Consider the following 230,686-nt stretch of genomic DNA (forward strand, 5'->3'; position numbering starts at 1 on the left):
TTATCCTTAGTTATTTCTGGCTTGCATTGCCGATCTGATCCGCCATCTCGCGGTAAGCTTCCGCCACCTTGGCGCTTCCGGAAACCTCAGGCACGCCGACGCGCCACCATGATTCATAGCCGGAAGTGTTCGTGCCCGGCAGTACTTTTATTTCAACCAGCGTTGTCACGGTTTCCTCCCGCGCCTGCAGCAGCGCTTCCCGGAGCTCCTCCTCCGTGCGGGCCGTGTAAGCCTTCGCGCCCAAGCTGCGTGCATGCATCGCAAAATCGATCGGCATATAACCGCCGTTGAGCCGGCCCGTCTCCTTGCTGCGATAGCGGAATTCATTGCCGAAGCCGTCGCTGCCATGCCCCCGCTGCAGGTTATGGATGCATTGGAAGCCATGGTTGTCAAATAACAAAATGGTCATTTTGACGCCTTCCTGCAGGCTTGTCACCAGCTCCGAGTGAAGCATCAAATAGCTGCCGTCGCCTACAAGCGCATAAACCTCGCGGCTTGGCTCGGCAAGCGCTGCGCCAAAGGCGCCGCTTACCTCGTAACCCATGCAAGAAAAACCGTATTCCATGTGGTAAGTTCGCGGTTCAGACGACCGCCACAGCCGGTGCAAATCGCCGGGCAGGCTGCCAGCGGCGCATACAATAACATCGGAGGGCTGAAGCGTCTCATTGATCATGCCAAGCGCCCTTGTCTGTGCCAAACCATCCTCTGCCTGGACAGCGTACAAACGGTCAACCTCACTGTCCCAATCGGCTTTTCGTTTCGCAAGCTCAGCATCATCATAGCCGCTTTGGTACTGGCAGCCGGCAAGCGCATTCTGCAAAGCTGCGAGCCCTTCCTTTGCATCGCATGTTAAAGACAGGGCGTTTAGCTTCACGGCATCATGGGCGTTGACATTCAAATTGACGAAGGCTGCATTTTCAAAATTAAAAGCCGATTTCGACGAGGTCGTAAAATCCGAATACCGCGTCCCGATGCCAATAATCAGATCCGCTTCCTTAGCGAGCAGATTAGCGGATAACGAGCCTGTGACTCCTATCGCGCCCATGTTAAGCGGATGGTCCCAAGGCAGCGCGCTTTTCCCTGCCTGTGTTTCTGCAACCGGTATGTTAAAAGCGGCTGCGAAGGCTGCAAGCTGCTGCGTCGCCTCGGCATAATGGACGCCGCCTCCGGCAATAATGATCGGCCTGCGCTTTTCTTTGATTAAATCCGCAGCTCTTCGGATAGCGTCGCTTGCCGGCGGTCTTCGATCGAGGATGTGGATTCGCTTTTGAAAAAAATCGTCAGGATAATCATACGCCTCCGCTTGAACATCCTGCGGCAATGCCAGGGTTACGGCCCCTGTTTCAGCGGGATCCGTCAATACGCGCATGGCCTGCAGCGCAGCGCTTATGAGCTGCTCGGGACGGACAATCCGGTCCCAATAACGGCTGACGGGCTTAAATGCATCAGCCGCTGAAACCGTATAATCCCCCGGCACCTCCAGCTGCTGCAGCACCGGATCGGGCTGGCGGCAGGCAAAGTTGTCTCCCGGCAGCAGCAGCACCGGTATTCGGTTTACCGTTGCCGTTGCAGCAGCCGTCACCATATTCAGCGCGCCGGGTCCGATGGAGGAGGTACAGGCGTAGATTTGCTTTCGCCCGCGCTGCTTGGCATATGCCGCGGCGGCATGGACCATGCCTTGCTCGCTTTTGCCTTGCGTATAGACCAGGCTTCCGGCATCCCGCTCCAGCGCTTCCCCGATTCCCGTCACGTTGCCATGACCGAAAATTCCCATGACTCCGGTTACGAATTTTGTTTCTTCCCCATCCACGGAAATATATTGGTTATCCAAAAACCGCAATAAAGCCTGCGACATCGTCAATCGAGTAGTTTTCATTTACATCCCCTTCCATGTCATTAGGGTTAAGCGCTTAACTTATCAAAAAAATTTTTTTGCCTCTATTTATATCTTTTCTGTTAGCTGCGCCGTTGCTTTCATGCGCTTTGCTGCTTTCAGACGCATGATCTCAACGCCTGCAAGCATCATTATTCCGATTCCATGGTTGTCATTTAACACCGTTCGTAAATCATACATGTAATAGTCGGGTGAGAAGGAATAACGCGAGCCGCTGCATACGCCGTGTACATTGCCCTGTTTGTCAATCGCTCCGCTAGTCAACCCTCGCCAAGCCCGCAGCGCAATTTCGGTATAAGCTTCCTGCTCCTTTAACCAGCCAAAACGAACGCCGCGCGCAATCGCATAAGCGAACATCGCCGTACAGGAGGCTTCCTCATAAGCGTCAGCTTGGTTGAGCACCTGCCGCCACATGCCTGAAGCGCCTTGCAGAGCAGCAACGCCCGCGCACATTTCCTCAAAAAACGCTTCCAGCGCTGACCGATCTCCATGGTCAAGAGGCAGCTTTTCCAGCAGCTCCGATAAGGAAAACAAGCACCACCCGTTTCCGCGTCCCCAAGGCACAAGCGTGGCTTTTCCGTATTTGAAATCGAACACATGCGACATCAGCCCTTCATCAGCCATAAATAAATAGCTTTTGAACAATAGAAACTGTTTCGCAGCTTCGTTAAGCGAATACGGCTCTCCGGTTACCAAAGCATATCGAATCAAAAACGGACCGCTCATGTATAAATCATCTGCCCACATCGTATCCGCCGAATATTCGCCGGGACACTGACGGTAAAAAGCCCCGTCCTCCTTTCGTTCCAGCTGCTCGAGCATAAATTCCGAAATTCGCTTTGCGATTCGTAAAAAGGTATGATCCTGTGCCGCTCCATATGCCTCCAACATAGCCGAGCCGAAAGATCCGCAGTTATCAAGCATTCGGATCAAAACAAGCTGATGGTTAATAGACGGAAAACCGTATTCCTCTTTGTCCCACATCGCATAGTCATACATGTCCGTGCAGCTCCGAATATGGCTCAATGTGTAATCGAGCAAATCCCCGCGTTCCAGCTCGCGCGCCGTCCTTAAGAGTCCATACATCGTTACGCCGAGCGGATAATCCCAGCGGCCGTAGTTCGTTGCGCTTCCGGTTGTCCATTTATTGCTCAGCATCGCATTCTCGTAATAGGGACGGACACGCGTCTGCGGAGCATCAACGGACCAATAGGTGTAACCGCAGGACTCTCCGCTTTTGTTTATGACCGGAAATAACGCTGAAGTCGAACAAACCGTCACAGGATCTACGGCATCATTGGAATCGAGCGGTCCTGCATACAACCACTCGCCGCTGTAACCGTGAATAGGCGCTGGCGCTTCCAATGCCAAACGTTTTCCTTCATGCCTGGCATTCAGCTCGAAGCCCCAGCCCGCCATACCGCTGACGGAACGTACAAGCAAATCGCTGTATCCGGCTGAAGCGTCCACTTCGACTCTGAATGGGCCTGCTTCCGTCAGAGCTGCAGCTAATTGTCCCTCCAGCCAAATACTTGTCGGGCCGTAAGCTGTCCCTTCCAGCACGATCACGGCATCGCAACCCTGCATATTCAGCTTAGTCCAGCCAAGTGCGGCTGCCGGTAAGGAAGGAATCCCAAATAAACGCTCGCCATTCGGCCGTATCGCTTCCTCGGCTGTCCACTCCGTTCGCGGCAGCCAGCGTAAACCGCTGGCTGCCTCAGAATCACCGAATGCAAAGGAAACGCTGGCTCCCAATAATCGGGAGTTGTCTGCTGGTTCTGAATAAACCCAGCCTGCGCTGCCTGCTCTTTCGGAAAAAGGAGCCAGTACCTGCAGAATACGTACCTTTGCTTCGTCCGCGCCGAAGCGGCAGCCAAAACCAGCGACGGTTTTGCGCGCTTCGATTAATACTTGATTCCACCCTTTACGGAACAAAAGAGGGATAACTGCCTGCGCATCCGGCTTCAGCTCATCGACAACGGAGGAACGATAGACCTGTTCCCCATTCACCATAAGCTTAATCGGGCTAAACGGCTCTATCACGCCGTCGATCGAGCGCTCGTCATCGCTCCAGACAAGCCCGTACAGATAGGCGTACTGCCCATGCTTTGCTTCCGGCAGCTTGGTCGAAAGGTTCATTTCATATAAACCGTTCCCGCTTTGCAAAATTCCCGATTTGGCAAAGGCGCGCAGCGCAAACGGTACGGGCGGATTCGCGCCGACATACCTCCCCGCCAGCACCTCCAATATACGTTTGTCATTGTCTCCATACCAATAACGGCTGCTATCCCGCGGTTCAATATATCCGCTCATTTCATCAGCTCCTCATGATCAGTCGAAGACTGCGGGTTCGCGGCCTCCGCATCGGCTTTAAGAGGCGAGAGCCTGATATCGAACGTTTTATGATAAGGTGTCATCAGATTAACAATAAGCGTTTGGCAGCCTGCCGGTATCGCAGTATTCCGCAGTGTTTTCACGAAATGCTCATGCGCACCGCCATCCACTTCTATCCAATCCTCACCTGCTGCATAACGAACGTTTCCGTGCTTCCAGAAATGAGCATCCTCCAGTGGAGTTAGTCCTTCGCCAGTTAACGATCCCTCGCCGCCAAATACGAAAACGATCTGCGTCATCATGCTGTCAGGCTCTGCGCAGCTCACCTGCAGCTGCCAGCCATGCCCGGTTTTCCTAAGCTCTGCCTCCACATGATGATATTGCAAATGCGTCGTCTCTCTCAGCTGATGGGGAAGCAAATACCATGGACTAATCGCCGATTTTGCCGATAGGGGCAAATTCTCCTTCGCCACAGGGCCGTAATAGCCCTTGCTCTGAACGGCCGTCAGCCTGTAGCTCTCCTCTTCTACCATTAAGTCATTCATTTTTACATAGCCGGGCTCAAAGGAGGAGCCGATCTGCACAGCCAGCAAGCGCGCATCGCCATGCCGAAGCGCAAACATCGAGCTCGTCTCGGCCATCACGGTCAAGCTCGTATTCCCGTCTCTTTCACGGGCAACCGGCGCGCCGAAATCCGGATGCATTCTGCTGTGATAAATTTTGCCGCCGTGACCGGCTGCAGCCATTTCGCTTAAATAACGCTCACGCGGAAAATTACGGTTCATCACGATCCGATATTTCGTTGGCAATTCGGCGGGCTGGATGGCAATCTCTCGCAGCTCAGGCCGCAATAAATAACCTAGCATAGCGTTGTTAGGCAGCCAGCCCGGATGCTCAAGCGCTTGGCCAGCAAGCTCGGCGATCGCCTCAAATGTAGGATCTTGATCCTTTTGTGCCATAAGCCTGCTGACTAGAAAGTAACTCTCCATCGTATAGCTGTGGCCAAAATCCTGCCTTCCCGAATAATCCGTGACAACCTCGCCGTTAGGGTGAATCATGTATGCCATCATCTTGAGATTGCGGCGAACCGGCTCAAGAAGCTCCGGCTTATCCAGAAGCTCAGCCGCATGGAACAGCATCACATCGCTGACCGCATTGTAAATGCCGTTGCTCCGCTCGGTCCACTCGCCATCCTCCGTGCAATCCAGGCCCTCAGCAAGCCACGCCTCCGCTCTCTCTTTAAGCTCCGCGCGGCCCGTCAGCTTGTGCAAATAACCAAGCGCGGCTGTCAGCACCCAGCGATGATTTGGCGTATGGCAGCCGCCGGTCAATAATGCGGGAACCGTCTGCTCTAGAAAGAGTTTTATGTTCGCTGTTGATTTCCGAAGCGGCTCCCATTCCTCCGCCTGCAGAAGCTCATATACCTGTGCCAGCCCAACGACGACAAAAGCGGTATCCGGCGGCGAATGCATATTGGTCCATCCGGGCGATATCGTGCCGTCGGCATGCTGGGAGCGCAGCATAAAATGCGTTCCAAGCTCCAGCCGGCCGGCCAGATCTTCGTCATGATAAAGCATCGAGTCCTTATTGATCAGGGCTGCGGCCCATAGCGCCATGACCATCGGCGAGCCGCCGTGGCTGGGCCATGCAATTCCGTTCTCCGCGTCGGCCACGCCCCCGTAATAGCGGCTTCCTTGATCCAGCACCTGCCGGCCGGCACCCTCTTTTGTCCAATAATCGTTTAACGCGACAAGCTTTTCGTACATGCTCCTCCGTCCTTTCCCACCTTCAAATCATAACGCTGCGCACCGCTATCCTTTCACTGCCCCAAGCATAACCCCGCTTACAAAGTAGCGCTGAAGCCAAGGGTAGACGATCAAAATCGGCACGGTTGCGAAAATAACGCTGGCTGCCTTCAAGCTTTCAGGCACGACCGTCGCCATTTGCCCGCCTTCCATTTGGATCAGTTCGCTGATCATATTGTTTTGAATAAGCTGATATAGCTTAAGCTGCAGAGGATACAGCTCCGGGCTGTTGATATACATAAGCGTGTCCGTAAATCCGTTCCAGCGGCCTACCGCATAGAACAAACTAAGCGTAGTAATTACCGGAAGCGACAACGGAAGCATAATGCTGAGCAGAGTCCGGAAATGGCTGCTGCCGTCAATCTCGGCCGATTCTTCCAGACTTTCGGGAATATTATTGAAAAACGAGATTAATATAATCAAATAAAAAGGATTGATCAGTCCGGGAAGCACCAGCGCCCATATCGAATCCATCATGTTCAAATTGCGAATTAAAATATACTCTGGGATAATGCCTCCGCTGAAGAACATGGTAATGACAACGATGAACATGAAGCCTTTGCGGCCCTTCAGTTTCTTTTTGGATAATGGATAGCCCATCGCAATCGTCATGACCATGCACATGACAGTGAAAATGCCAGTCAGCAGCACCGTGAAGCCCAGCGAGCGAATCATTGAAGGGTCAGAGAACACTTTAAAATAAGCCTCAAAATTAAGATCTACGGGAAACAGGCTCACCTGCCCTGAAATTATTGGCCTAACCGAGCTTAGTGATATAGCCAATATATGAAGAAATGGAGCCAGACAAATCAACGTGCAAACGGATAAAACAATAAGATTGATCGTATCAAATACACGGTTAGCGGTTTGTTCTCTCATCACGTCCGCTCCTTTCAAATAGTCGATAGCAAGAAAAGGAGATTCATTGTCACCGGTTTATAGGATGCTCTCATCTGTCAGCTTCTTGGAAATAAAATTTGCGCCTAGCACGAACACAAGGCCTACGACGGCTTGGAATAGCCCAATGACCGTTGCCAGCGTATATTGTCCGGACTGAATCCCGATGCGATAGACGAAGGTGCTTAGCACATCCGCATATTCGCGAACCGCTAAATTGCCAATGACATAAGGTCTTTCGAAGCCAATGGATATCATATGCCCAAGATTGATGATCAGAAGCACGATGATGGTAGGCTTTAAGCCTGGCAGCGTAATATGCCAAATTCTTTTTAGCCTTCCCGCGCCATCTATGCCTGCAGCTTCAAACAGCTCCTTGTTTATGCCGGTAAGCGCAGCCAAATAAATAATCGTACCCCAGCCTGCGCTTTGCCACACGCCAACCAGGAGATAAGTAATGAGCCAATCGTTTTTATCCGTCAAAAACGGAACCGCGTCAAATCCGATCGAAGTCAGCAAGTTATTGATCATGCCTGACTGCGTGCCAAATACCTGATAGACGATACCGCCAATAATAACCCATGAGATAAAATGCGGAATGTAAAGTATCGTTTGCGACAGCTTCTTAAACCAAGCCGTCTTCAATTCGTACAGCATAATTGCTAATATGAGCGGTGCCGGGAAGGAAACGAGCAGATCAAGAAAATTAAGCATCAGCGTATTGCGAAGCGTAGTATAGAAATCGCTCATGCCGAATACTTCCTTGAAGGCTTCAAATCCGATCCATTCGCTGCCGTTTATGCCTTGAAAAAAATTAAAATCCTTAAAAGCGATCTGTATGCCGTACATAGGACCGTATTTAAAAATGATGAAATACGTCAGCGGCAATACCAGCAGCGCATACATCTGCCAATATCTGCGGAAATATACGTTCATGCTCACAGCGGTTGCCTCCTCTAATGAAGTTGAAGTCTGCGAGGGAACAAGGCCAGGCCCCGCTCCCATCGCAATCCCCACTTGCATGCGCTTTATATGGATTTCATCTCTTTGTAAACTGCGATCCGTTCATCCAAGATGGCTTGACCGCCGCTAGCCATATAATCCTTCAGCATTGAATCATAAGTGCTTTCGAATTGCTCCGGCTTCGCCATGGTCGTTTTTACGATAATTTCGTTAAATTTGTCGAGCAGCGTTGTTGCATACTTGGTTTGTGCTTCAATCGGCCGATCCAACATCACGAGAGGAATCGTATCGGCATTGGCAATTTCTTGGGCAACCGCAACCTGCTCTTGGAACTGCTTAGGCATTGCCAGTGCTCTCGCCTTCAGATTTTTCTCCATGCTGCCAAGCTGCTTGCCGTTAGAAATAATGGCCATATCGCCAGAGTTATACATACGGTTTTTTGCTTCCTCAGTAGGATTTTCAACCGCAACCGGAATGCCGTCCACCAACGTATAGTTTTCGTCCACGACCCCATTTTGGAGATTGAACAAGTTATCGCCAGTCGCCATCCAATTCAAATATTTTACCGCTTCAACAGCGCGCTCGCTGGATTTAGGAATCATAATGTAAAGACCGTTTGGCGCATATTTAGGCTTAGCATGCTTGCCTTCTTCATTTGTGTAAACATCAACTGCTGCAATCTCGGCACCCTTCACGTTCTTTTGCAGCAGATCATACGATCCGTCTTGATAGTAAATGTTTACATCATCTTCACTGAAAAAGCCGATTTTACCTGTTGAGATATCCTCGCCCAATTTCTTCTTGTCTTTATCCAATCCAAAATCCTTATTGATAAGGCCTTCATTGTACAGCTTATTCATAAACTGAAGGCTTTCCTTAAAGCCCGGAAGCAATATCGGGTAATCATTAGATCCAAGTTGCTGTGTAAGCGTATATTGCTGTTCTTCTGTCATCGGCTTTATGAACGACCATATCAATGGCTCATATTGTGCCGACGCAATCGTCATACCGAGCGGAATCACTTGACCGCCCGTTTCCCCAGGATCTTTCTCCTTGAATGCCTTTAGCGTTTCATACAGCTCTTCTGTCGTTTTAGGAACTGGCATATTCAGCTTATTCAACCAATCCTGTCGAATAAAAGAGGCGTATTTTCCGGTATTGGATCGTTTGGCAGGAATGGCAAATTGCGTACCTTCGAACTTTCCATATTCTAGTACTTCATCGCCTAAAAATGTTTTCAATTCTTGTCCGTATTCATCAAGCAGCGGTCCAAGATCTGTTAGGCCGCCTTGTTTCGCATAACGGTTAAAAGTATTTGGATCATACGTGAATACGATATCCGGAACGTTGTTACCGCTTGCCATCAGTACATTCAGCTTCGCTACTTCCTCAGAGCGAGGAACAGGCACATATTCCACCTTTATATTATTAGAAGCTCCGAAATTTTCTTGAACAAACTTCGTTAAATAGTTGTCTGTAATCGTGGATCCCGCAGGAGAATTGCCTCGATCGAATACTTCAACCTTAAGCGTTACCTGCTTCGCTGGTGCATCACCGCCGTTTGTTCCTTCCGCAGCGTTCGGTGCAGATTTAGAGGAACACGCGCTGAATAACAAAGTGCTAACTACCATAAGCGCAACCATAGATGCTTTTGAAGCCATGAACCGTTTTTTCATTATGTTTCTAGTCATCGGTCAAACCCCTTCTTCCTGTCGAGTAGTATTCAAATCAGGCTGCATGACCCTGTATGGATAACGCTTACATTTCCGTTGGTGCAGCCCGTATCGGAATGACCACAGTATGGCATGGCAAACATGGAAGCCGCAATAAACTAGTTTCCGATCGATAAACCCGATCATTTTATCCTATATTTTGGATGAATCAACCGAACTCGCATGCTAAACTATTTTCAAAAAGTCCCGGTTTGATTGGCTTTTCCCGGTTTTAGCTTCAATCTTCGATAGTCGCCGGGCGTTACTCCGATCACCCGCTTGAATACCCTTCCGAACGTAATCGAGTTGGCATATCCAACCTGAAGCGCGATGCTTTGCACCGAATCCTCGGTTTCCGCAAGCAGCCCCTCGGCATGCTCCATGCGCAGCTGCACGATGAAGTCTACGAATTTCATATTGAACTCCTCTTTAAAGAGGTAGCTGGCATATTTGGCCGAGATATGAAAACGATCGCTCAAATGCTTCAACGACAGGTCCGGATTCGCGAAGTTCTCTTCGATATAAGCCTTCATTTCGGTTATCATCGCATGATGGTTTTTAGTCTCGCAGAAAGCAACGTAGTGATGGTACAACTCCGTTAAATACGCAAGGAACAGACTGCGCAGTTCCGTTAGCGACGTCGTATCGTCTACCGTTTGCTTCCACTGTCCAGCCTTTTCCCCTTTAAAATACTCTTGCAATTCTTCTGAAATGTTTCCAAGCTCGCTGCCCAGCATATCCATCATCGTTTGCAGCAGCATTTGAATATCCTCATCCTTTAAGCAATCGGCTTCCAAGGATTCGAATATTTGCTCCAAGTGCTCGCGCCATAATCCCGTGGAAAGCCGGAATTCCCTTACTAAATCAGCCGCCAGCTGAATATACTTATACGATTTTTTTCCCGCGTTCCCAGGCAGGTCATCGCTCATGATGACAGCTTCCTTGCTGAGCGACAGCTTATGAAGCATCGCATTTACCGCTGATTTATAGGAAATACCGATCTTGGCCCAGCCCTCCAGGACAGGTCCAATCCCGAACGATAAGGACATCCGGAGATTGGCGGATACCCACTCGCCGCCTTTTTCGGCAAATTGGCGGATACGGTCCTTTGCAGCCTTGCTGTCAGTCCCCATGCCGATTATGATCCCCATTCGGCTCTCGCCGATCCATTCTGCCCAAGCAAACATCCCTTCGTCCCGCGCCAGCTCTTGCAATACGTTAGACAAAGCAAATTTCAGCGTATGCTGATCCCTTGCCGAGAAGCCGCTGCGGAAATTGCCGTAATGTCCGATCTCCACCATGATAAAAGCAAACTGCTCCAGCTTCATTCCTGCAGGCAGTACTTTCAGCTTCAACAGCCGTTCCTCTACATTGGCAGACTCTTCGCCTTGGACAAGATCATAAAAAAGCTGCTTCCTGCCAGCCAGCAAATGATCATGCTGCTCTTTTTCGTAATCCTCTGTCTGTTGAATTAAATTTTCCAGCGTGCGGTCAATGAGTGTCAGCTCATCCATCTTCATCCCTAGGCCGCCATTACGAAGCTGAATCGATTCGATTCGATTCATCATTACCCGGATAGGCTTATAATTTTTCCGCGTTATATACAAGATATAAACGATTGCGAATAAGACCGTCAGCACGCCGATTACGACCCAGACGTAAGAAATGACCGACACCCATAAAAAGAGCTGCCCCGCCGCGATACCGCTTTCAAAAGTCCAGCCGAGCATATTCATTTCAACCTTGTTGAGAACCTTGCCGTCCACTTCATCCGAATTCATCGTTGAGAAAAGCAATTGGCCTTCCTTATCGCGAATATGTAGAAACGTTACGGAATCATTTTTCATCGATTGGATCATTCTTTCAACCGCATACATATTCACATTGATAACAACAAGACCTTCCGTTCCAAACGGGAGAGGCTCTCTCTTGTACATGGAAATGACTTTTTTGCCGCTTTCCATGCTTAACTCGTGGTAAGGGCGAATCGTCGACCATCCCTGGTAGGAGGCGTTGGCAAGCGCATGCTCCAGAAAATCCCGATCCGCAAAATCATTCCATGGCACAAGTCCGCTCAGCGTCAGCACCTGCTTGTCTTCGATCCGGTAAACATACATCGAGTCGATTAAACTATCATTCGCAATCAGGCCGCGCATGCTGTCTACCACTTCAAACATAACCTCATGATTTTCCGTTGTCCGATCCACATTCAAAAAATTGCGGTATTGTTCGTTTTTCTCCACTTCCTCAAGCACATCCGTCTCAATCCCTCTTAACGAACGCGATAACGTATCCATGATATAACCGGTTGAAATGCGATCCGCTTTCACCGTTTCATTATGGGAGATTTCATTGACCATGAGAAATGATAAAAAAGTCAGCATCGTTATCGTAAATAAAAAAATAGGAAAATATGAAAGCAGCATTCTGCGGTACCAGCTTTTTTTCATAACCTTCACTCCTCTTCTTGGCCACCCGTATTTCCAGCAAAGATTTTCATATGTTTGAAATGGTCCACCTATTCTATCAAAAGTAAGGTAAGCGCTTTCTCTCCTTATTCTAAAAGATTCATATAAGCAAAGCAATCCATTTGCAACTTTTAAACTCCAGCAAAAAAAGACCCGAATGAAGGACGTTTGTTGATCAGTCCTTCTTCCGGGTCTTTTATTAATTAATGGCGCATTACTGCTTATCGAACCAATTATAAAAATACTGGTTGATATATTGGCCGGCAAGCAGGAACGGGAGTGTATCCTCTTCCTGAAAGGATTCTTTGCCTTTAATATTGAAATACAACCAAAGCGCCAGCCCTTCCGCAAAAGCGCCGGAATGATAATCCGTTCCATTCAGCAGCTTGGATATCGTTGACATGCAATCTTCAAAAGCAGCTTCCCCAGCAGGGTGGAGCGCTTGGAGCTTTATTTTCAAATAGGAATAAATATAAGGAAACGCTTTGCTGCCTGATAATGCCGAGCTGAAAAGCGCTGTCGATACGGCCGCGGTCATAATACCCGACTTCCACCGCTCTGCATGTTCCTTCAAGGAAACATCCTCTCCAAACCGTTCAAGAAGATCATTGTAAAGCGTATCCCTTAAGGAATATATCTCCGCATATAAACGACGTGAGTTATGCTTCAGCGTAGTCTCCTCGTTCGCGTGCTCGATCATGTAATCCCCGCTTTCCTATGACTTAGGCAAGTAACCGCCTCTTCTAGTTTACTTCAAACAAATTCAAGAAAGCAAAAACAGATTTATGGAGGCAATAAAAAAGGCTTGCTGCGATTTCATGCAGCAAGCCTCTAAAGAAGTTAGGTTAGTTCACCGACACTACTTCCGTTCCTGCAATAAAATCATGTATGGCTCTCTTATCCTCGCGAAGCCCAACCATAAACGCGCTTATGATAACCGCAATCCCGAGCGTCAGAGAATACACAAGCCCGCCTACGACATTTCGAAGCAGCATCGTGCCGATTCCTGGACTTGAACCGTCAAGCTTCCGAATTTGAACGCCGCAAATCCTTTTGCCGATCGTAAAGCCGTTCCAAAAAACAGGTAACAGCAGCGTGTAGAGAAAGGAAATCACATCCGTAAAATACTCCCTTCCCTCAAGTCCGCCCGTGATCAGCAGCGAAATAATAAATAACGGAATACCGACAATCAAACCGTCCAACAAGGAAGCGCCTAACCGGATCCAGAAGCCAGCATTCATGCGTGCAAACCCCTCCTGTAACTAATCATATTGACGTTCACTGACGATTCATTCGCTCATCAATTAAGGTATATGTCAGTCTCATTCGAATGATTACCATGCAGACTTTTCTTATTCATTTGAAGCTCGTATTCGAGAACATAAACGGCATTTCCGATTTCCAGAATCGGTGCATCCTATCTGCCATAGCGACAAGTACGCAGCCATGTTTTAACGCAATTGTGGACCTACCTACTATTATTTTTGATAGTTTAGCAAAACAAATTCCAAACCGTAACGTTATTTTCCGCATAATATGGTAATCCTTTTACTAGACGCACCGAAGTAATGTTACTTTGCGTTAACTTCATTAAAGGAGGTTCATTTTGCGTGGATTCGACCAGGGACCTATTAATCAAAAAAGCTTACGCCAATCCAAGCTTGAGGCAAAATATCCTTAACAAAGGCATCATCTATCTCTACTGCGACTACTCTGGCTTCATTGCGCAAAATAATTATGCCGTAGCATGCTGCTTTGTCTACAATAAAACGATAAGCGTGACCGCCAAAAAACTGGGCATCGAAAATGATCGGGGCTCGAACTACGGTGAATTATTCGCTGTCCTTTACAGCCTTGAAACGCTGGAAAACGCGCTAAAAGAACATCAGCCAAAAAATGTTTTCATTTACACGGATTTTAGCCGGATCGAACAAATCATATCGGGTAAGTACTTTTCAAATCCGTATTACGAACAAATACGGGATGAAATTATTGCTTCTAGAAACCACTTACAGCGGATGTACCCCTTAATTGACGTGAAAATAAAATACATAGGAAGACATAAAAAAAATAATACGCTGCACCGGTTGGCTCATAATGCTTCAAGACTTGCTGCAATGAAGTAAGAAAATCTTGATGCTTATCGCATGATCAAGAAAGAGCCCTCGGAACAATCCGAAGGCTCTTTTGAGCAAAATAACATTATTTTTTATTGAAGAGGATTGTTTTGTAGAGACATGGCTGCGGCTTGAGCCTGCTGCAGCTTTTGCTGAGCCTTCTGAATGTCCTGATGTTCCTTTTTGACCTGTTGTTGCGCTTGCAATACTTGTTGCGTTTCCGCCTGCAGCAGTTGTTCCGCTTCTAATAATTCTTGGTTTTCTTCTTGCAGCTGCTCATGCGCGATTAGTACTTCTAGCTGCGCTTCTTGTAATTTTTGATTCTCCTGAAGATTGGTTGCGATCTGCTGTAGATTTCGATTTACCATTAAGTGAGCCTCCAATCATTAGTGTAATTGTCCTTTGTTGACCAATAATTATTGTGCGCTGCATCACATTTTTTATGCCTTCGCTTTCATTTCATGACATGTTTTGTTTAGGAAGCATCTAAGGCCGGAATAAAATAAATAACAGATCGAGATACTACATAAAATCAAAAAATGAAGGAGATTGTCATGAATAAACAACGAGCAATGGAAATTTCCGAATCACCGACTATGGAAAACGTGACTTATCAAGGAACTCCGGTCTATATTCAGCATGTTAATGAAAATGAGACCGCGAGGATCTATCCTCTTGGTAATCCAGATCAAGAAATAACGGTATCGTTAGAAAGTCTGGTTGAGAACTTCAGTTAAAGCAGCCTTAAACCAGTGAAACAAATGGAATGTAAAATAAAAACGCCCACTACGGAATTTGGTCAAGCCCCAATATTGTAGACTTGAAAAAAAACTATGAACTGAACTATTTAAATGACAAAGCGGCAGACCAGAAATCGGTCTGCCGCTTCAATGATTGAACTATCGTGTCCCGCTAGCGTAATCTACCAACTTATTGAAGTCTCGAACTATTCCTTTTGCCTGACCTATATTATCAAGTGCCCAGCGGGTTAAGATAGAAGCTTTGGACTTATTTCCGAGTTTGCTTGTTCATATCCTGCAATTTTATCATCCATCCGTCCCAGTACTTTCGTCATTTCTTCCATTTTAGTCATGAGATTCTTACGCTGCTCGATTAGGAGTTCTTTTCTCGCTTCTATGGTCTCTTCACCCTGTACATACAACCTAGCGTACTCCATCAATAATTCAACTGAAAAACCTATGCCTCGCATACATTTGACATGTTCAACCCATCTGCAGTCTTCCTCCGTATAATTCCTGATTCCACCTTTAGTACGGTTTACTCGCGGAATCAGTCCGATTCGTTCATAGTAGCGGAGCGTATCCGCTGACAGATTAATTTTTTTGCTTACTTCTGCGATTGTCATCATGGGGGCACCTCCTATTAACTTAGTGCAGTAATTCCTTTCTTAAAAGGGTACTTGGAGAAATAGCGGATCACCGTTTTCTTCGGTGGTCCAATTCGAATGCTCATTACTGATGACCAACGATACGGTGCGGTACATACGGTTCTTCCAACGCCGCAATTTCTTCTGGTGTTAACGTAATCGAAAGTGCATCTACCGCATCCTTAAGATGTGACATTTTAGTTGCACCGACAATGGGAGAGGTTATTGGTTCCTTCTGCAACAGCCATGCAAGTGCAATTTGAACGCGTGGTACTTCATATTTTTCTGCGATAGCCGCAACCTGATCGATGATCAATCGATCGGTATCTGCAGTAGCATCATATTTCTGTCTCACAATTTGATCGGTTTCTGAACGATACGTTTTTTCCTGCGAATCCTTAGTTAATCTTCCCCCTGCGAGCGGGCTATAGGGAATCACACCGATTTTTTCTGCCTTACAGAGTGGCAGCATCTCTCTCTCTTCTTCACGGTAGATGAGATTGTAATGATTTTGCATAGACACAAACCTGGTCCATCCGTTTTTCTCTGCTACATGTAGTGCCTTCAAAAATTGCCATGCGTACATGGCAGAAGCACCTATATACCTTGCCTTCCCTGCCTTCACCACATCATGCATGGCTTCCATTGTCTCTTCGATGGGTGTATTGTAATCCCAGCGGTGAATTTGGTACAGATCCACATAATCTGTTCCCAACCGCATCAGGCTTTTATCTATTTCACTCATGATTGCTTTTCGGGAAAGCCCGGCACCGTTTGGACCCTCATGCATACGGCCATTAACTTTTGTTGCGAGTACGATTTCATCCCGATTTGCAAATTCCTTTAAAGCTCTTCCAATAAACTCCTCACTTGTTCCGGCTGAATAGACATTCGCCGTATCAAAAAAATTGATACCAAGCTCCAAAGCTTGTTTAATAATTGGACGGCTGCCCGCTTCATCAAGTACCCATTGATGCCCCCCCTGTACGACTACACCAAAACCCATACAGCCAAGACAAATACGGGATACTTCCAAACCGGTATTTCCAAGTTTCACATAATCCATTTGATTGATTCCTCACTTTCCAATAGAGATATATTGTTTCATTCAAATACAGTTTACTCCTTAGAGTTAACTTCAAGTCAAGCTAACCTGCCCGTTAACTTAATGAAGTCCAGTTCTAACATTTGATTTTTGTCTAACACACTCATGCTGTAAATTGTAGTCGATACAATCGCCCTTGATCCGCTGCTTTATTCGCCATCAGGGTCAGCCTGCTTACGCTTAATATATCGATAGTATGAACTTCTCCATACATCAAGCAATTCACATAACAGAGTCACTGGAGTCTGCTTGTACGTCCATTTATCCTCCTCGTGTAAACGTACGGTTTCTTCCCTTACTTCATTTGAATACAATTTATTCCATTGCTCTCTTTTCCTCATAAAAATACACCCCTAAAGTATCATCGGTTTCCCATATGGGTTTTTCCAATGTCTACTATAAGGGGTGCACTTCAATTCCGATCGTGGGCGTTTTTATTGATTAGTTCAATTGAGCAATTCAAAGTATGTTTTGCTGCAGCCAAGGTAATTGCTTTTATACCATTTATCGATTTTAGCTACCTTTTAAGTTATTAACCTCTGTTTTATATGATCATATGCCTTTTCAATAAAAGGCTTGATTTGTTCAATATCTTTAACCCATCCCTAGCAATGAGTTCTTCTTTTGCAAAATATTGTTTGAATACCTTCTCATTCCCGTTTTCACTGACACTTACCAAAAGCAATTTCTCTTCGAAACCGCCACGTTGTTCTTTCTTTAATTGTCTTTTCTTTTCGAAATCCTCTAAGCTAATTCCTTCATTCTCCAAAAATCCATATATAACCTCCACCATATCAGCTAGTTCTGATATCTGTTCATCAACTGACTTAGCTTCCAGAAACTCATTCAATTCTTCCTTCATCTTTGTTTTAAGAGCATTTGCAAACTCATGTTCATCAAGAACTCTAACTACACATGTTTTTCCGCTAGATTCAATAATGTGCGGGATCTTATCTCTTACAAGCTTATTATATGTAATCATTTTTTTAGTCCTTCCTTAAATTAATCCTGATTTACGCAATCTTTTGTGATGAATCTTAAAACTGTATTTTCATGAAAATATAAGATAAAGTTCAATTTACCAATACTGCATTCTTTCCATAAAAAAACTCCCTCCCACACTTGTTTATTGCAAGTGTTGAGAGAGAGTTTTTTGCTTTACGTTCAGTATACTTATAAAGAATAAGTATTCAGAACCTTCGGCATTTGTAAAGCTTATGTACTTCGTGAAAACCATTGAAAGCTCAAGGTTTTCTAGGTATGCCGAGGACGGGAATCGAACCCGTACGGTGGTCACCCACCGCAGGATTTTAAGTCCTGTGCGTCTGCCAGTTCCGCCACCCCGGCATGTTGTGAAAGTTTTGCTTATGGTGGGCCCTGAGGGACTCGAACCCCCGACCAATCGGTTATGAGCCGACCGCTCTAACCAACTGAGCTAAGGGCCCTCGAAAAACGTATATTTCAACGTATTCATCGAAAGGTTGGTTGCGGGGGCAGGATTTGAACCTGCGGCCTTCGGGTTATGAGCCCGACGAGCTACCGGGCTGCTCCACCCCGCGACGTATATCCATTTGAGCAAAGCTTCTTGAAATGGCGACATAAAATAATATACTATATGAGCATCATTTAAGTCAAGCAAAATATTCTATTTTATTTTTGACTCTTTTTTAAGGGATAAATCTGACGCCAAATCGCCCCTTGCGCGACCGGAAAACCTCGACTTCACGAGGGCTTTCATAACCATGAATCCACCAGTCGTTTTCCATCCTTCTAACCAGGCACCCCGCTTGAAATTTCGTCTCGTATAGGCGAACCCAGTACACCCATCTCATGCGAATCCCTCCACTGTTTTATAGAATAAGCAGCATGCTGCCGCTTCAATAAAGGTTGTAGCCATTAGAATACCCCAAACGACAGATAATACAAGTAAACATAGTCTTTCTGATCGCATTTGACGAAATTCACGACTCCGCATGACCGAAAGTTAAAATTTTTCAACTTCTTAAAATTTATACAAATCGGGTATACTCAAATTAGGTCAATTTGAAGGAGCTGAAGTTCATGTTATATGGCATCGTCGTTTTTCCGGAAAAACATGTACAGGATTTCGCGAACAGCTGGCGAAGACGGCATGATCCGCATTACTCGGCCATCCCTGCCCATCTAACGGTAAGAGAAGCTGAAGAATGGTCGGATGACGGGCTGCAGGGAGCTGTGAATCATTTGGAGCAGATCACGACGGCGCTGCCCCCGTTCTCCATCCATTTGAACCGAGTCTCAACCTTCTATCCGGTCAATCATGTGCTTTACCTTGCGCTTCAAGACACCGTTTCTATGCAAAAGCTTCACGAGCTGGTTTGCAGCGGCCCATTGACGATCCCGGAGCCGCCTAAGTATGTTTTCACGCCGCATCTTACGATCGGGCAGGAGCTCCCGGCAGATGAGCTTCATGATTTGTACGGCAATCTCCGCATGCAAGCCATTGACCTATCTTCGAGAATAGATCGAGTACATCTGCTTTATCAAACCGATAACGGGTCCTGGACCGCGTATCAGTCGTTTATTTTAAGAGGATAGCCAGAAAGAAGCAACAAGCCCGTAAACGACACTAGGGTCGCTTACGGGCTTGTTGCTTTATTCATTATCTAGGCATGATGTCGATTGGTCCGCCTCCGCCTTCTACGCCTCCATTAGGATTCGTTTTCAAGCGTTCCAGCACCGCGTTACCACGGGTTTCCCACTCGGCAAGCGCTTCTTTTGCGGTTTTTGTTTTCTTAATAACCTCTTGGAACAGCTCGTATCCAGGTTGTTGAGCTTCCCAAATTCCTGGTTTTTCACGGAAAATTTTATCGGCGTCCGTGCTCGTTGGAGGAAGCGGCTTAAGTGAAGTAAAGGCGTCCATGTTATATTGCATGCCGCCGATTGGCGTCAAAAACTCTTTACGGGCAACCATTTCGTACAAGCTTCTCGACTTCAGCTTAGCCCATTCTTTGCTGTTCGAAAATTTGATAAATTCCCATGCGTCTTTATCATTTTGAGCTTTGCTGTTTATTCCCATCAATTGGCTTAGATAAATGCTGCCGCCTACATCCGGATCGTTCGGGTGCACCGGTACGGTAACCACATCCCAGTCTACTGGCTCGAAATCTTTGATTTTCGAGGCGTTGTCCGAAGCTTTCTTAAGCTCATTGATATAGCCGTATTCCCCGATTGTCATGGCTACCTTGCCTTTGATAAACAGATCGCCATAGAACGGATCATTTACATTGCCGCCGTCAGCAGCCAGCTTCTCATTCATTTTGTTAATGAATTCTTGGGTAGGAATAATTTCCTCTTGATAGAGAGTAGAAACCGTGTTCCATACATTTTCCCATTGCTCGCTGTTTACGAGCATTTTCTCGCCTTTGTCATCCCACATTTTCAATTGCAGAGCTTGGCTGTATACTTGAGTGTCGTTGAAGCCATCGGATGGCCATCGGTTAAACGCAAATCCGAATTTGCGTTCTTCACCCTCACCTTTTGCTACTTGGCGTGCAAGATTAAGCACATCCGCCCACTGCATTTTGTCTGTTGGAGGCGTTACGCCGGCATCGGCAAACAATTTTTTGTTGTAATACAGCGCAGAAGAGCTGAAAGTAGGTGTTAAAGCATACAGATTGCCGTCTCCCGCTGACTTAATTCCATCGATCACGGTCGGAACATAATCGCTGAGATCAAATTTATCCTGCTGCACTAAAGGATCAAGCGGTTGAAGCAGGTTATCCTGCGTCATACGGCGCAGCATATTGTAATCAAGGACTACAACATCCACCGGATTCGTCCCGTTCAGCATTTCTTTCATTTTCTCATACGGATCTGGCTGCGTTACCGGCTTTGCTGGATCTGTCTGTTCAAAGCGTTGTTCATCATAATTGATTGCGCCAACGATTTCAAATTCAATATTCGGGTGGGACATTTCATACATGTCGGTATATTGCTGGCGGAAATACGGCTCATTATCCGAACCACCATATAAAACGCCAACCCGCAATACCCGTTTTTCCGTAGAACTGTCTGAGCCGCTGCTGCATGCAGCGAGCAATCCAATAAGCAAAGCAAGCGTCAAGCTTACTAAAGTAAATTTGCGAATACGAATTCCTGAAGACCGTTTATTATTCATCCGATTTAACCCCCCAATGATTTAGGCGGAGTGATAATGATCCGCTCACCGTCAAACTCCATCGTTGCTTTATCCTTAATGTTTAATGCAGCTAAATACTCTTTCGGCACTTGTAAACGTCCAACTCGATCTACAACGACATAGGCTTCATGCACAGATTGCAGTCCGCTGGTGACAGCCGGAAGCCCTGCCTCACCTCCATCAGGATTAATATTCGGATTACGTTTTATAAATTCCGTGCTGGTTAAACCGTCACGGATTGCAACCACTCGGTCGACCTTGCCCGCAAGCGTCAAATCATGGGTAACAATGACAATCGTAATCCCGAGCTCGCGGTTAAGCCTGCGAAAAATCTCCATGATTAAGTCGGAGGTCGTTGTATCCACGGAGCCGGTCGGCTCATCCGCCAGCAGCAGCTTGGGGCGATTCGAAAGCGAAATCGCGATGGCAACCCTTTGCTGCTCTCCTCCTGATAATTGATGGAGCTTATTGTGCATCCGCTCTTTGAGGCCGACCCACTCCAGCAGCTGCTTGGCATAGGCGCGGTCAACCTTGCCGGACAACATCATCGGCATCTCGACGTTTTCAAGCGCGGAGAGGTAAGGCAGCAGGTTGCGGGCATTATTTTGCCAAATGAAGCCTACTGTCTCCCGCTTGTATTGAACGAGATCCTCTTCGGTAATTTTAAGCAAATCCCAAGGACCTACGCGCACCTGTCCGGCAGAGGGGCGGTCAAGGCCGCCCAGCGTATTCAGCAGCGTCGATTTCCCGCTCCCGCTGTTGCCAATGATAGCCATCAGCTCGCCTTCATTTACTTTCAGGTTAAGACCCTGCAGGGCTACGACTTCCAAATCGTCGGTTTTATAGATTTTGACCAAGCCTTCGCAATCGATCATCGCTGTTGTCATCGTTCCTCTCCCATCTTGACCGCTTGATGCACTCTCAGCCTGCGAATATGCAGGAAGAGCAGCATCGCGCCGATCAGCATCATGACTCCGACTACGACGAACAATTGATTCGTATCATTCGAATCGAATATCACGCGGAACGGCGGCACCGTCTCTGCTACATTTTCTGTTGTTTGAAGGAAAGGCAGGAAGAGCAAGCTGACTGCTTTCCCGATTAGCACGCCTAGACCGATCGCAAGACCTGCGGTGAACAGCTGCTCTAGCAGCAGCATGCCCGTAAGTTGTTTGCGCGATAGACCCATCGCTCGCAATACGCCGAACTGGACCACGCGTCCCGATAGATTAAAGAACCAAAACAGCACATAGCCAGCCAGCGTAATGATCACCGAAACGAGAAAACCTAAGCTCAAAATTCCGAATACGCCGCCTCGCGTAGGAAGCTTAGACTGTGAAATCAGTTCGCTTCTTACGTCTTTGACCGATGCAAGCTCAATGCCCGCCTTCTGCAGGTCCGTTACGATAGGAGCTACCTTCGCATCCGGCTTCATCTTGAGCCATACCTCGTACGGAATGAGCGGCAGCTGGTCATAAATATAGTCTAAATTCGTAATAATAAACGGCGATTTGTCCGGATATTGGCTAGGCCAATAAGGCAGGATGCCGACCACGACAAAATCAACTTTGCCTTCTGCGAAGCCGACAGACACCGGATCGCCCAGCTTCAACTGATATTTCTCTGCTACTTTAGAAGGAATGAGTGCAGCATGCTCATACAAGCCTAAATTATTTAAATAGTGATAAGGGTGGACGGGGTACAAATCGTTGCGGAACCAGCCGACTTTGGCAAAATCCACGTTATCGATCCCCATCACCGTACCTTGGCCAATCGATTTGCCAGAGATGACAACGCTGCCCTTCGCCTGAAGCACCCGGGCAGCCGCTTCTACGCCTTCTAGTGTGCGGAACAGCTCGAAAGGTGGTTCACTGTACAAAATCTTTGTGGGCACGCTTTGACCGCCGCCCCCGCCGGAACCGCCTCCCGCTCCGCCGCCAGACCCTCCTCCGGCCCCTCCGCCGCTGCCGGAACCGCCGCCGCTTCCTCCGGAGCCTCCGCTGCCTGGATTCGTTGTCACTTCGGCCGAGCCTTCCCATACCGTTTGGATGGTAACGTCAGCTCCGTATTTATACAGCGTTCGTTCCGTCGAGTTCAAATCGATGGTTCGGGCTGCTGATGCGTTGTAAACGCCGAGTCCAAGCGTCAGCACTAACAGAATCATTAGCGGATAATATCCTTTGGAAGAACGGGACAACTGCATCAGCGTCAAATATAGCGGTACAGGCAAAAATTTGCGTCCGAGCCATGTAAACAGCTTCAGCAGCCACGGAAACAGCCTTAAGAAAAACAACCCAAGCGCAAAAATCGATAGTGCCGGCACGAAAAACAGGAACGGCTGAACATTTAGTTGATCCGTTGTCATACCGGTTTTGAACGTCAGCATCTGGCGCTCATTGAACATATACCAGCCATAGCCAGCAGCGGCTATCAATAGGACATCCAGATACCAGCGCTGCCAGCCCGGCTTGCGGTCAGAGCGCGCCAGATCCTGCTTGTAGCTTACGATTGATGATCTTGCGTAAATGATTGCTGGAATAATCGTAGCCATCAGTGCGAGCAGTACGGCTGCGCCTCCTGCGATCATCGCTTCCGTCGAGAAACCTACCGGTATCGATTTCCGATTAACGAAAGAGAGGAAGCCGTTGGCCGATCCAATGCTCTTCGCCATAAACCAGCCGAGAAAGGGGCCGCTCGCTAGAGCAATGCCGCCAAGCAGGAGACCTTCCAGCAAATAAATCCAAATAATCTGCCGCGTGCCTGCTCCCCGGCTTCGCAGCACGGCAATGTCGCTTCGCTGTTTATCCAGCGACTGGCGGGCATTCATGGCAATGAAGAAAAACACCATAGCGAGCATTGGAGCCGCGAGCGTAAATAGCAGCGTCTGCAGCTGCAAGCTCTGCTTCTTGAATTCCGATAGGGTGGACGCAAAAGAAATTTCTACTCGGGTGTCCTTGAGACGCTGATACAACTCAATATTTAATCGTTCAAGCGTCTTCCCCAGCGGCGTTAATTGGCTCGTTTGAATTTCCGAAAGATTAAAAGCGTAATACCAGCTGGCATTATGCAGCGGAATGCCTTTTTTTGCAAGCAATACCTTTTCAAAAGCCGCTTCGCTAACCTGGAATGTGCCCAGCAAGCTCTCCATTCCTTGATACCAGTATGAACTCGTATCCGTTAGCGGTTTGACGGCTCCGACGATCTTCACCCGTAAAGTAAGATCAAGACCGCCGTATATCGGATATTCAAATACGTCGCCGATATGTATATCGTTACGGTACATCGCTTCCTCGAACATGACAGCTTCGAGCAGCTCACCGTCGCCTTCCGCGTTTACGAACCATCTTCCTTGGGTGAGCTCAGTGTTCGCTTCCAGCCCGGACATCGTCATAATCGTCAGCTGCCGGTTTCTTCCCGCATCGACCTTCGAGGGATCTTCAGGTACGACTTCCGAGCCCCGAATGGAGTAGCTGTTCACATACGTAGTGAAAGGAAAGCCGATCTCCTTCGGCACTCCATCAGAAATGTAACGCTCAAGCTCCGACAATGCTGATAGGTCCGTTTTACCGCCGGCAGGTGATTGATACCTCATCAACAGCGAGCCTGCCGGTAATCCGGCGCTCTTCTGCTGCAGGGATTCGGCTACGACTCTCTTGAGAGCGCCGTCTGCGTACATCGGAATACTCGTTGCAAACGCAACCGCCAATGTCAGTCCCGCGAGCGTGCTTAAGGTTAGCCAGCGCGTGTTCCACATTTTGCGGAACAAAAAACGAAACAGCGGAATTCCCATTGGCTATCGACCTACTACTTTCTGCCCCGGCTTCAAACCTTGCAGGATCTCTACCTGCGTCGAGGTTTGTTGACCAACCTCTACGTCGACTTCGCGCTTGCCGTCTGCATCAATAACCTGCACATAGGTGCGGGAGCCGATAGAACGAAGCGTGGAAGGAGGAATAACAATGGCGTTTTCTGTGCGCTTCGTAATAATGTTAATGGACAGCGGCGTACCGCGATTTAAGTTTTTCGGCAAACCCTTGAGATCTACGATGAGGAAATCCTCAGGTCTCTCTGGCTTCGTTTCTCCAGGCGTTCCGCCCGTACCTCCGCCGGTATTCTGATCCTCCGTTTTCACGGGAAGCAGCTTTACTTTCCCTTTAAAGGTTCCTACATTGCTAATATTGGCATCAACCTCTAGTCCAACGGCCACTTTTTCAAGTTCCGTTTTGGTCAGCTTCGCGGCAGCCGTTATTTTGCTCGTATCAGCGACTATGGCAATCGGTGCGTACGCCTTAATGAGGTCTCCCTTCTGCACGTTGAGCGTAACGATCGTTCCGCCAAATGGCGCCTTCAAGGTAGCTTTCGCGATTTCTTCTTCCATGTCCACAAGCTTTTGCTTACGCTCTTCGAATGCAATGGATTTTTCCTCAAATTCGATAGGATCCATTTCATCCCGTCCGCGCAGCGTTTCTTTCATTGCAATTTCTTCTTTCTTGAAAGCAAGCCTCTCCATGCGAAGGGTTTTGACCAAATCGTCAACATCCAGCTCGCCGATAACCTGCCCAGCCTTAACCGTTTCTCCTGCTTTCACGTAAAGCTCTTTCAAATGCTTGCCGTCCAACGTGAAAAACAACGTTTCCTCTTCTAAAGAAATCAGCTTGCCAATAACTTGTACCTTCGTTTCAAGCGTTGCGGTCGTCACTTCATATTCCGGTTTTTTGGATATTTGAGGCGGAGCAATCTCAGGCAGTACTTCTTCTTCGTCTTCCGCGGGAAGCAATGAACACCCGCTTGCAAATACTAGGGACACGCTCATAGCAACTATCATTGAACGTTTAAATAAATTTCCCGTCCACCATTTCATAGACATGGTCGGCAACCTCCAAAATCGTAGGATCATGTGTAGTCATGCAAATTGATACTTGTTCAGTGCGAATGATATTTTGGAAAACCGCCATAATTTGTGCGGACATGCCGGAATCCAGTTCTGCGGTCGGCTCATCGGCCAGCAGCAGCATCGGCTTATGGGCAATCGCCTTCGCAATGGCGACGCGCTGCTGCTCACCGCCGGAGAGCTCGAACGGCCGGTGATTCATCCGCCGCTCCAGTCCGACTAATTCTAGGCACTGGGTCACTCTGTCCTTCCATTCCGCGCGAGGCACGCCCGCCATGCGAAGGGAGAGTTCCACGTTTTCACGGGCGGACAAAAGCGGCATAAGAGCGAAGGCTTGGAAGATAAAGCCCATGTGCTTACGCCTGACTAATGTACGCCCATCATCGCTCATACTATGAAAAGGCAAGCCGTTAAACAAGATTTCGCCTTTACTCGGTGTATCGAGCCCTCCCAAGCAATTCAGCAGCGTCGTCTTGCCTGAGCCTGATCTGCCCCTTAGCATAATTAACTGGCGTTCCTTAAGCTCCATTCGAATGCCTTTTAATACATGCAGCGGAGAACCGCCAACTTGAAATGTACGCTCTACGTCTGTAACGGTAAGTAGATTACGCCTTTCTTCAGCGGGCTCAAGCTGCGCGTCAGTCTTCTGTTCTTCTTCCTGCGGAATGGCCATCAGCGCTTCCGATCCCTCCTTAAACAACTTTCATAATTCTAATCTTACATGATAGACGAAGGACATGTTCAAAAAGTTACGTCAAAATCAAACAACTTTTTAAAACATTTTTTTATAAAAAAAAAGCTGGCGGCAGCGATTCTTTCGGATCACGCTGCAGCAGCTTTTACTTCTTTTTTATCTCACCTTAAAGTGAGAAATAGCAAGATCCAGTTCACGTACAATCTCATCCAAATGAATAGCCGCGGTAGATATATTGTCTATCAAAGCAAGCTGCTCTTCCGTCGCGGCGGCTACGCTTTCCGTTTTTTCCAGGTTCGCGGCCGCGGTTGCGGCGGTTTGCTCCATCGAGGCGCTGACCTGCTCGGAACTGGCGGACATCTGCTGCGTAATCGCGGAATTTTCGTGAATTTGCTCGCTCATTTGCGTAATGGAAGCCACGATAGTATCAAGATTTTGACGGACTTCACGAACTCGCTCGCTGCCTCGCGCCATCTCGTCTATCGTTTGGGACATGTAAGCCGACGCTCCCGCGATCTCGCTTCGCGTTTCATCGACAAGCTGATGAATCCCGTCAGCAGATGCGAGCGAGCCTGCGGCAAGCTTGCGAATCTCTCCGGCAACAACAGCAAAGCCTTTGCCGTGTTCGCCCGCGCGTGCGGCTTCAATCGATGCGTTAAGCGATAAAATATTCGTCTGATTCGCAAAGCTTGTGATGTTCTCCGCAATGAAGCCGATTTCCTTCGAACGGTGCTCCAATGTACCTATCGTGCCTGAGAGCTTGTTAATAACCGCCGTAACTTCGTCCATTTGATCAATTAATCGCAGCAGCGATTCATGGCTGAGATCCGCTTGCTCTGAAGTGGCGGTCGATTTGTCGGCAATCGAAGACGTATTCTCTGCAATGCGCTGAATGCCGATCGTCATTTCCTCGATTGCCCGGGCTGTCTCCACGGCACCTCTTGCCTGTACCTCCGACCCGTTTGCCACTTCCGTAATGTTTCGCGCCACATGCTCCGCAGCGGCTGCCGATTCCTTTGATGTTATCGTCAGTTGAGCCGTCGATTTTGTTACATCTCCGGCATTTCCTGCGATTCCGCTGATAAGCTGACTCATCGTTTCGATCATATGGTCGACAGACCTTGAAATGCTGCCCAGCTCGTCTTTGCTGTATTTGCGGTCAGGAAGGACGGTTAAATCACCTTCTGCGACGCGCTGTGTTTTGAATACAACGCTTTTAATGGTCTTCATGATATGGCGTACCGTGAATATCACAGAAGCTCCCAAAACGATAGTGACTGCAATGATACCTACTAATAAGTTGAGCTGCGCTTTATCCAGTTCCGCGGTGATACCCGTAATTGTCGTATTAGCGTAAACACCAATGTTTTGACCAATTTCATCTATGCCTGACCGGCTGGTTTGAAAGTTATTATCGATTTCGGTGTTTTGAAACCTACTGGCACCGTCTCCAACTGCTTTCTCGGCTGCAGCTGTCCAGATTTCAAAATTCGTTCTAAATTCGACTAAAATCTGTTTCATGCTACGCTCAGAGTCGCCATATGCTAAGTCCAGCAGTTTTTTTTCGGATAAAATTATCTCTGCTTCGCTTACCCGCTCATCCACCTGCTTGATATTTGCTGCCAGCTCCTCACGGGCAGAATCGGTACTGATCTTATCCAAAGCGCCTGATTCTACCTTCAAATAAGCTTGATAAGCCTGGTACATATCCCGGTCGGCATTCAAGATTAACGTATCAACCTTATTCGTGGTTGCATAGATTTGTTCCGTCATATCCTCTAAAATGGTGCGCTGCTCTCCCAGCATATAAAGTCCGGTGAAAGCAAAAAACGCAAGCGGCACAATGGAGAGCATTGCCAATCGGAAACGCAAAGATAATTTCATAAATAATCTCGCCCCTTAATTCATATCGTCTACTTATATTTATCGGTGTTTCGTTAATATTAAGAAGAGCAATGATTAAAATTATTAAATTTTTAAAAATTTATTGTCGAATTCCGGACGAAAAAAAGGCGCGCTCTCCTGGATAAGAGAGCGCGCCTTTTTTTGTATGACTGGCCGGTTATTTACCGAAGGATTGAGGATCTTGTCTCCATGCCTGAAGTGTCGCCACATCATCGGAAGCAACCTTGCCCAGCTCAACAGCGGACTGAATCAATGCGCTGTAGTTGGACAACGTAGCAAGCGGTACTTGTTCGTTCTCAAATGCTTGTTTGGCGCTGTCGAACTCATAAGTGAAGATGGCAAGAACCGCCAAAACTTCTGCGCCCGCTTCTCTTACCGCCAGCGCTGCTTTGATGGAGCTTCCTCCTGTCGAGATCAAATCCTCAATGACAACGACTTTTTGGCCAGGCAGAACTTTTCCTTCGATCTGGTTTTGCTTGCCATGCCCTTTCGCTTTATCGCGAATATAAGCCATTGGCAGATTTAATTTCTGCGCAACCCAAGCCGCATGAGGAATGCCGGCCGTCGAGGTGCCTGCAATCACTTCTGCATCAGGATAGCGCTCACGGATGATTGTTGCAAAACCCTCAGCGATGAGATCGCGAATCTCAGGGTAAGTCATAGTAAGACGATTATCGCAATAAATCGGCGATTTAATGCCGGAAGTCCATGTGAAAGGATCGTTCGGTTGAAGCGCAACCGCTTCGATTTCCAGCAAGCTTTTGGCAATTTTATCAGGCAATTCGGTCAACGTTACTTTACTCATAGGAAGTCAGCTCCTCAATAATGGATTCTAGTGCCGATCTTGGGCTTGGCGCTGCTGTAATAGGACGGCCGATAACCATATAGTCAGTACCTTGACGCAATGCCTCGCTTGGCGTCATGATTCGCGATTGGTCATTGACCTCAGAGCCTGCTGGCCGAATACCCGGCGTTATCGTTTTGAAGGATGTTCCGCATGCCGCTTTTATCGCTTCTACCTCGGACGGAGATGCGACTACGCCGTCCAAACCAGCTTTTTTTGTCAGCTCCGCGTAGCGGATAACGGCTGCTTCAACAGTCCCGCTAATCCCAATCTGCTCATTTAACATGGATTGGCTCGTACTTGTCAAATGCGTAACCGCGATTACGGTAGGCTTACGAAGCCCGCTTCCGGTAAGCGCGATATCCACGCCTTCCAGCGCAGCCTCCAGCATCGCGCTTCCGCCCGCTGCGTGAACGTTGAACATATCCACGCCAAGCTTTGTCACGCTGCCGGCTCCGCCTTTTACCGTATTCGGAATATCATGCATTTTCACATCGAGAAAAACGTGGTAGCCCCGCTCTTTCAAGCTCTGCACAAAAGAAGGGCCAGCCGCGTAAAACAGCTGCATTCCAACCTTTATGTAACATGGAATACCCTGCAGTTCCGTAATCAGTCGTTCCGCTGCAGCAGCATCTGGATAATCCAGCGCGACCATAACCCGGCCAGCCGCTTGCTCCATTGTCAACTTCATCCGCGATCTCCCCATTTCTTTGTTCATTTGCATAATAAACGGCCATACGTTTGCTTCATGCTAGGCTCCTCAAGGATGTAATCCAGAGGAGCCTAGCGAAACAATTAACGCTGGCCGTACTTTTAAGCTGCGATGAGCTTATTTCTTTTGAAGCAGAACCGGCATCGAACGCGACGAGAAGTTCAACGTTTCAAGCATCACAAGCAATGCACGAACCGTATCAAGCGATGTCATACAAACAACGCCATTCTCAACCGCTTCACGACGAATCCGGAATCCGTCACGCTCAGGAGCTTTACCTTTTGTCAACGTGTTGACGACAAACTGTGCTTGCCCTTCGCGTACTAGATCTAGAATATTAGGCGAACCTTCGCTTAGCTTGTTCACAGTCGTAACGATCAAGCCGGCTTCTTCCAATACTTTCGCCGTTCCGCCTGTTGCAATGATTTTGTAGCCGAGGTTAAAGAAGCCGCGAAGCAATTCGGTTGCTTCCTCTTTATCCTTATCTGCTACGGTTGCAATGATGGCACCCGATGTCGGAATTTTCATTCCTGCGCCGATAAGGCCTTTATAAAGAGCTTTTGCATACTGCACGTCGCGTCCCATTACTTCACCCGTCGATTTCATTTCCGGAGTAAGCGTCGGATCTACGCGGCGCAGCTTCGCAAAGGAGAAGACCGGTACTTTTACTGATACGTATTCATCTTCCGGCCACAAACCTTCTACATAACCGAGGTCAGTAAGCTTAGTGCCAAGAATGGCTTTTGTCGCCAAGTTAGCCATCGGAATATTCGTAACCTTGCTCAAGAATGGAACCGTACGCGACGAACGCGGATTAACTTCGATGACATACACTTTATCTTGGTGAATGACGAACTGGATATTACAAAGCCCGATTACATTCAGTGCTTTCGTAATGCTGATCGTGATATCAACGATTTGCTGCTTAATTTCTTCCGAAAGCGATTGTGGAGGATATACCGCAATAGAGTCGCCGGAGTGAACCCCTGCGCGTTCAACATGCTCCATAATCCCTGGAATGATAACCGTTTCCCCATCGCAAATCGCGTCTACTTCTGCTTCTTTGCCAAGCATATAGCGGTCAATCAATACCGGATGCTCCGGGTTGATTTTAACGGCGACTTCCATGTAGTTCAGAAGCTCTTCATCGGAATAAACGATTTCCATTGCCCGCCCGCCTAGTACATATGAAGGACGAACAAGCACCGGGTAACCAAGACCTTGCGCAGTAACCACCGCTTCATCGACGGAGATGACCGTTTTACCTTCTGGCTGTGCAATATTCAGGCTGCGAAGCAGTGCTTCGAACTTTTTGCGGTCTTCCGCAGCGTCAATGCTCTCTAGGCTGGAACCAAGAATGCGTACGCCTGCTTTGGAAAGCGGAGCTGCCAGGTTAATCGCTGTCTGGCCGCCGAATTGCACGATAACGCCGATTGGATTTTCCTGTTCGATGACGTTCATGACATCTTCGAAAAACAGCGGTTCGAAATAAAGTCTATCCGATGTGCTGAAATCGGTGGATACCGTTTCCGGGTTGTTGTTAATAATTACGGCTTCATAGCCGGCATTTTGGATGGCCCATACAGCATGAACCGTTGAGTAATCGAACTCGATACCTTGGCCGATACGGATCGGACCAGAACCAAGCACGAGAACCTTTTGTTTGTCGGTAACCGTTACTTCATTTTCTACTTCATAAGTAGAGTAGTAGTAAGGCGTCGAAGCTTCAAATTCAGCCGCGCAAGTATCTACCATTTTGTAAACCGGCTTCAGGTTTAGTTTCACGCGCAGTGCGCGTACATCGTCTTCCGTCGTATGGCTGCCGCTTGGGAAGCCCTCTTTGCGAATCTCCGCAATCGAACGGTCAGAGAAGCCTTTGCGTTTTGCTTCATACAACGTTTGCTCAGTCAAAGTTGATTCGCTGCGCATACGATCCTCGAAAGCTACAATCTTCTCGATTTTGTCAAGGAACCACCAGTCGATATTCGTAATATCTTGAATCTCTTGAAGCTTATAACCGCGGCGGAACGCTTCCGCTACAAGGAACATGCGCTCATCATCCGGTTTCTCAAGGCGTGAACGAAGCACCGCGTCTTCTAAGGAAGATGCTTCCTTTAGGTGAATACGGTGAGCTCCGATTTCCAGCGAGCGAACCGCTTTATGGATCGATTCTTCGAATGTACGGCCGATTGCCATAACTTCTCCGGTTGCTTTCATTTGCGTACCCAGCTTACGGTTCGCGTTAACGAATTTATCAAAAGGCCAGCGCGGGATTTTCGATACGATGTAGTCGAGCGTAGGCTCGAAGCATGCATACGTTTGTCCCGTAACCGGATTTACAAGCTCATCGAGCGTATAGCCGATCGCGATTTTCGCTGCCATTTTTGCTATCGGGTAACCCGTCGCTTTTGAAGCAAGCGCTGAAGAACGGCTAACCCGCGGGTTTACTTCGATTACATAATATTGATAGCTTTGCGGATCAAGCGCGAACTGTACGTTACAGCCGCCTTCGATGTTTAGGGCACGAATGATTTTCAAGGACGCTGAACGGAGCATTTGATACTCGCGATCAGACAAGGTTTGGCTAGGCGCTACAACGATGCTATCGCCTGTGTGAACGCCAACCGGGTCAAAGTTTTCCATGTTGCAAACGACGATACAGTTGTCATTCGCATCGCGCATAACCTCGTACTCAACTTCTTTCATGCCTGCGATCGATTTCTCGATCAAGCATTGGCTGATCGGGCTGTAGCGGATTCCGGAAGCAACGGTTTCGCGGAGCTCTTCTTCATTCGCACAAATACCGCCGCCCGTGCCGCCGAGCGTGTAAGCTGGACGTACGATGATTGGGTATCCGATCGTGTTTGCAAAATTTACGGCATCCTCTACCGTTGTAACGATATCGCTGTCAGGCACAGGCTGTTCCAGCTCGCGCATCAGGTCGCGGAACAAATCGCGATCCTCTGCTTTTTCAATCGCTGTCAGCTGCGTGCCGAGCAGCTTCACGTTCTCGCGTTCAAGAACGCCGGCGCGCGCAAGCTCAACCGCCATGTTAAGACCGGTTTGGCCGCCTAGCGTTGGAAGCAAGCCATCGGGACGTTCTTGGCGGATAATTTGCGAGACGAAATCAAGTGTGATTGGTTCAATATACACTTTGTCAGCCATATTCGTATCCGTCATAATGGTAGCCGGATTACTGTTTATTAGAACAACCTCGTAGCCCTCTTCCTTGAGCGCTTGGCAAGCTTGAGTACCGGCATAGTCGAATTCCGCCGCTTGTCCGATGACAATTGGACCGGAACCGATCACGAGAATTTTTTTGAGTTCATTATTTTTGGGCATACTGAAGCTCTCCTTTCAACGTCTCCGATATCACAGCTTGACGAGGTTTTTGTGGGTTATTTTTCTTGTGCGTACGGATCATTTGCAGGAACTCATCAAACAGGTAGCTGGAATCGTATGGTCCAGGAGCTGCTTCCGGATGATATTGAACCGAGAAAGCAGGGAATGTATTATGTTTAAGTCCTTCGATCGTGCGGTCATTGTTATTAATATGCGTAACTGACAACGGCGTGTTGTTTACCGAATCCTCAAGAACCGTATAGCCGTGGTTTTGAGATGTAATGTAGCAGCGATTCGTCGCAAGCTCTTTAACCGGGTGGTTTCCGCCGCGGTGTCCGAATTTCAGCTTGGTTGTTTCAGCGCCGCATGCAAGAGCGAACAACTGGTGTCCTAAGCAAATGCCGAAGATCGGATATTCGCCGAGCAGCTCAGAAATCATTTTCACCGCGTAAGGTACATCCTTCGGATCCCCAGGGCCATTCGACAATTGAATGCCGTCAGGAGCTAGGCGGCGAATTTCGTCTGCCGTTGCATTGTGAGGTACGACAACAACATCGCAGCCGCGCTTTGTAAGCTCGCGCAGGATGCCGCTTTTTGCGCCGAAGTCAACGAGAACGATACGCTCGCCTTGGCCTGGGCTCGAGAATACGTTAGGCGTGGACGTGCGGGCTACTTGGTCTGTCATCAGCTTAGAAATGTTCAGGCGCTCAGCAAGCTCCTCGATGCGTTCATTTCCAGTAGTAATAAGGCCCTTCATCGTACCGTAGTTACGAAGCTTACGGGTAAGCATGCGAGTATCGATATCGCTGATGCCCGGAATGCCATATTCCTTAAGCAGTTGACCTAGCGAATATTGAGCGCGCCAGTTGCTTGGCACTTCTTCGTGACGGCGTACGACAAAGCCGTGTATAAACGGACGGATCGCTTCGAAATCGTCGCGTGTAATGCCGTAGTTGCCGATCAGCGGATAAGTCATCGTTACGATTTGCCCGCAGTAGGACGGATCGGATAGAACCTCTTGATATCCGGTAATTCCTGTATTAAAAACAACCTCGCCCATCATTTGCGCTTCTGCGCCGAACGAAAGGCCCGTAAACAAAGTACCGTCTTCCAACAATAATCTTGCTTGCATCCGTATCACTCCTCAGGTGTTGATTGTTCCCCATATATTAGCTTAAGTAAGTAGTTAAAATGGTTATTCCGACCAAACGACAGCGCCGTCAACGATAGTAGTTACTGGCCAGCCGCTGAGCTTCCAGCCGCCAAAAGGCGAATTGTTGCTTTTTGAAGCGAATGTGCTCGGATCTACCGAACGCTCGCTGTTCAAATCCACGATGGTCACGTCAGCAGGCGCCCCTTGCTCCAACCGTCCGGTTGGCAGGCGGAAAACCCGCGCAGGGTCTGCAGTCATACGCTGCAAGAGGAAGCCAAGCGTCCACTTGCCGGTTTGCACGAACTTGGTGTACAAGAGCGGGAATGCCGTTTCGAACCCAACGATGCCAAAAGGCGCAAGCTGTACGCCGCGAGCCTTCTCTTCCGCGCTATGCGGCGCATGGTCCGTAACGACCATATCGATCGTTCCGTCTTCTATCGCTTCAATGACCGCTTGAACATCGCGCGGCGTGCGAAGAGGAGGATTCATTTTCCAATTTGCATCATCAAGACCCGGGATATCTTCATCGGACAGCAGCAGGTGATGCGGGCAAACCTCTGCTGTTACTCTCACCCCGATTTGTTTTGCAAGCCGGATGAGGCGAACCGATTGCTCGGTGCTCACATGGCATACATGGTAATGGACGCCTGTTGCTTCCGCGAGCAAAACATCTCTTCCTACATGAATCGCTTCGGATTCATTTGGAATTCCCTTTAAGCCATGCTTACGAGAAAACTCGCCTTCCGAAGCCCATGCGCCTTCAACCAAGGTATCATCCTCGCAGTGCGCGATAATCGGCATATCCATTGATTTTGCAAGAGCCATGGCGTTTTTCATCATTTGGGCATTCTGGACGCCTACTCCGTCATCCGTAAAGCCAATGGCTCCCGCTTCCTTAAGGGAAGCAAAATCAGTCAGCTCGCGGCCCAGTTCGTTTTTGGTAATCGAAGCATATGGCAGAACCTTTACAATTCCAACCTGCTCCGCTTTGTTCGTAATGTATCGAACGGTTTCTGCCGTGTCCGTTACCGGACGGGTGTTCGGCATGCAAGCGATCGTTGTGAAGCCGCCTTTCGCAGCAGAACGTGTGCCTGTCGCGATATCTTCTTTATATTCAAAACCAGGATCGCGCAAGTGGACATGCATATCGATAAAGCCGGGTGATACTAGCTTGCCCTGCGCATCGATAACTTCTGCACTGCCCGTGTCTGGCGTTTGGGCACCGTCAATAACGGCTTCGATTTTCCCGTTTTCGATGCGGATATGCTTGCTTTCCAGGCTGCCGGAAGTTTCGTTCCATACGTTACCGTTAATAATCCATAATGACATGATTGTTTCACCCTCCGGATTCGTTCAGTCTATGTTGCCTTCGTTAGCTTAGCGCGCGTTCTACGACTGCCATGCGGATGGGTACCCCGTTTTCCATTTGCGGAAAAATGCGCGATTGCGGGTGCTCCACCAGTTCATCGTCAATTTCTACGTTACGGTTGATTGGTGCCGGGTGCATAATAATCGCATGATTTGCAAGTTTGCTTGCCCTTTCGACCGTCAAGCCGTAATGTTCGCGGTAGCTTTCGGCCGAGCTCAGCATGCCGCTTTCATGACGCTCAAGCTGTACGCGAAGCATCATGACTACATCTGATTTTAAAGCTTCATCTATAGAGACATAAGAAACATCCAGCTCGGAGGCTTGCATATTCGGCGGTGAGCAGAAGTTTACGTTCACTCCGAACTTTTGCAGCGCCCATAGGTTTGATCTTGCAACCCGGCTGTGCAGCACGTCGCCGACAATCGACACGGTCAAACCCTTAAGTTGTCCAAAATGCTTCCGCATCGTATACATATCAAGCAATGCCTGCGTTGGATGCTCATTATTGCCATCTCCGGCATTGATCAGCGGAACCTTGATTTTTGTAGCCAGCTCCGCAAGCACCCCTATCGGTTTCAAGCGGATAATGCCGACGTCGATTCCCATCGATTCGAGCGTGCGAACCGTATCGTAAATGGATTCACCCTTCTGGACGCTGGATACCGCCGCAGAGAAGTTCAGTACTTCCGTCCCAAGGCGCTTCTCGGCAACCTCGAAGGAAAAGCGGGTGCGCGTACTGTTTTCGAAAAACATGTTGGCTGCGAATTTGCCTTGCATCGTGTTGTGAACCTTGGTTGTTTGATTTTCCCAGTATGCAGCTCGATCAAGAATCGATTCAATTTCATCTTTGCTTAAATCTTTCAATCCGAGCAAACTCCGTTGTTTAAGCTGAGTCATCGTCATCCGGCTTGCCCCCTCTGGTTAATGATGGTCACCTGGTCAATTTGGTCGATTTCGGTCAATGCCACATCGATTTGCTCCTGCTTTGAGGTCGGCACGTTTTTGCCGACAAAATCAGGCCGGATGGGCAGCTCGCGGTGCCCTCTGTCTACCAGCACCGCCAATTGGATGCTTTGCGGTCGCCCGCAATCCATAAGCGCATCCATTGCCGCGCGAATCGTACGTCCGGTATACAGCACATCGTCGATCAAAATGATTCGTTTGTCTTGCACGGTGAAAGGCACGCCATCCGTATCGCCGATTGCGGCTGCTACCTCTACGTCTGCAGAGATGGCTGCTATTCGATCATCCCGGTATTGCGTAATATCCAGCTCGCTTACAAGCACCGGCCTGCCTTCAATTTCACCGATTCGCTCCGCGATCCGACGTGCAAGGTAGATACCCCGCGTTCGGATGCCTACGATTAAGCAATTGTCGATGCCTTTGTTCTTCTCTACGATTTCGTGAGCAATTCGCGTTAATGCGCGGCGAATCGCCGTTTCATCCATGATGACTAAATGCTCTTCTTCCGACATTTCCGCTGACTCCTTCCATTACCGCCCAAATGCCAGGTTGCGACAAAAAGCTCCTTGCAACAATCGCAAGGAGCTTGTGATAAGCCATAAAGAGACAGGGTACAGACCGTCGCTGCTCTCGTCACAGAGAGCAGCATCCTAGGCTGTCCTAATCTTCTCTTCTATAGGCTTGTTATTCACGCTACCTTGCCAGCCTCTCGGGACTGAGTTAAAGGTACTGCTGTATATCATAGAAATTATCCCACGTTCGACATTAGATGTCAAGTAAAAACGAATTTTTCCGCTTGTACGTAGTGTGGTCCAATCCCGATGAGCTATGCGAGGATAGCGTTGGTTATTAAAGGCTTAGTTTACGAATTCTTTCAACTGCTTTTTCCGTATTTTCACGGCTGCCGAATGCGGTAAGGCGGAAATAGCCTTGACCGCTTTGTCCGAAGCCTACGCCCGGCGTTCCAACGATGTTGGCTTCGGTTAGAAGCTTATCGAAGAATGACCAAGAGTCCATGCCGTTAGGCGTTTTCAGCCAAATGTAAGGAGCGTTGACGCCGCCGAACACTTCTAAGCCCAGGGAAGCCAATCCATCGCGGATAATCGCTGCATTGGTCATGTAGTAATCAACCAAAGATTTGATTTGCTCTTTGCCTTCCGCGGAATAAATAGCTGCAGCACCGCGCTGCGTAACGTAGGACACGCCGTTAAATTTCGTCGTGTGGCGGCGATTCCACAAATCGTTAATTAAAACTTCGTTTCCTGAAGCGTCCAGGCCTTTAAGCTCGCGAGGAACGACGGTGTATGCACAGCGTACGCCCGTGAAGCCCGCGGTTTTGGAGAAGCTACGGAATTCAATGGCTACTTCGCGAGCGCCTTCGATTTCGTAAATGCTGTGAGGCACATCCTCTTCTTGGATGAACGCCTCGTAAGCAGAATCATAAAGAATGATGCAGTTGTTAGCTTTCGCATAATCAACCCATACTTTAAGCTCTTCTTTCGTCAGGGTCATGCCCGTTGGGTTGTTCGGATAGCACAAGTAAATGATATCAACCTTACGGTCCGGCAGGCTTGGTTTGAAATCATTTTCGGCCGTGCACTCCAAGTAAGCGATGTTCTCGTAACGCTTCGTCTCTTGGTTGTACTTGCCAGAACGTCCAGCCATTACGTTTGTATCGACATATACAGGGTAAACAGGATCCTGTACTGCTACGATACTGTTTTCGCTGAAAATTTCTTGAATGTTGCCGACGTCGCATTTCGAACCGTCGCTTACGAACACTTCGTTCGAAGCAATGTCGATGCCGCGAGCTTTATAGTCATTTTCGATAATCGCATTGATTAGGAAATCATAACCTTGTTCGGGACCGTAACCGCGGAATGAACCCGGTACAGCCAGCTCGTCTACCGCGCTGTGCATGGCATTGAGAACCGCGTCCGGCAAGCCGCGCGTTACATCGCCGATTCCCAGGCTGATAATTTCGGCATTCGGATTTTCTTGAATAAATTTCGTACGGCGTTTTGCAATTTCAGAAAACAAGTAGCTGCCTTGCAGCTCCAAGTAATTTTGATTAATGGATGTCATTTCATGTCACCTATCCTTATTTTTCATTTACATCTGTTGATATTCCTTAGAATAACGCACTTCTCAGATCTAAATAATGAATAATGTCGCCAAAAGTTTGCACTTTTGCACGTTTGGCTTATCTGGACCGCAAATTGGTCAAAACATATTCGAAGTCTGCCGGCAACGGCAATTCGAATTCTAATCTTTCGCCGCTTCGCGGATGTGTGAAGCCTAATCGTGCTGCATGCAGAGCTTGTCCCTTCAAGGCTACCGTTTTATTCCGTCCATATACCGGGTCTCCGGCAAGGGGATGCCCGATGTATTTCATATGCACGCGGATTTGATGCGTACGGCCGGTTTCAAGCTGCAGCTCTACCAGCGTGTAATCGCCCAAGCGCTCCAGTACATGGAAATGGGTTACGGCATGCCTGCTGTTGCGTTCGGTTACCGTAAACAGCTTCCGGTCATTCAGATCGCGTCCGATCGGCGCATCGATCGTACCTTGATCATGAGGCAAATTACCATGAACAAGCGCGATATATTTGCGAGTAACGGAATGTTCCTTTAATTGCTCGGCAAGCGAAATATGCGCGAGATCATTTTTTGCCGCCATCAATAATCCGGTTGTATCCTTATCGATACGGTGCACAATGCCAGGTCGAATCATACCGTTGATGCCGGATAAATCTTTGCAATGGTGCATGAGAGCATTTACAAGCGTTCCCGAAGAATGTCCAGGCGCAGGATGTACGACCATGCCTCGTTTTTTGTTGATGACAATCAGATCCGAATCCTCGTATATAACCCCAAGCGGAATATTTTCAGGTACGATTGCCGCTTCCTCCGGTTCAGGGATTTGTAGAACGACATGATTGCCCTCGGCGATTTTCAGGTTTGCTTTTGCCACTTTTCCATCGACTAGAACGGCCCCAGCCTTAATCCACTCTTGTACCTGCGTCCGAGATACGGATTGCTCATCGATCATGTCCGTAACAAATTTATCTACGCGCTCGCCGGCTTGCTCCGCTTCTGCTGTCCATTCCAAAAAATCTTCATTATACAGGTTGCTGTTCATGATTGTTTTGATCCTTGTCCTCTCCATTTTGCGAACGTGCCTTGTCCTCTTTTGCCGATAACAAGGTGTCGATAAGAATTAAGGCAACACCACAGACGATTGCCGAATCTGCCACGTTAAAGATCGGGAACTCATAGCTGCCGAAATTAAATTGCAGGAAATCAACAACCTCGCCGAAACGGGCACGGTCCAGGAAATTCCCGATCGCCCCGCCAAGCACAAGTCCGAGACCAATTAACAGCCGCGGTTTTGCCGATTTACGCACCGCCTGTATGTACCAAATAATGCCTGCAACGATAAAAATAGTTATGATAATGAAAAAAACACGCTGCTCTTGCAAAATACCGAATGCCGCACCACGGTTCCGATGCGATGTAATGAGAAAAAAATTACCGATAACGCTAATTTGTTCCATGATTTCCATTTTCGATTCAATCAGTCTCTTTGTTACAAAATCAAGGATAAACACCAATACCGCTACCCAGTAATAATAAAAACGCATCGTATCACTCCTATTTTTTTGTGAAGCAACGTTTCACTGATCTAACGCTTCGCACCAGCTGATCTAATAACGCGATCTTTATGGATTGCCTGTCAATTGTAGCATACCGAGCCAAACGAGAGCCAGCATCCGGAAGCAGTTCTTCCATTGAAGCCCATACTGAAAATCCGGCTTTCGGCGAAAGCTAATACAGCAATTATGTTCCCTGCTAAGGAGGGTGCTCAAATGACAAGCCCAACAAACGCTCACTTTGATTTGCTGCGAAGCAGATTATTAGATGAACAAAAAGAAATCGAACACCGTTTAACAGAAAATGATCACTACGGGTTAGCCCATTCGCTTCGCGATGATACCGGTGAGCTTTCATCCATCGATAATCATCCCGGCGATATCGCCACTGAGTTATACGAACGAGAAAAGGATGTCGCCTTGCACGAACAGGAAGAGCTTCATCTTAATCGGATTGATGCTGCCCTGCAAGCCATGGATAACAGCACATACGGCATTTGCGCAACCTGCAATGAGCCCATCCCGTTAGAGCGGCTGGATGCCGTTCCAGATACGCTTCATTGCATTGAGCATGCGCCGAGACAGCATTTATCCCTGCGCAGGCCCGTCGAAGAATTAGTGCTCGATCCTCCATTTGGCCGGACAAGCATGGATGAACAGGATTCTTATAACGGCTTTGACGGCGAAGATGCTTGGCAAATCGTCGAGCAATGGGGCAATGCGGATTCCCCGGCCTTTTCCGAAAATCGGGATGTAGCCGACTACGACCATGTAGGAATTGATGCTTATGAAAATGACGGCTTCGTCGAACCGCTCGAAAGCTTTATCGCAACCGATATTACAGGCCGTCATGTCTCAGTCATCCGCAACCGTGAGTATATGCATTATTTGGATACGGGCGAAGGAGATCACGGCCTTGAATCGGAGAATCCGAACGAAAACGAGTAATCAATACGTCTTGCCTTCGAGCTGGATTTGTACGATTCGTACGATATCCGCAATGTAATCGCCGATGATTGGCAGGTTTAAGGCACCCAAAATCCGCAGGACATAAAGGATCGTCGCCGCAAAAAAGGTAAAGCCGATCGCGATTCCAACGCCTCTAGCCGTTCCTGCAAGCAAGTTTTTCCAGATTAACGTTCTTGGCCTGTTCAGCAAATGGACATATTCCGCAATTTGCGTATGCTCCAAATCCGCTGCAATCTTTTTCAGTCGCTTATCAAGCGAACTCAGCGAGTCTTGCAGGTCACTTGGGTTTTTCGACTCTTCCGGGTTATTCGTAATCATGAGAGGCATCCCCTTTGACAAACAATAAAACGAGGCCAGGCCTTCCAGCCATTGCAAGCTTCGCGACTTCGCGGTCGCTTGCTGCAGCAGCCGGTAGGCGACGGCCTCGTTTTTTTGCGTGTAATTATCCTCTATACTATATCCTTAACCGCGGATGAAAATCCCTATTACTTTATCGCCAAGCGTAACTCGTTCCATTTCCGGCATTGCTTCATAAGCAACGGTTTGAACGAGCACGTTATCTTGAAGCACTTGTTCGAAGGCATCAAGAGCGGCTCTCAGCTCGTTATCGACATCCAGCACAAGCTCAATTCTTTTTTCAATCGGCAGATCCAGCTTCTTGCGCGTATCCTGTACGGCGCGAATAACCTCGCGTACCCAGCCTTCTTGCTCGAGCTCAGCCGTGATATCGGTATTCAGCGCCACGGTCACGCCGTTTCCTGAAGCAGAAGCAAAACCTGATTTCGCCTGCTTCTCGACCAGCAGCTCCTCCACAGAAATCGATAGCTGTTCTCCGTCCGGACTCGTAAAGTCGAAGCTTCCGCCATTTACGATGCCGCGGGTTTGATCAGCGTTCAAGCCTTTAAGCTGCGCTTGGATCGGTCCAACGAACTTACCGTATTTTTTGCCGGCAACCTTCAGATTCAGCTTGAGCGTAAAATCAACGAAGCCGCTGTCTGAATTTTGTACCGTTATCGCTTTTACGTTAATTTCGTCCTTCACGATGTCCTCGAAATCCGTCACGTTAAAATCACGGTCAAGCGAAACGATCAGATCAGATAGAGGCTGACGCGTCTTAATTCCCGTCTCGTTCCGAACATTGCGGGCAAGCTCTACGATTTGCTTCGCGCTTTCCATATCGCGCTCGAGCGTCTCATCAACTGCGCCTTCATCCGCTTTCGGGTAATCTGCCAAATGCACGCTTCCCTCGCCGCCTAGATTGCCGTACACCTCTTCTGCCAGTAGTGGCGCATAAGGCGCAATCAAGCGGGATAAAGTCAGAAGCACGCTGCGAAGCGTTTGATAGGCAGCTAATTTATCGGCGGTCAGGCCGCTTCCCCAGAAACGGTCGCGCGAGCGGCGGATGTACCAGTTGCTCAGCTCATCGACGAAGATTTCGATCGATTTAGCAGGGTTAAGGAAATCATTCACCTCAAGCCCTTTGTTCACCGTGTTGATAAGGCTGTTCAAGCGTGAAATAATCCAGCGGTCCAGCTTGTTATCCGACTTCGTATCCTCATGCTGGGTATAATCAAAGCCATCGATCGATGCGTATAAAGCGAAAAATGCATGCGTATTTACGATCGTGTCAATCACCTTTGACTTGGCCTCGCCGACAATGCCGCGAGAGAAACGTTTGCTGTTCCACGGCGCGCTGTCAGCCAGCAAAGCCCAGCGGAATGCATCTGTGCCGTACTCGTTAATGATCTCCCATGGATCGATAACATTGCCTTTTGACTTCGACATCTTCTGGCCGTTTTCGTCCAAAATATGGCCTGTCGAGATGACCGCTTTATACGGGGCTTTACCGTTATAGAGCGTCGATACCGCCAGCAAGCTGTAGAACCAGCCGCGCGTTTGGTCAATGCCTTCGCAGATGATGTCTGCCGGGTACTGGTCAGCGAATTGCTGCTCATTCTCGAACGGATGATGCTGCTGAGCGAAAGGCATTGATCCGCTGTCGAACCATACATCGATTACTTCAGGCGTACGTGTCATTTCTGCGCCTTCGGCAAATGGCGATTTCAGCTTAATGTCGTCTACATATGGCTTATGAAGTTCGATATCTTCCGGCACATCCCCGATTGCCATCGCGCGCAAATCAGCGATACTGCTAGGCGAATATTCCTTGCCAGTCACATCGCAAACCCAAACATTCAGCGGCGTGCCCCAATAGCGGTTGCGGCTGATGTTCCAATCCACCAAATCCTCCAAAAACTTGCCGAAGCGGCCTTCGCGGATATGTCCCGGGTACCAATCTACGCTGTTGTTATTAGCGATCAGTTGATCTTTAACGGCAGTAGTTTTGATAAACCAGCTCTCCATCGCGTAGTAGATCAATGGCGTTTTGCAGCGCCAGCAGAACGGGTAGCTGTGCTCGTAACGTTCTTTCGAATAAAGAAGTCCGCGTTCGCTCAGGTTTTTGACGATATCGATATCAAGCTCGCTGTCTTTTACGAAACGTCCGGCAAAGTCCGTTACATCCGCAACGTAGCGGCCGGCCAAATCAACGACGCTGAGCATGCTGATGCCATTCTCGCGGGATACGCGGTAATCATCCTCACCGTGTGCCGGAGCGATGTGAACGATACCGGTTCCGCTCGTATCGCTGACGAAATCGCCGGCGATGACGATATGTCCCTTCTCGATTGCCACATAATTAAACGGCGGCTCGTAGCTTAGTCCGACAAGTTCGGCGCCTTTCACAACGGATAATACTTCATACCCGTCTTTTAATACGTTTTCGGCTAAATTCCGGGCTACGATATAGACTTCGCCGTTTTTGGAGGCGCGGATATAATCGAGCTCCGGATTGACGGCGAGCGCAACGTTAGCCGGAAGCGTCCATGGCGTCGTCGTCCAAGCCAGAATGAATTCACCGGATGAAGTGAGTTTAAACTTCGCGGTCGCGCTTAAATCCTTGACGTCTTCATAGCCTTGAGCCACCTCATGCGAGCTGAGCGTCGTTTGGCAATCCGGGCAATACGGACTTACGCGGTGGCCGCGGTACAGCAAACCCTTCCCGTGAATCGTCGATAAAATATGCCATACGCTCTCGATGTATTCATTTTTGAGCGTGATGTATGGATTGTCTAAATCAGTCCAATACGCAATGGCTTCCGTAAGCTCGCGCCACTGCTTCTCATATTCAAAAACACTGTCCTTGCATTTTTTCACGAACTTCTCTACGCCGTAATCCTCGATTTCTTGCTTACCCGATATACCGAGCTGCTTCTCTACGCCAAGCTCCACGGGAAGGCCATGCGTATCCCAGCCGGCTTTACGAATGACGCGGTACCCAGCCATTGTTTTGTAGCGGCAAATAAAATCCTTGATTACGCGGCCTAGCACATGACCGATATGCGGTGCACCATTCGCGGTTGGGGGACCTTCATAAAACACAAAATTCGGCTTGCCTTCCCGGTTCGAAATCGATTTTTTAAAAGTATCCTCTGTTTTCCATTGCTCCAGCACCCGCATTTCGCGGCTGCGCGCACGTTCTTTTACATCTACGCGTTGCATCGTTCCAGCCTCCTGTTTTAAACAAAAATAAAGCCTCATCCCTATGAGAAGGGACGAGGCTTAGTCGCGTTACCACCCTTGTTCCGCGCATGCTTCTATGATCTAGAAAGCTTGCAAAATGAAGACGACAGCTCTGCTGCGCTTCATGCGGCACCTTAGTCGCGAACAATGAGTTCGCGTTCCCTGTAACGGGGGACAGCCGTCAGCACTTACTGCTGCTCTCGCAGGTTCGGCGCCGCTTCTCAGAGAGGATATTCCGCAATAGCTCACACACCGGGCTTTCAGCTGCCGCCGGCTCTCTGAGGAGTGAACTTAGAACGTACTCGTTCTCTTCAACGAAGTTTAGATCATCAATTAATTACTATTAGTTATAGCGTATCGACAGGCTATATGTCAAATGTCGATTCGTCTAATTATTAAATTTCTAACCGCGTGTAAGCTCATGTTCCGATTGCCTCTCCGATTGCCTCGATTGCTGCGGCTCAAGCGTATCCCAGCCATCAACGGTAAGCAGCTCGAGCTGCGCTTCTACGAGTGTACGGAAACGAGCACGGTAGACAGAAGCTTGTTTTTTAAGCTCCTCGACCTCAAGCGATACCTTGCGGGATTTCGCCAACGAATCATTAATGATGCGATCGGCATTTTTCTCCGATTCCTTAATGATCAGCTGCGCTTCCTTCTTCGCGTTGCTTCTTACTTCGTCAGCCGCTTCCTGCGCCACAATAATCGTTTTGCTAAGCGTTTCTTCAATATTCGTAAAATGATTCAGTCTTTCTTGCAGGCCTAGCAGCTGATTTTGCAGTTCTTTATTTTCACGGATCAGCGATTCGTAGTCTTTAATGACTTGATCCAGAAATTCATTAACTTCATCCTCGTCATAGCCGCGTAATCTCCGGCCAAACTCTTTGTTATGTATGTCCAATGGCGATAACGGCATTGGCGCACCTCCTCATGATATTTATGACTCTTGCAACCGAATTACATGATTTAATGAGAACAAATTCGACAACTAAAGGGAGATTCCTGCAAGGATTAAATAAATTTGCCAATCCGGACTCGAATTCTGCCTTTTTTTGTCATGCCGTCCACTTCCAGTACCTTAAAGCGACCTAATCCTTTGAATGAAACGACATCCCCGGCACGAAGCTGTTCGGAAGGATCCTCCTCCGACTTCCAGTTCACACGGCATCTGCCAGCGCGAATCGGATCGACGATTTTGGAACGGCTTACGCGATAGACATCGCTCGCAATGCCATCGAGCCTCATGGAAGCGACGGATAAGCTCATTTCCTCCAGCTTCGGCACGACCGTTTTCAAATCAGACAATGGAATAATGTCGGTTAAGACGCTTATCCGGTGAACCTGTCTCAAATGGATATTCAAGTAATCCGCGATTTCATCCATGACAACGATGTGGCAAAAATGTTCATGCACATGGATATCGCCAATTCGATCGCGTTTAATGCCGAGTCCAAGTAAGGCACCCAAAAAATCGCCATGATCCAGCTCGAGCTGAGCTTGTCCCGGTCCATTTACGGCTAAAACGGATATACCTACCGCTTCATCGTCCAAATTTCGGTAATCTGGTCCGATAATCGCACGTTTCCGCTCTGCCTGCTCATACCCGCCATCCAAACGAATGTTAACATCTGTGTTACGATTTGCCAAAATCGTTAAAATTTGTGCTTGTCTGGGGTCTAAAAAATCGGTCCGCTTCAGCTCATGCTGCTGTGCGGACCGCTCTATCCATTCCTCTGCCCGATCGACAAATGGTTTCTCGTCGGGGTGGAAATGATCATATATGCCTTGTTTCACGCAAAATCATTCCTTTAAATAAAAAAATTGAATACCGCTATCAAGCCGTACGCTACAAATTGAAGCGCGAATACAGCTAGGATCGGAGAAAGGTCAAGCATACCTCCGATAGGCGGGATGAATTTTCTGAAAATACCTAAGTATGGTTCCACCAGCTTGCCCAAAAATACGCCGATAAAGCTCTCTCGAGCATTTGGCAGCCAAGAAAGCAGCACATAACCGATAATCATAAATGTGTAAATCTTTTGTAACAGCATGATAACGCTATAAACTTCATCCATTAACTCAAGGTCACCTCATTTTGTTGTAGTCGTTCTCCTCCGCCAGCATTTCCGTTATTGCACCTTGAATTTCCACGGAATCCGGCGTGCAAAGAAAAATGTTGGGGCCAAGCTTAGAGATGCTTCCGCTTAAAGCGTACACTGTGCCGCTTAGGAAATCAACAATCCGGACGGCTAGATCGCTGCGGACACGCTGCAAATTCACAATGACTGCGCGGCGCGAACGCAAATGATCGGCAATTTCCTGCGCTTCATCGTAAGAACGGGGCTCGCTAAGCACCACACGGACATTTTTCTGCGAGTGAATGCTGACGACATTATTGCTCTTTGTGTTTTTACGTGCTTCGAAAGGAGAAGTTTCAGCTTCTTGTTCTTCCTGCGGTACAACTCGTTCTCTCTCTACGACTTCTTCTTCATCCTGCAAGCCAAGAAAGCTCATAAAGCGGTTCATGACACTCATCTTCTATTCCTCCTCTTTCCCCACTAATATCGTTCCCAGACGAATCCATGTAGCCCCTTCTTCGATTGCTATATCAAAATCATTCGACATACCCATTGATAACTGGGTGATGGTGTTTCCGTATTCCGAATTCATCTGCATCTCATCGCGCAACACTCGCAATGCCTTGAATACCGGTCTCGTTTGCTCGGGTTCCGCTTCATAAGGAGCCATCGTCATTAAACCAATTGGAGTAATCGATTTGTAGCGCGATAGCTTCTCTACGAACGGTGCAAGCTCCTCTGGAGCAATGCCTTGCTTCGAATTCTCTCCAGAGACGTTGACTTGAATGAAGCATGGTACGGTAATGCCAAGCTGCAAAGCCCGTTTATCAATCGCCTCGGCAAGCGACAGCCTGTCCAACGAATGAATGTATGTAAATTTCCCAATGACGTCCTTTGCCTTGTTCGATTGAAGCGAACCAATAAAATGCCAGACCGGTTGTCTGTCAGCTGACGTATCAGACTCAGCACTAATCGCTTCCCATTTTTCCTGGGCATCCTGCCACCTGTTTTCGCCTAAGTCGCAAAAACCGTGCTCCAGGGCCGACTTTGTAGTGTCCAGTGACACATATTTAGTGACGGCAATAATATGCACTTCATCTCTGCTGCGTCCGGAACGCTCGCAAGCCTGCTTGATTCGATCTTCTACGATTTTTATTCTTTCCTCAAATGTAAATGGCATGCTTCACCTCTCCCGAATGCCGATCCAACTGGCCATTCGGCCCGTCAAGCCACCTTCTTTGCGATGGGAAAAAAATAAATCCCTTCTGCATCCGGTGCACCACTGTGTTAATTCGATACGTATCGGCAAAATTCCTGCTTTTATCATAATCTGTCGGTTTATTTCTTTCAAGTCCAAGTTCGCCTTGCCTTTATCCGCCTGTTTCAGCATCTTATCAGCAGCTTCACCCGCTATGCCAAGCTCCGACAAAAGCTGCTGTACTTGGTTAATGACAGGGCCATCCACCTCGTAGCAGCAACTGCCAATGGAAGGTCCTATCGCGGCCATCATCGCTTTGGGGTCAGATCCGTACGCGCTGGCCATCGCTTGTACCGTCTTTACGGCTATTTGCTGTACCGTTCCCTTCCAGCCGGCATGCGCGAGCGCTACGGCATTATGCTCCGGATCATAGAAATAAAGCGGAACACAGTCCGCATAAAAGGAAGCAAGCAGCACACCGGGCACGTCAGTCATAATCGCGTCGCAATCCTTCAGGACATCATCCAACGTTTCTTTGCCTCGGCCTCTATCCGCAGACTTAACCTGGCGCACGAGATTCCCATGAACCTGCTTGGCGCAGGTCCAGGCCTCAAAATCCCAGCCGATTGCGTCCGCTAAACGTCTCCGATTGTCTACTACGGCATCATCCAAATCACCGACATGCAGGCCCATATTCAATGATGCCCAAGGAGCGGCGCTGACTCCCCCATTACGTCCTGTAAAACCGGCAGTCAACCGTTCAGACCGGTTATTCCATTCCGACAATAAAAAAAGCGAAGGACCCTTCGCTGATCGTTTGTGTTCAAAAGCTTCCATTCCGCTCTCACCTCTATATAAAGGGTTACCCTGCAAACCCGCATCGTAAGCACTAGGTAAAGTTTGCATTGCAAACCAACTAGACACAGTTTAACGCGTTATGAACGAGCGTGCAAATCTTCTTCCTCGGGACGCAGCTGTTTCGTGTCATCCATGCGGACCAGCACAACATCCTCACCGATTTTCACGATATTGCGCCATGGAATCACAACCTCCGTACCGCCGCCGCCAAACATGCCCAAAAACTTGGTAAACTGCGGCACAACGATAGAATCGATGCGCCCTTGCCGCAAATCAAGCTCCAGATCGCTGATTTGTCCGAGCTTTTTGCCGTCGACGATATTAATAACGTCCTTTGTCTGAAAATCAGATATTTTCATTTCCGTTCACCGCTTTTCAAGTAGAGTGATCGTCCGTTTATCTCTCCTATAACTATATGAGTAATTTGCCTAAAATGTCCTTCTTATTTAAAAAAGCCGCTTCTAATTTAAGAAACCGAACTTTTTTGTACGATTGCGTACAATACTTCTCAACCTGCTTTGCTTATGTTATGATTTATGTACGGTATCGTACAATAACGTTGGTTTTTACAAGGAGGTCAAATGCCCAAAATCGTTGCCACGGAGCTCGATTGGATTAAACTCGGTCTTCAGAAATTTGCTGACGGCGGCATCGATGCTCTTGTTGTCGAGCAGCTTGCGAAGCTTCTTGGCAGCAGTAAAACCAGCTTTTACTGGTATTTTAAAAATCGAGCTGCATTTGTAAAACGGATCACTGCCTACTGGCAAGATATGGCTACAACGTCTATCATCGCCCACATCGAGCAGCATCAAGCCCTTGAACCCATGCAGAAAGTGCGACGTTTGCTGAGCGCCATGTTCAGCTCCGTTGAAGGGAAAGACTTTGTATTCCATTTGCGGAAGTTAGGAAACGCCGAGCCTGATTATGCTGAACTGTTACTGCAAATCGAGCGTCAGCGCATAGGCTATATGAGCAGCTTGCTTGCGGAATGCGGCTATACCGAAGAACAGTCCGTTAATACCGCCGAGCTATTGTACAGCTATTATTTAGGCTGGCATGAGCGTAACAAGCACCGTATTTTGTTAACGCAGGAAACAGAAAAGCAGATTAACCTGCTGATGCCCTGGATTGAAAAATCATTTTAATCCTAACGGAGGAATGCTGTATGCAATCGCTTTTGGCAAGTATCGTCGGCGCAGCGTTGTTTTTGATCGGATGTATCCATCTGTATTGGCTGTTTGGCGGACGCGGTGGTTTTTCCATAGCCGTACCGACAAAGAACCATTCAGAGTCTCCTCTCTTCATACCGGGACGTATCGAAACCGCGGCCGTTATGTTTATTTTCTGGGCGGCAGCCGCGTTGCTGCTTATGCAAGCTGAGATTGTACCTGCCGTAGGCCCGTCTTGGCTTCCAGCCTTCGCCGGCTGGACGCTTGCCGTTGTGTTTTTGCTTCGGGCAGTTGGTGAATTCAGAGCAATCGGTTTTTTCAAAAAGATTCGAAATACTCCTTTCGCACGCATGGACAGCTTATTTTACTCTCCGTTATGCTTGCTTCTCTCCTGCTTAACGACTTGGATGATGGTTATTACTTAGCCATGACAAGGGGGAGTACACACACAAAAAAAAACGGTGCCTCGCGGCACCGTTTTTTATGTTTTGACATGCTTTTGCATTTGTTGAATGGCTGATTTTTCGAGCCTGGATACCTGAGCCTGCGAGATGCCGATTTCGTCAGCTACCTCCATTTGTGTTTTACCCTCAAAGAAGCGCATGGACAAAATCATTTTTTCCCGGTCGTTGAGCTTATGCATCGCTTCTCGAAGCGCAATTTCCTCGATCCATGACACATCTTTATTGCGTTCATCGCTAATTTGATCCATCACATAAATCGGATCTCCGCCATCGTGGTAGATCGGCTCAAACAATGAAACCGGATCTTGAATGGCATCGAGCGCAAACACGACGTCTTCCTTCGGAACATTCAAAGCCTCCGAGATTTCAAATATGGTCGGTTCGCGTGAATTTCTGTTCGTTAAGCTATCCCTGACTTGAAGAGCCTTGTAGGCAATATCCCTCAAGCTCCGCGATACGCGGATTGGATTGTTGTCACGTAAGTAACGGCGTATTTCACCGATAATCATCGGTACGGCATAGGTGGAAAATTTGACATTTTGGCCAAGGTCGAAATTATCTATCGCCTTCATAAGTCCAATGCATCCGACCTGAAATAAGTCGTCTACAAATTCTCCCCTATTGTTAAACCGCTGTATAACGCTTAGTACAAGCCGTAGGTTGCCGTTTACTAATTTCTCTCTTGCTGCCCACTCATTGCGGGTTTGCAATGCCGTAAACAATTCTCTCATTTCGACATTATTTAAGACAGGCAGTTTCGCGGTATCCACTCCACAGATCTCGACTTTATTTCGGGTCAACGTGATTACCTCCCAAGGAGAAACATTACTGTACATTATCTCCCCAGAAGGCCTTTTTATTCCTAAAGCGACATCATTCGACAACCGTAAGCAGGGTACGGGCTTTAGACCATTTTATTAAATTCTTTGCGAAGTCTTTTTATAATCCGCTTCTCTAAGCGGGAAATGTACGATTGAGAAATGCCCAGAAGATCCGCAACGTCCTTCTGCGTTTTTTCTTCTCCATCCGCCAGGCCGAATCGAAGCTCCATAATAATCCGCTCACGCTCAGACAGCTTATCAAGCGCTTTATGAAGCAGCTTACGGTCAACCTGTTCTTCAATATTGCGGTAAATCGTATCGTTTTCCGTTCCCAGTACATCGGACAGAAGAAGCTCGTTGCCATCCCAATCGATGTTTAACGGCTCATCAAACGATACTTCCGTGCGAGTCTTGCTGTTGCGGCGCAGATACATCAATATTTCATTTTCAATACAGCGCGAGGCGTAAGTTGCCAGCTTAATCTTCTTTTCTGGATCAAACGTGTTAACCGCCTTGATTAAGCCTATCGCGCCAATTGATACGAGATCTTCGATATGGATACCCGTATTTTCAAACTTACGGGCAATGTAAACGACTAGTCTTAAGTTACGTTCGATGAGCATGGCTCGGATAGCTGTATCGCCTGTAGGGAGCTTTTCCAGCAAATATTCTTCCTCTTCGCGCGTAAGAGGCGGCGGCAGCGCTTCACTGCCTCCAATATAATAAATTTCTTCGCTTTTTAATCCGAATAAAAACATAATACGATAATAATATAACTGAAGGATCAATTTGTATTTGACGAGCATCTGGCCCATCCCTCCTCGTTTGTATGAGCATACGTTATTTATTGTTGTACCATAGACGGATGGATTATAGCTCGATATGCCCCATCAGACGTAAGCTTTCCGCCGTCCAGCCCGATAAGCACCTTCCGCGTTTCAAAAACTTGTCCTTCCCTAGTAATCTCGACCGCATCCGGTTTTATCGCTAGCATGAACTGTGATCCTCGGTTGACACCTCTGAATGGAACGAGACGAAGCCGGTCTTGCCATACAAAAGGCTGTTCATCCATTCCCGCTACAAGACGATCTACTTGTGCATCTCGTATGCTATTCAACCACGACTCGGGCAAATCATCTTGCCATAAGGATGCTTCCATCACCATAACCGGCGTCCGGGTTAACGGATCATACAGCTGATTGCCGGTATCAACCAGACCAACGCAGGTTTGAATCCGCTCTCCAATCGTAACCTTGACCTCTGCTAAATGAGTTTGCACCAGCTCCCGTTCTCTTTTTTGCGTCAATACGGTCCGGTAGATATACAAACCGATACATAACGCGGCAATTAAATAAAACAGTCCCATCTTGAGCTCCACGCGCATATTCCCGTTAACGAATGCAATCGTTTTCCACACTTTGCCGGACCCTTGCATAAACAAATAATAAAGCCCTAGCACTGCGCCGGCAGCGACAAAATTAACCGCATAGAATGCCGCAATATTCCTCATAAAGTGCTGGATAGACGCGAAACCAAAAGCAATCCATACAATCAAAAACGACATGGCCACTTTTACGGCAAACGTGAATAATAAAGTTAATTGCGGAAAAAACATCAAAACGACATAACAAGCTCCGACAGAAGATGCCACTAACACCCGCCAAGGCCTTGGTTTTAGATGTCGCGCCCATGCGGTAGTTGATAGAATAGCGCCGTCAACAAGCAGCTCTCGCAAAAACATAACATCCACATAAATAGCCACTTCGGTCACCTTCCTGCAACTGGCGGGTATCGGACCTGCAGCCGGCACCCGGGAGAACGATTGAGACTAGTATATTAAAATCCTATTTCAAAGTCTGTCTATTCATGACAGCATGACATATCTTTTTTTGTCGAGTAGGAGTATAAAAACCGCCATGCCTTCGGCTGCTATAAAACATATCCCATGAAATCAAACTGATTTTTTGCCGGTAAAGCCGTGCAGCATTTTGAAAATCAAAGCTTGTCCAGCGCTTAAATTTCGATTATGATTTTGTAGATAGGTAAAGCTGTGAAGAACACCGCTTACTCGGGAACAGAAATCTCCCGCAGTATGCGGTTTTTTGCGTTTATCCAGGGAGGCGGATAAGTTGACATTTCAAGCGCAATACGAAAATTGGCTGAACATGCATCTGTTGGAACGTCAGGGAGAGAACAAACGGAGACTAGAGCAAGGAATCGGACATGCGGAAAAGCTTTTTTTAGAAGCCGTTTGGTATCCTGCATTTCATGAAATGGACGGACTGTATCCTGAATATGAAATTGCCGATTTCCGAGACGGAGTGCGATTTTTAGATTTTGCATATTTAAAAGCCGGCCTGCGGCTTGCCATTGAAATTGACGGGTACCGTGCGCATTCGGCTGACCTTTCCCGCTGGCAGTTCTCTGATTCCTTGATGCGGCAAAATCATCTTATCCTTGATGGATGGAAGCTTTTACGTTTCTCCTACGACGACATTAAGGAAAAGCCTCGAATGTGCCAGCAGCTGCTTCAACAATTTATGGGCAAAAGTTTCATTGGCAGAAAAGAAGAAACGAGTGCGGAAATCTTCCTGCAGCAGGAAATATTAAAATATGCTTCTGAATCACGCGTACACGTTCGACCGTCCGACGTCATACAACTTCTAAAGATCAAAAAACGCGATGCCCAAAAGCTGCTGCACGGTATGGTGACGCGGCAACTGCTGCTTCCAGCGGGTAATGGTACAAAACGAATCCGTTGTTACAAAATAAACCCGGAACACATATCTGGCTTTTTTAATAAGTAAATACTTGACTACCCTTAAACCGTATTATCTGTTCTGTAATAACATTATTGTGCTTGCAGTATCAGTTTAAATGCTCTTATACGCCGTATTGGGCCTGTAAGCACGCATGAGTTCTTACATCGACTTAGAGCGGGTTATTTTTTCGCTGTAAGCACCAATATGCGCTTACAGCGTTCTTTCGAAAACTTTAATACGCCATCTTGGACCTGTAAGCACGCATACGTTCTTACAGAAACCTAAAGCGGGCCAATTCTTCGCTGTAAGCACCAATATGTGCTTACAGCACCCTTTCGAACACTTTAATACGCCATCTTGGACCTGTAAGCACGCATACGTTCTTACAGCAACCTAAATCGGTTCATTTCTTCGCTGTAAGCACCAATATGCGCTTACAGAGTTTCTTCGAACACTTTAATACGCCATCTTGGACCTGTAAGCACGCATACGTTCTTACAGCAACCTAAATCGGATCATTTCTTCGCTGTAAGCACCAATATGCGCTTACAGCGTTCTTTCGAACACTTTTATACGCCACTTGGACTTATAAGCATGCATACGTTCTTACAGCAACCTAAAGCGGGCCAATTCTTCGCTGTAAGCACCAATATGCGCTTACAGCGTTCATTTGAGTATTTCAGTACGCCGAATTGAACCTATAAGCACGTATGCGTTCTTACAGCAACCTAAATCGGTTCATGTCTTCGCTGCAAGCTCCAATATGCGCTTACAGCGTTCTTTCGAACACTTTAATACGCCATCTTGGACCTGTAAGCACGCATACGTTCTTACAGCAACCTAAAGCGGGCCACTTCTTCGCTGCAAGCACCAATATGCGCTTACAGCGTTCTTTCGAACACTTTAATACGCCATCTTGGACCTGTAAGCACGCATACGTTCTTACAGCAACCTAAAGCGGGCCACTTCTTCGCTGCAAGCACCAATATGCGCTTACAGCGTTCTTTCGAACACTTTAATACGCCATCTTGGACCTGTAAGCACGTATACGTTCTTACAGCAACCTAAAGCGGGTCACTTCTTCGCTGTAAGCATCAATATGCGCTTACAGTGTTCATTTGAGTACTCCAATACGCCGAATTGAACCTACTAGCACGTATGCGTTCTTACACTAACCTAAAGCGGGCCACTTCTTCGCTGTAAGCACCAATATGCGCTTACAGCGTTCAATCTAGTACTCCCATACCACGTATTCGCTTAATAAGCACGTATTAGCGCTTATTGATAACAAATCGGATTACTTTTATCTCTAAGCAACAATATTGCTTAGAGAGCACCTATTCAAGCACTTTAATACACCGTGTTGATCCTGTAAGCACGCATGTGTTCTTACAGCGACCATAAGCGGGTCACTAAATCGGTACGCATCAATACTTGTTTACAGTTTCCACTCGATTACTCACACACACCGCATTCGCTTTTTATGCACGTATATGCGCATACAGACAACAAACAAACCGGATTACATTATCGCTGTAATCACCCATATGCGCTTACAGCTTCCTTTCAGACATCCCTCACGTCGTAATTGCTAATTTAAACAAAAAAATCCGCCTCACCAAATGCTGGTGAGACGGACTAAGAAAAAGCTCTAGCGATCGCTGCGTGGGCGATTGCGAAGGAACGCCGGGATTTCAAGCTGATCGCTTGATGTATTGTTAGCACCGAAAGGCTTAACGGCATTCGTGCTTCCCGTTTGTCTTGTATCAACCGATTCCGGTTGTTGCTGCGGAATGCGACGAGCTGCTGCTGACTTATGTTCAAAGCCCGTTGCAATAACGGTAACTTTAATTTCGTCCTTCAGATCTTCATCGATAATCGCACCGAAAATCATGTTTACATCTGGATCAGAAGCCGAAATAACGATTTCAGCCGCTTCATTGACTTCGTACAATGAAAGGTTGCTGCCGCCAGTAATGTTCATAATGACGCCGCGAGCGCCATCAATCGAAGTTTCAAGCAGCGGGCTCATGATTGCTTTTCTTGCAGCTTCGGCAGCGCGGTTCTCGCCCGTAGCGATACCGATACCCATAAGCGCAGATCCGCGTTCAGTCATGATTGTTTTCACGTCTGCAAAGTCAAGGTTGATCAGACCGGGAACCGCAATAAGGTCTGATATGCCTTGTACCGCTTGGCGGAGCACATTATCCGCTTCACGGAATGCTTCCAGCATAGGAGTTTTCTTGTCAACGATTTCGAGCAAACGGTCATTAGGAATAACAATCAGCGTATCTACTTTTTCTTTAAGCGCTTCGATCCCAAGCTCAGCTTGTCCAGAGCGCTTACGTCCTTCAAAAGTAAAAGGTCTAGTGACAACGCCTACTGTCAATGCACCGCATTCACGTGCAATTTCAGCAATGACTGGTGCTGCTCCCGTACCTGTTCCGCCGCCCATGCCAGCCGTAACGAAAACCATGTCCGAACCTTTAAGCTGATTCATAATAATTTCACGGGATTCTTCGGCTGCCTTGCTGCCTACATCCGGATTAGCTCCTGCTCCAAGACCGCGGGTCAGCTTATCGCCGATTTGCAGTTTATGTTCGGATTTAGCCAGATGCAAAGCTTGCGCATCCGTGTTCACCGTAATGAACTCTACGCCTTTAACACCATTTTCTATCATACGGTTAACGGCATTGCTGCCGCCTCCGCCTACACCTATTACTTTTATTTGAGCAAGCTGCTCAAGCTCAAAGTCGAATTCCAACATCTTTCATTTTCCCCCAGTCAAGCGTAAACTGCTGATAGCATCCTACGATACGGTACAGCAACGTTTCGCGGTAAAATATAAGCATCGTATAGAGGTGAGACTTATATTATCTTATATTTTCAAATAAACTCATTAAACATGCTTTTGATCCGCTCGAACATACCGGGTTTAGTTGAAGGTGCTGGACTTGCTTTGCGGCTTGCCGTTTTCTTCACTGCTCCAGTTCCACGAGCTCCCATATATTTCGACACATATTGAATCATGCCAACACCGCTGCTGTATGCCGGGTCTCTTACTCCGATATAATCCGGGAGTGCGATTCTGACGGAAGACTCAAGCTCTGTCTGGGCCAAAGCAAGTGTTCCCGGCATCGATACGGTGCCTCCGGTCAAGACATAGCCGTTAACCTTATCCCCATAACCGAGTCTCCTCACTTCTTGGCGAATGAGGTGAAAGATTTCTTGCATGCGAGGTTCAATTATACTGGCTAGATCAACCTGTGAAAACTCTTTCTCCACATTGCTGCCCATCCGCACAACTTTAAACTTCACGTCTTCGGCTGCATCGAGCACATTCGCGCATCCGTATTTTAATTTAATTTTCTCCGCTTGTTCACTTTGCGTGCGCAAGCCGTAAGCAATGTCATTCGTTACGTATTCGCCGCCAATTGGAAGCGTAGATGTAGCCGCCAAACCGCCTTGGTCATATATGGCAATTGTGCAAGAGCCTGCTCCGATATCTGTAAGAACGGTACCAATAGATTTCTCATCCTTTGTCAACGAAACAACGCCAGAAGCTAATGATAACAAAATTACGCCTGAAATACGAAGTCCCGCTTTCTCTACACAACGCATAAGGTTATGTATCGCAGTCTTCGTTCCCGTTACGATTGTCGCTTCAACCTCTAGACGTACGCCAATCATACCGCGCGGATCTGAAATGCCTTCCAAACCGTCAACTAAATACTGCTTAGGCACCAAATTAATAATTTCACGCTCTGGTGGAAGCGCAACTACTTTTGCAGCTTGCAATACGCGTTCAATATCTTCTTCACCAATCTCACGATCCTCGTTGGATACTGCAACGACGCCACGATTGGTTTGCAGTGCAATATGATTGCCCTGAATACCAACATAAACGTCTGATATTTGAATGCCTACCATGCGCTCCGCATGCTCGATAGCATTACGAATGGATTGCACGGTCTGGTCAATATCTACTATTGCTCCTTTGCGAATACCCTCTGAGTCGGCTGATCCAACTCCAATAATATTAATGGCTCCATTATTTACTTCACCAATAATAGCACGAACTTTGGATGTACCGATGTCCAAACTGACGATGATGTCGTTACTGCTCATCCTGCGGCACCTCCGTTTCAAATAAATAATTATGAAAGACACGTTTAAGGTCTTTCTACATATTCAACGCCTTTAATATTTTCCCTCTTTTTTCAACAAATTTTTCATTGTTTTTCGCTTTGTGTCGAGTTTCGCCCCTTGCGTTACTCTATATATCCTAATGTTATCCAGCCTCATCGAGTATAAATGCGATAAATAAAATTCTACCATTCTTTCAAGCTATTGAGTAGTCTCTTTTTGCTCGGAGTCCATATTTTCTAGACTTTCGGTTTCAAAAGGAACATACGTATCAGCGAGCAGCATCGTAATCTTACCCGGCTCCTGCGTTTCAATCACGGCATTCAATGCTTCAATTTTTTCAGGCAAAACAGAGACGGCCGTGACCACTTCAAATTTGGTACGCGTATACATGACAACGCGGTCAGGATAAGCAGAAGAAGGATAAGGCAATATTTCGGACAGATCTGAAAGTTGTTTGGCCGATATTTTTCCCAACTGCTTCGTGAGCTCTGCTTTTATGGGATCCCCTTCGGTCCAGCCGGACAAAACCGGCTTGTCCACCAGCTGCATCTCATCATTATCCGCTTCCACGCTGGTTCCGTTTGACAGTAATGCCGTCAATTCCCCCTGCTTTGAAAGCTCGAATGCTACGACCGGGAACTCCTCGACCGAAATTTTCAATAGTCCAGGAAAAACCTTCGTAACCTTCGCTTGGCTAATTTGCGGCAGTGCAAGGATTCTTTCTTCTATTGTAGAGGATGAAGTGCGGAAGAATGCATCGCCAACTAATATAGCAGACGTCTTGCCGATATCCTCTGTCGATACAAATCTTGTACCTTCAATTTGTATTTCCGAAATTTTGCTAATAGAGGAATTAAAAAACAGCACCGCCAAAAGAGCCATAAATAATAAAATGAGAATGTAAAGCAGCTTTTTGCTGCTGCCCATTCGTTTTTTACTCGGTTCCTTCAGCACAGGCATCTGCGAGCTCATAACTTGTCCCTTCTTTCCCCAAAAAACATCCGGCTAACCTCTCTGCTTCACCTTCGATCAGCATCAAAAGGGTACCGGCTGTTTCTATCTTGCAGCTCATGCGCATAGTATTAATTATTAGGCACCGGCGCATAACGCGATATGCGCGCACCCAGCCTAGAGAGCATCGTTTCGATTTTCTCATAGCCTCGGTCGATATGGTGAATTTGTTCTACGACTGTCTTCCCTTGGGCCGCTAAACCGGCAATGACAAGGGCTGCGCCCGCCCGCAGGTCGGTTGCTTCTACCGTTGCGCCATATAGCCTTGGCACTCCGCGAATGAATGCGGCATTCATATCTACCCGAATGTCGGCACCCATGCGTGACAATTCATCCACATGCTTCAATCTGCCTTCAAAAATCGTTTCTTTCAATACGCTCACACCGTCTGCAAGCGTAAGCAGCACCATGACCTGAGACTGCAAATCGGTAGGAAAAGCCGGGTACGGAGAGGTTACGATTCTTTCAACCGCTCTGGGTCTGGTTGCACTGCCAACTTTAATTATATCACCGTCGACAACAATTTGAACACCTGCACGACGAAGAACATGAATCAAGGAGGATAAATGAGCGGGCTGCGTATTCTGGAGCGTTACCTGACCGCGTGTCGCTGCGGCAGCTACCATAATTGTTCCTGCAACAATACGGTCCGGAATAACCTTATAACGACATGGTGTTAGCGACTGTACCCCGTCTATCGTTATCGTGTCGGTTCCGGCACCCATGATTTTCGCGCCCATTGCATTCAGAAAACCTTGTAAATCTTGGATTTCCGGCTCTCTTGCGGCATTGCTGATCGTGGTTCGACCTTCCGCCAAAGCAGCCGCCATCATAATATTTTCCGTTGCCCCAACGCTTGGAAAACTTAAATGAATGTCAGCTCCCCGCAATTTATCAGCACGGCATATGATTCGATTGCCAATCTCTTCGATTTCTGCACCTAGTGCCTGCAGACCTTCTAAATGAAGATCGATTTTCCGCTCCCCAATTGCACATCCGCCAGGCTGATAAACCTGGGTTTCACCAAACCTAGCAAGCAAGGGTCCCATTAAAAAAATAGAAGAACGCATCTGTCTCATTAACGATTCCGGCACGTGGGATATATGTGCGGTTTCAGTATCCAGCACAACAGTTCCTCCCGTATGCTCGGCCCGGCATCCTAATTCGCGCAAAATGTTCAGCATGACGTCGATATCTAGCAGATCTGGCACATGATCTAATGTTGTTGTGCCATCGGCCAATAAACTGGCAGCCAGAATCGGCAAAGCGGCATTTTTCGCTCCTTGGATAACTATGGTTCCTGAGAGAGGTTTCCCGCCTTCAATCACCAATTTGTCCAATGTATCACCTCCGAATTACCGCTCACCCACCACCAATACTTCCGGCACCAGCAGGATGCCGTAGCGTTCCTGAACAGTGCTTTGGATATGAGTCATGAGGGCGAGAACGTCTTCAGCTGTTGCTTGCCCGGTGTTTACAATAAAATTGGCGTGCTGCTCCGATACTTGCGCTCCTCCGAGGCTTTCACCCTTCAACCCAGCCTCTTGAATAAGCCTAGCTGCAAAATCATTGGGCGGATTGCGAAACACGCTCCCAGCGCATGCAAGCTGCAGCGGCTGCGTTCTCAATCTTCTCTCTTTGTAAGAGGCCATCATAGCGAGAACTTCCTTCTTATCCCCCTCTTCCAGCTCGAAGGTTGCCTCAACGACGATGCCTTTTTGCTCATGAAGAATCGAATGTCGGTAAGAGAAGTTCATATTCTCGCGTTCGAAGCGAACCAATTCTCCTGTTTCCAGTACAATATCAGCTGATTTAAAAATACGTGACACATCCGAACCATGCGCGCCAGCATTCATATAAACGGCTCCGCCTACCGTGCCAGGAATTCCCCCTGCAAATTCAAGCCCGGTTAGCCCTTCCTTACCCGCCATGACTGATAGCTTAATTAATGAATATGAAGCACCTGCTATGACTAGCGATCCTTCAAAACGCACGTAATCTAACCCTCTGTGCGGTTTTATCACAACACCGCGAATCCCTTTATCGCTCACCAGCATGTTGGAGCCTCTGCCCAAATTAGTCCATGGCATTTGATGCTTGCGCACCAATTGCACCGCAGCGACTAATTCTTCTTTGCTACGAGGGAGGATTAATATATCGGCAGGGCCGCCGATTTTCCATGTTGTATAGTTCGAGAGCGGTTCATTATACAAAACATCGCCAAGATTGGCTTGTTCCAATTCCGCTTTAAATGCTTCCATTAGTTGAACCTCCTTAAGGTTTTGTGAAGCAAAACCTGCTTCGTAAGCATTCGCTTAGGTTTTGTGAAGCAAAACCCGCTTCGTAAGCTTTCGCTTTGGTTTTGTGAAGCAAAACCTGCTTCGTAAGCATTCGCATAGGTTTTGTGAAGCAAAACCTGCTTCGTAAGCATTCGCATAGGTTTTGTGAAGCAAAACCTGAACGTTAGCAGATGCTTAGCTGTAAAAAATGAGAATAAAACGATTCGAGTCTCCTGTCAACAAGCCAGAAGCGGCTGCCTTCAGGTCTTTATGCTGCAATAACCGCTCCATTAGGGCGACGGTCACGAATATAGTGTATCTTATGCCTTTATAGGCTCTTGTGTGACAAAGGCCTATACGGGGCCATTAAGCGCGTTCACCATGCTTCCAAATGCTACGGACTTAAAAAGCATAGACGGCTGCTGCGCGCCGACAGCACGGCTGCTGCCGTCCTAAGCAGCTCCGTCCATTTATCAAATCAGGCACCAATCGAATCGGCAATGCTTCTTCGGAATATGCCCGTTCTATTCATTATTAAGGTATGTAATATATTCCATCTCTCGTTCATTAAATCGACAATCTGAATGGAAAATTAATTTTTCTACATAATTGCTTATTTTTCGCCATCATGACAGCAGAATCCGGCTAGAACATCTGCACCTGCTTCATCGCAATGCAAATCTTTCGTAGCCGGACATTTGTGCCCAGATTCAAAATATCCCTATACCCTGCTTGATTACTAAAGCTTGCCACTATAAATATTGCTGCTTTGTAAGCCAGCCTCATTTTCATCCAATACAAATCGGTACCCATCCCTAGCGCATGAGAAACGGAAAGGCCGTCCTTGTCCTCCCCGTCGTTTAACGAAGCCGGCATGAAGCCTCACCTCGAATATCGTGATATGTTCAATAAGATACCCAGCGCGGTCAGGAGAAGCGTAAGGGACGAACCGCCGTAGCTGACGAGAGGCAGGGTAATCCCTGTTACCGGCATCATGCCGATGACGACGCCGATATTTATAAGAACCTGCACGCCGACGATACCCGTGATGCCGACTGCGAGCAAGCTTCCGAATGTATCCGGGGCAGCGATCGCGGCACGGATTCCGCGCCATACCACAATTAAAAATAATAGAATAAGCGTTACCCCGCCAATAAATCCGAGCTCCTCGGCTAAGATCGAGAAAATAAAATCCGTTTGCGGCTCTGGCAAATAACTGAACTTTTGGCGGCTCATGCCTAAGCCCAGTCCTACTAATCCGCCGGGTCCGATCGCATACAAGGATTGAATGATTTGATAGCCCCCGCCGAGCGGGTCTGCCCAAGGATCAAGGAAGTTCGTAATCCGTTTCAAACGATAGGGCGCGGCAATAATAAGTCCGACAAAGCCTGCCGCACCGATAAGCGCCAATCCGCCCAAATGGGCCATTCTGGCACCTGCCGTGAAGATAAGAATCAAAGATGCGCCTACCATAACCGCGCCTGTACCCAGATCCGGCTGCAGCATGATCAAGCCGAAGGCTAGTCCAACCAGCCCAAGCGGAGGCATTAGACCCTTCGAGAACTGCGTGATCGTTTGCTGCTTATCGGAAAGCCATTTTGACAAAAATAAAATCATGGCCAGTTTCATAAATTCAGACGGCTGAATGCCAAAGGAGCTGATGCCGAGCCAGCTGCGCGCACCGCCGCGTACGACGCCGATTCCAGGAACCAACACGAGCAGCAGCAGGCCAAAACAGACGATCAATGCCATCGGCGCCCACTTTTTCCACACGGTATAATGAGTGTTCATCGTAAATAGTAACGCACCGATGCCTAGTCCCGCAAATAATAACTGCCGCTTCACAAAATAGAAACGGTCGCCAAATTCATGAAAAGCAAGCACAGCGCTGGCGCTGTAAACCATAATCAAACCGATAGCGAGAATAAGCCCTATTGCGGACAGCATCCAAATATCCGGGGCAGATCGTGCTTTGGCCATAGCGAACACACCTCTTAGGTTGGGTAAGTAGGGACATGCCCCCTACTTACAAGGTATGCGCCGAATCTTTAAAAATGCGCCCTCTTTGCTCATACGATGCAAACATATCCCAGCTCGCGCATGCCGGTGACAATAACACGACGTCACCCGGCTCCGCGATAGCCGCAGCTTGCTTCACCGCTTGCTTTAGGACCGCTTCGGCGTCATCACTAGGTTCGACGATTTCTATCTTGGCTAAACCTGCCTGCTCCGCTACGCGGGACAGCTTCTCGCTTGTTTGGCCGAATGCGACAAGCGCCTTCAGCTTCTCTCGGAATAAAGGCTCGAGTTCCATGTAATCGGAGCCGCGGTCAAGACCGCCTGCGATTAGCACGATGGGATTGTCGAACGATTTTACCGCTATCGTCGTTGCTACGGCATTCGTCGCCTTTGAATCATTGTAATATTTAACCCCGTTCACTTCCCTGACGAACTCGAGGCGATGTTCTACGGCTTTAAACTCCCTGAGCGGCGCTATAAGCTGTTCCAGCGCTACTCCTGCGGCAATGCTCGCTGCTATGGCCGCAAGCGCATTAGCGGCGTTGTGGACGCCCGGTATGCCAAGCTCGGATACAGGCAAAATCATCGTCTCCACGCCGTCAGCCTGCCGGAAAACGATTTGCCTTACGATGGCTGAATCCTCTTCATCGCCGGCTTTAGGGCTGCCAGCGTCCCGCTCGAATGGAGGATCGATATATATCCCCGATTCCAGCTTTTCGTATAAGGAGAACGGAACGAGCTCCGCAACCAAAAACTCGGATAAAGCCCTGCATTCCGGGTCATCCCAATTGATGATGGCAATATCGTCCTCGGTTTGGTTATCAAACAGCTTGGCTTTTGAATTCACGTAATCATCCATATCGCCGTGATAATCCAGATGCGTCTCCGCAATGTTTAACAACAGCGCTATATGGGGACGGAATGCACTCGTTCCTTTTAGCTGGAAGCTGCTGAGCTCCGCTACAATCCACTGATCAGGCGTTGCTTCGAGCGCCGCTTCGCAAAGAGGTCGGCCGATATTGCCCGCCACGATCGGCTTTAAGCCCGCTGCGCTTAAAATTTCGCCAAGCCAAGTTGTCGTTGTCGTTTTGCCGTTGGAGCCCGTAATGCCTATGATGGGGGCCGGCGACAGCCAGTAAGCCGCTTCAACCTCCGTGATGACTTCCACGCCAAGCTCCTCTGCCCGTTGAACAGGCGAAGACGTATACGGTATTCCGGGGTTTTTAACGAGCAGCGCAGTATCTTCCGTAATCAGATCCTCGGGATGATACCCGCATAGCACAGAAATGCCCAAAGCAGTTAATTCATCCGCTTCGGGACATAAATCGCGACTCTTCATATCGTTAACGACGACTTCCGCGCCAAACTGATGAAATACCTTTGCGACGCTTACTCCGCTTCTAGCCAAGCCTAATACGACTACTCGGCGGCCTTCATACGATGCCGGATGATTCATTTCTGACAGTCCCTTCCATTGGATACATGAAGCGGCTCCAAATAAAATTGGAAGCCGCTTTCCGTTTCATTTTTATTTACTATATTACAAATAGTAACCCGATTGCTGCAAGTACTAAACCGACAAGCCAAAATACGGTAACAACCTTCCATTCCGACCAGCCGATCAGCTCGAAGTGGTGATGAATGGGACTCATTTTGAAAATACGCTTGCCCCGCAGCTTGAAGGAGCCTACCTGCAAAATAACAGATAGCATTTCAAGTACGAACACGCCGCCGATTATGATGAGCAGAAGCTCCGTTTTCGTCAAAATAGCAACTGCCGCGATCCCGCCCCCAATGCCGAGCGAGCCCATGTCACCCATGAACACTTTCGCCGGATGGGCGTTAAATACGAGGAAGCCTAGTACAGCGCCGACCATGGCAGCCGAGAAAACGGCCGATTCATGCGCCGATGTTTGCAAAGCAACAACCGTGAAAGCGCCGAACGCAATCGCGCTCGTCCCCGCTAACAGTCCGTCCAAGCCATCGGTGAAATTAACGGAGTTGCTCGCCGCGAACATAATGATCACGACAAGCGGATAATAGAACCAGCCAAGATCGACGCCCCAGCCTGTACCAGGTACCGTAATTTCGGTGCTGTGATTCATATTGTAGAGCATTGCGCACACGATGATGGAGAACAGAAGCTGACCGAACAGCTTTTGCCTTGCCGTCAGGCCAAGCGACCTTTTGAATACGATTTTAATGTAATCGTCGAGAAAACCAACGAGCCCAAAGCCAAGCGAGGCCGTCAGCAGCACCCAAAACTCGGGTGTTTTGTCTGAGAACTTCAAGAAAGCAATCATCAGCGCAAACATAATGATGATGCCGCCCATTGTCGGCGTTCCGCTTTTTTTCAAATGGCTCTGAGGGCCTTCCGTGCGGATCTGTTGACCAAACTTTAAGCGGCGAAGCAGCGGTATGAACAATGGTCCAAGCAAAACCGCTAGCAGGAATGAGGCGCCAATCGAAAATAAAATGACCATCATGTCCATATCCTCACCCCACTTCCAATGCTTGGACAATCTGTTCCATCCGCATGCCGCGAGAGCCTTTGATCAGGACGAGATCAGTTGGCTCCAGATGACTGCGCAGCCATCCGGCAAGCTCATCTTTGTCTCCGAAATGTTTTACGGCTTCGTTCGCGGCAGCAGACGGAAAGCGCGACCTTGCGCCTTCCGCAATGTGTACGGCAAGCGGCCCGAACGTTAGGACGATATCCGCCTTGCCCGGTGAAATATAGGCCCCTGTCTCAAAATGCAGTGCCTGCTCTTCCGGACCAAGCTCGAGCATATCGCCGAGAACAATCCATTTGCGGCTAAAACCGTCCAACTGCTCCACGAGGTCAATCGCTGCGCGAACGGCTGTTGGATTTGCGTTATAGGCGTCGTTCAGGATCATCGCGCCGTTGAACGCGCGCACCGGCTGAATACGCATGCCCGTAAGCTTCAAATGGCTTAGGCCTTCTGCAATCTTTGCGGCCGGAACGCCAAAGAATCGGCCAACCGCGATTGCGGCAAGCGCATTGCTGACGTTATGCTGCCCGGGAACCGGAATCCGAACGGTCCCAAGTCCGCTTGGCGTTCCATTGAAGAGCGCGGTAAAAGTGGCGGCTTCCGATTCAATTACGATGTCCGCGGCTGACCATTCATTCCGCTCGGATAATCCAAAGGTACGGCGCACGATGCCCGCAGGGAGTATAGCGCGCTGCAGCTCTGCATCCAGAAGCGGCTCATCGCCGTTGTAAAGCAGCAAGCCGTCCTCGCTTAGCCCGAGGGCGATTTCGAGTTTAGCTTTTGCAATGCCTGCTCTCGAACCGAGTTGAAGCAAGTGTGCGTCGCCGATATTCGTTATGATGGCGGCATCTGGCTGAGCAATCTTCGTGAGCAGCTCAATCTCGCCAAAACCGCTCATTCCCATCTCAAGCACCGCTACTTCGGTATCTTCTTCAAGCTGAAGCACTGTTAGCGGCAGCCCGATATGATTGTTAAGATTACCTTCTGTTTTGTGGACTTTATAGGTGGTTCCCAGTATGGAAGCCGTCATATCCTTGGTAGTCGTTTTCCCGTTGCTTCCCGTAATGCCGACCACGCGAACGACAAGCTCGCTGCGATAAGCCGTTGCTAATCGCTGAAGGGCAACGAGCGTATCCCCTACGATGAGAAGCGGCACGCCTTCAAGCGATGCCGGCACCTCGCGTCCCTTCTGCCAGAGCGCAGCAACCGCTCCGTTATGAATAGCCTGCTCAAGATAAGCATGCCCGTCGAACTGCTCGCCGACGAGCGGGATGAACAACTGGCCCGCGGCAGCCTGCCGCGAGTCAGTCGTTACGCCCGTTATCAAAAGCTCTGCATCGTTTCCATTCCATTTTGCGCCGCTCATTTCGGCAATTTGCTTGATCGTACGTTTAATCAATGTATGATTCCCCTTATCGCTTCTTTCGCTACTTTTCGATCATCGAACGGATGCTTGGTTCCGTTAATGTCTTGGTAGGTTTCATGGCCTTTCCCCGCAATCAATACTACATCGCCTGGGCTTGCCATTTCAACCGCTTTTTGAATTGCTGCTCTGCGATCTATAATAAATTCATATGACGAAGGATCCTTTTTGCTGTTTATAAGTCCAATTTCAATATCCTTTAAAATGAGTTCCGGCGGCTCCGTTCGAGGATTATCCGATGTGATGATGGCGTAATCAGCGTACTTCACTGCGATATTTCCCATTAACGGCCGTTTTGTCCGATCACGGTCTCCTCCGCACCCAAAAACGCAAATAATCCGTTTTTCGGCGAATTGCTCGATTGCCCGCAAAACATTCTCGAGGCCATCCGGCGTATGCGCATAATCGACTATGACGGCAAAATCTTGACCGGCATTCACGGCCTCTACTCGTCCAGGCACGCCAGGTATCGAGCTTAAGCTGGCCGTAATGGCAGAAAGCTCTACCCCTTCAATAAGTACGGCGCTTATTGCCGCAAGCGCATTGTATACATTAAACTTCCCTGCCATTTGCAAAACAACATCGATTTCGCCTCGAAACGTTTGGACATGAAAGGTTGTTCCCTTCGAGGTAATTTTGATGTTCGAGGCGCGGACATCCGCATCCTTGTCGATACCGTATGTCACGACCTCCGCCGCTGTTAACTCCGCGTACTCGGCTGCCAAAGGATCGTCGGCATTCAACACGGCATAGGTCCGTACGGATTCTTCCGCAGAGTAGACATTGCCAAGCCTGGAAAAAAACAATCCTTTTACAGCCGCGTATCGATTCATCGTTTCGTGATAATCCAGATGATCCTGCGAAAGGTTCGTAAAGACTGCCGTTCGAAAACGGCAGCCCTTCACCCTGCCCTGCTCCAAGGCATGGGAAGATACTTCAATGGCACAATACCGGGTGCCTGCATCGCGCATTTCGCCAAGGTAGCGCTGCAGTTGAAGCGTCTGCGGGGTCGTGCTCGTCATCGGATAGGAACGACCTGCAAAACGGCGCTCAATTGTTCCGATGACACCCGTTGGCAGCTTCTGATCGTTCAAAATTTGCTCGATTAAATAGGTCGTCGTTGTTTTGCCGTTCGTTCCTGTCACGCCAATCAGCCTTACCGCATCACTAGGGTAACTATAAAAATGATTAGCGACGACAGCCATGGCTAACCGGCAGTCCCTGACAATGATTTGGGGAACCGGCAGGTCAAGCTCGCGTTCCGCAATAAGCGCTGCAGCCCCGGCAGCCGCCGCTTGATGTGCGAATAAGTGGCCATCAACGGTATGCCCCCGCAAACAGATAAACAATTGGCCTTCGGTGATGAGCCGCGAATCGGTTTCGATTCCCGTCAGTTCCGTTTCCCCGTCTCCAATGAGCCGCGCGGTTATAAGCAGCTCCGCGACATCCTTCAAACGCATCTGCCCCACTCCTCCCTACAGCGCCGGCAGGAATCCATAAAGACGCCTGCGGCACCCTCGTTAAGTACCATTATAGTCAATGGGAGTGGGATATATTATCTTCTTCGCCCAAATAGATGCGAATCGTCGAACCGCGGTCTACGCGGGTGCCTGCCGCCGGAGCTTGGCGAATGACCGTTTTACCGGAACCGGCCGTGGTTAGCGTGAAATCCATCGTCATATCCTCATACAAGTCCGACACGGTCTTGCCAATCAAATTCGGAACGGTAACGATCGGTGTTTCCCCGTATTTATAGATCCGATCGATTTGTTTCTCGCGTGCAGGAATTTCCAAAATCGAAAGCGCATCCTCCATAATATTGCGAACGATCGGCGCGGCTACGACGCCGCCGAACTGAATGCCCTGCGGATTGTCCACGGCAACATAGATGACGATTTGCGGATCGTCCGCTGGAGCAAAACCGACAAAGGATACGATATGCTCGTTTGGCGAATAACGTCCGTTAATAACCTTCTGGGCCGTACCGGTTTTGCCGCCTACGCGATAACCGTCGATGAAGGCATTGCGCCCTGTCCCCTTCGCGACCACGCTCTCCAGCGCTTCACGGACCTGCTTTGAGGTATCTTCGGAAATGACCTTTCGTACGGTCTCTGATTCGACCGTTTGCACGGTCGCTCCGGTTTCTGGATTGATCCACGCTTTTGCGACATGCGGCTTATACAGCGTACCGCCGTTAATTGCCGCGGAGACGGCTGTGATTTGCTGAATCGGCGTAACGGAAACTCCTTGTCCGAAGGCGGTTGTTGCAAGTTCTACAGGCCCAACCTGACTGAGCTTAAACAGGATGCCGTTCTCTTCGCCGCCGATATCGATGCCCGTTTTCGTTCCGAAGCCAAAGTTTTTAATATAATCGAACAGCTTCTCTTTTCCCAGCCGCTGGCCGAGAGTTACAAAACCAGGGTTGCAAGAGTTCTCGACAACCTCCAAAAAGGTCTGGCTGCCATGACCGCCCTTTTTCCAGCAGCGGAGTCTCGCTCCTCCTACCTCGATCGCACCGGGATCAAAAAAACGCTCGTTCGTCAGATCGACCTTTTTCTCTTCCAAGGCGGCGGCAAGCGTAATGATTTTGAATGTCGAACCTGGCTCGTACGTCATCCATATCGGAAGATTCCGATTGTAAACCTCCGTGGGTACCTCGCGATATTTATCAGGTTCATAAGTAGGCCGGCTGGCCATGCCAAGTATTTCACCGTTATTCGGATCCATCGCAATGGCGATAATGCCGTCCGGCTGCAGCTTGGTCATCGCTTGGTCCAGTTCGCGTTCCATAACCGTCTGAATTTGCTTATCGATGGTGAGCTGCATCGTCAGCCCGTCCTTCGGCTCGACGTAAGTATCTGAGGAATTGGGCATTTGTCTGCCTGCCGCATCCGACAGGAAAGACACGCTGCCGCCGATCCCGCTCAGCTCGGTATTGTATTTGGCTTCAATGCCGGTCAAACCTTGATTGTCGATACCTGTAAATCCAAGAACATGAGCCGCCAAACTGCCATAAGGATAAAACCGTTTATTGTCTTCTGCGACAACAATCCCCTGAAGTGCAAGCTCGCGAATTTGATCTGCTTTGTCGATCGTAATTTTGCGCCCGCCGGGACCAAGCTTAACGATCATCTTTTTGGTTTTGATTTTTTCATAAAGCGATTCCTGCGACATATCCAGAAGCGGCGCAAGCGCTGCGGCCACCGCTTGTTTGTCTTTGATCTGAACCGGGATGGCGTATACGGTAGGCGAGCTGACGTTATATGCAAGCTGGATGCCGTTGCGGTCAACGATCTCGCCTCGTTTTGCCACGTACGGAATATCGCGGCGCCATGAATTCTCTGCCTTGTCGGCCAACTCCTCGCCTTGCCATAGCTGCACAAAGCTAAGTCTCAAACATAAGGCGAGGAATGAAACCCCAGCCAATATTAGCACGATAAATAAACGTCGCCTAACCGTTACATTGGATACCTTCACAACTTGTTCCCCCTCCGCTTGACGGTTTCGAAAGGAGCGCTCTTTGACGCTCATTCCCAGACTATTCGGGACAAGCGGAGGATAGAACAAGCTTATAGCTATAGCAGCTTACGCTGCCGGTTTATGTTTCTTCAGGCCTTACTCGGCAGCGGTATTATTCGGGCTGCTGCCGTTCGAATCGGAATCTGCTGCCTCATCTGTTCCGGCTGGCTGCCCCTCGTCTGATGATTCATTTCCAGCGGAAGCGGCTTTTTCTTCATTTTCTGCAGCATCCGTTTCCGCATCCTGAGTGCCGACTACCCCGTCAGCCCCAGTCGGAGGAGCGAGCACGACCTTTAATACTCTTACGTTGTTTAACGTCTCTTCCTTCTGGGATACGACAAAGCCTTGTCCTTCTGGAATGAGGCGTATCCCGATAAGCGATGTGATTTCGAGGGCATCCCGAAGCGACACGCCCTTCAAATCAGGAATAGCCAGTTTTTCCTTCTGCTCTGTAATCAAATAGATTCGCTGCGTGGGATGTACGGACGATCCGGCGGCCGGTATTTGCTGCAAGACCGTTTTGCCATTGCCTACAAGCTCAAAACTCACCGCTTTTGCTTTCAGCTCGGCTTTCGCCTGGTCTACCTTTAAATCCGTGACATCAGGAATCGTCATCGTGACTTCCTTTGCCGCATTTTCTGAATCGGCCGCGTAGTTTGGCGCTACTCCCATCTTGCGCAAGCTTTTCAGTACAATTTGCTTAAATGCCGGAGCCGCAACCGTACCTCCCCCTACTAGGGAGTCGTTCGGCTCATCGACTACGATATAAACGACGATTTTCGGATTGTCTACCGGCGCATAGCCGATAAAGGACACGACGAATTTTGTGTCGGAATAATTTATGCCGTCTACCTTTTGGGCCGTACCCGTTTTCCCGGCTACGCGGTAGCCTTCGATGTATGCGTTTTTGCCTGTGCCTTTTTCCTGATCCGATACAACCTGCTCCAAATATTCGCCAACCTTACGTGATGTTTCCTCCGAAATCACTTGACGAACGACCTTAGGCTCAATATTCGTTGTCGTCTTGGTGTTTGGGTCCGTAATGCTTTTTATGATTTGCGGCTGAAGCAGCTTTCCGCCGTTCGCAACCGCCGCAACTGCGGCGACCTGCTGGATCGGCGTTACGGAAACCCCTTGGCCAAACGTCGCATTCGCGATCTCGCTTGGGTATTGAAAGCGGATCGAACCCTTTAGCTCGCTTCCAAGCTGAATGCCTGTCTTCTGTCCAAAGCCAAAATCCGTATAATATTTTCTCAGCTTCTCTTCGCCGAGTCTTTCATAACCAAGCTTAACGAACGCGACGTTACTTGAATATTTAAGGCCTTCCAGGAATGTAATCGTCCCCCAGCCCTCGCGCTTGATATCCCGAATCGGATTAGGAATGCCTTTAATTTTTATTCTTCCTGATTTGTACGTCTCATCCGGATTAAATACACCTTCTTCGACTGCCGCGGCAAGCGTTGCGATTTTAAAGGTAGAACCTGGCTCGTACAAAGATTTAATCGCATGATTATAGGAGTTTGCATTGTTTTTCCAATATTCATTCGGATTATATTGAGGAATATTCGCCATCGCCAAAATTTCCATCGTATTCGGGTCGGCCGCAATCGCCGTTGCGCTTTTTGGCGCGTATTTCTTCTGAATCTCCTGCAGCGCTTCATCGACATAGTGCTGGATATCGCTGTCGATCGTTAATTTAATGTTTTGGCCGTCCATCGCAGGCTTATATTCAACTTCGCCTTCAGACAGCTGAACGCGTTTTCCGTCTTTTTCGTATTTGATAAGTCCGTTTTCTCCGCTTAGCTGTTCGTCAAAAGAAGCTTCAATACCAGTCATGGCTGTGCCTTCCTTATTCAAATAGCCGACAACCTGCGAAGCCAACGAGTTTCTCGGGTAGTATCGTTTCAAGCTTTCCGCCAAATCGATGCCTACGTCATAAACCTTTTTTTCCTTGGCCAACTCTTCGCGGAATTTTCTGATTTTATCGGCCAGCGCCTTGTCGATCTGCCAGCCTCCGTTGCGGATCTCGCGATTCACAACAAAGGTGCCGTCTTCCTTCTTGGCTGTCACGTTTTTACGAAGCTCTTCCTTGGAAATGCCAAGGATATCATGCAAGCCGTCAATGATTTCTTCCGTCAGTTCCTCTTCGTTGATTAACTGCGGATTAACGGAAACATTGTAGGCGATTGTATCCATAGCCAGCACATTGCCGTCACGATCCGCGATCGTGCCGCGTTTGGCCACCAGCTGTTCTTCGGTTGACCATCTCTTTTTCGCCAGTTCATACCATTTTGCGCCTTCTACTACCTGAACAACATAGATTCTGCTTATTAAAATGAGAAAAAGGAGGGTCATTACCCCTCCAAACAACAGTGTCCGTGCCCTAATTTTTTTTTTCATCATTGTTCACCCTATTCACTCATTGCCGATTTTATCTCGGTTTCGCCAGTGTTGACAGTTATCCCGCCCTCGATCGAGCTAACCATTCCTTGCTTCTCAGCCAGCTCGCGAATGCGTTCAGGATCACTAAGCATCTCTACCTGTTTCTTCAAATCTTGCATTTCGATGTTCATCGTCTGATAATTGTTATTCAGCTTCTTGATTTCCAAGTTCATGTCATAGATTTGCGCATACCGGAAAATAATGACACCAGCGACTACAACGCACATCAATACGGTGAACATATACAGCAGCTTCTCTTGCACGGGTATGGATTTGCGTGTCTTTACAAGTCGTTTCGTTTCCTTTATAGCGGGCTGCTGATCCTGCTTTCGCTTCGGTTGCATCGCTAGATTGCCATTCACGTACGCCAATTAAAATCCCCCTCTTACATTTTTTCTGCTATTCTTAGCTTTGCCGATCTTGCCCGCGGATTAAGCTCAAGCTCTCTCTCGGAGGGAACAATCGGCTTGCGGTTTACTAATTTCACCGATCCTTTGTTTCCGCAAACGCATAACGGAAAATCAGGCGGACATGTGCATTTTTCCACGAACTTAGCGAACATTTGCTTACAGATACGATCCTCTAACGAATGAAACGTGATAACGGATGCTCTGCCTCCCGGCTTCAAACATCGAATCGTCTGCTCCAATGCTTCTTCCTCTGCACCAAGCTCATCGTTGACTGCAATGCGAAGCGCTTGGAAGGAGCGTTTGGCCGGATGGCCTCCCGTGCGCCTGGTCGCGGCAGGGATGGACAGCTTGATTAATTCGGCAAGCTCGCCCGTTTTCTCGATGGGTGCCTTTTCGCGTGCCTTTACGATGTTTCTTGCGATTGAACGTGCGAACTTTTCTTCGCCGTACCGGTCCAAAATGCGGGAAATATCGCGTTCATCCCAGGTGTTGACGATTTCATGGGCGGTAATGTCTCCTTCCCGATCCATTCTCATATCGAGCGGAGCATCATGATTGTAGCTGAAGCCTCGCTCCGCTTCGTCAAGCTGCGGGCTTGACACCCCTAAATCAAACAGAATGCCGTCGACCTGCGGAATACCGTCAAGCATCGGAACGTCGCAGCCTCTTAGCTCTTGCTCCAAATCGCGGAAATTGCTTCTAACCAGCGTTACCTTATCCATATATGGAGCAAGCCTAACGCGAGCATTGTCCAGCGCCAAGTCATCCTGATCGAATGCGATTAACCGCCCTCCTTCGCCTAAACGGGACGCGATAAGCTCGCTATGGCCCGCCCCTCCAAGCGTACAATCGACGTAGATGCCGTCTGGCTTAATCGCCAAACCGTCAACCGCTTCTTCCAAAAGCACTGTAATATGCTGAAACACGCCTCAGCCCTCCCATTCTTGTTGTCCATTCTAGAAGTTAAAATCGAAATCGACGAGCTTCTCCGCGATTTCGTTAAAGGTTTGCTCCGATTGCTCGTAATAGCCGTCCCAAGTCTGTTTGCTCCAAATTTCTACGCGGCTCGAGACGCCGAGCACCATACAATCTTTGTCCAGCTTTGCATATTCGCGAAGATGTCCAGGTATATTTACCCTTCCCTGTTTATCAAGCTCACATTCGGTCGCTCCTGAAAAGAAAAACCGGGTAAACGCCCGTGCGTCTGATTTCATAAGCGGCAATGATTTTAGCTTTTGCTCCAATACGCTCCACTCACTCATGGGATATACGAATAAGCAATTGTCTAAACCGCGGGTAGCAATAAACGAGGTCCCAAGCGAATCGCGGAATTTGGAAGGTATGATGATGCGGCCTTTCTCATCAATGCTATGTTGATATTCACCCATAAACATGATTACGAACCACCCCTTCCCACATATCCACCACTTTGCCCCACTTTTCCCCACTAAGATACAATAGTTCGCCACCTAAAATAAAAATCCTGCTCCATGAGCAGGATTTTTCTGAAATATTTCATAGTATTAATGATTATTAATAATTAAACAATCGGCGCCTGGGGATCATCGTCTCCATCATCAGCTTTCGTCTTCTTTATCGATTTCTTTTTTCCTTTGCGGTAAAACCATAAAACAGGGATGCCGATTAATGCCAGCAGCACCAGCACGGGAACGGCTCCAGCCAATATAACCAGCAAGAGGTTAATTGCGTCCCACACGACCTTCGTGCTGTTTGCCAAGGCATCAGACATCCTGCCGCCTAATTTCGGGACCTCCGTGCTCTTATTATTCAGCGTTTGATTCGTTTGGTACATACGCAGCTCCACAGTCGAGAAGGCTACGTTATTATCCAAATAGCGGATTCGGCCTTTTATGCGTTCGATTTCCTCCTGCACCTCAGAGAGCTGCTGTGAAAATTTCAGCAAATCATCAGCCTTTACCGCTTTATCCATCATGGATAAAAGCCTTGTCTCTACGAGCTGTCTTGCTTTCAATCGGGATTCGAGGTCGACATATTCTTCCGATACGTCTTTCCCGCCGATATTTCGTTCAAAATCATTATGTTTAATCTTCTCGATCCGATCAATAAAAGACATGAATCCGGAAGCCGGCACTTTTATCGTGTAGCTCGCGCCTATTTCCCCTTCATGCTTCGTATCTTGAAACTGCAGGATATAGGCTCCGCTTTGATGAATCGCATTGCGCAGCGAGGTCCCGGCAGCTTCGAGATCATCAACCTGCATGCTGAGATTAGCCGTGTAAATAATTTTTTGATTTAAACCATTTCCATCCGCTGCCAAAGCAGTCTCGGAGTCAAACCCTCCGCCAGCCGTCGGAACCGATTCGTTATTTTCAGCTGTAGCGGCAGTACTGGCAGCTTCAGATTCAATTCCCGCCATGCCGGCATTTTCATTGCCTGCCGACAATGAATCGGATTTGGAATCCGTTCCTCCACCTCCGTTTGAAGACGCCTTATTTTCGTTAGCGAATGAGCAGCCAGCAATCGCCATGAAAGAAATCAAAAGCAGAAAAATGAACGCATTTTTAACCAACCCGTTTTTATATTTATGCATGGTGAAACCCCCTTCTATTTATTACCCTTCTGACGATGGATGGGAATAAAAGGTTACATGATTCTCCGTTCAAATAAAAAAAGAAGCCGCAATATCTCGCGGCTTCTCTCTTTTTGTTATTCTGTTTCTTTCCAGCTGTCCAAATACGACTTCTGCTCTTCTGTCAGCGTATCGATGCCAAAGCCAAGCGATTGCAGCTTCAGTCTCGCAACCTGCTCATCCAGCTCGTAAGGCACATTGACAACCTTGCTGCCGATGGATTTGTATTGTTCGTTTACGTATCTCAAGGCTACGGCTTGCAGCGCGAATGTCATATCCATAATTTCCGCCGGATGACCGTCGCCGGCAGCCAAGTTGACTAGACGGCCTTCAGCTAGCAGGTAAATGCTGCGTCCGTCCTGCAGCTTATACTCTTCGATATTGCGGCGAACGGTACGTACGCTTGACGACAATGCGGCAAGTTCTGGCTTGTTCGCTTCCACGTCAAAGTGCCCGGCGTTAGAAATGACGGCTCCATCCTTCATTACCTCATAGTGCTCGCCGCGAATGACATCGCGATTTCCCGTAACCGTAACGAAAAATTCGCCAACCTTTGCCGCTTCAATCATCGGCATGACGGCAAAACCATCCATATAAGCCTCAACTGCTTTGATGGCATCGATTTCCGTTACAACGACATTGGCGCCAAGCCCCTTCGCACGCATCGCTACGCCTTTTCCGCACCAGCCGTACCCGACAACGACAACCGTTTTCCCGGCTACCATCAGGTTTGTGGTGCGGTTGATACCGTCCCAAACCGATTGCCCCGTGCCGTAGCGGTTATCAAAAAGATGCTTACAATACGCGTCATTGACCGCTACCATCGGAAAACGCAGCGAACCATCCTTCTCCATCGCTTTCAGCCTGATGATCCCGGTTGTCGTTTCTTCCGCTCCTCCGCGCAGGTTCTCAGCGAATTCCGGATGCTCCGAATTTAAGATCGTCGCCAGGTCGCCGCCATCGTCAATGATCAGATCCGGCTTCCATTCAAGCGCTTTTACGTTAAGCGCCTTAAACTCCTCCGGACTTGGATTGTACTTCGCGTATACCGTAATGCCGTCTTCAACAAGCGCAGCGCACACATCATCCTGCGTTGACAGCGGATTGCTGCCCGTTATCGTAACATCAGCGCCGCCGGCTTTGACCACCTTTGCCAAATAAGCGGTTTTTGCTTCCAAATGAAGCGCGATCGTTACTTTAAGACCTTTAAACGGCTGCTCCTTCTCGAACTGCTCGCGGATCGTATTCAATACCGGCATATGCGCGGCTACCCAATCAATCTTCAAATGGCCTTCGGGTGCCAAAGACAAATCGGCAACAATGCTTTTATCAGCTGTACTCATATCTTTTTACCTCCTGTTATTCTATAAATATACGATTTCATGTCCGCCGGTCCGGTTATACGGCGCTTCAAGCAGCTTCTCCAACCAGCTCAAACTGTATCGATTCCAATAAGCCGTCATATTCATCACGCGCTCTTGCGGTTTTCCATTCGGTTTAACCGATTGATGGATCCGGTCAAGCTGGCGCGTGGATGCTTCAAATTGCTTGTTGAAGGCATCAACGGTCTTCGAAGACATATAGTTGATTTGCTCCACGATTTTTTGAAGATTCGTATCGCCCAGTTTAGCCAGCGAAGGCTGGACGGATGTCGCCAGTTCAAGCAGCGGTTTGTACATCTGTTCGAATGTCTGTCTCGCATCCTCGAATTGCTCTTCGATCGACAATCCGTCCTGCTCCTTCAGCCAATTCCCTTTGCGTTCCTCGAAACGGACCATTACGTCCTCGAATGAAAGCTCATATTTGCCCATATGCTTGGCTACCGTTCCCTCAATCAACGTATACGACATGCGAGGAACGATGATCGGCATCTCCATGCCTAACGTACGGAACGCTTCTCCGGTCAAAGCCCAATAAGCGATCTCGCCGGGACCCAGCACGGCAGCAAGCACCGGGAATAAATAATCCTGCATCAGCGGCCTGGTAAGGACATTATTGCTAAGCTGCCGAGGCTTTTCATCCGCGATAAACAACAGCTCGTCTAGAGTCAGGGACACCTGGCCTTTACGGTCTTGAAATAGGCCGTCCTTCTTGTGAAGCAGCGTTCTTTCCTCGCCGCTCGCTTCGTTGAAGAGGAACACGTTGACGCTGCCGGGCGTAACATCCGCTTGCAGCTCATAACCAAGCTCCTTGACCTGTGCGGCGGAAGCCGCATAAGCCTTCTCTAATTCATCGTTCCTTGCAATGATTTTTCTGAACATTGGAGCTTCCAGCCGGCGAATGCCCTCATAGTCAGCATCTAACAGCACCAAGCCCTGCGTTCCAAACAAATGGCTGATGATCATGGCAAAAAAATCAGATAACGACTTTGCCTTTGTGGACATTTGTTTTAATTCCTCAAGCAGAACAGGCTTAAACTCGGAAGGAGGCAGCGCTTGCTCCAATTCTTGAAGGAGCTGTTCCCACGTAGCCGCGTCAATGCCCGTACGGCTGACCGATGTTCGGCTGCCTTCCGGCCGCTGCGCGGACAGCTTGCGCAGCTCCTGCTCGGCTGTAAGCACGTAAGCATGGTTGGCTTCATCCCAATCATGATCCTCGCCGGCAATCCAAAAAACAGGCACTACCGTCCGACCCAGCTGCTCGCTTGCAGATTTCGCCGCGCCGATAATGGATACCGCCTTATGTATGACGAGCAGAGGCCCCGTCCATAATCCCGCTTGTTGACCCCCGACGACGACCGGGGCTCCTTCTGCAATCGCGGAAATGGACGCAAATACTTCCGGTGCAGCGGTAAACGCCTCGTTATACGCGCGCAGAGCATTTGCGATTTCAACAGCATCGACCCGCGTATCGCGGCTTTGCTCCAATCGCTTAAAGCGCCGTTCCCAATCCTCATCCGCTCCCGCATGATAGCCATACAAGGCATCGATGCGGTCATCTGTCCGATGTATATAAGCCTCTGTCAAAGGCTGAGCGCTTGGCAATGAATACGATTCTTTTCTCATAGCGCAGCCTGTAACCTCCCGCTTTATAGTCGTCTATGCGACTTTATATGAAAAAAACTTAACCATTTAATTGTACACAAAGGGGAAGCCGTCCGTCAAAACAAAAACGCCTCTATTTAAAAGAGGCGCATGATGCGAATTTATTCGCTTAGGCGGTGAACACTAATTTGCCAATCCCGATACACATGAAGACAAGATACAGCAAACTCATCGTAAAAAAGCTGAGCCGCCAAATCGTCCGGAAAATCTTTTTGCCGTCAATCTTGCCCCGCTTGCGAAATTGGGCGTTACCCAGCAAGCCGCCGCCTAGCAGCATAAACAACAAAATTCCGTATAGGCCGAATTGGCTGTTGAACAGCTTGTCGAATAAAACGGCTACGCAGCCGATAAGCAATCCGGTAGTAACGTCCATGGCCATCCGGAACGCTTTTTTTCGGTCTTGGATATACGCCCCGTAACCAAATAATACGATCGCAAAAGGTATGATTGGAATAACGGCCAAATACGCATATACATGCTTGATGCTCTCCCATATCCATTCCATCGTGCTTCATTCCCCCATACTCGGCTTCGGATGCAGCGTTTTTACGAATTCTACTATAGCTTGATTAAGCGGAGCCTGCTGCCCGGATTTCTTGGCAAGCATGACGATACCGCCATTGATTGCATCTATTTCTGTCGCTCTTCCTGCTCGAATATCGCTTAGCATAGAGGAAATGTTACGGCGGGTGTTCTTGCATACGTCTAAAATCAGCTGCCAGCCGTCCTCCGGCATGGCCATCCCCGCTTTTACCAAAATAAGCTCGGATTCCTCAAATAACGCCCGCATCAGCCGCTCGCGGGAAGGATGGAGCGGAAGATCCCCGTTCTCCACATCGAATATAGCTGTCAACGGGTTTATAACCGCATTAATTAGCAGTTTATTGTAAATCCGATTCTCCAAATCATTCGACAGGAATGAGGCAAATCCTGCCGAATGCAGCATGGAAATCAACTTTTTCAACGGAATATCTTCTGCATTGTCCGGTTTCCGCCCGTTTCCTGTCCATTCTCCAAGCCAAAGCTCTCCTATGCCCGTATGCTCAACCGAACGAGCGTCGAGCCTCTTCGCGCCTTCTGTCGTGACTGCGGCAATCAATCGGTTGTTAGGAAGGGCGGACTTAATGCGTTCCAAATGTCCGATACCGTTTTGTAAACAGACGATCGGCGTCCGCGAACCGTCTGAGCCATCAGTAAGGCGATCAAGCAATTCTAACAGCCGCTCGTTCACATCCGTTTGTTTAACGGCGAGCACAAGCCAGTGTAATCCAGCTCCATTCTCGGTTCTTATTCCGGCGCGGTCAGCATGTCGGGCCCATTCGCCCTGTACTCGGATTACTCGCTCGGATGTCCCGCCGAGCCCGCGCACCAATGCTCCCTGATCGGTTAACGAAGCCGCTTGCTCCTTGCTGCGCGTCCAAATCGTCACTTCAGCGCCTGCCTCTGCCAGCTTGGCCCCATAGAGCAGTCCAAGCGAGCCTCCCCCCACTACATCAATTCGCACTCCTGGTACTCCCTCCGAACAACCCTGTTTAGCCATTATCGTATCAAACTTGTGGAAAATATTGCAACTCATTTTAGCCATCACGTAAAAAAGCGAGACCGGCCTAAAGTTGGCCAGTCTCGCTTATTTTCATTTTATAACTTATTCAATGCGTTCCAAGTTGCCGTTGGCATCCATCTTAAATCTAGGCTTTGCTTCATCCTCGTTCGTCAATACGGTAAGCCTTCTCGCGCGATCCATAATTTGAATCAGTGTTTTGTAGTCATCATTCACGGCGCGGTAATCGGTTTGAACGTTATTAACTTCTTTGGACAATCTCTCATTCTGGTCTCGCAACCGAAACAGCTCATCCTCTTTTTCTTTCAGTTCCTTCTCATACCATTTAATTTGACGCGTTAAATCCTGATAGGTCGTCTTCCATCCACGGAGAAAACGAATAACTGCATCAACCGACAGACCTTCTTCAATGGTTCCGTTCTCTTGCTTGAAACCACGTTCATCCGTCTCGAATACGGCAATCGATGAAACATGAGGCGTTGCGACAATCGTTTGTTTTTTCAAATAATTTCGCTTCTGGCGCTGCTGCTTAGCGATTTGAATGGCATCCTCATACTTTTTGCGAACGCAGCTGTTCCAACGGAATCCGCAGGCTGCGGATGTACGTCCGATTCGTTCGCCGACTTCCTCAAAAGCTGCAAGCTGGGTACTTCCTTCGCGAATATGGCGTAGCGTAACCTCGGCGAGAATTAAATCATCGTCCGGACTCCACGCATCTTGTCTAACTGCTGTCATGCAACGAAAACCTCCTAACGTAAAGGCGCTTACTTTATCTCTATGCCCTTGGTAGAGTTCATAGAATCTATTGGATACTAATTTGTATAACCATTTTTTCTCCCGCTCATACATGTTAGCTCTTATATTTGAGCAAACTATATCGTAGTATGCAGGCATTAACCGTATGCAAACAAAAAGTTTGCGATTTCGTCACTGATTTTGGTTTACACTTATTTCGCCAAACGTTATAATGATCATTAGAAAATCGGGTCGCAGCGAGAGGGGGATATTATCATGGCACGCATGTATCGGGTACTTGGCTTTTGGACCCTGGTAATCGGACTAATGGCTTTCGCAGGCCATATGACGGAATTTGCGCTTCTGTTTTTCGCGCAGGCCGTTGCTTTCGTATTTCTAGGTTACTTGAATTTCTCCGAAAGAACTTACATCGTTATGTTCTGGGGATATATGATCATTTCATTCGTGGGTTTCACGTATTGGTCTGTCTTCAAGATGGACTTGCCGTTCTAACAAAGGCAACCGCGTTTTCGCGGGGCAAGCCCTTCCAAAGAGCTTATGAGGTACGGAGTATAAGTAACGTATCAGCATCAGCTGTACATACTTGTATTACATGAAAAAAAGGTGCTCATCCTATAGGATGGCACCTTTTTTTCTATGTACGAGCTATATTTTGTCCAACACCATGACCTTAAATGCTTCGCTCATCTGATCGCTGAGAAGCAGCTGCCTAATCGCACGGTTTTGTCGCATTTCTTGGCTGAAGGGATCCGTTCGGTCATGGTTTTGCAGCAGCTCCAGAACCCCGTTTTCAATCAGAAACTGCTTTTGGGTCATAAAGCCGGTTACTTTCCATCCGCATGCCAGCGCTTCATTCCGGACGAAAGTAAACGGAACATGCGAAGTCATATCCTGTTGGCCGATCCGGATGTACGGGCTGTCGCTGGCCATATGCCGCCAATAACACATTAACGTACCCCGCATCCGATGCTCCGCCGCGTATTCATCAGCCTCATGGCCGTAATCGATGAGAATCAGCCTCCCCTTCGACATCGCGGTTCCAAGCTTCTTCAAAAACCCGGCTGCGCCGGAATGAACCTCCGTACGCTGTCCTTCCCTAAGCTGTATGCCATCCCTCGCTAACCACCCCCTTATCCTGGAATCCGATAACGGCATATATACCTCATAAAAGCCTTGCGCTTCATTGCCGGCAACGCCAATCTCCACAAGCTGTCCATTCTTACAAGTCACAACATGTACCGGAAACGCATCCAATAGCTCGTTTGCAATGACCAGAGCCGGCTCTCTCAGCCAGCTTGCTTCCCAAGCGTCAGCCGATGCAACAAGAATCGGCTCCTGATCCGCCTCGTCCGGACTGTTCATCCCGTCAAAGGTTTGCTTCGCCGCTTCAATATGCAGGGGATGATCCTCGATCAGGATCGACTGAAAATCCGATTTCCAGTCAGGGCTTCGCTTTCTTCCGGCTGCGGCAATTTGTGCAGACAATCTGCCCGTTCCCGCCCCCCATTCGATAAGCTTTAACGGTTCATTTAACGTTCTGCTAAAAGATAGGGCATAACCCGCAAGCACCTCACCAAGCACCTGGCCAATGCCAGAGCTTGTATAAAAGTCCCCTTCCTTCCCCACGCGGACAGGTCCCGACCGGTAATAGCCATTTTTCTCATCGTATAAGCATGCAGCCATGTAGCTTGAAAAAGGGATACAAGGCACGCTGCGGTCATTGCCGCATGAATCGGCATGCCAACCCAATAAAGATGATGCCGCAATGTCGGCACCGATGGCGGCAGCGAGCTCTTTTTCGTTCATGTTAAGGTTCATCCTTTTCGAATTGTAAGATATAATAGAATGGATTGCCGCATAAAATGATTGCTGAGGAGGGACGATGCCGTTGACTTTGCCAGCCAAGCGTAATCGTATTTCCGTAGCAGCCACGGCGATGCTCGTAATCGCATTGCTGTTTTTTCGGACCCCAGCGTGGGCTGAGCCTCTTACTGACGATGAGGCGGATATGCATTCCTTGCTTGAAAAAAGCTTATCCGTCGTAGAAATCGACAAAGAGATCGCACGCATCGGGGAAAAGAAAGAGCAGCTTACGCTGACCATGACGGATACGGAGAAGCAGCTCCTGCTGCAAGAGCAGCAAATATCGGACAAACAAGATGAAGCAGGCAGTGTCCTGCGCGCTTATTATATGGGAGAAAGAGATTTTTTGCTCAGCGCTCTTCTATCGTTCGATTCTTTGTCGGAACTGTTTCAAATGCTGGATTATGCCGAAATTATACTCACCCAAGACAAGCATACCTTGAATACATACGTGGAGCAATATCGGAAGGTCAAGGAGGGCTACACCCAGCTTGAAACGAGGAAGGACGAGCTGATTGCCATCGAGGAGCAGCTTAGAACGCAGAGAGAGCGTGTGCTGGCGCTCGAGCAGCAGCTTGATCAGGAGCTTTCAGGCCGATCCGATGCCGATCGTATCCGAATCTTAATGAAAGAGCTCACCTCTTACTGGGAAACTGCCGGCATCGATGAGGTGAAGCAATATTTCCGCGCGTTGTCGAAAGCGATGGGGAAACTGCCTAGCTGGGTGCAGGATCATAAGGAACTGCTTGAAATTAAAGGATTCCAATACACCATTCGCGTGCCCGAAGACGATTTAAATTCTTTTTTACGTGAGCAAAACGAAATTTTCAACAACTTCGCATTCGATTTCGTAGACAGAAAAGTCATCGCGCAAGGCAAACGGGATAATATGGAGATTAAAATAATCGGCCATTATACCATTGAGAACGATCCTAAGAATGCAATCCTATTCCATGTCGACGAGCTTTTATTTAACGGCTTTGCCCTGCCCGACACGACAAGAAGCGCATTGGAGAAAGAGTTCGATCTAGGTTTCTATCCTGATTTGATTGTCTCCTTCCTAAATGCGAATTCCGTTGAGATGAAGGACGGCGAGCTGACGATTAAGCTAAGCCTTAAGTTTTAGCGATTCATCCTCACTAAAATTTCGACAAAAATGAGCCTGCCTCCAGGTTGACGAGGCAGGCTCATTTTCATTTTCCCAACGCTTCTAACGCTTCAAGATAAGCAGCTATTTCGAAGCGGTTCACGGAAAATGTTTTCCACAAATGCTCTCGCTGCCTCCATTTTTCCGGCCATAACGGATCCGGGTTTGCTAGCTGCGCATCCGTTTTTTTCGTATCCAGCACCTTCTTCCACCATGCAGGCGGAATATGGGTTTGTTTGCTTTGAAGCGAGCCGTTAAACGCATATAGGGATGCCCTTGCAGGGAGCTGTCCCGTACGGTCATAGCTGATCTGCTGGTTGTTTATATCGGTCATCTCCTGTATCCATATCATCGCTTCTTCTTCGCTTTCGCTACTGGATGAGATCACGTAGCTGCGCCCGTTGAGCCAAGGGTAGATGATTTGATCCCGATCAACGATCAGTTTATTGCGTGTAGCCTCTTTAAGCTCCTCGTATTCGTTCCATGGAATAATAGCTGCAAGCAACTGGTTTTTTTGAAATGCCTCGTCTAACCGTTCTCTTTCATCCCCATTTATCCGGCTAATCTTTGACTCCAGCTCTTGAAACCATGCGAGTTGAAGCGCTTGCGCGGCGTTTACCGGCAAAACATTCAGCATGCGGCTTGGCTCGGATTGAAAGGCTGCCAGCCATACGATCTGCTGCTGCAAATCACCCACGCTCCAATTCACGATGCTGGCCTGCGGATGAAGCTCGATGATTTTAAAAGCGGCCGCCTGATACGCATTCCAATCCGCTGGGGGTTCTTTTAAGCCGGCCTCCGCAAGAAGCGGACTGCTCCACACGATCGTATAAGGATTCAAATCTTTTGGGATGCCCCATAGGTATCCGTTCCACTTGAGCGGGTCAAGCAGTCCCGTCAGCTGGTCGGAAAGCGAATCTCCCGTCATGACGCTGTCTGCAGGCTTTAGAAACCCGCGCACGGCGAAGGGCCGCACCCATCCATTATCAAGCAGGATGATATCTGCGGCTTCACCTTGCTGGCTTTGAAGCGACCACAAGTCATATGCGCCGTCTTTGGACGGCTCATTCGTTATCTTAGCTTGGATATGTGGATATTTCATCATAAAATTCCGATTAAGTTCCTGCAGCTCCTTGAACTGCGAATCCGGCAAGGAAACGTTTACATGAATATTGGCAAGCTGGTCGATGACAAGCTCTCCCGGCACAGGCTGGACATTTGATTTCCCATCCGGCTTCCTTACGCTTGTCGGATTCGTATCTCTTGAGAAGGGGATAAGCAACAATGCGGCTAACAGTAAAGTGCCCAATAAAAACGGCACATATTTTCTGGGAGTCACAGCTTTCTTCCTTTCATCCTTAAATCTACTAAAAATAGGATAACAATAAATGGCGGCTTTGTCCAAATGAACGTGGCTTGACGATAAAAAAAAGACCCCCTCGGCGATGAGGGGGCCGCTGCTTACAATAAATCAGCCGCGAGCTGTGCCAGCTTGGAACGTTCGCCTTTCTCCAGCGTCATATGGCCGCTTGTTCCTTCTCCTTTAAAACGTTCCACGATATGGGTTAGACCGTTGCTTATGGAATCGAGGTAAGGATGATCGATTTGCTCCGGGTCGCCCATCAGTACGATTTTGCTTCCTTCGCCTACCCGTGACACAATCGTTTTCACTTCATGCTTCGTTAAGTTTTGCGCTTCGTCTATGATGATGAATTGGCCTGGAATCGATCGGCCCCGGATATAAGTCAGCGCTTCGACTTGAATGCTTCCCATGCCCATCAGTATTTTATCAATGTCGCCCGACTTCTTCGTGTCAAACAAATACTCTAAATTATCATAGATCGGCTGCATCCACGGACGCAGCTTCTCTTCCTTCTCGCCGGGCAGATATCCGATGTCCTTGCCCATCGGTACCACCGGACGCGCGATAAGCAGCTTTTTGTATTTATGCTCATCCTCCGTCTTCAGAAGCCCTGCCGCAAGCGCGAGCAGCGTCTTACCTGTCCCTGCTTTGCCTGAGAGCGTTACGAGCGGGATATCATCATTCAGAAGCAGCTCCAGCGCCATGCGCTGCTGCGCGTTGCGCGCCGTTATGCCCCAGACGGGATCATTGCTTAAAAATAACGGCTCCAGCCTGGCCCCATCTAGGCTGACTTTCAGCAGGGCAGATTTAGAGGTACCCATCTCATCTCTTAGGATAACAAACTCATTTGGGTTCAGCCGGATGTTCAAATGCATATTGTTCACCGTTAGGAAACGATAGGTGTAAAACTCATCGATAACAGCGGGATGTACGTATAACGTCATATAACCCGCATAAAAATCCGACGAGACAACCACTCGATCCGATAAATAATCCTGAGCCTGCAAGCCGAGGACATCGGCTTTAATCCGTACGAGCACATCCTTGCTCACCAACACGATGCTTTGTTTCTCTGGTTCGTTCTCCTGCTCTATATGGTAATTCAGCGCAACCGCCAAAATCCGATTATCGTTTGTCATTTCTCCGAACATCTCTTGCACGCGCATAAAGCTGCGGTGATTCAATTCCACCTTCAGCAAGCCGCCGCTTGGAAGCTCGATCCCCTCGTGCAAATGCCCTTTTTCTCTCATCTTGTCAAGCAGACGCGAGATTTGGCGCGCATTTCTTCCTAATTCATCAGCCAACCTCTTCTTAGAATCAATTTCCTCCAACACGACCGCGGGAATTATGACTTCATTATCATCGAAAGCAAAAATTGCTTGCGGATCATGAAGCAGCACATTTGTATCGAGCACGAATATTTTTTTCATGAGAACCCTCCCGGCGTTGGATATTCATTAGAGGCCATACATAGCAATACGCTTCTGCGGGTAAACTATGGCGGATTGGTGACTTCTAGTTTTGTGAATGAGAAAATAAAAGAGGTGGCAAACATGTTCAAATGGCTTACTTCAGCGATCATTGTTGCGATTGTAGCGACAGGCTGCAGCACCGTCGCACGTAATGAGACATCACCCTCTCCACGAAATAATGGCCAAGTCCAAGCTCAGCAAACCGAACCAAGGAAAAAGGAAATCAAGAATTCGGCGCAGGTTGCGGCACATCTGGAGCAGTTGGCCAAAGGAATTGAAGGAGTAACGAACGCGCATTGTGTCGTGTTCGGAAATACAGCGATTGTCGGCATCGACGTAGATGCCAAGATGGAGCGCTCAAGAGTCGGGACGATTAAATACTCTGTCGCGGAAGCCTTTCGCAAGGACCCCTACGGCATAGATGCTCTCGTAACGGCGGATATGGATCTCTCGCAGCGAATTAACGAAATTGGTGCCGATATCAATCGCGGCAGGCCAATTGCCGGATTTGCCGAAGAGATGGCAGATATCATGGGAAGATTAATTCCGCAGCTGCCTCGTGACATCATTCCTGAAGAGCCCGAGAAGCAAGAAGCACCAAAAATGAATAAGAAATTGTAAAGATGCCCTGAAGACACAAAAAGCCTAGTGAGCTACCACTAGGCTTTCTTCAATGCAGCGGAAACTTGTACATCCAAGCTGTCTGCTGCAAGTCTCTTATTCGGTTTGTCGCACGCAAGAACAGCGGACAAGCACGCGGCGTTATGCAACGCGTCCCCGCCATCGGAAATGCTCGAGGTCAAATCATCAGAAGCCGCATCAATGTTATGCATTAGAACGAATGCTTGTTTTGGCAAAACTTCGATCGTTAGCTTGGATACTTCGGATACGGTATTGGTCATTCGCATGACCTCCTTCTGAACAGATTCAAAAATGGCCTCTGTAGATGTATTATAACTAACATATTAGCTACAGTCTACGGTTATTCAGCCAATTTTCCCTGCAGCGCAGCCCGTGCTTCATCAAGCTTTGCTTCGTCCAGATAAACATAAGGACTTCTCCAAGTTCCCTCTAGCGGGATAAAGGTAATGTCCTCGCGGCTCATGCCCAAGTAAGTCGACATCATATTTTTAATTTCTTTCGAAGGCATATCCATTGTCAAATTATTTCCAACGGCCTCAATCACGGAGCCGATTTTTGTCACGCCGTCAAACGACTTCATTTTGTCCGTAAGCGCTCCAATGACTTGGCTCTGGCGCGCGTTCCGTTCAAAGTCACTCGACATGTTTTTGCCATTGTTCGATTTCCGGTAACGGACAAAATCAAGCGCCTTATCACCACTTAATACTTGGACGCCTTCTTCAAGGTCAATGTTCGTGCCGTCCGCGGAATCTGTGTATTTCATGCGCATGTCGACATCCACTTCGACGCCGCCTAAAGCATCTACAACATCCGCAAAACCTTGGAAATTAATAACCGCGGAATATTTAATGTCAATCCCAAACAGCTTGCTCATCACATTGCGCACTTCCTGCTTGGCATCCGCATAAGCTGCTTCTTTTTCCAGGTTCTTCTCATTGAGGGCGTTCATATAAAAATCAGCATAAAAGCTGTTTGCTTTGCGTGTCCGGTAACCGTCCACGTCAATGCTCGAATCCCGAGGAATGGTCACGATCGTCGCCGATTTCGAATTCGGGTTAAATACCGCCACCATCATCACGTCCGTATTCAAGCCCCCGCCGTGGGATCGCGAATCAAGACCCATCAAAAGCATAGCGACCGCTTTCTCTTTTACGGACTCTCCAGCCGGAATAACGACTTCCGCCTCCGTAGGCACGGAGATTTGGTCAACTGCTTTATCTGCTTTAAAAACGATATAGGCAAGACCCGCAGCCACGATGAGGAGTAACGCAAACAACAGCCCAAAAAACGTTTTAAGCACCGAGCGCTTCTTGCGCGGCTTTTGTTTTTTTGGCTTGACTGGTTGGCGAGAGCTCGTTCTTGGAGGTAACGCCGTTGATCCTTTACTCATATGCTCCACCTTCGAGTTCAGTTATATTTGGGATTAGATTCGATGTCCGTAAGCAGCTGTTCTCCCCGTTCGCGAGGGTACAGCTGGAGTTTAACGCGTCCATCCTTTTCATATTTCAGATGAATCATCGTATCGTCGATCTTCGTTATGGCAAAGTCCGTCAATCCATGATCCTCAGTTAAGATTTGCTCAAAAAAAGCTAATGTATCCCATGCTGCTTGATCGTCTTGCCGGGCAGTCGCAACCAGCTTAATCTGCAGCCAGTTAAATAGCGCATCCTCCAGCTTCATTTGCCGGATTCCGCATTCCGAGGCGCATTATCTCCGGATTTGCTGCCTTTCCATTTGTCATAAAGCTGACGGCCCCTGAGCATTAACATCATAAGGACTGCCACGCCCATGCATTGAATGATAGGAAGCTTATCTACCTGTAAAATCATAAGAACGAACGATCCGAACGCAATCAACGCGTAGACAAGGATTTCTTTCAATAACGGCAGTTTTTGCTGGGCACGAAACACTTTATTGAATATGTATATCGTAAAACCCAATATGATCAGATAAGAAATTAGCTTATGGTCGCTTAACCATGCCTGCATGCCTTAAACCCCCTTCAGAGATTGTAAACGGCTTTCGCCGCGAATTAGTTGCAACGCATCATGCTGAAATATAAGTGGGATTATAAGTTTCATCACTTATAATCCCACTTATTTTCAAAGAAAACGTAAGGCTCTGCATGCGCAAAACCTTACGTTTGTTTAAAGTTTAGCTCTTAAACGCTTGCTTGAGCATTTTTACGGTTTTTGTCTGCACGCTCGCGCTCGCTCTTATTCAAGATCTTCTTGCGAAGACGGATCGATTTTGGCGTGATTTCACAATATTCGTCATCATTCAAGTACTCAAGCGCTTGCTCAAGCGAGAATAGACGCGGGCTCTTAAGCGTTACCGTATCGTCTTTACCGGCAGAACGAATGTTGTTCAGCTGTTTAACTTTACAGATGTTAACGATGATGTCATTCTCACGGGTATGCTCACCCACGATCATGCCTTCATAAATTTCAGTACCCGGCTCCAAGAACTGGATACCGCGGTCCTCAACGCCCATCATACCGTAGAAAGTGGAAGTTCCGTTCTCGCTCGCTACAAGAACGCCTTGGTGACGTCCGCCTACGCCTGATCCAGCAAGTGGACCATAGCTGTCGAACGCGTTGTTCATGATTCCGTAGCCGCGTGTCAAAGTCAAGAATTGCGTACGGTAACCAATCAAGCCGCGTGCAGGAATTCTGAATTCCAAACGAACTTGGCCGTTTCCGTGATTGATCATGTTAAGCATTTCTGCTTTGCGCGTTCCTAGACTTTCCATAACAGCGCCCATGCTTTCCTCAGGCGTATCAATTAGTAAACGCTCGTAAGGCTCTTTCTTCGAACCGTCAATCTCCTTGATAATAACTTCGGGTTTCGAAACTTGAAGCTCGAAACCTTCACGGCGCATGTTCTCGATTAGGATCCCTAGGTGAAGCTCGCCGCGTCCGGAAACGATAAAGGCATCCGGGCTGTCTGTTTCATCTACGCGAAGCGCTACGTCAGTCTCAAGCTCTTTGTAGAGGCGCTCACGAAGCTTACGGGAAGTAACCCATTTGCCTTCACGTCCTGCAAAAGGACTGTTGTTAACAAGGAATGTCATTTGAAGCGTAGGCTCGTCGATTTTGAGAACCGGCAAAGCTTCCGGCTTCTGCGGATCAGCAATCGTTTCACCGATATTGATTTCGCGAATACCTGCGATTGCGATGATATCGCCCGCTCCGGCTTCCTCAATTTCCACGCGCTTAAGTCCTACGAAACCGAACAGTTTCTCGATACGCGCTTGTTTGTTGCCGCCCTCGCGTGTCATTACCGCAACGGTTTGACCTTGCTTAATAATTCCGCGGTTGACGCGGCCTACGGCAATACGGCCAAGGTACTCATTGTAATCAAGAAGCGTAACAAGGAATTGCAACGGCTGCGTTACATCCTCGGTAGGGGATGGAATGTTGCTTACGATTGTTTCGTAAAGAGCTTCCATATTCTCGTCTTGCTTCTCAGGATCAAGGCTTGATGTACCCATGAGCGCTGAAGCATAAACTACAGGGAACTCAAGCTGCTCATCGTTTGCGCCAAGCTCGATGAAGAGGTCAAGCACCTCATCTACAACTTCTTGCGGCCTTGCGTTCGGACGGTCAATCTTATTTACGACAACGATCGGTGTTTGGTTCGATTCAAGCGCTTTGCGCAATACGAATTTCGTTTGCGGCATGCAGCCCTCGAAAGCATCGACAACCAAAAGTACGCCGTCAACCATTTTCATGATACGCTCAACCTCGCCGCCAAAGTCAGCATGTCCAGGCGTATCCACGATGTTGATCAAATAATCTTTGTAATTGATTGCCGTGTTTTTTGCCAAAATCGTAATACCGCGTTCACGCTCAAGATCGTTTGAATCCATTGCGCGTTCCTGTACTGCTTCATGATCGCGAAACGTACCTGATTGTTGTAGCAGTTTGTCGACCAATGTTGTTTTACCATGGTCAACGTGGGCAATAATGGCGATATTCCGTAAATTCTCTCTTGCTTGCATAACTAGTAATCCACTCCAATTGTTTTTTATTTAATTCCTTACCAACGTCTGCGTTTGCTTAGCATCATCCAAACACCTGCCGCAATTAACGCAACAGCAATCGCATAAATCCCCCAGCTCCACAAAAGCACAAGAACGACAAACACAGCCGATGCGGCAGCAAGCGCAATCGATGCCGTGAGTACAACACGCGGTCTGGATGAACCGAACAAATAATATTCGTAAAGGCCGGCTGCCACTCCAAAAATAAACAGCGGCCACAAATATTTCAAGCTATCCCATCCAAAAAGGTTGCAAACGACAAACAGCAGGGCATATACAACGAGCATTCCGCCTGGGACTAGCACGACCGCCGGAACTAATCTGCCGAAGTACAGCACATGCAGAAGGACTCCGGGAATCAAGACGAGCAGCGGCCAGAATATTGCGCCCAAAAAGCTGAATACACCTAACTTGCCCAACAAAATAACGACCCCGGCTAACAGCAAAATAATTCCAGCGGAATATTTGTTATTAGGCATTCGCGTTCCGCTCCTTACAACGCCAATCGCATATGTTGACGAAAGACGACAGTTTTTATCTATATTAGTTTATAGGAACTGAGGCAAAAATACCAGTACGTTACGGGGGTCTGAGCAAAAAAAAACCGTTCCGCATTATTTTGCGTGAACGGAGCAGGTCATAATCAGGTTGAAATTGGTTTCTTTTTGACAACGGCAAGCGCGATAACAAGCGGAACGCAGAGCAGCGGTATCGCTTCGGAAAGCGTCTTGGAACCATGGAAAAGCAGGCGGTTAAGCCCTGGATCATGCATAAGCATCTCTCCGGCCGCATAAGCAAGCAGCGCTGCTCCAATGTAGGAAAGTGCAGGAAATCTTTGCAGCAGCGTCCCCAGCATTTGGCTTCCCCAAATGATCATAGGAATGCTTAGGGCTATACCGAGCAGGATCAGAATCGGATCTCCTTCGGCAACGGCGGCAATGGCCAGAACATTATCTAAGCTCATGACAAAATCGGCAACTACGATTGTCCAGATTGCCGCCCCGATCGTTTTCGCTTTCTTGACGTTATGGTTATCATGTTGGCCTCCTGCTTCCGCAAGCAGCTTTACTGCAATATAAAACAGCAGCAGCGCTCCTATGGCCTGTAAGAAAGGCACCTGAAGCAGCTTGATGGCGACGAGGGTCAGCAAACATCTTAAGCCTACCGCGGCTGCCGCCCCCCACCACACGGCCCGTTTACGCTGCTCTGGCGGCAGCTGCCCGCTCGCCATGGCAATGACTATGGCATTATCTCCGCTAAGCAATACATTAATAAGTACAATTTCGATAAATATAATAAGGCTGTCCACGTTCATCCCCCCTCTAATCAGAGGTATGAACAAGCCGTAAGGAATATGTCCAAAAAAAATGAATCCATCCGCGCGGCCGCCCGTATTTAATGTAGGTTTCAAGATGTGTTTGTTAACGGAAGGAGAGTATTTGCTTATGGAACTATTCTCTGTCGAATTTTTCTCCGCCCTGTTGACCATCGTGTTCATCGACCTGATTTTGGCCGGGGACAACGCCATTGTTATAGGGCTTGCAGCACGGAATTTGCCAAAGGACCAACAAAAGAAGGCGGTCATTTGGGGAACTGCCGGAGCGGTCGGAATACGGGTCATTGCTACCCTGCTCGTCGTCCAGCTTCTAAATGTTCCATGGCTTAATCTTGTAGGCGGCCTGCTCTTGGTATGGATCGCTTATAAGCTGCTCGTACAAGAAGAACCGCATGACGGCATTAAATCCGGCAATACGCTGTGGCAATCGATTCGGACGATTATTATCGCCGACGCGGCAATGGGCATCGATAACGTGATCGCGGTAGCCGGTGCGGCGCATGGGGATACGCTGCTCGTGGTTCTTGGCCTAATTATCAGCGTACCCGTTGTCGTATGGGGCAGCACAATCTTTATCAAGTTAATCAACCGCTTCGAATGGATCGTATATGTCGGCTCGGCGGTTCTCGCTTACACAGCTGCGAAGATGATAACGCATGAAAAATCATTCAAGGTTTTTTTCGAAAATCAGCTGTACTTCTGGTCTTTCGTCGTTCTAGTGGTCATTGTTACCCTCGCAGCCGGTTTATGGACCAACTCGCGAAGGAAGAAAAGCATGCAAGAAAAAAGCAGCGAATCCCATTAAGGGATTCCTGCTTTTTTTATCTTATTTTACGCGATATCAAGATATCATTAAAACCAGCTGTCCTCGCCAGCGGTTTGCACAGCCGTTTGAAGCTGCGGAGTAAGCAGAAGCTCCTCTGTTCCTTCGACGGCTGCAGCCAGCAGCTGTTTGTAATTCGGAATGAGCGACTCGATCTTCTCGGCGATTCTGAGATTCGGGTTCGTGCTGGGCGATTTCGGCAAAAATAGCGTACAACAATCCTCGTAAGGCAAAATCGAGGTTTCAAACGTGCCTATTCTCTCCGCTAAACGAATGATTTCATGCTTGTCCATCATGATCAAAGGCTTAAGCTGCGGCAGGTCCGTTGCCCGTCCGATTACATTCATGCTCGAGAGCGTTTGGCTTGCTACCTGCCCCAAGCTTTCCCCTGTAACGATGCCGCTTGCTCCATTGCGCTCGGCGAGCTGCTCCGTTATGCGCAGCATCGCTCTTCTCATCAGCGTTATGATGAGATTATCGCTTTTCGCCTGTACCAAGGTCGTTTGAATTTCGGTAAAAGGCACCAGATGGAGCTTGATAGGCTCGCCGCTAAAATAAGAAAGCCGTTTAGCCAGCTCGATAACCTTATCCTTGGCTTGCTCGCTTGTGAACGGGTAGCTGTGAAAATGCACGGCCTCCACTTCGAGCCCTTTGCGCAGAGCCAACCAGCCCGCAACAGGACTGTCGATCCCGCCGGAAAGCAGCAGCAAGGCTTTGCCGTTGGAGGCGAATGGAAAGCCGCCAGCGCCTTCTATCACTTCGTAGAATATATAGGCCGCTTCCTCCTGGATATCCACGCGCAGCTCGATATCCGGATTTTTCACGTTCACTTTGAGATCCGGCATCGCACGAAGCACATGGCCTCCGACAAGATGGTTCATCTCTTGCGAATTATGAGGATATTTTTTCCAAGCACGCTTCGCGCTTACTTTAAAAGTATTAGGCTTTACAGGCAATGAAAGCATTAAGCCAAGCGCCGCTGCCCTTATTTTCTCAAGATCCTGCTCCGTGCTGACAACCGGACTTAACGAAACGATGCCGAACAGATCTTTTAAGCGATCGGCAATCGGCTCGTAAGGGTGGCCGTTCAGCTTAACGAACAAGCGTCCGAACGATTTGAAATAACTAATATTCTCATAAGGAAGCAACGCTTGCTTTACCTGCTCAAGCATTTTCTTTTCAAATTTGTTGCGGTTTCTACCTTTTACCATTAAATCTCCGTAGCGGAGAACGATTTGATCGTAAAGCAAAATTAAGTCAATCTCCTCTCAAGCGGCTTCAACTGCCCGACAACCTGACGCAAGCTTGCTGCCAACGCGGTTATATCCCGCTCCTCATGTTCATCTCCAAGACTAATTCGAACGCCGCCGGCTGCCTGCTCATGGCTTGCACCTATGGCCAGCAGCACACGGCTCGGCTTATCATCCTTTGAGGAGCAAGCCGATCTGGTCGATGCCATTATACCATGCTGCTCCAGCATATGAATGATAACCTCGGGCTTCATCCCCGGATACGAGAAATGGATAATATGCGAAGCGGCAGGCTCTGCCCCATTCAGCTTCAGCTCCGGAATCTCTCCAATAAGCCCGATAAGCATCTGCTTCAGCTGCTTCATTCGGCTCTCGCGCCGCTCCATCGTCTCTATCGACATTCGCAGCGCCTTGGCAGAAGCGACAATGGCAGGCACGTTCTGCGTTCCCGGCCGGAATCCGCTCTCTTGCGATCCGCCAGTAAACATAGGATACAGCGATATACCCTCGCGGACAAACAAAAAACCGACGCCTTTAGGGCCCCTTAGCTTATGCGCGGACCCGCTGAGCAAATCGATGCCCCACTCTTTAATCGGAATGGGCAGCTTGCTTAAGCTTTGAACCGCATCAACATGAAACATCACCTTTGGAAAGCGTTTCAGCAGTCTGCCGATTTCTCCCAGCGGTTGAATGGTTCCGATTTCGTTGTTGACATGCATGATGCTTACCAATATCGTTTCATCCGTCAAAGCCTCTTCCAATTGCCCGATCCGGACATGCCCTGACTTGCTTACAGGCAGATACGTTACCTTAAACCCCTCTTGCTCGAGCTGCGCAAACGATTCATAAACCGACGCATGCTCAATTTGGGTCGTTATCAAATGCTTTCCCCGGCCGGCATACTGGCGTGCAATCCCTTTTATCGCCAGATTATTGGACTCCGTGCCGCCTGATGTAAATAACCATTGGCCATGCGATGCTTGCAGCCGATCCGTAAGCAAGGAACGCGAGCGCTCGATTAATTTATCAGCGTCGGCGCCGGCACGGTGCAGGGAAGATGGATTCGCATATTCGGACTTCATCACTTCCATCATCGTTTGCACGACCTCATCGTATGGCGGGGTTGAGGCGCAGTGGTCAAAATATAGCATAACTAGACTCCCTCCTATGCAAAAAGAAAAAGATCATCGATTGCTCCGCCGTTTGAGGCAGTGAGCTGAATCGTGATCTTATGGCTGCCGTTTCACTTCGCTTGCAACACTTTAGCGACATAGCGCTGGGTTTCTTCCGGCAGCAATTCGAGGTTTTCGATCAGCTGCTCGTTCGTTCTGATGCCCGTACGGTCAACTCTTCCAGGACCGGCATTGTAAGCCGCCAATGCAACCTGTTCGTTCCCGTTGTATTTCTTTAGGAGCATGGACAAATATTTCGTACCGCCCTCAATATTTTGCGCGGGATCAAACGAGTCGGTGACGCCTAGTCCTCTGGCCGTTCCGTCCATAAGCTGCATCAGCCCTTTGGCTCCTGAGCCAGACTGCGCATCCGCTCTAAAACCGGATTCGGTCTTGATCACAGCCTGAATCAATGAAGGGTCTACTCCGTATTTCGCTGATGCCTGTCGGATAAGATCGTCATAGGCGGAAGGTGAACGGTTAGACTCGTCTTCATTTCCGTAGGTAATATTCGTTAGGCTGTGCAAAGAATGAAGCTGGGCAAGCGCATCCGCAGGCAGAACAGGAGCCGCGGAGCCTTCCTCTGAAGCGCTGTCCGACATATATTGTGATAGAAGAGTATCGAATAAGGAAGCAGAGCCATCCCCTGATGCAGCTTGCAGCGGATTCGATGCTGCCTTTACATCCAAGCTCGGCGCGAGCTGAAGCTGCAATAATGTCTTGATAATGCGAGGGTCAATACTCATGATAACCTCCTAGCTGTCTGTTTATGTGTTTGTTCGTCGTATCCGTCAATAAGTATATCGGTTTTTATTGTACATGTTTTTAGGGCAAACAGCCAGTATCCCTTTTTTGGATCAGATGTATGAGGGTCATAATCTCGTTGATCGATCGACATTCCTTATATTTCACGTCACTGTCCTCCGCGCGCGGCAGCTGTTTTCTGCCGTTTAACCAAACGGGATTCCAGCCTGCCTGATATGACGGCACAATATCGTTATGCCAAGCGTCACCGACATAAACCAGCTCCTCCGGAGCAAAGCAGGATCGTAAACGGACATGTTGAAAAACCTCCGGATCAGGCTTTGCGATGCCGATTCCGTCCGAGATATATACCGCCTGCAAGTCTATCCAATTCAACAGTCCCAGCGCCCTGATTTTGATCATTTGATGCTCAACCGGGCCATTCGTAATCAAGCCCATGCGAATGCCGAACGCTTCCAGCTGTCCAAATAACGTTTCTGCTCCGTCTCTCAGCTTGATACGCTTTTGCTCCCGTTCATAGTTTTCCTGAAGCTGTACGGCTGTCTGTTCCGCTAGGTTTATTCCGATATCCAAAAAGGCTGCGGTAGTCCGTTCGATGCGGAGCTCCTCCAGCGACATCAACCCGCTGACATGCTTCTCCCATAAACGGTCGCTATGTTTTCTTAATCGTTTGAATAAATCCTCCGCTTGCAATCTATCCCTAAAAAGCCCGCTGATTCCGGCAGTCCGTACTGCCGTCAGAAAAGGCTGAAGCTGATCATACAGCGTATCGTCCAAGTCAAAAAAAACTGCTTTTACCAATTAACTCCACCCCTTGCCTGCCTTGACCGTTTCAAGTTAAAAAATCATACCCATTATAATGCCTCCCTGAAGGCTTGAACAGTAGATGTATATCTCTATCCTTCTTGCATATTTAAATAAGACCGTTCCCGAAAATTAAGGAACGGTCTTTATAATGAAATCAGGCATTAAAATAAGCTTACTTAAATACCTTTACGCGCTCTTCGATCGGTTGGAACGTTTTCTCGCCCGGCGCGGCTGTCGGTTTGCCGAACGGCATTTGCGCAATCAACTGCCATGAATCAGGCAATGACCATGTTTTCTTTACTTCTTCGTCGATCAACGGGTTATAGTGCTGGAGGGTAGCGCCGAAGCCTTCTTTTTCTAGCGCTGTCCATACTACCAATTGATGCATGCCTGAAGAATGCTGCGACCAAATCGGGAAGTTTTGCGCGTAAGACGGAAAGCTTTCCATTAAACCGTCTACGACATTCTTATCCTCGAAAAACAGCACTGTGCCGTAGCCGCTTTTGAATGAACCCATTTTTTGCTCCGTGGATTCGAATTGGTCTGCCGGAACGATTGCCCGCAGTGTGTTTGTCGCGATATCCCACAGCTTGTCATGGTTTTCGCCAAGCAGAACGACGACCCGCGCGCTCTGGGAATTAAATGAGGATGGTGTATGCAATACCGCCTCATGTACGATTTCTACGATTTTTTCATCGGAAATGACGGACTCTTTGCTGATCCCGTAAATCGAACGTCTTGATTTTACTGCTTCCAAAAATGCTTGCGATGTCATTATTTTTCCTGCCTCCCAAGTGGTCTTCTGAGCGTGGATATCTCTTCCAATTCCACCTCAATCAATTACTTTACGTAAGTAACTTTATAATATTCATACCACAAAGTCAAGACGAACAAATACATTATCCCCATCTCATTCAGAATTATGATTCATGGGCAGCATCCTCCGTTAAACTCAGAGGTTCACCGTCACGCATGCGCCATTTCCCGTTAATCCATGTCACAAAAAACGAAATGGCTCCAAGCGTCAGCAGCACTCCTACTTTATAAAGCGCCTCTTGTCCGTTCAAATCCATAAAGATGGCTTTGATTGCGACAATCAGCAGGACAGCGGAACCGAACCATTTGAACAAAACGCAGTCATGACGAATAACACGCCCAGCAGCGATGTCCAATGCTTATTCAGTATTTCCTTCATTTCTGTTCCTCCGTTTTTTCAAATGTGTTTTCCCGTCAAGTCTGCTGCGCCAATAATCCATTCCTTTCACTGCTGCATACAGGAGGACGAAGCATGCGAAAGAAATCGCTTCAAGCTGCAGCAGATACCAAGGCCAAGGTGCTAATAGATCGAGCAAAGAGGCGGTGCTTGGCTTACGCGCCAGAAACATAAAATTAGTCGTGCCGGTAATGCTGTTCGTAATGGCAGCCGGAATGGCGAGGACATGCAGCCAGAGCATAGCCCTCAGCACGGACCGGAAGGTTGGCCGGTACCGTTCAACAGCCAAGATGAACAAGGAGGAACCGATAATTCCGATATGGGCAAGAAAAAAGTGGAAATACCGGAAATGCGGAAAAGCCTCATCCAGATTCGGCGTTAACAAGGCTTGCAGCGCGCCCATGCTTCCCAGAAAAAAAAGCGCATCATAAAAACGTTCTCTCTTCGCTATCAGCACTAACGCGCTTACGAGCAGCATTAGGCTGCACAGCTGGAACGGCAGGGAGCCAATCCCCCAGCGATGTTCCAAGACATAAGAAAGCTGAAGCGAGATCTCGCAGCATAGGAGCAGGATGGCTAGCCCAAATCGCATGGCTTGATTCAGCTTCGGCTTGCGCATTTGCTTTCTGAACATGACGATAAAAACACATGCTGCAATAAGTACAGCCAATGCCGCATAATGTGCAGCCGAAAACATCTCAAAGGCCATGATAAAGCACTCCCTTTCCGCTTTTATGTACCAGCTTCTTAGCTTCATTTTGTAAAAAATGGCATAAAAAAAATAGTACCAACTTTATATGGTACTATCCTCGTCATTCTTCTTATGAAATAAGCCCATTTCCTTGGCTTTATTTGCTGCTTCGCGCGAACCGCTCAGATTCAGCTTTTTTAGTATATGATTGACATGATTTTTGACTGTGCGTATGGATACGACCAGCTTGTCGGCAATTTGCGGCTGCGTATAGCCTTGATCGATTAAATCCAGCAGCTGCAGCTCAGACGGAGTAATAAGATCCCCAAGCTTCTTGATTTCGAACTCGCGTTCAAGCTGCTTCAGCCTGCGAAACTCTTCCCGCATGCGTTCCGCTACGGCCGCGTTAATGGGCGATTGGCTTCGATAGGCCGATCTTATCGCATCCGGCAAGCTTTCAAAATCCGATTTAATCTGATAATCAATGGCTCCCGCTTGAAAGGAACGGAAGATGAGCTCCTTTTCCTCCATCGAGGTCAGCATAATGACCTTGGCACCAGTTGATACCGAGGCCTCCTCGGCGAGCAGAACGCCCTCTGGGCGGCCATCCAGCATAATATCCATCAACACCACATCCGCCGGCGACGATTGCTGTATTCCCTCATGCAGCGCCTGCCTTGCATCCTCGGCTTTGCTGGCCGTCCAAACGACCTCCATGTCCGGCTCTTTGTTGATATAAGCCACAAGGCCGCGAAGCCAATCATGGTCATCTTCCACGATCCATACCCTTATGCTATCCACTCGCTTCCCTCCCTTTTTCATGATGTATGACTGATTTGCCCGCTTGAACCGCCCGTTTCGGGAAGGTTAAATAAACAGAGGTGCCGGCCCCCGGCTTGCTTCTTAGATTAAGTAATCCTTTATGTTTTCGCATGACATGATAAGCATAGGGCAGCCCCAGGCCAAAATTCGTGTCGCTGCCGTTTTTGGTCGTATAGAAGGGCTCGAGAACCTTGGCCATCTCGCTTTTGCTCATCCCCGGGCCTGAATCTTTTATTTCAATGATAAGCTCCCGTTTCGTTTCGCTCAAAAGAATGGACAACTCACCTTTGCCCTTCATTGCTTCGAGGGCGTTGGCGACGATATTGCCTAAAGCTTCGCTCACCTGCGCGGGATCAATGCGGCAGTTCCAACCTGGGCTCAAAGAGGTAAACAGTTTAATTTGGCCGAGCACAGGCTCGTAGCCCTTTATTGTCTGCCCGATCAGCGCTGCCAAATCCGTGGGCTCGACACGCAGGACCAAATCCTCCGTCCTCCGATGCACGCGCTGCAGCATTTCCTGCATATGGCGCGAGGCATTTAGCACGGTTTCAATGTCGGCAAGCAGCTCCTGTTGATCCGTAGCAAGCGCATATGCCTTCATCTTCTCCGAAAACAGCCGCATTTTCCCCGCGTCATTCTTGATTGCGTGATTGAGAATAGCCGTTCCTGACGTGACGACCCTTAAAGTGGAATCGTATCTCCGACGGTCGATGTTGACGCGCACGCCCATGAATCCGTATGTAAACAAAGCGATGACAAATACCGTAACCCCTAGCCCGACGATCCAGGTATTATAAACCCACATGCGCAGCATCCCGAAGCTTGGCAGCACGTAATTCATAACCATGCAAAACATGACTGGCGGAAGAACCGCGGAGCAGATGATCCAGTGCGTTCGGGAAAACGAGGCGTGAAGCTGGCGCTTTAACAGAACCTGAACTGCCCCGTACATAATATACGGCACCGCCCACCAAACGACGATTTTGAATGAGATGGGATATACGGCGGTATAAAAAGGGGTAAATACGATACATAAAACAATCGGAATAAGCAGCAGGAAAGGCAAAAGCGACTGAAACCGCTTAGACAATCGAACAGGCCGATATGCAATCGCGAATAAAATGAAGGAATACGGCAGGCCATAATAGGAAATGAGCGAGGAGACCGCCTGCAAGCGGTATAGCAGCTGCCTCGCAACCTCATTCATCCCGGCATCCGCCGCTGCTGGCAGCCATTGCAGATCAAGAACGGCCGCAAGCGCACCTGCTCCGCCGCTGAATGCCACGGCGCCTAGCCAATGATTAACGGGCGCTCTCCGATCGGAGAGCCATATAATGGCTGCAATAGCCCACAATGCAATAAGAACGAATAGCATAACGCAGCTCCTTCACTACCGATACTATGTTATATCAATCGATACGGGAGACCATTCGCCAATGAACGTTTGCCCGTGCACCGATAGGCTGCCCCCGATGGCACAGCCCAATCTGTTGTCGATCGTTCAATTGAACCATTTTCAATCGCCATGCGTCAACAAACGGCTCAAAAGCGGCTCAGCTTCTCGACTTGCTTCAGCTTCTGGGCAAGCAGCTCCGAACAATAATTGTTTTGATTCCGTTGATCAAAAGCAAGGGCAAGCTCCTCGGCTTCCAGCTTAAGCCGCTCATAGGAAAGCTCGCTGCCGATTTTAAGTTTGCGGCGCCGCTTCTGCTGCAGCCATACTAGCAGAAAGGCCTGGGCTGAGCTCAGGTATAAAAAACGGTCCCAACCGACCTTGGTTTCCATTGCAAAGCCGATGGTGTTCTCGAACCACTTTGCCGCCTTGTTAATATCCGTTACGGTGTAGTAAGCGAGGAAGCTGCCGTACTCGGTCAAATAACCGGGACCGCTTAACAGGCGCGCTCCTTTCTTCGCCATTTTCACGGCCTCCTCAGCTTGATCGATCTCAAGGAGCGGGAGCAGCAAATGGCTGTACGTATTTTGGGGGATGGTTTTACAGGTCAACCGGCCATCCATGATCGGCTTCATCGTTTGCAGGCCGCGCCGGTATCTACCCGCTGTAAAATGATAATAGCCAAAGCTGTTTTGTTCGCATGCCCTGCAATCCGACATGCCGTCCCGCGCTGTTTTACGCCAGAGCTCGTAATAGGTCTGCGCTGCTTCCAAATCGCCTCTCGAAAGCGAGTAGCGATGATGACACTGATAATAAGGGCGCAGGCTGTGACCGTATTGTAAGCATTTTGCCTTGAAATCATCAAGGATTGACGAGATTTGGGCTGCGCCAAATTGCGGAAACCGCCAAATTTGATTGATGAACCATTTATAGTGCCAAATGATCGAGAAGCTCGAATAAGCGGCAGGTTCTTTTTCGAACTGCGTCAAGCACCATGTAAAGGAGACAAGGAACCTTTCTTGATAACCGGAATCAAGCGCCGCCTCGGAATAAGTCATTCGCGCGAAGTAGGCATCCTCCTTCGTCATATATTGGTCGGCGATTCGAATCGCTTCTTCCAATACCGCCAGCTTTTGTTTGCCCTGCGGCAAGCTCCAGGCCTCGCTCCTTAACTGATTGTACCGCTGCTTCATAATTAACGCTCACCCGCCTGACCGAGTCCGATATCCAACACCTGCATAAACGATTGATTCAACAGCTTCAGTTCCTCTGGACCGAGCGGATAATTGCCGAGCAGCAGGGCTTGCGTATAAACGGTTTCGATGCAAAGCTTCTGCATAGACGCATCGTTACAGGCGATGGCCTTCCGTATCAGCGGATTGTTGAAATTGAAGCAAAGCCTTGCCAAAGGCAGCTCATAAAGCTCATGGATGACAATATCTACGATTTCAGCAAATACATCATTCGCCTCTTCCTTCGTTTGCTCCGCCATCCGAAGAAAGTTCACCTCGTCATTCGTGTTATAAAGCGCCGCTAAATCAGCAGGCTCAAATTGTTTTAGCACACTCCTGCACTGAAATGGAGCAAGCAGACGGTCTGAAAGCTCCAAAAACGCTTCCGCGTTTAACAGCTCTACTGGATTGATTGCTTCAAAGAAATTAGAAAAGTTAATCGGATCCAGCACTAATGCTTCAATATTCTCATCCAGCTCAGGCAGCTTGCGCACCAGCTCAAAGTCATGTACGTAACCGCCGTTAATAACCATGACATCCTGCGCTTTTGCCACTCGCGCCACTTGGCGAAATTCATCAAGCGTAGAGGACACAACGATCTGCCGGCTCTTCTCCAAAATCTCCCCCATCCTCATCTCGCCGAATGACGTTTCGAAGGTAAGGAACCGAATAAACAAACGATAAAGCTCATCATCCTGGGATGCCATTGCTTTAATGGATGAATAATGAATTCGAATTATTTTCTCCAGCAAGTCCGGGTCTGTTTCCGCTAGCATGATCATATGCCTCTTTATGCATTCGCCCAGTTCATCCTTAACGCTGTAAAACAGTTCGTTTTCCATTAACGATTCGCGGGATGCCGTCGGCTTCAGGCCATTGGCGTTCATGACGCAGGTCACGAAAAACGCCCAGTCCGGCAGCATATTTTGAATTTGATCTGACAGCAGCATCCGCTTGACGTAAACCTTATGCTTCTTCTCTGCTTGCAAGCTGACTGCGTAGGGCAAAATATACGCTACGCCCTCCAGCTCGCCCATACCAGACTTAAGAGGAATGGCGTCCAGGAAGTTCTGATACATATGATACTCACCGTAAACCAGCGCTTCTTTCATGCTCATAGCCCACGGCGGCGTTTCTTCATTGACGGTGATTTCGTTTTTCCCTTCGGATAAACGGATGGGAACGGGAAGGAACTGGCCGTAATGCGTCATTAAATCCGACATGCTGTCCCATTCATAGTAATCCTCATAACCGTCCTTGCAGGTTAAAAATACGGTCGTCCCGATCGGTGCGTCTTTTTCGAGCTTGCGTATTTTGTAGGTCCCGTCCGAGCGTCCCCTCCATTCAAGGGTATCGCCCTCCAAAGCAGACCGCGTTATAACTACGATTTCGCCGCTAACCACGAAGCATGACAGCAGTCCGACACCGAATTGGCCAATGAAATCATCAGCCGAGTCGAGCTCCTCGCGTTTCGAGGTGCTGCCGATTTGGGCCAGAAAACGGTGGATTTCCTGCTCCGATAAACCGATTCCGTTATCATGGACGGCGATCGTCCGCGATCCGTAAAGTTCTACGGTCACACCGGCATCAAAACGATGGCCGAGGCGTTTGCGCGCCGTAATCGCGTCCACGCCATTTTGGAGAAGTTCCCTTACGAATACGCCGGGATTTGCATATAAATGCTTCGATAGAAGCTCAATCATTCCTTGTAAGTTAACCTGAAAATTCAATTCGCTCATATTTTCTCCTATGTTCGTTATGTCATTAATATACATATCGGTATTACCCTCCGTTTTATTTCGTCATATTGCAGCCTTATCCTTTTTTTAGGCGAATAATGACAACAAAGGACGACCAGCTCCCGGCTAATCGTCCTTTTTCGGTTTATTTTGTTTATAGCTTAAACACGGAGGCCTTCTCTTTCAAATCCTGCGAAGAGCCTGTCAGCTTCTCTGCCAGCGTGCGCAGCTCATCAGAAATATCATTTTGCTTAACGGACAGCTCGCTCATATGCTCCATTTTGCCATTAACATCGGTTGACGTGTTAAGAAGCTTATCCACTGCTAAAACAATGTGGGTCATACCGCTCGTAATTTCGCTGATGGCCGTGGAAATTTCACTCATTTGATCGGAAAGCACGCTGCTCTGCGACTCCAATGCCCGGAAAGTGCCGCTCGCCGTCTCCGATGCTTGACGGGTCGAGTGAATGACATTCGCGAAGCTTCCGATCGTGCGGCTGCTGGCAGCTACATCATTTTGGATCAAAGACAATTCCTTCGTGATCTGCTTGGAGATGGAATCCGTTTGACTGGACAGCTTCCTGATTTCCTCCGCCACGACCGCAAAGCCGCGTCCATGCTCCCCTGCCCTTGCCGATTCAATGGAGGCGTTCAGTGACAACAGGTTCGTCTGCGTGTTTAAGTCCTGAATGCCATTCAAAAATTTCGATACGTTGTTATAACGGTCATTCATCGTTTCGAAAGCTTCCGACAGCTTCGCAAACTGCTCTACGGTTTCGTTTACCATCGTAACAACGCCGGCCATTTGCTGCAACCCGCTTTGCGAGGATTGCTTCATCTGGCGCATATCATTGTTTATGTATTCGCTTGAAGCGGCAATTTCCTGAGAGCTTGCAGATATTTGCTCGGTTACCGCCGAAATGGATGACGCATCGTCATATTGGGAGAGCAATGCCTCTCTGCCCAGATCCACTTGGCCCTTCACGTCTTCGGAGGCTTTACGGTTGCTGCCGATCATCATATCCATATTCCGCGAAACATCCAGCACCGACTCGCTTACTTGGAGCGTTGCTCTAATCGTATCGCGTAAATTATCGCCCATATCGGCTAAGGCTTGATCGATTTCTCCGAATTCATCGGCGCGCACGAGCTTCTCTTGACTTGTAAAATCATTGCTGCCGTATGCCCGGATACGGCGAGTAATGCCCGCAAGACCCGTTTTAATCGATTGCGTAACGCCAAAAATCATGATCGCTGGCAGCACGGCGAGCAATATCACATTGATGAGGACAATGATGTTTGCGCGGGATACATCATCATTTAAATGGTTTGAAGTAATGTCCGCATCATGGGTTAAGCGCTCATGCATGGTGTCGTTCGAGTAGTTTAGAATAACTGTATATACGCTGATTAAACTACTGATACGCAGCGATTTTTCCTCAGCCGTTAATCCGGTGGTATCGGTATTCGTATCCTTTAAATTGTCAAGGGCCAGACGGAGTACGCCGACTTGATTGGCATATAGGGGACCGTCTTCAACAGCCGGAGGGTATTGCTTATCCATCTCGATAAGTTGTTTTTCCAGTTCGTTCATATGGGCGGGCAGATCTTCCAAATCCTTCATGATCGCCGTCGCGTCGCTTTTGCCGTTCTCGATTGCATCAACCATCAGAAGCATGACCTTCAGCAATTTATTAGAGATGCCTTGATAACTGCGTTCCGCGCGGGATAATTCCTCTGAATCTTCAATTGAATTGGCGACCGAAACATTTTGCACATAAATAAATATGCCGGAACCTACATTAAAGAGAGTAATGATTGCCGTAATAAACAATAACCTGGCCGTTATTTTTCTCATGCTCAATTTCTTTGACAGCTTGCCCAGCCTGCCCGCTCTCTCCAACCATACCTTTAAATCCATCCAGCTTTCTCTCTCCTCGGTCTCTCTAAAAAAGCAAAAAAGCTACCCAGCCACAGGAGGCGGATAGCTTACTTAGCTCTATATCCTTCCGGCGGTCTGGCAGCCGTAGCGCTTGCACCTTAGGCCCATAACTTTGCGTCCTTGCCTTTCGGCAAGTTTGCCATTTTCAGATTGTCTATGTTTGTATTTACAACATAAACCAGTATAGGACATACCAGACAATCTGTACATCCCTTTAGAACTATTTTATTCAGGACTTAGAAACAAAGTCGCATTGCAATAACGTCTTGACAGCGAATGAAAATAGGACGTTTGTATCGAAATGACCGAAATAAGCAAAATGTTGCGCACGGCCTCCCATTGATTCTCCGTGAGATTCGGCAGCCTGCTCGCAAACTGGTTCGCGGATAAACGAATGGCCTGCTCAGTCAATAAATCCTGATGCGGGTTCTCCTTCAAATGGCCGGATATATCGAGAAGCTGATCGTTATTCGCATCAAGCTCTTCAAACATACTGGTATAGGAGGCATATAATTCTATAGGTCCGACCAAATCATCCGTTTCGTCTTCCGGCTTCTTGAATACGATCTCGAATAGCTTGCGGATTGATTCAAAATCAAGATTAGACTTTAAATCATCAATAATGAACAATAACGCCGCTTGATTCAGAGAATATTTTTTTCCGGCCTTCGGACAATCGAAGTAGGGTTTAAAATCTCGCTTTACCCAGTTTTGCATGGATGTAATCGACAGATTGGAATATTCGATCAGTTGGCCGAGCGCAGCAATCTCATGAAGCGAGAAGCCTCTCAGCTCATTGCCTTTTATAAGCTTTTCGATAATCGGAGGCAGCAGCGTAGACAGAAATGCAGGCAATCCCGCGCCCTTCTCCAAATCGTATTGATGCGTTTTGGTCCATGCGGCTTGCAGCACCTGCAGCGGCTTCTGATTATGCTTTCCATCCAAGGAGAGCAGCAAGCAGGCCATCTCTTTTCGAGTAAGCGTAAAGGACTCCATTTCCCTTCCTCCTCGCGCTTTCGGCATACAATATTTTATTACAAGTTCATATGAACTCATCATATGCCGGAGAATGACACTTGTAAAGGCTCGAAAATCAATGAGAATAAGCTTTTCCATCTCGTAAAATCGCTCTAAAAGCGCATAAAAGGCTGTTACCGTTAGATACGGCGTTTGTCATTAGCTGTAATCATTCGTTATAGTAGATCATAAGAATACAAAAATATAAATATAAAAGGGTAGTGAGAAACGAAAATGGGTATAGGATTCAATTTATTCATGATTGCTCTTCTTATTTTATTAACTGCTTTTTTCGTCGCAACGGAGTTCGCCATCATTAGACTTCGCTCCAGTCGGATCGATCAGTTAGTGCTTGAGGGCCGGAAGAACGCGCTTGCCGTTCAACGGGTTACGAGTAATCTGGATGCCTACTTGTCAGCCTGCCAATTAGGTATTACCATTACAGCACTAGGGCTTGGCTGGCTGGGAGAACCGACAGTTGAAAAAATGCTTTTACCCTTATTTGAGCGTTTGGCAATAAATGATGACATCAGTCATATTCTATCCTTTTTCATCGCATTTATTTCGGTTACATTCCTGCACGTCGTTGTCGGAGAGCTCGCGCCAAAAACTTGGGCAATCCAAAAAGCGGAGTTTATCAGCTTCTTAACCGCAAAACCGATCATTTTGTTCCACAAAATTTTATACCCTTTCATTTGGCTGCTTAACGGCTCGGCTAACGCACTGGTTCGCCTGTTCGGTTTAAAGCCTGCCACGGAGCATGAAGAAGCGCATTCGGAGGAAGAAATTCAAATTATTCTTAACGAAAGCTACCAAAGCGGAAAGATTAACAATACAGAGTATGGCTACGTGAGCCGCATATTCGCATTCGATGAATTGTTAGCGAAAGAAATTATGGTGCCCCGCACCGATATGATCTGTTTATTCACAAACAAATCGTTAGCCGAAAACATGGAAATCATACGGAAAGAACAATATACGCGTTTCCCGGTTGCTCTTGAAAGCAAAGATAACATCGTAGGCATGATCAATACGAAACAGCTTTTTTTGGAATATGAAACGGACCGTGATTTAGATTTCAAAAAGCTTGTACATCCCGTACTTAGCGTGTCCGAGGTTACGCCGGTCAAAATGCTGCTTAAACGCATGCAGCTCGAACGCGTCCATATCGCGATTCTCGTTGATGAATACGGCGGCACTTCCGGCCTGATTACGATTGAAGACATATTGGAAGAAATCGTCGGTGAGATTCGAGATGAATTCGACGCTGACGAACGCAAGGAAATTGAACAGCTGGCAGACAACTGCTACCTGCTCGACGGCAAGGTATCCCTTAGCGAGCTGAGCGACCTTACCGGCATGAACTTCGAGGAAGAAGACGTCGATACGGTTGGCGGCTGGTTGTACAGTCAAGTCCCTGATCCTAAACCAGGCAAAGAGCACTTTTACGAGAATTATAAGTTCATTATCCGTGAAACAAGCAAAAACCGGATTCGCAAGGTCGAAATGCTCATTCAGCAGCTTGAACAGAGCATGGAAGGCGAAACCGCTTAAATTTAAGCACAAAAAGAAGCAGCGCCGCGATGCCGGAGCTGCTTCTTTTTTTCGACCATAACCTCCCATGACAAACCCTATAGAAGGCTAAAAATATTTGAAATGCGTTCCTCCATCCATTCTTCAGCGTGACTCATTGCATCTTCTACCGTGCAGGGACCCGGCACGATCGGGAAACAAGCCCGCAGCCCAAGCCTCGCGGCGGCAGCACGGTCAGCCCCAATCGACCCGCAAACGGCTATAACCGGAATGCCCTGCTCAGCAGCTGAGGCACACACCGCTTCGATTACTTTTCCTGAGCCGGTTTGTCCGTCGAGCCTGCCTTCTCCCGTCACGATCCAATCCGCATCCTGAATGATCTCATCAAATCGAATCTGATCCATGACCAATCGGGCGCCCGACTCCATTACGGCGTCAAAAAATGCGAAAAGCGCTGCCCCGGTTCCTCCTGCGGCACCGCTGCCAGCCAGATTAACAACCTCCAAACCTGTATGACCTTCAATAACATCCGCAAATTGTTTTAAGGCCCCATCCAGCTGCCGGACTGACTCCGGACTTGCACCCTTCTGCGGTCCATAGATTGCGGAAGCGCCCTGCGCGCCGCATAACGGATTGCGTACATCGCAGGCTATGGCAAATTGGCTGGCTTGGACCCTCTCATCAAAATCCGCTGCATCGATAGAATGCAGCTTCGACAAATGGATTCCGCCTCGCAGGAGCTCTGCTCCGCTTATATCAAGCAGTTTCATTCCAAGCGCCTGAAGGATGCCGGCTCCGCCGTCATTGGTTGCGCTGCCGCCAAGGCACACGATAAATTTACGGTACCCTGTTTGCAGCGCATGTAGAATCATTTCCCCCGTTCCGAATGTAGAGGTGTATAACGGGTTTCTCTCATCCCCTCGCAGCAGGGAAAGGCCAGACACCTCTGCCAGCTCAATAACAGCTGTAATGCCGTCGCCCATTACTCCGTATCTTGCTTCAATCATTCGATTTAGCGGATCATGGGCTGCTATGGCGACAAAGAAACCTCCGCTTGCGCGAACTAGGATTTCCATGGTCCCTTCACCGCCGTCGGCCATTGGAAGCAGAACCGTTTCGGCATTCGGATGAACCGAATGTATGCCTTTCTCCATGGCCTCAGCCATTTGAAATGCGTTACCTGAGCCCTTGAAGGAATCAGGCGCTAAGATGATTTTCATCCCATTCACCCTTTTTTATTTTTTTCAAAAAAACACTTGCATTTATATCAAGTTCTATGCAATAATACATCTTGTGTTTAACGAATCACACGTGCCGTTGTAGCTCAACTGGTAGAGCAACTGACTTGTAATCAGTAGGTTGGGGGTTCAAGTCCTCTCGACGGCACCACTTTTTTTACGGGACGTAGCTCAGCTTGGTAGAGCACCTGGTTTGGGACCAGGGGGTCGCATGTTCAAATCGTGTCGTCCCGACCATCCTAATAAATGAACTCATTTGCATACATAGAAGAAAGAAGCTTGAATACTCAAGCTTCTTTTTTTCATATCTGGTCCCCGACTTCTTCAAGCATCGCCGCAAGCTCTTCGAAACCATACTCGTAAGCATAGTCCGCTGCGGTATATCCCGTATCATCCGATTTCAACGGATCGGCCCCTGCTTGAAGCAGCAGCTTTACACCTTCCTCATCGCCTTTTGTTGCGGCCGTCATGAGCGGTGTCCAGCCCGTACTGTCCTGCAGATCCGGGTTCGCTCCTTCCTCCAGCAGCAAATTGACCATTTCTATGCTTCCGTTATACAACGCAATCGTTAATGCCGTTTCTTCATAGCTTTGCTCCGTTAAATCAAGGCTGGCTCCTGCTTTTATTAACGAGGTACCCATGGCAGCGTCATTCAGCTGAGCCGCCCACATCAAAGCCGTCCATCCTTCTTCGTCCATGGCGTTCGGATTAATCCCGGAGCTCAACAGCGATTCTACGCGCTCCAGATCAGCCTCCGAAGCTGCCGCAAGAAGTTCTTCTTCAGACGGTGTCTCTGCTAGCGAACTCATAAAGCTATCGATCGATTTAGAGAAAATAACGCCGATTGAAATCGAGCCGGCCAAAATGATTACCGCTGCCAGGACGATGATAATCCCGATCCGCGAGGAATGAAAAACAATGCCGGAAGTTTGGCCGGCAAAGGTCTGAAGCGCATGAATGCGCCTCGGCAAAGGCGGATGCGTCGATAGCTTTTCGGCTAACCAAACGAACAATCCTTTCTCATAGCTGCTTTGCAATAAATACTCTTCGCGATCGACCCGCTTGTACAGCGTTTTTCCTATGGCTAAAATCGTAAGTCCGTTCATCGCGGCTTCCGCGTCCTGGGTAAAATACGCCGCCATGCGGTCGCATGTGTATTCGCATGCTCTGGAATAGGCCTCCCCGAGAAAAGGCAGCCACATGGCCGGGATAATAAACAGCTGCTTCGTCAAATGATTGCGTTTGATATGCGCGAGCTCATGCGATATTACGAAAGCAATCTCTTTCTCGCCGCCCGATTGGATCAGCTCAAACAAGTCAGAGTACAGCACGACCATATTCCGGCCAAAAAAACGTGATGCGAAGGCATTCAATATCCCGCTTGATTCCATCACGTATAGATCAGGAACAACCGGAAAGCCCATCTTGGCACATTGCTCTTGCGCGATTGCGAACACTTCCGGAAATTGACGCGGCGTGATTCGCACGCCGTTGATTCGAATGTTTGCCATCATGATCGCCTGGGCAAACAGCGGCAATAAAATAAGTACGGGAATAAGGAACATAAAAATAATCGAAAAGAACAATCCCAAATAAACAATGATGCTGAAAATAAGCGACAGCGTGTAATAGCGGCCTTCTTTCTTATGTACGAGCGAGGATCCATAATCATTTTCGTTCAACAATAGGCATCTCCTTCAAAAATAATACCCACATTATACACGAATTTCCATTCTAATTGTACGGAGAGATAGATGAAATACAAAAAACTTTTCAACCATACGGCCAAAAAGTTTTAGGTCTTATTGCTATATTTGAGTTCTCGATCATCCGGCATTTATTGATCCGATTCATCCCACTTTTTGGAATAAGCCTTTTTCGTAATCCACAACGTCAGCCATGTGAGCAATACAACGATAATACCTGAAAATATCCAAACGCCAACAGGAACATTCATTTTTATGTACCCCCTTATCTTCTCCTTTTAGTTTACACGATCCGATTCGATGATTTTCACAGAAACCGTTAACAAAATCGTAACTTTTTATTTTACTGCTGCACCAAGACAACTCATTAAAAAAGAGACAGCTTAACGCAGCTGTCTCTTTCTCTCTCTAGGATAACGTATCCTTACCCTTTGCAATGAACGATGATATCGATCGGGTAACGGCCCGCATTTCGTCCATAAAGCGCCAAGCCGCCATGCTCGGCAGCAAGTTGAAGCTTGAAGCTTCGGCTTGCGTTCAGCTTCGACGTCAGCGTGCTTGGCAGTAGAACCTTGCAAAGGTAGCCGTAGGAGCCCGCTTCCTCCAGCTTGTTGCTTACCGCTTGATAATGCCATGACAACACGCCTCGGCTATCGGCAGGATTGTCGCTGAGAATGATCGTCTCAACCGGCTCACCGTCTATGAGAACATTCAATTTTCCTTCATGGCGCTTTGAATCCGTCATATAGTAGGTATTCAAGTTATACTCCGGTTCATCCAATGCGCCATGCATAAAGGAAATATCCGGTTTTTTCTGAATGCCGCCCTCCAAATTACGCTTCAGCAGACGTTTAGAGCTGGCTTCAAAGATAAGCTCGATGTCATAGATTGCTGCTTGCTCAGCGGCAGTCGGGAGCTGGACATCATAGGTGAAATGACCCGTCTCTCCGCCATTCGCTTTTTGCTCCTGCAGCGCATTCCAGCTGTATGCCCATTCGCTTTCAGAGAAGCTTGCAACCGGTACGCTAACGATCTGGCCGTCAGCTTCATATTTGCCGCCAGTTTGACCGCTGCGCACGTCAAACGTGATGAAGTTTCGAGTGAGCGTAACGCCTTGAGGCGTCAAAAGGCGCACCGCAAGCACCGCTACTGCATCCTGGTTAGGCATCTTCAAGTGAAGTGTCGATAAGGTATCTACGCCAAAGCCGTTCCATTCGACGGTTTGATTAGCGGAATCGGTTACAACCCGCGTGCCGATTTGATCATACCAAAGCTCCCATGCAAGCTGAAGTGATTGACCGTGGTAACGATCATCAAAGCTTGAACGAAGAAGATCAATCGTCACATTAGCGCCCGCATTCAGCGTCTGGCACGGTGGAGCGTCTATAACGATAAAATCAGGCGAATGTAAATCTGCCACTGTCATGCCGGGTACAAACCATTCATAGCCAAAATGCTTATCCGTGCCGTCCAGACGGTAATATCCGTTATATTCGTTCACGACATCGCGGAATTCGGTAAATACGAAACCGCACATTTTATCATGACGGCGGAATTCGTTCATCATATAGCGGTAATGCCACGCCAAGTCGCTTTCCCCTGCCCCGCCTTCAATCCCCCATACGTTGCCGCATTCGCTGTTCATTAACGGTGCATCCGATTGCTCGTTGCCGCCGATATAGTTGAAGGTTGAGCCGGGATGCGTCTTTTCCACTACTTCGGTTACATGGCTGCGGAGCTCATTATAGCCGTTGATGTAGAAATGCCAGGTGTTGAGATCGGATTCAACATGATCATAATTGCAAGGCGAATTATCTTCCACTATGCGTGTCGGGTCAACCTCTTTTGCCCAATGATACATGGAACGAACCCATTCCTGCGTCTGCGGCAAGTAATTATTGGGATACGTAACGTCAGTCGTGAGCGAAGACGCCGCGCTTTCCGTCTTGAGGCCCCAGGTCTCATTGAACATGACCCACGAGAAAATCGACGGGTGATTATAATCCCGGTCAATAACTTCCCGCGCTTCGTTTTCATAGAATTGTCTTGCTTGTTCATCCGGATCTCCCCAGAAACAAGGCATGTCTTCCATAACCAAAATACCCAGCTTATCGGCCCAGTAAAGCTTGCGGGGCTCTTCTGGCTTAATGTGGATGCGCACAAAGTTCAAGCCGAGGCGCTTCATCAGGAAAATTTCATCCTGCATCTCTTGATCGGACGGATAGGTGAAAAATCCGGTCGGGTGGAAGGATTGGTCAAGCGTTCCGTTCAAGTAAACAGGTTTGCCATTCAGTGTAATCCAGCGGTAGCTGCGATCACCAACGACAGCAGTCGAAATCTCGCGGACGCCAAAATAAGTACGTATCGAATCATGCTGCCCATTGCTGGATAAAAGAACTTCGCCTTCATACAAATACGGTGATTCCGGACTCCAAAGCTTAGGCTCGGCAATAACGAAAGCGGCTTGAATGACATTGCTTCCTTCTGTCAGCTCCGCTTCCGCTTTATGCGTAACGGCTCCTTCTGCGAAAATAAAGGAAAGCTCTGCCTTTCCTGCTTTCTGCGCGATAACCGTCGTTGTGACCTGGATCACGCCGTCGATGCTTGTGGTGAACTTCGAATCGCGCACATAGTTTTGCGGACGGGCTTCCAGCCACACAGGCTGCCAAATCCCGCGGATTTCCCCATAACCCTGCTTTCCGCGGGCTTGATAATTATGGTCAAAATCTTCAACTCGTACCGTAATCGAATTTCTGCCGGCCAACGACCAGACATCGGTTACATCAAATTCAAAAGTACCGTAACCACCCGAATGATTGCCAATGGACACGCCATTCACCCAAATGTCTGATTTGTAGTCAACCGCGCCGAAACGAAGAAATACTCTGGAATCCGAAGTGCCAGGCGTCCATTCCACCTCTTTGTTGTACCAGGCAATCCCTTTGTCATTGCTGCCAATCCCGGACAACGGGCTTGACCATGAGAAAGGAACCGTAATCTCGGATGTAAGCGGCTGTCCTTTGGAGGTATGCCAATCGGCAGCCAGCCCTTGATCTTCATGATCAAACGCAAAGGACCAAGCTCCGTTTAAATTCAACCAATCCGCGCGCTGCCAATCGGGGCGTGGATATTCGGAACGGGGAATGCTAGCTTGTGAAGCCTGTACTGTATTGGTAACCATTTTCATCACGCAACCTCTCATTGTCGTTTCGTGTTTCACTTTTTTAAATTAATTTAAAAGTTAATAATAAACTATAAAAACAACTATTTCGTAACAAGAATACGCCTCCATTAACTATTTTGTCAACCTTTTCTTCAAAAATTAATGTTTTACCGTATATCAGATTAACTAGAAAGTTAATCTGAAGATTACTTCCAAAGTATTCTATCGAAACAATATAAAGAAGGCTTTATTTCTGCAATGGCTGAATTTTGGATTGTATTCGGGTTCTTGTATAATAATCCAATAGAACTGATTGAAATAAAGGAGCTGTATCATGTCCCACCGGAAATGGAATATCGCCATCGCGATCCTTTTTCTTATTTTTGCAGGTTTGCTTGGCAGCTTTTACCTCTCCACGTTGCGCATCAGGCAGCTCATTGAACCCATCCTCTCCGATGATTCCGCCCGAGCGGCTCAACGTCATGTCGTATTAATATCGCAGGAGCTGGATAATCCTTACTGGCGTTCGATTGAGCAAGGCGCCACAGAAGCATCCGCTAAGTATGGCATGCAGCTTGAATATGAGGGGCCGATTCGCATCGATCCAAAAGAGCAATTAAAGCTGCTCGAAAAAGCGATCTCTGCCAAAGCGGACGCGGTATTGGTACAAGGAATGAATGATCCGCAATCTGTGGCTGTCATAGATCAAGCGGTAAGCCAAGGGATTCCCGTCATCACTGTCGATACGGATGAGCCGACTAGCAGGCGATTGGCTTACGTCGGCACGAATAATTTGGATGCAGGAAAAATTATGGGCGGGCTGGTGGCCAAGGCGGCTGGTAACCGGGGAAGCGTTGCTGTTATGATCGGAAACGAGCTGGCGCCGAATCAACTGCTTCGACTGGAAGGCTTCCGTTCGGTGATCGGCCGGTTTCCCGGGCTTTCGCTTGTTGACGTCCGTTCATCCGATATCTCCCGCCTTCAGGCTACGGGCGAAACAGAGAAGCTGCTGATTCGATATCCGAATTTGGATTTTGTGGTGGGTCTTAGCGCATTGGATGGCATCGGCATTGCGGATGCCGTCGAGCGGATGCGGCCAAATGGCCCTCAGATCTTTGCATTTGACGCGCTGCAAGAAACGCTTTTGCAAATCGAGAGCGGTAGAATTCATTCGACCATCGTCCAGCAGCCCTATGATATGGGCTATGATGCCATCACGCAGCTGAATGCGTTTTTCCAAGGGAAGGAGCTTCCCGAACAGCATTTTACGGAGATCAAGGTGCTGGATCAGCCTGCTTTAACAAATAAGACGGGAGAAACGAGCTCATGACCATTCGCACCAAACTGCTCTTATTTATCCCTTTACTCGTTCTGCTGGTCAATTCCGTTACCTTCTTTCTATTTCAAAGCGGAAGACTGGTTCAGCAGAGCTATAATCAAATGATGGACCGTTTGCTCTTGTACAATCAATCAATCCAAACGGTAGAGCGTAATCTAGGGGCGCTTCACACCTATTTGCTAAACCCGGACGAGAGCAATCACGAGCTGCTTGTCGGCAGCATGAACAAGCTGAAGGAGCTCCGCATTAAGCTGCAAGCTCATTCCGACGCCTCCCTCCACTCAGCCAAATTAACGAGCTATAACCATATGATGGATACGTTTATTGAACAGGAGAAAGCTGCTTTTGAGGCCGTATCCGCCGAGACCTTGTTAACGTCATTATCCTATTATGAAAAAGCAGAGAAAACAGCCGGCTTTATTCGAGAGGATGAGCAGCAGCTTGTCGATCAGGAATTGAGTATATATCAACCGGTTTACAAACAAATTCTAGCAGAAAATAAGACCATGTATCTGCTGGGTGCCGCTGTGTTCATCATTAATACCGTCATGAGCATTCTGCTTGCCGTCTGGATTTCAAGGAGCATCACGGTTCCGGTCAGCAGGCTTGTCTCGCGCGTAAAACAAATATCCAAAGGCGAATTGCAGCACAATACGCTTACCTATCCCGCTAAGGATGAGCTTGGACTCCTGGCCGGCGCCTTCGAACAAATGTCCGGCGACCTGCTCGTGATGATGGAGAAGGATAAACAAAGCCTGGAGAAAGACCGTCTCGTCAAAGCTTTGGAGCTTCAAGCGCTGCAAAGCCAGATTAATCCTCACTTCCTCTTCAATACACTGAATGTATTGTCCAAGCTGTCGCTCCTTGAAGGCGCCGAGAAAACAAGCGACCTGATTATTTCGATGTCCAACCTGCTGCGGTACAATTTGCGCAATCTCGATCATCCGGTCACATTGGAGGACGAAGTTAGGCATGTCAAGGAATACTTCATTATTCAGCAAGCGCGTTTTCGCGACAGGATTACACTTGAAATGGACATCGATCCAACGTCATTGAAGCAGCCGATTCCTGCGTTAACGCTGCAGCCTCTAGTAGAAAATGCTTTTTTGCACGGTATTGAACGCATGGAGAAGGATGCGGTTATTCGGCTTGAAATAAAGAATGACGCCGAAGGGATATTCATCTCGGTTTCAGACAACGGCCATGGCATGAGCGATGAGGTTCGCCAAGCCTTGCTGCGACTCGAGGCCGGATCCGAAAACAAACAATCTGCCGGACTTGGCACAAAAAACGTATTTAGGCGTCTCCAATTATTTTATGGCGTGAGCGGGCTCGTGAATATAGAAAGCAAGCTTGGCGAAGGAACGAAGGTAATCATTCGGATTCCTCCGGGAAAGGAAGTTGAGGATCATCATGTACCGACTGTTAATCGCGGATGACGAAGCGCTTGAACGCGAAGGGTTAGAATGGATTATTGCACGGATGCTGCCAAATACGTTTCAAATCATCCATGCCGAAAACGGGCGAACCGCAATTGAACGGGCTGAAGAGCATCGCCCCCATATTGTCTTGATGGACGTAAACATGCCGGGAATTCAAGGCTTAGACGCTATACGGGAAATAAAATCAAACTTGCCGGAAACCAAATTCGTCCTCGTTACCGCCTATGATTATTTTGCTTATGCCAAAGAGGCCCTTTCACTCGGCGTTAAAGAGTATCTTGTCAAACCGGCCAAGCGAGAGCAAATCGTCCTTACGCTTCAACAGCTTATTCAGGAGCTGGAGCAAGAAAAACGGAAACGGTCAGATGAACTGGAGCTCCGGCATAAGCTGTCACAGTTGATGCCTTTGGCCGAGAACGAGCTCGCGATGATGTTTATGGTCGATACGGTTACTTATACCGATATCATGCAATTATCAGAATGGTTGAGCTTTTCTCTCGAGCAAGGCTGTGCCATCGTCATTGCCTTCCCCGAGCAGGTGCAAACAGAAAATAAGCAAAAAACCTATGATACGATACGAAGTTTTGTCAAAACCCGCGTTGCGAACAGCATCGTCAGCTCGTTGATCGATCGCCATATGGCTATCTTCTTAAACAAAGCGTCCTTCCGCACCGATGAGGATTGGAAAGAAGCCGTCAATGCGCTGGGGGAAGAGCTGTGTGCGTTAGCTGCGCGTCAGCTCGAAGTTGATCTCTTAATCGGAATCGGCCAGACGCGTTCAAATGCGGATGGACTTCGCAAATCCTATTTCGAAGCGGTGTTTGCATCCAATTATTACAATGAATATGGAAACGTATGCCATTTCGACGAACTAAGGCAAGGAACCGGCCATTCGGTTAGCAGCGGGGAAATGAAGCTTACGCAAGCGGAAACCGTTCCCGAAGCCTATGTGCTCTCGGCGATGCAGCGCATCCGGGAGCAGCGGGAGCAGCAAACCCAGACGGTTCTTGACCGGGCCAAAATCTACATTCAAGAGCGATTCACGGAAGATCTGTCGCTTGAAGAGGTGGCTGACTCTGTTCATCTGAATCCCCACTACTTCAGTAAGATTTTTAAACAACAGGTTGGGACAACCTTTATTGATTTCGTGACGGCGCTTCGTATCGATAAGGCGAAGTCGTTAATGGCAACGGGTTTGCTAAGTCTTAAAGAAGTTTGCTTCGAGGTTGGCTACAATGATCCTAACTACTTTAGTCGCGTTTTCAAGAAAGTGACTGGCGTCACCCCCTCCGACTACCGCGGTCAGACGAAATAAACAAGATTTGTAAAGTCCATGTCGCTCTGACATGGATTTTTTTGTGTTCATGTGAACAACATAATGCTAGTCCGCCCAAAATGTAACGGCAAGCGCCGATCGTCCAAAATAAATGCGGGAACATCACTGAATAATGAAGATGTTTGCCCACTGGCCCGTTCGTTTTGCGTGATATAATGAAATTCGTTTTACAGCATGTTGGGATTGTCAGAGAGGAGAAAATGAAGGTGCGAACAGAAATATCCAAAACAAACGAACAAGTCAGCATGAAATTCGTGACGCTTGTTTCCATGGTATCCGCGCTTGGCGGATTATTATTCGGTTTCGATACGGCAGTCGTATCGGGCGCTATCGGTTTTATGGAGGAGCATTTCGACCTCACGAAACTGCAGGTTGGATGGGCCGTTTCAAGCTTAATTATCGGTTGCATTGTCGGTGCAGCCATGTCAGGTATTTTAGGTGATCGCTTTGGTCGGAAAAGAGTACTTATTGCAGCTGCAATTTTGTTTATTATCAGCTCAATCGGCTCAGCCATCCCGGAAAGCTTTTCTGGATTTATTATCGCAAGGATCATCGGCGGAATCGGGATCGGCATTACCTCTACCTTATGCCCGCTCTACAATGCCGAGATCGCTCCCGCGAAATTCCGCGGCAGGCTCGTTGCTCTTAATCAGCTCGCTATCGTGACCGGGATCTTCCTTACTTATTTCGTGAATTTGTGGATTTCGAACTCCGGCGATGCCGCTTGGAGCGTAACCTCTGCTTGGCGCTGGATGTTTGGAGTGGGCGCTGTTCCTGGATTATTATTTTTAGTTTTACTGTTCTTCGTGCCGGAAAGTCCAAGATGGTTAATCAAGCAAGGACGAGCAGCTGCCGCATTGCCCATCCTATTGCGTATCCACGGGGAAGAACTGGCTAAGAAAGAAGTCCTCGATATCAAACAATCCTTCGAGCAGGAAAGTGGATCAATCAAGCAGCTTTTCAGCCCAGGGCTCCGAATTGCTTTGATTGTTGGCGTAGGGTTGGCTTTTCTTCAACAGGTGACCGGCATTAACGCGGTTATGTACTATGCTCCCGAGATATTCAAAGCTACGGGGGCGGGCACGAACGCTTCGCTGGTTCAAACGATTTTGGTTGGTTTCATTAACTTCTTGTTCACGATTGTCGCTCTTTGGCTCATTGATAAAGTCGGACGGAAAGCGCTTCTGCTAGTCGGCTCGGCTTCAATGGCAATTTGCCTGTTAGTCATTGGTATTGCTTTTCAAACGGGACATACAACCGGCCCTCTCGTGCTTGTTTTTATATTGCTGTACGTGGCTTCGTTTGCGATATCATTGGGTCCGGTCGTATGGGTAATCATGTCTGAAATATTTCCGAACCGCATCCGCGGAAAAGCGACTGCGATTGCCGCAATGGTGCTTTGGGCGGCGGATTATCTTGTTTCACAAACGTTTCCGCCTTTGCTTGGCTCCGCAGGTCCTGCAGCCACGTTCTGGATTTACGGCGCCATGGCGCTGATCGCATTCTTGTTCACATGGCGCATCGTGCCGGAAACGAAAGGAAAATCGCTCGAGGAAATTGAATCTTTGTGGGCGAAGTAATATCTCTGTATAATAGATGTATCACTTTAATCTATTCCTAGGAGATATTCAAATGGACTTCCGATTAGATCTTATCGAAAACAAAATCGAATTTTTCGAGGCATATGATTTGAAAACCTTGGAACTGAAAATCGACCAGCAAATAGAAAATAACAAAGGATTGCTGTTAGAGGTGTTCCATGTCAGCCATCATGCCGTGTTTAATCCCAAAATCGAAAAAATGCTTTATAGCGCGGTCGTCCACTTTAAAGCAAAAAAATAATACGCATCGCGCAAGAAAACCTCCCGGCTGGCAGCAGTCGGGAGGTTTTTTTTGCTTGAGTCCATCGCGGCAAAAACGGCGATTAAATAAAGCTCTTTAAAGAAGGCGGCCGCCGCACCAGACTTGCTTGCTCATAGGAATAAGCGAGCTTGATAAGCATCGGCTCCTCATAAGCTCTGGCAGCGAATGTAACGCCAAACGGCACTCCCTGTGCCGTATAGCCAGCCGGAACTACAATGGAAGGATAGCCTGCGCGCGAAGTAATCCTAGCGCCAAAATCCGCCGGAAACAATAACGCATCCAATTGATACTCCTTCATGGTCGCATCGAGCCCCTCTTCCTTGCAGAACCTCAAATCCGCAGCGCGGTCTCGAAGGTAAGGAACCTCGGTCTGAGTTCCCGAGGTCGTTGTTTCGGCCCGCAGCAGCGTTAATTGACCGTATTTCAATGTCTCGACCGGATGTTCATTATTAAAGGCAATGATATCTTTGAGCGTCCGTATTTTGAAGCCGGACGGCAGCTTGGACAAATACGCGTTTAAAGAAGATTTAAACTCATTCAAAACAACGGAAGAATACACGATTTGACGCGCGGTTCTCACATCTGCCGGGTCTACGATAATAGCGCCCTGCTTCCTCATCCGCTCTACCGCGCCGTTAAAAATACCGAGCTGCTCTTCCGTTAATTCCTCAAAGAAATAATCTCTAGGAATGCCGATACGCGCGCCTTCCAGCCCTTTCGGATCCAGAAACACGCTGTAATTCTTCTGCTTGCGCCAATAACCTGCTCCCATCGCCGCGTCGTCTTCATCATGGGCGGTGATCGCATTCAGAACATGCACGGCATCCGTTACCGTTCTGGCCATTGGTCCAGCCGTATCCTGCGTATTCGAAAGCGGCAAAATGCCCGAGCGGCTTACGAGTCCTACCGTCGGCTTTATGCCAACCGTAGAGCTCAGATTCCCGGGGTTGAGAATCGAGCCCGATGTTTCCGTACCGATGGAAGCCATACAGAAATTACAGGCCACCGCTACGCCCGAGCCAGCGCTTGATCCGCCTGTCGGCGTCGATATGTTGTAAGGGTTAAGAACTTGTCCTCCGCGGGAACTATAACCGGAAGGCATGCCTTCCGTCATAAAATTAGCAAACTCCGTCATATTCGCTTTTCCCAAAATGACAGCGCCCGCTTCCCGAAGCCTCTTCACGATAAAAGCATCTTCCCCCGCGTAGGAACCAGCAAGCGCCAGGGATCCCGCACTCGTATGCATATTATCGCCCGTATTTATATTATCCTTCAGCAAAATCGGAATACCGTGCAGCGGGCCTCTCGGTCCTTTCGCAGCGCGTTCACTGTCCAGCGCAGAGGCAATAAACAAAGCATCGGGATTAAGCTCAAGCACCGAATTGATCGTTAGTCCTTCTTTGTCATGTGATGCGATCCGGTCAAAATAACGCAGTACCAGTTCGCGAGACGTAATCTCGCCTGATGCCATTGCTGCTTGAATGGACGAAATGGTTGCCTCTACGATTTCCATGTCCCGATTGCCCCTTATATAATCCGAATGAATGCTGCATGAGCCTAGTATATACTATTTTTTGGCATATCACATCTTCGCTTCTTCCCCCCGGTTAGATACTGCTGGGCAGATCGGAGATGGCACCATTGATGAGCAGCAAGCAGGCGACCACCGGGAGCCTGCACAGGTGAAGGGATTAAACCATGTCATCGCAATCGCAAGCGGAGGCTCTTATCACGTCGCCCTCACCAAAGATCGCACGGCTTGGCTATGGGGAAGCTCTTGTATTGCTTCCATGACACGCTCGGATTTTCTCTTCAACGAAAATTACTGCAACCCATATTACAAGCTTCCCGAAGAAACGAATGCCTATTTGCCGGGAGAGATTAAACGATCGGATATCGTTGCTATCGCAGCATCTCCGAATCATATTTCGGTTGTCAAAGACGACGGTACCGTGAACCGCTGGGGCTATTGGGACAATGCGCATATGGGAGAAGATATGCTGCCATATGCGACTAAGGACGTAATCGCCGTCTCGGAATTTTATGATGAGTATACAGGCGGCTTGCTTACACTCCGAACAGGAGGCTTCGTTGGACACAACAACCAGCCTGCATCCAAGCAAATGCACGGATTCATTAAAGTATCGGCAGCTCCCTTAACATTTAATTATGACTTGGCTTTGCAGCAGGACGGGTCAGTTTGGATCGATGATACGAAAGGAGTCTTCATAGCGCTGAAGGGCTTAAATAGTATTGTCGATCTCGAAGCTAGAGCCATAAATGCCGGTTTAGCGCTCGACGACAAAGGAACGGTTTGGACATGGGGAACAGCTAAGTATTGGTATAACTATCAGGGAGAAGCGAGTCCGGAGCCAACGGGCATAATCAAACCGGCCGCTGTCGCCAAAAGCTTTTTCGTCCAGTTGAATGATGCCTATGTTCCTTTAAACTCTGAGCCGGTTATCATCAATGGAACAACGTTTGTCCCACTCCGAGACGTATTCGAAGCAGTAGGAGCAAAGGTCACCTATGCCTCGGGAAAAATCACGATTCTTAAAGGCGGCACAAAACTTGAATTAGAGGTCTATAGGCATCGTGCACGCATTAACGGTACGGATAAACAAATGCCTGCAGCTCCGCGTTACTACCAGAACAAGGCAGTTGTGCCGCTGCGCTTCGCAACAGAAGCCTTAGGCGCAAACGTGAGCTGGAATTCCGCAAAGGATACGATTGTTATCCGAATGGAATCAAACGTAAACGGCTGACACCGTACTTGGCTGCAAAAGCTTGGTTCACTTTGAAATATAAGCAGCGTATACGATAATATTCAATATTTCTTTATTTTTATAAAAAAAAGAGAGAAGGCTTCAAGCAGCCTTCTCCTCTATTCCCCTTCAGTTATGCTGCCATCCCCTCTTCACCTGCCAGCCTTAGCTGCTTGCGGTAAACCATTTTGGAAATGGAGATACTGATTTCATAAAGTAAAAACAGCGGGACGATAACGATGATGTCTGACAAAATATCAGGCGGAGTAATCGTGATGGCAACAATCGTCAGAATGAAATAAGCAAGCTTGCGCGCTTTGGCCAGCTTATTCGGATTAAGAATGCCAAGCTTGGTTAGAAACATAACGATCGCCGGCATCTCGAACAGAAGGCCAAAGGGCACAGTCATATGAATCATGAACGTAAAATATTTCTGGGCCGTATACATCATCACGAACTCGTTTGCCGCCATCTCATTCATGAAATGGAGCACCATCGGAAATAAAATGAAATAACCGAAGCAAATGCCGACGATAAACAATACGCTGATGCTTGGTATGAACACAAGAGCGGAGCGCTGCGCTTCCTTCGGCACCGCAGGCGTGACGAACTTCCAGATTTGATAGGCGGCTATGGGCAGCGTAATCGCAATGGCGACGACTCCGGCAATCATCATATATACCCATATGACATCGGATGGCCCTAGCAGCACCAGCTTCTGATCCATATTTCTTACCAGCCACTGGTAAATGTCCTTCACATAGATGAAGGCCGCCGCCATCGCCACTATGAACGCGGCAAGCGTTCGAATCAAGCGTGAGCGCATTTCCTCCAAATGTCCGATTAAGCTTTGATCATTCGGATTGCTCATCTTATTTCGCAGTCGACGCTGCTGCCTCCGGCGTCTCCTCGGACTTGCGCTTCTCGTCGTCATCTCCGTTCACAAGACCGCGGGTTGCCCCTTTAAATTCGCTTAACGTTCTGCCAAAAGCGCGTCCGAGTTCCGGCAGCTTCGAAGGCCCGAAAATAATAAGCGCGATAATAAGGATCAATACTAATCCTCCGATTCCAATATTGCCAAATGGCATATCCTCAGCCCCTTCTAAGTTAAATGGCAGCCGCAGACAACTGGTCTGCGACTATTCGTTAATCACCTTCATCAATTACCAAGCTTAAATCCGCTGATCGCAACAACCGCGCATCTTGCCTTTTTATCGCCTGCACGATGCGGCCATAGGCTTGTAGGCTGGCTTAGATCCGCCGTATTCTCGCCTGGATGCTGGACCGATAGGAACAAGGTTTGCTCATCCGGCGTAAAAAACGGACCCGTAAGCTCGCTCTCGACTGGCGCAGAAGCAAACTGGAGCGCGGCTGCCTTATCAGGCCCGCTCGTCGGAATGACGAATAACCCGTTATTCATGAATGACTTATGCACGCCTTTATTTTGGCTGCTGCTCGAAATATCCGTCACAACCCAGAGATGGCCATTGGAATCGAAAGCCAGATTATCAGGCGAGCTGAATCCGGATTGGCGGCCTCCCGCTGCGAAAATCTCAAAGTCGAATTCCAACGCGGCCAAATCATTGTTCGCTTCGAATATCCGAGTAATATGACCGTGAATATTTCCGTGATTATCATTGTTCGTATGGCAAATGAAGATCGTATTGTCAAACGGTGAAATTTCGATATCCTCCGGACGATCCGTTGGCGTGCCTCCCACAAGCAGGGCTGCCTCCTGACAGAAAGTAACGACATCACCTTGCGTCTTGAATTTTTTCAACGCCTCAGGCTTGTCCTTGGCTGCTTTCGTAACCTCTGCCAAAGTGACCGGCATCCACTTTCCGCTCTTTAGATTGGCAACATAGAGCGTGCCGTCCTCCAGCAACGCGGAATTTGCACGGCCTTTAAGCTTATCAAACTTCCCTTTGCTTACGAATTTGTAGACGCATGCGTCTTTTTTGTCATCGCCCATGTACACCACGACACGCCCGTCAGGCGCAAGCCCCATTGCCGTGTTCTCATGATTGAATCGGCCAAGCGCGGTATGTTTCTTTAGGTACGACTTATCAAAAGGATCGACTTCGATGACCCAGCCGTAATGCGTTTCCGGAAGCTTAGACGCCGATGCGGTTTCCGCAAAATTTTCTTCGCAGGAAAGCACGGTATTCCAGAGAGTGACCCCGCCTGAGCAGTTCGCGAACGTGCCGACTGCTGAGGTAGCGCCGCCAACGGCAGTACTGCCTTTGGCAGGACCCGTAAGCTCAAACTTCGTGTAGCCATTGATTCGGCGGGCATGAGTCGAGGTTTTATCCATCTTCCATGTCCCTTTCTCATCGCGGTACACCTCGATGACGGACATGCCTTGGTAATAAAGATTTTTATGCAATTGATCCGCCGTCATCTTGCCGTCCTTCACGGGGCCAATCGAGAAAATCGTGCTGTATTCATGGTTGTTAACAAGCAACCCTCTTACATTCGATCCCTTTATAGGAAAAAACGCGTTATAGTCGCAGCCTGAGCCGAATTTTTCGCCCGCTTCATTAATCACGTCATCAAAGGCTGCCACCACATCATATTTAAAGTTTTTTGGCAAAAGGAGCTGATCTTCCTTAGAAGGAGCAATCGGCTCAAAATAGCCGCTAACCCGGTTCGTGTTAAATCCAAACAAATGATCAGCTGTTGCCGACATGGCAGATGCTTTGCCGTTTAAAACTCCCAGACCAGCTGATGCTGTTGCAAGTGCTGCTGCACCCGTACCCAAATACGAAAGAAAGGTTTTGCGATCCATCGATTTGTTCAACTTTTCCACTCCTCATTATGTGATCCACTCACAGACAAGCATAATCAGGAACTGTTAAGCGATTGTCACCTTAACCTGTAATTTTTGTAAACAACGGAATGATTATCATTCCACCTTCTGCGCCATTCGGCACTCAAGCAGCTGGAGAGCAATAAACCGCCGATGCTCTTTTTTGCATGGCATTTCCCTGCATAAGCCATACTGGAAACATAAAAGTCAAAGCGGAGCAGGAGGATTCATGTGATTCATCAAAAATGGCTGATTCCCGCAACGAAAGGTTTAAGCTTCCGAATGGAAAAAGGACAGGTCATGCGGGTGACCGACAGCGAGGGTGAGCAGGTCGCTGATCTGGTCGCTTACCTTGCCGGTGATTTCGGCGAAAGGTTCGATCCCGGCATAACGATGGATGCTTTAAGCTCGATGAAAATAAAGCCCGGGGACAAGCTATACTCCAATAAATACAGACCGATTCTGACGGTTCTATCGGATACCGTTGGCCAGCATGATTTTATTAATCCCGCCTGCAGATCCGAAATGTACGAGCTGCTTTACGGCAAAAAGGGGCATGCAAGCTGCTACCAAAATCTCAATCATGCGCTCGAAGCTTACGGCATCCCCTCTCCTGACCAGTATTACTCATTAAACCTATTCATGAATACGGTCATAAAACCTTCTGGACAAATTAGCGTAGAACGACCGAAATCTAAGCCTGGAGATTATATAGAGCTCCGTGCGGAAATGGATATCATCGTCGCCGTTTCTGCTTGCCCTTGTGCGGAGAGTGCATGTAACGGTTACCATTGCACTGCGATTGAGGTGGAAATTCTATAAAGCTTTAGCTGCGCCCATCCGACTTATCATTACCTCTGCCGGCGAGTTCTCTCTGATCGGATTCGGACTCTGCTTCGGCTATCAAGCTCTTTGAGCGTATACCGGACATTCACCCATAAAACCTTCTTCGCATAGTATGCTTCGTCGTACTTTCTGAAGGAGGTTTTAATCAATTATGGCTGAATTAACAAGCAAAGCATGGATTGATGAGCATCTCACCCATCTATCGGAATGGCAGCAGGATGCCTTTCGCCAGTTTGCAAGTATGATTGCGGATCCTGCCGGCAGCTATCCCTGCATACCCGGCCGTCATGGCTTTCTCACGAACAATTTACGCTTTGGCTTCGCTTCTGATCCACGGGACGAGCAAGCCATTACCGAGGTTTCGCAGCTGCTGCGCCAGTATGGCGAAAGCGCCCGGGAAACAGGCAAATACGCTTCGCTCGTCATTTTTTTCAAGATGCCTGAAGAGCTGCTTCGCAGCTATGACATAGAAGATTACGAGGATCTGTTTTGGTCGGTTTTAAGCCGAGTCAGCGCAAAGGACGATACGCCATGGCCGGAGGGCATATCGACAGATCCTTCCCATCATTCCTGGGAGTTTTGTTATAACGGCCAGCCTTATTTCGCCTTTTGCGGCACCCCTGCCCATACCATTCGAAAAAGCCGGTTCTCGCCTTATTTTCTTATCGCCTTTCAGCCCCGCTTCGTTTTTGAGGATATCAACGATACCACGCCTTTTGGACGGAACATAAAAAAACTTATCCGTCAAAAGCTCGCGGAATACGACGGCGTGCCCGCGCATCCCTCTCTCAAATGGTACGGCCAAGCGGATAATCAGGAGTGGAAGCAATATTTTTTGCGGGATGATGAGAGCGCTCCTTCCAAATGTCCATATACTTTTATGAAAAATAAATTTAAAGACTTAAGCCTGCGCTTTCATAAATAATGTTCGCTTGCTAGGATGCCGCTAAGCTTTAAGCAGATTACCATCACATAAACTGCCCCGCTGTATTGAAGCCCAGCGCATATAGCGGGAGTACTTTGTATACGTGTAAACGATCTAGATACATAACCGGCCTGCTGCTTCGATATGATTAATCAAATCGAAACATTGCAATAGGAGGCTGAGGCTATGGGACCATTTTCCCCTGAGCTGTTGAAAGGAAAGGTTATTCTCATAACAGGCGGCGCAACCGGACTTGGCCGTGCCATGGGCGAGAAATTCATCGCGCTTGGCGCGCAGCTGGCAATTGCAAGCCGGCGCGAAGAAGTGCTGAAGCAAGCTGCTGATGCGATGAGTACGGGGCCAAGCCGCGTTTTTCACAAATGCTGCGATGTCCGTGATCCCGTTCAAGTAAATGAGATGATTGATGCAGTGGAAAACCATTTTGGCCATATCGATATCCTTATCAATAATGCGGCCGGCAATTTTATAAGCCCAACGGAAAGGCTCTCGCCAAAGGCCGTCGACACGGTTTTAAATATCGTATTGCATGGTACCTTCTATACGACGCTTGAGGTTGGTAAAAGATGGATTGCACAGCGCAGAAGCGGCACGATGCTGAATATCGTAACGACCTATGCATCAACCGGATCAGGCTATGTGGTGCCTTCCGCTGCCGCGAAAGCAGGCGTTCTAGCGCTTACCCGCTCCCTTGCCGTCGAATGGGCGGATCACGGCATACGTCAGGTTGCCATTGCGCCTGGACCTTTTCCGACGGAGGGTGCTTGGTCCCGCCTCTCTCCCACCCCAGAGCTGGAAGAAAAAATGATTGGCCGCATTCCGCTAAAGCGGGTGGGCGACAAGGAAGAGCTGGCGAATCTAGCTGCCTACCTCATATCCGACTATGCGGCATATATGAATGGAGAAGTCGTAACGATTGACGGCGGAGAATGGCTGCAAGGGGCTGGCCAATTCAACGGCTTGTCTGAAGTGACCGACGAGCAGTGGGATGCTTTGGCTGAGCTGACGCGCAAGGGTAAATGAGCTGCTCAACGAAAAAAACAGCTCATTCCTCGTCCTCAGAGTAATGAGCTGTTTTAATTACAGCACAGGCCTTCCTTATTCCTTTTCGCCTTGCGTTTCGCGAACCGGACGAGCATGCGGCCCTTTTCCGCCAGATGCGTTGCCTCCGGAACGGCCTCCTGCTTCACGTTTGCCGCCAGATGCGTTGCCTCCGGAACGGCCTCCTGCTTCACGTTTGCCTCCAGATGCGTTGCCGCCGGAACGGCCTCCTACTTCACGTTTGCCTCCAGATGCGTTGCCTCCAGGACGGCCTCCTGCTTCACGTTTGCCTCCAGATGCATTGCCTCCGGAACGGCCTCCTGCTTCACGTTTGCCTCCAGATGCGTTGCCTCCAGGACGGCCTCCTGCTTCACGTTTACCTCCGGATGCATTGCCTCCGGAACGGCCTCCTGCTTCACGTTTACCTCCAGATGCATTGCCGCCGGAACGGCCTCCTGCTTTACGTTTACCTCCAGATGCGTTGTCGCCAGAACGGCCTCCTGCTTTACGTTTACCTCCAGATGCATTGCCGCCGAAACGGCCTCCTTCTTTACGTTTGTCACCAGATGCGCTGCCGCCAGAGCTGTTTTTTTCTTTTTTCTTATCTTTTGCCATATGTGCAATACCTCCCATTAGAAGCTACTTACAACATATGACGCAAATCTAGCTTTCGTAACTAGTCATCTGCTTGTTTTATAGAATTATAGATTTAGCCGCTCAAATTCGAAATCGAATGGATAAGAAGAATAAACACTAAATTGAGATAAACTAATCACTTAACAAAATAAATCCTAATTCGATCATATAGTTTCAATATAGCAAGATCACTAGTATTTTTAAAGCAATAACCGCATTATTTTAGTTCGGGAACAAGAAAAAGACAATAAATAAGGCTGATCCACTCAAATAGTTGGAAAATCAGCATAATCGACACTAAGTTTATGCTAAATAACTAAACTTTTATGACAATAACAAATATTTTAACTAAACTTTAAATAAACTCATTGACCGCTTCAAAAATAAGTGATAAATTTAGTCGAAAGCAGCACTTGATTTGAATATCATCTAATATGTTTTTATTAATCGTTTAGTAATCCTATCATTTGTTAAGTTTAGTTGAGAAAAAATTAAAGGAGTGCACAAACAGAATGAAAAAACTTAAATTGGGATACGCGCCCACCAGAAGGTTCACGTTCAGTGCGGAGGATGCATTTAAGTACAAGGTGTTGATTAAAGAGAAAATCTCCAGCTTCGGCCTTGATCTGGATCTTGTCGATCTTGAAGGAATTAACCAAGAAGGTCTGCTATACGACGATAATATTAACGCAGATCTTATCATCGAGCGCTTTAAGCAGGAAAATGTTGACGCTGTATTTTTCCCTCATTGCAATTTCGGTACGGAGGATACGGTTGCAAGAGTGGGTAAAGCGCTTGGCAAGCCCGTGCTTCTGTGGGGACCAAGGGACGAAGCGCCGCTTGAGGATGGCATGAGGCTGCGCGACACGCAGTGCGGCTTGTTCGCGACAGGAAAGGTACTGCGCCGCTTTAACGTGCCTTTCACTTACATCACCAACAGCCGAGTGGATGATCCGGTGTTTGAACGAGGCTTCACGAATTTCGCAGCGGCAGCCAATGTCGTAAAGCAATTCCGCAGCCTGCGGATTTTGCAAATCGGGCCTCGCCCCTCCTCGTTTTGGACGATGATGTGCAATGAAGGCGAGCTGCTCGAGCGGTTCGGAATCGAAATCCACCCGATTACATTGGTCGACATCCAAAGAGAAACGAAACGGATCGAGAATGGGAACAGCTCGGAGCTTGCTGCCGCCATTGACTATATTAAAGAAAAGCTGGACTGGTCCGAAGTCACGGAAGCTGACGTAAAGCGAATCGCCGCGCTTAAAGTAGCAATGAAATCGTATGCGGTGAAAACAGGCAGCTCCGCCATCGCGATCCAGTGCTGGTCATCCCTTCAGGACGCTATGGGCATCATGCCGTGCCTGGCGAATGCAATCCTAACAGACGAGCAAATTCCGGTGACCTGCGAAACGGATATCCACGGTGCCATCACTTCCGTTATGGTGCAGGCCGCAACGTTGAATCAACACCCGACTTTCTTTGCGGATTTGACCATTCGGCATCCGGAAAATGCAAATGGCGAGCTGCTTTTCCATTGCGGAAATTTCCCGGTTTCGTTGTCGGTTGAGAACAAACCCAAGCTTCGCAAGCATTTCCTGTTTGACGATCACGCTCCCGGCACGCATGAGGGTGAAATCAAAGGCGGCGATATGACACTTGCCCGGTTCGACGGCGATCATGGCGACTATCAGCTTTTCCTTGGCAAAGCCCGGGGCATTCAAGGCCCGTATACGCGCGGCTCCTATGTTTGGGTCGAGGTAAACGATTGGCCGCTGTGGGAAGAAAAACTCGTAAAAGGCCCTTATGTACATCATTCCGTAGGCATTCATGCAAATGCCATCCCGGCTTTATATGAAGCTTGCAGCTATATTCCAGGACTCACGCCTGATCCGGTCGATCCTACTGAACAGCAAATTCAAGCTTGGCTTCGCGGAAGCGGGCTATAAACGAGGAGGAATATTGGCATGGAGACAATCGCATTAAAAGCAAAAGCGGCAAACATCCGGATGGACCTGCTTCGAATGATTCATCACGCCAAAACCGGACATACCGGCGGTTCTTTAAGCAACACCGATATTTTGACAGCCCTATATTATCGGATTATGAAGCTTGATCCTCAAAATCCGAAATGGGATAAGCGAGACCGTTTCATCGCCAGCAAGGGGCATTCCGTGGAATCGTTATGGTGCATCCTGGCTGATCTTGGATTTTTTCCAAAGGAGGAGCTGCAGACCTTCAGCCAGTTTGGGTCTCGGCTAATCGGCCATCCGAATAACAAGGTGAACGGCATAGAGATGAATACGGGTGCGCTGGGCCACGGTCTTGCGATATCCGTGGGCATGGCACTTGCATCCAAACGCGATAACAGCGGCTACCGCGTTTTCTGCCTGATGGGCGACGGCGAACAAGCAGAGGGCTCCGTATGGGAAGCCGCCATGGCGGGCGCACATTTTAAGCTCGATAATTTGGTTGGTATTATCGATAGGAACCGCCTGCAAATCAGCGGACCTACCGAGGAAGTCATGGGACTCGATCCGCTTGAAGACAAATGGGAAGCTTTCGGCTGGCATGTTGTTTCGATCAACGGCAATGACATGGATGAGATTGTGCAAGCGCTTGAAGCAGCGCCGGCGGCTAAGAACAAACCTACTCTTATTATGGCGAATACCGTGAAAGGCAAAGGCGTCTCCTTCGCGGAAAATTCGGCTAAATGGCATCATCATGTCCCTAGCGACGAGCAGCTGGAGCTTGCGATTAACGAGCTGACGGCTTTACTTCAAACCTATCAGCTGGAAGGGAAGGTTTAAACAACATGGCAAATAAAATTCCGAACCGGCAAGTCATTTGCGATACGCTTCTAAGATTGGCGGAGAACGACCCTGATATTATGGTGCTAGCGAGCGATTCCCGGGGCTCGGCGGCAATGGGGCCGTTCGCGGATACGTTTCCGGAGCAATTCGTCGAGGTTGGCATCGCGGAACAAAATATCGTTGGTATCGCGGCAGGACTCGCGCACAGCGGCAAAAAACCTTATGTTACATCCCCTGCTTGCTTCCTAAGCATGCGGAGCATCGAACAAATCAAAGTCGATGTCGCTTACTCCGCCACGAACGTTAAGCTGGTCGGCATTAGCGGCGGAGTCAGCTACGGCGCGCTCGGCATGTCCCATCATTCCGTGCAGGATCTTGCTGTAATGAGGGCAATTCCGGGACTTGCTATCGTTCTGCCCGCGGACCGGCATGAAACGAAAAAAATGACGGAAGCGCTTGTTTCCTATGAAGGCGGCGCTTATATGCGAATTGGCCGCAATCCGGTCGAGGATGTATATGAATCTGATGATTATGAATTCGTTATCGGTCAAGCAAGCAAGATGCGCGAGGGCACGGACATTACGATTATTGCTGCTGGGGAGACGGTAAGGGTTGCGTTGGATGCTTATGCCGAGCTGCTGGAAGCAGGCGTTTCCGCGAGAATCCTTAACATGCATACGATCAAGCCGCTTGACGAAGCTGCGATTATCAGCGCCGCGCGCGAAACGGGACGTATCATCACGGTTGAAGAGCATAGCATTCACGGGGGGCTTGGCGCGGCAGTGGCTGAGGTCGTCGTACAGCATCATCCCGTTCCCGTTCGTATTCTTGGCATTCCGGATGAGCCGGCCATCGCCGGAAAAACAGCCGAAGTGTTCAACCATTATGGAATCAACGCCAGCAATATCAAGCAGATCGCTTTGGAACTATTGGGCAGATAAGGATGGCAGCCATGGGAAAATATATAGTAGCCATTGATCAAAGCACCTCAGGTACGAAAGCACTGCTTGTGAACAGCGACGGAGCTGTTCTTGGCAGAAGCTCGGCTGAGCATAAACAATATTATCCGGAGCCGGGCTGGGTCGAGCATGACCCGATCGCCATCTATGAAAACGTGAAGGAATGCGTGCTCGGGGTGCTCGAACAAACAGGTACGGCCGCTAACGAGATTGCGGTGCTTACTTTAACCAATCAACGGGAAACGGCTGTTATTTGGGACCGAATTACCGGTCTGCCCGTGTATAATGCCATTGTCTGGCAATGCCAGCGGACAGCAGGAGCATGCGACAACCTCCGATCCGATGGGCATGAGCCTGCCGTGCGGGACAAAACGGGGCTCTTGCTTGATCCTTATTTCTCCGCTTCCAAATGGAAATGGATATTGGATCACTCGGAAGGCGTAAGTGAAAAGCTTGCCGAAGGAAGGCTGCTGGCCGGCAATATGGACAGCTGGTTGATCTGGAAGCTGACGGAAGGCAAGGCTCATGTAACGGATTATACAAATGCCAGCCGGACCTCGCTGTTTAATATTCATACGCTGGCATGGGACGAGGAACTGTGCCGGATTTTCGGGGTTCCCTCCTTCCTGCTGCCGGTAGTGAAATATTCGGACGAGAAATTCGGTTACACGGAGAAAGACGGCTGGCTCGGGGCAACCATCCCAATCTCTGGTGTAATCGGCGATTCCCAGGCAGCTTTGTTCGGTAATTTATGTTTAGAAGAAGGCATGGCGAAGGCCACCTACGGTACGGGAACTTCCGTTCTGATGAATATTGGCGCGCAGCCGGCAGCATTGGGGAGCGGTCTAGTTCAGACCATTGCTTGGGGCAGGGAGCAAAGCGTGACCTATGCGCTCGAAGCGGTCATACGCACGTCTGGCGACAGCTTGAAATGGTTACGGGAGAACTTGGAATTATTTGATACTTTTGAGGAAATGGATCAACTGCTGACGCAAGTGCCGAGCAACCAAGGCGTTTATCTCGTTCCCGCCTTTGTCGGACTCGGAGCGCCTTATTGGCAGCCTAATGCAAGGGCGTCCATATCCGGCATGAACCGGGGAACAGGAAAAGCGCATATCATTCGTGCTGCTCTAGAGAGCATTGCCTATCAGGTTTACGACGCGGTTGAACTGCTGCAAACGGCTTCGGGAATTACGCTCGAGGAGCTTCGCGCCGACGGAGGCGCAGCGGAAAATACTTTACTGATGCAATTTCAAGCGGATATCTTGAGGAAAAAAGTCGTTCGGACCGGAGTTGCCGAGCTTTCCGCAATGGGTTCTGTATTCTTGGGCGGGTTGGCCGTCGGGATATGGAGCTCTGCGGAGGATCTTAAAAAAAGTGTTCAAAGCTCACGTACCTATGCCCCTCTAATGAACGATTCCGAAAGGAGCGCGTGTCTCGAAGGATGGCGGAAAGCTTTATCTGCCCTCCTCTTTCAGGATGAAGGTTTAACGCGATCAAAAGAATAAGGCAGTGTAATGGCACTTCGCCAGCCGGGGATATCAGACGATGGAGAATTTAGTAAAAACAGGACAGCCGAAGATATCGGCTGTCCTGTTTTTATAGATTTGCAAGATTAATTATAGGCCAGTTCTTTTTCTTTTAGTCCAAGCGTCTCGGCTGTTGAAGCATGAATTTCTTGCAGAAGCTCTGGATTTTTCATTAGCGACATGCCATATGAAGGAATCATTTCTTTAATTTTCGGTTCCCACTCTTCCATATGCTGCGGGAAGCATTTTTTAAATACTTCCAACATAACGTGAACAGCAGTAGAAGCACCCGGAGAAGCTCCTAGCAGCGCTGCAATCGAGCCGTCTGCGGCACTAATAACTTCCGTGCCAAATTGAAGCGTACCTTTGCCTGCTTCAGTATCTTTGATTACTTGCACACGTTGCCCAGCGACTACTAATTCCCAATCCTCGATTTTGGCGGTCGGGATAAACTCTCGCAGTTCTTCCATGCGTTTTTCTTTCGATAACATAACTTGCTCGATCAGGTATTTTGTCAATGACATGTTTTTTGCGCCAGCCGACAACATCGTTACGAGATTATCCGGTTTTACGGAAGTTACCAAATCAAACATTGAACCGGTTTTTAAGAACTTTGGCGAGAAGCCGGCAAACGGTCCAAATAGCAACGATTTTTTATTGTCGATAAATCTTGTGTCAAGATGCGGAACTGACATCGGAGGAGCGCCAACCTTAGCTTTCCCGTATACCTTTGCATGATGCTGCGCTACAACTTCCGGGTTATTACACACCATAAATATCCCGCTTACCGGGAATCCTCCAATATGTTTCCCTTCAGGAATACCGGATTTTTGCAGTAAATGCAGGCTGCCTCCGCCGCCTCCGATAAAGACGAATTTGGCTGTATGGCGTTCGATGTTGCCGCTGCCGTTGCGCACTTTCAATTCCCACGAGCCATCGCTGGTACGTTTCATATTATCAACGCTATGTTTATATTTGATATCGACGTTTTTACTTTTTAAGTGGTCAAACAAAATGCGCGTTAAAGCACCAAAGTTGACATCAGTGCCTGAGTCGATTTTTGTTGCCGCAATAGGATCATTCGATGGACGGTCTTGTATAATAAGCGGAATCCATTCCATCAGTTTTTTAGGGTCATCGGAAAATTCCATCCCTTGAAACAAAGGATTGTTTATCATCGCTTCAAAACGTTTCTTTAAAAACGTTATATTTTGTTCCCCTTGTACCATACTCATATGAGGCAACCGCTTGATAAAATCCTCCGGATTACGTATCAGCTTGCTGTTGACAAGATAGGACCAGAACTGCATGGATAGCTGAAATTGTTCATTAATATTGATCGCTTTGCTAATATCTATGGATCCGTCTGGTTTCTCGACAGTGTAATTAAGCTCGCACAGTGCCGCATGCCCTGTTCCTGCATTATTCCATTCGTTAGAGCTTTCTTCTCCAGCACTTTCAAGCTTCTCAAACACTGTAATTTCCCATTCCGGTCTTAGTTCTTTCAGAAGTGTTCCTAAAGTCGCACTCATGATGCCGGCACCAATCAAAATGACGTCTGTTTTGGTTTCACTGTTACTCATTTTTCCCATCCTTATACCCTAAAATTTGCAGAAAGGATGTATGCGCTCATGCTTATGCGTCACACCAAGCCAAGGCGCAACCGTGTCACATACCTTTTCTGTTTATACTATAACTATATCATAGTCTATTACAATTTTTTATAGATTAAAATATCTACTATTATCTTATAATTATAGACTATTTAAAAGCCAGTATAAAGTGAGAAGTCCATCCATCCAAATTTATTTTCTAATAACCTGACTAATTTTTAATCCTAATAAATCTTATTCTTTGGCCTTTATTGTTGTTCCATTGCTGTATAACTCCCTCAAAAAAAAAAGACAGGCATCTGATTAGATGCCTGTTGTGTTGAACTCTTTTTCTTTATTATCCAATTATAATTATTATGGCTTTCATTCAAATCAATTCGACTGGATTAAGCCAATTCACTTTACAACCTTTGAAAGTGACAACCATAGCTACACTCAACTTGGACCATTACTTCTGGTCTCTTTTAATTGTGAACGGTTGCTGCTGTGATCCCAAATCGATTCTCCCTTTGTTTCACTCATTAGTATCTCCTTCTGTATGCCTCGCCAAGAACCCATCCAAGATCTCTGCCATGGATGCGTTTTCCAACGGTCCTTTCAGCTCGTTCCTAACCAGCAGCAAAGCAGCTGCAGGAGGCATATGGATCGTCCGCAGCGCTTCGATCAGAGTATCCTCTTCGTCACTTAGCCGTTTTATGTATTGCAACTCTATCGGTTCAGGTGTTATCACCAAATTCACTCTCTTTCAGGGGTGGTTTTGTCCCTCCAAGCAAACGGGACATCAAATCCTAAATTACCCCGTTTGTACCTTCTTCACGTCACTCGTCCTGGCAAATGGAGAGGAAGTGCTGTCACACTTCCTCTTTATCTAATAGAAGGCAGCCGGAATATTCAGTATTGGCAAATTTGATCGTTATTAACCATGGCGGACGTTGAAGAATTGTTTGTATAGTAAAAGGCTGATGATGTGCGCCCGCAAATTACGGAAACAGACCCTCAGCCTTCTATAATATGTTCAGCATCTGCATGCGTTACAGCAGACCGCTACCAGCTATTCCTTTACCGAACCCAACGTAATCCCATGAATGAAAAACCGCTGCAGAAACGGATACACAACTAGAACTGGAAGCATGGCGATAAATATTTTCGCGGCATCCAATGTCCGGTTAGACAGTTCAGACATTCGTTTATATTGATCCTCTGTCATTGTAGACGGATCGACGGAAACGACAAGCTGCTGGATATACGTTTGCAGCGGATAATATTCTTCCCGTGTCATGAAGATCAGTCCGTACAAAAATTCATTCCAGTGATAAACAATGCTAAACAAGGTTACGGTTGCTAGCACCGGCACAGCGAGCGGAATGTAAATTTTAATTAGCGCATCCCACGGCCCTGCTCCGTCCACGAGCGCCGCTTCATCCATTTCTTTTGGGAGATTCCGATAAAAATTAACGGTCAGAATGACATTAAACACGATGGTATGCGCACCGCCGACAAGCACCATCGACCATATGCTGTTAAGCATGCCCAGCTCTTTGATCGTTAAGTATAGCGGAATGAGACCGCCATTGAACAGCATAGTGAATATAAGCGTCCACATGAGCACATTACGCGCTTTGAATTGCTGTACGCTTCTGGAGAGCGGATATGCCATCATGGCTACCACAATCAGATTCAGGCCAGCCCCAAGAAAAACGCGTTTCGCCGAAATCCAGAAGGAGTTAAAAAATTGACTGTCTTGTAAAATTTGCTGATACGCATTGAAGTTAAAATCTATCGGCCACAGCCAAACTCTGCCTGCCGCAGCTGCCGAATTTGAGCTTAGTGATAGCGCAAGCGTATACCACAACGGCAAAATGCAGGTGAGAGTAATGAGAACCAAGACGATAATCAATAGAATATCGAAAGCTTTTGAACGGATTGTTGTATCGCGAACCATCCCGTCACCTCCTGTGCTCGTTAGAATATGCGGTAGTTGATGAACTTGTAAGCCAAGTAGTAGGACACGGAAATTAAGATGAAGCCGACCAAAGATTTTAGTAATCCGACAGCTGTTGCCAGCTCATATTGCAAATTAAGCAAGCCTGTCCGGTACACCCAGGTATCAATGATATCCCCCGTTGAGTACACTAGCGGGTTATATAAGTTGAATATTTGATCAAAGCCGGCATTCAGCACATTTCCTAAGCTAAGAACGGTCAGCAGCACTGCGGTTGTCCGAATGCCTGGGAGCGTAATATGCCATAAACTGCGAAACCGCGAGGCGCCGTCTATGCCCGCCGCTTCATAAAGTGCAGGACTGATGCCAGTCAGCGCAGCCAGATAAATAATGGTATTGAAGCCAAATTCCTTCCATACATCGCTGCCTACCACCAGATAGGGAAACAAGCTCGCATTGGCAAAAAAGATGATCGGCTCCATGCCAAACAGTCCAGCCAGCTGATTGATAGGCCCTTTATAGGAGAATAGATCAAGAACAATCCCGCCGAGAATAACCCATGACAAAAAATGAGGCAAATATACGATCGTTTGAACCCATCGTTTCATAATCAATAGACGCAGCTCGTTGAGCATCAGCGCAAACATAAGCGGCACGATGAGATTCGCAATGATTTTCATAACGGCAATGTACAGCGTATTAACAAACACATCCCGTGTATCATTAAGCGCAAACATATATCTAAAGTGCTCAAGGCCAATAATTTCTGATCCAAATATCCCCTTCCCGGGGTTGAACTGCTGGAATGCAATGATGATGCCAAACATGGGAATGATGCTGAAAATCAGTAGCCAAAGATAGCCTGGCAACAGCATGAGGTAATAATGCTTGGCGAACCCTTTCGTTTTCATGCTATCTCTCCCTTCGATGATTTCAAGCGGCAAGGCACCGACGTTACATCGGCGCCGCCATTTTTCAAACTACGGGTTAACGATATCTGTTACTTCCTGTGTAATTTGGTCTCCGCCTTGCTTCTTCCAATCAGCCACGAAGGTATCAAAGGTATCTACTGAAGCCGCGCCCATCACGATCTTCAAGAACATTTCATCTTCCATCTTCTTCAGGTTGACCCATCGGCTCTCCATCAATGGCGTTTGCTCGTAAATCAAACTCGGTACATCCTCCATGCTCGTATCGACAAGCGGAGTCCCGCCTACCATTATCGAGTAAGCCCGCGTCCAAATGCCCATATCGGCGCTTGGATTCCATGTTTCAATGCCCATTTGATCGTAAGGCTCGTTCTTTACTTTCTTAATATCTCTCAGATCGGATGCAAGCAGCTTATAGCTAACGTCTGCTGCGTAATCCTCAGGTTTCTTCGTGCCAGCCAACACCTCGCGTATCGCTTTAACCGTATATTCCGTTTCGTCGGAAGGCGCATATACCAGGCGGAGCGGATAAAAGCCAGGTCCGCCTTTGCTTGGATCAAAGGTCGCTTCCGCTTCATTTTTAAACAAATTGTTCAGCATTTTCATCGGCGCTTCGGGATGCTCATAGCCCTTGCGGACGACAACAAACTCACTGGAAGGCGTACCGATATGCGGGCTGAATTTGCCATCCTTATTCAGCGGCAGCGCATAGGACTGCCAGTTTGCTTTCGGATCATTCTGGACGGCATCGGATACCGGTCCATAGCCCATCCACCATGGTGCGAAGAACATGCCTGACTTGCCGCTTACAACCGGCTCCTTCGAATCCTTACGCACAGCCATTTCCGGATCGATGAGACCGGCAGCGTACATTTCGCTCAGCTTAACAAGCGCTTCTTTTGTTTCAGGAAGGGTAGAGCCATACGCAGGCTTGCCGTCTGCTCCGTTAACCCAAAAGCCTGGGTACGCGCCGAAGGCAGAGAAGATAGCGTCAAAGCCATACAAATTATTTTTCGATTCCAGGAAGTTCGCATACATCTTGCCGTCGCCGCTCTGCGGACCGGAAATACCGATGGTATCCGCCTTGCCGTTACCATCCGGATCCTGCTCGACGAAGGCTTTTGCAACCTTCTCCAAATCCTCAATTGTTTTTGGAGCCTCAAGGCCCAGCTTATCCAGCCAATCTTGACGAATCCACATCGTATGAACACCGTCTGCTTTCAGCTGGACACCGGGGATGGCCATAATTTTCCCGTCAAATGTAACCGCTTTTAATGCAGCGCCGCCTGTGCCTTCGATAATTTCCTTAATCGTAGGGGACGCAAAGTTTTTGTATACGTCTGTCAAATCCGCCAATTGATCGGCCTCGACCATTTGCCGCAGTTCAATTGGTCCTACAACCATGGCATCCGGCAGATCATTACTGGCAATAGCCAAACTAATTTTTTGAGGCATGTTCGCACCCGATGCCGTAAAAGTGTGCTCCACCTCAATATTCAGGTTTTCCTTGATGTTGCGCGTATATTGATTGTCTAGAGGCGTATCTCCGGCAGGCAAACTCTTGTCAGTGGGATCAACTTCCATGCCAATACTGATTTTAATTGGCTCCGCGTATTTGCCAAACGGGTCCTGAGGAGCTTCCGAATTGCTCGGCGTATTTGCGCCCTCCGCATTTGTTCCTTTATTATTTGGGGAATTGTTTGCATTGCTGCAAGCGCTGATCACAAGCAGCATAATCAGAAACAGAAGCAGTTTGCTTTGGTTTTTTTTATTCATATTGCACCCCTTCTTTCGCGTTGATGTTTTTCTTACTCTTACAATAGCATAATGAGACCGTTCTCATGGTTAGAGTACGGTCTCATAATAAGGTGGGGAAATGCTCTAATTTTGTGGCCTCAATCGCGGATTTTAGAGCGATCGGACATTTGTCTCCCTAAGTTTTGGACGATTGTTCACCTTCGCGGCGAAGCTGCCGAAATTCGCTTGGAAGCAGCCCTGTATGCTTGCGGAAAATCCGGCTGAAATACTTCTCATCCGCGTAGCCCGTATGCTCGGCGATCCAAAAGATCGTCTTATTGGTCTTCGTCAAATACTCCTTCGCCTTGTCTACGCGAAGCTGCCTTACATAATCATTGAAGGTTGCGCCCATAATGTCCCGAAAACATTGGCTGAAATAGCTCCGGCTCATGTTTACCTGCTGGCAAATGCTTATCACATTCAGTCGTTCGGCAAGACCGGCATGTATGAGCTGCACGGCCTTTACGATACAATCCTGTACGTCTGACGAATAAAGAGATCTGCCTAATGCCACGAGCAGAAGCTGTCGGGTCCTCCCCAGCCAATCTTCAATGTGTACCCAAGCGTCCATCGAAGCCGGCGGTTCAAGGCTGCTTGAAGATGCCGGCTGATAAATCCGATTCCACTCCACGATCCACTGGTTTAATTCATTCACAAGCTGAGAAGAAGGCATTCGCAGCTCATACAATTGCTCGACAAGCTGCTCATATTGCGCTGGCTTGTGGACCCACTCCAATGACAAGCCTTTCTCCCGTACGGATAAAAGGGATGCTTTGTCCACCTCAGTCGGCTGTTCCTTTATATGAGAAACGGACAATGAATAAATCTTGATATCCTCTCGATAATCATAAAAGAAGCCGCTGGCTTTGTACGCAATGAGCAGTCGTTCTGCCTTTGAGATGGCCTGTCCCTCCAAGCCGCTTAGCTCCAGAAGGCATAGCTCCGGATGATCCGCTGCCGCCTCGGCTAATTGCTTTCCAATCTGGGTAGCAGCCTGTTCATCGGCCGGCAGCCACAATCTTAAATGAGGCATGATCTCGCGTTCTGTCGTTTGACCGGCCGGAATCGGTACGTTTGACCGCTCCAACTCCTTGTCCTCGGGCGCGACGGTGATCATCGCATACCCTGTATCCAAACGGAGCGCTTCATTGCCCCGCTCTTTCTCCTGCGCCTCCAGCTTCGCCTGCTCCTCGGCTATACGTCCGCAAATCCGCCCCAGTACCTCCTCGAAGTTCTCCTCCTCAAGCTGAACCTTGGCAATATAGTCAATCGCCCCAAGGCGCAGGGCCTCCTGTATATATTCAAAATCCTGATGCAGGGTTAGAACGACGATAAAGATATGCGGATACTGCTTGCGTACGACTCTCATCAATTCAAGCCCGGACATGATCGGCATCGCCAAATCGGTCAGCAGTAAATCGACCTCCGCAGCTGCCAGAAATTCAAGCGCCTTCTCGCCATTTTTAGCTTCTCCAATAACATGCATATCAAAATCATGCCAGGGCATCGCCGAAATCAGCCCTTTTCTTACCAGTTTATCGTCATCCACGACCAACACGTTCATCATCTTGGCTCACCTCCCTGAAAGGTAATGTAAGGCGTATGGTTGTGCCTTTGGAAATTTCGCTTACAATGTCCAGCTTCGCATGACCCTCATAATAGGACTCAAGCATCCGTTTGACATAGCTCATACCGATCCCCATGCCGACCTTCTCCTGCGGGTTTTTCGGCTCGTTCAGCAGCTCCTCAATTTTCTCTTGCGAAATCCCCGCCCCGTTATCTTGGATCGTAATCTCAATATGTTCTTTCTGCTTTACGTCTACCTGAATATAGCCATCGTCATCTAGACCGTGGTACAGTGAATTTTCCACAAGCGGCTGCAAAATAAAACGGGGTACCGCTGCATCCAGCACATCGTCCTCTACTTCAATCCGTACGTCGAAAGCAAAATCATAACGGATTTGCTGCAAAATGAGGTACTGCCTGAGCGAATCAATTTCTTCTCTTATGGTAGATTTCTGGCCTAGTTTGCCCAGATTATAGTGTAGCAGCTTATTTAAGGACAGCACCAAACGGTCAATTTCCTTCTGCCCGTTCATCACGGCCAGCCAATGGGCCGTATCCAGCGTATTCATAAGAAAATGCGGATTTATCTGGTAAAGCAGCTTCTCCACCTCAAGATCAGCTCTTCGTTTCTCCTTCTGCTCCACCTCCTGAAACAGGTTTGCGATTTGATTCTTCATATTATGGAACTGTTTTAGCAGATAATTGAATTCAGGGATAGTGGTGCGAACCACTGGAGACTGAATGCGTGTGCTGATCACGTTTTTCATCTCCATATTAAACTGGTTCAAGGGCTTATAAACCATCTTCCATAGCAGCCAAGCGAGAAGGAGACCAATACTCGTAAATAAAGCAAACAAATAGATCATCTTTATGATCCAGCGGTTTTTCTCCTCGTTATAATCCTCTTTCGGGATAAGCGACACTACGCTCCAGCCCTGGTTGCTTGTGCCCTTAAACCAATAATAGCCGTTCATTAGTCCGGAATCCCCGTCCACCGCATGATCGGACGGTTTGCCGTCCGGAGAAAAATAGCCGTTCTGGGGAAAGATGCTACCGGCCTCGCTGTAGGCGATTCGGCCATCGTTATCGAGAATGAGATGAAACGAGTTTTTGCCGATTCGATCGCTTTCGAGAATACTTTGCGTCAGTTTAAAGCCTGATTCTATATAGACGTAAATACCTTCACGGCCAGGAACATCCACCCGCCGCAGCGCGGAGAGCACGAACTCATTATTATACATGCTGTTGCTAATATGCGGACCGTAATAAGTGATCCCGTAATAGGAGGCAAGCATAGGCAGCTTACTTAACGAGAAATCATCTCTTATGGCATTGTTTTGAAACAAATAGCTATCTTCATTCTTAAAATAGTACATGACTAAGTTTGTAGACGGATTCGTGAACGTAATCAGATTCAGCTCCGTTTGAATATCTTCAATTAAGACGGCTTTCTGATACTGCTGGGTTGCGGATAAATACTGCTCCAGCATCATACCGACGCTGCCCGGATAAGCCAATTGCTGCGATACATGATTCAAATTGCTTATGGTCGTCTCCAATGATAATTGGACTTGATGCAAATTGCTTTGAACCCCGGAATTTAAGTTTTTGCTCAAAATTAAAGTAATCGCATGATTAGAGACCAGCGCGGTACAAAGGAACGGGATGATCGTGCTTGCAGCGAAAATTAGAATGATTCTCTTTTTTAAGGTTAAACTCTCAAACGATATAATTCCGAGCTTTGCTATAAAACGCTTCATCCGATCGACACCCTTGTCTTCGTTTTGAGGATAAATGTGTACATTCCACATTCTTAGGCCCTTTGCGATACTATTGTAAGCGATTCATTCTAGTTATACAATGTGAATCACTAGACACTAGAGTTAGATTATGCCATGCCATAAGCAGCAGCCGATACACCTGAGACATCCAAATAATTCAAGAAACTTATATAGTACATAAGCTTTCCGGTAAACTTGAGCAAGTAACGTATTGAATTATCGCCCATCCCGTTTCCCAAAAAAATTAATTAGGCCGCTAACATTAAATGTCAGCGGCCTTTACAGGCAGGGATCTTATTTATTTCTCTTAGAATTTTTTTTATTCTGAAATGGATGTTTAGTAATTCATCGAGATCCTGACTAATTTTTAATAAGTCTGAATATGGCAAAGAGAGTGATACTGCTATATTTCTAAACGGGTACGATACGAAGCCATTGCATTGCAGCAGGCTGTCCTTTAGCCTTCAAAACTAACCGATGCAGACCATCGTTGGCATAGAAATGTTCGTGCAGTTTAATTGTCTGCCAGGAATCTCCACACGTATCGGCTATACCGATAAGATCGTCATCCACAGTAACTTCAATTGCCCCAAACTCTTCCATTCGAAAGCATAATTCTAAAGTAAATTCAAACGTGGAACTGAAGGATGGAACAGTAAATTCATAGGCAAGCCAATCATTTGGGGCAAGTTGTACATATAAAAGCTCATCCGTCTGCCATTCTTCACCCTTCATATGTTGAAAATGAGGTTTATCTCTTTGTTCTTCAACAAATCGGATATCCGTTCCGTCATTTACTCTAAAACCAATCTTCTTATCACATGGTTTCCCAATGCCGAAACTTGTACCCTCACCTTTGTAACCATAAAAGATTGCAGGAATACGAACTGGAGGCCTCCGGAATAAAGCATGAACGACCTCTGATCGATACACGCAATGTTCAAACAACAAATTGTTTAGGTATTCCCACAGGATCCTCTCTGCGGTTTCCGCATCCGGTTTCTTTCCACCCTCCAGATAGTCAACGAGCAATTTCCAGCTAAATGGCATATTTACTGAACAAGGAGAATTGGTACAGTCCATCTTTTTCCATGTCCAGAAGTTCCAGGATATATCGTGATCTTCATACAGTCGAAATACGCCTGCAAACCAATCGCAGTTGTTTTCCCCGCCTTCGCCCATGAAAATCGGAACGTTCCACTCATTCTGTTTGTCCAAAAATGACTGTATGCTTTCCGTATCCGGGTTACTCCAATATTTATGGAATTGCAGCATGAGATTGTCGTCAATCTTCTCGTCGAAAATGGACCAATCGGTAGCCCAGTGCACACCTTCCAAAATAATCATATGCCGGTCATCCACTTCTCGGATGGCGTTCACGATCTCTTTATAAAGCGGCATGACTTGATCGTTATATTCCGAGAACCATTGCGGAAGCGGCTCATTCAGCAGGTCATATCCTGCGACGATCCATTCCTCTTTATAGCGTTCCGCGAGCAATTTCCATAATGCGACCGTTAATCGTTTATTCTTATCATCCATGAATAATTCCGGCTTATCATGTTCCGAGTCGTCGATATTCGTACCCGTTTGTCCACCGGGAGCACCATGTAAATCAAGGATGACATAAAGCGAGTGTTCACGGCACCAGTCAATAACTCTGTCAATGATCTCGATACGTCCATTGATAAGACGCAACGGTTCTCCATCCTCGATAAGGAATCTGACACTTATCGGTACACGAACGGAGTTGAATCCTTCGCTCGCGATTTTTTGTATATCTTTTTCCGAAATATAATTTTCGTAATAGATATCCCAAAACTGTGCGGATTTTTCTTCTCCGACTAGTTCTTTAATCATGCGTTCGATTCGGCGAGGACGGTCACCTTGATCGGGAAACCGCCACATATAGCCTTCAGGCAGCATCCAACTGCCGAAGCCGACGCCCCGAAACAGGATTTCTTGGCCGTTGCCGTTAATGATTTTTCTGCCAAAGGCTTTTACGAAACCTTGTACCTCTATGGATTTTTCCATCGTCTGCATCCTCTTCCTTTCCTATTAACCTTTAATTGCACCTTCTGCTATACCGCTTAAAATATATTTTTGCAGGAGCAGATACAAGACAATAATCGGCAGCATCGTCAGCACCAAAGAGGATAGAATGGCCGACCAGTCGTTGTTATACTCGCCAAATAGCATGTTCGTAGAAATCAAAAGTGTATAATATTTGGAATCTGTTAACATAAGCAGCGGCAAAAGAAAATCGTTCCACATCCACAAAGCATTTAAAATAGCTACTGTTGCCGTTATTGGCAGAAGCAATGGCAAGATAATAGAAAAGTAAAGCCGAAATTCACCGCATCCATCCATCAAGGCAGCTTCGTCCAGATCCCTGGGAATCGATTTTACGAATCCATGGTAAAGAAATATCGCGAGAGCTACCCCCAAACCAATATAAATCAATCCCAGTCCGTATGATGTTCCTTGCACTTTCAGTTCCTTAGCGATTTTGACCAACGAAATGATTATGGAATGAAACGGGATTAATGACGATAAGACAAATAATCCAAACAGAAAACTGCTTACCTTCCCAGGCGTCCTCGACATCTTATATCCGGCCATGGAAGCAAAAAGGATGATTCCTGCTACCCCGATAATCGTTACGACTATGGTATTCCCAAAACTGTTCAGATAATCGATTTTGTGGTATGCATCAACATAGTTTCCGAAATCCAATCGTGTGGGAAACGACAATACATTCGTCAGCATTTCCCCATCCGGTTTAAAAGAATTTAATAGCGCCATGTAAATGGGGAAAAGAGTAAAAATAGAAGCAATTATTAATACAAGAAAAATAAAAGCATTTCCGGCTCCGCGCCCGATTGGTCTATTGTTCGAATGCCTCTGTGCCATTATGCCTCTACCTCTCTTCTCTTCATAATCAACAATTGGATGAGTGTAATTAAGAGGACGATCAAGAATAGGATAATAGCTTTAGCGCTGGCATATCCGAACCGCTGGTTGAAACGAAAAGCTTCTTCCACAATGTTTATGGCGATTACCTGCGTTGACCTTCCCGGCCCTCCTCCGGTTAATGCAAATACGGCGTCAAACACTTTAAATGAAGTGCTAAGCGCTAGGAAAATACCGATTGTTAGCGCCGGATATATCATGGGGAACGTAACATGGCGAAAGATCTGAACTCCGCTGGCACCATCTATAGCTGCTGCTTCTTTCAACTGCACGGGTACACCTTGCAAAGCGGCGATATAGATGACCATTTGATACCCTACCCCGCCCCATAATGAAAGGATGATGATGGAATAGAAGGAATAGGCCGGATCACCGATCCAAGATTGATCTAGAAAGCGGATACCGGTAGACTCAACAAAAGATGGCAGTACTTTCGTAAAGATGAACACCCACATGAATCCGCCGATGATCAAGCTGAGCATGTTCGGCATAAAAAATATAGTTCGAAACCATACTTTGCTCTGCCGCCTGGATTCCACAAAGACTGCCAAGAGTAAAGCAATGACATTTTGCAGCACAACCATATAGATTACATATTTCAATGTAAACCATATTGATTTCATGAAATAAGCATCCTTCAGCGCCTCGGTATAATTGGAGAATCCCACCCAGTCATAGGTGGGATCCAATCCATTCCAGTTCGTCAAGCTGTACATCACGCCCCCGATTGTAGGGGCGATGGTAAATACAGCATAGAATAATAATGCCGGAAAGACGAAGGCGAGAAGGATGACCGTTTGCTTGTATTTTTTTGTTAATTTCATAATCCGTCACTCCCGGTCACCTGTTTGTCATTCTTATTGCGCTGCTTTAACTGCATTTGCCCATGCCTTATCCATCGTGCTGATGAATTGCTCTTTGGTAACCTCTTTAACGAAATAGCTTTGCAGCAATTTGGCTTGTTCGTCTGTAACGCCATTTGGCAGTTTGAGATCTTGGTATGCTTTACCTTGCGCCACATATTCGGAAGCTTCATTCACCCAAGGGAATACTTCGTATTGATGAACGCTCGACACTGGATTGAACTTCAGTTCTTGGAACAATGCAGACGAATCTTTCTCATCCAAGATATAGTTCACGAGATCAAGCGCCACTTCTTTATTCTCGCTGGTTTTCGATACGGCAAGCGTAGTGGAGGTCGACAAGTTGATCATCGTTCCAGCGGCATTGTTGCTAACCGGGAGTGGAGCTACGCCAAACTCAAAATCAGGATTTACTTTTAGAAGCGTTTCTGCATTCCATGGTCCTTGTATCCACATCGCAGCTTTTCCGTTCGCAAATTCAGTGGAGCCCGCTTCATTGCCTACTTCAAAAGGTTTATCTGTTCCGTTTGCATTAATGAGATCGATAATATTGAATATCCCTTGAACATCTGCATAAGATGCTTCGCCTTTGTTCATTTTTTCGATCCAGTCCGGATTCTCAGAGGAAATGATTCCACCAAGGGAAAGAGCTGTCATCAGCTGAGGCACCCATGACTCTTGGAAAGCAAGCAAGAATGGTTTTATTTTAGCCGCATTCAATTTATCTACGGCTGCTTTCATTTCATCAAGCGTTTGTGGAGGAGTGATTCCAACATCGCTAAAGATCTTTTTGTTGTACAAGTACCCCCATGCCAAGCTCTCAAGCGGAAGGGCTACAACTTTGCCGTCAAGCGTTACGGTATTCTTCACGCTATCATATAAGGTTGCAATTGCCGGTTGACTCGTAAGATCTTCCAAATATCCAGCTTTTTCATACGTTGATAGATCGTTGGCATGTACATCAAAGATGTCGGGTGCGTCATTGGAAGCCAGGCGCGCTTGAAGAACTTGTTTAGCCTGGTCTGGATTAGGCATTTCGAGATCGATCGTAACATTGATATTTTTCTCAGCTAATTCTTTGGCTTTAAACTGTTCAAAATACTTTTCAAATTGATCCTTGAAACGCGGTGATCCTATTTGCACTTTCAGTTCTACTTTCTGTGCCTCTTTTTTCGGTTCTTCCGTGTTTCCGCCAGAAGTTCCTTCATTGGTAGCCTGGGCCGCATTTCCACTGTTTTGAGTGTTGTTAGTGCCGCAAGCCGTAATTGACAACATCAACATAACGCTTACAAGTCCCAAATAAAACGTTTTCTTCATTGTCTTTTCCCCCTTAAGTGATTAGTACATCCTTAGTATAGGGTAAGTTTTTAGGAGGATCATTAGAGCCAATTAGCAACTATTGTTGCACAATATTGATAACGCTTACTTTTCGATTTCCAGTTCGAGATAACACTCAAACGAAACAAACAAAGCCCCTTTTCTAGGGCTTTGTTTGTTTTCATATTCATAAGATAATAAATCATACCATTACGGCTTGGTCAGCTCAAAGTTATCGAAGGTCGCCCAGTTGTTCGCATTACCGTCCGACCATATACCTACTTCGATTTGACCGTTTGTCACGGGAATGCTGTTGATCGCATACTGTGTCCAGTTGCCCACGGCTCCTGTTATCTGTGTGTTCAGTTCCGCACCGCCATACCCTTTAGCTACGAGCTTCAACACGTTAAAGCCTCCACCGGTGCGTACCCATACGCTGTACTTGTATGTTCCGTTTGGAACCGCTACAGTCTGGGTCGTCAGTTGCGTAAATGCGGATGAAGCAAAGTGCACCATCTTGTAGCTGCCATCAAACGGATTATCCTGTTCTACCAACTGTGAAGCCGGTCCTCCGTGCCAATCCGTCCATCCGGACGTGTTACCCCATTCTAGTCCCCCATTGCTCAAAAGATTCGCAGGAACCAGTTCAAAATCATCGAATACCGCCCAGTTGTTTGCGTTCGCATCCGCCCAAACTCCGACTTCGATTTGACCGTTTGTTATTTTGATATTGTCTATCGTATACTTCGTCCAACCGTCGCCGGCGTTGGATGAGATAATCGAGGCTAGCTCAGAAGCAGCACCTACCTGTTTAGCAAACAGATTAAGCTTCTTCTGGCCCCCGCTGCTGCGCGCCCACGCACTAAATTTGTAAGTTCCATTCGGAACGGTTAGCGTCTGCTTTGTCAATTGCTGATAGGCCGTTGCTGCCCAATGGACGAGTTTATAGCTACCGCTGCGCGGATTATCCGTATCCACGCTTTGAGCGTTTGTCCCACCATTCCATGAGGTCCAATTCGTTGTGCTGCCCGTTTCGAAACCTGCATTAGTCAGTAAATTTCCGCTCGGGATTGATGTTGTCGGGATCAACTCCAGCCAGTTCAAGTTCCATCCGCCGGAGGCAGCTTGCAGCCGTAGCGTCTGGACGCCAGCACTTAGCGTCACGTTCTGCGACAGCGTCGTCCATGTTTGCCAACCGCCGGTGTTCGGTACGGAATAGGTGGCGAGAAGCGATGTGCCGTTCTTCAATTGTACCGCGTTGGCGGGACCCGTTTGGCTCGCCATCCGGAGACGAACTTTGTACGTCCCTGAAGTCGGAACGTTAATTCTGTAATCCAGCCAGTCTCCCGTATCCATATAACCGACGCTTAATCCGCCATTCTCGTCGAGCGCGGCTTCCGTTTGAACACCGTATGAAGCATTATGGTTTTCGGCCTCGATTATTCCAGGAGATTTTTTTGTATTCATTGCCGAAGTGTTTAAACCGAATCCATATGGAAATAGGGGTGAATAATCAGTATCGTTCGAGTTATTCGGGATTTGCGACATGCTTCTAGGCCAGGTCAACGGTAATTTACCCGTGAAATCGTAGTCGCCGAATAAGACATCCGAAAGTCCATTACCCTCGGTTCCCGGCAGCCATGCGGCTACGAACCCTTTCCAATCCGGAAGCTGATTGGTCACGATCATAGGCCTGCCGGACAGCATGATAACCACCATCGGGACGCCGGAACTTTTCACGTTGTTCAACAGTGTTATATCATCCGCACTGAGCTCCAGATCTGGTCTCGGTTGCCCTGTACCAACATCGCCGACCATTTCGGCCGAAGGATATTCGCCAATGACAACAATGGCCACATCATTTCCGGCTGCACCGGTACCGGAAGTAGAAAACGTTACATTCGCTGAATTCGTAACGGCGCCTTGAATCCCTTGCAGGATTGTCGTTCCCGGTGTAATGCTGCCCGGAGAACCCTGCCAGGAGATCGTCCAGCCTCCGGACTGGTAACCGATATCGTTAGCTTTTGTGCCGGCTACGAATACTTTTGAAGCTTTGGACAACGGTAATATATGATCCTCGTTCTTGAGCAGCGTCGCCGATTTACGCACGGCTTCACGGGCAACCGCCCGGTGTTCCCCACCGCCGAAAGTGCCGCCGCTGATCAAGCTTCTATCCGCGTAAGGAGATTCGAATATCCCAGCCTCGAATTTAACACGCAGGATTCGGCTTACTGCATCGTTGATTCTGGCCTGAGAAACTTGGCCGGTATTGACTAGGTTTTTGAGCGTCGAAATAAAAGACTGCCAGTTGTCCGGCTCCATAAACATGTCGATGCCCGCATTGACGGTTGCTTTGAGCGCATCCGAATAATTCGAATAATAACCCTGGTTGACGAGTGCATAGGTGCCGTTCCAATCCGAAACGACCATGCCCGTAAATCCTAGATCCTGTTTCAGCAATTCCGTGATCATATGGTAATGGGTATGTGCCTTTATATTATTCCAAGTGGTCAGTGAAATCATGACTGTTCTCGCACCGGCAGCGACCGACTCACGATAGGGTTGGATGTAGGGATCCAGTTCCTGTTCGGTCAGGGTTACGTTGCCCTGGTCGTCACCATTCGTAGTTGTGCCGTCCCCTACCCAGTGTTTAATGCTGCCAACCACTTTAGTACCTTTCAGAAACCCGCTGTCCGTCGGAAGACCCTGCAGACCTTGCGTATAAGCGACGCCCATTTGGCCGACTAAAGAAACATTTTCCGAAAAGCCTTCGTACGTCCTTCCCCATCTAATATCCTGCGGAGCGCACAAGCATGGAGAGAAGTCCCACTGAATTCCCGTTGTCCGGACCTCTTTGGCGGTTACTGCGCCGATGCGCTTCACCAGATCTGCATCCCGAGTAGCGCCCAGACCAACATTGTGCGGGAAGATCGTGGCTCCGTAGACGTTATTATGTCCATGAACCGCGTCCACTCCATATATAATCGGAATTTGCAGGCGGGTTTGCATCGCGGCGGACTGGAACGCATCGACGGTATCCGCCCATGCGGTCGGAGTGTTCGGTGACGGATTTGATCCTCCTCCGCTCAAGATGGATCCGATGAAATTATCCTTCACCTGTGTTGTGGTAGCGGTTAATCGCTCCACTTGGAGCATCTGCCCTACTTTCTCGTCCAGCGTCATCCGCGACAAGAGATCCGCAACCCTTGTTTCAATCGAAAGAGCAGGATCCTGGTAAGGAAGGAGAGCTGCAGAAACGCTGGTCGGCAACACCGATGCCATTGATACCACTATGCAGCTAATGAGAGCGATGGAGATACATTTGCGATACATGTTTCGGATATTTACGGAATTCATAACAACCTCCTATATTGGAGAAGCCATCCCTAGAGACAGCAATATGCCTAAACGGGATGGCTTCTCAGAACTTGGTTTACTCTTAGCGGATCTTACTCATAAGCCCTGAACTCTGCAATTGACCACCAGCTCGTGGAGTTTTGCTTTAAAGTGATCTTGATGTAACGGCCTTCCGTTATCGGGAAGTTGGCCGCAACGACAGGCCCGGTACCTTCGCCGTTCGCAACCGTCTTCCAATTCGTATTATCGTAGGACATCTCCACGGTAAATTCTCTTGCATAGTCGTTAATATTGGAACCCGAATCCATGACGATATGATTAATCCATTGATTGGAGCCCATATCAACCGTGAACGATTGACCGCTTGCTTGGGCCGCACCGTTGCTCCAACGGTTAGCGGTGTTACTATCCAGTGCGCTCGCAGTTGAACCGCCCGATTCCGTCGAAGTTGCAGCGGCCGTCCATCCGGTCCGGCTCTTCTCAAGTTCACCGTATACGTTCAGTTCGGTAATCGTCCACCAGTTTGATGCTGTGCCTGTTTGGACTACCTTCAGATAACGCGCCGTCTGCGGTGCGAAATCTACAAGAATAGGAGCGCTGCTTCCGGAACCGCTTGCTATAGTTGACCAAGTTGTGCCGTTGGTTGAAACTTGAATCTGATAACCTCTCGGATAATCGGCCGTAAATGTACCTGCATCAATCAATACCCGATTGAATGTTTCATTACGTCCAAAGTCCACTTGATAATACTGCCCATTTGCCTGTGACGCTCCGTTAGCCCACCAAGTGGAATTGCTTCCGTCGATGGCTCTTGACGGAACATTTCCGGACGTATCGGACGATGATGCTGTTGCCGTCCAACCACTTTTGTTTAGCATCGGCTCCGAATACACGTGGAACTCGGCAATCGACCACCAGTCCGGTCCGGTCCCGGTTTGGACGACACGTACATATTGTGCATACTGAGGCGTGAAGGTCATGGCCTGCTTCCAACCGAAGCCCTGTCCACTCTTCACAGTCGTCCAGTTTGTCCCGTCATTCGAGACTTGGATCTGATATCCTCTTGGATAATCCCACTTGTCCGTGGTCTTTGTTTCGAAAGAGATCTGGTCGAACACCTTTTTCGAGCCCATGTTCACCTGGAACCATTGGCCGTTCGATTGCGCTGCGCCGCTGCTCCAACGAGTAGTCGTGCTCCAATCGAGCGCGTTCGAAGGCGAGCTGCCCGATTCGGTAGACGAAGCGGTTGCCGTCCAGCCTGTTTGGTCGAGCGGGACGGTCGCCATCCACGGATCGCCCTTCGCGAACTTTTTGACCGTGTTGATGAAGCTGGTATTCGGTTGGAAATTGCTCGTTCCAAATTGTTGAAGCTTGGTTGTAATCGTGGAAGCATTATCATTGTTGATTACCGGCACCGGAGCCGGATTGCTGTTGTACAAACCCCAGTAGCCGCCGACGCCTTCATTCATGTCACCCTTGACCTTATATGTCCAGTTGGTCCAGGAGGCATGGATCGCGTTCAACCCACCCATCCATTTCGACCAGACATCGTCATAATGATAGAGCGAATATTCGCCGAGAAGAACCGGAACATCCCAGTCGTTTTGCTTGGAAACCATCGACTGGATCTTGTCTTCAACCATGGTGTTTTGCGCATTCCAGTCTTTTCCGTTCGGCATATCGTAAGGATGCACTTCATATACGACATTCGTCCATCCTTTTACGCTTGGCGCTACGATATTGCCCCAGTCAAAGAATGCTGCAATATAAATCGTGTGGTCGGGGTCGATGGCGCGAACAGCGTCATACAACCGGTCATAGTAATCCGCCTTCTGGTTCACGTCATCCGTGTCCTCGCCATAGTCAATCAACGGCTCGTTCATCAGATCGTAGCCTGCTATCGCCGGGTTGTTCTTGTAGCGGGTCGCCATCTGCTGCCAAATGTCCACGGCCCAATTCTGGTATGTCGTATTCGTCCAGAATTCGTTCGGGTTCGGGCCAAAACGTCCGCAGCTGCCGAACGGGCAATCGCCGCCGGGCAGGGTATGCAGATCCAGCAGAACATAGAGGTTTCTGGAAGCCGCTTCGCTAACAAGCCAGTCGATTTTTGTCCAGGCATTGGATTTCCACGTACCGTCATCGTTCAGCAGCTCATTCCAGCCAATCGGCAAACGGATCATGTTCATACCCATGCTAGCGATATTGTCCAGGTCGCCGGATTGTATCCATGTATCCTGGTGCGTCGTGACCAGGCTTTCTGCCGTTGTGGCGCCGAAACGCTGTTTATAGGTTGAATTCATCGAGAAATCGTCGTTGTTGAGGTATACGTTCATTTCCCCGATCGTCCACCAGTTCGTGGAGCTGCCTGTTTGTGTGATTTTAAAGTAACGCGCGGTTACGGCAGGAAAATTGATCGGTGTGGCCTTCCGCTTTCCTTGGCCGCTTGCAATCGTTGTCCAGCTCGTGCCGTCCTTGGACACCTGAACGGTATAGCCGCGAGGGTAGTCCTGCTCTGACGACGTGTTCTTCTCGGTATCAAGAATAATCTGGTTGAATGGGATGTTCGCGCCCATATCGACCTGGAACCATTGTCCGTTAGTCTGAGCAGCGCCTGTTGTCCAGCGTGTGCTTGTATTGCCGTCTTTAACATTGCCAGATCCAGCACCTGTGCCGCTCGAAGATGCCGTTACAGCCCAGCCGGTCCGCTCCAACGCATTGCTGGAGAAGAGAGATACGTCAGCGATCGACCACCAGTTGGCACTACTGCCTGTCTGTACGATCCGGACATAGCGCATATAAGAAGACCACCAGAATTCCGCAACAATAGTGCGGGAGGATCCGTAAGCGCTTGCATATTTCGTCCAGTTTACACCGTCCGATGAGCCGAGCACCTCATAGCCGCGCGGATAGTCGCCGGATGACGAAGGTCCGGCATCAATAATGACCTTGGCAACATCCTGCCCCGATCCGAGATCGATTTGGAACCACTGGCCGTTGGTTTGTGCCGCTCCGCTCGTCCAGCGTGTATTCACATCACCGTCAAGTGCATTGGCGGCCGAAGTTCCCGAACCGGTAGATGAGGCAGTTGCCGTAAGTCCCGTGTTGTTCATAGTCGGGTCCGAGAAAACGTTGAACTCGGCAACCGACCACCATTCAGCAGCATTCGTTCCGGTTTGAACAACCCGAATATATTGCGCCACCTGTGGAACGAACCTGATAATCGTGTTCTGGGTGCTGCTTGAACCGCTGGCAACATCCTTCCACGCCACACCATCATTTGATACCAGCACTTGGTAGCTTACAGGATAATCTCCGTTAAACCCTGCTGCGTTAACATAGATTCTGTTGAAGTAACCGACATATCCCATATTCACCTGGAACCATTGCCCGCTCACTTGTCCGGTGCCGGTATCCCAGCGCGTCGTATTATCACCGTCGATTGCATTTCCGGCGCTGGCGCTCTTTACCGATGCAGATGCGCTCCAACCGGTCCGGTCAAAAGCAAATTCACCGGTAGGGGACATCCAATCCTCAAAACTTAGCCATCCACCCAGATTTGTGCCGCGAAGGTTTACAATATCCCCTGTTCCGGAATTCTTCTTGATGAATTTCCCGTCTGTTTTCAGGAAGTCGTTGGAAGTGAATGATGCATTGGCCGTAGGCGGCTTCGGTAGTGTAATCATAAGTTCCATCACGACAGCCAAGGATAGTACGAGTGACAGCAACCGTTTAATCTTCATCATTTCGTCTCCTTTTTTCATAATAAAATTAATTTATAAATTTAAATTTTTGAAAATTTATTCATTTTTAAGTAATTCATTCAAAAACATATATATGCTAGTTTGTTGCCCACCCCTTTTTCTAGCTATATTAAATACTCAAAATTAAAGCGTTTACATTTAATGAATAATTTACAATCCTCCTTTTTTTGGTATGCCTCAATTCTAACGAATAGCGAAGGATTAAATCTATTCAGAATATTAGCAATAATTTTTGTACTATATTGACATTCCTTGCTATTACCTGCGTTAAACCCTGCCTGTTCCATCAGAAGGAATGTCCTTAGATCACGTTAGCTAGATTAGAAACATCAGCGAAATATTATTCAGAAGTATAACAATTATAAACTTTACATTTTGGGAATGATTTTAATAAAAAGACTAAATAGGAGGGTTAAATTTGGATGTGTGGCATGTATGGGAATGCAATCAATGCGGTTCAACATTGACAATAAACTACGATGCAAACGATGATGATTATAACAGGATTAAGAATTGCGGGTGTAAGTTTGAGGGTGTATTAGAGTGGAAGCATAATTATGATGATGTGCATAGTAATTGATGTAAAAATTGCCTCGGACATAAGTCTGAGGCAATTTTACGTTTCCAAGTTTGTAAACAACGAGCAGTCAATTATTCCTCAACCTTAGCCCCTTCAATATCCCAAATTCGGAGCCACTCATTATCTACCTTAATGCGTTCTTTCAAAAGATCAATTTTATTCACTACTCCTATGACGTTACGCTTCTCTTTTGGGTGAAACAACTCCATATTAATTTCTACTCGATGTTGCATCGACCAGCTATTCTCGCCGGCCATTCACTTTCATACGGCCGTACTCGATCAACCGAAAATACTAGCGTTTCAAGACGATGAGTTAATCGGATCTGGGCGAATTGAAGAAGATTAACGCATCCCTATTTTTTTATTGAATGAATATTGAAACACATATTAGTCAGTGTTAATATGATAAAAAGAATCATATTAGAATATACTGATATGAGATGGAGGAATTAATCATGGGACAAAATATATTGGATGTAAAAGCAAAATTCATCCGTGGTTTTAGCGACAAGACGAGACTTCAAATATTGGAATGTATCCAAGACCAAGAAAAAACGGTTTCTCAAATTGTGGATCAAATCAGTGGGAATCAATCGAATATTTCGCAGCATTTGGCTTGTTTAAAAGGTTGTGGAATAATCGTTGGGCGCCAAGAAGGTAAATTCATTTATTACAGTTTGCGAAGCGAACAAATCAGGCAGCTGCTTTCGATGATGGATGATGTTTTCCATCAGGTTGAAGAAGATGTTGCTGCATGCGAGAGAAATGAACAACTGGAATGCTGTACAGGGAAAGCGGAGGTGCAGACCAAATGAGTGATGAAATTCATAGGCCTAAATTTAAAAAAACGCTAACTTTAATTCATTCTGTTCAAGACCAGGCTTGTCCTGATGACTGCTGTAATGAACCAAAACCGAATGCGTTAACTAGTTTGCCGACGATGAATGGGGTCTCTGCTCCTTCATGTGCAAATGGCTGCTACGAGTTTATGGTACACGGAATGGATTGCCCCGCCTGTGCCCTTACAATTGAAAAAAGCGTTAGCAAAATAAAAGACATTCAATCTGTCAGCGTGAATTACAGTACGGGTAAAATGCAGGTTACTTCAGACAATCCCTCTGCTTTCGAAACACTTAATGGTGATGTTAAAAAATTGGGTTATGCACTGGAACCTCTTGAGAAAAAAACAAACACTCGTACTTATAACATTGAGGGCATGGATTGTAGTTCTTGCGCTATGACCATTGAGAACCATTTGAAAATGGTTCCCTCCGTTAAAAGTGTAACTGTCAATTTTTCTTCGGGAAAGGCGAAAATTGAACACGAAAACAGTGCGGAAGAAATTATAAAAGAAGTTCAAAAGGCAGGTTATAAAGCAAGTTTGGTTTCAAAAAAAAAATCTAAAGTCGAGCAAAAACCTTCTAAATCAAGCACCAATCTTCTTGTACTCTCTGCTGTCTTAATAGTACTTGGTTATCTCGGTTCTTTAAGCGGTGTATCCTCGTTCATGATAAGCATGCTTTATGTGGCATCGATTATTATCGGCGGTTATAAACCCGCTAAAAGCGCATTTTATGCGATCAAAAGCCGTTCATTGGACATGAATGTGCTAATGACAGCCGCTGTCATCGGAGCAGCTGCTATTGGTCAATGGCTTGAGGGTGCTACGGTCGTTTGGTTATTTGCGCTAGGCAACGTTCTGCAAACAAGGTCCATCGAGAAAACACGAAATTCCATACGGAACTTAATCGATCTTGCTCCCCCAGATGCATGGGTCAAAGTCGGTACAAATATGATTAGAAAACCCGTAGAAGACATCTCTATCGGAGACATTATGATTGTAAAACCTGGAGACAAAATCCCACTTGATGGAGAAGTAATCATTGGGGAATCCAGTGTAAATCAGGCTCCCATCACTGGTGAATCAATTCCCGTTGATAAGATCGTTGGCGATCAAGTATTCGCAGGCACAATCAACGAACACGGATTGCTTGAAATAAGGGTTACCAAGCTAGTTGAAGATACAACAATTGCTAAAATCATTCACTTGGTTGAAGAAGCTCAAGAACAAAAAGCCCCCACACAGGCATTTGTCGATAAATTCGCCCGCGTGTATACGCCTATTGTGTTTGTGCTCGCTCTTGTGGTTATGATCCTCCCTCCACTTTTTAGTTTCGGGGATTGGGGAGAATGGTTTTACAAAGGGTTGGAACTCCTTGTAGTGGCATGCCCTTGCGCGCTCGTCATCTCTACGCCCGTTGCTATTGTTTCTGCTATCGGAAACGCGGCCAAAAACGGTGTTTTAATCAAAGGCGGTGCTTTTTTAGAGATCGCAGGTAAGATTTCAGCCGTGGCGTTTGATAAAACGGGCACCCTTACCGAAGGGAAACCTAAAGTAACGGAGGTTATATCTGTTGGAGATTTAGAGCATGACGTTTTATCTGTCGCGCGAACATTGGAAGAGTATTCTACTCATCCTATTGCGAAAGCCGTAGTCGACCATGCAAATGACAAAGGAGTACCGTCTTTAAAAGGCGAACAGTTCCGTAATATCGTTGGTAAAGGTATCCAAGCGGTTATTAGTGAAACCGAATATTTTGCTGGTAACCTACGACTGTTTCAAGAGCTGAAAACGCCTCTTGGTCAAACAGAGTCTCTCATAACCTCCTTGCAGCAAGAAGGAAATACGCTTGTCATTGTAGGAACTAAAGATAAGCTAATTGGAGTTATCGCGGTTGCAGATACGGTTCGTGAGAGCGCGGTAAATGCTTTGAAGAGCCTTAAGCAAGCAGGAATAAACCAAGTTATCATGCTTACGGGAGACAACGAAGGAACAGCCAAGAAAGTAGCTGCCCAAACGGGGGTAACCCGATATTTCGCGGAGCTGCTGCCAGAGGATAAGGTTAAAGCCATTCGAAAGCTTCAGAAAGAAGGAAACATCGTTGCGATGGTTGGCGATGGAATTAATGACGCGCCTGCACTGGCAACGGCTGATCTTGGCATTGCTATGGGCGGAGCAGGAACAGACACTGCCATGGAAACAGCAGATGTTGTTTTGATGGCCGACAACTTGGAGAAGCTGCCGCATACCGCAAAGTTAAGCCGCAAAGCACTGAAGATCATTAAACAGAACATTTGGTTTTCAATTGTTGTGAAACTTGCTGCTCTGATTCTTATCTTTCCTGATGTACTTACCTTGTGGATCGCCGTAATGAGTGACACAGGCGCAGCATTAATTGTTATTCTAAACAGCATGAGATTGCTAAAAATCAAAGGATAATCGAAGGACCCTTGTCCTTCGTTTCCATATTTATAAGCAGCGGTTACGTAACTTTTTCATTTTTCTTTTCTACAATACGTTTGTATTGAAACATTGATTATATAGAGTCTAGGTTATGCGGAGTTGATGAAGATGCGTCAAGTTGATGTTCTAATAATTGGAGCTAATCAAGCAGGACTAGCAATGGGTTACCAAATAAAAACGACAAACAAATCCTATGCCATTATCGGAAAAGAAAGCAGAATTGGTGACGTATGGAGAAACCGATACGATTCCTTGCTCCTATTTACGCCGCGATGGTTTAGTTCCTTGCCTGGGTTTGCTTTGGATGGTGACCAAAAAGGTTATGCGAACAAGGATGAAATTGCGGACTATCTAGAGAAATATGCTGCTCTTTTTGAGCTTCCTGTGCATCTTCAAACTGAGGTCCTCTCTTTAGAGAAGGTAAACAACTTATTTAAAGTTGTAACGAATAAAGATGAATATTGGGCCAAAAAAGTGATCGTTTCAACTGGTCCTTTTCAAAAGCCTGCCATTCCAAAAATATCTTCGGTTCTTTCCGACCATGTGTATTAAGTACATACTTCTCACTATCTCAATCCTTTGCAATTAAAACCCGGGTCTGTTCTTGTGGTCGGCGCGGGTAATTCGGGTGCGCAGATTGCAGTCGAATTGTCTAAGGATAGAGATGTTTACTTATCCATAGGCCATAAAATGAAGTTCTTTCCGCTCCAAGCTCTCGACAGAAGCATTTTTTGGTGGTTTGACATACTGGGAATTTTAAAATCTACTATTTCTTATGAAGCAGCGCGTATACGAAATGAAAAAGGCCGCGGTTTACGCGAAGCTAGTGCAGATGAATAAATAAGTGAAAAAATACAAAGTACCAAACACTTTGACGAGCTCATTCTGCTGTTTCGAGATTACTCCAGACATTTGATCCTCCTTGTTCCATTGTTCTTTATTGTCCGATTATAGTCCATATCTGTTTGTTAATTAAGAGGTAGTGAGAGGATTAGGCAAACATCTGAGAGGAAAGGGATAACATTTGCTTTGAGAATTTACATCCTGACCCTTAGCAGTAATTTAGTCGTTACTTGTCACAAAGATGTACGCGAATCACGATATCCTGATCATGATTGCCGAATCCGGAACCATATAGCGTTAATCCCCCTATGTTAACGGCATCTTCGTCAACCGTGAAACGAAGCGTCCAGAACGGTTCTCGTAGCTTGATCTCCGATACGGTCACGTCTGACATACGCTCTCCATCTATAAACGTTCCTGTGGCGTCAATACGGATCGTCTTTAAAAGTCCGTATTGGTTCACATTTCTATGCCACCACTCCGGCGTAAATCTTCCACGCGCAGCTCTTCCGAAGTCAGCCGGGCTTGTCCAGGTACCAAGGGAAATGCCGTTAAAATCGAACCGGATATCCGATGGCCAATGATCCCTCAAGCCTGGTGCTTCAGAAGCTATTTCCATTGAAATTTCGATAGCGTCAGCGGTTTGATCGAAAAGCAAATAGTTAGGTGTCTTGTACTCCACGTAGCCTTTCCCGAACCAAAGGATGGCGGCATGAACCCGCTCGGGATCGAGAAAGTAGCGCGGGTCGTCCCAAATTCCGATTTCTTTCTCACGCGTTCCAAGCCCGCAGGTAGGATGGATTTCAAAAGCGGTATAATGCCCCACCGATATCGTCTGCTCTCTGATCCTTGCGTTCCGGCTGGCGGTTGGCAACTCGATCTCGATGTTTTTTTCTTTGAGGAAACACAATTTATGCGTCCCTCCATTTAGGCGTATTCTACGGCTTCCGATCAATTCAGCTTGCTCGAGTTTTCGTATGTGCATGGTGACAATGGAGGGACTAAGTTCTAACGCAGCCGCAATGTCCTTGACATTCATTTCCCTGTCGGCAATTAAGTCCATAATTCTCCATCTGACCTCGCTTGCAAGCGCTTCGTATAAAGGCATGAATTGGAGTTCCCCGTTCGCTTTGATCATAATCACATTCTCCTAACCACAACTTTTAAAATCACATATCTATTAATTTAATGAATTTAACCTAATCATTCAACCCTAATCCATTGCAAGTTTTTGTACGATAGTGTTAAATTTCCTTATTAGCTCATCATATTGAATTCTTATATTTATGAATTTTAAAATTAGAGGTGGATCAATGAAATACAATAATCCGATCATCAAAGGATTCTATCCGGATCCAAGCATCTGCAAGGCGAATGGCACCTATTATTTGGTTTGCAGTTCCTTTCAGTATTTCCCGGGCGTCCCTATTTTTGAAAGCAAGGATTTAATTAATTGGACTCAAATCGGGCATTGCCTAACCCGTAAAAGCCAGATTCAGTTGGATAATGTAAATAGTTCCGGCGGCGTGTTCGCTCCTACTATTCGGTACTATAACAGGCGGTTCTATATGACCACGACCAACGACACCACTCGTCAGAATTTCTATTTATGGACCGACGATATATACGGGGAATGGTCCGATCCGATCTATGTAGACCAAGGGGGAATCGATCCGGATTTGTATTTTGAAGACGGGAAGACTTTCTTTATGAGCAACGGGACAGACGATAACGGTGTTGGCGGAATCGTACAGTGTGAAATTGACATAGAAACAGGTCGCAAACTGACTCCGAGCCGTTCGGTATGGCAAGGATCAGGCGGACGTTATTTGGAAAGCCCTCATTTGTATAAAATAAATGGACGTTATTACCTGTTGGCGGCTGAAGGCGGAACCGAATATGGCCATATGGTCACCTATGCGCGGGGCGGTTCCCCTTCTGGCCCGTTCGAAGCCTATCCGCAGAATCCCGTACTGACAAATCGAAATTTGGGCGGCTACGAGCTGCAGGGGGTTGGTCATGGCGACCTGATTCAGGATGACAAAGGAAATTGGTGGTTCTTTCATTTGGGATTCCGTCAAATTGGACAATGGCTTACCTACCATCACCTTGGCCGCGAAGTATTCCTTACGCCGGTTACCTTTGACGAGGAAGGTTGGTTTACGGCAGGACTTAATGGCACTACGCTAACGAGTTTCGAGACCGATCGCATCTCCGACATGGTGATTCAGCAGGAGAAGAAGATTTATACATTCGAGAACACGGATTGGAACTTGGACTGGTGTTATCTTCGTCATCCTGCTACGGATAATTATAGGTTGGAACAAAGCAAAGTAACGATGAAAGGAACCGAGGTGACGCTCGATGTTCCGGCGTCCCCAACCTTTATCGGCATACGCCAAATTGACTTTGGCGCAACGATCGTTTGCGATGTAAGCCTTACTAGCGGAGAGGCTGGCATCACGCTCTATATGGATGAACATCACCATTATGATTTGGCTATCCGCAAAGAGGAGAACGGGTATAAAGTTATCGAGCGCCTTGCTATTGGCGATATCCGATCTATCGAAAATATAGTGGATCTGGGAAGCGCTAACCATGCCACACTGGTTATCAGAGCTAACCATGAACGATACAGCTTCCATACTTATGTAGATGGCGAGAATATCTTCTTGGGCTCGGCACAAACGAAATACCTCTCTTCGGAAGTTGCCGGGGGCTTTACAGGCGTAATCATTGGTTTATATGCCTATGGTGATGATTCTTTGGCCGAGTTTTCTAATTTTAAGTGCGAGTATGTTTGAAAGCTAAACCTTTAGATTTCGTGAAATAAGTATTAGACTGAAAATCGAAAATGCAATATTCATAAAAGAGAATAATGTACAGATCGAATCCTGGTTATTCAGGCACATTTTGTTGAGTTATTAAAATTAGCACCAAGATTAGATTCTTGGTGCTAATTTATGATTTCAATATTTATCGGGGAAAATTCCGATTTATGCACTTAAGTGAACTTAGCCCAGTTGTTACTTGATTTTCTAGCATATTTTTTGCAGTAACAAAGACGCTATTGCAATCTTGTGGAGGCCGACATCACATCTATCGCCCTCTATTACGCTCAAAATTGCATCTAGCACTTACTGTATCCGCAGTTCGCGCATTGCTTGCAGCCCTCAATATTTATAAGCGAAGCTGAGCCGCAGGAAGGGCATAAATCCCTTGACGAGCCTTCGACTGCTTGGTAACTCTTGCTCTCTGCCTTCGCGAGAATGACATCCTCAGCAGCGGCAGATTGTTCCTCTCCGCTATCCATATGCAGCTCTAACGATTTGGCAACGGCATCGGCAATGGACTCTACCCGATTAGCTCCAAACCCGATCGCTCCCGAACCGCCGATTCCCTTCAAATGTTTAATCAGCAGCTTCACTTTATTGCCGTGATCGCCGTACCGCAGAAACAATGAACAGACGCGGCCCAATGCTTCAGCCATTGCAAATACGTCCGAGCCCGCTTTGCCCACGTTCAAAAATATTTCGCCCGGAGTTCCATTCAGGTCATTAATCGTGATATAGGCCATGCCAAATGGCGTGTTGACCTTATAGGTCGCACCTCGAAGCACCTGCGGTCTTCGCTTATATTGTTTATCGACCACCTGCTCCGACTGAATCGCCGGGACTGCCGCTTCTACCAAATCAGCGTCAAAATAATCTTGGCTTTCCACAGCCGGCGGCGACAAAGCTTCTGCTTGTCGTTCATCCGCCGTTTCCTCGGCTTTAACCTCCAGTCCCTCATTCTTCTTCGTTGAAAGCACCTGTACATCCCTGCTTCCATCACGGTAAATAGTTACCCCTTTACACCCCAGCTCAAATGCCAGCTCGTACAGCCGCCCTGTTTCTTCTATCGTAAAGTCCGCAGGGCAATTCGCCGTTTTGGAGATCGAGCTGTCTACCCAGCGCTGGATCGTTGCCTGCACCCGGATATGATCCTCGGCGGATAAGCTCATCGATGTTACGAAATAGTCGGGCAGCTCCTCGCCTGGATGCGATTCTTTCCATGCCGCCGCGATCGGAACATCCTGTTTGTCATACCCCAAACGGCTTTGACGATAATATTCAAATGCAAAATAAGGCTCAATGCCAGTCGAAGTTCCGACCATGGTCCCCGTGCTCCCGGTAGGCGCCTGCGTAATAACGGTCACATTGCGCATTCCCTTATCGGCAACAGCTTCTTCGATCTCCGGGAATTGTTCAATCATATGCTTCATAAAACCGCTTTTTACATATTTATCTGCATCAAATGCTTGGAAGGATCCTTTCTCAGCAGCAATTTCCGTCGATGCCAAATAGGATTCACGAGCCATAAACGCATACAGCTTATCCAAAAAAACCAAGGATTCCGCGCTTCCATAGCGAATGCCCAGCTTAATCATAAGCTCCGCCAGCCCCATCGTCCCGAGCCCAATGCGCCGCTCCAGCTTTTGATTGCGTTCATTTTCTTCAAAATGATAGGGGGTCTTGTCGATCACATTATCCAGAAACCGTACCGACCACCTCGTCACCTTGCCTAACTCCTCCCATGCGACGTCATTCTTCTCTTCATCGTAAAATTTAGATAAGTTCACTGCCGATAAGTTGCATACTCCCCAGCCCGGCAAGCCTTGTTCCCCGCATGGATTCGTGCTAATAATCGGATTAAAATACCAGCTGTTCGACATTTGGTTGTAATATTCCATGAAAACAACGCCAGGCTCGGCGGATTTCCAAGCGGATTCAATGATGGCTTGCCAGATCTCGCGGGCGCGTACTGTTTTGTAAGATATAATTTTTTTGCCGAGCCGTTTCCACTCTTCCAGGTCGCCATTCCAAAGCTCGTCATAGCCTGCTTCCTTCGTATCCGGGAAAACAAGCTCCCAATCCAGATCGTCTTTCACCGCCTGCATGAATGCGTTGCTTAAGCAAACCGACAAATTAGCATTCGTAACTTGGCCCATCGTTTGCTTGACGGTGATGAATTCCAATACATCCGGATGCCAATCATTCAGCATAAGCATTAGCGCACCTCTACGGCTGCCGCCCTGCTCGATTAACCCCGTCGTATAGCTAAACAAACCTCCCCAGGATACTGCGCCGCTAGAGGAACCGTTTACCCCGGCTACGATAGCTCGCCGCGGACGAAGTGACGATAGGTTCATCCCTACCCCGCCGCCGCGGGCCATGATTTCCGTCATTTCCGATAGTGTCGTCATAATCCCGCCGCGGCTGTCCTTCGGCGATGGGATGACGTAGCAATTAAAGAGAGTCAGCTCTTCGCTGGCTCCAGCCCCCGCTGCAATTCGTCCGCCAGGAACCAGCTTCCAATCATCCAAAATATATCTGAACTTCTCCTGCCATTCCTGCTGCTTCCCCGGCTCAACCTCAACCGAGGCCATCGCACCCGCCAGCCGATCCCACATTTCCTCAGGCGTCTTCTCAATCGTAAGCGTCAGCTTCTCGATGCTAGATTTTACTTGCTCCCCGCTTCTAAGCTTTATCGTTACCGCATCGCCTTCACGCGCGATGATTTCCCCAACTTCTTTTACCGGGAACTTTGGGTCATCCTTGGTCAGAACGAGTACGATATCCCCTACTTTCGTTTTGCTTGTGTCCGCATTTTTCCAAGCGTAGCGGTCCAAAAATATTTTCTCGCTTAACCCCTCAAGCTTCTTTCCATTAGACGTCTTCATCGTAGCCTCTTCCTCCTTCGAACTACCGCGCTGCAAGCATATGTATAGTTATGATATGCATATAGCACAATATATTGTGTGATAAAACGATTATACTATACCACATATTGATTTTCAGGCTTGTATATGGCTGAAAATAACAATCCCAGCCGCTTACATGCCTGTTTTCATACTTTTTCTTGTCCATCCTCTTTTTTAACCAGCATCTTATTAATATTGGATGAAAAGGCAATACTGATTACAACTTATCCCTTTTACCGCGGAAGGAGCTGCACCAGATGACATTCCAGACAACGCCGCAGGCTGCCTCAGCCGAAGCGGGAAACGCGATCGCAACGCGTAAGCTTCATCCACTTGTCGACCTGCAATGTGACCGTTCTTGGTTTGAAGAGCTGCAAAACCGCACAACGCGGGGGGGCCCATGGGATGATTGGACGTTATATCAGCTCACGATGGAGGCAGAACAGGCAAAACGAATCGAAAGCTTCGAGCAGCTTCTGTGTCTGCGCTCGCTGCCATCCTTCGAGCCGATGCCGCATCAAATCAGCACGGCGCGCAAGGTGGTTCACGAAATGGGCGGACGCGCGATTCTTGCCGATGAGGTTGGCCTTGGCAAAACGATAGAAGCCGGGCTCGTACTCAAAGAATATATTGTTCGCGGTTTAGCGAAACGAGTTTTAATTCTCGTTCCTGCCTCGCTTGTTTTGCAATGGGTGCGCGAGCTTAACCAAAAGTTCGGCATTTCCGCCGTGGCCCAGAAAAAAGAGCATACCTGGGGCTATGATGTGGTAGTAGCTTCAATCGACACCGCTAAGAGAGAGCCGCACCGCGAGCTTGTACTCGGTACCGACTACGACCTCATCATTATTGACGAGGCTCATAAACTGAAAAACAAGAAAACGACGAACTATCAGTTCGCCAATCTATTGCGCAAAAAATACTGCTTGCTGCTGACGGCTACGCCGATTCAAAACGATATGGATGAGCTGTTCAACCTAATCACGCTGCTAAAGCCCGGACAGCTTGGCGGCTTAAGCGACTTTGCAGCTAATTTCGTCGTTGATAAGCGCGTGCCGAAAAATGAAGATCAGCTTCAGGAGGCGCTTTCCGGCGTGATGATCCGCAATCGCCGCGGTGATGGAGGCATCCATTTTACGAAACGTTTTGTCAAAAATATCCCGCTCACCTTATCCGAAGAAGAGAAAGCGCTCTATGACGCGGTGACCGGCTTTGTGAAGGAACGATACGACGAAAGCGGCGGGGATTTAACCAGCATGCTCTCCCTCGTTACACTGCAGCGCGAAGTCTGCAGCAGCCGGGATGCCGTTTTTTTGACACTCGTCAATCTGTTCAAGAAAACTTCCGAGGACTCTCCTATGCGTCCGAAAATCTGGGAGCTTGTGGAGAAAATTCGCAATATCAAAGCAAATACGAAAGCAGAAAAAGCGATGGAGCTTGTCAAAGAAATGGATGACAAGGTCATCATCTTCACGGAGTACCGGGCTACCCAAGAGTATCTGCTCCAATTTTTCCGCGCGCAAAACATGATCGCAGTACCTTACCGGGGCGGCATGAACCGCGGCAAAAAGGACTGGATGATGGATTTATTCCGCGGCCGCGCACAAATCTTGATCGCTACGGAAGCAGGCGGCGAAGGCATTAATCTTCAATTTTGCCACCATATGATTAACTTCGACCTGCCCTGGAATCCTATGAGAGTAGAACAGCGCATAGGTCGCGTGCACCGACTTGGACAAAAGGAAGACGTGAAAATTTACAATCTATGCACCATCGGCACCATCGAAGAGCATATCGTAAATCTATTGCATGAAAAAATTAATCTGTTCGAGCTGGTCATTGGAGAGCTTGATCATATTTTGGAACGCTTCGAGAAAGGGGACGGCTCCTTGGAGCAGCGGCTGGCCAAAATGCTGCTTGAATCAGGCAATGAGACGGATTTGAAGCAGAAAATCAATCATTTGGGCTCCTCGCTCAGTCGGATCCGAGAAGAGGTAAAGATTGGCGAAAACCCCCTTCCCGCCAGCCCCGATCTGCTCATTAATTTAGATACGCTCGGACAATCCGTGGAGGTGCAGCCTTGAACGAGAAACAGGTGCACAAATTCGTCAATCGATATTTAGAGGCGACAGAATGTTCCATTTTAGAAAAATCACCCAGCCACTTTACGGTCAAGCTCTCTCCTCTCGCCGACCGCGAGCTGACGAACCGCCCGTATTACTGGAGCTTCGTAGACCGGGTTAACGCCGAACCGGAGACGATGACCTTCTTGTTCGTGACGGACAAAAACAAATATGACGCTGCCGAGGAAACCAAAAAAGCCGAAGCGGCAGCCGTCCAGCAGAATACCGCGGAAGACGCACAAAATGCGGCAGCGAATGCCGCTCTTGGACGCTCACTCGGCTTCGTGCACGGCAATCTCGCCGCTCCTGCCCGGGTACCCCGCGAGGACTTGTTTTTTGGCGCCCGTAAGCTCGACATGCTGTTCGACGCGGCGAAATCGAAAGGTAGCTTCGTTTATTTATTTCAAGAGCCCGACAAACGAAGCAGCAATCCCTTTTCGTCCACCCCGTATACCGCGTGGCTCGGCGTCAATATGCGGGTTGAATTCGCATGCGACCGCAAACGCGAAGAAATCCATTGCTTCGGCGTTTCGCTGGCGACAGGACAATGCGTTGAGCAGTTTTATGACCGTTTGCTCACCCATAAACTTTCACCAAGGCTGCCCGCTAATATTCATATTACCAAGAACGGCATCACCTTCAACAAAGCGCTCGGCATCGTGGAGCAAGCGCTCGAACGCAAGCTTCGTACCTATGACTACAGCTGGGCTGAGAGTGCTTCCGCAAGACTTAAAGAGGAGCTTGAGCGAATAAGCGGTTATTATGAACCGCTAATTCACAATGCCCTAGAAGACAATAAGCCGGCCATCGAGGAGCAATTCGAGCAGCGGAAATCAGAAATAAAATGGCAATACGAGCCTCGGGTGACTGCTTCCGCCATTAACTGCGGCATCTTTCATCTGGAAGGCATCGACTGACATGGATTAGACGATTTCCGCAGCAATACGTCAAAAAAAGGCGGTCGAAAGACCGCCATTACGTGACAGGTTATAACAGCCTTCTCAAAGCATGTCCGATACAATAGCAAAGAGGTGATAAATGATGCGAAAAAAATTCATTAAACTGACAGCGGCATGTGTATTAACCGCTATTGTCCTATATTCTGGCAGTTTGCAATCACAGTCTGCATCCGCGCTTACGAATCCGTCAGCCATCTATGAGCCAGTGCAACAACAAGCCGAGCAATGGGCAGCGGAACTGGCGTCCCAGCCTTCATTCCATGCTTGGAAGCAAGCTTCGCTTGTCGTTTCCCCGATCGGGCCAGGCACGCATAGCTGGTTAGTGCTGGTTAAGCAAAATAAACTTACGGTCGGCTACCTCATCATCAACGCCGTAGAGTCTGGCGGTTACCAGCTCGGTGAGTATGGGACAAGCAGCAGCCCCCCATTTGATGAAGGCACGCTTTCCAAATCCGTCCGGCAGCTCGAACTGCTTCATCCCGCATCCAGCATCGAAGCTCTATACGTGAATCCTCTGCTCGCAGCCTGGAAGGTGGCATCGGAGAAGGAAACCTATTATACCGATGCTGCCAGCGGCGAAAGCCTTCCTATTGGGGAAAACGATTGGTTGGCTGCCGAATCACAAAAACCGGTTAATCTAGAGCGTATGCAAATCGGAGCCAATGCAGCACTTCTAAAGCAAGTGTCTTTGCCCTCATTTAATGCCTATGACAAGCTTCCATGGTTAACGGATAGGCCGATATCATTAAACGCATCCTCTTATAATTCCCTATTTGCAAAAATAAACAACAAAGAACAGCTCCGATATACCGCTGAGCTGTTCGATGGCCAAATGCTGTATGTTTGGTCCGTAGTCGGATATAACAAATGGGACAGCGGCCAGCTCTATGTCGCTCTTGAAGCTGGCGAGGATGGTTTAGACCGGCGTTACATCCCGGTCTCGCTGCTTATCGAGCTTGGCCGTTTTTACCGTTGACGCTGCGCGCGTCCCCGCCACCAAAGCATAATGCTCATCGGCCCCCAACCGAACCACCGCGTCAGCCAAGGCTCTCTCCGCGCTTTGGCTGACGTTCTTGATTGTTTTCTCTCTTCCCTCGGTGTTTCCATATAAGTCACGAATTTCTCCGTCACGAACTTCACGTACTCATCGCCTTTTGCCATTTGAATGCTCCCCCTCAGCTCCGTATGAAATGATAAATTCAGTTTGCCCTGCAGCGATCGAATGTAAACATGCATGAGTTATCCATCAAAAAGACAATCTAACCGTATGTCAAAGTGATCTGGAGGAGTTACTTGCATGTTCCGTAAAATAATTATGAGCTTTCTCGCATTATGGCTCGCTGCGGTAAGCCAACCGATCAGCGCTTTTGCATGGCCTTTAATTCCTGCAGGCTCCAAGCAGGATTGGGCGCTGCCGACTACCGTCGTCATTATTGACGCCGGTCACGGTGGCATTGACGGAGGGGCTTCGGCAGCCGAAATTTTGGAGAAAGACATTAATTTAGCAGTAGCCCGGAAGCTGTATTTTATATTACGAAGCCAAAACATCCCCGCTGTGCTAAACCGCACGGGTGATTATGCTTTGAGCGATGATAACCGCTGGCATATTACACGCTCCAGGCATCGCAAGGATTTGTCGCAGCGGCGGCAGCTTACCCAGGAAATTGACAGTGAACTGCTCGTAAGCCTGCATGTGAATTGGTCGAAAAAAAGCTCGGAGAAAGGCCCACTCGTGCTGCATCAGAATAGCGGAGAAAGCTCCTTGCTTGCATTTTGCATTCAAGATGCGCTGAACCGACAGCAAAATACGTCCTTCCTCCCGAGAGAAGGAAAGCCGTTTTATTTGCTCAAACGCATTGAGGAGCCTGCCGTCATCGTCGAAATGGGTTTTATCAGCAGCGAACATGACCGTACGATGCTGACTGACTCCAAGCGCCAAATGGAGGTTGCCGAGGCGATTGCATCAGGAATTAGGCAGTATAAGTGGATCATTCACTAACCCGCCGCTAATTAAGTCGGTCAGCTTAACAAAGCGTACGTTTGGCTGCATGACGGGTATGGATTGCTGGAGGACCGATGCCGTGAACTTCCCTGGCGGTCCGACATGTCCGATCGTAATGCAGCTCTCGTGCGACTCAAGATGCTTGCGAAGAACGCTGATTTGCTTTGAGATATGCTGTACGGTATACACATCATCCAGGAACACATCGTTGGAAACAATCGGAACGCCGAGCTCCGCTGCGATTTTTGGCACTACCGTCTTATAGGTTGTTCGGCTATCGAGAAAAAAGAGTCCCCGTTCCTTGCATACGCCAAGCACGATGCGCATCATCCTCTCGTCGGCTGTCACCTTCGAGCCCATATGATTATTCATGCCGATGGCATGAGGCACATCATCTATGGCTGCCTCAACCCGTTTCCGCACCTCTTCATCGCTGAGATCTGTCGTTAAGGCGCCTGGACCCAGCCATCTCTTAAGCCCCTTTTTCGGCTCCATTGGCATATGAACAATGACATCATGCCCATGTTTATGCGCTTCCTCTGCGTCTTGCTTAGTCGTCGGCATAAACGGCATAATCGCTGCCGTAATTTTAATCGGAAGCTTCATCATTTCCGCTGTTCCGTTCATGCCATTTCCGAAATCATCAATAACCACAGCGACCGTTCGCCGTTCTTCGTTGACTCCCGCGGCAGGTACTCGGATTGCCGCATTTTCCGCAGAAACTGCATAAGTGCCCGGATCTCCAACCGCCATTATTATGCCAATAAATACAACAGCAGCCGTTCTCCTTAAGGGGAAGCATCTCTTATTATATATAGCCAATCTTGATCTTCCTTCTAATTCGTTACGCTGTCTGCTCATTGCCGCACACGCCTCTCATCTTTTAGGATTAGTGTTTGTGTACAAGCTGGAAAATATGCTGAAACTTACAGCGTATAAAAAAAGAAGCCTTTGCGGGGCCTCTAGGTCTAATCATTTTAATCCATTCGTCTTGCTTAGGACATCCTGTGTAATTTGCTCAAGCGTGATGCTCGCCAGCTGGTTTTCCATCGCCTTCTGCGCTTCATTAAAGGCGGTTTCAAGAGAAGATTGAATATGGCGGCCAACCGTACATGCCGGATTCGGTTTCTCATGAATGGCAAAAAGCTCATCTGACCCATTGTTGTGCACAGCATTATAGATATCAAAAAGCGTAATCTCGCCTGCCGGCCTTGTTATAACGGCACCCGCTATGCCTGCGCTTGTTGCTACAAGACCCGCTTTATTCAATGAACCTATAATTCTCCGAATGACGACAGGATTAGTATTCACGCTGCCAGCGATAATGTCTGATGTCAATCTTGCTGCCTTACTCGTCTCGAGTAACGTCATAATATGAACCGCTACCGCAAACCTATTGCTAGTCAACGCAATCACCGCCTGTCTTGATTTCCCTTTTCCGTTACGTCCATCATGTAAGCATTATAGTTACATGCTGTTGGAATTGTCAATCTCAGTTGCTGCTGTCTGCGCCGGACAAATCCGGGGAAAAAGTTACTTTTCCGCCTGTTAATGAGGCAACTCTTGCCAAAGAATGGACATCATACCCAAGCTCGATCAGCTTATTCCTTCCTGGCTGGAAAGCCTTCTCGATTACGATACCGATACCAGCGACGGAAGCACCCGCTTGCTCTGCAATACGAGCTAATCCTAACGCCGCATCGCCATTTGCGAGAAAGTCATCGATAATCAACACACGGTCCTTCGCTTCCAAAAACTTGCGCGACACCGTGACCTCACTCTCTTCCTGCTTCGTGAAGGAGTATATTTTTTCCGTGTACAAATCATCCTTAAGCGTTAAAGACTTACGCTTTCGCGCGAATAGGAGAGGCACATTCATTTCCAGCGCGGTCATGACTGCAGGCGCGATCCCCGACGATTCCAGCGTGATCACCTTCGTGATCCCTTTTCCTTCAAAGAACGCGGCAAAGGCTTGGCCCATGCTGTACATTAGCTGCGGATCAACTTGATGATTTAGAAAGGAATCTACCTTCAGGACCTGTTCATTTAATACAATGCCTTCCTCTAAAATCTTTTGTTCTAATTGCTTCACAGCAGCTTCCTCCATTTTTCTAAAATAATATTGACAATTCCATCTTCATTATGATAAGATGCTTTTTGTTGAAACAAGTTATGCGGTCGTGGCGGAATTGGCAGACGCGCTAGATTCAGGTTCTAGTGGTGTAACAGCCGTGGAGGTTCGAGTCCTCTCGACCGCATCTACACTCAAATTCAAAACCCTTGATAATCAAGGGTTTTTTCTTTTTTTAGTCACCAATTCAGCCAACTCTTTACTCCTATCGAACGTGTTTCGTGTGTATGGAAATATTATCTTATAAAGTTCTTCATGTAAAGATACTCTCCTTATTAACAAAACACTACTGCCTAACACTGTGGACGTTTAATACTTTATATTTAGGCATAGTTTATCCCCCTCCCTCATTCACCGATTCTTATTCGAGTAATTACATAAACAATCTTTCAATACTCCTCAACCATTTCGGCTGATAGCAGCTGCTTGTAGGACCGCCTTGATAACCTTCGTCATTAAAACCTTGTTTTTTAAAATGTTCGATTCTTTTTTTAGGCACATCCGTTTCAGATAATACAGAATCATTTATATAAAACAAATCACAGGTGACACATTTCAGATATTCGGTCGTGATCCCGCTCCCGAAGCTTGTTTCAAACCAATTTAATTCATTACGGCAATGAGGACAAAAAATGGCATACTTCCTTTGCAGCAATCGAATGAGGAATCTCATTTAAACATTTTAAATCTATTAAGATTGAAACTCAGGACTGCAAAATTCCCTAACATGAGTACACCATCCTTTTTCATACAGAATCGACGTTAGCTTCCATTCTCTTCAGCACCTTAATAGTACCCTATATTGAATATGTATCCTTTAGAATAGCGCAGCTAATCAAAAGAAAAAGCACCCCTTGGAGAGTGCTTTTACAGATCCTAATGCGAACCTGGCAAAATAGCATATACGGCTCGAACAGAAGCATTCACCGTTAACCCCCCCGGCTCGATCGGCGTAACCGCGCTGCCGGCGAATGCCGCTGCTTTAAACATCGGGACAGGCCCTCCTGGAAGCGGCAGCTGTTGAACTTCTAGCGGTACATTGGCTGCCATGACACCGAGCGTATTCGCAATCGTCAGCGCCCTTTGCGCAGCGTCACGCACAGCCAGCGATAAAGCTTGATGCTCGTAAATATCAGGTCTGGCAGTTGTCAGCCTGATGCTGGATACGTGGTTGGCGCCGCTGCCGACGGCCGTATCCACGACAGTCCCTGTCTGATCGACTTGATCAACCGTCACCTGAATCAGGTTGGTTACTTGATAGCCTCGGAATATTTGTTTTCCATCAACAAAATCATACATCGTGTCAATACGGTACTCCTGCGTCTGCAGCTTGTCGCGCGGGATGCCCAGCCTCAGCAACGATCCAATGACTGCTGTCATGATATTGGCATTTTCAGCTTGAATCGGACGCAAATCTGTTCCTTCCGTTACAGCTCCGAGCACAACGATTGCTTGATCGGCAGGCGCTGCTGCCGATCCTTCCCCGATTACCTCAATGGTTGAAGCTTTCCTTGGCGAATGACTATTGCCCCCGTGATTCATCATGTATTCGTTCATGGCACAACTCCTTATTAGTTTTATCAGCCTTAGGCTTATACCGCGCGCACCTGCCATCGGCTCGAATAAAGTATTACAGTCTTACAGAAAGAGGTGAAAGATGACTACGATTACGATTGGAGCAGTCGGAGATTTGCTCATGAAAAATCGGATTATCGACTCCGCTAGAATATCCAAAAAAAATCAATATTCGTTCGGTCCGATTTTTGCCGGAGTTGCACGCCAACTAAAAAATAACGATTTATTGATCGGCAATTTGGAGACGACCTTCTCCGGAACGCCTTGGTTCGGCAGCAATCCGAATCGACTCGGCCGATACGAACGGCGCAGCAAACGCACCGGCTATCCGATGTTCAACTGCCCCGATGAGCTTGCATCGACGCTCAAGCATACCGGCTTCGATGTCATGACGACAGCCAATAACCATTGCGCCGACGGAGGCGAATACGGCATCAAGCGCACGTTGAATGTCCTTGACCGTCACGGCCTTAAGCATACCGGCACCGCTCGCTCGTTAAACGAGGCTAAACGCTTATTGATTATGCGCGTCAAAGGCATCGATATCGGTATTCTATCCTATACGTACGGAACGAATAGAATGCCTGTTGCAAAATCCTATCAGGTTAACCGGCTTCATTCCAAAAAAATAGCAGCCGACATTAACCGTATCAAAAAGAAATGCGATTTTGTTATCGTCTGTCTCCATTTTGGCCGGGAGTTCCACCTCAAGCAGAACAAAGCGCAGAAGCGAGTCGTCGATCTTTGCTTCAGAAACGGCGCTAACGCTATTTTGGGCGCTCACCCACATGTCTTGCAGCCCGTCGTAACAAGAAAGGTGAAGGACAAATATGGTGTAACCAAAACGAGAGTTGCCGCTTATTCGTTAGGCAATTTCCTTTCACCGAAGCTTTTTAATAATATAGAGACCATTCGCGCGATGATCCTGAAGCTGACGATAACGAAAAACAGCAAAGGATCAACTGACATCAAGCGTGTTAGCCGCATCCGTACAGTGACCAAGTATTCAAAACCCGGCGGTAAACCAACCTATAGGCTCGTTCCCGTAACTCGCCGCCGCTAGCGGACAGCCGTTTGCCAAGCTGCGTTTGCTATCCTGCAAATAAACGATCCGACGGTCAGCATCATATCGAAACAAAGAGCCTTTGATCCCAACGGGACAAAGGCTCTTTGCTATTTGCTGCGATAAAAAATGATCATCCAGGCTCTATGTAGCATCCTCAAAAGGATTCGCGCGCTCCTCCGCTACCGGCTGGTAGCTGTGGGCGCGGCTGAGTTTTACGACGCGGCGGCTGGGACGCCGTATAACAACCGAGGTATCATCCCAAGCAACGACGATGCCGTGAACATCGTTAGCTTCCATTGCATCTCTTACTACTCTTATCGTTTCGCCGCTGACACGGAATTTGTCCAGCTGCTCTTCGCTTACCATGATTAATTCCTCCTGTTTCTGCGTTAAAGCTCCCATTGTATGGAAAAACCTCAATGGATGCTCGCGCATAACATTGAGGCTGTTTTGAATATATAAGTGATCGTTCGTTTGAAGTTTGAAACTATCTAACGTTCAGCTAACCTGCATGCTCTTTTGCATCATTGGTTTCATACCATTCATCCAAAACTCGCGATGACATCACGCGTTTGCCGATATATTCGCTCTGACGGTCAGTGAACTGATCCCGCCATTCAATAGACAATTCGTCGCACAGCTTTACAATCGTCAGCAGCTCTGACCATGCCACATAACGTTTGTACCAAAAAAACTGCGGATGCTCAATCATATAAGGATACAAATCATCAAATTCCGTATGTTTACAGTCTAGTGCACGCTCAAAATGGACCTTGGCGTCACTTAACTTCGTATACATAAACTCTGCAGACATTTCCCCCATAACTTGTGCCTCCCCTCGATCACTACTATATCATTATAAGCGATATTGCCGAATGGGAAAAGAGCATTTGTACTGGAACATTCTACTCAAATTTTATTTCACCGTTATCTAGAGATGAAATACGAACGAGCGGTTCCACACGAATCCCTTGCTCCCTCAATGTTCTGCCACCGGCTTGGAATGACTTCTCCACGACGACGCCAAGCCCGATTAAAGCTGCTCCCGAACGCTGTATAATCTTGATTAGTCCGCGTGCGGCATCGCCATTCGCAATAATGTCGTCAATAAAGAGTACCCTGTCTTCAGCCGTTAGAAACTGTTTGGACACCATAATATCGGTTACCATACCTTTTGTAAAAGAAGGCACGCGTTCGATATAGGCATCCGGATCAGCGATGAGCGTCTTCTTCCGACGTGCGAATACGAGCGGTACTCCCAGCGTATATGCTGTAGCGTATGCCGCCGGAATTCCGGAGGATTCCACCGTAATCACCTTTGTGATATGTTCCTCAGCGAAGCGTCTCGCGAATTCTTGTCCCATTTCCATTGTCAATTCAGGGTCGACCTGGTGGTTGATCAAAGCATCCATCCGCAGCACGTTGCTCGACAATACGGACGATTCTGCTAAAATGCGTTTTTTTAAGCTCTCCATCTTTCATTACCTCCACCAAAATCCTTTTTGATAACGTACCATAGGTCAGGCAAAAAGTGCAACCCTAGGGAAGCCTTCAAACCGAAACCTTAATATTACTTAGTATTTCAAAGGTAAAATTTCAAATCCTCGGAAAAAAAGAGCAACTTTTCCCAATTGCTAGCGTCTAATAGTTTAGTAACTTTTCATATCTAAAGCCTATGTCCAGTATGTGCATTTATAAATAAAAGCTCCATTACCGATTAATATTATATAAGAAAGGAGTCCAATTTATGAATACCTCTCGCAAAGATCCGACAAAAGCTGCTATGGTTGCGGCTGCTTCTGCGCTGGTCATTTTGCTCGCCGGCTGCCAAACCGCATCGCCGAAAGAACCTTCTAATACGGTAGTCGCTGCGTCTCCTCAACCCGATCGTGACGATACGCCCGACAGCCCTCAGAAAACGTATTCGGAGACGGCAGACAATGAGCTGCAGAAAATAGAACCGCATTTGAACCGGGCGGATACGTCAAGCGACACAAGCGCCGAAACCTCGACGTTACGTCAAGAGAATGATACGAAAGCACAAGTAAAAACGCAAAGCGAGGATGCCGAATGGGCCGCCGACAACCCTTCGCTCTATGGCATTGCCATCGGTGACCATGATTCCGAAGTTTCAAAGCTACATGGCAAGCCGTTAGACAGCTACAAGCTTGAGGAAGAAACCGAGCCGATTACCGTGCTTGAATACGACGGCTTCGCAGTTGGTATCAATGCCTACAAACACGTGCAGTATATTGAGGTCTACGGCAAAGAAATTTCAGCGGGATTAAGCGGTCTCCAAATCGGCGATAAAACCGAAGCAGCGCTGCTTGCGCTGGGAAAGCCAGAGAAACAAACAGCCTATATGCTCACTTTTAAAGCAAAAGACGCGCTGCTCAAGCTTGATTTGGATCCAACCCACAATCTGATCGTGTCCATTAAGCTTCTCGCGCTAAACTAATTAAGTTATGACCAATCCAGCAGCCACAAACCAAACAATGCAAGCAGCAAAATAGGAAAGGTTAGCAATAGGCCGTATTTCGTATATTCGCGCCAGCTGACCGTTATGCCTCCCTGCCGCACAAGCTGAATCCATAACAAAGTGGCTAGCGAACCGATCGGTGTCAGCTTTGCTCCTACGGAAGTCCCCAGCAAACTTGCATACGGCAAATAATCCGGCCCGTTAACCTGCTCGATTGCCAGTGAAGAAATAAGAACGGCCGGCAAATTGTTAATCGCGGCTGCAAGCAATGAAAACAATAATCCGGAACCAAAAATGCCGATGAGGTCATTTTTCTCCGCTGCCGGCGCTATGACCTCCGGAAACCACGCGGTTGCTCCCTGTACATGCAAGCTGTATACGATTAAATTCATTGATAAAGCAAATACGATAATGAGCCAAGGCGCTCGCAAAACCGTTTCTTTAAACGGCGCGCGGCCTGCCGCTGCTGAAGCCGCCCACTGAATCGCCGCGCAGCCAAGCGCAATAAACGCTAACGGAATGCCAACCCTCTCCGAGCCTAAATACCCGATCATCATCAATAAAATGATGAGCCACGATAAATAAAATAACCGTTTATCTGAAATAGCCGAAGCTGGTATCGGAAAGAGTTCCGGCGCCAGTGCTCTTTTCTCTTCCCGAACGATGGGCTGCCAGAAGAAAGCTACCGTTACGGTAAGCGTGGCGACAATGGCAATGATTCCGGGCAAGAGCATGCGCGAGGCGTATTCGCCAAATGAAATATCGAAGAAATCCGCCGTTAAAATATTGGTCAAATTACTCATCATTAACGGGGCGCTCGCGGTATCTGCCATAAAGCCTATTCCGAGCAAAAATAGCAATCTTCCGCTGCGTGAAAGCTTAAGCAATGCGGTTACTTCGAGAACAATGGGAACCATAATAAGAATGGTGCCGTCATTATTAAAAAAAACGGTAATAAGCGCTGCCATCAGCGACAAGCCTATGAAGAGCAGCAGCTGCCGATGATGGAACCGGTGAACGATATGCAGGGCAGCCCAGCGAAAAAAACCATTATAATCAAGCAATGAAGTAAATAACATGATACCGATAAGCGAAAACGTCGCGTTCCAGACAAAACCCCATATGTACGCCGCATCCTCCGGTTTTAAAAGCTGCGCAGTAAATAATATAAGCGCTCCTGCCAATGCGATAAAGGCTTCATTTATGCCCTTCGGCTTGATCAAAATGAAGGCTAACGCGGCAGCAAATACAATAATGGCAATGAACATCTCACGAATCGAACTCCTGACTTCAATACTCAAAAATCCTAAAATTTTGAAAAATGTCATGCCTGTCCCCGCTTGGACATACCTTCTTAATATAAGAGGTCATCGAACGGAGGACGGTAGACGATGTGGAAACGTACAGGAAAGGTGCTGCAAATTGCTTCGACCTACATGGGCACAATCGTAGGAGCAGGCTTTGCCACCGGTCAAGAAATATTACAGTTCTTTACCCGTTTCGGGTATTGGGGCACAATTACAATTGCATTGTCTACGGTTTTATTCATTTGGCTGGGCACAAAAATGATGCTTATTGCAAGCCAAATTAGGGCAAAATCGTATGAAGACTTAAATAAGGCGTTGTTTGGCGACAAATACGGACGACTTATCAGCCACTTTATGCTCGTCGTGCTCCTTGGCGTAACGGCCGTTATGCTCGCAGGCGCCGGCACGATTTTTTATGAGCATTGGAACATTTCGTATCAGTCGGGCCTGTTAATTACGATTGCCGCCTGTTACTTCTTACTGCGAAAAGGGATGAACGCGATCCTTACCGTTAATGCGATTGTCGTGCCCGTCATGCTTCTTTTCACGGTGCTCATCATGATCGATACTTTCCAAACGCCGGGCGCAGACAAATTCATTACCTTGGTCAGCGATCATTCCATATGGGCAGCATGGGCCTCTCCGTTCCTCTATACGGCCTTTAATCTCTCCATGTCCCAAGCCGTGCTTGTTCCGCTCGGAGCGGAAATTAACGACCGCAAAGTCATCATCGCCGGCTCGTGGGTCGGGGGCATCGGGATCGGCTTCATGCTGCTGGCCGGTCATATTGCATTATCGGTACATATGCCTGGAATCCAACAGTTTGCGATTCCGATGGGCGGCATTGCAAGGCAGCTGGGACCAAGCGTGCAGTTTATTTATATTTTCATTATTTTCGCGGAGATCTTCACGACGCTCATCGCGGATATATACGGGCTGACCCTTCAGCTTCATGAACGTTTGAAATGGGCGCGCAGCCTGATCGTCCTGCTTATTCTCGCCATCTGTTACGTAGCCAGCCAAATCGGCTTCGGCATGCTGCTCTCCACGCTGTATCCGTTGTTTGGCTTAATCAGCTTCGGCTGGCTCATTTTGATCATCCGCAAGCGTGTATCCGCTAATTAATGAGCGAAACATAATTAGCAGGATCAGATCTGCACCAGCAAAGCGCCTTCGCAATTTTCCAGCATCGCGTCCCGGACATGCTCATGACAGGTCATTACAATCATTTGCCGGTCACGGGACAGCTCGGCAAGCAAGCCCGTTACGGCTTCTAACCGTCCTCGGTCGAAATTGACGAATACGTCATCCAGCATCATGGGCAGCTTAGCACCTCTTGATGCTTCCTCGGCGAGCGCGAGCCGCATCGCCAGATAAACCTGCTCCGCCGTTCCCCTGCTCAACATACCGCTATCAACTAGGCGTCTCTCCGCGGATTCCAGCCTGATCCCCGGTTCGCCAGGCGTTGTCAGCACCCGAATGTATTTACCTTGCGTCAGCTTCGCGATAAAATGGGAAGCCTTGCGGAGAACGACCGGCTGGCGTTCCTCCTCGTAAATCCGTTTCGTCCGGCTGATCAGCGCCGCGCTGACCGAAAGCACCGCATAACGCTCCGCATCCTTTTCCAAGCCCGCAACCGTCATTTCTCTATCGGAGAGAAGTTTCTGGTGCTCGTCCTCTTTCCGAAGCAAATCCAGCGATTGCCGCAGCCTGCCCCTTTGCTCCAGAAGCTCCCGTTTCTTTTGCTCCAGTGCACTGATTTCCGTTTGCGTTTCGGACAGCTGCGATTGGAGCTCTTCTTCATTGAAAGTCCCGTACATCGTTTCAAGCGCGAAGACTCTCTCCGCAGACATGCCCGCAGTGAGCTCCAGCGTCAGCTTGGTCAGCTCAAGTTCAAGCTCCTGCAGGATACGGCGATGCTCGAGCGCTAGCTCATATTGCATTTCATTAACGAGTCCGGCTTCCTCAAGCTGCGATTCGATTTGCTTCGAGAGCTCCAGCAATTCCGACTCCGCCGCTTGTCTGGCTAAGAGCAGCTCATCGCGGCGCGCGAGAATTCCGCGCGCCTCCTGCTTTGCTGCTGCATGGCGCCGAATTTCGGCATGCAGCAGCCGCAAAGCGACAGCAGGGTCCGCTGCCAGCTGAACAGCCGCTTCCTCGAAATGCGAGCATAATGCGGCTGCTTGCTCTGCGAAAGCAGCCAACTGCTTCTCTGAGGCGGCCTGCCTCGCCGATAGGCGGTCATAGTGCTGCAGCCGCTGCAAGGCTTGCTCGGCAAGCTCGAACGCTTCAAGCGCAGCTGTCGGCGACATGCCCGCCGGCAGCGAGCGCGCAGCCAGCCAGCCGGCCCATTCCCGGGCGGCGGCTTGCCTTGTTTGCGCGGCAGCGGCGGCGGCCTCGCTGCGGCCCGCAGCATGCGCGCGCAGCCGCTCCAGGCGGCGGGCGAGCTCGCTGCTGCTTCCTTCGAGGCGCTCGCTGCTTTGCAGCGCCTCGAGCCGGGCTTCAACCGCGGCGCGCAGCTGCATGCGCGCCTGCTCGGCTGCCAGCAGATGCTCGGGCGAACTGTAATGCTTAGCGGCAAACAAGGCGGCGGCGGCCTCATGCGGTTTTTTCACCAGTGCCTCCAGCGATTGATGCACCTGCTTTTCCCGGCTATTTATGGCCAGCTGGCCTGCGTCGTTTGACGTCGGCGAGACTCCGTTTGCTCGTGCTCTCCCCCTGCCGCGCAGAGCTGCCCCCTTCGCCTTGGCAGCATGGCGTGCTGCGCCGCGGCTCCGAAGCATCGCCGCCGCGGCAAACACTAGCGCGGCGGCTGCAAGCGCCAGCGCAGCGATCCCCGCTTCGCCGGATGCACCGGCCAGCGCGGCAGCCCCAAGCGCCAGCGCGGCTCCGCCCGCTCCTGCCGCCGCAGCCCACAGCAGGCCGGCTCCGCCGAGGCCTGCTGCTGCCGAGCCGCTGCCATCCGCCCCGCTATCGCTCCCGTCTGCAGCAGCTCCGGCAGAGCGCACCCGCTCGAGCTCCCACTCGCGGAGTGCGCCGTCCAGGGCGTTCCACGCCCCCTTCAGCGCATCGCGCGCATGAGGCAGCACCTCGAACCCGGTGCCGGCTCCTTCCTGCTCGCGCCGCTGCGCGTCAAGCAGCGCGGCTGACCTCGCTTCCTCGTAAGCCATGGACGCTTCCTGCTCCTGCTGCTTCAGCGTCTCCAGTTCAGCTGCGAACCGCTCCTCTGTCCGCGTATAATCAAGCTCCAGCTGCTTTGCATTTCTTACGTAATCGCGGTCGGCTACCGTCACATGAAGCTCCCTGAGCTGCCGCTCCGTCCATTCGGGCGCTATGCTGCTGACGAGTCTCGCAATCATCTCGTCATGCTCGCGAAGCTCTGCCTCTAGCGTGAAGCTGTCCTGCTTCAGCAGGCGCATGCTCTCCGAAGCTTGAAGAAGAGCCTCGGTTTCCTCGCCCATGCGGATAAGCTGCTCGTCATAGCTGATCGACTCCAGCTGGAGCTCAAGCAGCATTGCCTTCTGCCTGAGCTTCTCGCATTCCTCGCGGCCTGCGGCTCTTCTCCGAAGCAGCTCCTCCCAGCTTTTCTCCGCATGGGCAGGGAGGGAAGCGGCATAGGCGAAGTTTTCCCGTTCAATGAGGAGCTGCTGCTTGCGAATCCACAGCGGCCTCGCCGAAACGGCTTTGTTCAGCAGCAAATGGCCTGCTTCTTTTGCCGGAAGCTCCAGCTCCAGAAGGCGCAGCGCCTCATCCACGCTAGTCGTTTGCTGCGTCAGCGCATTGTACGAGACGATCGCATCCTGCCGCTTTCGCAGCTCGGCATCCAGCTGCTCGAGCGTTTTGAGCTGCTGATTCATTTGTTGGTTCGCTCCGCGCGGCTTAAATAGCTGCTCCATTTCCTGCAGTATCCGCTTCTCCGCCGCTGCGATCGTTTTACCGTTATCCCAGCCAGCCTGGTACAAATAACGTCCCAGCTCATCGCCGGACAACGCGCCAACCTCCTGCAGCTCCGTAAGCGAAATGGCGAACAATTGCCGGTACAGCTTCTCGCTCACGCCTCCGAGAAAGGCGCGCTCCCATTCTGTCTGGGAGAGCACCGCGCCTTCCTGCAGCAGCCCTTCTGGGTTTGATGAGGCATCCAATCCGCGCAGCTTGACTTTCCCTGCGCCGTCAACGGCATATCGGTCAACGATGTAAGTCTCATCCGCCGCATTGCGGAAAACCAATCGGCCTCCGTGCTTGCCTCCGTTTATCGGCTCCTGCCGTTCCTGCGCCTGTCCGCGTTTGGCAAAGCCGAACAGCATTGAGCGTATAAACCCGAACATCGTGCTTTTGCCCGCTTCGTTCGGTCCGTACACGATAATGACCGATGCATCAAGCGGGACCTGCCTGCCGTAAAGCTGTCCGAATCCGTCAATTTCAGCCTTCAAAAGCTTCATGCTTCACGTCATCTCCTAAAGGTTTTCATAGAAACCGGCATTCCGGATCATTCGTCCCCGTCGCTGCTGTGGATCATGCCGAGCGTCAGCTCGCGCGCCTGCTCCAGCCAATGCTCCGGCAGCTCGTCCAAACGGCTTCGCAGGAGCCTTCCCAGCTTCGCATGGCCGGTAACCGGTCCGACCGCCGTTTTCGCGAAATCCCGCCACTGCTGCCGGTCTTGCGCCAGCTCTGAGCTGACGCGGTAAAGCTCCCCAGCAAAGCTGTCCTCCAACGCGAGCTCCTCCCAGTTCAGTTCAGCCCCGGTATTCGCTTCCATGCCGAACACATAGATCCATGCTTCGTCCTCGGTCATGCTTCTTGCCTCCTGCAGCTGTTCAAGCAGCGTCCGAACGACCCCCGGGTCCGAAAGCTTCTTATGCAGCGGCCCCCGGCCGTTCAAGATAAAGCGCAGCATAACCATCCGGCCTTCCGAATCCGCCAGAGCCCGCTCCAGCTCGGCATCGAGCAGCCGAAGCAGTTCCTGCTCGGAGCTGACGCCGGCGATCGGGAAGTTGCACTCAAACCATCGGACCTTATCCAGAGGCAAAAAAGTCATTTCAATCGCTTTGGCTGCCGTGACATCAACCAAATAACAGCCCTTTGCTCCCGTTTCGCGCGGATTTCTTCCCTGCGCGTTGCCGGCGTATACCACATGAGGATACTCATGCAGCACCCTGCGATGATGGATGTGGCCAAGCGCCCAATAATCAAAACCTTTGCCGCCGGTCAGCTCGTCCAGCGCGCAAGGCGCATATGGATCATGCGTACCGTCGCCGTCCACGTTGCCGTGCAGCATAGCGATATGGAACGGTGCTTCGGCTTGGATTTGATAAGCTGCAGCCATATTCTCGGACACGGCTCGCCTTCCGTAGGATCGTCCGTAAACAAAGGCAGCCAGCTCACCGCTTTTGCGGTAAGCCGGCCGGTATTCCATCTGTTCTGCGCCGAATATATAGACGTTAGGAGGCAGCGCTAATTTTGCCCGCGTACCGTTCAGAGGGTCGTGATTGCCATGAATGACATAAACCGCGATGCCGTTCTCCGCCAGCTTCTCCCATTCCCGAACGAGCATTAGCTGAGCTCTAAGCGAGCGATCGGCCTCATCGAACAAATCGCCGGCTAATACGATAAAATCGACCTCTTCGCTTATCGCGGCTTGCGTAAGCCTTCTAAGCGCGTCGAAGGTTGATTCTGTTAAAGCCTCCCGAACGGGCCCAGGCGCTTTGGCAAGCCCGCGAAAGGGGCTATCCAAATGTAAATCTGCTGCATGTATGAATCGAAACGGTACTGACATCCGCTAACCACCTATTCCGATAGAATGAGCCGCTATTCCGGCTTCATGCCGATATAAACTTTTTTCAGCTGAGCGATGACGCGTTGAAGGGAATATACCTTTTTCGCCTTTTCCGATCCGGCTCTTGCAAGATGGTAACGGTAGGAAGGATCGGTTACGACCTTCTCGAGCGCATCAGCCAGCGCTTCCGGATCCTCAGGAGGAACCAGCAAACCGTTCACCCCGTCCTCGATTTGCTCGGCTATCCCGCCGACATTGGTGCCCACCAGAGCAAGCCAGCAAAGAGCCGCTTCCGCAAACACCGAACCAAATGCCTCCGCTCGCGAAGGCAGGACGAACACGTCAAAAAACGGCATGAATTCTTCCGGGTGCAGCATGTAGCCGTAAAAGATAATGTCGTCATACAGATCGAGCTCCACCGCCAACGCTTCAAGCTCCTCGCGAATGGGTCCGTCCCCGATGATATGTAGAACAAACGGATGCCCTTTCTGCTTCAAAGCCGCGCATGCATGCAGCAGCACATCGAGCCCTTTGGCAGGAACGAGCCTGCACACCGTAATCAGCTGCGTTACCGCATTTTCATGGGAAATTGGCTTGAATCTTTTTTCGTCAAAGCCGTTTGGTATGACCTTAATCCGCTCGGGCTGCTTGATATGGGGAGCGATGTATGTACGAAACGATTCGGATACCGTAAGCAAATGATCCGCTTTCGCCTCCAATTCTCCGTAAAGGCTCATCAAAAATTGATGCTCCGGCCCGCCTTCCTTGATTTTCCCGTTCAAAATAAGCTCGCGCTCATAGCTGGAATGGATGGTTACGGCCAGCGGCGTGTCCGGAAACAGCTGCTTCATGACGAGCGCAGCGATCGGATGATGGGCATGTATGATATCGTACGGCTTTTTAATGCGCATTTTCGTCCACCATACGTAATCTTTATAGGTTTGTATATATTTATCAACCATTGCGTTCCCGCTGTAGACCGTATGATCGAAGGTCTGGAATTTGACCTCCTCTTGGCCTTTTCCTCTTACCCGCTTGGGAAGGGAAAACAACTCCATTTGCCAACCAAGCTTAATAAATCTATCTTGAATGTACGGGATCATGGAAGAAACTCCGCCCGGCTGCTCCGGTGGGAAAAATAAGGCTTGTAAAATATTCATGTGTCCCATCCTTTCGAGGTGTAACTTGTAACAGGCATCCCAACTATTCGTTCACCGTAAAACATGATATATTAGAACATATGTTTCTGTAAAGCTATTGCAATCAATCCTAGATAACGGTGGTTAACTCATGTCAATTACACAATGGCTTTCAGGCCCAAACGGACTGCTGCTCTCTTCGTCGGCTGTTATCGTCATCCTTGTTTTAATGCTATTCATGTCCGTAAGGCTTTCAAAAAGCTACCGCAATAAACGAATTTACAGTCTGCTTATTACAGCTATCCCTCTCATAATCGTCAAGCAATGCCTGCTTGCCGTGCTCGCTTATCCGGGCTGGTCTCTGCCGCCCTATCTTTATCTAAGCTTTTCGGTGCTGCAGATCATTTCTTTTATTATTATAAACTTTGTTTTCATGAAATTATATACTCACCGGACTGCCCAGCTTAAAGTCATACCCTTTATCATTATGAGTATGTTGGCGCTCGTTGTTGCAGGCATACAATTTGCGGTTACGCCTGCGCTCGGGACGGCTGTCCATTCGCAATCTCTTACCTTTCCCTCGCTCGACTTCTATGGGCTGATTGTCATCTTCATGATCATGCTCGACACGAGAAGCGCGGATATGAGCCCCAAATATTACGCCAGCTTAATTGTATTTTTTGCAAGCGAGCTAGCAAGGCTCGCGGATGCTTATGTATTTCACGGCTCTTTAACTTGGCTGGTATCGGCAAGCCAGCTGCTGCCGGTCGTATATTACTCTCTGTTGTTTATTCTGTTGTTTGAATGGGTGATCGAGCGCCTTATGTTTACCTATCAATCCTCGATTATGGACGGCTTGACCGGATTATATAACCGGCGCCATTTTTATTCTAAAGCGGAACAGCTGCTTCTAAGCAGCAAATCCATGGCGATTATTTTTTGCGATATCGATAATTTCAAGAAGCTAAACGATACGCATGGACATCTTAAGGCCGATGCCGTTCTGAAGCAGGTTGCGGAAATTATCAAGGAAGAATCAAGCGGGATTGGCTCTGCTGGACGTTATGGTGGAGAAGAGCTGCTCAGCTGCATCAGCTCCGAGCGGGTAAAGCCTGAGATCGTAGCCGAATCGATTCGGCGAAGGGTCGAACAGGAGACCATGGTTACCCTTAGCATCGGAATTAGCACATCCAAGGAAAGCAAAGCCGTGCAAGAAATGATTAAACAAGCTGACGAAGCCATGTACCGCTCGAAATCCACGGGCAAAAATAAAGTAACCCCGTTTAAATCCGCTGCCTCGCACAGAAAAACGCTTGCTTAACCCCTTACCTTCTGTCCATCACGCCATTATGTTTCACTCATGCGGATGGACAGAACCGTATTTCTTATTTCAATAGATAGAAGAAAGCAGCTTAGCCCATATGGCTTGGCATAATCTGTTTGAGGAAATTGTTCATTAGCAATGGGAGAGAAATCAAGATCGGGGGATCATCCGCGCGCGGCGAATGAAGGGTAACCTTCTGGTACGGGACAGGGAAATGCGGCGTAACGACGATAGGCTCCTTCGATCTCGTTCGCAGCGTCGCGTGCGGAAGCAGCATGTCTTTGGCACTCATGTTCCAAGAAATCGAGGTCGCCATCAAATAATAGGTGCCCGGCTTCACCCCTGTTAAACAAAACTCCCCTAACGACGACACAAGCGTTCCGTATCGAGGCAGCCCCTCGGGAATGGGTTTGCCAAATAAGCCGATAAGGACGAAACCGTCGAAATCCGCTTCGGCATGAATGCTCCCCGCTATCCGGTCATGCGGCTGATCCGGCAAATAAAGCGGCCGCCATCCGTCCAGCTTCTTTAATGCAAGCAGCTGTTGATCCGCCTGCAAAGCCGAATTTCGGAACTCTGCCGGCGTCACGCCGACTCTTTCCGTAAATCTGGAGGTGAACGTACCCAAGCTCTGTTGGCCGATCTCCAAGCCCACATCACGGATGCTTAGATTGGTTTGCAGCAATAAATCCTTAGCCTTCTGCAACCGATGGGAGGACGCGTAATATAGCGGCGATAAGCCGGTTCTTTCTTTAAAGATACGCGTAAAATGAAAGTTGCTGTAGCCAGCGTATCCCGCTAAGCGGGACAAAGGCAGCGGTTCATAAATATGTTCATGGATATAGGCGATAACTTCGTCAATTTCTGTATAGCGTTCGGTTACCATTGCTGCTTCCTCCCATCCTTGGACAAGCGACATCACGAATAATAGAACTAATGTTCGTATTCATATTAGCATGGTTCGAGTCATTTTGAAACAGCTTTTTTGTTAAATAATAGAAAAAAAGCAGCCCGATGATTCGCGGCTGCCGCGTTCTTAGTTGTTCAGGCAGCCCTAAGCTTCACCGCCTGGATATAAAGTAGAACTGTAAAGCCGTTTCGGTTGGGCCAGCTGCTTCCCGCTTGCCGCGTACGTTTTTATATCCATAAATGAACTGGAATAAATCGAGGCGGCAAAATCATCATATAGGATCACCTGCTCCGTTCCAGTTCCCAGCATGTCCGCATGCACGGCGTACCCGTTTGATGGGAATCGAACCGCTTCGTTCATGTGCCCGTCATATAAAGCCGGATATACGCCGCCTCCTCGGCGGTAGGCAAGAATATAATCCGGAGCCCCCGTCTCCCAGCCCCGCAAGGTTTCGATGATCGTAAGCCAGCCGTCCGTCTTGCGGTCTTCCTTCCAAAGCTCTATCCCCTCTGAATCGAGCAGGAACAAGGCGTCTTTGCCTTTCTTCCCCAGCCCGTCATCCTCGCGGACCAGACGGTCCAGCCCGGCGATTTGCATGCCCGGCAGCTCGGGACGGAAACGCCCTAACGCAATATGCTGGGATTCGATTGATCCGTCATGGCGCCATAGCTCCCGGCCCTCCCGGTCATACATGACCGTTACGCTTCCTCCGATCACAAGCTCGGGCACACCGTCGCCGTTTACGTCCCCAACCCAAATGCAATCGGCGTGGTCGTCCAGCTCCTTGCAGCTCCAGAGCAATCTTCCTTGGGCGTCAAGCAAATCATAACCCGCCATCACCTCATCTTTTCCGTCCCCGTTCACATCATATACCCACGGAAAATGGCCGGGATTTCCCTCATAAGTCCACAGCGGTTGGAAATATCGATCCATTGCCCAAAGCTTATGGTACCGATCCTTCAAAATGATGTCCGTCGCCCGGTCCCCGCCAGTCAAATTCGCAATGATAATGCAATCATGGGCATGGGGGTCCGGAAGAGGATGGCTTTCCTTCTTCTTTCCTGTGGAGCCATCCAAAATACAGAACCGGTCCTCCATGACGCAAAGTATTTCCAGCCTTCCATCGCCGTCAATATCATAGATTTGCGCGGGGTAGTCTGATCCTTGGCTGCCTGCTTCCGTACTCGGTTTCCCTGCTTGCCATAACAGCTGCCCATCAAGATCGTATGCGGTCAGACACTGCACCTGATGGGGAATGTACCGCACATCCTGCCGATTATCCGGCTGTACAAGCAGCAGCTCCATTCTCCCGTCCCCGTTTAAATCGCCAAGCAGCATCTTGCATCGCGGTCCCGCTGCGCGAATATCAATCACGCCGATCTTTACGGCATCTGCGGTTTCTCGTTTCATCATGTCTCCTCCAAATCGATGAAAGCTTATTATTCGGTTAAGCCGTACACCTTCAGGTTCGCGTACTCGGCGATAAACGGCGACATTTGCCGAAAGCCTATCTTTCCTGATCCGAGCGGTGGACCGTAAGCTCCATCATCCTCCCAAGCCAATACCGGCAGCCCGTTGACCGAAAAATCGATGCGCGAGCCGCGCTGCTGAAGACGCAGGCGGTAGAAGCCGCTGCAGTCCGCGACCGGGGGCAGCGGGTCTGCTCCCTGCGCGACGAGGTGAAAGCCGTAGCTTTTGCGCAAATTGCAGGTATGGAAAGCCCGCTCCTCCGGCCAGCGCCTGCGATAGTAGGAGAGATGATAGGCATCAAGCTCTCCATGATGGTACTGCTCGTATTCACCGGTTCGCGGCTTAAAAGAAGAGTCAAACAAATCAAGCCCGTTTGCTCCGCTAGCCGCGAAAAAAAGAATTGCCAGACCCGGCTCCCGAATCGGCCTAAACTCCCATTCTACTGCGATGTCGCTCGGAAAGTTTACCGGGCACCACAATACGAAGTTGGCTTGCTGGCCTTCTTCAGGCTCCAGCACGCTTTCCATACGAAGCTGTCCCTTCGGGAATGTCATGGCCGCCACGCCTTCCAGCCGGAAGCCCGACAGATCCTCCGGAGTCCTTAGCGGATTGCTGTAGAGCAGCTTCCAATCAGGTGCATCCATCATTTCACCTCTGCCACTGCGTTCATGTCAGTCTCTGCTGCTTCCAGCCGCTCGCCGATTAACTCCAGGCTGATGATTGTATTTAATGACCACTGTGCCGCTTCGTTCGTATTCATCCAATCTATTTCGTTCAATTCTCCGACATAAGTAACCGTTTCCGATGCCTGCTGAAGCTTGACCTGAGCGAACGGGTTCTCAAGCAATATGCCCCAAACTTGTTTGGCGGCTGCTGAATCCTGTTTATAAAAAGCGCCAAACGCTGCAATCGCGGCGCTGAGAACGGGATGTCCAAAGTTGTGGTGGCTGATCTCGCCGCCCGTTATCCGGTCCTTCTCTTCTTGCGGCAGGTTATAAAAAACGCCGAAATCCGCCAGCATCGCTTCCCACTCCGGATCCTTCAGCATGGCGGCCAGCTCGAACCAGACCTGGGGAGCACCCATGCATATCGCCAAATGCCGCCCCCAATTATCGTCGCCAAGCGATGACAATATACCGGTCTCGGGATCATAGCCATAGGTAGGACCGGATATAAGCCCGAATTTCGCTTGTTTGACGCATTCAATCCCTACTACAATTTTGTCGCGGTACGATTCATCCTCGAAGCGCTCCCACCTTGTCATCCAATTCGAGCTGAAGGCTGCCCAGTCCGGTCCGATCCGGATATGGGTCTTGTGCTCGTCCTTTGGAAAATAAGCACGCATCGGGTCCAGGCTTACGGTCGAGAAATCCGCATCCTTCACCTCGTCCATTAGATCTCCGATCCGGTCATCCGCGGTCAAATAATAATAGTAACGGTGCAATCCGGCCATCGCGATCCGGGCCTCCTTGCAGCCGCAGCCCCAATGAACGACGTTATGCCTCGACCCGAGCCCCGCATATTCGCCAAAATGATAGACATCCACCTCGCTCGTATGCCTGGTCATCGCTTCCGCAAGCCGGAAGATATCCTCCCTGCCCGAACGGAGAAACATGACCCACAGCCACATGTTCGGCGCCAGCTCGGTATTTTGCCAAGCGCAGCCGCCCAAATCGTAATTCCACACATGTCTAACCGGATCATAGCTGTGCATGAAATCACCGTAATCCCAAAAACCGTACCATTTTCTCTGCTCGACCTCGGCCTGGTAGAATGCGATGATACCGTCCAGTTGATCCTCCAAATGCGCTTTTGAAGGCGTGCTGCGGTCCGGCAGGCTCCACAAGCCGAACGCGCGAGTCTCATGCAGATAATCTGATTCACAGACGAGCATCGCTGGCGCGGCTGTCTGCTCCCGCATGGCTAGCAGCTGCTCCGGCTTAGGCGTTTCCGCGGTGCACCAGAGCATCAGCTCGCTCGTATTGGCAATTCCGTACGGCGTTGCTCTGAGCTCTTCCGCTCCTTCATAGGAAGACTCGACATGCGTTTCCGTGTCGTAATGACGAAGATCCATCGCATCCCCGTCCGGCGACCAGAACCAAACGGTCAGCTTAGCTTCTTGGCCTGCGGTGCTTCCAATCTCCAGACCGGATGGATGCTTCTCCCAAAAGCTCCGCAATCCGGCTGCCAAGCCGCCGCCCTCGCTGCCGACATAACCGAGGCCGCCCGCCCTTTTTCCTTCTGCCGCCTTGATCCAGCAGCACTCGGCCTTCGTTCGTTTCCATATCCCGTAATGGTCGGCGGAGCGCTGCACGAGTTTGAAGTCATCCCACACAGCCGAATCATCCAGCAATCCTAGAAAATACTGATCCTCCTCGGCATCAAAAGCTGCTTGCCCGCCTTTTGTTTGCTTCTCGAAAAGCTCCCTGTACTTTCCTTTCGTACGTCTGGTATGCAAGGTTTTCGGCGATTCGCTCAAAAAACCGCTGTCGCCGGCAAGCCTGACATGGCGGTTATACAAAGGTCCTCTCATTGGAACGGTGAACGCGATGCCTAATGCTTTTATATAATCCGTATGGGGATTGCCGTCATAGTGGAAGCTGTGAACGATCCGGATCGTTTCAAGCCCGCCATAGACGTAGATGCGAAGCGAAATCGGGAGCCACTGCCTCGTACCGGATTCCGAGCGATGCCTTCCTTCCAGTTTAACCACGGCTCTTACCGGCCCGCTTTGCTCGATGGTCGCTTTATGAAAGCTGCAAGTGAAGCTTTCCTCCCGGGTCGTCTTGACGCCGGAAACGGCGCTGCGGCTTTCTCTGATCGACACGAGCTTGCCGCCGCTGCATAACAAAACCCCGTTTCGGCGGATTCTGTCTACTACCTTATCGCCTTGCTTAGGCACGACAACCTCTATGACACCGGTATTCAGCACGATAGATTCATCGGTTTCCCGCACGGTAACGGAACAGCCCGGTTCCGTCTCGTTTCCTTTAACGACCTCTAGGCCGCCCAGGCCGGATGCCATGGAGACAGCGGCATGCGCAGACCATTTGACGCTGCCGTCTGGCCAATAGGCGGCAGGCCAGCTTTGCATCGCGACCTTTTCATTAGTCTCTTCCTGCCGAAGGACAAGCGTTTCCTCCCGTTTCAAATCCCCTTCCTTCCATGGAATGCCAAAGGTTACGCCTACCGGGGCCGGCACCTTATTTTTTAACCAATGCAGCTTAACAGATACGGGTAATGACATCGTAAAAAGCCTCCTTAGAATAGCTGGGTTCGCTTGAAGCGTACCACCTATCCTACTGAGGCTTTCGTTTGCTAACAATGAGACATTTTTGCTTGCCGCCGCATGCAGGCTTGCACATTTTTTATGTTTTTGCACTTTATTGCAGGCCTTTATTTCGCCTGGCTCAGCTCACGGTATCTCGAAGGAGTCATTCCCTCCAGCTTTTTGAATATCCGGTTAAAGTAGCTATGCTGATAGCCGACCTGCTCGGCGACGTCATTTATTTTGAGACCGGATTCGCGCAGCAGCTCCTTTGCCTTTTCCATGCGGAGGCCGGTTAAATAATCAATAAAGTTTTTCCCCGTCACCAGCTTAAACGATTTGCTTAAGAAAAACGGATTGGCGCCAATATGGTCCGCGCAATTGTCGAGGGAAATGTCCTTCATGAAATTTTGCTGCAAATAAATCATCGCATGCTCGATCAGCCTTTTCACTTGAGCGTCTGAGCGTCCTCCGAGCTCTTTCATAAACGGCGAGCACACCCGTTCTTGAAACCATGTCAAAATAAGCTGCGGCTCGCGTATTTGCGAAAGCTGCTCATACAGATTCACGCACTTGAACAGCCTTGTCGGCTGTATGCCGGATACCATGATGGCATGCTGAACGCTCCCAAGCAGGTGGAGCATGCCCTGCTGAACATCAACGGCCTTCGCCCCTTTGCAGGATAATGCTTCAAGAAAAGCGCGCAGCAGCTCGTCCGCTTCCGCTTCCTGTCCCGTTCTCAGCGCCTGAATGAATTCCCTCTCCAAGGTAAATGGATATTGCGGCTCATCGCTGCCAGCGCCTTCCGCGTGCAGCTTGCCGATATCGATCAGCTGATTCTCGTTTTCGACGTTTCGCTGGCTCGCCGCATGCTTCACCCCTTCGAAGGATAATGGGATGTCGGCGATGGCATCCGTCGGTTCGCTAACGGCAATCGTTAGGCGCATGTTCAAAATATGATTGACCGCATGCGTCAGCTCCGTGCCAAACGTCTGAAGCGACTCGGCATAGGAGCTTTCCTTCGGTACGATCAACAGCAATCCCGCGGCGAGATCATGGAAATTTATCGTTTTGCTTTGTTCGAAATGTTCCGAAGCGAACTCCTCGATCATATTAACTGCCGCGAACGTGACCAGACCCTCGTCGCCGTATTTAAACTTTCCTTCCAGGCTGGCCATCCCCGTTAACTGCATGTATACGACGATAAACCGGTGATGATCAACCTTCCATTTATAACGTTCCATCCTGCCGAGCAAATCCTCTTCCGAATAAGCGAACAAGTAACCCTGCAGCAGCTGATGCAGGAAGCTTTCCTTCACATAGGGAAGCTGCTCCGAAAGCTTCGAATGCAGCTCCGTGCTTTCCCTGCTGAGATGCTGCCATTGGCGCTCGATCAGCGAGAATTCATCACCCTGCTCCTGCGGAAGCGATTTCCCTGCGGTAAGCAAGGTCAACAGCCGGTTGACAGGGGAATATATCGTTCGCGAAGCAAACCAAGCGAGCAGCGCAGCCAGCAGCAAAGCGCTAAGGCTAACCGTAAATATGATTTTGGATATAAATACGACCGGCTCCGTGATGCTCGTAATCGGAGAAGCGGAGACGTAAGTCCAGCTGTCTGCGATTCTTGAAAATTTGCCATAGGTCACGGTGAAGGTTGCTCCCTCCCAGTCGAGGAAAAAGGAGCCGTCTGCTTGTCCCTTTGCAGCGATTTCAGCTTTTAGCGCAGTGACGAAGGACGAATCATGGTTACTGCTGCCCGTAGACGCAAACAGTGATCCGTTGTCCTGCAGGAAAAAGGTTTCGCCCCCGTCATACGGAGTCATCGTGCGAAGCATATCCGCAACCTTTTCCTTATCGAGACGGATAATTAACGCTCCGAACGGCTTTAAGCTTCCCCCGGGGATATAGTGAACCAGCGTAAGCTCCTTGTTCTCGGGACGCTGAGGTTCAAACGACATTTCGGTCCAGTACGTTACTTTTTCGGAATCCAGCAATCCCTCATAAAGCTCACGGTCCTGCTTATTCGTAAGAGGAGCGTATTCCGGCTCGAATAATACAGGCTCCTTGTCTCCGCCCAGATACAGCTGCACCGTCTTGTTTATCGAATTCGAGCCCTGCATGACAAGCAGCGTCTTCGAAATATCTCTCGCCTTCTCGAAGTCTTGGACGAAGTTGCGGCTTTCGAGACTGTAATCGAATTTCGAGTCAAAAGCCCAATGCGAAAGCGTCAGCTCCAAATTCGTCAACTGCGTATCTATGTTTCGGGCTCTCTGCTCGATTTGCTTATTGTGCATTTGCAGCAGCTCGCTCTCCAGCCGCCCGCCTGCGATTCCGTACACAAGCGCGCCGGTTATCAGTCCAGGAATGCTGGCTACAAGCAAAATCATGATTAAGCTTTTTCTGTAAAAGCGGCGCTTCGTGCCGTTTTTCGTTTTCTTGCCAGCTATGAGCTTTGATTTCAATTCCTTCAGCATATTCTCACCAACCGAATCTGAAATGTATTTCCCATCATGAGCCTAATAATGTAAACGCATTCAATTCCATTGTCCAAGAATATATCGCAATGAGGAAATGAACAAGACCTTATTTTCCTTGTTTCCTAGTTCTTTCGGATTATGCCAATAGACAGAGACCCGCTTATTTCAAAGCGGACTCTGTCTATTATACTGCGTTGTTTATTTGCTTGCCGCGTAAAGCTCATTCATTTCTTTGATCAAATCATCGCCGCCGTTTTTCTTCCAAAGCTCGATGGCTGCCGCAAAGCCCGCCTCGTCGAGCTGACCAACGATGAATTTAATGCGCGCGTCATTTAATATATTATCAAGCTGCGCGCCTTTTTCGGTGTAAACCTGGGAGATGAACGGTTCTGCCGGATTCGTGACGATATATTTCTCGTTCTCCTTTTGCAGCTCCGTTTGCTTCAGCCTCAATGGCGTTTGCTTCACCTTTTTCGAGCGGTCCTCCGGAATAAAGGTCAGCATTTGATTAAGTCCCTCTACTTCCGACTCCAGAAGCACGGTATCCTTGCTCATCACGACCGAATCCTCTTCGATGGTGTGATGCTTTCCTTCGAGGCCGTAACCAAGCATCGTTTGCAGCTCAGCGCGTTCAGCTGATCTATGAACGCCAGAACACGCTTCAGTTCCTCTTCCGTCTTCACCGACGATTTCGGCACCGCGAGCATGCCTGCGAAGCCTGAGGTCGGCAGCGTATGCAGCACGCCTTCCGCATCCTTCACGCCGCTGAATACATCCATGAAATGCTGATCCGGCTGATCCTTCCCTTCCGCCGCAAGGGCCGCATGGATCTTGTCATCGACGCGGGCAGCACCGTCAATGACGTCGATAATGACGCCAGCCTGATTATTGACGAGCGGATCGGTCCATTTTGCGGAATCCATAATCGCAAAATCTTGATTGATCAGCTTCTCGTCATACAGCTTTTTCATAAATTTCAAAGCCTCCAAATACTCCGGAGTCATATGCTCGGGCACAAGCTTGCCATCCATTTCACCCCATTTATTCGGTGCGCCGAACCATAATTTGATGTTATCGAAGCCGCTGGACCATTGGCCGGTCCATTTCACAAGCACAAGGCCGTAAGTGTCCGCCTGGCCGTTTTTGTCCGGGTCCTTCTCTTTAAACGCTTTCAACATATTATAAAAATCATCAATCGTCTCCGGGACGCTAAGCCCCACGTTATCCAGCCAGTCCTTCCTGTAATAAACGCCGTTTCGCCCGAGCGCGCGGCCGCGGTAAATGCCGTAATTTTTACCCTCGATGGTGGAATTGTTCAAGATAACGGGATTGGCTCCGCTCAGGTTGGGATAGTCCTTGAGATAGCCGCCCAGCTCCCAGAAGGCGCCCGATTTGGCCGCATTCACGAAGCTTGGCGATTTCACGTCCGGCACATACATAATCGTCGGGAGCTTGCCCGATGCCAGCGTGATATTGAATTTATCCACATAGGATGCATTCGGCACCCACTCAAAATGAATGTCCGTATTCGTGCTCTTCTCAAGCTCCGCCGCAACCGGACTGTCATCCTTCGGATAGTTCGTCTTGAAAATCGGAAGCATGATGTTGAGCTTCAGCGGAGCGGTTTCCCCGCTGCCTCCGTTAGTCGGCGCCGTATCCGGGGATGCCACAGGGGCCGCCCCGTTATCCGCTCCGTTATTTTGCTGCGAACAACCGATAAGCGTACCTGCGGCAAGCGTTCCGGCCAGCAGCAGCGAAGCCCATTTCTTCCCTTTGTTCCGAGTCCCTTTCATGCATATACCTCCCTTAGATATTTGTATTATATCGTAAAACCGGCTGCCTTCGGTCAATCCCCATCCGGCAGCCGGAGGTTACCGGGTTTAACCCTTGATTGATCCAATCAGCACGCCTTTGGCAAAATGCTTCTGGAGAAACGGGTAGACCATCAAAATAGGTACGGTACCAACGACGATGACGGCCATTTTGATCGATTGGTCCGGCGGCTTGACGAAATTCGGGTCCATGGAATTCAGGTCGCCCGCCGCTGCCTGCGACAGCAGCACGATTTGACGGAGAAGCACCTGCAGCGGCCATTTTTCAGGATTGTTGATATAGAGCAGCGCCGCAAAAAAATCATTCCAATGCCCTACTGCATAAAACAGCGTAAAGGTGGCGAGCACCGGCTTCGAAAGCGGGAGCACAATTCTCCAAAGCAAGCCAAGCTCCGTACAGCCGTCGATCTTTGCAGCCTCTTCCAGCCCCGGCGGGAGCTCCTGGAAAAAGTTTTTGACGATGATCAAATTAAACGCGCTGATCGCTCCCGGCAAAATAAGCGCCCAATACGAATCCAGCAGGGAGAGCTCGCGGATGACCAGGTAAGTCGGAATCATCCCGCCGCCGAACAGCATCGAGAAAACAACCAGGTTAAGGACCGCATTCCGTCCCATCAAGCTGCGTCGAGCGAGCGGATAAGCCATCGTAAAGGTGAAAAACAAATTGACCGCCGTTCCGATAATCGTAACGTACATCGATACCCCGATGCTTTTCAGAATCGTATTGGTTGAAAAGATAAACTCGTAGGCTGCTATAGAGAATGTTTCCGGTATGAGGAATACCGCGCGTTTCGTGAGCTCCGCATCCGTTGCAAAGGAGCCGGAAATGACATAAATAAACGGCAGAATCGCCGCAATGGCGAACAAGCCCAAAAAGAGATAGTTAACTACGTCAAAAATCGTACCCGAAACCGTTCGATAGGTTTTCGCCACAAGCCTTCCCCCTCTCTCCGGGCCCTTTAATAGAGTCCGGATTGTCCGAATTTTTTCGCCAAATAGTTGCTTCCAAGCACGAGAATGACGCCGATAATCGATTTGAACAAACCAACCGCCGTACTGTAGCTGAAAGCCCCCTGCGTAATCCCCATCATATAGACGTAAGTATCGAATACCTCGGCAACCTCGCGGTTGAGCGGGTTAAGCAGCAGATAAATCTGCTCAAAGCCGTTCTCAAGCACGTTACCCATCCGAAGGATGAGCAATATGATAATCGTGCTGCTGATTGACGGCAGCGTAATATGCCAGATTTGCTTCCAGCGGTTAGCCCCGTCCATGATCGCCGCTTCATATTGCTCGACATCGACGGCTGCGAGCGCTGCGAGGAATATAATCGTTCCCCAGCCGCATTCCTTCCATATCGTCTGCAAAATGATAATCGGACGGAACCAATCCGGACTCGCCAAAAATTCGATTTTTTGGCCCGTATACGCATAAATCAGTTCGTTGACCGGACCGCCAGCCGTGGTCAAAAATACATAAGTCATACTGGCTACGATAACCATGGAAATAAAATGCGGCACGTAAATCATCGTTTGAACCGAGCGTTTGAAGAAAGCGATCCTCACCTCATTCAGCAATATCGCTAAAATGATGGGCGCCGGGAAGAAAAACAATAAATTATAAAAGGATAGGAGCAGCGTATTGCGCAGCAGCATGAAGAACTCAGGGTTCGAGAAAAACAACCGGAAATGCTCCACGCCCACCCATTCGCTGTTCCAGAAGCCTGTATAAGGCTGATAGTTTTTGAAGGCGAGCAGCACGCCCCACATTGGAACATATTTGAATAGCAAAAAATACAGCAAGCCTGGCAGAAGCAGAAAATAAAGCCACTTGTCCTTTTGCAGCCTGCGCAGCACGTTCGGCCGATAGCCGGAAGATGGCTTGTTTACATTTGGGGCTGCAACCTGCTTCATAATCGTTCACCTCCGGATGTCGTTCATCGCCTCGTCGGCGGTGTACACCCATTATGCAAAGTTCGGTCGTTTTCCGGCAATCAGACATTTTGGCGCCCGGTTTATAAGGACTTTTGCGATGCAATGCAAGAAAGTGCAAAGCCGGCAAAACTATCTTAATGCCCATGTCAGGCAAGCCAATAAAGTCTGATTGCAGGTAATCCCCACGTTTCTTACAGTAGTAAAAATGAGAGGGAGAGGATGGTCGGCATGCGGAGTAAAAAACTTTATCACGGGGCTGCGTGGTACCCGGAGCTCTGGGAGCAGGATGTGCTGGAGCAGGATATGGACCAAATGCTTGCGGCAGGCATCAATGTCGTTCGGATCGGAGAATTTGCTTGGTCGACCCTGGAACCAACAGAAGGAAAGATAGACCTCAGCTTATTTGTCTCTACCATTCAGCGGCTTTACGAAAAAGGCATTGAAACCATCATGTGCACGCCAACAGCCACGCCGCCCATCTGGCTGTCGCATGGCCACCCGGAACGCATGTATGTAAATGAACGCGGGGAAACGATGGGACACGGCTCCAGGCAGCATGCCTGCACGAATAATGCTTATTTTCGCAAGAGAAGCTCTATCATCACGGAGCATATCGCGCGGGCGGTCGGTTCGCTGCCCGGGCTCATCGGCTGGCAGCTGGATAATGAATTCAAAGCGCATGTGTCCGAATGTATGTGCCTTAGCTGCCTTGGGCTGTGGCATCGCTGGCTGGAGAAACGGTATGGCGATATCGAGGATTTGAACGATGCTTGGGGAACGCAAATTTGGAGCGAGCGCTATACGGCGTTCGAGGAAATTCCGCAGCCCGGCCCTGTCCCTTTTCTGCATCATTCCTCGCTTAAGACGATGTATCAGCTCTTTTCGATGGAAGGGATTGCAGATTTCGCCAAGGAGCAGGCCGATATCATCAGGCAATATTCAAATGAGCCGATTACGCATAACAGCAGCATCGCCTTTCATGTGGATAATGAACAGCTGTTCCGTCATCTGGATTTTGCATCCTATGATACCTATGCATCGGCAGCCCATTTCCCCGCTTATCTGATCAACTGCGATTTGTGGAGAAACGTAAAGCACGGTAAGCCTTACTGGATCATGGAGACGAGCCCCTCTTTCAGCGGTTCCTTGGAGAGCTATGCCGTTCCGCATCCAAGCGGCTACGTCCGGGCAGAAGCCGTTGCAGCCTACGCGCTTGGCGCGGGCGGCTTTTGTTATTGGCTGTGGAGACAGCAGCGCGCGGGGTGCGAGCAATTGCACGGTTCCGTATTAAGCGCATGGGGCAAACCGGCCATCGGCTACCCGAACGTGCTGGAGGTGACCCAAGCCAAAAACGAGCTGGAGGCTATTTTGCTGGCGAGCGAGCCGATCCAGGCCGAGGTAGCGCTGGGGTTCTCCGACCGAGCGAAAGCCTATTTTAAGACAGAGCCTATGCGTAAACTGAATTACCGGGGATTAATGACCGAGTTTTACACGCGCTTGCTTCATATGGGCATTCATCGCGATTTGCTGACGGAAGGCAACGGCTTAGAGGGCTATCGCGTTCTGCTTACGCCCTTTATGCCGTATGTATCCGCCGATTATATGCAACGGGCTCTCGCTTTCGTCAGGGAAGGCGGAATCTGGATCGCAGGCCCGCTGACGGGAGGAAGAACGGAGCAGCATACGGTTCCAACGGATGCCGCGCTCGGAATGCTGGAGATGGAAGCGGGCGTCGAGACGGTCTACACCTATCCAATGGATGATACCGGGGCGATGGGTCAAGCCTTCGGCTGTACGGCCCCGCTTGGGATGTGGAGCGCTTTATTCGAACCGCGGGAATGGACTGCCAAAGCTGTGGGGTCGGTCGCAGACGGATTAACTCCGGGCGTTGCCTTTCTGACGGAACGGCAATACGGCCGCGGGAAGCTTGTCATGTTGGGCTCGATGCCGCAGGGCGAAAACGGGGATGCCATGCTGAAAAAGCTGATCGGCCGTTATTGCAAAGAAGCCGGGGTCACCCTGCGAACAGATGTGACACCCGGCACGGTCGTAGCACCTAGAAGAGGCGACGGCGTAACGTTCTGGATCGTTATTAATATGAACGGCGCAGGCGGCAGCGTTACGCTTCCGGTCGGAGGAACCGACGCGCTTACAAATACGCATTTGCCGCCTGGCCGGTTAGATATCGGCCGATACGAATACCGGGCCATCCAATTCGAAGGCAGCCTTTAGCAAGGGATCGTCAACGCTTCGTGACAATCGGCTTTTCCAGCGCGTAAAGCTCGTCCTCCAGTGTTTGCATGCGCTCGAGGACCGCTTTGCGCGCATCGTTAATCGCGTGATTGTACAGATGCGGCCCTATTTCTTGTATCATAAAATCAAGCAGCTGCTCCGCTGCGATCGAACCGATCGTCTCTGAACGCTCCAGCTCGAAATAGCGCTGAATGCTCGCGGCCAATTGCTCCTTCTGCTCCTTAGGCAGCTTCATCATTAGCATGCTCTCACTCCTCCAATTGTCCTTGAAGCACCGTCACGGCTTGTCCCGACAAATAAACGCGATCGCCCTCAGGCCTTACTTTTACGACACCGCCGCGCTCTGAGGCTTGGTAGCCGACCAGCTCTTGCTTCCGAAGGCGCTTCGCCCAGTAAGGCGCGAGCGCGCAATGGGCGGATCCCGTAACAGGGTCCTCATCGACTCCGGTGCCAGGATAAAATGCCCGCGATACAAAATCATAAGGCGAGCCTGATGATCGGCTCGTTACGATGACGCCGCGCGCATCCAGCCTTGCAAGCAGTCCAAAATCCGGACGTAAGGTTCGCAGCGTCTCTTCGCTGTCTACCTCAACGAAAAAATCCATCCGGTTTCTGCCAACATAACGCGGAATGAGTCCAAGGCCTTGAACGAGCTCCTCTGGCGCAACTGCGGCCTCCGGCGGCTCGGCAGGAAAATCCATCTCGATCCCATCACCGCCGAGTTTTGCCGTCAGAAGTCCGCTTTTCGTCATGAAACGTGCCGGCTCCCCGTGAGGCAATCTGCCAGATTCCCATAAAATATGCGCTGTCGCAAGTGTAGCATGACCGCATAAATCCACCTCTACGGTCGGCGTAAACCAGCGGAGGCCATAGCTCTCTTCACCTGAAACCACAAAAGCCGTTTCCGATAGATTCATTTCCGCAGCTACCTGCTGCATCCAGCTTTCTGACTGCGGCTGCTCCAAGAAACAGATTGCAGCCGGATTTCCTTTGAAGCGTTCCTTGGTAAAAGCATCTACGATATATAAGGGGAAGCCCATTCTTTATCCCATCCTTTCTTCATCCACAGGTATCCAAAACCGGCCAGTACTGCGCCATAAATAAGATGGCCTGTTATCCACCAAAGCAAAGCAGCAGTATCAGCCGAGGATGGCACTCGCTCCGAAAGCTGTGTCAAAGGTATCCAGGTACAGCAAGCAATGGCTAGGCTCATTCCCAATCCGAGTCCGAGCGGAGATTTCCAAATCCGCAGCAAAACCAAAAAAAGAATGCCCAGCGGCAGGGCAACCATCAAATGCAGGGAAAATTCCGCCAACTCGGTCATTGGATGCGGCAGCCATTGTATAAAATCTACATTCAAAAGTAGCACATAGACTGCCGTTCCAGATAGGTTGCCTAACAGCTTCATTGCAAGGCCAAGAGCCGTTCCGCTTATTAAGCCGGCTAACAGCCCAAATCGCAGCAACGGAATCCTAGGTCTTTTTTGCGTATGTATACCATCCTTACCCAACCATCCATTCACGGCGTCAACCTCTCGCTTCCTCAAACAAAAAATGCCTGCCTTCGCAAAATGAGGGGTATCGAATGTCAGCCATTCCATACGCCTTTCATTTGCGCGCAAGCACTTCATATAGGTTATCCTTTGAGCGGAATGAGCAGTTCGACCGGCTCTTCCTCCAAATGATGCTCGTCAATATAAAATATTTCCAGAGATACCGCATTTTCCTGCTTCTCTAGCTGCATCTCATTGATCCAAGCATGCAGCAGCTCATATCCTTCGCCTATTCTTTTGTTCGAGGAGGCGACCATCGCGTAACGATGCTCGGGGATGGTGAACTGAACCATGCCTGGCGGAACTTCCTCCAGATGCTGGACCTCGCAGCATGCCCAGTAGGTGGCAAACACTTCATTTCCGAAATACGGACTGTACAGCACCGTAGATTTGACTGAGTCGTTCAGCTCATGCTTGCGTGTCAAAAACTCGGTTTGCAGCCTGATCGCTTCATCCGGAAAGGTTGAATACGGACCGCAATAGCTAATTCCCGCCAAATGCAGCGCAGGCTTTGTTACGATTGAGCAGTTTTCCACGCGATTTCCTCCTTCGGTTGTATCAGGACTTGTGCGCTAGGATGAGCTTTCTCTGCTCATAGTGTATCATGTTTTGCAAGGATATGGATAGTTGTTTACATTTTAATCATCCTTTGTGCCAAAATTGGCTTCTTGCTAAATAGAGCTTATTCCACTTCCAACCGTTTCATGAATTCTTCTACGGCGCTGTAGCCCTGCTGCTTCAAGTACCAATTGTTCGCTGCCGCTTCGATCAAACCCGCAACGTCCCTTCCCGGCTGAAGCTGAATTTCGATATGCGGTATTTGCACGCCCATATATTCCGTGAACTTAGGCTCGAGCTCCAAATCATTGTTCAGCTCATTGTCCCGCCACTTGGTGAGCTCGATATCCAGCACGATTCTCGTCTCATCCTGGAAGGCTTGCCTGCCGTATAGTCTTACGACATTTATCAGCCCGATGCTGCGCAGGGCAAGAAACTCCTTCGTCGTCTCGTTATGCGTGCCCAGCAGCGTCCGCGAGCTTAGCTTCTTCAGCACGACGATATCATCCGCAACCAATCTGGAGCCCCGCCGAATCAAGGTATGCGCCGTTTCGCTCTTTCCGATGCCCGATTTGCCGCGGAGCAAAATACCGATGCCCGACACGTTCAAGCAGATGCCGTGAATGGAAATTTCCGGTGCCAGCGTCTTTAGGAGATACGCATCCAGCATGCCTAGAAACTGCGCCGTCACAACCTTTGTCCGCAGCAGCGGGATGCCTTCCTGATCGCAATATTTGGTCAAATACTTCAATCCTTCTTTGCCAGCGGTAACAACGAAACACGGCGGATGATATTTGACGATATTGCCTATATGATGATTTCGCTCAGCCTCGCTTAAGCTATGTAAATACGTAATTTCCTTCTTGCCCAAAATTTGAATATGCTCCTGCGGGAAAAAATCGAAATAACCGACAAACTCGAGACCTGGACGGTAGGCTCTTGCCTTAACAATCTGCCGATCCAGCTGGTCGACTCCCGCCAGTACCTCTAATGAAAATTGCGCCGCAAGCTCTCGGATCGCTATGGATTTCAAGGCGCAGCCCCCTTTGCTTTTATGATCTCCGTTCGTTATAGCTTACCACATTTGATAGCTTTTCCCTTCCGCTGTAACCAAATCGTCATCATCTAAGAACCCGTCGAGCGATAATGCCGAACCCCAAAACGCCATACTAACAGACAAGGGATGATGAAAAGGATGCCGGCAAGCGGTGCCAGCATATACGGCAGCGCATTCCCAGGCGCTTTGCCCAGCAGGTAAAGCAGCGGCAGGTAATTGACGCACCCGAACGGAATAATGAACGTAAAAAAACGTTTTACCCATTTTTGATAAATATTAAGCGGATACTGCGCCATTTCCCGGCCGCCGTCCGTGAATATATTGGCAATCTCCAGCCCTTGAACCGTCCAGAAGCACATTGCCGCAGCCAGCATAAAGATTCCCGTAAAAATAAATACGCCGCTCGCGACCATCAACAGGAGCGTGAGTATTTTGAACACCGTCCAATCGATAGAGAGCCTGCTGACTGCCCAGCTTAAAATCATTACGCTTTGCAGCAGCCTGCCAACGCGGGTGAATTCGAACTTCGAGCCGAGCACCTGAAGCACCGTGCCGCGCGGACGGACGAGCAAGCGGTCAAAATCGCCGTTGCCGACCAAGCTGGAAAACGAATCGAAGCCGCGGGCGAAGCATTCGCTAATGGCAAACGCCATATGAATCACCGAGAAGCAAAGAGCCACCTCGTGGAAGCTCCAGCCCTTGATCTGTCCGAAGCGTTCAAACATGAAATACAAGCCCGCAAATACCGTAAACGGCACAAGAAATTGCCCGAAGGCCAGCAGCCAAAAGGAGGTTCTGTATTGCATTTGCGATTTGAATAGGATACCGATATATTTTCCATACAAACTCATTTGGGCTACCCTCCTTGTACGACGACTTTGTTTAATGCTTTGGCCATCGCGAATCTGCCAAGGCTTAACAAAGCAACGAACCATACGAGCTGGATGCCGATACCGATCAGCGCTTCTTCCTTGGAGATATGACCGGAATAGACGCGGAAAGGAAAGTCTGCGGTCCAGCGGAACGGCAGCACGTAGACAATGTTTTGAAGCCAAGAAGGCATAAGCGGCACCGGGATGACCATGCCAGCCAGAAACTCCCCGATGACGCCGAACATGAGAAGCGAGCCGGCTGGACTCAGCGTCACGAATACGGAGATATACATCAGCATGGAAAGCGTAACGATCATGAGCAGCCCGAGCAGCAATGCAATGATAAATAAAACGAAAGCCGCGGGGTCTGATGGGAGCGGCATCCGGTAAGGCTGCGGCAAGAAGAAGGCAACCGCCAAAATGGGAAGGCTCCGCAAAAGCGCGCTCGCTAGCCGCTGCGCAAGAAGCTTGGCATACCACAAGCCGTAGATTCCATTCGGCCTGCAAAGCTCATAGGCAATGTTGCCCGTCGTTATCAGTTGGAACAGCTCGTTATCACGGAACCATAACATGACAAAGGCCAAAAAAGCCTGCTGCAGCCATACGTAGGTAATAAGCTGCGACAGTGAAATCGGAGTTTGGACGGCAGTGTTGCTGTAGAACGCTTCAAATACCATAATGATGACGAAGCCCCAGAAAAATTGCGTTGCGACCCCCGCAAGCGCGGCGGTTCGGTATTGCAATCCGTTCTTCAGCCGCAGCTTGAAAACCGAGACGTAGGCCCGCATTATATTTGATGCTCCTTATACAGCTCTACGATCATGTCTTCAATGGGCAGCGTGTCGATCGTGACGTCAAGCAGATCAACCTGCTCCGACAAATGGATCAATATCTCGCTTATGACGATCTCTGCCGTATCGACGCGCAGCACGGCCCGCTCGGGCGACCAGGACTCCACCACCGCTCCGTCCAACCGCAAGGGCTCCGGATGGTGATTGTACACGACCGTCATTGTTTTATGCGTGCCGAATTGATTGCGTATCGCACTTAGGCTGCCGTCATACAGCAGCTTTCCCTTGCCAATGAGAATGATTCGATTCGCCAGCGCTTCGATATCGTTCATGTCATGCGTCGTCAAAATAACGGTAACGCCTTTTTCTTCGTTTATTGTCCGGATGAAGCGGCGAACGGCTATCTTGGATACCGCGTCCAAACCGATGGTCGGCTCGTCCAGGAACAGCACGCTTGGACTATGCAGCAAGGAAGCCGCAATTTCGCAGCGCATCCGCTGTCCAAGACTTAGCTGCCTAACCGGCATTTGTATAATTTCCTGCAGCTCCAGCGTCTCCGTAAGCAAAGCCAGCGTGCTTCTATATTCCTGTTCGGGCACCTTATAAATATCCCTGAGCAGGTCGAACGAATCGATGACCGGAACATCCCACCACAGCTGGGAACGTTGGCCGAATACCACCCCGATATTTTTCACATAGGCAACCCGGTCCTTCCAAGGCGTATACCCCATAACCGTACAAGTGCCGCTGTCCGGAACGAGTATCCCGCTCATGACTTTAATCGTCGTGGATTTCCCCGCGCCGTTCGGACCGATATATCCGACGATCTCGCCCGGCTCAATCGTGAAGGAAATATCGTTAAGCGCTTCCACGATTTTGTATTCCCTTCTGAATAATGCTTTCACTGCTTGTTTAACGCCCGACGAGCGTTTTGCAACCTGGTAGACTTTGCTTAAACCATGGACTTTTATCACGCCTGTTACCTCCGCACAAGATTTGAGAGGGAAATATTAACATCAAACCTATGTTGTGTCAATCCTTTTTCCAACACATACTACCCGGAAAAGAAACTGGAAGGGAGTGATCATTTTGGATAACAAAAACGATAAAAATAACTATCAACCCGACATTACGAACTATGACTATGTTTGGGGAAGCGACCAGGATCAATACGTGAAAGAAAAGCAACCGGCTGAAGAGTCTGCCAAGCAAGCTGCCGACCAGGAGCAGGAATAAGCAGAACCCCCGCAGCTACAAGCTTTCTTGTAGACGCGGGGGTTCTTTTTTTAGAACGATAGGAGCGACGATTACGGGCAGCAGGTTAAGTCAGACGGGATGCAGCAAGCGAATAAAAAGACCGCCGACGACGGAGCGATTCTGAAAGTTCAGCTGCTCGCCCGTTAACGTATCATACCAATCGGTCATGGGGACACGGCTGGGCGATTCATTCAAGAAATGCAAAATCGGATGAATCATCTGTTCAAAATCCGCTTTGGACTTCGCCAAGGATGCGCACCACACGAGCCAATCCAGCTTTGTATACGTGTTTCTGCTATCGAGCGGGGTACCATACTTATTTTGATTGGCGATATAATGGCGAAGCTCTTCATCGATTATTTTCTCAGGAAACAGGTTAAGCCCAAGAAGGCGGTCCCAAACCAGATTATACTTTAGACTCCAGGTTTCAGGCGTACTGTCAAAGGTTAGCTTGTAATGACCGCCCGCGTTCGCCATGCTCGACCAATTAAGAGCCATTTCTTCAGCCGCTTCATAATAAACGTCCCCATCTTTCTCCCCTAGCATTTTGCATAAGAGGGAATAGGCGCCGATCCCGATGATCGCTTTCACGGAAAGGTTGGTATTATGCGCCAAATGGCCGGCAAAATCATCTGTGCACAATTGATTCTCCGGATCCATTCCGTTTTCTTTTAAATAACCGGCCCATTTTGTCAAAAGGCTCCAATGTTCTTTCGCAAAACCCGCGTCCTTCTCATACAAACAAACCGCAGCGGCCATAATGAGCATATTCCCGCATTCTTCGATCGGCATCTGGTTTTCCGGCTCATTCTCGCCGTATACTTGGCCGTTCGCTTTCGGGTAACAGCCCACGTCATGCGGCGCAAAATTAAACTTCCAAGCCTCGCTGTCCGCATATCTGAATATCGGTCTCATCATGCCTTTAACCAGTTCGGTATTATAGAGCAAAAATAACGGGATTGAAGGATAACTGACATCCACGGTTGCGATACAACCGTTGCTGAAGTTTTCTTTGGAGAAAAACAAAATATCTCCGTTCTCATCACTGACCAGCTTATGCGCCGCAATGGATTGCCGGTATGCAAGCGCCAGCAAATTCGTATAACTGTCGCCGCCCGCATCTCCGCTCTCAGCCGCCAGCTTCCGGTTAAATGTTTCGCATCTCGACTGGATCTCTTCGTATTGCTCTACGGCCAAGACCAACATTTCCTCGAACGTCATCCCTATCCTGCGCCAATAAGCATCCAATCTCTTGCCAAAATATTCGATCGACTGAAGGTCATCGTATGCAGCGATCACGTATTGCGAAGCTTGCCGTTCACTTACCTGGTTGAAATCCAATACGGCAGCCATAACAGGCGTATCTTCCGCTGCGGGACGCGGATGGGATTGCTCGTCTTGCTGCGGCAGGCGTCCGGTTTCCACAAACTGCTTTCTCACCTTGTAAGAATGAATCGCGGTTTCAAGACTGCCCGTTTGAGGCGCTGCCAAATATACGTAGCCCCAATCGATCCTCGTATCGTCTCCGGTACGCGCTAAAACCGGCTGTTCGAGGGTACCCATACGCATGGCAGCGATTTTTCCATTGATGGTTTGGCGCGACCAGATGACCGCTTGCTCCGTCGTATTCACGCATAATTCAGCGGATATATCGACATAGATTTGGACATCATGCGGCCTGCCGTCTATCGAACGAACACGGAACGTCATGTAGGAAACCGGTCTTGATAATACATCCAAATCATCAAGAAGCAGCGGGGTAACAAATACCGCCTCCAGCTCAATGCCGTCCGCTTCAAACGTGTACGTGCTGGTTAAAGCTTCAACCTTCAAGCTTGTTTGCTGCATTGCTGCCGGTTCATCATCATTAGTATCATCAGACAGCTCGAGCTTCCCCATAAAAATGCTTGGCTTGCCATCGATTCGGATGAATCCGGCCATGCTGTTGCGTTTGTTGGTCCAATGCTTCGTATGGTCATCGAAGAGCTGATCCGCCGCCGACCAGACGCTGAAGTAAGGATCTACCGTAATGAGCGGTACGGAGGGTGGCCTAAAAGGGTGGGACATTGTAAACATCTCCTCTGTCTGCATAATTAAAGGGAGAGCGGAACCGCTCCCCCAACAGCCCAAATCAGTTCGGCATCTGCATCAAAACGACTTCTTTGCCTTTCAGGCTGTCATTCGTAAACTTCATTGCCTCTTCGTATCCGGTTTTTCGCATTTGATCGCGAAGCTCATTCAAAATTTTCAGCGCCGCTTCATCCGATTTCGCGTACACCGCTTCTTTCCATGCATCGCCTGTTTTGTCCATCGAAGGCTTCAGCATCTCCCACTGCTCGGACTTGATGATAACATCTCCCGGATTATAGGCGGTAATCACCTTGATGCCGTCCGGACGCAAAATTTTACGGGCATTATCCATTGCGGCAATCCGTTCTTGATCCAGCCAGATATCGCCGCCTGCCACGGAATTAATGCGATCCATCCCCGACATGGAATTGAAACCGATATCGATTCCTTCATTTTTGCGCGCGAGCAGTTTACCCGAGGTATCAGCCGCAAATTTATCGAACCATTCCTTCTTCGCTGTCGGCTTGCCGTTCTCCATATCCCAGTGCACGCCTTGAACGCCGTAACGAACGAGCATGAAGCCCTCATCGGAAGCGAGATAATCCAGAAGACGCAGCGCGGCGTCCACGTCTTTGCACGCTTTCGTAATCGCCGTTACGTTATTGCCTTGAATTCCCAGATCGACCGGACGGTTAGGCTCCGCGCCTGCCCGCTCCAATGGACCTACAGGCACGTAGTCGCTGCCCGGATTCGCCTTGACGTATTCCTTGGTGGCATCAAGAATAGCGGGGTAATGAGCGGCAAGAACCGCGACGCGTCCCTGCAATATTTTCTCTTTCGCAATCGGATCCGTTTGGGTGAACGCTTCCGCATCCAACAGCCCTTCGGACAGCAGCTTGCGATAATACAACGTATACTCGTCATACCCTTTGGAGAAGAAGCTGTTCTCGAGTGTGCCGTCGCCTTTGTCGACATAGCCGGCGCCGCCATAAAACATCGTATTGGCGATGCCCACGGCCCAGCCGTTACTGAATCCCCCGAGCGGAATAACCGGCTGGCCGTTTGCCTGCAGGTTCGCATCTTGGATCTTCTTCAGAAATTGATAAAAGTCGTCTTTCGTTTTGACGGATTGCGGGTCGACGCCGATAGCCGCCGCGATATCCTTGCGCACGTAGAAACCGTACAGCCAATCCGTGCCGTCCTTATCCGTAGCAGGTTGGTTCTGAAGCAGCAAATATTTCTTGCCGTCATATGCATCGATACCTTTCTCGTACAATGCAGGCGGCACGTTCTCTTTGGCGATCGACTTCGCCAGGTTCGGATATTTGTCCAGCTTATCCGAAAGGTCGACCAGTTGATCTTCCTTAGCCGCTTTAATCATGCCGTCAAGCTCACCGCCCCATGCCGGACCCGTATAAATATCCGGCAGGTCCTGCGTAGCGAAGATCGCATTCACCTTCTCGGTTTCGCTGCCTGTCGTATATTCCCATTCCACGGTGACCCCGGTCTTCTCTTTGATGACTTTCTCCACAGGTGTCATGTCCACCTCCGCTCCCGAGGAACCGTTCCAGTTATGAAGGACTTTCAGCGTGACTTCCTTCGTTCCCGTAGTGCCCCCGTTAGCACCCTCGTTTTCGGATTCCTCCTTGTTCATGCAGCCTGCCAAAACGCCGGTAAATAGTGCCGCTGCCAGCAAAACCTTTGCCCCTTTGTACCAAATCTTCTTCATATTAACCCTCCATTTCGAGTTATGTTATATGATAAAGTCCTTGGAGCGGACCGTTATCCTTTAACCGAGCCGATCATGACACCCTTTACGAAATACCGCTGCAAGAACGGATAGATGCAAAGGATCGGGAAAACGGTAATAACGAGCAGTGCCATCCGCAGCGATTCCGGCGTGGATCCGGCAGCGCTGCCGCTGATGGTCTGGCCGCCCTGCTGCGCCGATCGCTGCATCGAAGAAGATAAAGCCTCTGCTTGCGTCAGCATCTCCTGCAGCAGCGTTTGTACGGGAATCAAATCTTTATCCGACACGTAGTAGGCGCCCGTAAACCAGTCGTTCCAGTGGGCGACGCCGATAAATAACGAGATCGTCGCCAGCACCGGACCCGAAAGCGGCAAAATGATTCGCATGAAAATCTGAAAATCACCGTACCCGTCAATCCGCGCCGACTCCTCCAGCTCCTCGGGTATTCCTTGCAAGAAGGTTCGAATGATGACAATGTGCATAAAGTTAAACAGCATTGGAATGACGTACACCCAGAAGGTGTTGATCAAATGAAGCTTTTGAAGGGTGATAAAAAACGGAATGAAACCCGCGCTGAAGATGGTCGGCAGGAAAATATAGAAAGCGAAAAACGATCTCCCCGGCAGCGACTTTTTGGACAAGGCGTACGCCATCAACGTACTTAGCCCCACATGCAGGAAAGTGCCTAGAAGCGTCCGCATCAACGTGATTTTGTATGCCTTCCAAATGCGGGCGTTGTCAAACACCTCCGCATAATTATCCAGCGTGAGTTTGCGCGGCAGGAAATATAAGGCGCCGAGCATCGAGTCTTTCCCGTCGTTCAACGAGTAAACGAGAATGTAAATGAACGGGTAAATCATCGAAAATCCGACCAAAGCCAGAAAAATATAGTTGCATAGCGTGAAAATGGACAAATGGCGTTTCATCTCGTCACTTCCTTTAGAAGAGGGATACGTCGCTGGCTTTGCGAGCGATACGGTTGACCGTCAGAATCAGAATCAAGCCAATGACGCTTTGGAACAGTCCCACCGCAGCCGCGTAGCTGAGCCTGCCCTCGCTTATCCCGGATTGAATGACATGCACGTCCAGGACGCTTCCGATACCGGCAGTAGCCGGTCCGCTGAGAAGGAGAAGCTGCTCGTATCCGGCGCTCATCAAGCTTCCGATCGATAGAATGAAAAGAATAATCGCGATATTGCGGACACCCGGCAGCGTCACATGCCAAATTTGCCTGAACCGGTTCGCTCCGTCAATCTTGGCTGCTTCATACAGCTGCTGATCGATGCCGGTAATCGCGGCCATATAAATGATGGAGTTCCAGCCAATGCTTTTCCAGATTTCCGAACCGACGATGACCTGATAAAACCATGAGGTGTTATATAGGAATTGGATAGGCTTCATGCCAAGAGCCATCAACACCTCATTTACTGGACCGCCATTCAACGTAAGAAGGCGCTGCATCAGAGTGACGACGACGATCCAGGAAACGAAATGCGGCAGGTAGGAAAGCGTTTGCACGGTTTTCTGGAATTTAAGGCTGCGAACCTCGTTTAATAGAATCGCCAGCACAATCGGCATCGGGAAACCGATCGCCAGCTTCAAGAAGCTGATGATTACCGTATTGCGAAGAATCTCTTCGAACTTGTAATAGTCGAAAAATTGCTGGAAATATTTCATCCCGGCCCATGGGCTTCCGGTGAAGCCTCCCGAGAAGGTATAATCCCGGAAAGCCACCTGAATACCGAATAGAGGGACATACGAAAAGATAAAAAACCAGACGAGGCCGGGCAGCAAAAACAAGTAAAACACTTTATGCTGCCAGACCTTCTTCCACAGCAGAGATGCTGTCATAAGCCGTACCTCCTTTACCTAAGAATCATAGCTTGATGCGTTAATCGCAGCGTTTTGATCTCAAACGGGGTGAAAGTAAGCTCTACTTTTCCGTCGTCTACCGGTATGGATTCGATTTTTTCCTCCATTAAATCAGCAAGCCACGCTTTCTCGACACGGAATCCGAAGTAAAGCGGCGTTTGCACATTCGTTCCGGCCGTTTCGTACATCCGGACGATGAGATCATCACCGTCCTCGGCCTTCTTCACGGCTTCCACCATGACGTTCGGGTGATCCAGACGCAGAAACGCCTGCGCTGCCGGAAGGCTTCCCGATACTCCGGATTGAGGAACATCGACTGCCCGAAGCGGGATATTCAGCTCGTAGCCCCGCTTGTAAACCTCAGCCTGTACATGGTCACCTTTATGCGGGTAGAGCGAATAGGTGAAGGTATGCTTCGCCCGGTCCGCTTCGGGGTCCGGGCTCGATGGGCTGCGCAATAGATTCAGGTCGAGCACATTTGCATCCGCGCGGTGCCCATACTTGCAATCGTTAAGCAGCGCTGCTCCGTAATCCGGTTCCGAAAGATCCACCCAATGATGGGCGCAAATTTCATCCTTAGCGTAATCCCACATGGTATTGCGGTGCGTCGGCCGCTTCAAGTAACCGAATTGGATCTCGCAGCTGACGTGATCTGCACGGACATTTACCGGGAACGATGTTCGCAGCATCTTTCCTGATTCCCGCCAATCGACGTCCGTTACGAAATCGATTCTTCTGCTGCCTTGGGTCAGCACGATTTTTTGCGTTACCGCGGACTCCCCGAATCGGTACCGTTGGATAAAGCCTGCCGTGGGACCGTCCGTGAAATCGGCTGTTTCGTCCGGCAGCAGTACCGCGCCGCCGGTCTGCCGGTAATCCTGGCGAAAATCCCATGCGTCGCCTGAATCATGATAGACGCGCAGCTCGTTGGCCCGCTGGTTCTGCTGTACAACTTCTCGCCGGTGCTCCTTATCATAAATCGAGGCAATGGAGCCGTCTGCCGCTAGGGTAATGGCTAAAAGATCGTTTTCCAAGAGGCGGGCTGAAGCTTGAGCCTGCGGCTCCGGAACCGAAGATACCGTTTTCACTTCCGCCGCGGCCGCTGACTCGGCTGATGCCTCTGAGGCAGCAATCGGTTCTGCGGTCGCGTATCCCATCGACGGCACACTTACGCGCATCCATTGCCCGTCTTTCTTCATCCATTCATTCCGTTCCCAAGACAAGGAGTTAAAGACGGCAAGCTGCTTGCCTCCCCCTTCCACTGGCAGCTGCCCGGCCAACATTCCGTAGGCCTCAGCAATCATGTTCTCGACGCGTTCCAGCAATGTCGCGTACCGCTCTAGCGATTCGTCATACACCCGTTTAATCGAGGAGCCCGGTAAAATATCGTGGAACTGGTACAGCAATACTTCCTTCCAAATCTCCTCCAGCTCCTCTGCCGGATACCGGTGCCCATTCGTTATTCCCGCTAGCACCGCGGAAAATTCGAGCTCCCGCAGCGCTTTCTCCAGCTTTCGGTTGTACCATTTGTTCCGTGCCTGGCTCGTCAGCGTACCTTGGTGCTTCTCCAGATACAACTCCCCGCGCCAAGTTTGATAGCGATCCTTTCCTTCATCCAGCTTCTCGAAAAAGACCGAAGACGGCTCTTGCTCTACCGGACTCAAGCCGAGCAAGTTTTTCTCGCGGGTCAGCCTTTCCAAATGCTCTTCCCCCGGGCCGCCGCCGCCATCGCCGATTCCGAATAACATGAGGCAGTGGTCCGACACGTTTTTATCCAAATATTCCGTTTCCGCCTTAACGATCGAGCGCGGCGCAGCCGGGCTGTTGTAGGTGTCTTCAGGCGGCATATGCATCAGCACCTGCGATCCGTCGATACCCTGCCAATGGAAGGTATGGTGGGGATGCTTGTTATACACGCTCCAAGACAGCTTCTGCGTCATCATGTAGTCGACGCCTGATTTTTTCAGCAGCTGCGGCAGGCTTGCGGTATATCCGAATACATCCGGCATCCATAGCGATTTCATCTCTTGACCGAATTCCTTCTGAAAATACCGCTTGCCGTACAAAATCTGCCGGACAAGCGACTCTCCGCCGGGCACATTCGTATCCGATTCAACCCACATCGCGCCTTGAAGTTCCCAGCGCCCTTCCCGCACGCGCTGCCCGATCTCCTCGTACAGCTTCGGATATTGTTTCTTCATCCAATCGTAGAGCTGGGGTTGGCTCGCCCCGAATATATAGTCAGGGTAACGTTCCATCATGCGCAGCGCCGTCGAGAACGTTCTCGCCCCCTTGCGGATGGTTTCCCTGATCGGCCAAAGCCAAGCAAGGTCAAGATGCGCATGGCCGACCGCGCTGATCTTCAGCACCGGGTCGCCGCCCCGCTTCGCAAGCTGATCGCCAAGTATTTGCCTTGCTTTGCCGACAAGGTCATCTGACAATTCGGTCAACAGCAGAGATACCTCATATAATGCCTGCAGTATCCGTTCTTTCCGTGCCGAGCCTGCGGGCAGCCGTTCCGCCGTTTCAAGCAGTACCTCAGCATCGTAATAGAGCTGACGGACTTCCTCGCGGCAAACGGCGATACTGGCTTCTTTCAGCGTCCCGCTGCGGAAACGCCCGAATAAATCATTGCAGCCCGCATCGCCCCACAGGTCGATCGTTTCCTCTCCTGTAGACGATTCACTCAAATGAACGACTCGTTTACCCGGCAAGCCCAGGGAATAATCGAATTCCGAGTTAATGTTCGTCAAGCCCTGTACGGGCGAGCCCTCGTCGTCAACAAGGCATAGCTCGCCGTTTATATCGATCAGCAATACGATCTTGGCGCTTTTGGCCGATTCAGGTATCTTGCCTGCAAAATGAAACCACGCGCAGTCCCACAAGTTTCCCCAACGGTCACCGGGCGAGAGCTCCGTCATCCTTCCAGACTTTCGCTCTTCAAAGGGTACAGGCTCCGGCGTCACCCATGCCGTAACGCGAAGCTCCTCCAGCGGTATATAAATTTGTTCCTTCCACTCGTTTATCATCGATTTCAGCTGCTCCGGCCTTACGATTTCATATGGCATATCCTGTCTCCTTTTTTCAGAAAATGATCAGCCCGTAAATTTCACTTTCACTGTGACGTCCGTATCGCTCAAATGGTAATAATGAAGCAAAACCGTTTCCGAAGCTGCGTCCCACTCGTACGGAATCAATTCCGTCTGGCCGCGGTATTCCAGCGCGGCAGATACTGGCTGACGCTGACAGTAGAACCTTGCCGCCGCCCGTATATTTTCAGGGCCTTTTACCTGGAATTCAAATCCCGTTTCGTTTAAGGCGAGCGCTTCGATCCTAGATGATGCCGCGATGCATTCGACGGTATCGTCAACAGGCCGGCCTATCTTCAAATCAAACAAAAATGCTTGTTCGCCCGTCCCGATTATTGCTTCATGCCGTACGGCGAGCGCCGGGTCAAACAAATCGACCACAGGGCCCGGTATCGTCAACGGCGTTTCCGCGATCGACTCATCAAGAACGGCGGCAATGATATATGGACCGCGCCGAAGCTGGAAATAATGCTTTGGCCGCAGTTGAAAATCCGGATCGCCGAGTGCTTCAATCGTCTCCAATACCATCCTGCGCAAGGCAGCGGCGCTTTCAACCGATTTCGCGCATTCATCGGGGGCGACGTCTAGGTAACCGACCGCGCCTTTGCCTGCCCGGAATACGCCGTTCCCTGCTCCTTGCAGGTCCAGCTGTTCAAATAGATGCTCACGCGGAGAATCATAGTTCGATCCGCTCTCATTCCACCAAGCGCGGATGCGGTGGTACGGGTCGGAGTCGTCACCGACATACACCAGCGCGCCTCCGTTTCTGACCCATCCGGCTAAAACGAAATGCAGGTCCGGATATTCCGGCTTCATAAATTCGTAGCTGAGCAGCAGCACGCGATAGCCGTTCAAATAATGAGGAAACCGCCGCACATTGTCCAGCTGAACCGGCCGAACCGGAATGCCGTGTTTGAGCAATGGCAGCGCAAGCCCATAGAAAGGAGAGAAATCGAGCAGCTCCGTATCCCCTTCCTGTCCGAAAGCTTCTGCGTTGGTACCGTCGTATTTGATCAGCTGCCCAGGCGCTTGCGCCTCCATCCTCATGCGCTGGAACATAGCCGAATCGGCAATTAAAATTCCGACTTGCTGCATTGTTTCATCTGTCTGCTCCAGCTCCTGATCCATGTTCCCAAGCGTATGCATCACATTCAACAGTGTCGTTGCATAGGCCGGCGGCATGCCTTCTTTCCCCGTTCCGTCCTCCGACGGATATTTCCCTTCAAAAACCCGTTTCGGCCAAGGGGACACCTCATAATGCGAAACGGCGGGATGCAGAAGCGATGCGGTAACGATCCGAAAATAGTTTTGTTTGTAATCCGCCCATGTATAGTTCGGATTGTCCTCAATCGGATCATGAAGAAACCACATCCGGCGCCCCGTACCTCTGACCAGCTCCTGCATGATGCCATATTCCAAATAAGCGGTTTCAAAGGTTCTTTCTTTCCTTATCCCGTGGTAGACATTGGGCGTCCGTGACGTACCGGTCCAAATCTGTGCGATGTAGCCGTCAATGGAAGGGAGATCGATCAATTGCGACTCCGGACTGACGATCCTCCACTGCGTATAGTTGATCAGGCTGTGCGTCGGGACGTAAAATCGTAAATCCCGGCCATGCGTTGTTAAGGCATATTCCTTTAATTCGGCGCACAAGCGGTCAAGGCTGCGCGTGTATAAGTACGCTTTTAACTTCGAAGCTCTGAACTGCGCATCCGGAGACGCGTGCGGAGCTGACCAAGGCTCCCTGTAATACAGCCTCCATTCCCGCTTAAACGCCTCGGAATAGCCGCCGTTTACCCAAAACTCGGGCTCCTCCAAATGAATCGCTTCAACGCCTGCATCAACCGCTAGACGAATAGGCCCTGCCAAAAAATTCGTATAAGAGAGGGTTGGAACCATATACGGAATATCCGGCGTATCGCCATGTATAATGCGATCCCCGCTTCTGTCCGTCTGTGCTTCATCCCAGTGGCTTCGCCCATCTATTTCGCCATTCAGATAGTTTTGGTATTTTCCCCATGCCACACCTGTCATCAAATGAACGATATAGCCCTTTTCCTTCCACTGGCGGATCCGTTCCGGCATCGTATCGTCGATCCCGTACACCATAATGAAATCAGTCTGCAAGTCATATGAAGCGCGATAAGGAGCAGATTCCTGAAAGCCGGTTCTTTCTTCCCTTCGATCTCTGGCCAAACGCAAGACCTCCTTGCCGGATTTTCATATTTTTCGGATATAGATAAGAATAAGGTTGGTTTTTTCTTCCTCAGTATAACGTTTAATATGTATATATTCAATATAATTTTATAAACATTTAAATATATCAGCCTTGCTGTGAATTTCTGAAATCTATACAAATAACGGGTAAAAAGCTGATCCCGAATCACTAAAAGGAGAAAAAAAGCATTCACCCTCTAACTTTCATCCTATTTCAATCAATTTCTGATAAGTTTTTTTGAAAAGTTTTGTCGAATAATGAATTATAATAGACTTAATATATTCAATATATATTAAAAATTATTAATCATGATATCTTTTCTCTCCATCGAAATTTGAATCCTTCGCTAAGTCGCGCTTCTATTCCCGAATGACCCGAGTTAAATGCAAAAAGGCTGTTCGGTTTGTCATGTTGAATGACAGACCGAACAGCCTTTTTTTTGCTTCATCTTCTTATTTGCATGCACTCGTCGTATGGCGGGTAATCAACTCCGGTTTTATTAATATTTTGCTGTATTTCCCCTTAGGCTCTCCCTCGGCGTTTATACGGTTAAGCAGCAGCTCTGCCGCCTGATAACCGATTTCATGCTCGAACTGCTTAATATGGGTGAAATTCGTGACCCCTTCCATAATCGCGGTCGAATCATCGAACGTTATGATCGATAAATCCCGAGGCACGTTAAGCCCTGCGAGCTCAGCCATTTGATGAATGTGTGCGCCAAGCTTGCCGTTTAACGTAATATAGGCGGTAGCCATCCGGTTTTTGACATATCGGAACAAAGGATGAGCTTGAACATCATCCGATGTCCTTAAACTGAATTCCGTAATGATATGCGCGGGATTAATTAGCGCGCCTTTGTTTTTTAGCGCGTTCATATATCCGTCTATCCGTTCCTGAACGGTAACCGTCTGAAGCGGCGAATCGGAGCATATAGCGATTTCCCGGTGTCCCAGCTCCCAGAGGTAATCTACCGCAAGCTGCGTGCCGATTCGTCCGTCAGACGCAATGTAATCCGTCTCCACTCCAGGCAAGAAACGGTCGATCAGGACAAACGGGAACCCGCTGAACTTCATGCTTAAAATTTCTTCGTTATACTGGCCTTCGTCAACCGGGAAAATGAGCAGACCTTCGACGCCAATATCCGCAAACAGCTTTATGGCCTCTTTTTCTTTCTCCAGCTGGCCCCCGGTCAATTGGATTACGGATCGGTAACCCTTTTCTAGCAAACCCTTTTGCATCCCGTCGATCAAGCGTATCGAAAAATAATCCTCAATGGTCGGCATCACGATTCCTATGATCTTTTCCCTTAATCCTTTTTCCCGCTGCTCAAGGAGATGGGCCGCAGGCCGTCCGGCATCGGGAGCCTCCGCCTTCGCATGATTCACGAAGCTCCCTCTTCCGGGAACGCGGGTAATCGAGCCTTCATTGGATAACCCCGCCAAAGCATTAACGACCGTAATTTTACTTACGTTAAAAAGCTCCATGAGCTCCTTTTCGGTCGGAATCCGGTCACCATGCTTTAGCCCGGAGGATTGAATGAGCTCTTTAATATAATCCTGTATTTGCTGATACAGTGGCATTCTCTCATTTTTCATGTTTTTCACCAAAAATTCTGTATATTTGTTATGTTATATATAATATATGTTTGCTGTCCTTTTTTCAAGTGAGCTTAATAACAAATTATGCCCGAAAACGTTTTTCCGGGCAGGAGCGATTAGATTTATTTCTTTGGCTTACGGCTTAAGAATCCTAGAACCCGATCGCCGCAGGAGCTTCATTTAAATAGAGAGAGGACGACCGATACAAGCGGTGTCCTCTCTATCATTACAGGTAACTATGTTATGGCTTAGCAGGCAGGCCGTTCGCGCTGCGAATCAACGAGAAATACTGGTCTGCGCGAACTGCTTCGTACTCCGGCCCAAGCGACGCTTGCAGCTGAGCGATATCCGACGGCGTCATGCTCCAAGCAAGCAAGCCCAAGGAGATGAACAACGGCGACTTCCCGTCCCATTTCGCTTTGGCATCGGCCAGAATCTTCTCGCCGTCCTTCACCGTGCTGATGCCTTGAATCGTCGAGACGGGAAGCTTTCCGCCGACGATCTCTACGCCATGGCGGTCTTCCCAGCTCAGGAACATCCCCGATGGCTTATATTCCTTGATATAAGCATCGGCATGCGCCTCGCTGAGCGGTATATTTTCGCTGTTGATGCGGTTCAATACGTAAGGAATCGTCATGCCGGTCTTCTCCATATACGAATTCGACTGCTTCAGGAAGTCAGCGAATGATTTTGCAGGCCATGCATTTGGATAGAAGTATCCCGCACCGGACGGTCCCGCGATAAGCAGGTCGTTATCCGTAGCGGTCTCCCTGTAATAGTTCAGCATCGCAGGCGCGCCATCGTAGAGCAGCGGACTGGAGGTCCAGTTCAGCGGTACCTTGCCTCTGCTCGGATCATCCCATAAAATACGCATTCTATGCTGGTTATACTGGAAGTTGTCGCCTTCGCTGAAGGTGTACGTAACATAAATCTTGTTCTCCAGCTCAGGCGCTTTTACCGTCTTCGCTTTCACGGCATTCGCTTTGGTACCGGAGAATACCGTCAAGTTGCTGAACCAATCGGCCGCGAGCACATAGACGCCATAATTAGAAGTAATCTCAACGCCGCTGAATTCTCCGTCGGTATCATTACTGAACCAACCTAGATAAGGTGTGCCCGGCTTCACGCCCGAGAGGATTTTCTGGAAAAGTTCTTTCTCTTTCGGCACGTTGGAATCGAGCCAGAACACCATCGCTTTGTTCGCAACCGCATAATCACGCAGGTAGCCGTAAGGCTCCTTCTGTTCAGAGGACACCGGTTGAACATTGCCTGCGGACACTTTGTATTGATTCCACATATCCACGGAAGCCGTTAGCTGCTTCGTACCGGCAGGCGGCGTGAATTTATAGATAAAGTAGCGGCCATTATCGGCGAACCGATGACCTCCGTTGCCCGTAGATAACTGCGAGCTCTGCCGATCATATAAGAAAGTCTCTTCCTCCGGCGTGCCCGGAATAAATTCCGCAACGGTCTTCCCGTCAGCTTTAACCGTAACCTGATGGACGGCAGATCCCCAGCCGTCCTGCGTAAACGCATCTTCAAAGCGAAGATAAACATCCGTTTTGCCAAGACTCGCGCTTAGGTCAAGATCATACACTTTTCTATTATTCCCATCTCGTTCCTGTGTCTTATCTTCGTCGATAACTTTGAACAAGTCTGATTGATTTTCCGGAAGTTTGATCGAGGTTTCCGGATTAAGTCCAACGAGCATCCGATGCGTCGTTTGGCTCCAGAGGTTCTCGTATTGCCAAGTATAAGCATCCAGCCTATCCTTGAATTTCCCTTGCAGATCATCCAATACTTTCAAGTCGTATGGCGCGGCCTGCAGTTTCTGCGCAATTTCCGGACTTGCGACTACGGCATTTTTCAAGCCGGCCAAAGTCGTTGCTACGTTGACGGAGTCTGGCACCTTCGGATCGTAAATGATGATTCCGCTGATTTCCTTCTTGTAAGTACGGACGATCTGCCAGTAATCATCCCTCACCTTGTAAGTAACATCCAGGTCATTCAGCCAAGTGAATGCCCCTTCTTCTTTGTTTTCAAGCAAATAAATGCGAGGCTCGGCACGGTTAACAATGCCTTGCAGCGTCGCCATCAATATTTTTATGTCTCCGGGCGCATCATAAATATCCGCCACTTCCAGCTGTTTTATTTTCGAAAAACTTGGAAGCGCTTGCTTTTCCGGCCAAACGATCGTGCTTGCTTGCGGCTTATCCTTGGAGTCGGCTGCTGCTGCACTCAAAGACAAGGACAACGTACAGACAACAGCGAGCCCGATAACGGTAAGTTTACGTAACATGGTTACACCTCGGTTGGATTGTTTTTTGGAGGTTCGCTTCTGGACGCACGCCTCATCCCTTTCCCTCCTTTGCCCGGCAGCGTCCTTTCAAGCCCTCGCTTATATATATTTATTATATTCATAATATTATTACAACCACTTCGACAAAAGCTCTTATGCTATGACATGAATATGATTCTCTTGTTGTAGGCCGTTTTAACTGCATTAGTTGTTTTTCCCTAATTCTTGGAAGGCATTTCCGAGATTCGGAAGACTTGGAACCATGGAGGCCAGTCTGTGACAACGCTCAAACAAAAGAACCCCCGCGTTATGCGGGGGTTCCTCAGTTATGGCTATAGGTGTATGGAATGAAGCTTAGGATTTATTAAAAGTTGAATACGAAATCATCATCATTCAACGGCTCAACGTGAATCGTACGGACATAACCGTTTCCTTTTTTGGAGAAGAAGTCATGCTGCTTCGTATGTGTGCTTATGCCGTTGAACACGATCGGATTTACCTGCTCCTCAGGGAAATGCGGCTCCATGCCAAGATTCATAAGCGCTTTATTCGCATTGTAACGCACGTAAACGTTAACCTCCTCAGCTAGGCCGAGGGGAGCATACAAATGCTCGGTGTAGATGATCTCGTTCTCGTACAGCTCATTTAACAGCGCATAAATCTCGGTTTGAAGAGCTGCTTGCTCCTCGGCGCTAAAGGTTTGGAAAAGCTCTTGCGCAAGAACGCCCACATACAAGCCGTGAATACTCTCGTCACGCAAAATCAAATCGATAATTTCGCCGCTGCTCGTCATTTTGCCTTGGCCAGCCAGATAAAGCGGATAGAAGAAGCCGCTGTAGAAAAGGTAGCTTTCCAAGAATACAGACGCAGCCATCGCTTTATAAAGCTCTCTCGGGCCCGTAATGTTCGAATACCAGGAAGAAATCAAATTCGCTTTCTTCTGCAGCTGTTCGTTTTTCTCCACCCATAGGAAGATCTCATCGATCTCTTCACCGGATGCCAGCGTCGTGAAAATACTGCTGTACGATTTGGCATGGATTTGCTCCATCATCGACATAAAGGACAACACAGCTTTACGCTGCAAGCCATCTACATGCTCCAAAATTTTCGGCATGCCGATACCGCCTTGAATCGTATCAAGCAGCGTAAGACCGCCGAGCACGTTTTTGTAAAGCGTGCGCTCAGCGTCTGTCATTTCCATCCAATCCATCTTATCGTCCGACAACGGAATCTCTTCATCCGTCCAAAATTGCATTACATTTTGCTGCCAGAATGTTAATGTGAAATCGTCATCCGGGCGGTTCCAGTTTACTGCTTTCATTTGATGAGCTCCTTCTTTGCTACGTAAGCATCAATTAAAATAAAACTTAAACGGCACAGCTCGTGCATTCCTCAACGGAAAGCCGCTTCGTTCTTGTGTAATAGAGCGATTTGAGCCCTTTTTGTGCAGCGTAAACATAGAAGCGCGCCAGCTCGCGAGTCGTCACATTACTATTTACATGCAGCACCGATGAAATCCCTTGGTCTACGTGCTGCCCAATTTCAGCAATGAGATCAATCAGCTTGAATTGATCGATATTGTAGGCTGATTTGTAGTAGAAATAGTTTTCCTGTGCCAAATACGGCATCGGATAATAGGTTGTTGAGTTCGCATACGTGCGTGTCTCGATGTGCTCGACAATCGGCATAACGCTCGATGTTGCGTTTTGGATATACGAAATACTTTGTGTCGGCGCAATAGCAAGGCGGTACGCATGGTATAAACCGTGCTCTTGTACTTTTGCTTTTAGAGCTGCCCAATCCTCAGGTGAAGGGATTTCCATACCCTCGAACAATTCCTTGACTCGATCCGTTTTTGGACGGTAATCGGTCTCTACGTAACGAGTGAAATAGGTTCCCTTCGCATACTCGGAACGTTCGAAATCTTTGAAGGTAATGCCACGTTCTTTGGCGATTTCCATACTTTGCTCAAGGGAGTAGTAGTTCATCATCATAAAGAAAACGCCGGCAAAATCCTTTGCTTCTTCGCTTTCGTAGGCGATTTTGTTTTTCGCCAGGTAGCCGTTCAGGTTCATCGCGCCAAGTCCTACGGAATGAAGCTCCTCGTTTGCTTTGCGAACGCCTGGGGCATTATCGATATTAGACAAATCGCTGACTGTCGTCAATGCTTCGATGCCCACATGTACGGACTCTTTTATCTTCTTATGCTCCATAACATTAACAATGTTAAGTGAAGCAAGGTTACAGCTGATATCGCGTTGAATAACATCATCAAAGCCATAATCTTTTATTTCTGAAGTCTCCTGCAGCTGGAAAATTTCCGTGCAAAGGTTGGACATTTTGATCGATCCGATATCTTTGAGCGCGTGAACGCTGTTAGCATTTGATTTGTTCATGATGTATGGGTAGCCTGATTCAAGCTGAATCGAAGCGATTTTTGTCAACATGTCGCGTGCGTTCATTACTTTTTTCTTTGTTACCAGTTCATTAGCGAGCAATTCTTCGTACATCTCGTCCATATCCATGTCATCGAGATGCTTGTTGTATGCTTTCTGAACGGAATGCGGACCAAATACGAATAGCGGTTTGTTTTGAGCTGCGAGCTCGTAAAATTTATTCGGAATAATGAGGCCGATAGACAACGTTTTAATACGCGCCTTCTCATCGGCGTTAATTTTTTTGCAATCTAGGAACTCGATGATATCCCAGCCGAAGATGTTGTAATAACCAGCTCCTGAGCCTTTGCGCTGACCCATTTGGTCTGCGTAAGAGAATGCATCCTCCATTAGCTTAAGTACCGGCATGATGCCTTTTGCAGCGCCTTCTACGCCTTTGATCGGCTCGCCGCGTCCGCGAAGCTTCGAGAGGTTGACGGCAACGCCGCCGCCGATTTTGGATAGCTGCATGCATGTTCCTAAAACGTAGTTGATGGAATTAAGCGAGTCGTCCATTTCAAGCAGGAAGCAGGAAACCATCTCACCGCGACGGCTCTTGCCCGCATTCAGGAAGGTGGGAGTAGCTGGCTGCAAGCGTTGATCAATCATCGCTTCAGCGATACGGAGTGCTCTTGCTGCGTCGCCTTCGCCTAGGTGCAAAGCAACGATCGCTACACGGTCGGAGTATTGCTCTAAGTATTGCGCTTTGTTGTTGGTCTTCATCGCATAGTCTTTATAGAACTTCGATGCTGCCATGTAGGACTGAAATTCAAAGCCGCTGTTCGCTGTTAACGTATATACAGCCTCAACCTGCTCATGTGTATATTTTTCATATACATTATCGTAATAATCGTTCTCGATTAAGTAATCTAGCTTGTGTTTGAGGGAATCGAACTTCACGCTCTTCTCTTCCACTTCTTCCATAAATGCAGCAACAGCCTCTTTATCTTTTTCCAGCTGGTAAAATCCGTCTGCACCGCGCTGCATCAATTCGTTATTCAGTTCAATATGCTTCAATGGTTCGCACCCTTTCGACAAAATGTTGCGTATCTTGATTAGTGCCTGACAATTCAAACTTCAAAATCACGGGGACATCATACTTTTGGGAGATCGTATCCGCGCTTTTCGCGAAGCCAGTTCCCCAGTTTCGGTTGCCGCTGGCAGAAACGCCGCGAAGCATGTCCGCATTGTTCTCCAGAAAAGAAGTGACCTTCTCTGGAACTTGGCCGAACCCTGTTGTATACGTGACCAGCACGAACGGCTCGTCCACTGCTGTCTTCTCATCGATTGGCACTGCCCGCATATTCAATTTTTTAATGAAACGCTTGACATTACCTGTTTTGGAATCATAGACAACTAGCATAGCACGTTCGCTCCCCTACTGAAATCAAGCAATCAAAAAGCGCTTCTGACTAGCAAATCCGTCAGCTGCGCCGGTTCAAGGTTTACCGATGGTAATCATTGAAAGCACCAATCCACATCAATATGTAGTTGATGTTTTTGATTCTACATCAATATATAGGAGTAGTCAATGAAAATTATGGAGAAAATATTAATCTGTTTTTTTGGCGCACTCGACTATTTTAACAGATGCGGATATGATGGGATAGTGACATTTTATTGCTATTACGGAGGGACCCATGAACATAAAAACAACGGCAGGTCAAATGCGTGAAACCGTAGAGAAACTGTTCAAAGACGCCGGATATACGGTGCCTGAGTTGCTTTCTTATATCGAAAAGCTCGAAAATGACCATGCTCAAATGGCCGGTCAATTGAAGAAAATGAAGCTCGATTCCGTGCGGAAAGCATCGGCTGCGGCCGGAATGAACAGTCGTTTGAAAGATGCACTTCGCGAGTAAACGGGTTAAGAGACACAATATCTAGCATTATACAAGCATGCGATTCGAAGATTCTGATAGCACTTCTCGTTCACCATGCTGCTCCTGATAAAATATTACAATCAGCAGCAGAAACCGACATTTTTTGCGAAATACTAGATATAGTTGCTTTCAAGGTTTCTTTAATCGTCAACCCTATTCTCCCTATCAGCCTGGAAGATGGTCGTCCATACCTCATCCTATCCCTTTAAGTACCGCAAAGCATTTGAACCGGACACGCAGGAGCATTCCAATGAATTTACGAAGCTCTACGGCCCTT

At 48.6% G+C, this 230,686-nt stretch carries 189 protein-coding genes, 6 tRNA genes, 2 pseudogenes, 1 riboswitch and 1 other annotated feature (1 of these 199 running past the window's edge); of the genes and pseudogenes, 44 read left to right on the top strand and 153 right to left on the bottom strand.

All coding sequences use genetic code 11. From position 1 onward, the window contains the following. Nucleotides 1-10 precede the first annotated feature (10 nt). The 9 genes from iolD to MRBLPE1_RS02350 form a co-directional block, all read right to left on the bottom strand. Nucleotides 11-1,876, bottom strand: coding sequence for a 3D-(3,5/4)-trihydroxycyclohexane-1,2-dione acylhydrolase (decyclizing) (gene iolD / locus MRBLPE1_RS02310; RefSeq protein WP_364141000.1), 1,866 nt, complete (start codon nt 1,874-1,876; stop codon nt 11-13). A gap of 66 nt (nt 1,877-1,942) precedes the next feature. After that, nucleotides 1,943-4,207, bottom strand: a complete 2,265-nt coding sequence (locus MRBLPE1_RS02315) for a glycoside hydrolase family 88/105 protein (protein WP_364141003.1) — start codon at nt 4,205-4,207, stop codon at nt 1,943-1,945. Then, nucleotides 4,204-5,994, bottom strand: coding sequence for a hypothetical protein (locus MRBLPE1_RS02320; RefSeq protein WP_364141006.1), 1,791 nt, complete (start codon nt 5,992-5,994; stop codon nt 4,204-4,206). The genes MRBLPE1_RS02315 and MRBLPE1_RS02320 overlap by 4 nt, the downstream gene beginning before the upstream one ends. Nucleotides 5,995-6,039: 45 nt before the next feature. Beyond that, a complete protein-coding gene (locus MRBLPE1_RS02325; protein WP_364141009.1) occupies nt 6,040-6,912 on the bottom strand; it encodes a carbohydrate ABC transporter permease in 873 nt (290 codons plus the stop codon). Nucleotides 6,913-6,969: 57 nt separating this feature from the next. Then, nucleotides 6,970-7,866 carry an ABC transporter permease gene (locus MRBLPE1_RS02330; protein ID WP_414698841.1) on the bottom strand — a complete coding sequence of 299 codons (897 nt, stop codon included), beginning with the start codon at nt 7,864-7,866 and terminating at the stop codon, nt 6,970-6,972. Between the two features lie 92 nt (nt 7,867-7,958). Next, nucleotides 7,959-9,584 carry an extracellular solute-binding protein gene (locus MRBLPE1_RS02335; protein ID WP_364141015.1) on the bottom strand — a complete coding sequence of 542 codons (1,626 nt, stop codon included), beginning with the start codon at nt 9,582-9,584 and terminating at the stop codon, nt 7,959-7,961. A gap of 218 nt (nt 9,585-9,802) precedes the next feature. Beyond that, nucleotides 9,803-12,055 carry a helix-turn-helix domain-containing protein gene (locus MRBLPE1_RS02340; protein WP_364141018.1) on the bottom strand — a complete coding sequence of 751 codons (2,253 nt, stop codon included), beginning with the start codon at nt 12,053-12,055 and terminating at the stop codon, nt 9,803-9,805. 232 nt (nt 12,056-12,287) lie between these two features. Next, on the bottom strand, nt 12,288-12,773 hold the full coding sequence (locus MRBLPE1_RS02345) for a hypothetical protein (protein ID WP_364141021.1): 486 nt from the start codon (nt 12,771-12,773) through the stop codon (nt 12,288-12,290). A gap of 145 nt (nt 12,774-12,918) precedes the next feature. Further along, entirely contained in the window at nt 12,919-13,314 is a 396-nt protein-coding gene (locus tag MRBLPE1_RS02350; protein ID WP_364141024.1) for an RDD family protein, read from the bottom strand. A gap of 369 nt (nt 13,315-13,683) precedes the next feature. Here MRBLPE1_RS02350 and MRBLPE1_RS02355 point away from each other — a divergent pair, with 369 nt between their 5' ends. Further along, on the top strand, nt 13,684-14,199 hold the full coding sequence (locus MRBLPE1_RS02355; RefSeq protein WP_364141027.1) for a hypothetical protein: 516 nt from the start codon (nt 13,684-13,686) through the stop codon (nt 14,197-14,199). 83 nt (nt 14,200-14,282) lie between these two features. Here the strand turns inward: MRBLPE1_RS02355 and MRBLPE1_RS02360 are convergent, their stop codons facing one another. Next, nucleotides 14,283-14,558 (bottom strand): hypothetical protein, encoded by a 276-nt coding sequence (locus MRBLPE1_RS02360; protein WP_364141029.1) that lies wholly within the window; start codon nt 14,556-14,558, stop codon nt 14,283-14,285. A gap of 186 nt (nt 14,559-14,744) precedes the next feature. Between MRBLPE1_RS02360 and MRBLPE1_RS02365 the strand changes: the two genes are divergently transcribed. Then, entirely contained in the window at nt 14,745-14,927 is a 183-nt protein-coding gene (locus MRBLPE1_RS02365; RefSeq protein WP_364141031.1) for an H-type small acid-soluble spore protein, read from the top strand. A 251-nt stretch (nt 14,928-15,178) separates the two neighbouring features. Here the strand turns inward: MRBLPE1_RS02365 and MRBLPE1_RS02370 are convergent, their stop codons facing one another. The 7 genes from MRBLPE1_RS02370 to MRBLPE1_RS02400 all read right to left on the bottom strand — a co-directional run bounded on the left by MRBLPE1_RS02370 (nt 15,179) and on the right by MRBLPE1_RS02400 (nt 18,514). Then, entirely contained in the window at nt 15,179-15,559 is a 381-nt protein-coding gene (locus MRBLPE1_RS02370; protein ID WP_364141034.1) for a MerR family transcriptional regulator, read from the bottom strand. Between the two features lie 103 nt (nt 15,560-15,662). Beyond that, nucleotides 15,663-16,643 (bottom strand): aldo/keto reductase, encoded by a 981-nt coding sequence (locus MRBLPE1_RS02375; protein WP_364141037.1) that lies wholly within the window; start codon nt 16,641-16,643, stop codon nt 15,663-15,665. Between the two features lie 583 nt (nt 16,644-17,226). Continuing rightward, entirely contained in the window at nt 17,227-17,664 is a 438-nt protein-coding gene (locus MRBLPE1_RS02380; protein WP_364141040.1) for a nucleoside triphosphate pyrophosphohydrolase, read from the bottom strand. A 279-nt stretch (nt 17,665-17,943) separates the two neighbouring features. Beyond that, a tRNA-Leu gene (locus tag MRBLPE1_RS02385) sits at nt 17,944-18,029 on the bottom strand. A gap of 21 nt (nt 18,030-18,050) precedes the next feature. Continuing rightward, nucleotides 18,051-18,127: transfer RNA gene (locus MRBLPE1_RS02390), tRNA-Ile, on the bottom strand. 37 nt (nt 18,128-18,164) lie between these two features. Then, nucleotides 18,165-18,241 (bottom strand) — tRNA-Met (locus MRBLPE1_RS02395). A 108-nt stretch (nt 18,242-18,349) separates the two neighbouring features. Beyond that, entirely contained in the window at nt 18,350-18,514 is a 165-nt protein-coding gene (locus MRBLPE1_RS02400) for a hypothetical protein (RefSeq protein ID WP_364141043.1), read from the bottom strand. 229 nt (nt 18,515-18,743) lie between these two features. On the opposite strand from MRBLPE1_RS02400, the gene MRBLPE1_RS02405 reads away from it, so the two are divergent. After that, the gene (locus MRBLPE1_RS02405) at nt 18,744-19,259 is read left to right on the top strand and encodes a 2'-5' RNA ligase family protein (protein ID WP_364141046.1); all 516 of its coding nucleotides are present in this window, start codon (nt 18,744-18,746) and stop codon (nt 19,257-19,259) included. Nucleotides 19,260-19,323: 64 nt separating this feature from the next. Here the strand turns inward: MRBLPE1_RS02405 and MRBLPE1_RS02410 are convergent, their stop codons facing one another. The 16 genes from MRBLPE1_RS02410 to lspA all read right to left on the bottom strand — a co-directional run bounded on the left by MRBLPE1_RS02410 (nt 19,324) and on the right by lspA (nt 40,379). Continuing rightward, nucleotides 19,324-20,841: an ABC transporter substrate-binding protein gene (locus MRBLPE1_RS02410; RefSeq protein WP_364141049.1), complete on the bottom strand. Its 1,518-nt coding sequence runs from the start codon at nt 20,839-20,841 to the stop codon at nt 19,324-19,326. A gap of 5 nt (nt 20,842-20,846) precedes the next feature. Continuing rightward, nucleotides 20,847-21,737: an ABC transporter ATP-binding protein gene (locus tag MRBLPE1_RS02415; RefSeq protein WP_364144444.1), complete on the bottom strand. Its 891-nt coding sequence runs from the start codon at nt 21,735-21,737 to the stop codon at nt 20,847-20,849. A gap of 8 nt (nt 21,738-21,745) precedes the next feature. Next, nucleotides 21,746-24,652, bottom strand: coding sequence for an ABC transporter permease (locus tag MRBLPE1_RS02420; protein WP_364141052.1), 2,907 nt, complete (start codon nt 24,650-24,652; stop codon nt 21,746-21,748). 3 nt (nt 24,653-24,655) lie between these two features. After that, nucleotides 24,656-25,729 carry an efflux RND transporter periplasmic adaptor subunit gene (locus MRBLPE1_RS02425; protein WP_364141054.1) on the bottom strand — a complete coding sequence of 358 codons (1,074 nt, stop codon included), beginning with the start codon at nt 25,727-25,729 and terminating at the stop codon, nt 24,656-24,658. Further along, nucleotides 25,695-26,426, bottom strand: a complete 732-nt coding sequence (locus tag MRBLPE1_RS02430; protein ID WP_364141057.1) for an ABC transporter ATP-binding protein — start codon at nt 26,424-26,426, stop codon at nt 25,695-25,697. Before MRBLPE1_RS02430 ends, MRBLPE1_RS02425 begins: the two co-directional genes overlap by 35 nt. A 177-nt stretch (nt 26,427-26,603) precedes the next feature. After that, nucleotides 26,604-28,331, bottom strand: coding sequence for a methyl-accepting chemotaxis protein (locus tag MRBLPE1_RS02435; RefSeq protein ID WP_364141060.1), 1,728 nt, complete (start codon nt 28,329-28,331; stop codon nt 26,604-26,606). A 178-nt stretch (nt 28,332-28,509) separates the two neighbouring features. Further along, entirely contained in the window at nt 28,510-29,157 is a 648-nt protein-coding gene (gene pyrE, locus MRBLPE1_RS02440) for an orotate phosphoribosyltransferase (RefSeq protein ID WP_364141063.1), read from the bottom strand. Beyond that, nucleotides 29,150-29,887, bottom strand: a complete 738-nt coding sequence (gene pyrF, locus MRBLPE1_RS02445; RefSeq protein ID WP_364141066.1) for an orotidine-5'-phosphate decarboxylase — start codon at nt 29,885-29,887, stop codon at nt 29,150-29,152. The genes pyrE and pyrF overlap by 8 nt, the downstream gene beginning before the upstream one ends. A 138-nt stretch (nt 29,888-30,025) precedes the next feature. Continuing rightward, a complete protein-coding gene (gene carB / locus MRBLPE1_RS02450) occupies nt 30,026-33,250 on the bottom strand; it encodes a carbamoyl-phosphate synthase large subunit (protein ID WP_364141069.1) in 3,225 nt (1,074 codons plus the stop codon). Continuing rightward, nucleotides 33,237-34,382: a carbamoyl phosphate synthase small subunit gene (locus MRBLPE1_RS02455; RefSeq protein ID WP_364141072.1), complete on the bottom strand. Its 1,146-nt coding sequence runs from the start codon at nt 34,380-34,382 to the stop codon at nt 33,237-33,239. Before MRBLPE1_RS02455 ends, carB begins: the two co-directional genes overlap by 14 nt. 63 nt (nt 34,383-34,445) lie before the next feature. Continuing rightward, entirely contained in the window at nt 34,446-35,732 is a 1,287-nt protein-coding gene (locus MRBLPE1_RS02460) for a dihydroorotase (protein ID WP_364141075.1), read from the bottom strand. A gap of 43 nt (nt 35,733-35,775) precedes the next feature. Next, complete coding sequence (locus MRBLPE1_RS02465) at nt 35,776-36,675, bottom strand: aspartate carbamoyltransferase catalytic subunit (RefSeq protein WP_364141078.1); 900 nt, start codon at nt 36,673-36,675, stop codon at nt 35,776-35,778. Then, nucleotides 36,672-37,247, bottom strand: a complete 576-nt coding sequence (gene pyrR / locus MRBLPE1_RS02470) for a bifunctional pyr operon transcriptional regulator/uracil phosphoribosyltransferase PyrR (protein ID WP_364141080.1) — start codon at nt 37,245-37,247, stop codon at nt 36,672-36,674. The genes MRBLPE1_RS02465 and pyrR overlap by 4 nt, the downstream gene beginning before the upstream one ends. Before the next feature lie 337 nt (nt 37,248-37,584). Beyond that, on the bottom strand, nt 37,585-38,820 hold the full coding sequence (locus MRBLPE1_RS02475; protein ID WP_364141083.1) for an LL-diaminopimelate aminotransferase: 1,236 nt from the start codon (nt 38,818-38,820) through the stop codon (nt 37,585-37,587). Nucleotides 38,821-38,938: 118 nt separating this feature from the next. Further along, the gene (locus MRBLPE1_RS02480; protein WP_364141086.1) at nt 38,939-39,877 is read right to left on the bottom strand and encodes an RluA family pseudouridine synthase; all 939 of its coding nucleotides are present in this window, start codon (nt 39,875-39,877) and stop codon (nt 38,939-38,941) included. Beyond that, nucleotides 39,858-40,379 (bottom strand): signal peptidase II, encoded by a 522-nt coding sequence (lspA, locus tag MRBLPE1_RS02485; RefSeq protein ID WP_364141089.1) that lies wholly within the window; start codon nt 40,377-40,379, stop codon nt 39,858-39,860. The genes MRBLPE1_RS02480 and lspA overlap by 20 nt, the downstream gene beginning before the upstream one ends. Before the next feature lie 225 nt (nt 40,380-40,604). Between lspA and MRBLPE1_RS02490 the strand changes: the two genes are divergently transcribed. Then, nucleotides 40,605-41,336, top strand: coding sequence for a TraR/DksA C4-type zinc finger protein (locus MRBLPE1_RS02490; RefSeq protein WP_364141092.1), 732 nt, complete (start codon nt 40,605-40,607; stop codon nt 41,334-41,336). Here the strand turns inward: MRBLPE1_RS02490 and MRBLPE1_RS02495 are convergent, their stop codons facing one another. From MRBLPE1_RS02495 to MRBLPE1_RS02535, 9 genes are all read right to left on the bottom strand, one after another. Next, nucleotides 41,337-41,675 (bottom strand): DUF5665 domain-containing protein, encoded by a 339-nt coding sequence (locus MRBLPE1_RS02495; RefSeq protein ID WP_364141094.1) that lies wholly within the window; start codon nt 41,673-41,675, stop codon nt 41,337-41,339. Between the two features lie 144 nt (nt 41,676-41,819). Then, on the bottom strand, nt 41,820-44,918 hold the full coding sequence (gene ileS, locus MRBLPE1_RS02500) for an isoleucine--tRNA ligase (protein ID WP_364141097.1): 3,099 nt from the start codon (nt 44,916-44,918) through the stop codon (nt 41,820-41,822). Between the two features lie 46 nt (nt 44,919-44,964). Then, nucleotides 44,965-45,263: a binding site (T-box leader), on the bottom strand. A 79-nt stretch (nt 45,264-45,342) separates the two neighbouring features. Next, entirely contained in the window at nt 45,343-45,855 is a 513-nt protein-coding gene (locus tag MRBLPE1_RS02505; protein WP_309000002.1) for a DivIVA domain-containing protein, read from the bottom strand. A gap of 95 nt (nt 45,856-45,950) precedes the next feature. Next, nucleotides 45,951-46,733 (bottom strand): RNA-binding protein, encoded by a 783-nt coding sequence (locus MRBLPE1_RS02510; RefSeq protein WP_364141101.1) that lies wholly within the window; start codon nt 46,731-46,733, stop codon nt 45,951-45,953. Between the two features lie 14 nt (nt 46,734-46,747). After that, nucleotides 46,748-47,014 (bottom strand): YggT family protein, encoded by a 267-nt coding sequence (locus tag MRBLPE1_RS02515; RefSeq protein ID WP_364141103.1) that lies wholly within the window; start codon nt 47,012-47,014, stop codon nt 46,748-46,750. A gap of 10 nt (nt 47,015-47,024) precedes the next feature. Beyond that, nucleotides 47,025-47,474 carry a cell division protein SepF gene (locus tag MRBLPE1_RS02520; RefSeq protein WP_364141106.1) on the bottom strand — a complete coding sequence of 150 codons (450 nt, stop codon included), beginning with the start codon at nt 47,472-47,474 and terminating at the stop codon, nt 47,025-47,027. 3 nt (nt 47,475-47,477) lie between these two features. Continuing rightward, a complete protein-coding gene (locus tag MRBLPE1_RS02525; protein WP_364141108.1) occupies nt 47,478-48,197 on the bottom strand; it encodes a YggS family pyridoxal phosphate-dependent enzyme in 720 nt (239 codons plus the stop codon). A 3-nt stretch (nt 48,198-48,200) separates the two neighbouring features. After that, on the bottom strand, nt 48,201-49,052 hold the full coding sequence (pgeF, locus tag MRBLPE1_RS02530; RefSeq protein WP_364141111.1) for a peptidoglycan editing factor PgeF: 852 nt from the start codon (nt 49,050-49,052) through the stop codon (nt 48,201-48,203). A 98-nt stretch (nt 49,053-49,150) separates the two neighbouring features. Then, on the bottom strand, nt 49,151-49,432 hold the full coding sequence (locus MRBLPE1_RS02535; RefSeq protein WP_364141114.1) for a YlmC/YmxH family sporulation protein: 282 nt from the start codon (nt 49,430-49,432) through the stop codon (nt 49,151-49,153). A gap of 222 nt (nt 49,433-49,654) precedes the next feature. On the opposite strand from MRBLPE1_RS02535, the gene MRBLPE1_RS02540 reads away from it, so the two are divergent. Continuing rightward, on the top strand, nt 49,655-50,218 hold the full coding sequence (locus tag MRBLPE1_RS02540; RefSeq protein WP_364141117.1) for a TetR/AcrR family transcriptional regulator: 564 nt from the start codon (nt 49,655-49,657) through the stop codon (nt 50,216-50,218). A 20-nt stretch (nt 50,219-50,238) separates the two neighbouring features. Then, nucleotides 50,239-50,667, top strand: coding sequence for a DUF3995 domain-containing protein (locus MRBLPE1_RS02545; RefSeq protein ID WP_364141120.1), 429 nt, complete (start codon nt 50,239-50,241; stop codon nt 50,665-50,667). 56 nt (nt 50,668-50,723) lie between these two features. On the opposite strand, the gene sigG is transcribed toward MRBLPE1_RS02545, so the two are convergent. The 3 genes from sigG to spoIIGA all read right to left on the bottom strand — a co-directional run bounded on the left by sigG (nt 50,724) and on the right by spoIIGA (nt 53,289). Further along, nucleotides 50,724-51,506 (bottom strand): RNA polymerase sporulation sigma factor SigG, encoded by a 783-nt coding sequence (gene sigG / locus MRBLPE1_RS02550; protein WP_308999994.1) that lies wholly within the window; start codon nt 51,504-51,506, stop codon nt 50,724-50,726. A 104-nt stretch (nt 51,507-51,610) separates the two neighbouring features. Continuing rightward, nucleotides 51,611-52,333: an RNA polymerase sporulation sigma factor SigE gene (sigE, locus tag MRBLPE1_RS02555; protein WP_053375506.1), complete on the bottom strand. Its 723-nt coding sequence runs from the start codon at nt 52,331-52,333 to the stop codon at nt 51,611-51,613. Nucleotides 52,334-52,371: 38 nt separating this feature from the next. After that, complete coding sequence (spoIIGA, locus tag MRBLPE1_RS02560; protein WP_364141125.1) at nt 52,372-53,289, bottom strand: sigma-E processing peptidase SpoIIGA; 918 nt, start codon at nt 53,287-53,289, stop codon at nt 52,372-52,374. 367 nt (nt 53,290-53,656) lie between these two features. Here spoIIGA and MRBLPE1_RS02565 point away from each other — a divergent pair, with 367 nt between their 5' ends. Beyond that, nucleotides 53,657-54,334: a DNA-binding response regulator gene (locus MRBLPE1_RS02565; RefSeq protein ID WP_364141127.1), complete on the top strand. Its 678-nt coding sequence runs from the start codon at nt 53,657-53,659 to the stop codon at nt 54,332-54,334. A gap of 1,606 nt (nt 54,335-55,940) precedes the next feature. Here the strand turns inward: MRBLPE1_RS02565 and ftsZ are convergent. From ftsZ to MRBLPE1_RS02675, 22 genes are all read right to left on the bottom strand, one after another. Then, nucleotides 55,941-57,056, bottom strand: coding sequence for a cell division protein FtsZ (ftsZ, locus tag MRBLPE1_RS02570; protein ID WP_364141130.1), 1,116 nt, complete (start codon nt 57,054-57,056; stop codon nt 55,941-55,943). Nucleotides 57,057-57,175: 119 nt separating this feature from the next. Further along, nucleotides 57,176-58,417, bottom strand: coding sequence for a cell division protein FtsA (gene ftsA / locus MRBLPE1_RS02575; RefSeq protein WP_364141133.1), 1,242 nt, complete (start codon nt 58,415-58,417; stop codon nt 57,176-57,178). A gap of 219 nt (nt 58,418-58,636) precedes the next feature. Beyond that, nucleotides 58,637-59,410 (bottom strand): cell division protein FtsQ/DivIB, encoded by a 774-nt coding sequence (locus MRBLPE1_RS02580; RefSeq protein WP_364141136.1) that lies wholly within the window; start codon nt 59,408-59,410, stop codon nt 58,637-58,639. Between the two features lie 110 nt (nt 59,411-59,520). Further along, complete coding sequence (gene murA, locus MRBLPE1_RS02585) at nt 59,521-60,789, bottom strand: UDP-N-acetylglucosamine 1-carboxyvinyltransferase (RefSeq protein WP_364141139.1); 1,269 nt, start codon at nt 60,787-60,789, stop codon at nt 59,521-59,523. Nucleotides 60,790-60,804: 15 nt separating this feature from the next. Continuing rightward, on the bottom strand, nt 60,805-61,710 hold the full coding sequence (murB, locus tag MRBLPE1_RS02590; protein WP_364141141.1) for a UDP-N-acetylmuramate dehydrogenase: 906 nt from the start codon (nt 61,708-61,710) through the stop codon (nt 60,805-60,807). A gap of 663 nt (nt 61,711-62,373) precedes the next feature. Continuing rightward, the gene (locus MRBLPE1_RS02595; protein WP_364141144.1) at nt 62,374-62,604 is read right to left on the bottom strand and encodes a hypothetical protein; all 231 of its coding nucleotides are present in this window, start codon (nt 62,602-62,604) and stop codon (nt 62,374-62,376) included. Nucleotides 62,605-62,610: 6 nt separating this feature from the next. Next, nucleotides 62,611-63,708, bottom strand: a complete 1,098-nt coding sequence (gene spoVE, locus MRBLPE1_RS02600; protein WP_364141147.1) for a stage V sporulation protein E — start codon at nt 63,706-63,708, stop codon at nt 62,611-62,613. A 46-nt stretch (nt 63,709-63,754) separates the two neighbouring features. Next, nucleotides 63,755-65,203 (bottom strand): UDP-N-acetylmuramoyl-L-alanine--D-glutamate ligase, encoded by a 1,449-nt coding sequence (gene murD / locus MRBLPE1_RS02605; protein ID WP_364141150.1) that lies wholly within the window; start codon nt 65,201-65,203, stop codon nt 63,755-63,757. A 79-nt stretch (nt 65,204-65,282) separates the two neighbouring features. Further along, nucleotides 65,283-66,239 (bottom strand): phospho-N-acetylmuramoyl-pentapeptide-transferase, encoded by a 957-nt coding sequence (gene mraY / locus MRBLPE1_RS02610; RefSeq protein WP_364144446.1) that lies wholly within the window; start codon nt 66,237-66,239, stop codon nt 65,283-65,285. 4 nt (nt 66,240-66,243) lie between these two features. Next, nucleotides 66,244-67,659 (bottom strand): UDP-N-acetylmuramoyl-tripeptide--D-alanyl-D-alanine ligase, encoded by a 1,416-nt coding sequence (locus MRBLPE1_RS02615; protein ID WP_364141152.1) that lies wholly within the window; start codon nt 67,657-67,659, stop codon nt 66,244-66,246. After that, nucleotides 67,656-69,143, bottom strand: a complete 1,488-nt coding sequence (locus tag MRBLPE1_RS02620) for a UDP-N-acetylmuramoyl-L-alanyl-D-glutamate--2,6-diaminopimelate ligase (protein WP_364141154.1) — start codon at nt 69,141-69,143, stop codon at nt 67,656-67,658. Before MRBLPE1_RS02620 ends, MRBLPE1_RS02615 begins: the two co-directional genes overlap by 4 nt. Nucleotides 69,144-69,219: 76 nt before the next feature. After that, on the bottom strand, nt 69,220-71,160 hold the full coding sequence (locus tag MRBLPE1_RS02625) for a stage V sporulation protein D (protein ID WP_364141157.1): 1,941 nt from the start codon (nt 71,158-71,160) through the stop codon (nt 69,220-69,222). A gap of 138 nt (nt 71,161-71,298) precedes the next feature. Next, entirely contained in the window at nt 71,299-73,602 is a 2,304-nt protein-coding gene (locus MRBLPE1_RS02630; RefSeq protein WP_364141159.1) for a penicillin-binding transpeptidase domain-containing protein, read from the bottom strand. An 11-nt stretch (nt 73,603-73,613) separates the two neighbouring features. After that, nucleotides 73,614-74,006, bottom strand: coding sequence for a cell division protein FtsL (ftsL, locus tag MRBLPE1_RS02635; RefSeq protein ID WP_364144448.1), 393 nt, complete (start codon nt 74,004-74,006; stop codon nt 73,614-73,616). A gap of 23 nt (nt 74,007-74,029) precedes the next feature. Further along, nucleotides 74,030-74,980: a 16S rRNA (cytosine(1402)-N(4))-methyltransferase RsmH gene (gene rsmH, locus MRBLPE1_RS02640; protein ID WP_364141162.1), complete on the bottom strand. Its 951-nt coding sequence runs from the start codon at nt 74,978-74,980 to the stop codon at nt 74,030-74,032. Between the two features lie 30 nt (nt 74,981-75,010). Further along, a complete protein-coding gene (mraZ, locus tag MRBLPE1_RS02645) occupies nt 75,011-75,448 on the bottom strand; it encodes a division/cell wall cluster transcriptional repressor MraZ (RefSeq protein WP_364141165.1) in 438 nt (145 codons plus the stop codon). A gap of 146 nt (nt 75,449-75,594) precedes the next feature. Next, nucleotides 75,595-76,626 carry a DUF4349 domain-containing protein gene (locus tag MRBLPE1_RS02650; RefSeq protein WP_364141168.1) on the bottom strand — a complete coding sequence of 344 codons (1,032 nt, stop codon included), beginning with the start codon at nt 76,624-76,626 and terminating at the stop codon, nt 75,595-75,597. A gap of 116 nt (nt 76,627-76,742) precedes the next feature. Further along, entirely contained in the window at nt 76,743-78,008 is a 1,266-nt protein-coding gene (locus MRBLPE1_RS02655) for an adenosylhomocysteinase (RefSeq protein ID WP_364141171.1), read from the bottom strand. 21 nt (nt 78,009-78,029) lie between these two features. Further along, nucleotides 78,030-79,670, bottom strand: coding sequence for a bacillithiol biosynthesis cysteine-adding enzyme BshC (gene bshC, locus MRBLPE1_RS02660; protein ID WP_364141174.1), 1,641 nt, complete (start codon nt 79,668-79,670; stop codon nt 78,030-78,032). 148 nt (nt 79,671-79,818) lie between these two features. Then, a complete protein-coding gene (locus tag MRBLPE1_RS02665; protein ID WP_364141177.1) occupies nt 79,819-80,214 on the bottom strand; it encodes a DUF3397 domain-containing protein in 396 nt (131 codons plus the stop codon). Nucleotides 80,215-80,220: 6 nt separating this feature from the next. Continuing rightward, complete coding sequence (locus MRBLPE1_RS02670) at nt 80,221-81,213, bottom strand: ketopantoate reductase family protein (protein ID WP_364141180.1); 993 nt, start codon at nt 81,211-81,213, stop codon at nt 80,221-80,223. 141 nt (nt 81,214-81,354) lie between these two features. Further along, nucleotides 81,355-82,005, bottom strand: a complete 651-nt coding sequence (locus MRBLPE1_RS02675; RefSeq protein WP_364141183.1) for an RsfA family transcriptional regulator — start codon at nt 82,003-82,005, stop codon at nt 81,355-81,357. Between the two features lie 276 nt (nt 82,006-82,281). On the opposite strand from MRBLPE1_RS02675, the gene MRBLPE1_RS02680 reads away from it, so the two are divergent. Further along, a complete protein-coding gene (locus tag MRBLPE1_RS02680; protein ID WP_053375484.1) occupies nt 82,282-82,518 on the top strand; it encodes a DUF2626 domain-containing protein in 237 nt (78 codons plus the stop codon). Nucleotides 82,519-82,671: 153 nt separating this feature from the next. Here the strand turns inward: MRBLPE1_RS02680 and MRBLPE1_RS02685 are convergent, their stop codons facing one another. After that, on the bottom strand, nt 82,672-83,832 hold the full coding sequence (locus MRBLPE1_RS02685) for a class I SAM-dependent methyltransferase (protein WP_364141187.1): 1,161 nt from the start codon (nt 83,830-83,832) through the stop codon (nt 82,672-82,674). Between the two features lie 76 nt (nt 83,833-83,908). Between MRBLPE1_RS02685 and MRBLPE1_RS02690 the strand changes: the two genes are divergently transcribed. Further along, the gene (locus MRBLPE1_RS02690) at nt 83,909-85,015 is read left to right on the top strand and encodes a coiled-coil domain-containing protein (protein WP_364141189.1); all 1,107 of its coding nucleotides are present in this window, start codon (nt 83,909-83,911) and stop codon (nt 85,013-85,015) included. A gap of 67 nt (nt 85,016-85,082) precedes the next feature. On the opposite strand, the gene MRBLPE1_RS02695 is transcribed toward MRBLPE1_RS02690, so the two are convergent. Together MRBLPE1_RS02695 and MRBLPE1_RS02700 are read right to left on the bottom strand one after the other, a co-directional pair. Next, nucleotides 85,083-86,375: an extracellular solute-binding protein gene (locus MRBLPE1_RS02695; RefSeq protein WP_364141192.1), complete on the bottom strand. Its 1,293-nt coding sequence runs from the start codon at nt 86,373-86,375 to the stop codon at nt 85,083-85,085. A gap of 122 nt (nt 86,376-86,497) precedes the next feature. Continuing rightward, a complete protein-coding gene (locus tag MRBLPE1_RS02700) occupies nt 86,498-87,829 on the bottom strand; it encodes a PhoH family protein (protein WP_364141195.1) in 1,332 nt (443 codons plus the stop codon). A 123-nt stretch (nt 87,830-87,952) separates the two neighbouring features. Between MRBLPE1_RS02700 and MRBLPE1_RS02705 the strand changes: the two genes are divergently transcribed. Next, the gene (locus MRBLPE1_RS02705) at nt 87,953-88,492 is read left to right on the top strand and encodes a YhcN/YlaJ family sporulation lipoprotein (RefSeq protein WP_364141198.1); all 540 of its coding nucleotides are present in this window, start codon (nt 87,953-87,955) and stop codon (nt 88,490-88,492) included. A gap of 38 nt (nt 88,493-88,530) precedes the next feature. On the opposite strand, the gene MRBLPE1_RS02710 is transcribed toward MRBLPE1_RS02705, so the two are convergent. The 7 genes from MRBLPE1_RS02710 to MRBLPE1_RS02740 form a co-directional block, all read right to left on the bottom strand. Further along, nucleotides 88,531-88,773: a hypothetical protein gene (locus MRBLPE1_RS02710; RefSeq protein WP_364141202.1), complete on the bottom strand. Its 243-nt coding sequence runs from the start codon at nt 88,771-88,773 to the stop codon at nt 88,531-88,533. A gap of 80 nt (nt 88,774-88,853) precedes the next feature. Beyond that, nucleotides 88,854-89,903, bottom strand: a complete 1,050-nt coding sequence (locus tag MRBLPE1_RS02715; RefSeq protein WP_364141205.1) for an LCP family protein — start codon at nt 89,901-89,903, stop codon at nt 88,854-88,856. 17 nt (nt 89,904-89,920) lie between these two features. Beyond that, a complete protein-coding gene (locus tag MRBLPE1_RS02720; protein ID WP_364141208.1) occupies nt 89,921-90,193 on the bottom strand; it encodes a hypothetical protein in 273 nt (90 codons plus the stop codon). Then, nucleotides 90,190-90,501: a YlaH-like family protein gene (locus tag MRBLPE1_RS02725; RefSeq protein WP_364141211.1), complete on the bottom strand. Its 312-nt coding sequence runs from the start codon at nt 90,499-90,501 to the stop codon at nt 90,190-90,192. Before MRBLPE1_RS02725 ends, MRBLPE1_RS02720 begins: the two co-directional genes overlap by 4 nt. 173 nt (nt 90,502-90,674) lie before the next feature. Continuing rightward, complete coding sequence (gene typA / locus MRBLPE1_RS02730) at nt 90,675-92,516, bottom strand: translational GTPase TypA (protein ID WP_364141214.1); 1,842 nt, start codon at nt 92,514-92,516, stop codon at nt 90,675-90,677. A 38-nt stretch (nt 92,517-92,554) separates the two neighbouring features. Next, nucleotides 92,555-93,037, bottom strand: coding sequence for a hypothetical protein (locus tag MRBLPE1_RS02735; RefSeq protein WP_308997968.1), 483 nt, complete (start codon nt 93,035-93,037; stop codon nt 92,555-92,557). Between the two features lie 164 nt (nt 93,038-93,201). Continuing rightward, entirely contained in the window at nt 93,202-93,867 is a 666-nt protein-coding gene (locus MRBLPE1_RS02740; protein ID WP_364141217.1) for a TerC family protein, read from the bottom strand. 136 nt (nt 93,868-94,003) lie between these two features. On the opposite strand from MRBLPE1_RS02740, the gene MRBLPE1_RS02745 reads away from it, so the two are divergent. Beyond that, the gene (locus tag MRBLPE1_RS02745) at nt 94,004-94,699 is read left to right on the top strand and encodes a TerC family protein (RefSeq protein WP_364141219.1); all 696 of its coding nucleotides are present in this window, start codon (nt 94,004-94,006) and stop codon (nt 94,697-94,699) included. Between the two features lie 47 nt (nt 94,700-94,746). Here the strand turns inward: MRBLPE1_RS02745 and thiI are convergent, their stop codons facing one another. The 13 genes from thiI to MRBLPE1_RS02810 all read right to left on the bottom strand — a co-directional run bounded on the left by thiI (nt 94,747) and on the right by MRBLPE1_RS02810 (nt 108,739). Beyond that, on the bottom strand, nt 94,747-95,967 hold the full coding sequence (gene thiI / locus MRBLPE1_RS02750) for a tRNA uracil 4-sulfurtransferase ThiI (protein WP_364141221.1): 1,221 nt from the start codon (nt 95,965-95,967) through the stop codon (nt 94,747-94,749). 2 nt (nt 95,968-95,969) lie between these two features. Next, complete coding sequence (locus MRBLPE1_RS02755; protein ID WP_364141224.1) at nt 95,970-97,118, bottom strand: cysteine desulfurase family protein; 1,149 nt, start codon at nt 97,116-97,118, stop codon at nt 95,970-95,972. Between the two features lie 92 nt (nt 97,119-97,210). Further along, nucleotides 97,211-97,885, bottom strand: a complete 675-nt coding sequence (locus MRBLPE1_RS02760; RefSeq protein WP_364141227.1) for a lytic transglycosylase domain-containing protein — start codon at nt 97,883-97,885, stop codon at nt 97,211-97,213. Between the two features lie 79 nt (nt 97,886-97,964). Further along, on the bottom strand, nt 97,965-98,705 hold the full coding sequence (locus MRBLPE1_RS02765) for an HAD family hydrolase (RefSeq protein WP_364141230.1): 741 nt from the start codon (nt 98,703-98,705) through the stop codon (nt 97,965-97,967). Between the two features lie 178 nt (nt 98,706-98,883). Then, nucleotides 98,884-99,486 carry a nitroreductase family protein gene (locus tag MRBLPE1_RS02770; RefSeq protein WP_364141233.1) on the bottom strand — a complete coding sequence of 201 codons (603 nt, stop codon included), beginning with the start codon at nt 99,484-99,486 and terminating at the stop codon, nt 98,884-98,886. Between the two features lie 145 nt (nt 99,487-99,631). Further along, nucleotides 99,632-99,883, bottom strand: a complete 252-nt coding sequence (locus MRBLPE1_RS02775) for a hypothetical protein (RefSeq protein ID WP_364141235.1) — start codon at nt 99,881-99,883, stop codon at nt 99,632-99,634. Nucleotides 99,884-99,886: 3 nt separating this feature from the next. Then, entirely contained in the window at nt 99,887-100,633 is a 747-nt protein-coding gene (locus MRBLPE1_RS02780) for a TIGR02206 family membrane protein (protein ID WP_364141238.1), read from the bottom strand. A gap of 84 nt (nt 100,634-100,717) precedes the next feature. Then, nucleotides 100,718-101,416 carry a response regulator transcription factor gene (locus MRBLPE1_RS02785; RefSeq protein ID WP_364141241.1) on the bottom strand — a complete coding sequence of 233 codons (699 nt, stop codon included), beginning with the start codon at nt 101,414-101,416 and terminating at the stop codon, nt 100,718-100,720. Further along, nucleotides 101,409-102,812, bottom strand: a complete 1,404-nt coding sequence (locus MRBLPE1_RS02790) for a sensor histidine kinase (protein ID WP_364141244.1) — start codon at nt 102,810-102,812, stop codon at nt 101,409-101,411. The genes MRBLPE1_RS02785 and MRBLPE1_RS02790 overlap by 8 nt, the downstream gene beginning before the upstream one ends. A gap of 167 nt (nt 102,813-102,979) precedes the next feature. Then, complete coding sequence (locus MRBLPE1_RS02795) at nt 102,980-104,023, bottom strand: hypothetical protein (protein ID WP_364141247.1); 1,044 nt, start codon at nt 104,021-104,023, stop codon at nt 102,980-102,982. 2 nt (nt 104,024-104,025) lie between these two features. Continuing rightward, on the bottom strand, nt 104,026-105,801 hold the full coding sequence (locus MRBLPE1_RS02800) for an HSP90 family protein (protein ID WP_364141250.1): 1,776 nt from the start codon (nt 105,799-105,801) through the stop codon (nt 104,026-104,028). Nucleotides 105,802-105,955: 154 nt separating this feature from the next. Then, on the bottom strand, nt 105,956-107,722 hold the full coding sequence (locus tag MRBLPE1_RS02805; RefSeq protein WP_364141252.1) for a methyl-accepting chemotaxis protein: 1,767 nt from the start codon (nt 107,720-107,722) through the stop codon (nt 105,956-105,958). Between the two features lie 87 nt (nt 107,723-107,809). Beyond that, a riboswitch (cyclic di-GMP riboswitch) is annotated at nt 107,810-107,894 on the bottom strand. A gap of 74 nt (nt 107,895-107,968) precedes the next feature. Continuing rightward, entirely contained in the window at nt 107,969-108,739 is a 771-nt protein-coding gene (locus tag MRBLPE1_RS02810; protein ID WP_364141255.1) for a DUF1836 domain-containing protein, read from the bottom strand. Between the two features lie 255 nt (nt 108,740-108,994). On the opposite strand from MRBLPE1_RS02810, the gene MRBLPE1_RS02815 reads away from it, so the two are divergent. Beyond that, nucleotides 108,995-110,314, top strand: a complete 1,320-nt coding sequence (locus tag MRBLPE1_RS02815; protein WP_364141258.1) for a hemolysin family protein — start codon at nt 108,995-108,997, stop codon at nt 110,312-110,314. Between the two features lie 77 nt (nt 110,315-110,391). Here MRBLPE1_RS02815 and MRBLPE1_RS02820 read toward each other — a convergent pair whose 3' ends face one another. Beyond that, nucleotides 110,392-111,513 carry a glycerate kinase gene (locus MRBLPE1_RS02820; protein ID WP_364141260.1) on the bottom strand — a complete coding sequence of 374 codons (1,122 nt, stop codon included), beginning with the start codon at nt 111,511-111,513 and terminating at the stop codon, nt 110,392-110,394. Nucleotides 111,514-111,606: 93 nt separating this feature from the next. On the opposite strand from MRBLPE1_RS02820, the gene MRBLPE1_RS02825 reads away from it, so the two are divergent. Beyond that, nucleotides 111,607-111,682: transfer RNA gene (locus tag MRBLPE1_RS02825), tRNA-Thr, on the top strand. 9 nt (nt 111,683-111,691) lie between these two features. Next, nucleotides 111,692-111,768: transfer RNA gene (locus MRBLPE1_RS02830), tRNA-Pro, on the top strand. 65 nt (nt 111,769-111,833) lie between these two features. On the opposite strand, the gene MRBLPE1_RS02835 is transcribed toward MRBLPE1_RS02830, so the two are convergent. Then, nucleotides 111,834-113,213, bottom strand: coding sequence for a M48 family metallopeptidase (locus tag MRBLPE1_RS02835; RefSeq protein WP_364141262.1), 1,380 nt, complete (start codon nt 113,211-113,213; stop codon nt 111,834-111,836). 448 nt (nt 113,214-113,661) lie between these two features. Next, entirely contained in the window at nt 113,662-116,424 is a 2,763-nt protein-coding gene (locus MRBLPE1_RS02840; RefSeq protein ID WP_364141265.1) for a glycoside hydrolase family 2 protein, read from the bottom strand. Nucleotides 116,425-116,734: 310 nt separating this feature from the next. Between MRBLPE1_RS02840 and MRBLPE1_RS02845 the strand changes: the two genes are divergently transcribed. The 5 genes from MRBLPE1_RS02845 to MRBLPE1_RS02865 all read left to right on the top strand — a co-directional run bounded on the left by MRBLPE1_RS02845 (nt 116,735) and on the right by MRBLPE1_RS02865 (nt 122,359). Next, on the top strand, nt 116,735-117,730 hold the full coding sequence (locus MRBLPE1_RS02845) for a substrate-binding domain-containing protein (RefSeq protein WP_364141267.1): 996 nt from the start codon (nt 116,735-116,737) through the stop codon (nt 117,728-117,730). Further along, nucleotides 117,727-119,178 (top strand): sensor histidine kinase, encoded by a 1,452-nt coding sequence (locus MRBLPE1_RS02850; RefSeq protein ID WP_364141270.1) that lies wholly within the window; start codon nt 117,727-117,729, stop codon nt 119,176-119,178. Before MRBLPE1_RS02845 ends, MRBLPE1_RS02850 begins: the two co-directional genes overlap by 4 nt. Continuing rightward, nucleotides 119,153-120,496, top strand: a complete 1,344-nt coding sequence (locus MRBLPE1_RS02855) for an AraC family transcriptional regulator (RefSeq protein ID WP_364141273.1) — start codon at nt 119,153-119,155, stop codon at nt 120,494-120,496. The genes MRBLPE1_RS02850 and MRBLPE1_RS02855 overlap by 26 nt, the downstream gene beginning before the upstream one ends. Nucleotides 120,497-120,723: 227 nt before the next feature. Continuing rightward, the gene (locus MRBLPE1_RS02860) at nt 120,724-122,097 is read left to right on the top strand and encodes a sugar porter family MFS transporter (RefSeq protein ID WP_364141275.1); all 1,374 of its coding nucleotides are present in this window, start codon (nt 120,724-120,726) and stop codon (nt 122,095-122,097) included. 52 nt (nt 122,098-122,149) lie between these two features. Then, nucleotides 122,150-122,359: a YrzA family protein gene (locus MRBLPE1_RS02865; RefSeq protein WP_076268099.1), complete on the top strand. Its 210-nt coding sequence runs from the start codon at nt 122,150-122,152 to the stop codon at nt 122,357-122,359. Nucleotides 122,360-122,441: 82 nt separating this feature from the next. On the opposite strand, the gene MRBLPE1_RS02870 is transcribed toward MRBLPE1_RS02865, so the two are convergent. Continuing rightward, complete coding sequence (locus tag MRBLPE1_RS02870; RefSeq protein WP_364141279.1) at nt 122,442-123,893, bottom strand: amidase family protein; 1,452 nt, start codon at nt 123,891-123,893, stop codon at nt 122,442-122,444. 61 nt (nt 123,894-123,954) lie between these two features. On the opposite strand from MRBLPE1_RS02870, the gene MRBLPE1_RS02875 reads away from it, so the two are divergent. Then, entirely contained in the window at nt 123,955-125,145 is a 1,191-nt protein-coding gene (locus MRBLPE1_RS02875) for a stalk domain-containing protein (protein WP_364141282.1), read from the top strand. Between the two features lie 133 nt (nt 125,146-125,278). Here the strand turns inward: MRBLPE1_RS02875 and tatC are convergent, their stop codons facing one another. The 3 genes from tatC to MRBLPE1_RS02890 form a co-directional block, all read right to left on the bottom strand. Next, a complete protein-coding gene (tatC, locus tag MRBLPE1_RS02880; RefSeq protein ID WP_364141285.1) occupies nt 125,279-126,016 on the bottom strand; it encodes a twin-arginine translocase subunit TatC in 738 nt (245 codons plus the stop codon). A 1-nt stretch (nt 126,017) separates the two neighbouring features. Beyond that, the gene (locus MRBLPE1_RS02885; protein WP_364141288.1) at nt 126,018-126,233 is read right to left on the bottom strand and encodes a twin-arginine translocase TatA/TatE family subunit; all 216 of its coding nucleotides are present in this window, start codon (nt 126,231-126,233) and stop codon (nt 126,018-126,020) included. 71 nt (nt 126,234-126,304) lie between these two features. Continuing rightward, nucleotides 126,305-127,933 (bottom strand): PhoX family protein, encoded by a 1,629-nt coding sequence (locus tag MRBLPE1_RS02890; RefSeq protein ID WP_364144450.1) that lies wholly within the window; start codon nt 127,931-127,933, stop codon nt 126,305-126,307. A gap of 252 nt (nt 127,934-128,185) precedes the next feature. On the opposite strand from MRBLPE1_RS02890, the gene MRBLPE1_RS02895 reads away from it, so the two are divergent. The 3 genes from MRBLPE1_RS02895 to MRBLPE1_RS02905 all read left to right on the top strand — a co-directional run bounded on the left by MRBLPE1_RS02895 (nt 128,186) and on the right by MRBLPE1_RS02905 (nt 130,766). Next, nucleotides 128,186-128,776, top strand: a complete 591-nt coding sequence (locus tag MRBLPE1_RS02895; RefSeq protein ID WP_414698824.1) for a DUF1989 domain-containing protein — start codon at nt 128,186-128,188, stop codon at nt 128,774-128,776. Nucleotides 128,777-128,951: 175 nt separating this feature from the next. Further along, nucleotides 128,952-129,725: a YqcI/YcgG family protein gene (locus MRBLPE1_RS02900; protein WP_364141291.1), complete on the top strand. Its 774-nt coding sequence runs from the start codon at nt 128,952-128,954 to the stop codon at nt 129,723-129,725. Nucleotides 129,726-129,911: 186 nt separating this feature from the next. Beyond that, nucleotides 129,912-130,766: an SDR family oxidoreductase gene (locus MRBLPE1_RS02905; protein WP_364141294.1), complete on the top strand. Its 855-nt coding sequence runs from the start codon at nt 129,912-129,914 to the stop codon at nt 130,764-130,766. A gap of 53 nt (nt 130,767-130,819) precedes the next feature. Here the strand turns inward: MRBLPE1_RS02905 and MRBLPE1_RS02910 are convergent, their stop codons facing one another. Both MRBLPE1_RS02910 and MRBLPE1_RS02915 read right to left on the bottom strand, forming a co-directional pair. After that, nucleotides 130,820-130,978 carry a hypothetical protein gene (locus tag MRBLPE1_RS02910; RefSeq protein ID WP_364141297.1) on the bottom strand — a complete coding sequence of 53 codons (159 nt, stop codon included), beginning with the start codon at nt 130,976-130,978 and terminating at the stop codon, nt 130,820-130,822. 36 nt (nt 130,979-131,014) lie between these two features. Next, entirely contained in the window at nt 131,015-131,347 is a 333-nt protein-coding gene (locus MRBLPE1_RS02915; RefSeq protein WP_364141300.1) for a hypothetical protein, read from the bottom strand. A 585-nt stretch (nt 131,348-131,932) separates the two neighbouring features. On the opposite strand from MRBLPE1_RS02915, the gene MRBLPE1_RS02920 reads away from it, so the two are divergent. The 4 genes from MRBLPE1_RS02920 to glpK are packed head-to-tail and all read left to right on the top strand — an operon-like array spanning nt 131,933 to nt 136,697. Further along, nucleotides 131,933-133,366 carry an L-fucose/L-arabinose isomerase family protein gene (locus MRBLPE1_RS02920; RefSeq protein ID WP_364141303.1) on the top strand — a complete coding sequence of 478 codons (1,434 nt, stop codon included), beginning with the start codon at nt 131,933-131,935 and terminating at the stop codon, nt 133,364-133,366. Nucleotides 133,367-133,384: 18 nt separating this feature from the next. Continuing rightward, complete coding sequence (locus MRBLPE1_RS02925) at nt 133,385-134,227, top strand: transketolase (protein ID WP_364141306.1); 843 nt, start codon at nt 133,385-133,387, stop codon at nt 134,225-134,227. A 5-nt stretch (nt 134,228-134,232) separates the two neighbouring features. Beyond that, nucleotides 134,233-135,171 (top strand): transketolase family protein, encoded by a 939-nt coding sequence (locus tag MRBLPE1_RS02930; RefSeq protein ID WP_364141309.1) that lies wholly within the window; start codon nt 134,233-134,235, stop codon nt 135,169-135,171. A 2-nt stretch (nt 135,172-135,173) separates the two neighbouring features. Then, nucleotides 135,174-136,697 carry a glycerol kinase GlpK gene (glpK, locus tag MRBLPE1_RS02935; protein ID WP_414698825.1) on the top strand — a complete coding sequence of 508 codons (1,524 nt, stop codon included), beginning with the start codon at nt 135,174-135,176 and terminating at the stop codon, nt 136,695-136,697. Nucleotides 136,698-136,804: 107 nt separating this feature from the next. Here glpK and MRBLPE1_RS02940 read toward each other — a convergent pair whose 3' ends face one another. The 13 genes from MRBLPE1_RS02940 to MRBLPE1_RS03000 all read right to left on the bottom strand — a co-directional run bounded on the left by MRBLPE1_RS02940 (nt 136,805) and on the right by MRBLPE1_RS03000 (nt 158,596). Further along, nucleotides 136,805-138,301: a malate:quinone oxidoreductase gene (locus tag MRBLPE1_RS02940; RefSeq protein ID WP_364141314.1), complete on the bottom strand. Its 1,497-nt coding sequence runs from the start codon at nt 138,299-138,301 to the stop codon at nt 136,805-136,807. Between the two features lie 544 nt (nt 138,302-138,845). After that, nucleotides 138,846-139,061, bottom strand: coding sequence for a hypothetical protein (locus tag MRBLPE1_RS02945; RefSeq protein ID WP_364141317.1), 216 nt, complete (start codon nt 139,059-139,061; stop codon nt 138,846-138,848). Between the two features lie 321 nt (nt 139,062-139,382). After that, nucleotides 139,383-140,273 (bottom strand): carbohydrate ABC transporter permease, encoded by an 891-nt coding sequence (locus tag MRBLPE1_RS02950; protein WP_308996064.1) that lies wholly within the window; start codon nt 140,271-140,273, stop codon nt 139,383-139,385. 20 nt (nt 140,274-140,293) lie between these two features. Beyond that, on the bottom strand, nt 140,294-141,184 hold the full coding sequence (locus tag MRBLPE1_RS02955; protein WP_364141320.1) for an ABC transporter permease: 891 nt from the start codon (nt 141,182-141,184) through the stop codon (nt 140,294-140,296). Between the two features lie 69 nt (nt 141,185-141,253). Continuing rightward, entirely contained in the window at nt 141,254-142,978 is a 1,725-nt protein-coding gene (locus tag MRBLPE1_RS02960; RefSeq protein WP_364141323.1) for an extracellular solute-binding protein, read from the bottom strand. A gap of 157 nt (nt 142,979-143,135) precedes the next feature. Beyond that, nucleotides 143,136-144,566 carry a response regulator transcription factor gene (locus tag MRBLPE1_RS02965; protein ID WP_364141325.1) on the bottom strand — a complete coding sequence of 477 codons (1,431 nt, stop codon included), beginning with the start codon at nt 144,564-144,566 and terminating at the stop codon, nt 143,136-143,138. Then, nucleotides 144,541-146,325, bottom strand: coding sequence for a sensor histidine kinase (locus MRBLPE1_RS02970; RefSeq protein ID WP_364141327.1), 1,785 nt, complete (start codon nt 146,323-146,325; stop codon nt 144,541-144,543). The genes MRBLPE1_RS02965 and MRBLPE1_RS02970 overlap by 26 nt, the downstream gene beginning before the upstream one ends. 432 nt (nt 146,326-146,757) lie before the next feature. Beyond that, nucleotides 146,758-148,380 carry a glycoside hydrolase family 5 protein gene (locus MRBLPE1_RS02975; RefSeq protein ID WP_364141330.1) on the bottom strand — a complete coding sequence of 541 codons (1,623 nt, stop codon included), beginning with the start codon at nt 148,378-148,380 and terminating at the stop codon, nt 146,758-146,760. A 24-nt stretch (nt 148,381-148,404) separates the two neighbouring features. Beyond that, nucleotides 148,405-149,259: a carbohydrate ABC transporter permease gene (locus MRBLPE1_RS02980; RefSeq protein ID WP_364141332.1), complete on the bottom strand. Its 855-nt coding sequence runs from the start codon at nt 149,257-149,259 to the stop codon at nt 148,405-148,407. Further along, complete coding sequence (locus tag MRBLPE1_RS02985) at nt 149,259-150,143, bottom strand: carbohydrate ABC transporter permease (RefSeq protein WP_364141335.1); 885 nt, start codon at nt 150,141-150,143, stop codon at nt 149,259-149,261. Before MRBLPE1_RS02985 ends, MRBLPE1_RS02980 begins: the two co-directional genes overlap by 1 nt. A 33-nt stretch (nt 150,144-150,176) precedes the next feature. Then, the gene (locus MRBLPE1_RS02990; protein WP_364141338.1) at nt 150,177-151,499 is read right to left on the bottom strand and encodes an ABC transporter substrate-binding protein; all 1,323 of its coding nucleotides are present in this window, start codon (nt 151,497-151,499) and stop codon (nt 150,177-150,179) included. Nucleotides 151,500-151,709: 210 nt separating this feature from the next. Then, nucleotides 151,710-154,856 (bottom strand): glycoside hydrolase family 3 N-terminal domain-containing protein, encoded by a 3,147-nt coding sequence (locus MRBLPE1_RS02995; protein WP_364141341.1) that lies wholly within the window; start codon nt 154,854-154,856, stop codon nt 151,710-151,712. A gap of 92 nt (nt 154,857-154,948) precedes the next feature. Beyond that, nucleotides 154,949-158,596 (bottom strand): discoidin domain-containing protein, encoded by a 3,648-nt coding sequence (locus MRBLPE1_RS03000; protein WP_364141343.1) that lies wholly within the window; start codon nt 158,594-158,596, stop codon nt 154,949-154,951. Nucleotides 158,597-159,651: 1,055 nt separating this feature from the next. On the opposite strand from MRBLPE1_RS03000, the gene MRBLPE1_RS03005 reads away from it, so the two are divergent. From MRBLPE1_RS03005 to MRBLPE1_RS03015, 3 genes and pseudogenes are all read left to right on the top strand, one after another. Beyond that, entirely contained in the window at nt 159,652-160,014 is a 363-nt protein-coding gene (locus MRBLPE1_RS03005; RefSeq protein ID WP_414698842.1) for an ArsR/SmtB family transcription factor, read from the top strand. Then, nucleotides 160,011-162,479: a heavy metal translocating P-type ATPase gene (locus MRBLPE1_RS03010; protein WP_414698826.1), complete on the top strand. Its 2,469-nt coding sequence runs from the start codon at nt 160,011-160,013 to the stop codon at nt 162,477-162,479. The genes MRBLPE1_RS03005 and MRBLPE1_RS03010 overlap by 4 nt, the downstream gene beginning before the upstream one ends. Nucleotides 162,480-162,611: 132 nt before the next feature. After that, a pseudogene (locus MRBLPE1_RS03015) lies at nt 162,612-163,277 on the top strand (flavin-containing monooxygenase); the annotation flags it as partial. Between the two features lie 295 nt (nt 163,278-163,572). Here the strand turns inward: MRBLPE1_RS03015 and MRBLPE1_RS03020 are convergent. Then, the gene (locus tag MRBLPE1_RS03020; RefSeq protein ID WP_364141348.1) at nt 163,573-164,484 is read right to left on the bottom strand and encodes an ArsR/SmtB family transcription factor; all 912 of its coding nucleotides are present in this window, start codon (nt 164,482-164,484) and stop codon (nt 163,573-163,575) included. A gap of 175 nt (nt 164,485-164,659) precedes the next feature. On the opposite strand from MRBLPE1_RS03020, the gene MRBLPE1_RS03025 reads away from it, so the two are divergent. Then, on the top strand, nt 164,660-166,150 hold the full coding sequence (locus tag MRBLPE1_RS03025) for a glycoside hydrolase family 43 protein (protein WP_364141350.1): 1,491 nt from the start codon (nt 164,660-164,662) through the stop codon (nt 166,148-166,150). Nucleotides 166,151-166,476: 326 nt separating this feature from the next. Here MRBLPE1_RS03025 and MRBLPE1_RS03030 read toward each other — a convergent pair whose 3' ends face one another. Next, nucleotides 166,477-169,068: an adenosylcobalamin-dependent ribonucleoside-diphosphate reductase gene (locus tag MRBLPE1_RS03030; protein ID WP_364141353.1), complete on the bottom strand. Its 2,592-nt coding sequence runs from the start codon at nt 169,066-169,068 to the stop codon at nt 166,477-166,479. 278 nt (nt 169,069-169,346) lie between these two features. Between MRBLPE1_RS03030 and MRBLPE1_RS03035 the strand changes: the two genes are divergently transcribed. The 3 genes from MRBLPE1_RS03035 to MRBLPE1_RS03045 all read left to right on the top strand — a co-directional run bounded on the left by MRBLPE1_RS03035 (nt 169,347) and on the right by MRBLPE1_RS03045 (nt 173,144). Next, nucleotides 169,347-171,170 (top strand): DEAD/DEAH box helicase, encoded by a 1,824-nt coding sequence (locus tag MRBLPE1_RS03035; protein WP_364141356.1) that lies wholly within the window; start codon nt 169,347-169,349, stop codon nt 171,168-171,170. Next, complete coding sequence (locus MRBLPE1_RS03040; RefSeq protein WP_364141357.1) at nt 171,167-172,126, top strand: YqhG family protein; 960 nt, start codon at nt 171,167-171,169, stop codon at nt 172,124-172,126. Before MRBLPE1_RS03035 ends, MRBLPE1_RS03040 begins: the two co-directional genes overlap by 4 nt. A gap of 121 nt (nt 172,127-172,247) precedes the next feature. Then, nucleotides 172,248-173,144 (top strand): hypothetical protein, encoded by an 897-nt coding sequence (locus MRBLPE1_RS03045; protein WP_364141359.1) that lies wholly within the window; start codon nt 172,248-172,250, stop codon nt 173,142-173,144. On the opposite strand, the gene MRBLPE1_RS03050 is transcribed toward MRBLPE1_RS03045, so the two are convergent. Further along, a complete protein-coding gene (locus MRBLPE1_RS03050) occupies nt 173,135-173,329 on the bottom strand; it encodes a YqzE family protein (protein ID WP_364141362.1) in 195 nt (64 codons plus the stop codon). The genes MRBLPE1_RS03045 and MRBLPE1_RS03050 overlap by 10 nt on opposite strands. A 136-nt stretch (nt 173,330-173,465) precedes the next feature. Between MRBLPE1_RS03050 and MRBLPE1_RS03055 the strand changes: the two genes are divergently transcribed. Next, entirely contained in the window at nt 173,466-174,167 is a 702-nt protein-coding gene (locus tag MRBLPE1_RS03055; protein ID WP_364141365.1) for an N-acetylmuramoyl-L-alanine amidase family protein, read from the top strand. Here MRBLPE1_RS03055 and MRBLPE1_RS03060 read toward each other — a convergent pair. The 3 genes from MRBLPE1_RS03060 to MRBLPE1_RS03070 all read right to left on the bottom strand — a co-directional run bounded on the left by MRBLPE1_RS03060 (nt 174,132) and on the right by MRBLPE1_RS03070 (nt 176,262). Beyond that, the gene (locus tag MRBLPE1_RS03060) at nt 174,132-174,923 is read right to left on the bottom strand and encodes a divergent polysaccharide deacetylase family protein (protein ID WP_414698843.1); all 792 of its coding nucleotides are present in this window, start codon (nt 174,921-174,923) and stop codon (nt 174,132-174,134) included. The genes MRBLPE1_RS03055 and MRBLPE1_RS03060 overlap by 36 nt on opposite strands. A gap of 219 nt (nt 174,924-175,142) precedes the next feature. Beyond that, nucleotides 175,143-175,577, bottom strand: coding sequence for an Rrf2 family transcriptional regulator (locus tag MRBLPE1_RS03065; protein WP_364141371.1), 435 nt, complete (start codon nt 175,575-175,577; stop codon nt 175,143-175,145). 85 nt (nt 175,578-175,662) lie between these two features. Beyond that, nucleotides 175,663-176,262 (bottom strand): xanthine phosphoribosyltransferase, encoded by a 600-nt coding sequence (locus MRBLPE1_RS03070; RefSeq protein WP_364141374.1) that lies wholly within the window; start codon nt 176,260-176,262, stop codon nt 175,663-175,665. 82 nt (nt 176,263-176,344) lie between these two features. On the opposite strand from MRBLPE1_RS03070, the gene MRBLPE1_RS03075 reads away from it, so the two are divergent. Further along, nucleotides 176,345-176,428: transfer RNA gene (locus MRBLPE1_RS03075), tRNA-Leu, on the top strand. Between the two features lie 749 nt (nt 176,429-177,177). On the opposite strand, the gene MRBLPE1_RS03080 is transcribed toward MRBLPE1_RS03075, so the two are convergent. Beyond that, on the bottom strand, nt 177,178-177,858 hold the full coding sequence (locus MRBLPE1_RS03080) for an SIMPL domain-containing protein (RefSeq protein ID WP_364141375.1): 681 nt from the start codon (nt 177,856-177,858) through the stop codon (nt 177,178-177,180). Nucleotides 177,859-177,958: 100 nt separating this feature from the next. Between MRBLPE1_RS03080 and MRBLPE1_RS03085 the strand changes: the two genes are divergently transcribed. Continuing rightward, nucleotides 177,959-178,939: a CapA family protein gene (locus MRBLPE1_RS03085; protein WP_364141377.1), complete on the top strand. Its 981-nt coding sequence runs from the start codon at nt 177,959-177,961 to the stop codon at nt 178,937-178,939. 144 nt (nt 178,940-179,083) lie between these two features. Here MRBLPE1_RS03085 and MRBLPE1_RS03090 read toward each other — a convergent pair whose 3' ends face one another. The 3 genes from MRBLPE1_RS03090 to MRBLPE1_RS03100 all read right to left on the bottom strand — a co-directional run bounded on the left by MRBLPE1_RS03090 (nt 179,084) and on the right by MRBLPE1_RS03100 (nt 180,417). Further along, the gene (locus MRBLPE1_RS03090) at nt 179,084-179,308 is read right to left on the bottom strand and encodes a hypothetical protein (protein ID WP_364141380.1); all 225 of its coding nucleotides are present in this window, start codon (nt 179,306-179,308) and stop codon (nt 179,084-179,086) included. Nucleotides 179,309-179,444: 136 nt separating this feature from the next. Continuing rightward, nucleotides 179,445-179,765, bottom strand: a complete 321-nt coding sequence (locus tag MRBLPE1_RS03095) for a hypothetical protein (RefSeq protein WP_364141383.1) — start codon at nt 179,763-179,765, stop codon at nt 179,445-179,447. An 82-nt stretch (nt 179,766-179,847) separates the two neighbouring features. Further along, the gene (locus MRBLPE1_RS03100; RefSeq protein ID WP_364141386.1) at nt 179,848-180,417 is read right to left on the bottom strand and encodes a xanthine phosphoribosyltransferase; all 570 of its coding nucleotides are present in this window, start codon (nt 180,415-180,417) and stop codon (nt 179,848-179,850) included. 272 nt (nt 180,418-180,689) lie between these two features. Between MRBLPE1_RS03100 and MRBLPE1_RS03105 the strand changes: the two genes are divergently transcribed. Then, nucleotides 180,690-181,400 (top strand): hypothetical protein, encoded by a 711-nt coding sequence (locus MRBLPE1_RS03105; protein WP_364141389.1) that lies wholly within the window; start codon nt 180,690-180,692, stop codon nt 181,398-181,400. Between the two features lie 5 nt (nt 181,401-181,405). Here the strand turns inward: MRBLPE1_RS03105 and MRBLPE1_RS03110 are convergent, their stop codons facing one another. Next, nucleotides 181,406-182,749 carry an ArsB/NhaD family transporter gene (locus MRBLPE1_RS03110; protein WP_364141391.1) on the bottom strand — a complete coding sequence of 448 codons (1,344 nt, stop codon included), beginning with the start codon at nt 182,747-182,749 and terminating at the stop codon, nt 181,406-181,408. Between the two features lie 63 nt (nt 182,750-182,812). Between MRBLPE1_RS03110 and MRBLPE1_RS03115 the strand changes: the two genes are divergently transcribed. Further along, nucleotides 182,813-183,853 (top strand): hypothetical protein, encoded by a 1,041-nt coding sequence (locus tag MRBLPE1_RS03115; protein WP_364141394.1) that lies wholly within the window; start codon nt 182,813-182,815, stop codon nt 183,851-183,853. A 23-nt stretch (nt 183,854-183,876) separates the two neighbouring features. On the opposite strand, the gene MRBLPE1_RS03120 is transcribed toward MRBLPE1_RS03115, so the two are convergent. Genes MRBLPE1_RS03120 through MRBLPE1_RS03130 form a run of 3 tightly spaced genes read right to left on the bottom strand, consistent with a single transcriptional unit; the run spans nt 183,877 to nt 189,661 of the window. Continuing rightward, nucleotides 183,877-187,167, bottom strand: coding sequence for an AAA family ATPase (locus MRBLPE1_RS03120; RefSeq protein ID WP_364141397.1), 3,291 nt, complete (start codon nt 187,165-187,167; stop codon nt 183,877-183,879). A 47-nt stretch (nt 187,168-187,214) separates the two neighbouring features. Beyond that, the gene (locus MRBLPE1_RS03125; protein WP_364141400.1) at nt 187,215-188,501 is read right to left on the bottom strand and encodes a metallophosphoesterase family protein; all 1,287 of its coding nucleotides are present in this window, start codon (nt 188,499-188,501) and stop codon (nt 187,215-187,217) included. A 32-nt stretch (nt 188,502-188,533) separates the two neighbouring features. Beyond that, nucleotides 188,534-189,661 carry a glycosyltransferase family 4 protein gene (locus MRBLPE1_RS03130; RefSeq protein WP_364141403.1) on the bottom strand — a complete coding sequence of 376 codons (1,128 nt, stop codon included), beginning with the start codon at nt 189,659-189,661 and terminating at the stop codon, nt 188,534-188,536. 130 nt (nt 189,662-189,791) lie between these two features. On the opposite strand from MRBLPE1_RS03130, the gene MRBLPE1_RS03135 reads away from it, so the two are divergent. Beyond that, nucleotides 189,792-190,961: a GGDEF domain-containing protein gene (locus MRBLPE1_RS03135; protein ID WP_364141405.1), complete on the top strand. Its 1,170-nt coding sequence runs from the start codon at nt 189,792-189,794 to the stop codon at nt 190,959-190,961. Nucleotides 190,962-191,052: 91 nt separating this feature from the next. Here the strand turns inward: MRBLPE1_RS03135 and MRBLPE1_RS03140 are convergent, their stop codons facing one another. The 8 genes and pseudogenes from MRBLPE1_RS03140 to MRBLPE1_RS03175 form a co-directional block, all read right to left on the bottom strand. After that, on the bottom strand, nt 191,053-191,850 hold the full coding sequence (locus MRBLPE1_RS03140; protein ID WP_364141408.1) for an AraC family transcriptional regulator: 798 nt from the start codon (nt 191,848-191,850) through the stop codon (nt 191,053-191,055). Nucleotides 191,851-192,018: 168 nt separating this feature from the next. Next, nucleotides 192,019-193,284 (bottom strand): FG-GAP-like repeat-containing protein, encoded by a 1,266-nt coding sequence (locus MRBLPE1_RS03145; RefSeq protein ID WP_364141410.1) that lies wholly within the window; start codon nt 193,282-193,284, stop codon nt 192,019-192,021. A gap of 29 nt (nt 193,285-193,313) precedes the next feature. After that, the gene (locus MRBLPE1_RS03150) at nt 193,314-193,988 is read right to left on the bottom strand and encodes a DUF1961 family protein (RefSeq protein WP_364141413.1); all 675 of its coding nucleotides are present in this window, start codon (nt 193,986-193,988) and stop codon (nt 193,314-193,316) included. After that, a complete protein-coding gene (locus tag MRBLPE1_RS03155; protein WP_364141416.1) occupies nt 193,988-196,591 on the bottom strand; it encodes a hypothetical protein in 2,604 nt (867 codons plus the stop codon). The genes MRBLPE1_RS03150 and MRBLPE1_RS03155 overlap by 1 nt, the downstream gene beginning before the upstream one ends. 149 nt (nt 196,592-196,740) lie before the next feature. Continuing rightward, on the bottom strand, nt 196,741-199,086 hold the full coding sequence (locus MRBLPE1_RS03160; protein WP_364141418.1) for a helix-turn-helix domain-containing protein: 2,346 nt from the start codon (nt 199,084-199,086) through the stop codon (nt 196,741-196,743). Nucleotides 199,087-199,287: 201 nt separating this feature from the next. After that, nucleotides 199,288-200,882, bottom strand: a pseudogene (locus tag MRBLPE1_RS03165) (extracellular solute-binding protein). Nucleotides 200,883-200,969: 87 nt separating this feature from the next. Next, the gene (locus tag MRBLPE1_RS03170; RefSeq protein WP_364141421.1) at nt 200,970-201,854 is read right to left on the bottom strand and encodes a carbohydrate ABC transporter permease; all 885 of its coding nucleotides are present in this window, start codon (nt 201,852-201,854) and stop codon (nt 200,970-200,972) included. A 26-nt stretch (nt 201,855-201,880) separates the two neighbouring features. Then, nucleotides 201,881-202,834, bottom strand: a complete 954-nt coding sequence (locus MRBLPE1_RS03175) for an ABC transporter permease (protein WP_364141423.1) — start codon at nt 202,832-202,834, stop codon at nt 201,881-201,883. Between the two features lie 249 nt (nt 202,835-203,083). Here MRBLPE1_RS03175 and MRBLPE1_RS03180 point away from each other — a divergent pair, with 249 nt between their 5' ends. Beyond that, entirely contained in the window at nt 203,084-205,087 is a 2,004-nt protein-coding gene (locus MRBLPE1_RS03180) for a beta-galactosidase (protein WP_364141426.1), read from the top strand. A gap of 10 nt (nt 205,088-205,097) precedes the next feature. Here the strand turns inward: MRBLPE1_RS03180 and MRBLPE1_RS03185 are convergent, their stop codons facing one another. The 8 genes from MRBLPE1_RS03185 to MRBLPE1_RS03220 form a co-directional block, all read right to left on the bottom strand. Next, nucleotides 205,098-205,352, bottom strand: coding sequence for a DUF2164 domain-containing protein (locus MRBLPE1_RS03185; RefSeq protein WP_364141428.1), 255 nt, complete (start codon nt 205,350-205,352; stop codon nt 205,098-205,100). A 4-nt stretch (nt 205,353-205,356) separates the two neighbouring features. Beyond that, nucleotides 205,357-206,148, bottom strand: coding sequence for a PhzF family phenazine biosynthesis protein (locus tag MRBLPE1_RS03190; protein WP_364141430.1), 792 nt, complete (start codon nt 206,146-206,148; stop codon nt 205,357-205,359). Next, nucleotides 206,124-206,630 (bottom strand): hypothetical protein, encoded by a 507-nt coding sequence (locus tag MRBLPE1_RS03195; protein WP_364141432.1) that lies wholly within the window; start codon nt 206,628-206,630, stop codon nt 206,124-206,126. The genes MRBLPE1_RS03190 and MRBLPE1_RS03195 overlap by 25 nt, the downstream gene beginning before the upstream one ends. A gap of 113 nt (nt 206,631-206,743) precedes the next feature. Beyond that, on the bottom strand, nt 206,744-207,196 hold the full coding sequence (locus MRBLPE1_RS03200) for a GyrI-like domain-containing protein (RefSeq protein ID WP_364141434.1): 453 nt from the start codon (nt 207,194-207,196) through the stop codon (nt 206,744-206,746). A 146-nt stretch (nt 207,197-207,342) separates the two neighbouring features. Then, nucleotides 207,343-208,251, bottom strand: a complete 909-nt coding sequence (gene hprK, locus MRBLPE1_RS03205; protein WP_364141436.1) for an HPr(Ser) kinase/phosphatase — start codon at nt 208,249-208,251, stop codon at nt 207,343-207,345. 92 nt (nt 208,252-208,343) lie between these two features. Next, nucleotides 208,344-209,126, bottom strand: a complete 783-nt coding sequence (locus MRBLPE1_RS03210) for an ABC transporter permease (protein WP_364141438.1) — start codon at nt 209,124-209,126, stop codon at nt 208,344-208,346. A gap of 5 nt (nt 209,127-209,131) precedes the next feature. Further along, nucleotides 209,132-209,935: an ABC transporter permease gene (locus MRBLPE1_RS03215; protein ID WP_364141440.1), complete on the bottom strand. Its 804-nt coding sequence runs from the start codon at nt 209,933-209,935 to the stop codon at nt 209,132-209,134. Continuing rightward, a complete protein-coding gene (locus MRBLPE1_RS03220; protein ID WP_364141442.1) occupies nt 209,935-210,912 on the bottom strand; it encodes an ABC transporter ATP-binding protein in 978 nt (325 codons plus the stop codon). The genes MRBLPE1_RS03215 and MRBLPE1_RS03220 overlap by 1 nt, the downstream gene beginning before the upstream one ends. Nucleotides 210,913-211,027: 115 nt before the next feature. Here MRBLPE1_RS03220 and MRBLPE1_RS03225 point away from each other — a divergent pair, with 115 nt between their 5' ends. After that, nucleotides 211,028-211,174 carry a hypothetical protein gene (locus MRBLPE1_RS03225; protein WP_364141444.1) on the top strand — a complete coding sequence of 49 codons (147 nt, stop codon included), beginning with the start codon at nt 211,028-211,030 and terminating at the stop codon, nt 211,172-211,174. A 90-nt stretch (nt 211,175-211,264) separates the two neighbouring features. On the opposite strand, the gene MRBLPE1_RS03230 is transcribed toward MRBLPE1_RS03225, so the two are convergent. From MRBLPE1_RS03230 to nrdI, 11 genes are all read right to left on the bottom strand, one after another. Beyond that, entirely contained in the window at nt 211,265-213,262 is a 1,998-nt protein-coding gene (locus tag MRBLPE1_RS03230; protein WP_364141446.1) for a glutaminase family protein, read from the bottom strand. Between the two features lie 64 nt (nt 213,263-213,326). Beyond that, entirely contained in the window at nt 213,327-214,994 is a 1,668-nt protein-coding gene (locus tag MRBLPE1_RS03235; protein WP_364141448.1) for an ABC transporter substrate-binding protein, read from the bottom strand. 53 nt (nt 214,995-215,047) lie between these two features. Further along, complete coding sequence (locus MRBLPE1_RS03240; protein WP_364141449.1) at nt 215,048-215,941, bottom strand: carbohydrate ABC transporter permease; 894 nt, start codon at nt 215,939-215,941, stop codon at nt 215,048-215,050. 13 nt (nt 215,942-215,954) lie between these two features. Then, nucleotides 215,955-216,866, bottom strand: a complete 912-nt coding sequence (locus MRBLPE1_RS03245) for an ABC transporter permease (protein WP_364141452.1) — start codon at nt 216,864-216,866, stop codon at nt 215,955-215,957. A 14-nt stretch (nt 216,867-216,880) separates the two neighbouring features. After that, the gene (locus MRBLPE1_RS03250) at nt 216,881-219,955 is read right to left on the bottom strand and encodes an alpha-mannosidase (protein ID WP_364141454.1); all 3,075 of its coding nucleotides are present in this window, start codon (nt 219,953-219,955) and stop codon (nt 216,881-216,883) included. 27 nt (nt 219,956-219,982) lie between these two features. Then, nucleotides 219,983-222,172, bottom strand: coding sequence for a hypothetical protein (locus tag MRBLPE1_RS03255; protein WP_364141455.1), 2,190 nt, complete (start codon nt 222,170-222,172; stop codon nt 219,983-219,985). A 474-nt stretch (nt 222,173-222,646) separates the two neighbouring features. Continuing rightward, complete coding sequence (locus MRBLPE1_RS03260) at nt 222,647-223,789, bottom strand: GntR family transcriptional regulator (protein WP_364141456.1); 1,143 nt, start codon at nt 223,787-223,789, stop codon at nt 222,647-222,649. A gap of 244 nt (nt 223,790-224,033) precedes the next feature. Further along, a complete protein-coding gene (locus tag MRBLPE1_RS03265) occupies nt 224,034-226,091 on the bottom strand; it encodes a GxGYxYP domain-containing protein (protein ID WP_364141457.1) in 2,058 nt (685 codons plus the stop codon). Between the two features lie 364 nt (nt 226,092-226,455). Continuing rightward, nucleotides 226,456-227,412 carry a class 1b ribonucleoside-diphosphate reductase subunit beta gene (gene nrdF / locus MRBLPE1_RS03270; protein WP_364141458.1) on the bottom strand — a complete coding sequence of 319 codons (957 nt, stop codon included), beginning with the start codon at nt 227,410-227,412 and terminating at the stop codon, nt 226,456-226,458. 46 nt (nt 227,413-227,458) lie between these two features. Further along, nucleotides 227,459-229,543: a class 1b ribonucleoside-diphosphate reductase subunit alpha gene (gene nrdE / locus MRBLPE1_RS03275; RefSeq protein ID WP_364141459.1), complete on the bottom strand. Its 2,085-nt coding sequence runs from the start codon at nt 229,541-229,543 to the stop codon at nt 227,459-227,461. Next, complete coding sequence (nrdI, locus tag MRBLPE1_RS03280; protein ID WP_364141461.1) at nt 229,530-229,889, bottom strand: class Ib ribonucleoside-diphosphate reductase assembly flavoprotein NrdI; 360 nt, start codon at nt 229,887-229,889, stop codon at nt 229,530-229,532. Before nrdI ends, nrdE begins: the two co-directional genes overlap by 14 nt. A 277-nt stretch (nt 229,890-230,166) precedes the next feature. Between nrdI and MRBLPE1_RS03285 the strand changes: the two genes are divergently transcribed. Further along, nucleotides 230,167-230,388, top strand: a complete 222-nt coding sequence (locus MRBLPE1_RS03285) for a hypothetical protein (protein WP_364141463.1) — start codon at nt 230,167-230,169, stop codon at nt 230,386-230,388. A 198-nt stretch (nt 230,389-230,586) separates the two neighbouring features. Continuing rightward, nucleotides 230,587-230,686, top strand: partial view of a hypothetical protein gene (locus MRBLPE1_RS03290; RefSeq protein ID WP_364141465.1) — the beginning only. The gene runs 161 nt beyond the window's last position; the window shows 100 of its 261 coding nt (coding positions 1-100); it begins with the start codon at nt 230,587-230,589; its stop codon lies beyond the right edge, outside the window.

Source organism: Paenibacillus sp. LPE1-1-1.1 (assembly GCF_040676435.1).
Lineage (GTDB): Bacteria > Bacillota > Bacilli > Paenibacillales > Paenibacillaceae > Pristimantibacillus.

Excerpts from the sequence above, each read along its gene's own strand:
- iolD (WP_364141000.1), bottom strand. The coding sequence starts at position 1,876 with ATGAAAACTACTCGATTGACGATGTCGCAGGCTTTATTGCGGTTTTTG.
- MRBLPE1_RS02315 (WP_364141003.1), bottom strand. The coding sequence starts at position 4,207 with ATGAGCGGATATATTGAACCGCGGGATAGCAGCCGTTATTGGTATGGA.
- MRBLPE1_RS02320 (WP_364141006.1), bottom strand. The coding sequence starts at position 5,994 with ATGTACGAAAAGCTTGTCGCGTTAAACGATTATTGGACAAAAGAGGGT.
- MRBLPE1_RS02325 (WP_364141009.1), bottom strand. The coding sequence starts at position 6,912 with ATGAGAGAACAAACCGCTAACCGTGTATTTGATACGATCAATCTTATT.
- MRBLPE1_RS02330 (WP_414698841.1), bottom strand. The coding sequence starts at position 7,866 with ATGAACGTATATTTCCGCAGATATTGGCAGATGTATGCGCTGCTGGTA.
- MRBLPE1_RS02335 (WP_364141015.1), bottom strand. The coding sequence starts at position 9,584 with ATGACTAGAAACATAATGAAAAAACGGTTCATGGCTTCAAAAGCATCT.
- MRBLPE1_RS02340 (WP_364141018.1), bottom strand. The coding sequence starts at position 12,055 with ATGAAAAAAAGCTGGTACCGCAGAATGCTGCTTTCATATTTTCCTATT.
- MRBLPE1_RS02345 (WP_364141021.1), bottom strand. The coding sequence starts at position 12,773 with ATGATCGAGCACGCGAACGAGGAGACTACGCTGAAGCATAACTCACGT.
- MRBLPE1_RS02350 (WP_364141024.1), bottom strand. The coding sequence starts at position 13,314 with ATGAATGCTGGCTTCTGGATCCGGTTAGGCGCTTCCTTGTTGGACGGT.
- MRBLPE1_RS02360 (WP_364141029.1), bottom strand. The coding sequence starts at position 14,558 with ATGGTAAATCGAAATCTACAGCAGATCGCAACCAATCTTCAGGAGAAT.
- MRBLPE1_RS02365 (WP_364141031.1), top strand. The coding sequence starts at position 14,745 with ATGAATAAACAACGAGCAATGGAAATTTCCGAATCACCGACTATGGAA.
- MRBLPE1_RS02370 (WP_364141034.1), bottom strand. The coding sequence starts at position 15,559 with ATGATGACAATCGCAGAAGTAAGCAAAAAAATTAATCTGTCAGCGGAT.
- MRBLPE1_RS02375 (WP_364141037.1), bottom strand. The coding sequence starts at position 16,643 with ATGGATTATGTGAAACTTGGAAATACCGGTTTGGAAGTATCCCGTATT.
- MRBLPE1_RS02380 (WP_364141040.1), bottom strand. The coding sequence starts at position 17,664 with ATGATTACATATAATAAGCTTGTAAGAGATAAGATCCCGCACATTATT.
- MRBLPE1_RS02400 (WP_364141043.1), bottom strand. The coding sequence starts at position 18,514 with ATGAGATGGGTGTACTGGGTTCGCCTATACGAGACGAAATTTCAAGCG.
- MRBLPE1_RS02405 (WP_364141046.1), top strand. The coding sequence starts at position 18,744 with ATGTTATATGGCATCGTCGTTTTTCCGGAAAAACATGTACAGGATTTC.
- MRBLPE1_RS02410 (WP_364141049.1), bottom strand. The coding sequence starts at position 20,841 with ATGAATAATAAACGGTCTTCAGGAATTCGTATTCGCAAATTTACTTTA.
- MRBLPE1_RS02415 (WP_364144444.1), bottom strand. The coding sequence starts at position 21,737 with ATGATCGATTGCGAAGGCTTGGTCAAAATCTATAAAACCGACGATTTG.
- MRBLPE1_RS02420 (WP_364141052.1), bottom strand. The coding sequence starts at position 24,652 with ATGGGAATTCCGCTGTTTCGTTTTTTGTTCCGCAAAATGTGGAACACG.
- MRBLPE1_RS02425 (WP_364141054.1), bottom strand. The coding sequence starts at position 25,729 with ATGTCTATGAAATGGTGGACGGGAAATTTATTTAAACGTTCAATGATA.
- MRBLPE1_RS02430 (WP_364141057.1), bottom strand. The coding sequence starts at position 26,426 with ATGGCCATTCCGCAGGAAGAAGAACAGAAGACTGACGCGCAGCTTGAG.
- MRBLPE1_RS02435 (WP_364141060.1), bottom strand. The coding sequence starts at position 28,331 with ATGAAATTATCTTTGCGTTTCCGATTGGCAATGCTCTCCATTGTGCCG.
- pyrE (WP_364141063.1), bottom strand. The coding sequence starts at position 29,157 with ATGAGTAAAGTAACGTTGACCGAATTGCCTGATAAAATTGCCAAAAGC.
- pyrF (WP_364141066.1), bottom strand. The coding sequence starts at position 29,887 with ATGAAGTTGACAATGGAGCAAGCGGCTGGCCGGGTTATGGTCGCGCTG.
- carB (WP_364141069.1), bottom strand. The coding sequence starts at position 33,250 with ATGCCCAAAAATAATGAACTCAAAAAAATTCTCGTGATCGGTTCCGGT.
- MRBLPE1_RS02455 (WP_364141072.1), bottom strand. The coding sequence starts at position 34,382 with ATGCAAGCAAGATTATTGTTGGAAGACGGTACTTTGTTTACGGGCCTT.
- MRBLPE1_RS02460 (WP_364141075.1), bottom strand. The coding sequence starts at position 35,732 with ATGTCATTATGGATTATTAACGGTAACGTATGGAACGAAACTTCCGGC.
- MRBLPE1_RS02465 (WP_364141078.1), bottom strand. The coding sequence starts at position 36,675 with ATGACGATGACTCAGCTTAAACAACGGAGTTTGCTCGGATTGAAAGAT.
- pyrR (WP_364141080.1), bottom strand. The coding sequence starts at position 37,247 with ATGTCGGAAGAAGAGCATTTAGTCATCATGGATGAAACGGCGATTCGC.
- MRBLPE1_RS02475 (WP_364141083.1), bottom strand. The coding sequence starts at position 38,820 with ATGACATCCATTAATCAAAATTACTTGGAGCTGCAAGGCAGCTACTTG.
- MRBLPE1_RS02480 (WP_364141086.1), bottom strand. The coding sequence starts at position 39,877 with ATGAACAGCAACCTGTATAATGAAGATTTTTTGGAATGGACAGCAGAA.
- lspA (WP_364141089.1), bottom strand. The coding sequence starts at position 40,379 with ATGCGTTTTTATTATTACTGGGTAGCGGTATTGGTGTTTATCCTTGAT.
- MRBLPE1_RS02490 (WP_364141092.1), top strand. The coding sequence starts at position 40,605 with ATGACAAGCCCAACAAACGCTCACTTTGATTTGCTGCGAAGCAGATTA.
- MRBLPE1_RS02495 (WP_364141094.1), bottom strand. The coding sequence starts at position 41,675 with ATGATTACGAATAACCCGGAAGAGTCGAAAAACCCAAGTGACCTGCAA.
- ileS (WP_364141097.1), bottom strand. The coding sequence starts at position 44,918 with ATGCAACGCGTAGATGTAAAAGAACGTGCGCGCAGCCGCGAAATGCGG.
- MRBLPE1_RS02505 (WP_309000002.1), bottom strand. The coding sequence starts at position 45,855 with ATGCCGTTATCGCCATTGGACATACATAACAAAGAGTTTGGCCGGAGA.
- MRBLPE1_RS02515 (WP_364141103.1), bottom strand. The coding sequence starts at position 47,014 with ATGGATGAAGTTTATAGCGTTATCATGCTGTTACAAAAGATTTACACA.
- MRBLPE1_RS02520 (WP_364141106.1), bottom strand. The coding sequence starts at position 47,474 with ATGAGTGTCATGAACCGCTTTATGAGCTTTCTTGGCTTGCAGGATGAA.
- MRBLPE1_RS02525 (WP_364141108.1), bottom strand. The coding sequence starts at position 48,197 with ATGCCATTTACATTTGAGGAAAGAATAAAAATCGTAGAAGATCGAATC.
- pgeF (WP_364141111.1), bottom strand. The coding sequence starts at position 49,052 with ATGGAAGCTTTTGAACACAAACGATCAGCGAAGGGTCCTTCGCTTTTT.
- MRBLPE1_RS02535 (WP_364141114.1), bottom strand. The coding sequence starts at position 49,432 with ATGAAAATATCTGATTTTCAGACAAAGGACGTTATTAATATCGTCGAC.
- MRBLPE1_RS02540 (WP_364141117.1), top strand. The coding sequence starts at position 49,655 with ATGCCCAAAATCGTTGCCACGGAGCTCGATTGGATTAAACTCGGTCTT.
- MRBLPE1_RS02545 (WP_364141120.1), top strand. The coding sequence starts at position 50,239 with ATGCAATCGCTTTTGGCAAGTATCGTCGGCGCAGCGTTGTTTTTGATC.
- sigE (WP_053375506.1), bottom strand. The coding sequence starts at position 52,333 with ATGCTCGTCAAATACAAATTGATCCTTCAGTTATATTATTATCGTATT.
- ftsZ (WP_364141130.1), bottom strand. The coding sequence starts at position 57,056 with ATGTTGGAATTCGACTTTGAGCTTGAGCAGCTTGCTCAAATAAAAGTA.
- ftsA (WP_364141133.1), bottom strand. The coding sequence starts at position 58,417 with ATGAGCAGTAACGACATCATCGTCAGTTTGGACATCGGTACATCCAAA.
- MRBLPE1_RS02580 (WP_364141136.1), bottom strand. The coding sequence starts at position 59,410 with ATGAGCTCGCAGATGCCTGTGCTGAAGGAACCGAGTAAAAAACGAATG.
- murB (WP_364141141.1), bottom strand. The coding sequence starts at position 61,710 with ATGGAAGCATTTAAAGCGGAATTGGAACAAGCCAATCTTGGCGATGTT.
- MRBLPE1_RS02595 (WP_364141144.1), bottom strand. The coding sequence starts at position 62,604 with ATGCCGGCTTCGTTAAACGACGGGGAGGACAAGGACGGCCTTTCCGTT.
- spoVE (WP_364141147.1), bottom strand. The coding sequence starts at position 63,708 with ATGGCCAAAGCACGATCTGCCCCGGATATTTGGATGCTGTCCGCAATA.
- murD (WP_364141150.1), bottom strand. The coding sequence starts at position 65,203 with ATGAATCATCCGGCATCGTATGAAGGCCGCCGAGTAGTCGTATTAGGC.
- mraY (WP_364144446.1), bottom strand. The coding sequence starts at position 66,239 with ATGGACATGATGGTCATTTTATTTTCGATTGGCGCCTCATTCCTGCTA.
- MRBLPE1_RS02620 (WP_364141154.1), bottom strand. The coding sequence starts at position 69,143 with ATGCGTTTGAAGGATGTCGCGGAGCTGCTTATAACCGCGCGGCTCATT.
- MRBLPE1_RS02630 (WP_364141159.1), bottom strand. The coding sequence starts at position 73,602 with ATGAAAAAAAAAATTAGGGCACGGACACTGTTGTTTGGAGGGGTAATG.
- mraZ (WP_364141165.1), bottom strand. The coding sequence starts at position 75,448 with ATGTTTATGGGTGAATATCAACATAGCATTGATGAGAAAGGCCGCATC.
- MRBLPE1_RS02650 (WP_364141168.1), bottom strand. The coding sequence starts at position 76,626 with ATGCATAAATATAAAAACGGGTTGGTTAAAAATGCGTTCATTTTTCTG.
- MRBLPE1_RS02655 (WP_364141171.1), bottom strand. The coding sequence starts at position 78,008 with ATGAGTACAGCTGATAAAAGCATTGTTGCCGATTTGTCTTTGGCACCC.
- bshC (WP_364141174.1), bottom strand. The coding sequence starts at position 79,670 with ATGAGAAAAGAATCGTATTCATTGCCAAGCGCTCAGCCTTTGACAGAG.
- MRBLPE1_RS02665 (WP_364141177.1), bottom strand. The coding sequence starts at position 80,214 with ATGGAATGGATATGGGAGAGCATCAAGCATGTATATGCGTATTTGGCC.
- MRBLPE1_RS02675 (WP_364141183.1), bottom strand. The coding sequence starts at position 82,005 with ATGACAGCAGTTAGACAAGATGCGTGGAGTCCGGACGATGATTTAATT.
- MRBLPE1_RS02680 (WP_053375484.1), top strand. The coding sequence starts at position 82,282 with ATGGCACGCATGTATCGGGTACTTGGCTTTTGGACCCTGGTAATCGGA.
- MRBLPE1_RS02685 (WP_364141187.1), bottom strand. The coding sequence starts at position 83,832 with ATGAACGAAAAAGAGCTCGCTGCCGCCATCGGTGCCGACATTGCGGCA.
- MRBLPE1_RS02690 (WP_364141189.1), top strand. The coding sequence starts at position 83,909 with ATGCCGTTGACTTTGCCAGCCAAGCGTAATCGTATTTCCGTAGCAGCC.
- MRBLPE1_RS02700 (WP_364141195.1), bottom strand. The coding sequence starts at position 87,829 with ATGAAAAAAATATTCGTGCTCGATACAAATGTGCTGCTTCATGATCCG.
- MRBLPE1_RS02705 (WP_364141198.1), top strand. The coding sequence starts at position 87,953 with ATGTTCAAATGGCTTACTTCAGCGATCATTGTTGCGATTGTAGCGACA.
- MRBLPE1_RS02710 (WP_364141202.1), bottom strand. The coding sequence starts at position 88,773 with ATGACCAATACCGTATCCGAAGTATCCAAGCTAACGATCGAAGTTTTG.
- MRBLPE1_RS02715 (WP_364141205.1), bottom strand. The coding sequence starts at position 89,903 with ATGAGTAAAGGATCAACGGCGTTACCTCCAAGAACGAGCTCTCGCCAA.
- MRBLPE1_RS02720 (WP_364141208.1), bottom strand. The coding sequence starts at position 90,193 with ATGAAGCTGGAGGATGCGCTATTTAACTGGCTGCAGATTAAGCTGGTT.
- MRBLPE1_RS02725 (WP_364141211.1), bottom strand. The coding sequence starts at position 90,501 with ATGCAGGCATGGTTAAGCGACCATAAGCTAATTTCTTATCTGATCATA.
- typA (WP_364141214.1), bottom strand. The coding sequence starts at position 92,516 with ATGCAAGCAAGAGAGAATTTACGGAATATCGCCATTATTGCCCACGTT.
- MRBLPE1_RS02735 (WP_308997968.1), bottom strand. The coding sequence starts at position 93,037 with ATGCCTAATAACAAATATTCCGCTGGAATTATTTTGCTGTTAGCCGGG.
- MRBLPE1_RS02745 (WP_364141219.1), top strand. The coding sequence starts at position 94,004 with ATGGAACTATTCTCTGTCGAATTTTTCTCCGCCCTGTTGACCATCGTG.
- MRBLPE1_RS02755 (WP_364141224.1), bottom strand. The coding sequence starts at position 97,118 with ATGCTATATTTTGACCACTGCGCCTCAACCCCGCCATACGATGAGGTC.
- MRBLPE1_RS02760 (WP_364141227.1), bottom strand. The coding sequence starts at position 97,885 with ATGAGTATTGACCCTCGCATTATCAAGACATTATTGCAGCTTCAGCTC.
- MRBLPE1_RS02770 (WP_364141233.1), bottom strand. The coding sequence starts at position 99,486 with ATGACATCGCAAGCATTTTTGGAAGCAGTAAAATCAAGACGTTCGATT.
- MRBLPE1_RS02780 (WP_364141238.1), bottom strand. The coding sequence starts at position 100,633 with ATGGCCTTTGAGATGTTTTCGGCTGCACATTATGCGGCATTGGCTGTA.
- MRBLPE1_RS02790 (WP_364141244.1), bottom strand. The coding sequence starts at position 102,812 with ATGCTATTCGTTCTTATTGCATTGTGGGCTATTGCAGCCATTATATGG.
- MRBLPE1_RS02795 (WP_364141247.1), bottom strand. The coding sequence starts at position 104,023 with ATGAAGCAGCGGTACAATCAGTTAAGGAGCGAGGCCTGGAGCTTGCCG.
- MRBLPE1_RS02800 (WP_364141250.1), bottom strand. The coding sequence starts at position 105,801 with ATGAGCGAATTGAATTTTCAGGTTAACTTACAAGGAATGATTGAGCTT.
- MRBLPE1_RS02805 (WP_364141252.1), bottom strand. The coding sequence starts at position 107,722 with ATGGATTTAAAGGTATGGTTGGAGAGAGCGGGCAGGCTGGGCAAGCTG.
- MRBLPE1_RS02810 (WP_364141255.1), bottom strand. The coding sequence starts at position 108,739 with ATGGAGTCCTTTACGCTTACTCGAAAAGAGATGGCCTGCTTGCTGCTC.
- MRBLPE1_RS02815 (WP_364141258.1), top strand. The coding sequence starts at position 108,995 with ATGGGTATAGGATTCAATTTATTCATGATTGCTCTTCTTATTTTATTA.
- MRBLPE1_RS02820 (WP_364141260.1), bottom strand. The coding sequence starts at position 111,513 with ATGAAAATCATCTTAGCGCCTGATTCCTTCAAGGGCTCAGGTAACGCA.
- MRBLPE1_RS02840 (WP_364141265.1), bottom strand. The coding sequence starts at position 116,424 with ATGAAAATGGTTACCAATACAGTACAGGCTTCACAAGCTAGCATTCCC.
- MRBLPE1_RS02845 (WP_364141267.1), top strand. The coding sequence starts at position 116,735 with ATGTCCCACCGGAAATGGAATATCGCCATCGCGATCCTTTTTCTTATT.
- MRBLPE1_RS02850 (WP_364141270.1), top strand. The coding sequence starts at position 117,727 with ATGACCATTCGCACCAAACTGCTCTTATTTATCCCTTTACTCGTTCTG.
- MRBLPE1_RS02855 (WP_364141273.1), top strand. The coding sequence starts at position 119,153 with ATGTACCGACTGTTAATCGCGGATGACGAAGCGCTTGAACGCGAAGGG.
- MRBLPE1_RS02865 (WP_076268099.1), top strand. The coding sequence starts at position 122,150 with ATGGACTTCCGATTAGATCTTATCGAAAACAAAATCGAATTTTTCGAG.
- MRBLPE1_RS02870 (WP_364141279.1), bottom strand. The coding sequence starts at position 123,893 with ATGGAAATCGTAGAGGCAACCATTTCGTCCATTCAAGCAGCAATGGCA.
- tatC (WP_364141285.1), bottom strand. The coding sequence starts at position 126,016 with ATGAGCAATCCGAATGATCAAAGCTTAATCGGACATTTGGAGGAAATG.
- MRBLPE1_RS02885 (WP_364141288.1), bottom strand. The coding sequence starts at position 126,233 with ATGCCATTTGGCAATATTGGAATCGGAGGATTAGTATTGATCCTTATT.
- MRBLPE1_RS02890 (WP_364144450.1), bottom strand. The coding sequence starts at position 127,933 with ATGGATCGCAAAACCTTTCTTTCGTATTTGGGTACGGGTGCAGCAGCA.
- MRBLPE1_RS02900 (WP_364141291.1), top strand. The coding sequence starts at position 128,952 with ATGGCTGAATTAACAAGCAAAGCATGGATTGATGAGCATCTCACCCAT.
- MRBLPE1_RS02905 (WP_364141294.1), top strand. The coding sequence starts at position 129,912 with ATGGGACCATTTTCCCCTGAGCTGTTGAAAGGAAAGGTTATTCTCATA.
- MRBLPE1_RS02920 (WP_364141303.1), top strand. The coding sequence starts at position 131,933 with ATGAAAAAACTTAAATTGGGATACGCGCCCACCAGAAGGTTCACGTTC.
- MRBLPE1_RS02925 (WP_364141306.1), top strand. The coding sequence starts at position 133,385 with ATGGAGACAATCGCATTAAAAGCAAAAGCGGCAAACATCCGGATGGAC.
- MRBLPE1_RS02930 (WP_364141309.1), top strand. The coding sequence starts at position 134,233 with ATGGCAAATAAAATTCCGAACCGGCAAGTCATTTGCGATACGCTTCTA.
- glpK (WP_414698825.1), top strand. The coding sequence starts at position 135,174 with ATGGCAGCCATGGGAAAATATATAGTAGCCATTGATCAAAGCACCTCA.
- MRBLPE1_RS02940 (WP_364141314.1), bottom strand. The coding sequence starts at position 138,301 with ATGAGTAACAGTGAAACCAAAACAGACGTCATTTTGATTGGTGCCGGC.
- MRBLPE1_RS02950 (WP_308996064.1), bottom strand. The coding sequence starts at position 140,273 with ATGGTTCGCGATACAACAATCCGTTCAAAAGCTTTCGATATTCTATTG.
- MRBLPE1_RS02955 (WP_364141320.1), bottom strand. The coding sequence starts at position 141,184 with ATGAAAACGAAAGGGTTCGCCAAGCATTATTACCTCATGCTGTTGCCA.
- MRBLPE1_RS02960 (WP_364141323.1), bottom strand. The coding sequence starts at position 142,978 with ATGAATAAAAAAAACCAAAGCAAACTGCTTCTGTTTCTGATTATGCTG.
- MRBLPE1_RS02965 (WP_364141325.1), bottom strand. The coding sequence starts at position 144,566 with ATGATGAACGTGTTGGTCGTGGATGACGATAAACTGGTAAGAAAAGGG.
- MRBLPE1_RS02970 (WP_364141327.1), bottom strand. The coding sequence starts at position 146,325 with ATGAAGCGTTTTATAGCAAAGCTCGGAATTATATCGTTTGAGAGTTTA.
- MRBLPE1_RS02975 (WP_364141330.1), bottom strand. The coding sequence starts at position 148,380 with ATGGAAAAATCCATAGAGGTACAAGGTTTCGTAAAAGCCTTTGGCAGA.
- MRBLPE1_RS02980 (WP_364141332.1), bottom strand. The coding sequence starts at position 149,259 with ATGGCACAGAGGCATTCGAACAATAGACCAATCGGGCGCGGAGCCGGA.
- MRBLPE1_RS02985 (WP_364141335.1), bottom strand. The coding sequence starts at position 150,143 with ATGAAATTAACAAAAAAATACAAGCAAACGGTCATCCTTCTCGCCTTC.
- MRBLPE1_RS02990 (WP_364141338.1), bottom strand. The coding sequence starts at position 151,499 with ATGAAGAAAACGTTTTATTTGGGACTTGTAAGCGTTATGTTGATGTTG.
- MRBLPE1_RS02995 (WP_364141341.1), bottom strand. The coding sequence starts at position 154,856 with ATGAATTCCGTAAATATCCGAAACATGTATCGCAAATGTATCTCCATC.
- MRBLPE1_RS03000 (WP_364141343.1), bottom strand. The coding sequence starts at position 158,596 with ATGAAGATTAAACGGTTGCTGTCACTCGTACTATCCTTGGCTGTCGTG.
- MRBLPE1_RS03010 (WP_414698826.1), top strand. The coding sequence starts at position 160,011 with ATGAGTGATGAAATTCATAGGCCTAAATTTAAAAAAACGCTAACTTTA.
- MRBLPE1_RS03020 (WP_364141348.1), bottom strand. The coding sequence starts at position 164,484 with ATGATCAAAGCGAACGGGGAACTCCAATTCATGCCTTTATACGAAGCG.
- MRBLPE1_RS03025 (WP_364141350.1), top strand. The coding sequence starts at position 164,660 with ATGAAATACAATAATCCGATCATCAAAGGATTCTATCCGGATCCAAGC.
- MRBLPE1_RS03030 (WP_364141353.1), bottom strand. The coding sequence starts at position 169,068 with ATGAAGACGTCTAATGGAAAGAAGCTTGAGGGGTTAAGCGAGAAAATA.
- MRBLPE1_RS03035 (WP_364141356.1), top strand. The coding sequence starts at position 169,347 with ATGACATTCCAGACAACGCCGCAGGCTGCCTCAGCCGAAGCGGGAAAC.
- MRBLPE1_RS03045 (WP_364141359.1), top strand. The coding sequence starts at position 172,248 with ATGATGCGAAAAAAATTCATTAAACTGACAGCGGCATGTGTATTAACC.
- MRBLPE1_RS03050 (WP_364141362.1), bottom strand. The coding sequence starts at position 173,329 with ATGGCAAAAGGCGATGAGTACGTGAAGTTCGTGACGGAGAAATTCGTG.
- MRBLPE1_RS03055 (WP_364141365.1), top strand. The coding sequence starts at position 173,466 with ATGTTCCGTAAAATAATTATGAGCTTTCTCGCATTATGGCTCGCTGCG.
- MRBLPE1_RS03060 (WP_414698843.1), bottom strand. The coding sequence starts at position 174,923 with ATGGCGGTTGGAGATCCGGGCACTTATGCAGTTTCTGCGGAAAATGCG.
- MRBLPE1_RS03080 (WP_364141375.1), bottom strand. The coding sequence starts at position 177,858 with ATGAACGAATACATGATGAATCACGGGGGCAATAGTCATTCGCCAAGG.
- MRBLPE1_RS03085 (WP_364141377.1), top strand. The coding sequence starts at position 177,959 with ATGACTACGATTACGATTGGAGCAGTCGGAGATTTGCTCATGAAAAAT.
- MRBLPE1_RS03090 (WP_364141380.1), bottom strand. The coding sequence starts at position 179,308 with ATGGTAAGCGAAGAGCAGCTGGACAAATTCCGTGTCAGCGGCGAAACG.
- MRBLPE1_RS03095 (WP_364141383.1), bottom strand. The coding sequence starts at position 179,765 with ATGGGGGAAATGTCTGCAGAGTTTATGTATACGAAGTTAAGTGACGCC.
- MRBLPE1_RS03100 (WP_364141386.1), bottom strand. The coding sequence starts at position 180,417 with ATGGAGAGCTTAAAAAAACGCATTTTAGCAGAATCGTCCGTATTGTCG.
- MRBLPE1_RS03105 (WP_364141389.1), top strand. The coding sequence starts at position 180,690 with ATGAATACCTCTCGCAAAGATCCGACAAAAGCTGCTATGGTTGCGGCT.
- MRBLPE1_RS03110 (WP_364141391.1), bottom strand. The coding sequence starts at position 182,749 with ATGACATTTTTCAAAATTTTAGGATTTTTGAGTATTGAAGTCAGGAGT.
- MRBLPE1_RS03115 (WP_364141394.1), top strand. The coding sequence starts at position 182,813 with ATGTGGAAACGTACAGGAAAGGTGCTGCAAATTGCTTCGACCTACATG.
- MRBLPE1_RS03120 (WP_364141397.1), bottom strand. The coding sequence starts at position 187,167 with ATGAAGCTTTTGAAGGCTGAAATTGACGGATTCGGACAGCTTTACGGC.
- MRBLPE1_RS03125 (WP_364141400.1), bottom strand. The coding sequence starts at position 188,501 with ATGTCAGTACCGTTTCGATTCATACATGCAGCAGATTTACATTTGGAT.
- MRBLPE1_RS03130 (WP_364141403.1), bottom strand. The coding sequence starts at position 189,661 with ATGAATATTTTACAAGCCTTATTTTTCCCACCGGAGCAGCCGGGCGGA.
- MRBLPE1_RS03135 (WP_364141405.1), top strand. The coding sequence starts at position 189,792 with ATGTCAATTACACAATGGCTTTCAGGCCCAAACGGACTGCTGCTCTCT.
- MRBLPE1_RS03140 (WP_364141408.1), bottom strand. The coding sequence starts at position 191,850 with ATGGTAACCGAACGCTATACAGAAATTGACGAAGTTATCGCCTATATC.
- MRBLPE1_RS03145 (WP_364141410.1), bottom strand. The coding sequence starts at position 193,284 with ATGAAACGAGAAACCGCAGATGCCGTAAAGATCGGCGTGATTGATATT.
- MRBLPE1_RS03150 (WP_364141413.1), bottom strand. The coding sequence starts at position 193,988 with ATGGATGCACCTGATTGGAAGCTGCTCTACAGCAATCCGCTAAGGACT.
- MRBLPE1_RS03155 (WP_364141416.1), bottom strand. The coding sequence starts at position 196,591 with ATGTCATTACCCGTATCTGTTAAGCTGCATTGGTTAAAAAATAAGGTG.
- MRBLPE1_RS03160 (WP_364141418.1), bottom strand. The coding sequence starts at position 199,086 with ATGCTGAAGGAATTGAAATCAAAGCTCATAGCTGGCAAGAAAACGAAA.
- MRBLPE1_RS03175 (WP_364141423.1), bottom strand. The coding sequence starts at position 202,834 with ATGAAGCAGGTTGCAGCCCCAAATGTAAACAAGCCATCTTCCGGCTAT.
- MRBLPE1_RS03180 (WP_364141426.1), top strand. The coding sequence starts at position 203,084 with ATGCGGAGTAAAAAACTTTATCACGGGGCTGCGTGGTACCCGGAGCTC.
- MRBLPE1_RS03185 (WP_364141428.1), bottom strand. The coding sequence starts at position 205,352 with ATGCTAATGATGAAGCTGCCTAAGGAGCAGAAGGAGCAATTGGCCGCG.
- MRBLPE1_RS03190 (WP_364141430.1), bottom strand. The coding sequence starts at position 206,148 with ATGGGCTTCCCCTTATATATCGTAGATGCTTTTACCAAGGAACGCTTC.
- MRBLPE1_RS03210 (WP_364141438.1), bottom strand. The coding sequence starts at position 209,126 with ATGAGTTTGTATGGAAAATATATCGGTATCCTATTCAAATCGCAAATG.
- MRBLPE1_RS03215 (WP_364141440.1), bottom strand. The coding sequence starts at position 209,935 with ATGCGGGCCTACGTCTCGGTTTTCAAGCTGCGGCTGAAGAACGGATTG.
- MRBLPE1_RS03230 (WP_364141446.1), bottom strand. The coding sequence starts at position 213,262 with ATGTCCCACCCTTTTAGGCCACCCTCCGTACCGCTCATTACGGTAGAT.
- MRBLPE1_RS03235 (WP_364141448.1), bottom strand. The coding sequence starts at position 214,994 with ATGAAGAAGATTTGGTACAAAGGGGCAAAGGTTTTGCTGGCAGCGGCA.
- MRBLPE1_RS03240 (WP_364141449.1), bottom strand. The coding sequence starts at position 215,941 with ATGAAACGCCATTTGTCCATTTTCACGCTATGCAACTATATTTTTCTG.
- MRBLPE1_RS03245 (WP_364141452.1), bottom strand. The coding sequence starts at position 216,866 with ATGACAGCATCTCTGCTGTGGAAGAAGGTCTGGCAGCATAAAGTGTTT.
- MRBLPE1_RS03250 (WP_364141454.1), bottom strand. The coding sequence starts at position 219,955 with ATGCCATATGAAATCGTAAGGCCGGAGCAGCTGAAATCGATGATAAAC.
- MRBLPE1_RS03260 (WP_364141456.1), bottom strand. The coding sequence starts at position 223,789 with ATGAAAAATGAGAGAATGCCACTGTATCAGCAAATACAGGATTATATT.
- MRBLPE1_RS03265 (WP_364141457.1), bottom strand. The coding sequence starts at position 226,091 with ATGTTACGTAAACTTACCGTTATCGGGCTCGCTGTTGTCTGTACGTTG.
- nrdF (WP_364141458.1), bottom strand. The coding sequence starts at position 227,412 with ATGAAAGCAGTAAACTGGAACCGCCCGGATGACGATTTCACATTAACA.
- nrdI (WP_364141461.1), bottom strand. The coding sequence starts at position 229,889 with ATGCTAGTTGTCTATGATTCCAAAACAGGTAATGTCAAGCGTTTCATT.
- MRBLPE1_RS03285 (WP_364141463.1), top strand. The coding sequence starts at position 230,167 with ATGAACATAAAAACAACGGCAGGTCAAATGCGTGAAACCGTAGAGAAA.